Source organism: Pantoea sp. AG702, assembly GCF_003182295.1.
GTDB lineage: Bacteria > Pseudomonadota > Gammaproteobacteria > Enterobacterales > Enterobacteriaceae > Pantoea > Pantoea ananatis.
Genome location: NZ_QGTU01000001.1, coordinates 344,186 through 573,380, shown reverse-complemented (window position 1 = coordinate 573,380; position 229,195 = coordinate 344,186). Strand labels below are relative to the sequence as shown.

General features: G+C 54.1%; 218 protein-coding genes and 5 tRNA genes (1 of these 223 only partly in view). 93 read left to right on the top strand and 130 right to left on the bottom strand.

All coding sequences use genetic code 11. The annotated features are described in order from the left end of the window. Positions 1-244 precede the first annotated feature (244 nt). Together DFO57_RS02735 and DFO57_RS02730 are read left to right on the top strand one after the other, a co-directional pair. The gene (locus DFO57_RS02735; RefSeq protein ID WP_019105543.1) at positions 245-688 is read left to right on the top strand and encodes a GNAT family N-acetyltransferase; all 444 of its coding nucleotides are present in this window, start codon (positions 245-247) and stop codon (positions 686-688) included. A 373-nt stretch (positions 689-1,061) separates the two neighbouring features. Then, positions 1,062-1,541: a GNAT family N-acetyltransferase gene (locus DFO57_RS02730; protein WP_110015041.1), complete on the top strand. Its 480-nt coding sequence runs from the start codon at positions 1,062-1,064 to the stop codon at positions 1,539-1,541. A gap of 230 nt (positions 1,542-1,771) precedes the next feature. Here the strand turns inward: DFO57_RS02730 and DFO57_RS02725 are convergent, their stop codons facing one another. The 4 genes from DFO57_RS02725 to DFO57_RS02710 form a co-directional block, all read right to left on the bottom strand. Continuing rightward, positions 1,772-2,086: a helix-turn-helix transcriptional regulator gene (locus DFO57_RS02725; protein WP_014606072.1), complete on the bottom strand. Its 315-nt coding sequence runs from the start codon at positions 2,084-2,086 to the stop codon at positions 1,772-1,774. A 14-nt stretch (positions 2,087-2,100) separates the two neighbouring features. Beyond that, positions 2,101-3,219: an alkene reductase gene (locus tag DFO57_RS02720; RefSeq protein ID WP_110015040.1), complete on the bottom strand. Its 1,119-nt coding sequence runs from the start codon at positions 3,217-3,219 to the stop codon at positions 2,101-2,103. 611 nt (positions 3,220-3,830) lie between these two features. Continuing rightward, positions 3,831-6,368 carry a YbcC family protein gene (locus DFO57_RS02715; RefSeq protein WP_110015039.1) on the bottom strand — a complete coding sequence of 846 codons (2,538 nt, stop codon included), beginning with the start codon at positions 6,366-6,368 and terminating at the stop codon, positions 3,831-3,833. Positions 6,369-6,397: 29 nt separating this feature from the next. Beyond that, the gene (locus DFO57_RS02710) at positions 6,398-7,963 is read right to left on the bottom strand and encodes an NADH-quinone oxidoreductase subunit L (RefSeq protein ID WP_110015038.1); all 1,566 of its coding nucleotides are present in this window, start codon (positions 7,961-7,963) and stop codon (positions 6,398-6,400) included. 12 nt (positions 7,964-7,975) lie between these two features. Here DFO57_RS02710 and DFO57_RS02705 point away from each other — a divergent pair, with 12 nt between their 5' ends. The 3 genes from DFO57_RS02705 (at position 7,976) to DFO57_RS02695 (ending at position 10,750) form a co-directional block, all read left to right on the top strand. Continuing rightward, complete coding sequence (locus tag DFO57_RS02705; RefSeq protein WP_013025453.1) at positions 7,976-8,962, top strand: LysR family transcriptional regulator; 987 nt, start codon at positions 7,976-7,978, stop codon at positions 8,960-8,962. Positions 8,963-9,040: 78 nt separating this feature from the next. Continuing rightward, positions 9,041-10,003, top strand: coding sequence for an alpha/beta hydrolase (locus DFO57_RS02700; RefSeq protein ID WP_110015037.1), 963 nt, complete (start codon positions 9,041-9,043; stop codon positions 10,001-10,003). Between the two features lie 57 nt (positions 10,004-10,060). After that, positions 10,061-10,750 carry a DUF4440 domain-containing protein gene (locus DFO57_RS02695; RefSeq protein ID WP_072136658.1) on the top strand — a complete coding sequence of 230 codons (690 nt, stop codon included), beginning with the start codon at positions 10,061-10,063 and terminating at the stop codon, positions 10,748-10,750. A 135-nt stretch (positions 10,751-10,885) separates the two neighbouring features. Here the strand turns inward: DFO57_RS02695 and DFO57_RS02690 are convergent, their stop codons facing one another. The 3 genes from DFO57_RS02690 to DFO57_RS02680 all read right to left on the bottom strand — a co-directional run bounded on the left by DFO57_RS02690 (position 10,886) and on the right by DFO57_RS02680 (position 14,450). Beyond that, complete coding sequence (locus tag DFO57_RS02690; protein WP_110015036.1) at positions 10,886-12,094, bottom strand: cupin domain-containing protein; 1,209 nt, start codon at positions 12,092-12,094, stop codon at positions 10,886-10,888. A gap of 467 nt (positions 12,095-12,561) precedes the next feature. Then, positions 12,562-12,753 carry a hypothetical protein gene (locus tag DFO57_RS02685; RefSeq protein ID WP_014606081.1) on the bottom strand — a complete coding sequence of 64 codons (192 nt, stop codon included), beginning with the start codon at positions 12,751-12,753 and terminating at the stop codon, positions 12,562-12,564. 176 nt (positions 12,754-12,929) lie between these two features. Beyond that, positions 12,930-14,450: an aldehyde dehydrogenase family protein gene (locus DFO57_RS02680; RefSeq protein ID WP_110015035.1), complete on the bottom strand. Its 1,521-nt coding sequence runs from the start codon at positions 14,448-14,450 to the stop codon at positions 12,930-12,932. Between the two features lie 235 nt (positions 14,451-14,685). Between DFO57_RS02680 and DFO57_RS02675 the strand changes: the two genes are divergently transcribed. Beyond that, a complete protein-coding gene (locus DFO57_RS02675; RefSeq protein ID WP_019105667.1) occupies positions 14,686-15,249 on the top strand; it encodes a class I SAM-dependent methyltransferase in 564 nt (187 codons plus the stop codon). Here the strand turns inward: DFO57_RS02675 and DFO57_RS02670 are convergent. Then, positions 15,237-15,959 (bottom strand): glutamine amidotransferase, encoded by a 723-nt coding sequence (locus DFO57_RS02670; protein WP_014593482.1) that lies wholly within the window; start codon positions 15,957-15,959, stop codon positions 15,237-15,239. The two genes, DFO57_RS02675 and DFO57_RS02670, sit on opposite strands and share 13 nt — an antisense overlap. Positions 15,960-16,148: 189 nt before the next feature. Between DFO57_RS02670 and DFO57_RS02665 the strand changes: the two genes are divergently transcribed. Together DFO57_RS02665 and DFO57_RS02660 are read left to right on the top strand one after the other, a co-directional pair. Beyond that, on the top strand, positions 16,149-17,033 hold the full coding sequence (locus DFO57_RS02665; protein ID WP_014606084.1) for a DMT family transporter: 885 nt from the start codon (positions 16,149-16,151) through the stop codon (positions 17,031-17,033). Positions 17,034-17,080: 47 nt separating this feature from the next. After that, positions 17,081-18,442 carry a CoA transferase gene (locus DFO57_RS02660; protein ID WP_199226561.1) on the top strand — a complete coding sequence of 454 codons (1,362 nt, stop codon included), beginning with the start codon at positions 17,081-17,083 and terminating at the stop codon, positions 18,440-18,442. A gap of 1 nt (position 18,443) precedes the next feature. Here DFO57_RS02660 and DFO57_RS02655 read toward each other — a convergent pair whose 3' ends face one another. Genes DFO57_RS02655 through ghrA form a run of 3 tightly spaced genes read right to left on the bottom strand, consistent with a single transcriptional unit; the run spans position 18,444 to position 20,757 of the window. Beyond that, positions 18,444-19,013, bottom strand: a complete 570-nt coding sequence (locus tag DFO57_RS02655; RefSeq protein ID WP_013025440.1) for a molecular chaperone — start codon at positions 19,011-19,013, stop codon at positions 18,444-18,446. 27 nt (positions 19,014-19,040) lie between these two features. After that, on the bottom strand, positions 19,041-19,778 hold the full coding sequence (locus DFO57_RS02650) for a phosphatase (RefSeq protein ID WP_014593478.1): 738 nt from the start codon (positions 19,776-19,778) through the stop codon (positions 19,041-19,043). A 37-nt stretch (positions 19,779-19,815) separates the two neighbouring features. Then, the gene (gene ghrA / locus DFO57_RS02645) at positions 19,816-20,757 is read right to left on the bottom strand and encodes a glyoxylate/hydroxypyruvate reductase GhrA (protein ID WP_110015033.1); all 942 of its coding nucleotides are present in this window, start codon (positions 20,755-20,757) and stop codon (positions 19,816-19,818) included. A 210-nt stretch (positions 20,758-20,967) separates the two neighbouring features. On the opposite strand from ghrA, the gene treA reads away from it, so the two are divergent. Beyond that, a complete protein-coding gene (gene treA / locus DFO57_RS02640; protein WP_110015032.1) occupies positions 20,968-22,653 on the top strand; it encodes an alpha,alpha-trehalase TreA in 1,686 nt (561 codons plus the stop codon). A 72-nt stretch (positions 22,654-22,725) separates the two neighbouring features. On the opposite strand, the gene DFO57_RS02635 is transcribed toward treA, so the two are convergent. Then, positions 22,726-22,974 carry a GlsB/YeaQ/YmgE family stress response membrane protein gene (locus DFO57_RS02635; RefSeq protein WP_013025436.1) on the bottom strand — a complete coding sequence of 83 codons (249 nt, stop codon included), beginning with the start codon at positions 22,972-22,974 and terminating at the stop codon, positions 22,726-22,728. 211 nt (positions 22,975-23,185) lie between these two features. Between DFO57_RS02635 and DFO57_RS02630 the strand changes: the two genes are divergently transcribed. Together DFO57_RS02630 and DFO57_RS02625 are read left to right on the top strand one after the other, a co-directional pair. Then, positions 23,186-23,920 carry a flagellar brake protein gene (locus tag DFO57_RS02630; RefSeq protein WP_014606088.1) on the top strand — a complete coding sequence of 245 codons (735 nt, stop codon included), beginning with the start codon at positions 23,186-23,188 and terminating at the stop codon, positions 23,918-23,920. A 97-nt stretch (positions 23,921-24,017) separates the two neighbouring features. Next, the gene (locus tag DFO57_RS02625; protein WP_110015031.1) at positions 24,018-25,151 is read left to right on the top strand and encodes a mechanosensitive ion channel family protein; all 1,134 of its coding nucleotides are present in this window, start codon (positions 24,018-24,020) and stop codon (positions 25,149-25,151) included. A 52-nt stretch (positions 25,152-25,203) separates the two neighbouring features. Here the strand turns inward: DFO57_RS02625 and DFO57_RS02620 are convergent, their stop codons facing one another. The 3 genes from DFO57_RS02620 to DFO57_RS02610 are packed head-to-tail and all read right to left on the bottom strand — an operon-like array spanning position 25,204 to position 28,461. After that, entirely contained in the window at positions 25,204-26,691 is a 1,488-nt protein-coding gene (locus DFO57_RS02620) for an FGGY family carbohydrate kinase (RefSeq protein WP_105087655.1), read from the bottom strand. A gap of 2 nt (positions 26,692-26,693) precedes the next feature. Next, positions 26,694-27,638, bottom strand: a complete 945-nt coding sequence (locus DFO57_RS02615) for a transketolase family protein (protein WP_019106809.1) — start codon at positions 27,636-27,638, stop codon at positions 26,694-26,696. Continuing rightward, positions 27,631-28,461, bottom strand: coding sequence for a transketolase (locus tag DFO57_RS02610; RefSeq protein WP_013025431.1), 831 nt, complete (start codon positions 28,459-28,461; stop codon positions 27,631-27,633). The genes DFO57_RS02615 and DFO57_RS02610 overlap by 8 nt, the downstream gene beginning before the upstream one ends. 300 nt (positions 28,462-28,761) lie before the next feature. On the opposite strand from DFO57_RS02610, the gene DFO57_RS02605 reads away from it, so the two are divergent. Further along, positions 28,762-29,709, top strand: coding sequence for a sugar-binding transcriptional regulator (locus DFO57_RS02605; RefSeq protein ID WP_014606091.1), 948 nt, complete (start codon positions 28,762-28,764; stop codon positions 29,707-29,709). 50 nt (positions 29,710-29,759) lie between these two features. Here the strand turns inward: DFO57_RS02605 and emtA are convergent, their stop codons facing one another. Beyond that, positions 29,760-30,392 carry a membrane-bound lytic murein transglycosylase EmtA gene (gene emtA / locus DFO57_RS02600; RefSeq protein WP_110015030.1) on the bottom strand — a complete coding sequence of 211 codons (633 nt, stop codon included), beginning with the start codon at positions 30,390-30,392 and terminating at the stop codon, positions 29,760-29,762. Positions 30,393-30,547: 155 nt separating this feature from the next. Here emtA and ldcA point away from each other — a divergent pair, with 155 nt between their 5' ends. Next, complete coding sequence (ldcA, locus tag DFO57_RS02595) at positions 30,548-31,471, top strand: muramoyltetrapeptide carboxypeptidase (RefSeq protein WP_064373537.1); 924 nt, start codon at positions 30,548-30,550, stop codon at positions 31,469-31,471. 22 nt (positions 31,472-31,493) lie between these two features. Then, positions 31,494-32,153 (top strand): MBL fold metallo-hydrolase, encoded by a 660-nt coding sequence (locus DFO57_RS02590; protein ID WP_110015029.1) that lies wholly within the window; start codon positions 31,494-31,496, stop codon positions 32,151-32,153. Here the strand turns inward: DFO57_RS02590 and DFO57_RS02585 are convergent, their stop codons facing one another. The 3 genes from DFO57_RS02585 to DFO57_RS02575 all read right to left on the bottom strand — a co-directional run bounded on the left by DFO57_RS02585 (position 32,154) and on the right by DFO57_RS02575 (position 33,341). Then, positions 32,154-32,567 carry a GNAT family N-acetyltransferase gene (locus DFO57_RS02585; RefSeq protein WP_022623584.1) on the bottom strand — a complete coding sequence of 138 codons (414 nt, stop codon included), beginning with the start codon at positions 32,565-32,567 and terminating at the stop codon, positions 32,154-32,156. Between the two features lie 22 nt (positions 32,568-32,589). Then, complete coding sequence (locus DFO57_RS02580; protein WP_014606096.1) at positions 32,590-32,973, bottom strand: hypothetical protein; 384 nt, start codon at positions 32,971-32,973, stop codon at positions 32,590-32,592. Positions 32,974-33,161: 188 nt separating this feature from the next. After that, positions 33,162-33,341: a hypothetical protein gene (locus DFO57_RS02575; protein WP_033765874.1), complete on the bottom strand. Its 180-nt coding sequence runs from the start codon at positions 33,339-33,341 to the stop codon at positions 33,162-33,164. 208 nt (positions 33,342-33,549) lie between these two features. On the opposite strand from DFO57_RS02575, the gene DFO57_RS02570 reads away from it, so the two are divergent. The 3 genes from DFO57_RS02570 to DFO57_RS02560 all read left to right on the top strand — a co-directional run bounded on the left by DFO57_RS02570 (position 33,550) and on the right by DFO57_RS02560 (position 34,987). After that, positions 33,550-33,879, top strand: a complete 330-nt coding sequence (locus DFO57_RS02570; RefSeq protein ID WP_015700529.1) for a hypothetical protein — start codon at positions 33,550-33,552, stop codon at positions 33,877-33,879. Between the two features lie 65 nt (positions 33,880-33,944). Continuing rightward, entirely contained in the window at positions 33,945-34,511 is a 567-nt protein-coding gene (locus DFO57_RS02565; RefSeq protein WP_110015028.1) for a hypothetical protein, read from the top strand. Between the two features lie 227 nt (positions 34,512-34,738). Then, positions 34,739-34,987, top strand: a complete 249-nt coding sequence (locus tag DFO57_RS02560) for a YqjD family protein (protein WP_013025421.1) — start codon at positions 34,739-34,741, stop codon at positions 34,985-34,987. A 35-nt stretch (positions 34,988-35,022) separates the two neighbouring features. Here DFO57_RS02560 and DFO57_RS02555 read toward each other — a convergent pair whose 3' ends face one another. Then, complete coding sequence (locus DFO57_RS02555; protein WP_105077739.1) at positions 35,023-36,309, bottom strand: MFS transporter; 1,287 nt, start codon at positions 36,307-36,309, stop codon at positions 35,023-35,025. Positions 36,310-36,407: 98 nt separating this feature from the next. On the opposite strand from DFO57_RS02555, the gene DFO57_RS02550 reads away from it, so the two are divergent. After that, on the top strand, positions 36,408-37,151 hold the full coding sequence (locus DFO57_RS02550) for a GntR family transcriptional regulator (RefSeq protein ID WP_014593467.1): 744 nt from the start codon (positions 36,408-36,410) through the stop codon (positions 37,149-37,151). On the opposite strand, the gene DFO57_RS02545 is transcribed toward DFO57_RS02550, so the two are convergent. From DFO57_RS02545 to DFO57_RS02535, 3 genes are read right to left on the bottom strand one after another with little or no spacing between them, the layout of a single operon-like run. Beyond that, the gene (locus DFO57_RS02545; protein ID WP_110015027.1) at positions 37,138-38,118 is read right to left on the bottom strand and encodes a PfkB family carbohydrate kinase; all 981 of its coding nucleotides are present in this window, start codon (positions 38,116-38,118) and stop codon (positions 37,138-37,140) included. The two genes, DFO57_RS02550 and DFO57_RS02545, sit on opposite strands and share 14 nt — an antisense overlap. Continuing rightward, on the bottom strand, positions 38,111-39,127 hold the full coding sequence (locus tag DFO57_RS02540) for an ADP-ribosylglycohydrolase family protein (protein WP_022623587.1): 1,017 nt from the start codon (positions 39,125-39,127) through the stop codon (positions 38,111-38,113). Before DFO57_RS02540 ends, DFO57_RS02545 begins: the two co-directional genes overlap by 8 nt. A gap of 10 nt (positions 39,128-39,137) precedes the next feature. Then, positions 39,138-40,412 carry a nucleoside permease gene (locus DFO57_RS02535; protein ID WP_110015026.1) on the bottom strand — a complete coding sequence of 425 codons (1,275 nt, stop codon included), beginning with the start codon at positions 40,410-40,412 and terminating at the stop codon, positions 39,138-39,140. Between the two features lie 711 nt (positions 40,413-41,123). Here DFO57_RS02535 and DFO57_RS02525 point away from each other — a divergent pair. From DFO57_RS02525 to DFO57_RS02510, 4 genes are all read left to right on the top strand, one after another. Beyond that, positions 41,124-42,272, top strand: a complete 1,149-nt coding sequence (locus DFO57_RS02525) for an efflux RND transporter periplasmic adaptor subunit (protein ID WP_110015025.1) — start codon at positions 41,124-41,126, stop codon at positions 42,270-42,272. A gap of 1 nt (position 42,273) precedes the next feature. Then, entirely contained in the window at positions 42,274-45,435 is a 3,162-nt protein-coding gene (locus DFO57_RS02520; RefSeq protein WP_110015024.1) for an efflux RND transporter permease subunit, read from the top strand. Continuing rightward, entirely contained in the window at positions 45,435-46,874 is a 1,440-nt protein-coding gene (locus tag DFO57_RS02515; protein WP_078828604.1) for an efflux transporter outer membrane subunit, read from the top strand. The genes DFO57_RS02520 and DFO57_RS02515 overlap by 1 nt, the downstream gene beginning before the upstream one ends. 217 nt (positions 46,875-47,091) lie before the next feature. Continuing rightward, positions 47,092-47,670, top strand: a complete 579-nt coding sequence (locus tag DFO57_RS02510; RefSeq protein ID WP_014606105.1) for a TetR/AcrR family transcriptional regulator — start codon at positions 47,092-47,094, stop codon at positions 47,668-47,670. 4 nt (positions 47,671-47,674) lie between these two features. On the opposite strand, the gene DFO57_RS02505 is transcribed toward DFO57_RS02510, so the two are convergent. From DFO57_RS02505 to DFO57_RS02495, 3 genes are all read right to left on the bottom strand, one after another. Then, on the bottom strand, positions 47,675-48,238 hold the full coding sequence (locus tag DFO57_RS02505) for a TetR/AcrR family transcriptional regulator (RefSeq protein WP_013025411.1): 564 nt from the start codon (positions 48,236-48,238) through the stop codon (positions 47,675-47,677). Between the two features lie 168 nt (positions 48,239-48,406). Beyond that, positions 48,407-49,609, bottom strand: a complete 1,203-nt coding sequence (locus tag DFO57_RS02500) for an FAD-dependent oxidoreductase (RefSeq protein ID WP_015700535.1) — start codon at positions 49,607-49,609, stop codon at positions 48,407-48,409. Positions 49,610-49,731: 122 nt separating this feature from the next. After that, positions 49,732-49,995 carry a hypothetical protein gene (locus tag DFO57_RS02495; protein ID WP_019105685.1) on the bottom strand — a complete coding sequence of 88 codons (264 nt, stop codon included), beginning with the start codon at positions 49,993-49,995 and terminating at the stop codon, positions 49,732-49,734. A 659-nt stretch (positions 49,996-50,654) separates the two neighbouring features. Between DFO57_RS02495 and DFO57_RS02485 the strand changes: the two genes are divergently transcribed. The 6 genes from DFO57_RS02485 to DFO57_RS02460 are packed head-to-tail and all read left to right on the top strand — an operon-like array spanning position 50,655 to position 57,422. Then, entirely contained in the window at positions 50,655-51,476 is an 822-nt protein-coding gene (locus tag DFO57_RS02485) for a hypothetical protein (RefSeq protein ID WP_015700536.1), read from the top strand. A 21-nt stretch (positions 51,477-51,497) separates the two neighbouring features. After that, positions 51,498-52,040: a fimbrial protein gene (locus DFO57_RS02480; RefSeq protein WP_014593456.1), complete on the top strand. Its 543-nt coding sequence runs from the start codon at positions 51,498-51,500 to the stop codon at positions 52,038-52,040. A gap of 57 nt (positions 52,041-52,097) precedes the next feature. Further along, positions 52,098-52,859, top strand: a complete 762-nt coding sequence (locus DFO57_RS02475) for a fimbria/pilus periplasmic chaperone (RefSeq protein ID WP_013025406.1) — start codon at positions 52,098-52,100, stop codon at positions 52,857-52,859. Then, entirely contained in the window at positions 52,831-55,392 is a 2,562-nt protein-coding gene (locus DFO57_RS02470) for a fimbrial outer membrane usher protein (protein ID WP_015700538.1), read from the top strand. Before DFO57_RS02475 ends, DFO57_RS02470 begins: the two co-directional genes overlap by 29 nt. A gap of 37 nt (positions 55,393-55,429) precedes the next feature. Continuing rightward, positions 55,430-56,725 (top strand): fimbrial usher protein StbD, encoded by a 1,296-nt coding sequence (gene stbD / locus DFO57_RS02465; RefSeq protein ID WP_041456144.1) that lies wholly within the window; start codon positions 55,430-55,432, stop codon positions 56,723-56,725. Next, the gene (locus DFO57_RS02460) at positions 56,691-57,422 is read left to right on the top strand and encodes a fimbrial assembly chaperone (protein WP_015700540.1); all 732 of its coding nucleotides are present in this window, start codon (positions 56,691-56,693) and stop codon (positions 57,420-57,422) included. The genes stbD and DFO57_RS02460 overlap by 35 nt, the downstream gene beginning before the upstream one ends. Positions 57,423-57,475: 53 nt before the next feature. Here DFO57_RS02460 and DFO57_RS22830 read toward each other — a convergent pair whose 3' ends face one another. From DFO57_RS22830 to icd, 3 genes are all read right to left on the bottom strand, one after another. Beyond that, complete coding sequence (locus DFO57_RS22830; protein ID WP_228225263.1) at positions 57,476-58,006, bottom strand: glycosyltransferase family 9 protein; 531 nt, start codon at positions 58,004-58,006, stop codon at positions 57,476-57,478. After that, the gene (locus DFO57_RS22825) at positions 57,969-58,580 is read right to left on the bottom strand and encodes a glycosyltransferase family 9 protein (protein ID WP_233255845.1); all 612 of its coding nucleotides are present in this window, start codon (positions 58,578-58,580) and stop codon (positions 57,969-57,971) included. Before DFO57_RS22825 ends, DFO57_RS22830 begins: the two co-directional genes overlap by 38 nt. Positions 58,581-59,109: 529 nt before the next feature. Then, positions 59,110-60,360, bottom strand: coding sequence for an NADP-dependent isocitrate dehydrogenase (gene icd, locus DFO57_RS02450; protein ID WP_013025401.1), 1,251 nt, complete (start codon positions 60,358-60,360; stop codon positions 59,110-59,112). A 110-nt stretch (positions 60,361-60,470) separates the two neighbouring features. On the opposite strand from icd, the gene rluE reads away from it, so the two are divergent. The 8 genes from rluE to DFO57_RS02410 all read left to right on the top strand — a co-directional run bounded on the left by rluE (position 60,471) and on the right by DFO57_RS02410 (position 68,320). Next, positions 60,471-61,130, top strand: coding sequence for a 23S rRNA pseudouridine(2457) synthase RluE (rluE, locus tag DFO57_RS02445; RefSeq protein WP_015700542.1), 660 nt, complete (start codon positions 60,471-60,473; stop codon positions 61,128-61,130). Positions 61,131-61,178: 48 nt separating this feature from the next. After that, positions 61,179-61,652: an NUDIX domain-containing protein gene (locus tag DFO57_RS02440; protein WP_013025399.1), complete on the top strand. Its 474-nt coding sequence runs from the start codon at positions 61,179-61,181 to the stop codon at positions 61,650-61,652. A 39-nt stretch (positions 61,653-61,691) separates the two neighbouring features. Then, the gene (mnmA, locus tag DFO57_RS02435) at positions 61,692-62,804 is read left to right on the top strand and encodes a tRNA 2-thiouridine(34) synthase MnmA (RefSeq protein ID WP_014606115.1); all 1,113 of its coding nucleotides are present in this window, start codon (positions 61,692-61,694) and stop codon (positions 62,802-62,804) included. Positions 62,805-62,838: 34 nt separating this feature from the next. Next, positions 62,839-63,480 (top strand): high frequency lysogenization protein HflD, encoded by a 642-nt coding sequence (gene hflD, locus DFO57_RS02430; protein WP_015700544.1) that lies wholly within the window; start codon positions 62,839-62,841, stop codon positions 63,478-63,480. Positions 63,481-63,522: 42 nt separating this feature from the next. Continuing rightward, positions 63,523-64,893, top strand: coding sequence for an adenylosuccinate lyase (purB, locus tag DFO57_RS02425; protein WP_015700545.1), 1,371 nt, complete (start codon positions 63,523-63,525; stop codon positions 64,891-64,893). Positions 64,894-65,000: 107 nt separating this feature from the next. Next, entirely contained in the window at positions 65,001-65,669 is a 669-nt protein-coding gene (gene phoP / locus DFO57_RS02420; RefSeq protein ID WP_013025395.1) for a two-component system response regulator PhoP, read from the top strand. Positions 65,670-65,671: 2 nt separating this feature from the next. Continuing rightward, a complete protein-coding gene (phoQ, locus tag DFO57_RS02415; protein ID WP_033765901.1) occupies positions 65,672-67,138 on the top strand; it encodes a two-component system sensor histidine kinase PhoQ in 1,467 nt (488 codons plus the stop codon). Positions 67,139-67,195: 57 nt separating this feature from the next. Continuing rightward, positions 67,196-68,320 (top strand): cupin domain-containing protein, encoded by a 1,125-nt coding sequence (locus DFO57_RS02410; protein ID WP_013025393.1) that lies wholly within the window; start codon positions 67,196-67,198, stop codon positions 68,318-68,320. Positions 68,321-68,384: 64 nt separating this feature from the next. Here the strand turns inward: DFO57_RS02410 and pepT are convergent, their stop codons facing one another. From pepT to lolC, 5 genes are all read right to left on the bottom strand, one after another. Further along, complete coding sequence (pepT, locus tag DFO57_RS02405; RefSeq protein ID WP_013025392.1) at positions 68,385-69,614, bottom strand: peptidase T; 1,230 nt, start codon at positions 69,612-69,614, stop codon at positions 68,385-68,387. Positions 69,615-70,004: 390 nt separating this feature from the next. After that, positions 70,005-70,838, bottom strand: coding sequence for a Sir2 family NAD+-dependent deacetylase (gene cobB / locus DFO57_RS02395; RefSeq protein WP_014593445.1), 834 nt, complete (start codon positions 70,836-70,838; stop codon positions 70,005-70,007). A 122-nt stretch (positions 70,839-70,960) separates the two neighbouring features. Beyond that, on the bottom strand, positions 70,961-72,205 hold the full coding sequence (gene lolE, locus DFO57_RS02390) for a lipoprotein-releasing ABC transporter permease subunit LolE (protein WP_014593444.1): 1,245 nt from the start codon (positions 72,203-72,205) through the stop codon (positions 70,961-70,963). Then, a complete protein-coding gene (gene lolD / locus DFO57_RS02385; RefSeq protein ID WP_014606120.1) occupies positions 72,205-72,909 on the bottom strand; it encodes a lipoprotein-releasing ABC transporter ATP-binding protein LolD in 705 nt (234 codons plus the stop codon). The genes lolE and lolD overlap by 1 nt, the downstream gene beginning before the upstream one ends. After that, positions 72,902-74,101 carry a lipoprotein-releasing ABC transporter permease subunit LolC gene (gene lolC / locus DFO57_RS02380; RefSeq protein ID WP_014593442.1) on the bottom strand — a complete coding sequence of 400 codons (1,200 nt, stop codon included), beginning with the start codon at positions 74,099-74,101 and terminating at the stop codon, positions 72,902-72,904. The genes lolD and lolC overlap by 8 nt, the downstream gene beginning before the upstream one ends. Before the next feature lie 217 nt (positions 74,102-74,318). Between lolC and DFO57_RS22550 the strand changes: the two genes are divergently transcribed. Together DFO57_RS22550 and mfd are read left to right on the top strand one after the other, a co-directional pair. Then, positions 74,319-74,486 carry a hypothetical protein gene (locus DFO57_RS22550; RefSeq protein WP_162471031.1) on the top strand — a complete coding sequence of 56 codons (168 nt, stop codon included), beginning with the start codon at positions 74,319-74,321 and terminating at the stop codon, positions 74,484-74,486. Positions 74,487-74,509: 23 nt separating this feature from the next. Next, positions 74,510-77,959, top strand: coding sequence for a transcription-repair coupling factor (gene mfd / locus DFO57_RS02375; protein ID WP_028715013.1), 3,450 nt, complete (start codon positions 74,510-74,512; stop codon positions 77,957-77,959). 114 nt (positions 77,960-78,073) lie between these two features. Here the strand turns inward: mfd and DFO57_RS02370 are convergent, their stop codons facing one another. Continuing rightward, entirely contained in the window at positions 78,074-78,541 is a 468-nt protein-coding gene (locus DFO57_RS02370; RefSeq protein WP_015700548.1) for a carboxymuconolactone decarboxylase family protein, read from the bottom strand. Positions 78,542-78,649: 108 nt separating this feature from the next. Between DFO57_RS02370 and DFO57_RS02365 the strand changes: the two genes are divergently transcribed. Next, positions 78,650-79,081: a MarR family winged helix-turn-helix transcriptional regulator gene (locus DFO57_RS02365; protein ID WP_015700549.1), complete on the top strand. Its 432-nt coding sequence runs from the start codon at positions 78,650-78,652 to the stop codon at positions 79,079-79,081. Between the two features lie 203 nt (positions 79,082-79,284). Here the strand turns inward: DFO57_RS02365 and DFO57_RS02360 are convergent, their stop codons facing one another. The 8 genes from DFO57_RS02360 to hinT form a co-directional block, all read right to left on the bottom strand. Beyond that, positions 79,285-79,827, bottom strand: coding sequence for a glycine zipper 2TM domain-containing protein (locus tag DFO57_RS02360; protein WP_013025383.1), 543 nt, complete (start codon positions 79,825-79,827; stop codon positions 79,285-79,287). 288 nt (positions 79,828-80,115) lie between these two features. Then, on the bottom strand, positions 80,116-81,420 hold the full coding sequence (locus tag DFO57_RS02355; RefSeq protein ID WP_085980258.1) for an NAD(P)/FAD-dependent oxidoreductase: 1,305 nt from the start codon (positions 81,418-81,420) through the stop codon (positions 80,116-80,118). Between the two features lie 212 nt (positions 81,421-81,632). After that, positions 81,633-82,175: an alpha/beta hydrolase YcfP gene (gene ycfP / locus DFO57_RS02350; protein WP_014606124.1), complete on the bottom strand. Its 543-nt coding sequence runs from the start codon at positions 82,173-82,175 to the stop codon at positions 81,633-81,635. Positions 82,176-82,213: 38 nt separating this feature from the next. Beyond that, positions 82,214-83,254, bottom strand: a complete 1,041-nt coding sequence (gene nagZ, locus DFO57_RS02345) for a beta-N-acetylhexosaminidase (protein WP_014593437.1) — start codon at positions 83,252-83,254, stop codon at positions 82,214-82,216. 31 nt (positions 83,255-83,285) lie between these two features. Next, on the bottom strand, positions 83,286-84,122 hold the full coding sequence (thiK, locus tag DFO57_RS02340; RefSeq protein WP_028715012.1) for a thiamine kinase: 837 nt from the start codon (positions 84,120-84,122) through the stop codon (positions 83,286-83,288). Further along, positions 84,082-84,678 (bottom strand): penicillin-binding protein activator LpoB, encoded by a 597-nt coding sequence (gene lpoB, locus DFO57_RS02335; RefSeq protein ID WP_013025378.1) that lies wholly within the window; start codon positions 84,676-84,678, stop codon positions 84,082-84,084. The genes thiK and lpoB overlap by 41 nt, the downstream gene beginning before the upstream one ends. 10 nt (positions 84,679-84,688) lie before the next feature. Beyond that, the gene (locus DFO57_RS02330) at positions 84,689-85,060 is read right to left on the bottom strand and encodes a YcfL family protein (RefSeq protein WP_013025377.1); all 372 of its coding nucleotides are present in this window, start codon (positions 85,058-85,060) and stop codon (positions 84,689-84,691) included. A gap of 20 nt (positions 85,061-85,080) precedes the next feature. Next, on the bottom strand, positions 85,081-85,431 hold the full coding sequence (gene hinT, locus DFO57_RS02325) for a purine nucleoside phosphoramidase (RefSeq protein ID WP_013025376.1): 351 nt from the start codon (positions 85,429-85,431) through the stop codon (positions 85,081-85,083). A gap of 410 nt (positions 85,432-85,841) precedes the next feature. Here hinT and DFO57_RS02320 point away from each other — a divergent pair, with 410 nt between their 5' ends. Continuing rightward, on the top strand, positions 85,842-87,416 hold the full coding sequence (locus DFO57_RS02320; protein WP_019105705.1) for a methyl-accepting chemotaxis protein: 1,575 nt from the start codon (positions 85,842-85,844) through the stop codon (positions 87,414-87,416). A 103-nt stretch (positions 87,417-87,519) separates the two neighbouring features. On the opposite strand, the gene ptsG is transcribed toward DFO57_RS02320, so the two are convergent. From ptsG to yceD, 14 genes are all read right to left on the bottom strand, one after another. Beyond that, positions 87,520-88,959 carry a PTS glucose transporter subunit IIBC gene (ptsG, locus tag DFO57_RS02315; protein ID WP_015700554.1) on the bottom strand — a complete coding sequence of 480 codons (1,440 nt, stop codon included), beginning with the start codon at positions 88,957-88,959 and terminating at the stop codon, positions 87,520-87,522. Between the two features lie 289 nt (positions 88,960-89,248). Then, on the bottom strand, positions 89,249-90,040 hold the full coding sequence (locus DFO57_RS02310) for a metal-dependent hydrolase (protein WP_026020996.1): 792 nt from the start codon (positions 90,038-90,040) through the stop codon (positions 89,249-89,251). Between the two features lie 15 nt (positions 90,041-90,055). Beyond that, positions 90,056-91,045: a DNA polymerase III subunit delta' gene (gene holB / locus DFO57_RS02305; protein WP_013025372.1), complete on the bottom strand. Its 990-nt coding sequence runs from the start codon at positions 91,043-91,045 to the stop codon at positions 90,056-90,058. Then, positions 91,042-91,677 (bottom strand): dTMP kinase, encoded by a 636-nt coding sequence (gene tmk, locus DFO57_RS02300; protein WP_014593431.1) that lies wholly within the window; start codon positions 91,675-91,677, stop codon positions 91,042-91,044. The genes holB and tmk overlap by 4 nt, the downstream gene beginning before the upstream one ends. Beyond that, positions 91,667-92,686, bottom strand: coding sequence for a cell division protein YceG (gene yceG, locus DFO57_RS02295; protein ID WP_014593430.1), 1,020 nt, complete (start codon positions 92,684-92,686; stop codon positions 91,667-91,669). Before yceG ends, tmk begins: the two co-directional genes overlap by 11 nt. Beyond that, positions 92,683-93,498 (bottom strand): aminodeoxychorismate lyase, encoded by an 816-nt coding sequence (gene pabC / locus DFO57_RS02290; protein WP_199226568.1) that lies wholly within the window; start codon positions 93,496-93,498, stop codon positions 92,683-92,685. The genes yceG and pabC overlap by 4 nt, the downstream gene beginning before the upstream one ends. Positions 93,499-93,620: 122 nt before the next feature. Next, complete coding sequence (gene fabF, locus DFO57_RS02285; protein WP_013025368.1) at positions 93,621-94,862, bottom strand: beta-ketoacyl-ACP synthase II; 1,242 nt, start codon at positions 94,860-94,862, stop codon at positions 93,621-93,623. Positions 94,863-94,947: 85 nt separating this feature from the next. Continuing rightward, positions 94,948-95,184 carry an acyl carrier protein gene (gene acpP / locus DFO57_RS02280; protein WP_003849865.1) on the bottom strand — a complete coding sequence of 79 codons (237 nt, stop codon included), beginning with the start codon at positions 95,182-95,184 and terminating at the stop codon, positions 94,948-94,950. 153 nt (positions 95,185-95,337) lie between these two features. Further along, positions 95,338-96,072: a 3-oxoacyl-ACP reductase FabG gene (gene fabG, locus DFO57_RS02275; protein ID WP_014593428.1), complete on the bottom strand. Its 735-nt coding sequence runs from the start codon at positions 96,070-96,072 to the stop codon at positions 95,338-95,340. Positions 96,073-96,082: 10 nt separating this feature from the next. Beyond that, complete coding sequence (gene fabD / locus DFO57_RS02270; RefSeq protein WP_105079221.1) at positions 96,083-97,015, bottom strand: ACP S-malonyltransferase; 933 nt, start codon at positions 97,013-97,015, stop codon at positions 96,083-96,085. Between the two features lie 16 nt (positions 97,016-97,031). After that, positions 97,032-97,985 carry a beta-ketoacyl-ACP synthase III gene (locus DFO57_RS02265; protein WP_013025364.1) on the bottom strand — a complete coding sequence of 318 codons (954 nt, stop codon included), beginning with the start codon at positions 97,983-97,985 and terminating at the stop codon, positions 97,032-97,034. Next, entirely contained in the window at positions 97,986-99,026 is a 1,041-nt protein-coding gene (plsX, locus tag DFO57_RS02260; protein ID WP_089517448.1) for a phosphate acyltransferase PlsX, read from the bottom strand. It abuts the gene before it with no gap. Positions 99,027-99,051: 25 nt separating this feature from the next. Continuing rightward, positions 99,052-99,222, bottom strand: a complete 171-nt coding sequence (gene rpmF, locus DFO57_RS02255; protein ID WP_013025362.1) for a 50S ribosomal protein L32 — start codon at positions 99,220-99,222, stop codon at positions 99,052-99,054. A 14-nt stretch (positions 99,223-99,236) separates the two neighbouring features. Next, a complete protein-coding gene (gene yceD / locus DFO57_RS02250) occupies positions 99,237-99,758 on the bottom strand; it encodes a 23S rRNA accumulation protein YceD (protein WP_014593425.1) in 522 nt (173 codons plus the stop codon). 140 nt (positions 99,759-99,898) lie between these two features. Between yceD and DFO57_RS02245 the strand changes: the two genes are divergently transcribed. Next, the gene (locus DFO57_RS02245) at positions 99,899-100,486 is read left to right on the top strand and encodes a nucleoside triphosphate pyrophosphatase (RefSeq protein ID WP_110015022.1); all 588 of its coding nucleotides are present in this window, start codon (positions 99,899-99,901) and stop codon (positions 100,484-100,486) included. A gap of 11 nt (positions 100,487-100,497) precedes the next feature. On the opposite strand, the gene rluC is transcribed toward DFO57_RS02245, so the two are convergent. Next, the gene (gene rluC, locus DFO57_RS02240; RefSeq protein WP_014593424.1) at positions 100,498-101,454 is read right to left on the bottom strand and encodes a 23S rRNA pseudouridine(955/2504/2580) synthase RluC; all 957 of its coding nucleotides are present in this window, start codon (positions 101,452-101,454) and stop codon (positions 100,498-100,500) included. Between the two features lie 571 nt (positions 101,455-102,025). Between rluC and rne the strand changes: the two genes are divergently transcribed. Then, on the top strand, positions 102,026-105,337 hold the full coding sequence (gene rne / locus DFO57_RS02230) for a ribonuclease E (protein WP_110015021.1): 3,312 nt from the start codon (positions 102,026-102,028) through the stop codon (positions 105,335-105,337). Between the two features lie 281 nt (positions 105,338-105,618). Here rne and flgL read toward each other — a convergent pair whose 3' ends face one another. The 11 genes from flgL to flgB all read right to left on the bottom strand — a co-directional run bounded on the left by flgL (position 105,619) and on the right by flgB (position 115,551). Beyond that, positions 105,619-106,581 carry a flagellar hook-associated protein FlgL gene (flgL, locus tag DFO57_RS02225; RefSeq protein ID WP_013025357.1) on the bottom strand — a complete coding sequence of 321 codons (963 nt, stop codon included), beginning with the start codon at positions 106,579-106,581 and terminating at the stop codon, positions 105,619-105,621. 14 nt (positions 106,582-106,595) lie between these two features. Further along, positions 106,596-108,236 (bottom strand): flagellar hook-associated protein FlgK, encoded by a 1,641-nt coding sequence (gene flgK, locus DFO57_RS02220; protein ID WP_013025356.1) that lies wholly within the window; start codon positions 108,234-108,236, stop codon positions 106,596-106,598. A gap of 124 nt (positions 108,237-108,360) precedes the next feature. Next, entirely contained in the window at positions 108,361-109,305 is a 945-nt protein-coding gene (gene flgJ / locus DFO57_RS02215) for a flagellar assembly peptidoglycan hydrolase FlgJ (RefSeq protein ID WP_013025355.1), read from the bottom strand. Beyond that, complete coding sequence (locus DFO57_RS02210; protein ID WP_014606133.1) at positions 109,305-110,414, bottom strand: flagellar basal body P-ring protein FlgI; 1,110 nt, start codon at positions 110,412-110,414, stop codon at positions 109,305-109,307. The genes flgJ and DFO57_RS02210 overlap by 1 nt, the downstream gene beginning before the upstream one ends. A 9-nt stretch (positions 110,415-110,423) precedes the next feature. Beyond that, complete coding sequence (locus DFO57_RS02205; protein ID WP_014593420.1) at positions 110,424-111,128, bottom strand: flagellar basal body L-ring protein FlgH; 705 nt, start codon at positions 111,126-111,128, stop codon at positions 110,424-110,426. Between the two features lie 65 nt (positions 111,129-111,193). Further along, positions 111,194-111,976 carry a flagellar basal-body rod protein FlgG gene (flgG, locus tag DFO57_RS02200; RefSeq protein WP_013025352.1) on the bottom strand — a complete coding sequence of 261 codons (783 nt, stop codon included), beginning with the start codon at positions 111,974-111,976 and terminating at the stop codon, positions 111,194-111,196. Between the two features lie 17 nt (positions 111,977-111,993). Further along, on the bottom strand, positions 111,994-112,752 hold the full coding sequence (locus DFO57_RS02195; RefSeq protein WP_014593419.1) for a flagellar basal body rod protein FlgF: 759 nt from the start codon (positions 112,750-112,752) through the stop codon (positions 111,994-111,996). 20 nt (positions 112,753-112,772) lie between these two features. Further along, positions 112,773-114,020, bottom strand: coding sequence for a flagellar hook protein FlgE (flgE, locus tag DFO57_RS02190; protein WP_014606134.1), 1,248 nt, complete (start codon positions 114,018-114,020; stop codon positions 112,773-112,775). 26 nt (positions 114,021-114,046) lie between these two features. Continuing rightward, a complete protein-coding gene (gene flgD / locus DFO57_RS02185) occupies positions 114,047-114,718 on the bottom strand; it encodes a flagellar hook assembly protein FlgD (protein ID WP_013025349.1) in 672 nt (223 codons plus the stop codon). Positions 114,719-114,730: 12 nt separating this feature from the next. Continuing rightward, on the bottom strand, positions 114,731-115,135 hold the full coding sequence (flgC, locus tag DFO57_RS02180) for a flagellar basal body rod protein FlgC (protein ID WP_013025348.1): 405 nt from the start codon (positions 115,133-115,135) through the stop codon (positions 114,731-114,733). A gap of 2 nt (positions 115,136-115,137) precedes the next feature. Then, positions 115,138-115,551, bottom strand: a complete 414-nt coding sequence (gene flgB / locus DFO57_RS02175) for a flagellar basal body rod protein FlgB (protein WP_015700561.1) — start codon at positions 115,549-115,551, stop codon at positions 115,138-115,140. 153 nt (positions 115,552-115,704) lie between these two features. Here flgB and flgA point away from each other — a divergent pair, with 153 nt between their 5' ends. The 3 genes from flgA to DFO57_RS02160 all read left to right on the top strand — a co-directional run bounded on the left by flgA (position 115,705) and on the right by DFO57_RS02160 (position 117,207). Continuing rightward, positions 115,705-116,364: a flagellar basal body P-ring formation chaperone FlgA gene (flgA, locus tag DFO57_RS02170; RefSeq protein WP_013025346.1), complete on the top strand. Its 660-nt coding sequence runs from the start codon at positions 115,705-115,707 to the stop codon at positions 116,362-116,364. 103 nt (positions 116,365-116,467) lie between these two features. Then, positions 116,468-116,770 carry a flagellar biosynthesis anti-sigma factor FlgM gene (gene flgM, locus DFO57_RS02165; protein WP_013025345.1) on the top strand — a complete coding sequence of 101 codons (303 nt, stop codon included), beginning with the start codon at positions 116,468-116,470 and terminating at the stop codon, positions 116,768-116,770. A 5-nt stretch (positions 116,771-116,775) separates the two neighbouring features. Beyond that, positions 116,776-117,207: a flagella synthesis protein FlgN gene (locus DFO57_RS02160; RefSeq protein ID WP_013025344.1), complete on the top strand. Its 432-nt coding sequence runs from the start codon at positions 116,776-116,778 to the stop codon at positions 117,205-117,207. Positions 117,208-117,577: 370 nt separating this feature from the next. Here the strand turns inward: DFO57_RS02160 and DFO57_RS02155 are convergent, their stop codons facing one another. The 5 genes from DFO57_RS02155 to rimJ all read right to left on the bottom strand — a co-directional run bounded on the left by DFO57_RS02155 (position 117,578) and on the right by rimJ (position 123,453). Then, a complete protein-coding gene (locus DFO57_RS02155; protein WP_072404303.1) occupies positions 117,578-119,269 on the bottom strand; it encodes a methyl-accepting chemotaxis protein in 1,692 nt (563 codons plus the stop codon). 356 nt (positions 119,270-119,625) lie between these two features. Then, a complete protein-coding gene (gene murJ / locus DFO57_RS02150) occupies positions 119,626-121,164 on the bottom strand; it encodes a murein biosynthesis integral membrane protein MurJ (protein ID WP_014593415.1) in 1,539 nt (512 codons plus the stop codon). Between the two features lie 120 nt (positions 121,165-121,284). Next, a complete protein-coding gene (locus DFO57_RS02145; protein WP_014606139.1) occupies positions 121,285-122,205 on the bottom strand; it encodes a Gfo/Idh/MocA family protein in 921 nt (306 codons plus the stop codon). Continuing rightward, on the bottom strand, positions 122,206-122,847 hold the full coding sequence (locus tag DFO57_RS02140; protein WP_013025340.1) for a DUF480 domain-containing protein: 642 nt from the start codon (positions 122,845-122,847) through the stop codon (positions 122,206-122,208). Positions 122,848-122,862: 15 nt separating this feature from the next. Then, the gene (gene rimJ / locus DFO57_RS02135) at positions 122,863-123,453 is read right to left on the bottom strand and encodes a ribosomal protein S5-alanine N-acetyltransferase (RefSeq protein WP_014606141.1); all 591 of its coding nucleotides are present in this window, start codon (positions 123,451-123,453) and stop codon (positions 122,863-122,865) included. 433 nt (positions 123,454-123,886) lie between these two features. On the opposite strand from rimJ, the gene DFO57_RS02130 reads away from it, so the two are divergent. The 8 genes from DFO57_RS02130 (at position 123,887) to DFO57_RS02095 (ending at position 129,538) form a co-directional block, all read left to right on the top strand. Further along, a complete protein-coding gene (locus DFO57_RS02130) occupies positions 123,887-124,450 on the top strand; it encodes a lipoprotein (protein ID WP_014593411.1) in 564 nt (187 codons plus the stop codon). 156 nt (positions 124,451-124,606) lie between these two features. After that, positions 124,607-125,650 (top strand): dihydroorotase, encoded by a 1,044-nt coding sequence (pyrC, locus tag DFO57_RS02125; RefSeq protein WP_105077723.1) that lies wholly within the window; start codon positions 124,607-124,609, stop codon positions 125,648-125,650. Between the two features lie 62 nt (positions 125,651-125,712). Further along, positions 125,713-125,958, top strand: a complete 246-nt coding sequence (dinI, locus tag DFO57_RS02120; protein WP_013025336.1) for a DNA damage-inducible protein I — start codon at positions 125,713-125,715, stop codon at positions 125,956-125,958. Between the two features lie 145 nt (positions 125,959-126,103). Continuing rightward, complete coding sequence (locus DFO57_RS02115) at positions 126,104-126,376, top strand: hypothetical protein (protein ID WP_014606143.1); 273 nt, start codon at positions 126,104-126,106, stop codon at positions 126,374-126,376. Positions 126,377-126,623: 247 nt separating this feature from the next. Next, complete coding sequence (gene bssS / locus DFO57_RS02110) at positions 126,624-126,878, top strand: biofilm formation regulator BssS (RefSeq protein WP_013025334.1); 255 nt, start codon at positions 126,624-126,626, stop codon at positions 126,876-126,878. Between the two features lie 96 nt (positions 126,879-126,974). After that, the gene (gene solA, locus DFO57_RS02105) at positions 126,975-128,090 is read left to right on the top strand and encodes an N-methyl-L-tryptophan oxidase (RefSeq protein ID WP_105077722.1); all 1,116 of its coding nucleotides are present in this window, start codon (positions 126,975-126,977) and stop codon (positions 128,088-128,090) included. Between the two features lie 295 nt (positions 128,091-128,385). Further along, complete coding sequence (locus tag DFO57_RS02100) at positions 128,386-128,961, top strand: cytochrome b (protein ID WP_014593409.1); 576 nt, start codon at positions 128,386-128,388, stop codon at positions 128,959-128,961. A gap of 1 nt (position 128,962) precedes the next feature. Continuing rightward, complete coding sequence (locus DFO57_RS02095; protein ID WP_013025331.1) at positions 128,963-129,538, top strand: YceI family protein; 576 nt, start codon at positions 128,963-128,965, stop codon at positions 129,536-129,538. A 38-nt stretch (positions 129,539-129,576) separates the two neighbouring features. Here DFO57_RS02095 and DFO57_RS02090 read toward each other — a convergent pair whose 3' ends face one another. After that, complete coding sequence (locus DFO57_RS02090; RefSeq protein ID WP_028715005.1) at positions 129,577-130,626, bottom strand: rhodanese-related sulfurtransferase; 1,050 nt, start codon at positions 130,624-130,626, stop codon at positions 129,577-129,579. Between the two features lie 260 nt (positions 130,627-130,886). Here DFO57_RS02090 and DFO57_RS02085 point away from each other — a divergent pair, with 260 nt between their 5' ends. Further along, positions 130,887-131,810 (top strand): Kdo(2)-lipid IV(A) acyltransferase, encoded by a 924-nt coding sequence (locus tag DFO57_RS02085; RefSeq protein WP_013025329.1) that lies wholly within the window; start codon positions 130,887-130,889, stop codon positions 131,808-131,810. 26 nt (positions 131,811-131,836) lie between these two features. Here the strand turns inward: DFO57_RS02085 and DFO57_RS02080 are convergent, their stop codons facing one another. Beyond that, positions 131,837-132,445: a TetR family transcriptional regulator gene (locus tag DFO57_RS02080; protein WP_028715004.1), complete on the bottom strand. Its 609-nt coding sequence runs from the start codon at positions 132,443-132,445 to the stop codon at positions 131,837-131,839. A gap of 114 nt (positions 132,446-132,559) precedes the next feature. On the opposite strand from DFO57_RS02080, the gene DFO57_RS02075 reads away from it, so the two are divergent. The 3 genes from DFO57_RS02075 to DFO57_RS02065 all read left to right on the top strand — a co-directional run bounded on the left by DFO57_RS02075 (position 132,560) and on the right by DFO57_RS02065 (position 135,107). After that, positions 132,560-134,047, top strand: coding sequence for an MFS transporter (locus DFO57_RS02075; RefSeq protein WP_013025327.1), 1,488 nt, complete (start codon positions 132,560-132,562; stop codon positions 134,045-134,047). 144 nt (positions 134,048-134,191) lie between these two features. Beyond that, entirely contained in the window at positions 134,192-134,542 is a 351-nt protein-coding gene (locus DFO57_RS02070; protein ID WP_110015019.1) for a DUF3147 family protein, read from the top strand. A 163-nt stretch (positions 134,543-134,705) separates the two neighbouring features. Then, complete coding sequence (locus tag DFO57_RS02065) at positions 134,706-135,107, top strand: MysB family protein (RefSeq protein ID WP_013025325.1); 402 nt, start codon at positions 134,706-134,708, stop codon at positions 135,105-135,107. On the opposite strand, the gene DFO57_RS02060 is transcribed toward DFO57_RS02065, so the two are convergent. From DFO57_RS02060 to DFO57_RS02050, 3 genes are all read right to left on the bottom strand, one after another. Further along, on the bottom strand, positions 135,098-135,337 hold the full coding sequence (locus DFO57_RS02060; RefSeq protein WP_015700573.1) for a YceK/YidQ family lipoprotein: 240 nt from the start codon (positions 135,335-135,337) through the stop codon (positions 135,098-135,100). The genes DFO57_RS02065 and DFO57_RS02060 overlap by 10 nt on opposite strands. Before the next feature lie 147 nt (positions 135,338-135,484). Next, positions 135,485-138,037, bottom strand: a complete 2,553-nt coding sequence (gene mdoH, locus DFO57_RS02055; protein WP_013025323.1) for a glucans biosynthesis glucosyltransferase MdoH — start codon at positions 138,035-138,037, stop codon at positions 135,485-135,487. Beyond that, positions 138,030-139,568 carry a glucan biosynthesis protein G gene (locus tag DFO57_RS02050; protein WP_041457564.1) on the bottom strand — a complete coding sequence of 513 codons (1,539 nt, stop codon included), beginning with the start codon at positions 139,566-139,568 and terminating at the stop codon, positions 138,030-138,032. The genes mdoH and DFO57_RS02050 overlap by 8 nt, the downstream gene beginning before the upstream one ends. A gap of 281 nt (positions 139,569-139,849) precedes the next feature. Here DFO57_RS02050 and mdoC point away from each other — a divergent pair, with 281 nt between their 5' ends. Beyond that, positions 139,850-140,974: a glucans biosynthesis protein MdoC gene (gene mdoC, locus DFO57_RS02045; protein ID WP_013025321.1), complete on the top strand. Its 1,125-nt coding sequence runs from the start codon at positions 139,850-139,852 to the stop codon at positions 140,972-140,974. Positions 140,975-141,005: 31 nt separating this feature from the next. On the opposite strand, the gene DFO57_RS02040 is transcribed toward mdoC, so the two are convergent. Continuing rightward, positions 141,006-142,466 carry a phospholipase D family protein gene (locus DFO57_RS02040; protein WP_110015018.1) on the bottom strand — a complete coding sequence of 487 codons (1,461 nt, stop codon included), beginning with the start codon at positions 142,464-142,466 and terminating at the stop codon, positions 141,006-141,008. Between the two features lie 156 nt (positions 142,467-142,622). On the opposite strand from DFO57_RS02040, the gene DFO57_RS02035 reads away from it, so the two are divergent. Continuing rightward, positions 142,623-143,783, top strand: a complete 1,161-nt coding sequence (locus tag DFO57_RS02035) for a beta-glucosidase (RefSeq protein ID WP_110015017.1) — start codon at positions 142,623-142,625, stop codon at positions 143,781-143,783. Here the strand turns inward: DFO57_RS02035 and DFO57_RS22720 are convergent. The 6 genes from DFO57_RS22720 to DFO57_RS02015 all read right to left on the bottom strand — a co-directional run bounded on the left by DFO57_RS22720 (position 143,774) and on the right by DFO57_RS02015 (position 148,870). After that, positions 143,774-143,947 carry a hypothetical protein gene (locus tag DFO57_RS22720; protein WP_014606151.1) on the bottom strand — a complete coding sequence of 58 codons (174 nt, stop codon included), beginning with the start codon at positions 143,945-143,947 and terminating at the stop codon, positions 143,774-143,776. The genes DFO57_RS02035 and DFO57_RS22720 overlap by 10 nt on opposite strands. 32 nt (positions 143,948-143,979) lie before the next feature. Further along, positions 143,980-144,123 (bottom strand): hypothetical protein, encoded by a 144-nt coding sequence (locus tag DFO57_RS22715; protein WP_014606152.1) that lies wholly within the window; start codon positions 144,121-144,123, stop codon positions 143,980-143,982. Positions 144,124-144,280: 157 nt separating this feature from the next. Then, positions 144,281-145,660: an efflux transporter outer membrane subunit gene (locus tag DFO57_RS02030; protein ID WP_013025316.1), complete on the bottom strand. Its 1,380-nt coding sequence runs from the start codon at positions 145,658-145,660 to the stop codon at positions 144,281-144,283. Further along, positions 145,657-146,757 (bottom strand): HlyD family secretion protein, encoded by a 1,101-nt coding sequence (locus DFO57_RS02025; RefSeq protein ID WP_014593401.1) that lies wholly within the window; start codon positions 146,755-146,757, stop codon positions 145,657-145,659. Before DFO57_RS02025 ends, DFO57_RS02030 begins: the two co-directional genes overlap by 4 nt. Continuing rightward, positions 146,754-148,439 (bottom strand): MFS transporter, encoded by a 1,686-nt coding sequence (locus DFO57_RS02020; protein WP_014606155.1) that lies wholly within the window; start codon positions 148,437-148,439, stop codon positions 146,754-146,756. Before DFO57_RS02020 ends, DFO57_RS02025 begins: the two co-directional genes overlap by 4 nt. Positions 148,440-148,441: 2 nt before the next feature. Beyond that, entirely contained in the window at positions 148,442-148,870 is a 429-nt protein-coding gene (locus DFO57_RS02015) for a MarR family winged helix-turn-helix transcriptional regulator (RefSeq protein ID WP_013025313.1), read from the bottom strand. A gap of 154 nt (positions 148,871-149,024) precedes the next feature. Here DFO57_RS02015 and DFO57_RS02010 point away from each other — a divergent pair, with 154 nt between their 5' ends. From DFO57_RS02010 to DFO57_RS01995, 4 genes are all read left to right on the top strand, one after another. Beyond that, the gene (locus DFO57_RS02010; RefSeq protein ID WP_019105721.1) at positions 149,025-149,870 is read left to right on the top strand and encodes an AraC family transcriptional regulator; all 846 of its coding nucleotides are present in this window, start codon (positions 149,025-149,027) and stop codon (positions 149,868-149,870) included. A 42-nt stretch (positions 149,871-149,912) separates the two neighbouring features. Continuing rightward, positions 149,913-150,320, top strand: coding sequence for a DUF2000 domain-containing protein (locus DFO57_RS02005; protein ID WP_110015016.1), 408 nt, complete (start codon positions 149,913-149,915; stop codon positions 150,318-150,320). A 370-nt stretch (positions 150,321-150,690) separates the two neighbouring features. Further along, positions 150,691-150,951 carry a biofilm/acid-resistance regulator YmgB/AriR gene (locus tag DFO57_RS02000; protein ID WP_110015015.1) on the top strand — a complete coding sequence of 87 codons (261 nt, stop codon included), beginning with the start codon at positions 150,691-150,693 and terminating at the stop codon, positions 150,949-150,951. A 134-nt stretch (positions 150,952-151,085) separates the two neighbouring features. Next, positions 151,086-152,591 (top strand): SulP family inorganic anion transporter, encoded by a 1,506-nt coding sequence (locus DFO57_RS01995; protein WP_199226560.1) that lies wholly within the window; start codon positions 151,086-151,088, stop codon positions 152,589-152,591. Between the two features lie 36 nt (positions 152,592-152,627). On the opposite strand, the gene DFO57_RS01990 is transcribed toward DFO57_RS01995, so the two are convergent. From DFO57_RS01990 to DFO57_RS23030, 4 genes are all read right to left on the bottom strand, one after another. Next, positions 152,628-152,825 carry a DUF6404 family protein gene (locus tag DFO57_RS01990; protein WP_013025308.1) on the bottom strand — a complete coding sequence of 66 codons (198 nt, stop codon included), beginning with the start codon at positions 152,823-152,825 and terminating at the stop codon, positions 152,628-152,630. 242 nt (positions 152,826-153,067) lie between these two features. Next, positions 153,068-153,247, bottom strand: a complete 180-nt coding sequence (locus DFO57_RS22645) for a hypothetical protein (RefSeq protein ID WP_185860301.1) — start codon at positions 153,245-153,247, stop codon at positions 153,068-153,070. Positions 153,248-153,356: 109 nt separating this feature from the next. After that, positions 153,357-153,725, bottom strand: a complete 369-nt coding sequence (locus DFO57_RS01980; protein ID WP_227022867.1) for a YrhK family protein — start codon at positions 153,723-153,725, stop codon at positions 153,357-153,359. 92 nt (positions 153,726-153,817) lie between these two features. Further along, positions 153,818-153,961: an integrase core domain-containing protein gene (locus tag DFO57_RS23030; protein ID WP_369974471.1), complete on the bottom strand. Its 144-nt coding sequence runs from the start codon at positions 153,959-153,961 to the stop codon at positions 153,818-153,820. Positions 153,962-155,274: 1,313 nt separating this feature from the next. On the opposite strand from DFO57_RS23030, the gene DFO57_RS01970 reads away from it, so the two are divergent. Next, the gene (locus tag DFO57_RS01970) at positions 155,275-156,393 is read left to right on the top strand and encodes an acyltransferase (protein WP_064352663.1); all 1,119 of its coding nucleotides are present in this window, start codon (positions 155,275-155,277) and stop codon (positions 156,391-156,393) included. 391 nt (positions 156,394-156,784) lie between these two features. On the opposite strand, the gene DFO57_RS01965 is transcribed toward DFO57_RS01970, so the two are convergent. The 8 genes from DFO57_RS01965 to uvrY all read right to left on the bottom strand — a co-directional run bounded on the left by DFO57_RS01965 (position 156,785) and on the right by uvrY (position 162,371). After that, positions 156,785-157,186, bottom strand: a complete 402-nt coding sequence (locus tag DFO57_RS01965; RefSeq protein WP_014606160.1) for a hypothetical protein — start codon at positions 157,184-157,186, stop codon at positions 156,785-156,787. A 988-nt stretch (positions 157,187-158,174) separates the two neighbouring features. After that, complete coding sequence (locus DFO57_RS01960; protein WP_110015013.1) at positions 158,175-158,381, bottom strand: hypothetical protein; 207 nt, start codon at positions 158,379-158,381, stop codon at positions 158,175-158,177. A 410-nt stretch (positions 158,382-158,791) separates the two neighbouring features. Further along, positions 158,792-158,878, bottom strand: a tRNA-Leu gene (locus DFO57_RS01955). A gap of 10 nt (positions 158,879-158,888) precedes the next feature. Next, positions 158,889-158,962, bottom strand: a tRNA-Cys gene (locus DFO57_RS01950). Positions 158,963-159,002: 40 nt separating this feature from the next. Next, positions 159,003-159,078, bottom strand: a tRNA-Gly gene (locus tag DFO57_RS01945). A 191-nt stretch (positions 159,079-159,269) separates the two neighbouring features. After that, a complete protein-coding gene (gene pgsA / locus DFO57_RS01940; RefSeq protein ID WP_006118776.1) occupies positions 159,270-159,818 on the bottom strand; it encodes a CDP-diacylglycerol--glycerol-3-phosphate 3-phosphatidyltransferase in 549 nt (182 codons plus the stop codon). Between the two features lie 68 nt (positions 159,819-159,886). Then, the gene (gene uvrC, locus DFO57_RS01935; RefSeq protein WP_013025304.1) at positions 159,887-161,719 is read right to left on the bottom strand and encodes an excinuclease ABC subunit UvrC; all 1,833 of its coding nucleotides are present in this window, start codon (positions 161,717-161,719) and stop codon (positions 159,887-159,889) included. Then, positions 161,712-162,371 carry a UvrY/SirA/GacA family response regulator transcription factor gene (gene uvrY / locus DFO57_RS01930; RefSeq protein ID WP_013025303.1) on the bottom strand — a complete coding sequence of 220 codons (660 nt, stop codon included), beginning with the start codon at positions 162,369-162,371 and terminating at the stop codon, positions 161,712-161,714. Before uvrY ends, uvrC begins: the two co-directional genes overlap by 8 nt. 428 nt (positions 162,372-162,799) lie before the next feature. On the opposite strand from uvrY, the gene DFO57_RS01925 reads away from it, so the two are divergent. After that, entirely contained in the window at positions 162,800-163,024 is a 225-nt protein-coding gene (locus tag DFO57_RS01925) for a DUF2594 family protein (RefSeq protein WP_013025302.1), read from the top strand. 33 nt (positions 163,025-163,057) lie between these two features. Here DFO57_RS01925 and DFO57_RS01920 read toward each other — a convergent pair whose 3' ends face one another. Beyond that, positions 163,058-163,669, bottom strand: coding sequence for an acyl-homoserine-lactone synthase (locus tag DFO57_RS01920; protein ID WP_014606161.1), 612 nt, complete (start codon positions 163,667-163,669; stop codon positions 163,058-163,060). A 122-nt stretch (positions 163,670-163,791) separates the two neighbouring features. Continuing rightward, a complete protein-coding gene (gene sdiA / locus DFO57_RS01915; protein ID WP_110015012.1) occupies positions 163,792-164,514 on the bottom strand; it encodes a transcriptional regulator SdiA in 723 nt (240 codons plus the stop codon). A gap of 57 nt (positions 164,515-164,571) precedes the next feature. Here sdiA and DFO57_RS01910 point away from each other — a divergent pair, with 57 nt between their 5' ends. Then, a complete protein-coding gene (locus tag DFO57_RS01910) occupies positions 164,572-164,850 on the top strand; it encodes a hypothetical protein (RefSeq protein ID WP_146108905.1) in 279 nt (92 codons plus the stop codon). Between the two features lie 585 nt (positions 164,851-165,435). Here the strand turns inward: DFO57_RS01910 and DFO57_RS01900 are convergent. Continuing rightward, positions 165,436-166,131, bottom strand: coding sequence for an extensin family protein (locus DFO57_RS01900; protein WP_110015011.1), 696 nt, complete (start codon positions 166,129-166,131; stop codon positions 165,436-165,438). A 284-nt stretch (positions 166,132-166,415) separates the two neighbouring features. Between DFO57_RS01900 and cycA the strand changes: the two genes are divergently transcribed. Beyond that, entirely contained in the window at positions 166,416-167,807 is a 1,392-nt protein-coding gene (cycA, locus tag DFO57_RS01895) for a D-serine/D-alanine/glycine transporter (RefSeq protein ID WP_013025298.1), read from the top strand. Between the two features lie 41 nt (positions 167,808-167,848). Here cycA and DFO57_RS01890 read toward each other — a convergent pair whose 3' ends face one another. The 3 genes from DFO57_RS01890 to DFO57_RS01880 all read right to left on the bottom strand — a co-directional run bounded on the left by DFO57_RS01890 (position 167,849) and on the right by DFO57_RS01880 (position 170,590). Next, entirely contained in the window at positions 167,849-168,823 is a 975-nt protein-coding gene (locus DFO57_RS01890) for a metal-dependent hydrolase (protein WP_014606162.1), read from the bottom strand. 47 nt (positions 168,824-168,870) lie between these two features. Next, the gene (gene rutR / locus DFO57_RS01885; RefSeq protein WP_014593360.1) at positions 168,871-169,506 is read right to left on the bottom strand and encodes an HTH-type transcriptional regulator RutR; all 636 of its coding nucleotides are present in this window, start codon (positions 169,504-169,506) and stop codon (positions 168,871-168,873) included. Positions 169,507-169,675: 169 nt separating this feature from the next. Continuing rightward, positions 169,676-170,590: a DMT family transporter gene (locus tag DFO57_RS01880; protein ID WP_013025295.1), complete on the bottom strand. Its 915-nt coding sequence runs from the start codon at positions 170,588-170,590 to the stop codon at positions 169,676-169,678. A gap of 569 nt (positions 170,591-171,159) precedes the next feature. Between DFO57_RS01880 and wrbA the strand changes: the two genes are divergently transcribed. From wrbA to DFO57_RS01865, 3 genes are read left to right on the top strand one after another with little or no spacing between them, the layout of a single operon-like run. After that, a complete protein-coding gene (gene wrbA / locus DFO57_RS01875) occupies positions 171,160-171,759 on the top strand; it encodes an NAD(P)H:quinone oxidoreductase (protein WP_013025294.1) in 600 nt (199 codons plus the stop codon). Between the two features lie 20 nt (positions 171,760-171,779). Then, positions 171,780-172,010, top strand: coding sequence for a YccJ family protein (locus tag DFO57_RS01870; RefSeq protein ID WP_013025293.1), 231 nt, complete (start codon positions 171,780-171,782; stop codon positions 172,008-172,010). A 55-nt stretch (positions 172,011-172,065) separates the two neighbouring features. Beyond that, positions 172,066-173,448, top strand: a complete 1,383-nt coding sequence (locus DFO57_RS01865) for an NAD-dependent succinate-semialdehyde dehydrogenase (protein ID WP_029569852.1) — start codon at positions 172,066-172,068, stop codon at positions 173,446-173,448. A 60-nt stretch (positions 173,449-173,508) separates the two neighbouring features. Here DFO57_RS01865 and agp read toward each other — a convergent pair whose 3' ends face one another. The 3 genes from agp to DFO57_RS01850 all read right to left on the bottom strand — a co-directional run bounded on the left by agp (position 173,509) and on the right by DFO57_RS01850 (position 175,657). Continuing rightward, positions 173,509-175,146 carry a bifunctional glucose-1-phosphatase/inositol phosphatase gene (gene agp, locus DFO57_RS01860; protein ID WP_019106206.1) on the bottom strand — a complete coding sequence of 546 codons (1,638 nt, stop codon included), beginning with the start codon at positions 175,144-175,146 and terminating at the stop codon, positions 173,509-173,511. A gap of 263 nt (positions 175,147-175,409) precedes the next feature. Next, positions 175,410-175,497, bottom strand: a tRNA-Ser gene (locus tag DFO57_RS01855). Between the two features lie 72 nt (positions 175,498-175,569). After that, positions 175,570-175,657, bottom strand: a tRNA-Ser gene (locus tag DFO57_RS01850). A 221-nt stretch (positions 175,658-175,878) separates the two neighbouring features. On the opposite strand from DFO57_RS01850, the gene yccA reads away from it, so the two are divergent. After that, positions 175,879-176,535: an FtsH protease modulator YccA gene (gene yccA / locus DFO57_RS01845; RefSeq protein WP_014606165.1), complete on the top strand. Its 657-nt coding sequence runs from the start codon at positions 175,879-175,881 to the stop codon at positions 176,533-176,535. 103 nt (positions 176,536-176,638) lie between these two features. Then, a complete protein-coding gene (gene tusE / locus DFO57_RS01840) occupies positions 176,639-176,965 on the top strand; it encodes a sulfurtransferase TusE (protein WP_013025289.1) in 327 nt (108 codons plus the stop codon). Here tusE and yccX read toward each other — a convergent pair whose 3' ends face one another. Then, entirely contained in the window at positions 176,966-177,244 is a 279-nt protein-coding gene (gene yccX / locus DFO57_RS01835) for an acylphosphatase (protein ID WP_013025288.1), read from the bottom strand. 82 nt (positions 177,245-177,326) lie between these two features. On the opposite strand from yccX, the gene rlmI reads away from it, so the two are divergent. Together rlmI and hspQ are read left to right on the top strand one after the other, a co-directional pair. Then, positions 177,327-178,517, top strand: coding sequence for a 23S rRNA (cytosine(1962)-C(5))-methyltransferase RlmI (gene rlmI, locus DFO57_RS01830; protein WP_013025287.1), 1,191 nt, complete (start codon positions 177,327-177,329; stop codon positions 178,515-178,517). Between the two features lie 59 nt (positions 178,518-178,576). Beyond that, positions 178,577-178,894, top strand: coding sequence for a heat shock protein HspQ (hspQ, locus tag DFO57_RS01825; protein ID WP_029569851.1), 318 nt, complete (start codon positions 178,577-178,579; stop codon positions 178,892-178,894). A 33-nt stretch (positions 178,895-178,927) separates the two neighbouring features. On the opposite strand, the gene DFO57_RS01820 is transcribed toward hspQ, so the two are convergent. Beyond that, positions 178,928-179,341, bottom strand: coding sequence for a CoA-binding protein (locus tag DFO57_RS01820; RefSeq protein WP_015700634.1), 414 nt, complete (start codon positions 179,339-179,341; stop codon positions 178,928-178,930). A gap of 167 nt (positions 179,342-179,508) precedes the next feature. Here DFO57_RS01820 and DFO57_RS01815 point away from each other — a divergent pair, with 167 nt between their 5' ends. Continuing rightward, a complete protein-coding gene (locus tag DFO57_RS01815; protein WP_014593357.1) occupies positions 179,509-180,147 on the top strand; it encodes a DUF2057 family protein in 639 nt (212 codons plus the stop codon). 68 nt (positions 180,148-180,215) lie between these two features. Then, on the top strand, positions 180,216-180,674 hold the full coding sequence (gene mgsA, locus DFO57_RS01810) for a methylglyoxal synthase (RefSeq protein ID WP_105082339.1): 459 nt from the start codon (positions 180,216-180,218) through the stop codon (positions 180,672-180,674). 1 nt (position 180,675) lies between these two features. On the opposite strand, the gene helD is transcribed toward mgsA, so the two are convergent. Further along, complete coding sequence (gene helD / locus DFO57_RS01805) at positions 180,676-182,730, bottom strand: DNA helicase IV (protein ID WP_110015010.1); 2,055 nt, start codon at positions 182,728-182,730, stop codon at positions 180,676-180,678. 120 nt (positions 182,731-182,850) lie between these two features. Between helD and DFO57_RS01800 the strand changes: the two genes are divergently transcribed. Together DFO57_RS01800 and yccS are read left to right on the top strand one after the other, a co-directional pair. After that, on the top strand, positions 182,851-183,294 hold the full coding sequence (locus DFO57_RS01800; protein ID WP_014606171.1) for a YccF domain-containing protein: 444 nt from the start codon (positions 182,851-182,853) through the stop codon (positions 183,292-183,294). Further along, positions 183,275-185,422, top strand: a complete 2,148-nt coding sequence (gene yccS, locus DFO57_RS01795) for a YccS family putative transporter (protein WP_015700635.1) — start codon at positions 183,275-183,277, stop codon at positions 185,420-185,422. Before DFO57_RS01800 ends, yccS begins: the two co-directional genes overlap by 20 nt. Here yccS and DFO57_RS01790 read toward each other — a convergent pair. After that, on the bottom strand, positions 185,419-186,045 hold the full coding sequence (locus DFO57_RS01790; protein ID WP_014593353.1) for a TfoX/Sxy family DNA transformation protein: 627 nt from the start codon (positions 186,043-186,045) through the stop codon (positions 185,419-185,421). The genes yccS and DFO57_RS01790 overlap by 4 nt on opposite strands. 210 nt (positions 186,046-186,255) lie before the next feature. Between DFO57_RS01790 and sulA the strand changes: the two genes are divergently transcribed. Together sulA and ompA are read left to right on the top strand one after the other, a co-directional pair. Then, the gene (gene sulA, locus DFO57_RS01785; protein ID WP_013025278.1) at positions 186,256-186,747 is read left to right on the top strand and encodes an SOS-induced cell division inhibitor SulA; all 492 of its coding nucleotides are present in this window, start codon (positions 186,256-186,258) and stop codon (positions 186,745-186,747) included. A 351-nt stretch (positions 186,748-187,098) separates the two neighbouring features. Then, positions 187,099-188,172 (top strand): porin OmpA, encoded by a 1,074-nt coding sequence (ompA, locus tag DFO57_RS01780; protein ID WP_015700636.1) that lies wholly within the window; start codon positions 187,099-187,101, stop codon positions 188,170-188,172. Between the two features lie 110 nt (positions 188,173-188,282). On the opposite strand, the gene matP is transcribed toward ompA, so the two are convergent. After that, positions 188,283-188,753, bottom strand: coding sequence for a macrodomain Ter protein MatP (matP, locus tag DFO57_RS01775; RefSeq protein WP_014606174.1), 471 nt, complete (start codon positions 188,751-188,753; stop codon positions 188,283-188,285). Between the two features lie 95 nt (positions 188,754-188,848). On the opposite strand from matP, the gene DFO57_RS01770 reads away from it, so the two are divergent. Further along, positions 188,849-190,675, top strand: coding sequence for a Lon protease family protein (locus tag DFO57_RS01770; RefSeq protein WP_013025275.1), 1,827 nt, complete (start codon positions 188,849-188,851; stop codon positions 190,673-190,675). Between the two features lie 68 nt (positions 190,676-190,743). Then, a complete protein-coding gene (gene fabA, locus DFO57_RS01765) occupies positions 190,744-191,262 on the top strand; it encodes a bifunctional 3-hydroxydecanoyl-ACP dehydratase/trans-2-decenoyl-ACP isomerase (RefSeq protein WP_008925876.1) in 519 nt (172 codons plus the stop codon). A 65-nt stretch (positions 191,263-191,327) separates the two neighbouring features. On the opposite strand, the gene rmf is transcribed toward fabA, so the two are convergent. The 6 genes from rmf to rlmKL all read right to left on the bottom strand — a co-directional run bounded on the left by rmf (position 191,328) and on the right by rlmKL (position 199,289). Next, a complete protein-coding gene (gene rmf / locus DFO57_RS01760; RefSeq protein ID WP_006118662.1) occupies positions 191,328-191,495 on the bottom strand; it encodes a ribosome modulation factor in 168 nt (55 codons plus the stop codon). 258 nt (positions 191,496-191,753) lie between these two features. After that, entirely contained in the window at positions 191,754-192,338 is a 585-nt protein-coding gene (pqiC, locus tag DFO57_RS01755; protein WP_013025274.1) for a membrane integrity-associated transporter subunit PqiC, read from the bottom strand. Then, positions 192,335-193,978: an intermembrane transport protein PqiB gene (gene pqiB / locus DFO57_RS01750; protein ID WP_013025273.1), complete on the bottom strand. Its 1,644-nt coding sequence runs from the start codon at positions 193,976-193,978 to the stop codon at positions 192,335-192,337. Before pqiB ends, pqiC begins: the two co-directional genes overlap by 4 nt. Continuing rightward, positions 193,965-195,233 carry a membrane integrity-associated transporter subunit PqiA gene (gene pqiA, locus DFO57_RS01745; protein ID WP_013025272.1) on the bottom strand — a complete coding sequence of 423 codons (1,269 nt, stop codon included), beginning with the start codon at positions 195,231-195,233 and terminating at the stop codon, positions 193,965-193,967. The genes pqiB and pqiA overlap by 14 nt, the downstream gene beginning before the upstream one ends. 16 nt (positions 195,234-195,249) lie before the next feature. Next, complete coding sequence (locus DFO57_RS01740) at positions 195,250-197,169, bottom strand: ABC transporter ATP-binding protein (protein ID WP_013025271.1); 1,920 nt, start codon at positions 197,167-197,169, stop codon at positions 195,250-195,252. 5 nt (positions 197,170-197,174) lie between these two features. Further along, positions 197,175-199,289, bottom strand: a complete 2,115-nt coding sequence (rlmKL, locus tag DFO57_RS01735; RefSeq protein ID WP_013025270.1) for a bifunctional 23S rRNA (guanine(2069)-N(7))-methyltransferase RlmK/23S rRNA (guanine(2445)-N(2))-methyltransferase RlmL — start codon at positions 199,287-199,289, stop codon at positions 197,175-197,177. A 109-nt stretch (positions 199,290-199,398) separates the two neighbouring features. Here rlmKL and DFO57_RS01730 point away from each other — a divergent pair, with 109 nt between their 5' ends. Then, entirely contained in the window at positions 199,399-200,508 is a 1,110-nt protein-coding gene (locus DFO57_RS01730; RefSeq protein WP_042676964.1) for a YcbX family protein, read from the top strand. A gap of 1 nt (position 200,509) precedes the next feature. Here DFO57_RS01730 and DFO57_RS01725 read toward each other — a convergent pair whose 3' ends face one another. The 4 genes from DFO57_RS01725 to DFO57_RS01710 form a co-directional block, all read right to left on the bottom strand. Then, the gene (locus DFO57_RS01725; RefSeq protein WP_110015009.1) at positions 200,510-201,052 is read right to left on the bottom strand and encodes a cell division protein ZapC; all 543 of its coding nucleotides are present in this window, start codon (positions 201,050-201,052) and stop codon (positions 200,510-200,512) included. Positions 201,053-201,193: 141 nt separating this feature from the next. After that, positions 201,194-202,204 (bottom strand): quinone-dependent dihydroorotate dehydrogenase, encoded by a 1,011-nt coding sequence (gene pyrD, locus DFO57_RS01720; protein ID WP_014606179.1) that lies wholly within the window; start codon positions 202,202-202,204, stop codon positions 201,194-201,196. 134 nt (positions 202,205-202,338) lie between these two features. Beyond that, positions 202,339-203,640 carry a flippase gene (locus DFO57_RS01715; protein ID WP_013025266.1) on the bottom strand — a complete coding sequence of 434 codons (1,302 nt, stop codon included), beginning with the start codon at positions 203,638-203,640 and terminating at the stop codon, positions 202,339-202,341. Between the two features lie 83 nt (positions 203,641-203,723). Continuing rightward, a complete protein-coding gene (locus tag DFO57_RS01710; RefSeq protein WP_014606180.1) occupies positions 203,724-204,704 on the bottom strand; it encodes a glycosyltransferase in 981 nt (326 codons plus the stop codon). 753 nt (positions 204,705-205,457) lie between these two features. Here DFO57_RS01710 and ssuE point away from each other — a divergent pair. From ssuE to ssuB, 5 genes are read left to right on the top strand one after another with little or no spacing between them, the layout of a single operon-like run. Then, on the top strand, positions 205,458-206,009 hold the full coding sequence (ssuE, locus tag DFO57_RS01705) for an NADPH-dependent FMN reductase (RefSeq protein WP_013025264.1): 552 nt from the start codon (positions 205,458-205,460) through the stop codon (positions 206,007-206,009). 10 nt (positions 206,010-206,019) lie between these two features. Further along, positions 206,020-206,973 (top strand): sulfonate ABC transporter substrate-binding protein, encoded by a 954-nt coding sequence (locus tag DFO57_RS01700; RefSeq protein ID WP_014606181.1) that lies wholly within the window; start codon positions 206,020-206,022, stop codon positions 206,971-206,973. A gap of 10 nt (positions 206,974-206,983) precedes the next feature. Then, positions 206,984-208,132, top strand: a complete 1,149-nt coding sequence (gene ssuD, locus DFO57_RS01695) for an FMNH2-dependent alkanesulfonate monooxygenase (protein ID WP_014593339.1) — start codon at positions 206,984-206,986, stop codon at positions 208,130-208,132. Positions 208,133-208,142: 10 nt separating this feature from the next. Continuing rightward, the gene (gene ssuC, locus DFO57_RS01690) at positions 208,143-208,934 is read left to right on the top strand and encodes an aliphatic sulfonate ABC transporter permease SsuC (RefSeq protein ID WP_014606182.1); all 792 of its coding nucleotides are present in this window, start codon (positions 208,143-208,145) and stop codon (positions 208,932-208,934) included. Further along, complete coding sequence (gene ssuB, locus DFO57_RS01685; protein ID WP_015700642.1) at positions 208,931-209,719, top strand: aliphatic sulfonates ABC transporter ATP-binding protein; 789 nt, start codon at positions 208,931-208,933, stop codon at positions 209,717-209,719. The genes ssuC and ssuB overlap by 4 nt, the downstream gene beginning before the upstream one ends. 32 nt (positions 209,720-209,751) lie before the next feature. On the opposite strand, the gene pepN is transcribed toward ssuB, so the two are convergent. Next, a complete protein-coding gene (gene pepN, locus DFO57_RS01680; protein ID WP_014606183.1) occupies positions 209,752-212,367 on the bottom strand; it encodes an aminopeptidase N in 2,616 nt (871 codons plus the stop codon). A 284-nt stretch (positions 212,368-212,651) separates the two neighbouring features. On the opposite strand from pepN, the gene pncB reads away from it, so the two are divergent. From pncB to DFO57_RS01660, 4 genes are all read left to right on the top strand, one after another. After that, positions 212,652-213,857, top strand: coding sequence for a nicotinate phosphoribosyltransferase (gene pncB / locus DFO57_RS01675; RefSeq protein ID WP_024470935.1), 1,206 nt, complete (start codon positions 212,652-212,654; stop codon positions 213,855-213,857). Between the two features lie 156 nt (positions 213,858-214,013). Further along, a complete protein-coding gene (gene asnS / locus DFO57_RS01670; protein WP_072137920.1) occupies positions 214,014-215,414 on the top strand; it encodes an asparagine--tRNA ligase in 1,401 nt (466 codons plus the stop codon). A gap of 300 nt (positions 215,415-215,714) precedes the next feature. Beyond that, entirely contained in the window at positions 215,715-216,848 is a 1,134-nt protein-coding gene (gene ompF / locus DFO57_RS01665) for a porin OmpF (RefSeq protein ID WP_047715533.1), read from the top strand. Positions 216,849-217,059: 211 nt separating this feature from the next. After that, positions 217,060-218,250: an amino acid aminotransferase gene (locus DFO57_RS01660; RefSeq protein WP_013025256.1), complete on the top strand. Its 1,191-nt coding sequence runs from the start codon at positions 217,060-217,062 to the stop codon at positions 218,248-218,250. Between the two features lie 41 nt (positions 218,251-218,291). On the opposite strand, the gene DFO57_RS01655 is transcribed toward DFO57_RS01660, so the two are convergent. The 7 genes from DFO57_RS01655 to cmoM form a co-directional block, all read right to left on the bottom strand. Then, complete coding sequence (locus DFO57_RS01655; RefSeq protein WP_110015008.1) at positions 218,292-218,921, bottom strand: MBL fold metallo-hydrolase; 630 nt, start codon at positions 218,919-218,921, stop codon at positions 218,292-218,294. A 39-nt stretch (positions 218,922-218,960) separates the two neighbouring features. Further along, positions 218,961-219,509 (bottom strand): YcbK family protein, encoded by a 549-nt coding sequence (locus tag DFO57_RS01650; RefSeq protein ID WP_013025254.1) that lies wholly within the window; start codon positions 219,507-219,509, stop codon positions 218,961-218,963. A gap of 185 nt (positions 219,510-219,694) precedes the next feature. After that, positions 219,695-221,512, bottom strand: coding sequence for a L,D-transpeptidase (ldtD, locus tag DFO57_RS01645; RefSeq protein ID WP_089517458.1), 1,818 nt, complete (start codon positions 221,510-221,512; stop codon positions 219,695-219,697). Between the two features lie 169 nt (positions 221,513-221,681). After that, a complete protein-coding gene (mukB, locus tag DFO57_RS01640; protein WP_110015007.1) occupies positions 221,682-226,148 on the bottom strand; it encodes a chromosome partition protein MukB in 4,467 nt (1,488 codons plus the stop codon). Continuing rightward, positions 226,145-226,870, bottom strand: a complete 726-nt coding sequence (mukE, locus tag DFO57_RS01635) for a chromosome partition protein MukE (protein ID WP_014606188.1) — start codon at positions 226,868-226,870, stop codon at positions 226,145-226,147. Before mukE ends, mukB begins: the two co-directional genes overlap by 4 nt. Next, a complete protein-coding gene (mukF, locus tag DFO57_RS01630) occupies positions 226,851-228,173 on the bottom strand; it encodes a chromosome partition protein MukF (protein WP_013025250.1) in 1,323 nt (440 codons plus the stop codon). Before mukF ends, mukE begins: the two co-directional genes overlap by 20 nt. Further along, on the bottom strand, positions 228,170-228,955 hold the full coding sequence (gene cmoM, locus DFO57_RS01625) for a tRNA uridine 5-oxyacetic acid(34) methyltransferase CmoM (RefSeq protein ID WP_064373475.1): 786 nt from the start codon (positions 228,953-228,955) through the stop codon (positions 228,170-228,172). The genes mukF and cmoM overlap by 4 nt, the downstream gene beginning before the upstream one ends. Before the next feature lie 125 nt (positions 228,956-229,080). Between cmoM and elyC the strand changes: the two genes are divergently transcribed. Beyond that, positions 229,081-229,195, top strand: partial view of an envelope biogenesis factor ElyC gene (elyC, locus tag DFO57_RS01620; RefSeq protein WP_019106193.1) — the beginning only. The gene runs 662 nt beyond the window's last position; 115 of the gene's 777 nt are visible here — the first part of the coding sequence; its start codon is at positions 229,081-229,083; its stop codon lies beyond the right edge, outside the window.

The following is a 229,195-nucleotide window of genomic DNA, read 5'->3' as shown; positions in this document are numbered from 1 at the left end:
TACGTATGAGGTAAGCATTCTGTCACCATGAGTTTTCCAGATTCATTTTCATCCTTGCGCAAGATGTGATGTATGGTTTGAACCTGGTAAGCTGATTTTCGACTGAATGTGATTTTGCTAACATGAAACGCCATTGCGTTTGTGAGAGGTAACAGTGATTCACTTAAGACAGGCTCAGCACAGTGATGCCGATGCAATAGCACATCTACACACCGCCGGATGGAGAGATACCTACACGAAAGTGATGTCTGCGGATTTCCTTGAAAATCAGGCGCAGAAAGATCGACTTTCACACTGGCGCTCAGCACTGAATCAGAGCAATGAAAGCGAAACAGTGTTTGTAGCTGAATATGATGGAAAGGTTGAAGGCTTCATATGTATTAAGCTCCACTATGACGCGCAGTGGGGCTGTTATATAGACAGCCTGCATGTAAGCTCTTCACTACGTGGTCACGGTGTAGGAAAACAACTTCTCTGTCGCGCAGCCGAATGGGTCAAGAGCAGGGATGATGAGTCACCGCTCTATTTATGGGTGTTTGAAGATAACACCCAGGCAACAGCTTTTTATCAGCGCCTCGGGGGCACCATTGTGGAGAGAACATTATCCGATATGCCTTCATCAGATCATGCCCCGGTATTCAGAATCAGCTGGAAAAATGCCGGTCAGCTTCTGGTATCTGCTTGCTGAAAAATTAGCCAATGCCTTTTCTCTCTAAAATCGACACCGCTTTCGGCCTGCTTACCGATTACCTGTTCAGTTAGTGTAAGGAACGAACGGGCAATTTTATGTCTTGATCGGTTCCCGTTAACCCCAACACGGCTGTGTAAGTAAAATTTCCACCTGCTGTGAACACCCCAAACGGCCGCTCCTCGCTCATAGCGGACCTTCAGCTCAGTCAGCCTGTCTACTTTATGCCAGAAGCGGGAAGTCTAATTCTCTTAATTGAATATAAAGAAGCTTGCAGGCTGTCAAACTGATACGTACCGGATAATGAATCTAATGGAAACGTGAACCTGAAGACGTTATAACAAAAATTAAATTGTTGATTATCAGGTCTAAAATGTACATCAAATACCTTATGGATGACCCGGACTATCTTAATCAGACGACGGAGTTACTGTTTGATGAGTGGTCTCACCTGTCTTCATGGTCGGAATCCAGGCAGATACTTACGCGTCTTACCGAGCGTAATAGTTCAGACACAGTGCAGTTTACCCTGGTTGCCCTGGACGCTGAGAATAAGGTGACTGCTACTTGTAGCCTTATCCTTTATGAACTTATAGATAACCCCCAGCGCGTGTACTGGTTAGGCGAGGTTGTTACCCGGTCTACTCATCGTGGCAAGGGGATAGGCTCTGCATTAATAAAACGCATCGTTGAATTAGCTACTGAAAGAAATATTCCTGAACTCTGGCTCTATACGCCTGACAAGCAGGCGCTTTACCGGAATTTAGGCTGGAAAGAACGTGAACAACGTCTCGTAGCGGGTGAATCTGTTACGGTGATGTTTCTCAGCCTGCCCTGCCCGGACGCGGCCTGAAAGCGGCAGGCAATATCGCGGTACGGTTAACGTTTTATCTGACCATACATTAAACGTTAACGGCCTGTATCCCCTGCTCTTCCGGCATCCATCCAGTCCACTGTGGGCGCTTTGTGAACGTTTCTCCACGAGTCTGTGAGCGTTGCGCCGCAAGCGAAGGTGCGCATAAGCGGGTGATTTTAATGTCTGATGCACGGCTTTAAGAGGGTCATTCCTCTTTGAGAAGCCGCCTACAGCTGCTGGAGAGACCTGATGATCGCCTCATTCATCTCGCATACCGCCTGTTCGCGTCGGCGATAGTAGGTCCATTTGCCTACCTTACTGGCCTCAAGCAGACCGGCATCATGCAGCGCTTTAAGACACAGTGAGGTAGCGGGCTGTGAAAGGCCCGCTTTGTCCTGAATAAGACTGGCACAGACACCGTACTGATCGAAGGGATAGAGCTGAGAATAATCAGCAAAGGCTTCGTCAGGGCTTTTAAGCCATTTGAGCACCGCAACCCGTGTCGGGTTGGCCAGTAATTTAATGGCATTTTCGGGTGTCATGCCGTCTTCAAACCTCAAGCAGAATAAAAAGGATAGTCAGTATAGCCTTTCTGGCTTCCACCATACAGTGAGGCGCTATCGACGTCGTTCAGCGGATAGCCCATTTTGAAACGCGCCGGTAAATCGGGGTTAGCGATAAACGTGCGCCCGAAGCCAAACAGATCTCCCCATCCCTTTTCCAGCATGCGCTCGGCTTTTTCTTTGGTGTAACGACCCGAATACATAATGGGCGAACGGAAGGCTTCGCGAAGCGCTTTGCGAAAATCTTCAGGCATATCCGGGCTGTTATCCCAGTCAGCTTCGGCGATGGAGAGATATCCCGTTTCGAGCGCGTTCAGCATCTGGGCCGCACGGAGGTAGGTAGCCTGCGGATCGCTCTCCACCAGCCCCAGATAAACGCGCTCTTCCTCTGTGCTTGAGAACAGCGGCGCGAAACGCACGCCGACACGATGACTGCCAAACACCGCACTCACGGCCTCGGTGACTTCACGCAGGAAGCGCAGACGGTTATCAAGCGAACCGCCATATTCATCGGTGCGGAAGTTAGTATGTTCAGAAATAAACTGATTGATCAGATAACCATTGGCAGCATGCAGTTCGATACCGTCAAAGCCCGCTTTTTTGGCATTCTCCGCCGCCGTACGGTACATCGCCACAATCGCTTTCACTTCCGATGTGGTTAACTCGCGCGGCATGCTGGGTTCCGTCAGGATACCGGCACCGGGCCCGGTTTCGATAAATACCCGTACGCCGCTGGCGGCAACGGCTGAAGGTGCAACAGGTGGCTGCTTTCCGGGCTGCAGTTCATTGTGCGATACGCGACCAACGTGCCAGAGCTGGCAAAAGAGGATCCCACCTTCTGCATGAACGGCGTCGGTTACTTTTCGCCAACCCGCGATTTGTGCTTCGCTGTGAATGCCAGGTGTCCAGGCATATCCCTGTCCGCGTGGCTCAATTTGCGTCCCTTCGGTTACCATAAATCCCGCACTGGCACGCTGGCGATAGTAGTCCACCATCATCGTGCCGGGTACGTTGCCCGGCTGCTCACTGCGGCAACGGGTTAGCGGTGGGAGCGCAATACGGTTACGCAAGCTGAGATCACCCAGCGTCAGGGGCGCGAAGAGAGACGACATAACAATTATCCTGTGAGAAGAAAGAAAGGCAATATTATATTTACACATTTAAATTTGTAAATGTGTAATTTGTGCGGTCATACCGCCCTGCTCCCTGTTAATGCGTCAGTGAAGACGCCAACAAAACCGCTATCCGCATCAGGAAAACGGTGGATGTCTCCTCCTCGCGTACAGCGAACACGATCCCGCGCGCATTCTTAAGCTGATGTCGTGCGGCGCTGGCGTTGCGCCTGGTGCGAAGTGATCGCCGATGCGGTGATATCTACGACATCCACAGAAATTAACGCCTCCCTGATGCTGATTATCCCGCACTCACGCAGCGTTGCAGGGCGCGGTTGATCTCTGCCGGGCGCCTTAATCCAGCAGCCTGTATTTTTCGGTAAAATTCCTATCTGGGGCAGAAGGTCAGCAAGCCTGGATTAAGTGTCTCAAACACGACAGAGCATTAGGGCCGTTTGTCATCCCCCATACATCGGCAGTGGCTGAAGATGTGTACCGGCACGGCATCCGTTATCTTCAGGGGCGGTAACAGCCGTTTGCAGAGGCTGCCCTGAACAGGCAGCCGCTCTATTTCGCGCAAACGGCTCGGGGCGAATACGACCTCAGGTACGCTACAGGTCCAGTGCGAGCCAGCATCCGCGCGCATAACGCGCCAAACCTGCCGCCTCAAAGCGCCACAGATGGAGCCAGCCGTTATCCAGCAGTTGCCGGATGACCTCATGCTTTCCGATTACCGCTTCAATGGCCGTTTGCGGTGCGTCGATAACTACTGTCAGGCGCAGCGGCTCGTGCATCCAGCGCTCGCCGTCGTGGAGCGACTGGCGTGACAAGCCGATGCGCAGATCGCCGCCGTTGCCCTCAAAGACGCCGATGCGTCCACCCACCACGTTATGCAGCACCTTGTTGCCGCTGCCCAGTCGCTGCGGATCGCAAGTGGATGCGTGATACTGCCAGTTGATCCAGTGTGTAACCAGCATCGGAGCGGTCATTAAACCCTCCAGCAGGCTACCGTCAACATCGTGACTGGCGTCGTAATCATGCAGAAAACTGCGCCCGCTCAGTACTACGCCGCGGCTACGGTGACGCGGCGCGATCAGAAAGGCAGCGTTGCCCGCGAGTCCCCATTCAGGTCGGGTTTGCGCGCCGTCGTTAGCGCGACGGCGTAACTGACCCAGTAACACATCCTCACGTGCTTGCGGGTCCAGTTGCAGGCCGGGCGCTCGCTCACGGCGTACCTGGTCGCAGGCTTGATGAAAAATCGGTTGTATCCTCTCACAGCGTGCACGCGCCGCCTGGGGCAGCAGGTCGAGATCGAACCACTCGATTTCATCGGTGGTCGTGTTGTGCAGCGCAGCCACGAACGCCGTTGAATCAGGAACGTCCACGCCTTGCAGTTTCAGCCCCTGGCGAACCGCCGGTTCATTGAGCAACTGGGCCAGGCTGCGCGCATTCACTTCGCCGGTCTGGCCACAGCAGGCACCACAGTCCAGTGCCGCTGCGTGAGCATTGTTAGCTGACTGGCTGCCATGACCGACAAGGAGCACTGTCGGAGCCAGACGTTGCGCCAGGCCCATGGCATGAAGAACTCCCGCCGCCAGCTTAACTTTAGCCTCTGTATTCAGCCCAACCAACTGTGGACGGCAGATCGCGCGGTAACGCGCAGCCAGGCCAGCCAGATCGTCCCTGGCACGTGCTTTTTTGCCCGGCAGTAACCCCTTCACCAGCTTGACGGAGTAGCCCAGTCCGACCGCTTCCACAAAGGAGAAGGCGGCACCGGGCCAGTGGCTAACGGCATTCCACTGATCGGCCATGGCAAATCGGGCCTGACGCGACCTGCTGGCTGCGTTTTGCAGCGCTGTATCGGCCCGGGATGGCGTCGAATTCGCGCTCACAATACGGTCGTTGACGTCGATGGAAGGCGCAAGTAAACCGGGTAACTGGGGGCGCCGGGCTTGGGTAGCAAGAGGCGTGTACGCAACCGGAAGGCCGAAGAACCCCGCACAGCCGAGCGTCTGAACGCCAGGACTCGCGGCCTCCAGGGCGCGGCGCAACGGTTCACTGCGAACATCAATGCAGAAAGCGGCCTGAACTTCGATCGCCTCAGCGTCCACATCCTGCCCCTTAGCCGTGGCCAGCCGATGTGCCAACTCACGCTGATAGCCAATCTCCAGCGCCAGCTGCCACACTTCGTCAACCCGCATCGCGTATTCGGTCTCCTCCAGCACGTGAGGAGCCTGAGCCCAGGCCTGCTGAAGGGAAGCAAATGCTTGCCGGGTTGCGGCATCATCTTTGCATTCTAAAAGGATGATGCCCCAGGCCAGACGAATAGCCAGTAACTCACGCAGGTGCGCATCCTTACCGCCCGCCAACCCCGCCTGCCAGCCGAGATACGCGCACCAGGAGGCCCAGCCATTAACGGTAAGCAGCACCGACTCCAGATAATCTGCCCACACGGTTTCAGGCAGGCCAAACCCCTCAATGACCCAGCCTCCAGCGTCCATGGCGTTATCCGGTAACGTCTTGATAGCCTGCCTGATGTTCGGTAAGCCCATTAACAGACCAATGCCATGGTCGTGCTTCAGCGTGTCGAGCCAGAAGGCATATAAGCCCTGATGACGCTCAGGCTGCCAGCTCGCCTGATGTTCGTCGAAGTAAGCCGCACAGGTTTGGCTAACCTGATGCGTGATGGCTTGCCGCCAGGATAACCTTTTGTGGTGATGGGGATCGTTGTCAAGCACATCGATCAGCAGCGGTAACTGTACTTGCAGGCTACCTGCTTGCAGCGCCTGCGTGCACTGTTCAACCGTCAGGCCGGCCGCTTGCGCCTCGGGTAGCTGGTGCAGCGCCTGGGTGAGATCGGCAACGCTAATACGCCCCTCACGCCAGGCCTGCATCTGCCGATCGCGCGGTGGGAAAACCTGAATACCGCCGAGCGCAGCCATGCGCGCGGCCACCCTGCGCACCGGCATGCCAATACGCGCCCAATGAGGATTGACAGCGATGGCGCGATCCAGTGGCCATGCCGGTGCAATCGCCTGGCAGGCGCGGTGGCAAGCTTGCTCAATGGCGGACTGCCGTGAATCTGTATTGCGTGCGGATTGCGTCAGGCTCGCCGACACGGATTTCTCTTTGTTGGTCAGTGTATCCATCAGGAAACGCTCCGGGTTGTCAGTGTTATTCAGCGCGGCCTGTCAGCAACAGGTGCATCAGGCATTTCAGGTTTAACGGGCGTGGCATTGCCGGATGCCCAGGTCGTTGGCCACAGGAGCAGCGTCAGGCGCGTATAGGCTTCGTCCAGGTAAAACCCCGCGTAGCTCCAGCGACGCCAGCGCGACAGGCGTTGTGGCTGCTTTTGCAGCAACACCTGGCACAGATACAAGGCCGCCATTCCTGTCAGCGCGATCAGGCCCAGACGTTCATCGGGGGCATCCTGCAGGCCGAGCGGCAGCGCATGCAGAAACAGGGCAATCATCGACAGGCCGATAACAGTGAAGAGCCCGAAAAGAAGCTGTGAGGCAAGTGAAGCGCCGTCGTCTTGCGCATCAGGCAACCACAGCAAGGGCGCCCACGCCATGCCCAACACCCCGCTCCACCACCAGGGCCAGGCGGCCAGATCTGCCAGCCTCAGCACCAGAAACACCGCTGAAATCGTCAGCACTGGGGCGAGCATCACACTCAGGGTGCCGGGCAACGAGGTCCGGTGCAGCGTCTGCTGGCGAGTTTGTCTTACGCTTTCTGAAGCGGACAGGAAAGCATGGGCTTTGTAGAGCGAATGGCCAATGAGATGCAGAGCCGCCAGGGTGTAAAGGCCGAGCGCGCACTCAAGCAGCATGAAGCCCATCTGCGCGACGGTGGACCAGGCCAGCCGTACTTTTACGCTGATGCGCGTCAACATGACAATGCCTGCCAGTACAGCGGTCGTCAGCGCGAAAACCAGTAACAACACGCGCGCAGCGCCTGCCTGTTCTAACATTGGGGCGAAGCGAATCAGGACAAAGCCGCCAAGATTAACGACGCCTGCATGCAAGAGTGCAGATACCGGCGTCGGGGCTTCCATCACCTGTATCAACCAGCCATGCACCGGCAGCAAGGCCGTGCGAAGAATAACAGCCATCACGAGCAAAACGGCGCTCGCCTGCAAGGGCACGGACGCCCCCTGCTGGGCAATGTGCGCCCACAAAGCTGACAGCGAGAAACTGCCCACTTCCCACCAGGCCAGCGCGGAAGCGCCGAGCAACATCACGTCTGCTATCCGGTCAGCAATATACTTTCTGTGTGCCGCAAACAGGGCAAAGGGGCGATCGGGATAGAAGCAAAGCAGCTGCTGTAGCGCCAGGCCTACAGCGGCCCAGGCGGCAATGAGTAGCAGCCAGTTATCGGCCAGCAGGAGCAGATGAACACTGCCCAGTACAGCGGACAGTGCGCCAATGTAGCGCCGCTGGTTCGCTTCGCCTTCAAGGTAACGCACAGAAAATGATGCGATGACTTTGCCAAGCAGTTGTACCAGCAAAGCCAGCACCAGGCCAAACGTCGTTGCTTTTACTAAACCAGGCCATTGCGCCCCGCTGGTGCCCGCGGCAAGGGACACGCCTGCGAAGGCAATGGCGCCATATGACACAATCTGCAGCACACGCCACAGCGCCGTTGTAGACATCCCACTTAAACGTGTCAGCCCTGCTAAGCCCGCCATTAAAACAGCAGGTGCCAAAAAACAAACCAGGTATAAAACTTCAAGGATATTCATCGCATAGCCCTTATGAATGTGACTGAGCCTATGTTCCTTGACGGTTACTATTCTGTAAAATATATTTATTTGAATAAATTGATACCTAAAACAGAACAAATGAACCTCAATCAGCTGAACTTTCATCACCTTTTCTATTTTTGGCGAGTCGCCAGGCTCGGGCACCTGACGCGTGCGGCCGAAGAGCTGGCGACCTCACAATCAGCCGTTTCGGTGCAAATCCGACAGCTTGAGGACCGGCTGGGAGAAAGTTTGTTAATCCGTAAAGGCCGCCGCCTGATCCTGACGGACACAGGTCAGTTGGTCATGGCTTATGCCGATAACATCTTTGGGCTCAGTCAGGAGATGTTGGGACGCTTAAAAGGCCGGTCTGCCGGTGTTACACGGCTGCGCGTGGGCAGCGTGGCAACCCTGTCGCGCAACTATCAGGAAAACTGGATTCGACCTGCACTTGCCGATCCTGGTGTGGTGCTGACGCTGGAGTCCGGATTGCTGGAAGGCCTGCTGGTCAGGTTGATGCAACATCAGCTTGATGTGGTGCTGGCCAATGAAACCGTTCCCGTGGATACCGATCGCCCTTTGCACTTCGTGTTTCTGGGCAGTCAGTCCATCTCTTTGGTCGGCCCGGCGAGCAAATGGGCATCGCGCAGTCTGCGCATCCCGGAAGATTTGGATGGCGTGGAGATTGCCCTGCCCGGCCCACGCCATGCCTTGCGCGCGCAGTTTGATGCGCTGTGTTCCACAGCGGGCGTAAGGCCCAGAGTGCGCGCTGAAGTCGATGACATGGCGATGCTGCGTCTGATCGCGCGTGACAGCGGCTGGCTCACCGTATTGCCCGAGGTCGTCGTTCAGGATGAACTGCGTAGCGGATTGCTCGTCACCGTCGGCCAGTCTGCGGATCTGCAGGAGCGCTTCTACGCCATTACGACGCCTCAACGGCATCGTATCGACGTGCTTGAACAACTTCTGACGGGCCAAAAACGCCCGGCGCACGATTAAGCATCACCGCTATCGCTCTTTGCCTGCTAACGGGCAAAGAGCGGGCAAATGCCACTTAAGCCTCAGGAGAGGAATGATTTGAACACGCTGCATTTAGTCGATCCCGAGTTACTTCCCATTCTCGCAAACAGCGCGCCGCTGGCACTCACGCCTGAAACGATTGTGGCACTGCGCCAACAGCGTCAGGATGCTGCCGTTAAGCAGGTTCAGTCTTATCGCGACCTTGGGCTTCACATCCATGAGCAGCAGATTAATTTTCCCGATCGTCCCCCCGTCAGAGTCTGTGTGATAACGCCCGTAACCGCCGCCGAAAAGCGCATGGGCATTTTGCACATTCATGGCGGCGGTCACCTGTTCGGCAGCCCGGAGCAGTCGCTTTCACTGACCAGTGCCACGGCGCTGCGCCAGAACTGCGTGGTGGTCTCGGTGGACTATCGCCTGGCCCCGGAAACGGTGTTTCCCGGATCGCTGGAGGACGGCTATGCGGTGCTGAACTGGATGGTAAGCCAGGCCGACAGGCTGGGCATCGATCCGGCACATATCGGCTTAATGGGCGACAGCGCCGGTGGCGGGCTGGCCGCCTCGCTGGCGCTGCTGGCAAGGGATCGCAATGGCCCCAAACTGGCCTTCCAGAATCTGATGTTCCCGATGCTGGACGACCGCACGGTGACGGAAACACATCCCAATCCCGTGACCGGCGAGTTTGTCTGGACGCGAGAATACAATCGTATTGGCTGGACCGCCCTGCTGGGCGAGGAACCCGGCAGCGAAACGATCTCGCCTTATGCCGCACCGGCACGCGCCAGCAACCTTGCCGGGCTTCCCCCTGTCTGGATCGGCGTCGGCACGCTGGACCTGTTTCTGGATGAGAACCTCGATTATGCACAACGGCTGATCCGTGCCGGCGTTGCCGTCGAGCTGCACGTCTGGCCCGGCGCCTTTCATGGCTTCCATGCCAGCGACACGGCCGCCGTTTCGCTGCAGGCCAGGGAACTGCGTCAGTGCTGGCTGTCGCGCTTTAATCCCTGCCCGGCAGGTTGATGGGCGACGCATATCCTGCCAGGGTTGAGCAACGCCGCTAACGCACGGAGCTACGTGATGCAAATGCTCAACATTGTACCCCGCCTGATGACAGCGCTGCGGGCGGGGGAAAAACGCCATACGATTCGCTGGCAGGAACAGAAGATTACGCCGGGCCCACTTTGCTATGTCAGTAACGAGGATCCTGCGACCTGGGTGATCGTTGATGTAGCGCAGGTGGTGACCATGCCGCTGTCATCCGTCGCGCGCTATCTGGGCAAAGGTGATGAATGGCCCGATGCGGTCTTGCTGGCCGGAATGCAGGAACATTATCCTGCGATTCAGCTCGATTCACAGGTTGAGGTGATTCATCACTCCGCGCCGCGTCAGGATGAGCGTGCGCTTCACCTCGCATTGCTGGCGGCCCTGACGGTGCTGGAATGCAGCCTGCATCATGAAAAGCGCCACGATTTAGCGTGGCTTGACCAGAGACTGCATCCCGAATTTAAAGAGATCACCCTTTCAGGCACGCTGCTGAACCGTGAGCAAATCATCGCGGCGCTAATGAATGAAGAGAACGCGCAGGCCATTATCAGCAGCGACTTTCAACTAATGGAGGTCGGAACCCAGCATGCCATTTTGCTTTACCGCACCGCGCAGCCAGACGGCAGCCGTGCCGCATTACGTTCGTCCCACTGGGTTTTATCCGCAGCGCATGGCTGGCAGATGATTTTTCATCAGGGCAGCACGGCAGCCGCCGGGTCATAGTTTGGGGTTTGGGGTTTGGGGTTTGGGGTTTGGGGTTTGGGGTTTGGGGTTTGGGGAAAAAGCGTGGGCTGTCCACGCAGCCGTAAAACAGACCCACAATCTGTGACAATCATGGCCGACATGCGGCCATGAGCGTTATTTCACCACAGGGTTTTTCTGCAGCGACAGCGCATCCATAAAGGCATCATCAAGCTGCAGATGTTCTTTCACCAAATCGCGCGGCGTACCGGCCAGCCACTGATTCAGGGAAATATCAGCGTAATAATCACTTTTGAATAACTCCAGGAAACGCAGCGGCCCCTTACCGGTATTTTCAACATAGTGGCCCATCGCGAACGGCACATAGCCGACGTCCCCTGCCCGGTAGTCAAAGGTTCTGGCCTGCCCTGACGACGCAAACACGCCCATGCGCCCTTCGCCTTCCAGGTAGTATTGCCACTCGTCGTTGTTCGGATGCCAGTGCAGCTCGCGCAATCCACCAGGTTCGATCTCCACCAGCGCGGCCGCGATGGTCTTTGAAACCTTAAAGGTCGAAGAGTCAGTGATTCTGACCGTGCCGCCCGGCGCCTTGATCGGTTCCTGCGCCAGCATGTGGTGCGTAAAGGTGCGTTTGGCTTGAGCTGCCCCTTTCACCGCTACGGATGAGAGGCTGCCGGGCACCGGCGCGGCGAAGATGTATTCATCTTCAGGCGAGGGCAGTTTGGCAAAGGTTGAGACCGGCACCTTGAAATTTTTGGCCAGAATCTCGGGCGGGATGTGTTTGAACCAGTCGGACAGCAGAAAGGTGCTGTCTTCATCGAATCCGCCGTCATCAAAGGCCAGCAGAAACTCGCAGCCGTCCGGCCCCAGTCCCTGAATAGAGTGCGGAATGCCCGGCGGGAAATACCATAGATCACCCGCACCAATATCGTCCACGAACCAGGTGCCATCGGAATCAAATGCCGTGACGCGGGCATTGCCATAGGTCATATAGGCCCATTCGCCCTCTTTGTGCCAGTGCAGCTCGCGAATGCCACCGGCATTGAGACGCATATCCACGCCCGCGATGGTGGTGGAGACGCCGAGCTCACGTTGGGTGACCTGACGGGTCCATCCGCCGCTGCTTTTACGCACGTGCGCGTCGCTGAAGGAAAAGCGCAGGTTTGGCAAAGTGCCGCTGTCGGTAGGCGGAGGATTTACGATGTCAGGATTTTCCGCTTCGCGGATGGGATCGTGCGGGCCGGGATCTCTGCCAGCGCCGGAAAAGGACTGAATGCTGTCATGTGCGTGAACCTGCCCGGCCGCCAGAGCGACCGTGCCGCCTGCCGCAAAGGCCATAAAGCTTCTTCGGGTTAATTTACTCATTAATAAAATACCTCGTTCCTTGCTGATAAATTCGACGACATGCGCTGTCATAAGAAATTTATAGTGGGCTAAGTTAAATTTTATTTATGGGATATGTAAATTTTGATGACATCCGCATGGCCGAGTGGGTACGGAAATTATCAACCCGTGCTACCTTTTTATCGTTGATTGAGGAAGCGTTAACTTTTCTTATCGGTTCAATCTCATAACTGGCACGAAAGGATCATTTTCACGCGTAACGGCAATATCAATGCCGATCATACTTCGTTACAGGTTCAGGCTGAGGCGTTGTCTGTTGCAAGTCAGAAACAAACCGCTCTGATGAGGATAATTCCGTCGCAGCCAGCAGCGTTCGGGGCATGGCGCGGAGCGAGTGAAACGGCAGGGGTTGTGAAGGGAAAGGCCTTAATGCGCACTGTGCGCCCGGCCGGCAAACACTGAGCAGGCCAGACGACAGGGTTATGCCGCTAGAAGAACCTATGCTGACCCGGACTGGCTTCGGCCTGAGGCGCGCGGGCTGAGGCGGCGGCACCTTCAGCCTGCAGCGGACAAAACGGGTAAGCCCGGTGGCGTTCGGGCAAATTAACAATGATGATGCTCTCTTCCGGTCCATCAAGCACATCATCCATCAGACTCAGATATTCATAAGGATTTTGCATAACTTGTCTCTGTTCCGTTATCCATAGTGAAGCAGGTCATACAGTCAACTCAGGTTCGGCATGTTCGCTGCGATAGATCGATAATAGCTGTTAACTAACCTGTCACAAGCAGATTACGCCTATATGACAGCCAATAGACGGAAAATAGCGGCGCGCGCAAGGCACGCCGCACAGGGTCAGAAGAAGCCAAGCGGCTGGATGCTGTAGCTCACTAAAAGGTTTTTCGTCTGCTGATAGTGATCAAGCATCATCTTGTGCGTCTCGCGACCGATACCTGATTTTTTATAGCCACCGAAGGCCGCGTGAGCGGGATAAAGGTGATAGCAGTTCGTCCAGACACGTCCGGCTTTGATTGCCCGCCCGACGCGGTAGGCCCGGTTGATATCCCGCGTCCAGACGCCCGCGCCCAGGCCGTAGATGGAGTCGTTGGCGATGGCGATGGCCTCTGCCTCATCCTTGAAGGTGGTGATGCCCACCACCGGGCCAAAGATCTCTTCCTGGAATACCCGCATGCTGTTGTTGCCTTTCAGCAGCGTCGGCTGAATGTAGTAGCCGCTGGCCAGCGTATCATCAAGCGTCTCAACACCGCCGCCGATCAGCACCTCGGCCCCTTCCTGACGGGCGATCTCCAGATAGGAAAGAATTTTATCGAACTGCTGCTGAGAAGCCTGCGCGCCCACCATCGTTTCCGTATCCATGGGATCGCCGCGCTTGATGGTTTTAATGCGTTTAAGCACTGCCGCCATAAAGGGCTCGTAAATGGACTCCTGCACCAGCGCCCGCGACGGACAGGTACAGACTTCACCCTGATTCAGGAAGCCAAGCACAACCCCTTCCGCCGCTTTTTCGATAAAGCTTTCTTCGGCCTGCATGATATCTTCGAAAAAGATGTTCGGCGATTTCCCGCCCAGTTCGACCGTAGACGGAATCAAGCTTTTCGCCGCCAGTTCCAGGATATGGCCGCCCGTCACCGTCGATCCCGTAAATGCCACTTTGGCAATGCCCGGATGGGAGGCCAGCGCCTCACCCGCTTCTTTACCATAACCGTGGACCACGTTGACCACGCCGGGCGGCAGCAGATCTTTAATCAGGTCAACAAACAGGGTAATCGACAGCGGCGTTTGCTCCGCGGGCTTGAGCACCACGCAGTTCCCTGCCCCCAGGGCCGGCGCCAGCTTCCATGCCGCCATCAGCAGCGGAAAGTTCCACGGGATGATCTGCGCCACCACGCCCAGGGGTTCATGAAAGTGATAGGCGGCAGTAAATTCGTCGATCTCCGCCGCGCTGCCCTCCTGCGCCCTGACACAACCGGCAAAATAGCGGAAGTGATCCACCGCCAGCGGCATATCGGCGGCCAGCGTTTCACGAACCGGTTTACCGTTGTCCCAGGTTTCATTTACCGCCAGGTATTCCAGCTTCTCTTCCAGCCGATCGGCGATTTTAAGCAGCACCAGGGCGCGCTGCTGAGGCGAGGTTTTTCCCCAGGCATCCGCCGCGGCGGCAGCGGCAGCGACCGCGTTATCGACGTCTGCCTTGTCTGAGCGGGGAAACGCCCCGGCATCTGAACCATTAACGGGCGAGGTATTGGTGAAGTAGTGGCCATTGACCGGCGCAACGAACTCCCCATTGATGAAATTACTATAGTGCTTTTGCAGCGTGATGAGAGAACCGGATTCTCCTGGAGCAGCATAGCGCATGTTGAATCTCCTTACGCAGTAAGATGTGAAACAACTATGAAACCTATTTTTAACATATTAGATCAGCGCCAGCCTGACAGGTTTGTTGTCCTTAAACTGTGACCGCGACGAAGGAAAATCCCCGCTGGGCCCACTACAGATAATTCCGACTTTTTGCCGCTTCGCCAGTTATCTGGAAACTTTTAGGCACGATGGGGTCAATATGGGGATATGTTTACTCTGGAGGTATGTCAGCATGTTAGCTTCGGCTTTCACCTTAATGCGCGCTAAAGCAGATTTCGTCCACCAGTTCATCCGTAATCCGCGCAAAATGGGCAGCATTACTCCTTCCTCTGATGCGCTGTGTCGCACCATGGTTGACTCGGTGGCGTGGAGCGGTCAGTTGCGGGTTGCCGAACTGGGCGCGGGCGATGGCGTTCTGACGCGTCGTCTGCTGGCGCAGATGGCACCGAACGCGACGCTGGACGTATTTGAAATCAGCAGCGCGCTGGCGCAGAAGTTAAGCGCGCTGAATGACGAGCGAATGACGGTGCGGACCTGTTCGGCCGAGTACCTGAACGGCAGCTATGATGCCATTTTCTCTGGCCTGCCGCTGCTGTCGCTGTCGCCGGAACTACGGGATGCCATCCTACAGGCGGTGTACCATGCCCTGGGGCCGAACGGCGTTTTTGTGCAGTTTCAGTACACGTCGCTCACCCAGCCCGATCTGTCTCGTTATTTTACCTGGGAGCGCCAGCGGGTGTTAAAAAACGTTCCGCCGGCCTGGGTTTATCGTTGTACCCGTCACTATGCGCCCTGAGCGCTTTTAACCGCCGGGCGCGTTTGCAACCAGAAATGGTATAAGAGGCTACGCGCCCAGTCCGCCCCCTGCAGTTCCGTCCCGTCATTTTCCTCATTTTCTGGCAGGCATGCATCCATAATGCGGCGATCAAACTCCGGGTGAAACTGCACCGACAGCGCACAGGCTGAATAGCGCAAGACCTGGCAGCCGTCCATGTCCGAAACGGCCAGCACGGTGGCGTGCGCGGGCGGCGTCATCACCGACTGGCGATGCGAAAGCCAGGCCTCGAAGGTTTCCGGCAACGTGGCCAGCAGCGGATCGTGGCGGGCCTGGGAAGTGGTGGTTAACGTCATCAGACCGCGTTCCCAGCCATTAGGGTTGTCACCCACTTTTCCCCCCAGTGCATAAGCCATCAGCTGGTGGCCGTAGCAGACGCCAAGCAGCGGCAGACGCGCCTCCATCGCTGCCCGAATCCAGGCCGCCGTGCGTTCACTCCAGTCAGCATGATCGGTCACCATTGCCCAGGAACCACTTAACACCGCACCGGAAATATCAGTAAACTGCGGCAGCGTTTCGCCCAGATGAGGACGGACAATAACGTAATCATCAGGCTGTAAATTCAGGGCATCAATAAACCATACCGGTTGTTCACCGATTTTCTCGACCACGTTGGCGGGGGGAACATCTAACTGAATCAAGGCAAGGGGCAATGCAGGCGCAGAAATCATACCGAATCGAATCCTCAAAAGGGTTGGCGTTTCGGAATATCAGTCTGACAGTAACTGTTGTAAATGTCTTATGAATTTTTTGAGCTTTATTTCCTGCTTAACTAAATAAAAAATGTTAATCATTGCCAGAACGTCGTGGGTTCGTGCCATGATTATCAGGTATCGGGTTTATTTTTAAAGGACAACATTGTGGCAGTGCGGCATTTCTTTATGGTTCTGATGGTGGTTTCTATCTGGGCCTTTAATAACGTGGCGGTAAAATGGGGTTTAGTTGAGTTACCGCCTTTGTTTCTTACGTGGATGCGTTTTGCGGTCGTGGCGATTGTGCTGGTGCCGTTTTGCCGCATTAACCGCCAGCAGTTTCCCTGGTTGCTACTGCTGGCCTTCACATTTGGGTTTATGCACTTCTCTCTCCTGTTCGTCGGTATGCGTTTTACCGATGCCGGAACGGGCGCGATTGTCGTGCAGTTGGGTACGCCGATTGCCATGCTGCTGGCGATGGTGGTGCTGAAAGAGAAGCTGCGGTTGATTCAGCTGATCGGCATTATGATCTCGCTAAGTGGTGTAGTGGTGCTGTCTGGTAGCCCCACCATTCCTGCCTGGTGGGTACTGTGTATCCTGCTGTGCAGCGCCACGGGCTGGGCGATCAGCAACCTGATTGTGAAAAAATCGCCGCCGATTAAACCCCTGACGCTGACCGGCTGGATCGCCTTTCTGGCCCTGCCGATTGTGGGGGCCGCCAGCTTGATGCTGGAGTCTCATCAGCTCTATGCGCTGCAACATGCTGGCTGGCGCGGCTGGTTTGCCATTCTTTACAGTGCCATTGCCTCTTCCGTGGTGGCGTACACCTTATGGTATGCCCTACTGAAGAAATACAACGTCAATCTGATCATGCCCTATTCCCTGCTGACGCCGGTGCTGGCGGTCTTAATGGGCATCGTGGTGCTGGGCGACAGCCTGAACAGTTTCAAAATTATTGGCGCCTCGCTGGTCATTCTGGGCACGACGATTGCGGTGATTAACCTGCGCAATCTGCGCATGCACGCACGCTTTCCTCGCCTGCGACGCCGTTAAGGGCACATGCTATGCTTCAGGCATCGCCCTTATCAGGAGCCTGTTGCATGAATCATCTGGCTAACGCACTTTGGCAGCAGATGTGGCAGGGATTGCACGGCAATCATGCGCCACAAATGCTGCCTGTTTTTACCGACCACGCCACCTTTTCCTCCGCCTATGCCGTCAGTGAACTGGCGGCCACCAGCCTGGGTCTGGCGATGCAGGGCGTGGCCGACCTGCTTAATCGTCCTGCCCGCCCGCAGGTTAACGTCCGACTGGCCTCACGCTGGTTTCAGCACAGTTTTATGCCGCTTAATCGCGCTGCGCCCGCGCTGTGGGATCCCTTTGCCGGCGATTATGCCTGCCGCAGCGGCTGGATCCGCCTGCACACCAATGCTCCGCACCATCGGCTGGCAATGGAACGCGTGCTTGGCCGTCACCCGGATCGCGCGGCACTGGCACGGGAAGTGGCGCAGTGGCAAGCCACGGAGCTGGAACAGGCGGTGATTGAGGCAGGCGGCTGCGCGGCAGAGATGCGCAGTGCCGAGGCATGGCAGCAGCATCCACAGGGGATGGCCGTCATACATGAACCGCTCTTCGCGCGACAAACCCTGGCCGACGGCCCCGCAGTCACGTGGGCGCTGCCCGCGGCGCGTCCGTTACTTGGCATCAAGGTTTTGGATCTGACCCGTATCATTGCAGGCCCGGTGGCGACGCGCTTTCTGGCCAGCCTGGGGGCAAACGTTTTACGGATCGATCCGCCCGGCTGGCAGGAACCCGGTGTGGATGAAGAGCTTGCCTGCGGCAAACGCCGTGCCGTGCTGGATTTAACACAGCCAGCCGACCGCGCCCAGTTTATCTGGTTACTGAAACAGGCCGACGTGATGGTGCACGGCTACCGCGCCGACGCACTGGAAAAGCTGGGATTTGATGCGGCATCGCTGCAGGCCCTGAGCCCCGGTCTGGTCGACGTCAGTTTAAATGCCTGGGGCTGGCAGGGACCGTGGCGCAACCGGCGCGGTTTCGACAGTCTGGTGCAGATGAGTTGCGGGATTGCCGAACAGGGAATGCGATGGAAGCAGCATGATGCGCCGGTACCGCTTCCGGTACAGGCGCTGGATCATGCCACTGGCTACCTGATGGCCGCCGCGGTTCTGGCAGGATTGCGTCAGCGCCTGCAGCACGGCTGCGGCAATCAGACGCGGCTGTCGCTGGCGCGTACCGCCTGGTTGCTTGAGCAACACCGTTATGGGTTGAATGAACAGCAGACCGGCATTACGCCACGGCTCTGCGACAACCAGCCCTGCATTGAGCTTACGCCATGGGGGATTGGCGTCCGGTTACGATCCGCCGCCTGGCTGCCCGGCACCACATTACAGTGCGCCACGCCCGGCAACCCGCCCGGCACGCATCCGGCGCACTGGTGATTCAGGCGTCGTCGCCCTGCTCGCTGGCGCTTTCCACCAGCTCATCATACATGGCCTGAATCGCCTCACGACTCAGCACCGCCAGCGTACGATAAAACGCCGTGTTGGCATGGGCTTCAACTTTGCCGAGAAACGTGCCGCACCACGGCATCAGGTACACGTCAAACAGCGCCAGCTGCGCGGCGCTTTCATCGGCCGCAGACTGATCTTCCAGCCAGGATGCCGCCAGCAGCAGCCCACCGAAATGGTCGGCAGGCGCCTCGCCCAGCGGCATACCGCGCGCGGTCAAAAAGGCACGAATATCAGCTTCCGGCTTTCCTTCCGGCCAGCGTGACGCAAACGGCGATACCTTGCAGTCACTGCCGACAAACAGCGCATCGTAGTCTGCTGCCAGCGCCTGCGGATCGCTGTTTTGCTGCAGGCGCGTTAACAGCTCATCCTGCTCCAGCGGCCACTGTGCCGCCAGTTTACCTTCACGAATCAGCGTAAACAGCGGGGCCAGCAGCGCATCCTGCGGATGGCGGTTAAACAGCGAGCCAATAATACGGCACAGAATGGAAAACTCATTCATGCGTCAACATTCCTTGAAGGAGATAAATTAAAAGTCAGCCAGCTCGGCGATAGGTTTGCCGGTACGCAGTTCCAGAAAATCGAGCAGGCGACGCGGCGTGACATTTAACACGCGATCCTCGGGAAAATCCACTTCTCTGGCAATCCGCAGGCAGTGCTCGAAGTTGCCGAGGGTGAAAGCGGTGTGGGAATCGGAGCCGAAGGCCAGCCGCCCGCCCGCTTTGCCGACCGCTTCCGCAATCGCCCGGCAGTTGGGTTCACTGCCGGGTCGGGAATGGGTGAAGGAGGAGTTATTCAGCTCCAGCGCCACGTCGTAGTGCGCGGCGGCTTCAGTGATAGCGGGAATATCGACGGGATATTTTGGGTTGCCGGGATGGCTAATGATGTGAACCAGCCCGCCCGCCATGGCGGCAATCATCGCCTCGGTATTCTGTGTAAGATCGCGCGGCGCATAAACCGCTTCGTGAAAGCCCGCCACAATGAGATCCAGCGATTCCAGCATCGGCCCTGAGCAGTCGATCTCGCCCTGCTGGTTTTTAATATTGGCCTCGATACCGCGCAGAATCGCCACGCCATCAATGATCCGTGGCCAGATGCGCATATTAACGAAGTGCCAGTAATGCGGTGCATCGGCCATGTCCGGACCGTGATCGGTGATAGCAAACAGCTTGAGGCCGTTCAGTTTTGCCTGCGCCACATAGTCGTGCAGCGTGCTGTAAGCGTGGGTACTGGCAACCGTGTGCATGTGAAGATCTACCGGATACATTGTCTGCTCCTGCAAAGGCCGGTTAAGGCATCAGTGATTAATAGCCGCGCTGACGATCGACGAGGCCCTGAGGATGTTCACCCCTTTCGAGCTGCCCGATAGCGTGGGCAATAAAGTCCATCGCCTCTTCTTTCAGGGTGACCGCCGCATTGTGAGGGGTAATTGTTACGCGCGGATGGAACCATAAGGGATGATCGGCAGGCAGCGGTTCAGTCTGAAACACATCCAGCGCGGCCCCCTTCAACTGTCCGCGATCAAGGGCAGCGAGTAAATCCGCTTCCACGACCTGATCGCCACGGGCGAGGTTAAGGAAAAAAGCCTCCTGCGGCAACTGCTGCAACAGTTTATGATCAATCAGATTGCGCGTTTCGGGCGTGCTGGGCAGCAGGTTAATCAGCACCCGGGTTTCGCGCAGGAAGTCATTCAGCGCCGCCGCGCCAGCGAAGCTGGTTACGCCGGGAATCTGCTTCGGAGAACGGCTCCAGACGCGCACCGGAAATCCCCGCGCCTTAAGCGTTTCGGCGACCTGCTGCCCGAGTACGCCTGCACCTAAAATGCCGAGGTGAAAGGTTTCGCGCGGGTAAGAAGGCAGCGGCTGCCACTTGGCCGACTGCTGCTGCTGGAGATAGTCATCGAAGCGTCGGAACCAGCCCAGGACGCGGCACAGCGCATATTCCTGCATCTGCTGCGCCATGCCTGTGTCTTTCAGGCGATAGAGCGGAACGTTGTCCGTGAGCATATCAGGGTGCTGCGCCAGCTGCCGCAGGATTTCATCCACGCCTGCGCCCAGTGCAAATACGCCTTTTAACGCGTGGCGGCCACGAAGCATTTCAGGCGGTGGCGAACGCACCAGCGCATAGTCTGCGGGCGCGTTGTCGCCCGGTGCCCACGCGCGCACGCGGGCCTGGGGCAAACGCTGCTGCAGGCCATGTATCCAGTCCGTGGCGCTCTGCGACGGATGAAACCATACAATCTCCATACTGCTCTCCTTTTATTCCCGCCTCGGGTAAACGTGCACAAGGGCAAGCGAAGCCCTGAAAAATGCCTTTTTCTAACATACCGCAAATAAATAATTCATGCCGCTTCACATTTCCGCCGCACTTAAGGGTGAAAATTGTGGTTAAGGTCTAAAGTTGTTGGGTGGTCAATGCGTTACACAGGGCCGCATTTCGGACAAGGAGAAACACCGATGATGAACACTGAGGTAAAAACGAAAAAACGGCCTCAACGCCATGCGCCCATCCTGCTCAGCCTGTTGCTGAGCGCCAGCGTATCCAACAGCTGGGCGGCAGAGGAATCCCGATTACTGAACAATCCACCGCAGCCGCCGGATGTCCGCTTAAGGCCATTGTTTAATGCCGTTCAACAGGCGAAATTTTACCCCGATCAAAAAACGTTTGCCGATGCAGTACCAAAGTACGATCCTTCGTCAATTCTTGCCGACTGGCAGATGCAAAAAAATCAGCGCGGCTTTGATTTAAAACGGTTTGTTGCAGCGAATTTTACCCTGCCTGGCGACGGCGATAAATATGTGCCGCCTGCAGGCCAGAATCTGCGCGACCATATTAACGGCCTGTGGCCGGTGTTAACCCGCACCACCAACAGTGTGGGAAAATACGACTCGCTGCTGCCGCTGCCTAAGCCTTATGTCGTGCCGGGCGGACGTTTCCGTGAGGTTTATTACTGGGACAGCTATTTCACCATGTTGGGGCTGGCAGAGAGCGGCCATTGGGACAAAGTCCAGGACATGGTTGATAACTTTGCTTCCCTGCTGGATCGCTACGGCCACATTCCTAATGGTAACCGCACCTACTACCTGAGCCGGTCACAGCCGCCGTTCTTTAGCCTGATGGTCGATCTGCTGGCAACCCATGAAGGCGACAAAGCCTATACCCGCTATCTGCCGCAGCTGCAAAAAGAATACGACTACTGGATGGCAGACAGCGACAGCGTCGCAGCGGGCAGTGCCAGCAAACGGGTGATCAAGCTGGCCGACGGTACGTTGCTGAATCGCTACTGGGATGCGCGCGACGTGCCGCGTTCAGAATCCTGGATGGATGATATTACGACGGCCAGTAAAGCGCCGCAGCGCAACAAGGCCGAGATGTACCGCGAGCTGCGTGCCGGAGCCGCCTCGGGCTGGGACTTCAGTTCGCGCTGGTTCACCGACGCTCATAACCTGGCCACCATCCGTACCACCCAACTGGCCCCGGTGGATCTGAACAGCCTGATGTTCCACCTGGAAAAAACCCTGTCTACCGCCTATCGCCTGAACAAACAGGACGATCGGGCAAAGGCCTTTGCAGACCGGGCAGAAAAACGTCAGGCGGCGGTTAACCGTTACCTGTGGGACAGCAAGCAGGGCTGGTACGCGGACTATGACTGGAAGAAACGCCAGATCCATCCGCAGCTCACCGCTGCCACGCTGTTTCCGCTCTATATGCAGATTGCCAGCGACAAACAGGCTGACAGCACCGCCAGCGCGGTGGAAAAACAGCTGCTCAAACCGGGCGGCCTGGTGACCACGACGGTGAACAATGGTCAACAGTGGGACGCGCCTAACGGCTGGGCACCGCTGCAGTGGGTCGCGGTAGAAGGCCTGGAGCACTACAAGAAACCTCAACTGGCTCAGCAGGTGGGCTTACGTTTCCTGCGTAACGTACAGCTGACCTACGACAAGGAGCATAAGCTGGTCGAAAAATATGTGGTGGAAGGTGCGAACCTGGGCGGCGGCGGCGGCGGTGAATACCCGCTGCAGGATGGCTTCGGCTGGACCAACGGCGTGACGCTGAAGCTGCTGGATAAATATTGCCCGAAAGAGAAAACCTGTAACAGCGCGCACGATATTCCCGAGGCGCAGAGCAGCGCACAATAACGGCAAGGTCATTGCCAATATAAAAAGGGCCCGCAGTCACCTGCGGGCCCTTTTTTTACATCATGTTCTGCGTTAACTGCGTACTTTGCGGTAGATAAACAGCACGACAAGCGCACCGATGACCGCGACAACGAAGCTACCGAAGTTGAACCCGTCCACACGGCCAAAGCCGAAGAAGGTACTGATCCAACCACCGACTACGGCACCGATAATACCCAGAATCACGGTAATGATGAAACCACCACCATCTTTACCTGGCATGATCCATTTCGCCAGGATACCGGCGATTAAACCAAAGATGATCCATGAAATAATACCCATCCGTTACTCCTTCCTTTTGGTTAGTCAATGGCGATCGCCTGATTAATCAAGCGGTTCACTGCGCCAAGTATAGTCGCGTTTTTCCAAAAATGTAGCGCAAGCAGTTAATGATAGTGGTTATTGTGTTAAAGCTTTATTATTGTGCGCCGATAACGAACGGGTAGTAACAGGATAATTACGTGAAAAAACGTTGCTCATCTGGAGCCAGCAAGTGAAAGAAACCGATAAAGAACAGTATCTGAAACGTGGCACGCTGGCCGTGCTTGGCGTGATGAAGGACCTGCTTCAGTTACAAACACCTTTGCTGGTGAATTTTTCGCGCGGGCAGTTTATTAGCCGTATGCTGGCTGCCGATGAAACGCGCATTGTGTTTGATCTGGGAAGCAATAACCTCGATAACGACTACGCGCTGCACTGCAACGAAATCACGGTCTTCGCCGAAACCCACGGCGCCAAAATCGAATTTGCCCTTGGGGCACTGGAAAAAACCGACTTTGAGGGGTTACCTGCTTTTCAGGCCGCCCTGCCGGACGTACTGTGGCAAATCCAGCGTCGGGAATTTTTCCGCATCAGCGCCCCTATGGAGCCGCAGTTCTGGTGCCATTGCCAGTGGCCTGACGGCACAGCCGCGCGCCTGCGCTTACAGGATCTCTCCCTGGGCGGCATTGGTGTTCTGGTGGAAGAAGCGATGCCGGAAGGGCTGAAAAGCGGGGACGATTTCAACAGCCTGCAGGTCGAACTGGGGGAATTTGGCCAGTTCAACGTCAGCGCTAAGCTTATGCACATTGGCGAACGCAGCATTATCACCAATAAAAATGAGACGAAAGTGACGCCTCGCCTGAGCTTCCGTTTTACTGCACTTGAGCCCCATCAGGAGCGGCAGCTGCAGCAGATTATTTTTGCCTTAGAGCGCCAGGCGCGCGACAAAGCACAACGCTTCCAGTAATCCGCCCTTCATCCTGCGCCGCGCACCGGCGGCGCATCCAGGCTATGCTTTCCCTTGCTTTCACGTTTAACCGGAACCAGCAAGGAGAATCTCCCCAATGGAAAACTGGCTCAGTTCGCGTCATTTTCAGTCCATTTTTTTCAATCAAACACTCTGGATCAATAGCGCTATTGTTATCGTTGCTACCCTTGTCATTTACTGGCTGCTGCGCAGCCTGATTCGTTTTACCTCTAACCGCATTGCCCACTATAGCGAAGTTCGCTACGCCCGGTTTACCGGTATTCTGGTCGAGATCTTGCGCAGCACCAGCCAGCTTCTGCTGCTGATTTTTTCCTTTCTTATCGCCCTGCGCTTTATCGATCTCCCTGACGCCTGGCGCGCGACGATCTCGCACAGCTGGTTCCTGGCCCTGATTGTGCAGATTACGCTGTGGATCGATGGCGGCATCCGCCTGTGGTTAAAGAGCCTGCTGCGCGATCCGCAGCATGTTCGCAATCCTGTCACCACGGTGATTATGGGCATTTTACTGCGCGTGCTGGTTTGGGTCATGATGCTGCTGGCCATTTTATCGAACATGGGCATCGACATTACGGCGCTGGTTGCCAGCCTGGGCGTGGGCGGTATTGCCATCGCCCTCGCCATTCAGACGGTGCTGAGTGATGTGTTTGCCTCACTGGCGATTGGCTTTGATAAGCCTTTCGAACACGGTGATTTTATTGTCTTTGGCGACATCGCGGGGACCATCGAACATATCGGCCTGAAAACCACGCGCCTGCGCAGCCTGGGTGGTGAACAGATCGTCTGTTCCAACACCATTCTGCTGCAGCAAACGATTCACAACTACAAACGTATGCAGCAGCGCCGTATCGTGTTTAGGTTTGGTATCAGCTATGCCACACCTTCTGAGCAGGTACGCGAGATAAGTGAACAGGTGAAAACCATCATTCAGGGCATCGAGATGACCCGCTTTGACCGCGCCCATTTTCTGGCGTTCGATGATTCGAAGCTGACGTTTGAAGTGGTCTATTTTGTGTTGAGTGCCGACTACAACCAGTACATGGATATTCAACAGGAGATTAACCTGCAGCTGATGGCGGCACTGGAAGAACGCAATATACGCTTTGCCTTCCCGATCCGTCAGGTCGAATTCAGCGGGGGCAGTTTGCCGCCGGTCGATCTTAAGCCGGTTCCCGATGACGACGCGGCCCAGCTACGCCGCGCGAATCGTTAAGCGCCGGGACGAACGGAGGATCGCGGCACGCTGCCCGATCCTCTTGCAGCCCTTATGCGGGCTGATAGCGACAGCGGGCAACGGCGTTCAGCCAGCCCTGATAGCTGTCCTGCATTTTCTGCGCCAGCTGCCTGCGCGGCATCACGACGTTGCCGCCCTGAAGAGCCTGCATATCACTCCCCTGTTGCCACCATCCCAGCTGTTTACCTGCCAGCAGTGCCGCCCCCAGCGCGGAGGCTTCAGCGGTAGGCGCACAATGCAGCGGGCGCTGCAGGACGTCCGCCTGAAACTGCATCAGCCAGCGATTTTGTGTCGCACTGCCGTCAACGCACAGCGCAGGTAATGTGTCGCCGCTTGCCTGTTCCATAGCGAAAAAGACATCAGCAATTTGCCAGGTAATCGACTCCAGCGCGACCCGCGCCAGCACCGCCGGGGTGGCCGCATCGGTCAGGCCGCACAGCATGCCGCGGGCTTTTAAATCCCACCAGGGCGCGCCCAGTCCGGACAGGGCCGGGACAAAATAGCAGCCCTGATTGTCATCACAGCTTTCGGCCATTGCCGTCAGCTGCTGGGGATCGGTGACGCCGAGCATTTTTCCCAGCCAGGCCGCACCTGAACCGGTGTGGGTAATATTGCCTTCAAACGCAAAGCGCGGTTGACCGTCGTGCCACGCCACGGTGGTGCTGAGGCCATTGTCGGTCAGGATCGGCGTTGCCATCGACATCATCAGCGAGGAGCCTGTGCCATAGGTTGCCTTAACCACTTCCGCCTCGTCACGGCGCTGGGCATAAAGCGCCGCATGGGAATCGCCAATGCGTGCCAGGATCGGGGTGCCAGGTGCCAGACCGGCAATATCGGTTAAGGCAACCACGCCCGCACAACCCGCTGAGGCGGTAATCTGCGGCAGCGCGGCGCGCGGCAGGCTGAACAGGGACAGCAGCTCATCATCCCAGTCGTTGGTGTGCAGACTGTAAAGCTGCGTGCGTGCCGCATTGGCATGGTCGGTGACGAAGCACTCTCCCGCCGACAGTTGCCAGGTCAGCCAGCTGTCCACTGTACCAATACATAACTCCCCCGCCGCCGCTCTGGCAACGCCGTCAGGCAGTGACGCCAGCATGCCGGTCAGCTTGGCGGCAGGAAACATAGGATCGACCGCCAGCCCGGTTAGCGCCGTAATCTTCCCGGCCTGTCCAGACAGATGAAGATCGCGGCAAAACGATTCCGAACGGCGGTCCTGCCAGCTCACCAGCGGGGTGAGCGGCATGCCGTCCCGGCGCTGCCATATCAAAACCGATTCACGCTGATTGCTGATCGCAACCGCCGCGACCGGTGCGTCGGCGCACTGGGCAAGACAGTCGGCTATCGCCTGCCTGACGGCCAGCCAGATGGCCATGGGGGCCTGCTCGGCCAGACCGGGTTGCGGATGCTGCAGCGTCAGGCCCTGACTGGCCCGCGCCACCACTTTTCCCTGACGATTTACGGCGACCGCTTTGGCGTTGGTGGTGCCTTCATCAATAGCCAGAATCACGGACTCGTGCATCGTCAGCCTCCTGTGCAAAGGCGCAGCGCCTGAGCCGCCACGCTGCTGGCGTCAATGCCATGACAGGCCCGGGTGGAGGCGCGATCGCCAGCGATGGCGTACTCGCCATCCGCAATGCCCAGACGCAACAGCTTAACCGGCAAGCCGTTCTCGGCCAGGACCTCCGCCACCAGGCTGCCTACGCCACCATTGATGTTGTGCTCTTCAACCGTGATGACGCTACGGTAGTGACTCAGCAGATTATGCAGTTGCTGAGTGTTACAGGGACGAAGAGAAGGCACGGCGATTACCGCGGCGGAAACCCCCTGCGTTTCCAGCTGCTCTGAGGCGGTAACGGCCTCATGTACCGTTGAGCCCATGGCAACAAGCGCAATGTCATGGCCTTCGCGCAGCAGATCGATCGCCCCAGGTGTAAAGCGGTATTCGTCGTCATGCAACTGCGGCAACGCTTTGCCATCCAGCCGAATATAAACCGGCCCCACATGATCAAGGGCATAGTCGATGATTTGGCGGCACTCAAGGGGACAGGAAGGCGCGTAGATTTCAATATTGCCAAATCCACGCAGGATGGCGATGTCGTCAATGCTGTGGTGCGTGCTGGCGAGCGGGCCGTAGCTGGCTCCTGCATTCAGCCCAAACAGCTTAACGTTAGTATTGTTATAACAGACGTCGATTTTCACCTGCTCGTTAGCACGGGAGATCAGAAAGGGTGCGGCGTTACAGGTTACAGCCACTTTTCCGCCCAGCGCCAGCCCGGCAGCCGTACCCACCAGCGCCTGCTCGGCGATGCCCACGTTAATTAACCGGCCGGGAAACGCCTTAATAAACGGCGCGATTTTAGCGGTTGAGGTGGAGTCAGCCACCACCGGAACCACATCGATACCGCGATCAACCGCCGCCATCAATGCTTCTACCATGACCTCTGCCAGATGTTGTGCCTTACTCATCTTTTAACTCCTCCAGTGCCCGGTCGATTTCTTCACCCTTGGGCACCCGGTGGTGCCATTCCGCTTTGCCCTGGATAAAGGAGATACCAAACCCTTTTTCCGTGTGGGCGATAATCACCCGCGGTTTGCCGCTTACCGGCGGCTGTTCGAGTGCGCTGACCACCGATGCCATGTCATTGCCCTGGCATTCACTCACCGCCAGACCAAAGGCACGCCATTTCTCCGCTAGCGGATCGGTGTTCATAATGTCACGCGTCGATCCCGCCAGTTGGAGTTTGTTTTTGTCGTTAATCACAATCAGGTTATCCAGCCCGTAATGGGCTGCCACCAGCGCCGCTTCCCAGTTACTGCCTTCTGCCAGCTCGCCGTCGCCGGTCACGACAAAAATACGCCGCCGACTGTTGCTCTTCTTCGCCGCCAGCGCAATGCCCACCGCCACGGGCAATCCGTGCCCCAGCGCGCCCGTGTTCAGTTCGACGCCCGGCGTCTTTTGCCGCACCGGATGCCCCGGTAAAGCGGAGTGTGCATGTTGATAGGTCGCCAGCCACTCCAGCGGGAAATACCCGGCTTCCGCCAGCACACAGTAATATCCTCCCACGGCATGACCTTTTGACTGGATATAGATATCACGCTCGTCATCTGCCGTCCGGTCGGGCGCACAGTTGAGGATGCGGAAATAGAGCGCAGTCAGGATTTCAACCTGCGACAGGTCCGCGCCGGTGTGCCCTCCCGCCGGGCTGCCCGCGTTAAGCTGAATAATGCGGCGGCGCACTGAACGCGCTCGTTTTTCAAGCTCATTTACCGAAAGCATAAAAGGATTCATAGCTCACCTATTGAATTTTAAGTCTACACTGAATATATATTCAGGGTGGGTGTTATTGCCCCGTGCTGACAGGCAATGCGTGAAAGTCTCACACTTACATGCGCTGCCAGACCAAAGTCTTTTCCCTTTATGAATATATATTCAATAATGATTTTATATTCAAACCCACTATGCGCCTTGCGGATGACGCCGTCCAGACAGGAAGTGATAAAAAGCGAAAATGATCACAAATTGCCGTGGATTGTGATTTTTACGTGGGTGGTTAACAATGGCAGGCAGAACACGAGAGGAAAAAAACCAATGGCGAAGCAGGATGAACAGCGACTCATGGTAAAAATTGCCACACTTTACTATGTCGAAGGCAGGAAGCAGTCCGATATTGCACAGCTACTCAAGCTGTCTCAGTCGTTCGTATCGCGCATTCTGAACCGCAGCGTGAAAGAAGGCGTGGTAAAAATCAGCGTGGTGCCGCCTGCGAATGTCTTTCCGGAACTGGAAAAAGCGCTTGAGCAACGCTATCAGCTGCCGCAGGCGATTGTGGTGGATGTGCCAGAACAGGCGTCCGCTGGCGAGATCAAACAGGCGATTGGATCGGCGGCGGCGCACTATCTTGAAACCCGACTGCGCGCGGACGAACTTATTGGCATCTCCTCCTGGAGCGGCACCATTCGTGCGATGGTGGATGCCCTGCATCCTCTCAATAACGCCTGTAAAGGGGTGATTCAGCTGCTGGGCGGCGTGGGGGCCAACGGAAACGTCCAGGCTACGATACTGACGCAAAATCTTGCCGCGCTGTTGAATTGCCCCGCCTGGCTGCTGCCCTCTCAATCCATTGAACATTCGGTCACGGATCGCCAGCGGCTGGCCGCCAATCCTGACGTCGCCGAAGTGCTGAATAAGTTTAATGAGGTGGACTTAGCCATTGTCGGCATTGGCGATCTTGAACCTTCTGCGCTGCTGCGCAATTCGGGTAACTACTACGATGCAACCATGTTACGCACCCTGGCCGGGCGCGGCGCGGTGGGGGATATTTGCCTGCACTATTTTGATGAACAGGGTCAACCCGTGCTGAACGCCGATGAGGATCCGGTCATTGGCATGGAACTGGAACAGGTGCGACAGTGCGCGCAGGTGGTGGCGCTGGCAGGCGGCAAAGAGAAAGCACAGGCGATTCGCGGGGCGCTGCGGGGTGGCTATGTGAATGTGCTGATTGTGGATTATCCCACGGCAAGGCTGCTGACCACTTAACTGTTCTCTCCTCACCTGCCAAAAAGGAAGGTGAGGAGAAAACATGAGGATCAGCTGTTAGCGCGGTAAGCCGTGGTGACTTTCCACAGGTAGCGTGGCGCCTGGGCTGCAGGATGTTTGTTTTGTACGTGCTGATAAAACTCGTCCGGCGTCATGGCATTTATCATGGCAATGGCCCGATCGCGATTGCTGGAGAAGGTGCGCAGTAACGCGCCAGCACCGTTTGCATAGGAAACAATAGTGGCGTAACGCAGCGTGAGGGGATCGCGGATGCCCGAAAGCGCAGACTGCTGCAGAATTTTGATGTACGCGGTACCAATATCAATATTTCTGGCCGGATCGCGCAGCTCTGCGTTGCTCGGCTGACCGTAGCGCCCCTGGGTGCGATACACTTCCCGGCCCGCGGTTGAGGCTTTGATCTGCATTAATCCAACCGCATTAGAACGGCTGACCACGCCAGGGTTCCCACCGGACTCCACATTGATAATGGCGCTGATCAGTTTTTCATCCACGCCATACTGGCTGGCGGCCGTTTCGGTAAAGAGTGACCAGGTTCCGCTGATGCGTGAAGGCGGTGCCTGGGTTAACGGCGTATTCTTCTCTTTAACGTAAGTATGCGGCGGTTCACTGGCACAGCCCGTCAGCAGCAAGGCTGAAATGACAAAGTAGCGAATTTTTAGCAATTTTTTATCTCGTCGCAGAAGTGGCGGAAGCTATCATACCGAGCCGGCTGAATTGCAAAATTACCGTTTATCCTAATTACAGCAGTCTGATGACTTATTTACGGTTTTTCGTCATTATCGTGAAGTCTGTCACTGACTAATTTCAGGAATTTACTATGACGTCACGTTCCATCCGTCTTATTGCCCCTTCAGGTTATTGCCATAATCAACCTGCGGCCCTGCTCGGGGTTGAACGCCTGCGTGCGGAAGGACATCGCGTGGACAATGACGCCGTCATCGCGCGGCGCTTCCAGCGCTTTGCTGGCACCGACGAGGCGCGCTCAGGCGATATTAATGAACTGGCTGACTTAGCAACCCTACCCGATATTGTGCTGGCGGTGCGCGGCGGTTATGGCGCAACACGGCTGCTGCCGTCGGTGGATTATGCCGGCCTGAAGCGTCGTTTAGCGCACCAGCCGCTGGCCATCTGTGGGCACAGCGACTTCACCGTGTTGCAGTTAGCGCTGCTCCAACATGCCGGTTTGATTAGCTTCAGTGGACCGATGCTGGCGGGCAATTTTGGCGCTGAGGTTTTATCCGAATTTACCCTGCAGCACTTTTGGCATGCGCTGACATCACCTACAGTCAAGGTGGCCTGGCAAAGTGAAACACCCGATAACGGCCACTGGCAGGGGACGCTGTGGGGCGGCAACCTGGCGATGCTCTGCTCGCTAATCGGGACGCCATGGCTGCCGCAGATTGAGAACGGCATTCTGGTTATCGAAGATGTTAATGAGCATCCGTTCCGTATTGAACGTATGCTGCTGCAGTTGCACCAATGCGGCGTGCTGGCCAGACAGCAGGCAATTGTCACCGGCAGTTTCACCAGTACCGCTCTGTCGGAGTACGACAACGGATTTGATTTCCCTACGGTCTGGCAGCACATTCGCGAGGTCAGCGGCCTGCCGGTTATCAGCGACCTGGACTTCGGTCACGCTCCGGATACCGTCACCTTACCTCTGGGTGCAACGGCCACGCTGCAGGTGAATCAGGGTCAGGTTGTATTACAGGCGAGCGGACATCCCGTATTGCGCACATAGCTGAAGTTGCAGGAGATCGACATTGAAGCCGCTGTATGACGATTTGTGGATCTCAACGCCGGAGTTTCCGGCCGAAGGTACCGAAGACATTATGATGCATGGTTTTTTGCTGCGTCATCCGCGCGGCAATTTACTGATTGGACGGGTAGAAAACCCGCTGGATCATGAAGTGCTGGCGGACGATAACGGCGTAATCCGGCATTACCTGACCCACTGGCATGAATCCGCGCCCGGCGCGGCGCGTATCCAGCAGCGCTTTAACAGCGCGCTCTACTGCCACAGCAGCTCATTGGGGCAGATCAGCCGCTTTGTCGAACCTGACGATACCTTCACGCAGCAGGAAACGCATTTTGGTGATTTTCACCTGTTGCCGACGCCCGGTCACACGCCCGGCAGCTGCAGCTATCTTTACGCTTCCCCTAACGGCCTGACCTACTTGTTTGTCGGTGATACGCTCACGCGTCAGCATGACCGCTGGATAACCGTGCTGGTGCCCGAGAGCAATCCTGCCGAACTGGCCGCTTCGCTGGAGCTCTACCGGACTCTGCGCCCTGACGTGGTGCTGATGAGCACCACGCGCGGCCATCTTTCATGGCAGAAAGTGACCCTGTCCGGCTGGCTGGCCGCTATCGACGAGGCAGAGCTGCACCCGCTGGATCTGCGCCAGCAGGCGGTGCTGTAGTTACAGGATTTTGGTCAGATAATGGCGCTGGTGATGGTGAATATAGTCGCCAAGCGTTAACCGGACGTGATAGCCCAACTTTTCGTAGAAGGGCCGAGCCTGAAAGCTGGCCGTATCGACCTGGGCAAAACGGCATCCTCGCTGGCGCGCCTCTTTTTCTGCCGCCAGCACCAACTGACTTCCTGTGCCCTGCCCCCGGAGCCTGTCGCTGACCCAAAGCAAATCGATGCGTAACCAGTTACCTGTCGTCGTACCGGTTAACCCTGCCAGCTTCTTCCCCTGAGAATCACAGATAAACAGCCCCAGCGGTTTAATCAGGTCCACGTCAAAAAATTTGCTGTTATGCGCATTCAGGCCCAGCCGGAGTTCATCCTGATCTTTACTGGTCACCTTATCAGTGAGGGTAATCTGCATTGGCATTCCTTATCGCGGCAAATCAGGAGTCGTTACGTTGTCTGTCGTCGTAGCGCTCAAGGCTCAGGACGTCCACGTCACGCTTCGCGCTGCGGCTGCAGGGCACCAGCGCGTCGCTGTCATGGTAGACAAAGAAGGTGTCGAGATTGCTTTTGTTGACGATCAACTGATCGCCGTTGCGGAAGCGGGTAATGGCCACTTTGTCACCGCCCTCAATCTGCGTGTTCAGTTGCCCCGCCGCAATCTGGAAGTGCTGTTTGGGCCAGGAGAGCGTACTCAGCCCATATTCAGCGCGTGAAATGGTCATGGTAGGCCGACCGGGACAATGGATCTGGAATTCGCTTTCGCTCCACGCTGACGCGCTATAACAGGCCAACAGGCACAGGGCAAGACGGACTGCTTTCATCTGATTTCCTCCGCTGAATACGTCATTTCCCATTGTCAGGGGAGTTTATCACAATAAAAGCCAGGCAGAGCAGGACGGGACAGGTTGCCGCAGGGATTCAGGCGTGCCGGAGAGACAGCCGCTCACCTGCCCTGCGCACCACCAGAAAACCGAACGGGCGGGATGGCATCGGGTAAACCACGGCTCAATTAGTCTGCAGCCACTTCTGCTGCGACCAACATTAACGCCAGGTCGGCGTGTTCGCTGTCGAAGCTGCTCATCACATCGCGAATTTCAGCGGCACAGGCAATGACCTGCTGCCTTTTTTCTGCATCCAGCGATTCGATGGCGTGGCGAATAATCATTAGGCTGGCTTCTTCTTCTTTCATCATTTATCCCTGAATTTGCTTAAGCGATGCGCAAAGATGGCAAGAATAACGTTTATTCCACCTCAAAGTCATCTTTTGCATTTCTGTTGCTTAACCTTTGAGCAAAGCACAAATCAGCCTGTGTCGCAGAACTGCTATGATCATGTTATTTGCGGCGCAACAGGATAGAATCGTTCACCGCTTTCATGGACTTGGGCAGGGACAGGATATGTTGCGATCGGTAGTTTTCATTTTTATGGCACTGCTTGCGGGCTGCTCATCGTCGCCGAAAGGCGTGGAATGCCCGGGCGAGGTCAGCACCCTTTACGGTCAGTCGCTGGGCCAGACCCAGGGGACGATTTTCGATCTGGTCACCTCATTTAGCGTCAGTCGGGACGGCGCAAGCGTGCAGAGCGGTCCGCTGCAGTCGCAGGATCGCTTCCAGTACATTCCTTCCGCCGTCACGCGTGAGGGTTATTATGCGCAACGCCTGTCGGACAAGCAGTTCCGGCTCATCAATCCCTATCAGGATACCCTGATCACCTGGACCTGCCCGTAGAGGGGTGAATCCGGGCGCAGAATGGTATAGTGTCAGGAAACGTCAAGAGACAGGTCATCCTTCACATGGAAAAGCGTCTGGATAACAACGGCTATATCGATTTTCCCTTCCCGGCGACCCGCAATGAAGACGGTACGGTCAATCCCTGCGGCATCGACTTAACGCTGGAAACAGAGCGCCTTGAAGAGGTTGCGGTGCTGCGCCACTCAGCAAACCTGCAGCGTCTGGTGGAAGAGGTGAATCTTCAGGACGGGCTGTTCATGACGCTGGCCTGCGACTGGCAACAGCAGGAAAACGCGGTGTGCGGGTTTATTGATATCGCCTTTCGTCCCGAGTTGCCTGGCCATTCACATGCTGAGACGCTGCAGCTGGAAACCGCGTTTTACACCTATCTCAAAGAGCAGGCGCAACAGCATGGGCTGGCAGCGGATGCGCTGGTCAACTATGCCCGTGCTGTACTCGACTGGGGCTGGTCGCCGCTGCAGCAACGTCAGCGCCGCTATGAAAAAATCACAATTCAGTACTACTGCCCTCAGTCGGAGGATGCGGAATGGTGCTTCGACCATATTCGCCACTTTCTGGTGAGCTGGTACCCTCAGTACGCCACCGCTCCGGGCAATGCCGTTTTGTGAAACAGCTGGTAATGATTTTTCCCTGCACACATTAGCCACTGGCGAGTTGCCGCGTTTCCCCGCTTCACGCCTCTGACTGCGCGCCTCTCAGGCCAGCGATATGACGCGGTGGCAGATATTTTCCCCTGACCTTTGCCTCCTGAACAGAAGATTAATGCGCCCTGGGGCAGCACGACGGCTAAGCTTTGCTACGCTTTAGGTGACTGTGATAACCAAGGAGATGAAGCATGTCAGGAAAAATTGAAGATGCAGTGAAAGAAGTCGCCGGTGCCGCAGAGCAACAATGGGGTGAAGTTACTGACTCCCCGCGTCACCGTGCCCGTGGTGCAGCACGCCGCTACACCAATCAGGCATCCTACGCCGCACGTGATGCCGCTGATTGCATCAAGGATCAGGTGCAGTCTAACCCGTTCGCGGGTCTGGCCGTAGCCGCTGGCGTTGGCGTGGTACTTGGCTTCCTGCTGGGCCGCAAATAAGTCTCAAAACGGGAGCGTTGGCTCCCGTTTTACCCTCATACCAGATCGCGCAGATGATCGTCTTTGTTTAACGTCATCAGTGCCGGTATTGTTACCAACGCCGTTGCCATCATGTACCACGCCGGAATATCCAGATTGCCCGTCTGCTTGACCAGCCCTGTAATAATCAACCCCGCACAGCCCGAGAAAACGGCATTCGATAGCGAATACGCCAGTCCCAGTCCGGTGTAGCGAACCCGTGTGGGAAACATTTCGGCCAGCATCGCCGGCCCCGGCCCTGCCAGTAAGCCCACCACACCGCCTGCAATAAACACCACCAGCGCTTTGCTGGGTAACGCCACCGTTTCCGCCTGCAGCACCTTCAGCAGCGGCATCGCCAGTAACAGCAACAGTACGCTGGCCACCACCATCACCCGGCGTCGCCCTATCCTGTCACTGAGTATCCCCGCCGGAATAATGGTCAAGGCAAACCCCAGATTGGAAATCACGGCGATCGCCAGCGCCTGGTGCAGTCCGGTGTGCAGGGCGGACTGAAGGTAGGCTGGCATAATGACCAGACAAGTGTAACCCGCCGCTGACCACAGCATCACGCGCGCCACGGCCAGCAGAATGGTTTTCAACGTCTGGAGCGGTGCGGCTTTGCCCCCCTTCTGCTGCTGTTGCTGACGGACAAAGCCGGGCGTTTCGTCCATTGCCAGCCGCAGCCAGAGCGCCACCATGCCCAGCGGTAATGCCAGGATAAACGGAATGCGCCAGCCCCAGGCCAGCATGGCTGGTGGGCTGAGCGTAAACGACAACAGCGCCACCAGCCCGACGCCAGCCAGCAGGCCCAGCGCCACCGTGAGCGACTGCCACGCGCCATACAGGCCGCGCTTGCCTCGCGGCGCAAATTCCGTCATCAGGGAGACCGCACCGCCGTATTCTCCTCCGGCAAACAGCCCCTGCAGGATACGCAGCCCGGTCAGGATCAACGGTGCTGCGATGCCCACTGAGGCATAGGTCGGCACCAGGCCAATGGCCGTGGTCGCCAGCGTCATGAACACCAGCACCATAATCAGCGTCGGTTTGCGGCCGATGCGATCGCCGATACGGCCAAACACCAGCGCACCCAGTGGCCGAAAGAAAAATGCGACGGCAAAGGAGGCCCAGGTGAGAATCAGCCCACTCAAGGCCGACTCGCCCTGTAACTGGAAAAAGTTCTGCGCAATCAGCGTGGCGAGAAAACCATAGATGGCGAACTCATACCACTCAATAAAGTTGCCAACCGAACCCGCAACCAGCGCACGTTTATGTTGCTTTACCTGGGGTGAATAGGTTTCCATTTGACTATCCTCAACTTGCAGCCTGCAAAAGCAGTACGGCGATAAGAGAGATAGTATAGAATTCCAGCAGATAAGGTTATGTATCCCAGACGAGAATAATGACATCACAGCATAATGCCCTTTTCAGTCATCTGAGCAGCGTGCTCAGCGCCGAGAGCAAAACCCCGCTCTATAAACGTTTCGTGCAGGTGATTAAAGACGCCGTGCGCGACGGCGTGCTGCGTCACGAAGAGGTGTTGCCCAGCGAGCGCGAATTTTCACACTCTCTGGGGATTTCCCGCATCACGGTGCGTAAAGCGATGGATGCGCTCTCTCAGGAAGGGATTGTTCATCGCTCGCGTGGCTATGGCACGCAGATTTGTCGCGCACTGGAATACTCACTGAAAGAGCCGCAGGGATTTTCACAGCAGGTCGTATTACGGGGTAAAAAGCCCGATACGGAATGGCTGCAAAAACATCGTATCCGTTGCGAAGATGACATTGCGCAGAAGCTGCAGCTGCCCCCGGACAGTGAGGTCTATTTGCTGAAGCGCCTGCGTTATGTCGATCAACAGGCCGTGTCCGTGGAAACGTCCTGGGTGCCGTGCGATTTGATCAACGATGCCAGCGACATCGGTATTTCGCTGTACGACTATTTTCGCCGCCACCAGATCCAGCCGGTGAAAACGCAAAGTCGCGTCAGTGCGCAAATGCCAGATGCCGAATTACAGCGCCTCATTGCCCTGCCCGAGCGGATTCCCGTACTGGTGATTAAGCAGTTGGCGCTGGATGCGCGCGATCGTCCTCTGGAATACAGCATCAGCTACTGTCGCAGTGATTTGTACGTGTTTATTGCCGAGTAAGGCACTGCTGCCAGTGGCGAATCAGCGCTGCACGGTCGGGGGCGGTATCGCCTCCACGCTGCGCAACCACGAATGATGCGACGGCATTCCCCAGCGCCACTGCGTTATCAAGTGGCCAGCCAGATGCGAGCGCAGCCAGTAATCCTCCCGTGTGGCTGTCACCGGCCCCAATCGTATCGACCACCGCCGTCTTGAATGCTGCGATCCAGCCGTACTGTCCGTGATGGCTGAAGGCTGCGCCTTCGCTATCCAGCCTGACCACCAGCGAGCTGGCAAAATGTTTTGCCCACTGGGTAATCAGCGCCTGCGCGTTAAAAGACCCGTCCTGCTGCAAACGCTGGTGCCAGACGTGTTCGGCTTCCTGGCGATTAAGCGTAATCAACGGCTGCAGCGCCATCACGCGCTGCCAGTGATCCGGCGCGATCGCAGGCAGACGCGGCCCAAAATCGATTGCCAGCCGCGGCCTGTTTGCCAGCCCTTCCAGCCAGGACAGCAGTGTTTCCGCATTCTTGCCGATGAGCTGATAACCCGACAGATACAGCCAGCCTTCTGCGTGAAGCGGAACAGAGGCCAGCATCGCCTCATCCCACTGGTTCTCCACCCCGGCCACCGACAGGAACGTGCGTTCTCCGTCGGGTTCAACCAGCGCCAGGCACCAGCCATTGTCGCCCTTGTGGGTTTCCGTGACGCTGGTCAGGCCACAGGCCGCAAGCTTTTGCCGGAGTAGCTCAGCCCAGACGCCCTGGCCGAGCGGTAACGCAGAAACGGCATCCATACCTAAGCGGTGCAGCGCCAGCGCCACGTTCAACGCACAGCCTCCCACGCTGATACTTTGCTGCTGCAGCGCGCTGTCGCCGCCGCGCTGGGGAAGCTGCTCGGCGCGGGCGATGACATCCACGACGGCGGCGCCCAGTACGACGATCGGGGCCCGGTTGCCTAATGTTGCCACACTGTGGGAATCAACCATGCGCCGCCTCCCGCTTGAGGCGAAAAGCGGTAAACGCCCGGCCGTAGCTTTCAAAGTCCAGTTTATTTACGCTATCCAGCTGCTGTCGGAGCGCAGGGTCAATGGCATCAATACCGTTAAGCGCACCACAAATGGCAACCGCCATCGCACCAATGGTGTCCGTGTCGCCGCCCAGATTGGCGCAAAGAATGGCGCAGCGGTTGGGATCGGTTCCTGCCAGTTCAACCATCGCGATGGCGGCGGGCACGGACTCGATGGTGCTGGTGCCTGTTCCCACCAGGGCATAGATGTTCTCCATAGTGGATTCAACACCGCGCCCCTGTTCAACGACCGAAAACGCCAGCTCAAGGCGCGCAGACATGGCCGCACTAAAGGTGGTTATCTGCCGCTCCTGCGCCGCACGCGCGACGGCAGGCAGCGCGTCACGAATCTGTCTCCAGCCTGCGCCCTCTATCGCCCGGGAAACGGCCCAGGCAATCACGGTTGCCCCGGCAATCGCGACGTCGGCCTTGTGGGTGGGGCTGGAAGCCAACGCAACCGCATCAATAAAACCGTGCAAATCTCGCGCGGGTAACAGGCAGCCCAGCGGGGCAATACGCATCGCCGCCCCATTAGTCAGGCCGTTGTTTTCCAGCGCGCTGATCGGCTGGCCGGCCTGTAATGCGCGCAGCGCGATTTTTGATGTGGGCCCCAGAACATTTTTATTAAACGCGTCAAACCCTTCTGCCCAGCGCAGGATGTTAAGACCAATGGTTTCAGCGACGATCTCTCCGTCATGACGGATGATGGCATCGGCCAGCGCCAGCGCCATCGATGTATCGTCAGTGAACTCGGCGCGGCCGAAATAGCAGGCGGCGTTATTCTCTGCCGGGCCGGGCAGAAAACGATCAATCCAGCCAAAATGTGCTTTCACGCGGCTTCGCGGCCAGAGTTCTGACGGCATGCCCATGGCATCGCCAAGCGCCTGACCATAAAATGCGCCGGTGATCCTTTGTTGTACGGTAATCATCTTCTCTTCCTTATTTTTGGCTTTCCGTCGCGGCGGCAGGCTCAACCACGTTAAGCTCATCGCTGCGTTTTTTCGTATCGCGGAACAGCAGAATAAACGCCACGGTAATCAATATGATCATCACGCTGCCAAACAGCCACATTCCCGCCCAGTTGAACGTCAGGCCGTTGCGCGGTTGACCATAGGCAAACATCTCCTGCATCAGATAGCCCCCCAGGCGATAACCTAACAGGCTGCCGATTCCCTGACAGGCCAGGGTAATTAATCCCTGCGCCGCATTGCGCATGCTCACAGGGGATTTTTTATCGACGTAGATGTAGGCAGTAATAAAGTAAAAGTCATAGCTGACGCCGTGCAGCAGAATGCCCATAAATAACAGGCCATAGGTGAGCAGGTTCTGATCGCTGCCAAAAACAAAAAACAGATAACGCAGCGCGGCCGTCACCAGGCCGAGCAGCAAGACCTTGCCGATACCAAAACGTTTGATAAAGAACGGCAGCGCCAGTAAAAACAGAATTTCGGACATCTGCCCTAACGTCATCCAGCCCGTGGCGTGCGCCAGGCCCACTTCGGTCAGGAAGCCCTCGGCAAAAATGTAATAGAACGCCAGCGGCATACTGAACAGGAAGGAACAGACAAAAAAGACCAGGAAGCTGCGATCTTTTAACAGATGCAGGGCATCCAGGCCCAGCGCGGTTCGCACACTAAAGGCGCCGGTACTTTTAGGCTCCGTGGCGGGCAGCATAAAGGCGAATATACCCAGCAGCAGCGAGCTGGCGGCGGTAATCAGCAGCGGCACATTGCTGGCGGAGATGTCGCCAAAGCCCAGTAACGACGGCAGAAAACCGCAGACGATACCGGATGCGATCCAGCCGAGCGTACCCAGCACGCGGATACGCGGATAATCACGCTCCACGTCTGCTACATGCGAAAACGCAATGCTGTTGGTGAGGGCAATCGTGGGCATATAGGTCAGCGCATACAGCAGCAACAGGGGAAAGAAACCGCTGAAGTGCGTTTGCTGCGCCGCGAAGTACATCAGCCCGGCGCCCACGCTCATCAGCACACCCAGCACTTTCTGGGCCTGAAAAAAGCGGTCTGCCAGCGATCCCACCAGAATGGGCGACAGAATGGCGGCGATGGAGGTACAGGCATAGCACCACGCAATCTCGACGGGCGTGAAACCATTTTTGCTAAGGAAGGCCCAGAGCGGGACAAACCACGCGCCCCAGATAAACCATTCCACAAACATCATCAATGACAGGCTGGCCGTTTTCGTTTTCATTATGGTGTGTTCCCCGGTGTTGGTAAGGCCAATCTAACACCACAAACATAACCTTTATAATACCTTTGGGTGGAATTTTGAGCTACCTCCCATTCTCGGTGAGAACGGTTTTATGCGCGCCACGGGAACCGGTGGCGTCTTCTGTCTGGTCTCACCCGACCGCCGGATGCGAGACGTTGAGCACTTAATGCTCTGGAAAGGCAGCGCGTCTTTGCAGGCGGTTCGTGCTTACAAACACGCCACCGGCCGCAGGCTTTGGGCTTTGGGCTTTGGGCTTTGGGCTTTGGGCTTTGGGCTTTGGGCTTTGGGCTTCGGGCTTCGGGCTTCGGGCTTCGGGCTTCGGGCTTCGGGCTTCGGGCCGCAGGCAACCACAATGCGGCCCGCACGGCATCCTCTAACAACGTATGCGGTTCCTGGCCCAGAAAAATCACCCGTTGAGTATTTTCCCTCCGGACAGGCCGCTGCCACAAATAACGCATCTCAAGCATTTCATGTAGCGTGGTATGAAATGGAGCCCGCGCAGAAACACGCCACCAGGCTGTAAGGCGGCGGAATTCGCTCGCCTTCAGGCTCATTCTCCAGGCGCGTCTCTGAACAATGCAGCCGCGCTGCTCATTTCTGGACATCCTTCTTTTCGCTTTGCTGACATACAGATTCTTGTGCATTTATTACACTGCACGCTGAGAATGAACGTTCATTACAGGGTAATTCATGAAAACTTTTCAGCGCAGTATGATCGTCGGGCTGGTCGTGATGATCGCGGGCTGCGATCAAAACAGTCCTCCCGCCGATGCCAACATGACCACCGAAGTCGGGGTAAAAACGTTGCAAAGCGCATCGGTGACACTGGACAGCCAGCTTGCCGGGCGCGTCACCGGCAGTATGACGTCTGATGTCAGGCCGCAGGTGGATGGGATCATTCAGAAACGTCTGTTCACCGAAGGCGATGAGGTGAAAGCCGGACAGGTGCTGTATCAGATCGATCCGGCCAGCTATCAGGCCAGCTACGATCAGGCCGTCGCACAACTTAAGAATGCGCAGGCTCTGGTGAAGAGCAGCAAACTGAAAGCCGAACGCTATGCCGCACTGGTGAAAGATAACGGCGTTTCACGTCAGGATGCGGATGATGCGCAGGCAACGTATCAACAGAACGTTGCTTCCGTGGATCAGTACCGTGCTGCCGTCGAAAGTGCGCGCATCAACCTGAATTACACCCAAATCAAAGCGCCGATTAGCGGTCGCATTGGGATTTCATCGGTTACGCCTGGCGCGCTGGTGACCGCCAGCCAGACCACCGCGCTGGCGACGATTCGCGCACTGGATCCCATCTATGTCGATCTCACGCAATCCAGCGTGCAATTGCTCAAACTGAGACGCCAACAGGCGTCACTGCAGCAGAACAAAGATGACGTGCCCGTGACGGTGAAACTGGAAGATGGTACGACCTACGATCATCCCGGCAAGCTGGAACTGACCGAGGTCTCGGTGGATGAGGCGACGGGCACTGTGACGCTGCGTGCGATTTTCCCCAATCCCCAACATGAACTGTTGCCGGGCATGTACGTGCGCGCCAGCGTCACCAACGGCGTGAAAAGCGATGCCATTTTGGCGCCTCAGCAAGGCATCACCCGTGATGCGAAAGGCAATGCTACCGCGCTGGTGGTCGATAAAGAGAACAAAGTCGAAAGTCGCGACGTAGTGACCGACCGCGTAATCGGCAATAACTGGCTGATTACTTCCGGCCTAAACCAGGGTGACAAGCTGATTGTTGAAGGCACCGCAAAAGTTCAGGCGGGCATGCAGGTGAAAGCGGTAGACGTCTCTTCGGGCGATAACGCTCCGACCAGCGAGGGTCACTGATATGTTGGCGCAGTTCTTTATCCGTCGGCCGGTCTTTGCCTGGGTGATCGCCCTTTGCATCATGCTGTTCGGTATCCTGAGTATTCGCAGCCTGCCCGTGGCGCAGTATCCCGATGTGGCACCGCCACAAATCAGTATTCAGGCCACCTATACGGGCGCATCGGCGGAAACGCTGGAAAGCAGCGTGACCCAGGTCATTGAGCAACAGCTCACCGGACTGGATGGACTGCTCTATTTCAGTTCGACCAGTACCGCATCCACCGGTCAGGTGAAAATCAATGTCACGTTTAAACAGGGCACCGATCCCGATATTGCTCAGGTCCAGGTGCAGAATAAGGTGCAGCAGGCCGAAAGCCGCTTGCCGAGCGCCGTGACCTCACAGGGCGTGACCGTGCAGAAAGCCCAGAGCGACTTTCTGCTGATTTTGGCGGTGTACGATAAAAGCAATAAAAGCAGCTCTTCCGATGTCGCCGACTATATGGTCAGCAACATGGAAGACACGCTGGCGCGCGTGACAGGCGTCGGTAACGTACAGGTTTTTGGCGCCGAGTACGCGATGCGTATCTGGCTCGATCCCAGCAAGCTGGCGTCGTATTCGCTGATGCCTTCTGATGTCACCACCGCTCTTGAGAGTCAAAATACCCAGGTGTCTTCCGGGCAGCTGGGCGCGCAACCGTCCAGCAACACACAACAACTGGTGGCGACGGTACGTTCGCGTTCACGCCTGCAAACCCCTGAGCAGTTCCGCAACATTGTGCTGAAAAGCCAGGCCGATGGTTCTGTGGTCCGTCTGAGCGATGTCGCACGCGTAGAAATGGGCGATGAAGACTACAGTGCCAATGTCATGGCGAACGGCCATCCGGCATCCGGTATGGCTATCCAACTGGCATCTGGCGCTAATGCACTCTCCACCGCCGAAAAGGTGAAATCCACCATTGACGAATTCCGGAGCAGCATGCCGGCGGGCTATGAAATAGCCTATCCGCTCGACAGCACTGACTTCGTTAAAATCTCGATTGAAGAAGTGGTGAAAACGCTGGTCGAAGCGGTCATTTTAGTGGTGATTGTGATGTTTGTGTTCCTGCAAAACATCCGCACCACGCTGATTCCCACGATTGCAGTTCCGGTCGTTCTCCTGGGCACCTTTGGTGTGCTGTCTTTCTTTGGTTATTCGATTAACACGCTTACCATGTTCGGCATGGTGCTCGCCATTGGCTTGCTCGTCGATGATGCCATCGTCGTGGTTGAAAACGTCGAACGCGTGATGCGCGAAGAGGGATTACCCCCGCGAGAAGCAACCGAGAAATCGATGAGGGAGATTACTGGTGCGTTGGTTGGCATCGCGCTGGTGCTCTCTGCCGTGTTCCTGCCGATGACCTTCTTTAGCGGTTCAACAGGCGTGATTTACCGTCAGTTCTCTATCACCATCGTCTCTTCCATGGTGCTGTCGGTGATTGTGGCGCTGACGCTGACGCCCGCCCTCTGTGCCACCTTGCTTAAACCGCACAATCACGACAGCGGTCGCAACGGTTTCTTTGGCTGGTTTAACCAGCGCTATGAAAACGTGCAGGCACGCTATCAACGTGGCGTCGGGAAGGTCATGCACCGTTCCCTGCGCTATCTGCTGCTGTACGGCGTGCTGTTGATCGGCTGTGCCGTACTCTATATGCGCCTGCCAACCGGCTTTCTGCCGACCGAAGATCAGGGTTACATCATGGTGCAGTATCAGTTGGCACCGGGCGCGACGGAAAATCGCACCCGTGAAGTCCGTCGTCAGGTCCAGCAGTATTTCGCCACCCAGGAGAAAGATAACGTTAACGTTAGCATGCTGGTAGACGGCTTCAGTTTTGCCGGTAACGGACAGAATGCGGGGGTCGGCTTTATCTCGCTTAAGAACTGGCGTGACCGTAAAGGCAGTGAGAACAGTGCTGATGCGATTGCAGGCCGCGCCATGGCGGCGCTGTCGCGGATTCGTGATGCCCAGATCTTTGTGCTGTCGCCGCCCGCCGTCTCCGGGCTGGGTCAATCCAACGGCTTCACGTTTGAGCTGCAAGCGCGTGGTGCTACCGCACGCGATCAACTGCTGAAAATGCGCGATCAGCTGATTGCAAAAGCGAATCAGGATAAGGATCTCAGCGCTGTACGTGCCAACTCGCTGCCGGACCTGCCGCAGCTGGATGTCAGTATCGATGATGCGAAAGCACAGTCACTGGGCCTGACCATCAGCGACATCAATAATACGCTCAGCGCAGCCATTGGCGGCAGTTATGTCAATGACTTCTCCGACCGCGGCCGCGTGAAGAAAGTCTATATGCAGGGCGATCAATCGTTCCGCAGCAAGCCAGAGGATATTGATCAATGGTATGTCCGCGGAACAGACAGCAGCAATAACACCACCATGGTGCCCTTCTCGTCCTTTGCCTCGTCGAAATGGTCCTATGGCCCGGATGTGCTTTCACGTTACAACGGCCTGGCATCCTATGAAATTCAGGGATCGGCCGCCGAAGGGAAAAGCTCCGGGGATGCCATCACCGCAATGGAAAAACTTGCGGCGACCTTGCCTGCGGGCACCACCTTCGCCTGGAGTGGGCTCTCTTATCAGGAAAAACTTTCCGGTAATCAGGCGCTGTCGCTGTATGGCATTTCACTGGTTGTGGTGTTCCTGTGCCTGGCCGCCCTGTATGAGAGCTGGGCAGTGCCGCTTTCGGTGATGTTGGTGGTGCCGTTGGGCGTCATCGGCTCACTACTGGCGATTACGCTGCGTGGCCTGGAAAATGACGTTTACTTTCAGGTTGCGCTGCTCACGATCATCGGACTTTCCTCGAAGAATGCCATTCTGATTGTGGAGTTCGCTGAAGAGCACTACCGCAAGGGCGAGAGCCTGATAAACGCGGCGGTTCATGCGGCGACGATGCGCTTGCGTCCCATCATCATGACCTCACTGGCCTTTACCGCAGGCGTACTGCCGCTGGCGATCTCCACGGGCGCGGGGGCCAACAGCCGTATCGCCATCGGTACCGGTATTATTGGCGGCACCTTAACCGCCACCCTGCTGGCTATTTTCTTTGTACCGCTGTTTTTTGTGCTGGTCCGCCGGGTCTTTCCGGCACAGCCGCATGACACTGCCCGGTCAACCGACTCAGCAGCGAAGGTGAAGGAATAATGACCATGACTGCAAAACTTTTCACCGTGTTTTTACCCTGCTTCCTTGCGGGCTGCGTGTCGCTGGATCCGCATTATGATCGTCCTGTGGATGCCGTGAAGGCGACAAACCCGACCGGGGAAGCCTACCCTAACCTGCAAGGGACTGCCGTCAATTATCGCGCTATCCGTTGGCAGGATTATGTGCTGAACAGCCAACTCAATCAGGTTGTCGGCATGGCGTTGGACAGTAGCCGCGACTTACGTGAAGCGGTGGCGAGTGTAAAATCCGCGCATGCGCAATACGCTGAGCAACGTGCCGATCTCTTCCCGTCATTGAGCGCCGGTGTCAGCGGGACGCGCTCACGTGCCCTGACGGGCGAAGGCAATCAAACGGCGCTGGGCAATTCTTACTCTGCCGAAGGCAGTGTCAGCGCATTTGAACTGGATTTATTTGGTAAGAATCAAAGCCTGTCGCGCCAGCAGTATGAAACCTACCTTGGTACCCTGGAGGGCGCGCGGAGTACGCGCCTGACGGTGCTGTATAACACCATTGATTACTGGCTTCAGTTGGCGGCGGATCGCAGCAATCTGGCCATTGCGAAAGAGACAGCTGAGAGTGCGCGGCAGTCACTGGACGTGACGCGCAAGCGCATGCAAAACGGTGTGGATTCGATGGTTGATGTGGCGTCTGCGGAAACCACCTATCAGTCTGCGCAGGCGGATGTGGCCAGCTATACTACCAGCGTGGCGCAGGATAAGAATGCGCTGGATCTGGTTGTTGGAAAACCTGTACCCGATACGTTGTTGCCGCAAAATCTTGAATCGATTGGCCATGCGTTGCGCGATGTGCCCGCAGGGATATCGTCGGATGTCCTCAATAATCGTCCTGATGTCTTGCAGGCTGAGCACAACCTGAAGGCGGCGAATGCCAACATCGGGGCAGCGCGGGCCAATTTCTTCCCCAGCATTTCACTGACCGCCAGCGGTGGCGTTGGCAGTGCCGATCTCGCCTCGCTGTTCAAAAACGGCGTGGGAATTTGGTCGTTTTCCCCCAGTATCTCGCTGCCTGTCTTCAAGGGCGGCTACAACGTGGCCTACCTGAATTACACCAAAGCGCAGAAGGAGTACTACGTGGCGGCGTACGAAAAGTCGGTGCAGACCGCTTTCCGCGAAGTCGCGGATGCCCTGGCGCGGCGCGGCACCATCAACGATCAATTGACCAGCCAGCGTAACAATGTGGCAGCCTCACAGATTTACGCGCATCTGGCCGATCTGCGTTATCAAAGCGGCGTGGATACCTGGCTGAATGCGTTAACCGCCCAGCGAACGCTCTACTCCGCCAGAACCCGTCTGGTCAGCGTGGAACAGGCGTACTACCAAAACCTAAATACATTCTACAAGGTGATGGGAGGCGGCTCGGCGCGACAAGCGTCTGAACAAACGGTAGATGTGCGTTGAACGCCCAAATGCGCAGGGATGCGCACCCGACAAACTGCGCGCAATAACATCGCGCGCTGCCCTCAATAGTGGAACAGGGCAAATCCCGATACACGGACATCAGGCCATTCTGTGTCAGAATGTGTGACGGCGATTCCCTCGCCCCGGAGCCTCGCGTACCATGTCAGAATAAGTCAATAAAAAGGGCCGCATATCGGCCTGTATTCAGGAGAGTTTTTTGAGCAAGCCTGATAATGAAACGTTCTTTAAGCAGCGGCAGCAACTGATCATTTCAGCCGCGAAGAACTGCTTCAGCCGTTCCGGTTTTCACGGTGCAAGTATGGCCGATATCAGTCGTGAATCCGGTTTAGGTGCAGGTCAGCTTTATCGCTACTTTAACAGTAAAGAAGTGATTGTCAGTGAAACCATAAAAAGTATCGCAGAAAACTGGCGGACGTTTTTGCTGCATAGTTTGGCGCACGAAACGCACACCGCCAATATTATTGATACCGACTCGCCCTTTTGGCAGAACTGGTCTCCTGAGGACCGGTGTTTATTACTGGAAATGTATTCCGAAGCCTCACGTCATGAATCAGTGCGCTCAATGCTGGCCCGCGAGGAAGCCTTATTGGTCGCAGATCTGGACAGGCTATTCAGGCAGAAAATGCCGACAGAAAGTCCACTCCAGCGCAGCAACCGTATCCAGTTTTTGCTGATGCTGGTGGATGGCGTCGCCTGTCATGCATATGGAGATAAAAATGTGGATCAGCAGGAACTGAGCCGGATCAATGCTGTACTCGACCGTCACCTGTTTTGATGCGTTACTCAGCATCCGGTTGGTGGATGTCATGGCTAACCGCCTTAAAGAACGGCATAAAGCTGTCTTCTGTCTCGCGGCGTTTCATAAAACGGCGAATGATCATGCCGTCTATTACCAGGGAAACCACATGCAATCGTGCATGGATGATGTTCGCCTCCAGTGCCGGATTGAGCGCCTGTTGCTCAGTAATAAAATTCTTTTTTAAAACCTGCCAGGCATCGTGAAGAATCTGACGAATACGCGCATTACGCGTGGATTCGGATGATATCTCGATGAGCAACACAATGCTTTGTTCGACTTCTGGTGACGCCAAATCTCCCGGCAGATGCGTCACTCTCCCCGCGTTCGCCATTTTCTCGAAGTCGGCTTTCAGTAACACGATCATACGCTGCACCACTTTCGTGACCAGTGCTTCAACGATCGCTTCCTTATTTTTATAATATTTATAAATCAGCCCGATGCTGACATTTGCCTGACTGGCGATACTCTGAATGGAGGTTTGATAAAACCCTTTTTGTCGCATGCAGTATTCGGCTGCATCAAGAATTTCTTCGCTGCGATTCATCAGGATACTCAGAAGATAAAAGAAATGACTTTAGTGTCTGTCATTACCAATAGCTATGGCAAGTGGGTAAGGCATTTCACGTCCTGTCGTATTCGGCGTGATGAAACAACCCCCTTTCCTGCGTCCGTTTGCCTGACGGTTGTCTTCCATCAGGCGAACGGGCGTTGCTCAACGAACTGCGCGTGGCTTTTCCATACGAAATCCCATGCCGATGAGTCGGCCAAAAATAAAGCGTAAAAAGGGATATTTACGGATGATGCCGGGCATTTTGCTTTTGCCTTCCCCATCCGGTTTCTTTTTACTGCTCATTTTTATTTGCAGGAACTGCGTCGCAACGGTGGGAAACTGACGGCGCTGCTGTACTTTTTTCAGATCCCTGAACGTGACCTTCCTCTTTAACAAAGGCCGGGTAAGCAGATTCGCCGTGGCCACCGCATCCTGGATGGCAAGATTAACCCCCACTCCGCCAATGGGTGACATCGCATGAGCCGCATCACCGATGCAGAGCACGCCCGGTTTTGCCCACTGATTCAACCTGTCGATACGGATTGACAGCAGTTTGAAACTCTCCCAGCTGTCAATTTCCGCCAGCCGTTCGACGCTAAAAGGGGAGACGGTGGCAATGTTGTGTTTCATCGCGTCAAGCCCACGGGCCTGGATCGCCTCAAACTGCCCTTTTTCAATCGTCAGCCCACACTGCCAGTAATCGCCCCTGTCGATCACGATAACGTTATTTCGCGGGCCAGTGTGGCCCATCCCTGACTGCGGATCCTCTGGCTGTTTGTTCAGGCGAAACCACAAAACGTCGCGTGGTGAGCCAAAATGCTGGCTCACCAGTCCGGCCTGTGCGCGAACGGCAGAGTTACGCCCGTCTGCCCCCACCACCAGGCGGGAACGTATCTCAACGGGCTGACCCGACTGTAAGGCCAGAACACCCCGAACCTCACCCTCTTCGATGATCAACTGGCTTAACGAGGTGGATTTTAGCAGGATGAAGCCGGGAAACTGCGCGCTCTGTTCCGCCAGAAAATTCAGGAAATCCCACTGCGGCATGAAGGCGATAAAACGGCACTGCAGCGGCAGGCGCGAGAAATCGGCCATCGTGACCTCCTCGCCCCCCATTTCCGCCTGCAGCTTTTCCGCACGCTGATGAGGAAGTTTCAGCAGATCGTCCAGCAGGCCCAGCTGATGCATGACCTCCAGCGTAGAAGGATGGATCGTGTCACCACGAAAATCGCGGAGAAAATCGGCATGTTTTTCCAGCACGACAACCTGTAAACCGGCGCGGGCCAGTAGATAGCCCAGCATCAAACCGGCCGGGCCGCCGCCGACGATACAGCAGTCAGAGATAACGTGTTCAGTGGATGGCATAGCTTACCCCTCATAATATGCGTGGTAAGTGTATGCCACTGCGGATGATTTAAGTACCGAGGAACGACAGGGATAAGCGTTGTTGTCCCGGCCAGACCAGGTGCACGAGTGCAACAGCGTGGTCATCTGGCGTTCTCTTCTTTTATCTCTACCAGCACCAGCGGACATTTTCTGACCTGGCAGGCGTGATGATAGGCCATGGAGCATACGGAGCAATAATCGGCAGAATCTGACTGATACTCGTACTCCTGAAAATAGCGAAAGCCGCCGCTGTCAGCATCGGCGCGCGCGCTGTAGAAAGCATGGTCAGCAAGCTGCTCGTCCAGCTGCATGAACGTAAGTGCGGAGGGGTTGTGATAACCCACTTTAATGCGATATGTGGTCATAGTGACGAGTATTGCTATGCAAAGCTGCATTAGCCAGACATTTTGGGTGTTGACTGTGATAGTTAAAAATTATCAAAAACGTTGCTGACCTTAGTAAACCTCAGCGTCACTAAACCTTTCCTGCGCAAATAGGCATCGGTCTTTTTTTAAGCATGAGACACCTCTTTTGCCCGCTTCTCTGCACATATTCAGGCGCCCGGCGGACGTTAAATCCTGTTCAGCCACCCTTTCTCTGAGTGCGTAATCGCCGACATAAAAAAACCAGACCGCTATATTTATACTATTTAACGTCACCGTGATGATTCCCTGTGAAAACGTCGCTGGAAGACAAACAAATAAAATTGTCAAAACACTTAAACAACTATCATTTAACTGTAAAGGTACACTTTAGGATAAATATAACAAATCAACTTTAGGTACTCTACATGTTGCACAATAAGGCACCGGAAACTCTACGCAAGGTAAAAAACAGCAGACTCAATTTAACAAAGAATTTTAATAATTTAATGAACAGACAGAACAGAGCGTTTAGTTTTGCACAACGATAAACCTTAACTTTTTAATAAATGACGCAGAATTTATCATTTTGTGCTGTTTTTTTATTGATCCTTTTCCCTTGAGGACGGGAATAATCCTGGGCGACCGTAAATATTCTTAATATGGAAACTGTACAAAATAATCATTTAATCATCGTAATTTTAACATTCTCAGGAAGATTACCGCTTAATGAAGCATCACAATTGTGCGTAACCGACATCAGAATTTTCTTGGTTAAAGAAGCCGATCTTTCTTTTAACCCGTTGAAGGAAAAGGAAACCCACTGTTATGATAGGTCAACTTTCTTAACAAGCGGTAGAAATCGGCTGATGAGAAGGATAACCAAAGAGGATGTTCGCTGCTCAAGTTGTAAATATTGTTGCCAACTGACGAGCAATACCCAGGAAGAGATATTGCGATGCCCAATTCAAAAGATTGCCGTATGGCCAGGCAACAATCATTTTTTGATAAAAGGCGTTTTGTCGTTGGTCGCCGGAAGATACGAAAGCCTGTTCTGCAGAGGATGTATATTTGTTGACTTTTCGATTCATAACCTCCGTTATTTTACCAGCAAAAACTGGATGGATTATCTGCGAGGGACCGGCCTTGCCATTATTATCATCAGCGATCGCCGAATGGAATCTCTGGCGTCATTTTGGCGGAGACAGGAGCCCACGATAAATACTGTGATTTATGCGGATGGTAAAATTGAGGATATTAAAAAAGCGGTTAATGCCTGTTATTACGGATTAAAAGGAGGTGAAAGGAAACGCGTCAACGCCTTGACGCTGGAAGAAGTTAAATTTTTGGACCTTGCCAATTATGGCCATTCGCTGGGTGAAATTTCCAGCGAAATGAAACTTGGCGTTAAGAAGGTTTACATCATTAAAGACGCTGTCAGAAGGAAAACTGGAATCAATCTTAATCAGTTACTTTCCAGTTAATTGATCATAAAGGAAGATAAAATGACTTATCACACCAATAAATTTAGTTTGTCTCTGATTGTGAGTGCCTTTCTGCTGTCAGGATATGCACAAGCAGATTCTGCTAATACCATTAATTTTCAGGGCGAAGTCTCTGATGAAACCTGTTCAGTTGCCATTAACGGCAATGAGAGTTCACCCGTTGTACTGCTTCCTACCGTAAGTAAAGCGGATTTAGATACCAGTGGTAAGACGGCAGGTAAAACTGACTTTACCGTCGGTCTGACAGGCTGCAGCGGTTCAGCGACCACCACCCAAATCTCAACGGTATTCGTGGGCAATAACGTGAGCGCAGCAGGTAACCTGACGAACACCGGGTCGGCTGAAAATGTTGAGATTCAGATGCTGGATACGGCGGGTACGGTAATCAACCTGACGGGGGGCTTTACCGGTAGCGGCGACTTAAGTTTATCCGCGAATGAGACTGAAAAGTCAGCGACCTATGGCGCGCAATACTTTTCAACCGGGGTGGCAACATCCGGTACGGTCGCTGCCTCCATTCAGTATGCCATAACTTACCGTTAGTTCTGTTCGGGTGCGCCACGGTTATTATGGGGCGCACGTTTTTTTGAGGAATCAAATATGGAAAACCGCTGGCTGGTGTTTGCGCTAAAATTATTTTTCATTACTTTCCTGTTCTTACTTGCAGTAAATAACGCCAGAGCGAACGTGACTATTCTGGGTAGCCGTGTCATTTACCCTGCCAGTGCCAAAACCGTTGATGTGCAGTTAAAAAACAACGGTGATATCCCCTATGTTATTCAGGCCTGGTTTGATAACGGCGATGCCAATTCTCAACCTGAGCAAAGCAGTCAAACGCCCTTTATTGTGACACCACCCGTTTTTCGTATACAGCCCAAGACGGGCCAAATTGCACGAATTATATTCAACGGTAGCCTGCCTCTCCCTCAGGATCGGGAGTCTGTCTTTTGGTTTAACACATTGCAGATCCCCCCTGCGAATCTGAAAAATGAAAATAATCAAAATGCCATGATGGTCATGTTACGAAACCGCCTTAAAATCTTTTACCGTCCTGTTTCAGTGGGAAACCCGAATAACATATTAAAGAATATCTCGCTTAAATTCGTTCACGATAATCATAAAGGGCTGGGCATTGAAATCAATAACCCTCAACCCTGGCATGCTTCATTACTCGACATTTCATTTAAGGTGGCAAATCAAGACCTGCATTCCGATGCTGATATGATTCCGCCTTTTAGCAAAAAAACCTTTTGGTTCAGTGCGGATAAAAAACGTTTACAGGGCGTAAACATTGTCTCCGTTGCTGCAGTTAACGACCAGGGAGCCAGAATAAGTGAAAACTATAAGGTTGAAATTAATTAACTCAAAATTAATTGCATTCACCATTTCGATTTCCTTTTCTCAACATGCTTACTGCGAAGATTATTATTTTGACTCAAGTCTGTTTAAAGGCTCGGCATTTGGACAGAACATTGAACAATTTAATCAGAACGCCACGCCTGCTGGCAATTATCTGGTCGATATTTATCTCAATAATAAACGGGTTACATCCGGTGTCAAAATCGCGTTTATCCAGTCTGACCTCCAACAGGATGCGGAACCTTGCCTTCCGTCAAAGGTTGTTGCCTTGCTGCAGCTAAAAGTGCCACCCACGCCTGAACCTGAAGAGCAGTGTCATCCACTGGGTTACTGGTCATCAGACGGTCATTGGCAATTTGATCCGGCATCACTGCAATTACAGCTCACGATCCCAAACTCAAGCCTCGATAAGAAGCCGAGAGGTTACATCCCTACATCTGAATGGGAAGAAGGTATTAGTGCAGTATTTTTACGGCACAACACCAATTACACCTGGACCGAAAACCGTACATCTGATTATCGCTATCAATATTTATGGAGTGGGATCACCGCGGGTACCAATCTGATGAAGTGGCAGTTCCGTCATCAGGGTAATGCGCGCTATCTCAATGACAGTGCAGGCGGCAGTCGATACCGTTACAACACCGTGAAAAGCTGGGTACAACGCCCGCTGGAACAGCTTAACAGCATACTGTCTTTAGGTGACAATGCCACCGACAGTTCCCTGTTTGGCAGCCTGGCTTTTAACGGGATTAAATTGTCTACCGACCCACGGATGTGGCCACAAGGCAGGCGGGGTTATGCCCCTGAAGTCAGGGGCGTGGCAACCTCCAGCGCGCGGGTTGTCATTAAACAACTGGATAAAGTGATCTATGAAACCACAGTGCCTCCAGGCCCTTTTGTCATTGATGACTTGTACAATACGCGCAATCAGGGTGACCTCGCTGTTGAGGTCATTGAAGCTAACGGTAAGCGTTCGACCTTTACCGTTCCTTATGCTTCCGTTCCAGACTCTGTGCGCCCGGGCAACTGGCAGTACTCGCTGGCGCTGGGACGGGTTCGCCAATATTACCGTGTCAATAACACCTTTTTTGAGGGCATTCTGCAACGGGGCATCAGTAATCGCCTGACGGCGACGGCGGGTACCAGGCAGGCAAACGATTATCAGGCGTGGCTGTTAGGTGGCGTGCTGGCAACAGAGATCGGCGCACTGGGAATGAACAGCACCTTTTCACATGCGCGGGTTGAACAGAACAAAACAGCGTCAGGCTGGCGTGCGGAGATCAACTACAGCAAGACGTTTGACACAGGCACCAACCTGGTTCTGGCTGCCTACCGGTATTCAACGAGTGGGTTCCGTGATTTGCAGGATGTTCTGGGCGTGAGACGTCAGCAAGACGCAGGCATTCAGTATTATTCTGATTCGTTAAATCAGCGTAACCGTTTGACTGCCACACTGAGTCAGTCCATGGACAGATTCGGTTTGATCAGTTTGAGTGCCAGTACTGCTGATTACTACAATAACCAGTCGCGCATCACGCAATTGCAACTTGGCTATAGCAACACCTGGAAAACTATCAGCTACGGTATCAACATAGGTCGTCAGCGTACGGTCTGGTATAACAACCGCTATGATTCAGGTTTTTCCCTACAGCAGGATGACAGCCGCCAGCAAAAATACACCGAAAATACCTTTTCACTCAACGTATCCATTCCGCTTGACTGGGGTAAAAGCCTCTCGTCAGTCGCTTATAACGTTAATCAGTCCAGTCAAAATCGCAACACATCCCTGTCGCTGTCGGGAACGGCAGGCGATAACCGTGACTTATCTTATTCACTCTACTCTGGCCTCGATCAGAACCGGGATGGGCAGCGCAATCGTGCCCTGAGTTTCGGTGGCAATCTGCAACAAAATACCCGACTGGGTGCGGTACGCGCCAGTTATGGGCAGGCCGAGAGTTATCGCCAGGTCGGATTAGGCTCGTCAGGCACCCTGGTTTTGCATCGCGGTGGGGTGACGGTGGGCCCCTATACCAGTGATACGTTTGCGTTAATAAAAGCCGAGGGCGCGCAAGGCGCGACAGTGCGTAATGGTCAGGGTGCTGTTGTGGATGCGTTCGGCTATGCCATTTTACCTTCTCTGACCTCCTATCGCGAAAACACCGTCAGTCTGGACACACTCAACATGCAGGCTGACGCGGAACTGAGCGGTGGAAGTCAACGCGTGGTGCCTTATGCCGGTGCGGTGGTGCAGGTGCATTTCGCCACGCTCAAAGGCAAAGCGGTCCTCATCAATCTGAAGACAGCCAACGGTGAGATGCCGCCCATGGGCGCTGAGGTCCGTGACGCAGAGAATACGGTAATCGGCGTGGTTGGCCAGGGGGGGCAGCTATATGCGCGCGTGCCTCACGACTCGGGGGTGCTGCGCGTAAGCTGGAATAACAACGGGCCGCAGCGCTGCCGGGTTAATTATCAGATTACCGGCCAGTTTGACAGCCAAATCATCCATCTCGACAGCCTGTGTAGCAAGGAGTGATGCAGTGTCTTTACATCGATCTTTTTTCTTCATCGCAATGCTGTGCGCAACGCCGCTGCCGCTGCTGGCAAACTGCAGCAAGGTAACGAGCGCATCTTCACTTTCAACGGAGGCGAAGGAGGCAGGTTACACGGCAAGTTCGTGGTCAGGTGCCTGCGATACCTGCTCAGGCAATGTGGGCCTGCCGTCGATCATCAGCATCAACTCGGGTAATACATTTCAACCCTCAGGTACGCTGCTGGCGAGTTCAGTGGGTAATTTTCTGACAGCATCCACTAACAAAGCCTACACGCCGAACCAGATTCTTTATCGGTGCGCGCAGGCCGATGCCGATAAGCTGTATGAAATGTACGCCACTAACGGTGATTCACCTTTTGCCGGGAAAAACAGCACCAGCGAAGTCGACGGTGCTTATTATGACTATGTGAAAAATGTTGCCGTTCGCCTGACTAATCTTGCCACAGGAGAATATTACAGCCGTTACTGGAAGAGCCGTAAACTTACCGCTGATGACTGGTATTCCGATGGACAGTATATTTATATCCCCGCCAGCGCTTTCAGTAATGTGCTTTATGAGATGTTTAAAATTGACTCTACCAGCTATTACGTAAACAGCGCTAATCGTTACGTGGATGGCCATGCACAACCACGGGGATATATCGCTTTTAAAGGACCAGGGTTAGATACAAATAACCTTGATGAAGGCAAAGACAGTAACACTGTCTGGAATGGATTTCATAACAACTGGCCTGGCGGCTGGAGTACCTGGAGCTACGTCACCTATGTCCGCGGTGCAATCTGTGAAGTGAAAGATTACCCTTCCGTCGTATTGCTTCCTACCGTCAGCACTGCCACGCTGGCCGCAGGCGGTAGCAGCCAGGCGCCCTTTTCTGTCGCGCTTCAGTGCGAATCGGGCGCGATTTCCAGCATCAACGCGTCAACCAGCAGCGCAGCGAATGTCGCCATGGGCTTTCTGGTCAATCAACCCAATGCCGTGGCAAAGGCGAACAGCCTTGGCCTGGCGACCAGCGGCGGCGGCTTAACCTGGCTACTGGACACCCGGTATGGCAATAGCGACGTTGCGTCAGGTGTGGGAATTAAAATCTATAACAGCAATGGAACAGCCATGAATTTATTACCGGATTTTACCAGCACCGGCTCAGGAAACAGTCGTGGATGGTATGCCTATAAAGACTTAACCTCACTGGTTTCCTCAAGTCATGGTGAAACCTATCAAGGAGACTTCACCGCCTCGCTTGAAGCCATTCCCGGACAGATCACTACTGCAGGAACCGTCAATGCTCAGTTACAGGTCGTTGTTAGTTTTCAGTAGATTCATGCTGCTGTCGATGTTTATGCTACCGGGCGTCAATCAGGCCGCCGTGAATATCGATAAAACACGGATTGTTTTTAACGCTGGGGACACTGCACAATCCGTCAACCTGATAAACAAGGCAGAAAGCCCTGCCATTGTGCAAATCTGGACGGATGAAGGTGATATCCATCTGTCGCCCGATAAAAGTAAAACACCTGTGATGGTCGTACCACCGGTATTGAAAATGATGCCGGGCGAGATGCGTTCGTTGCGGCTAATGCTGACATCCCGAACGGGCCTGAATACCGATAAAGAGAACCTGTACTGGCTGAATATTTATCAGATCCCGGCGTTGACCAGGACATCAGGCAACGCTGCCCGAAAAGTCGTATTACCCTTGCGTCTACGTCTCAAGGTGTTTGTCCGCCCCGCAGGACTTAGCGCCCCTCAGACGAAAGACGCACAAAAATTACGCTTTATTCAGCATGATCGGGCGCTGAGAATCATGAATCCCGCGCCATGGTTTACCAGCATGAATGCTGAGGTAGCCAACGAAGTGCTGAAAGACATTATGATTGCCCCCTTTTCATCAATTACGATACCGGTAAAGGCCGGGCTTCACGCCGGTGATAATATTCACTATGAAGTCATTGATGATCAGGGGAATGCGTCCCGCTATCAGTCCAGTATTGAATCTCAGACTGCGTCAGGTTAAGCAGTAAAACAAAGACAATATTGTCCGGGCGTACGTTCAGCGCCCGGACAATATTAACGTAATAATGCGGTGTCCTGACAGACCAGATTGCGCTCTACGGCGTTGCAGACCTCAACACTGCTTATCCCTTTTACCCCATCAGACTCATCTGCCGGGGACAACACCTGATGAATCGCGCTGTCCTGAACAGGCGCAGCACCATCAATCGCATTCTGATCGCTGAACAATGCCACAGTCGGCGTCTGCACTGCTACGGCAAGATGCAAGGGACCCGTATCGCCCACCACCAGGGTTTTAAAGCCGCTGATCTTTTCCGCCAGTTGAATGAGGTTTGTGGTACCTGCCACGTTTTTTACCCGTTCACTGGGCATCTTCATGCCTTCAATGATGCGTTGATTCAGGGCCTTTTCACCCGGCGCCCCCACGAGTTCAATGGTCAGATCGGCATGACGGGAAAGTAACATGTCGATGAGTTGTGAATAAAAGCGGTCAGGCCAGCATCGTTCTAAACTCGATGCGCCAGCATGGATACCCACAACCGGTGAGCTATGACTCTGACGTTTGTAAGGCGCCGGAATAAACATGTCTTCTGACGGCATTGTAATACCGACAGAACTTAACATATCTTTTTTTCTGGCGAATAAGATGAATATTGCCTTGCTTCCGGTTGTCATAAAACGCGGACAGGCAGCTTTCCAGAATAAAGTTGTCTTGCTCCTGGTAATCCGCATAATAGACATCTTTTAATATGTAGTCAGACCCTGCCAACGAGGCGGCAACAATGTCATAGGGTGCGCGCGAGTGCAGGATAAAGGTTGCCTCAACCTGCTCTTTGCGTAACGCTTTGACCAGTTTCATCATGCCGCCGACTTTACCGTCCCAGTATAAAATGTTGTCAATCAGTGGGCTTTTTTCTACCAGCGCAAGATTACGTGGCTGGATTACCATAACGATTTTGGCATCAGGCCAGCGATTTTTTATTGCGCCAATCGCGGGCGTATTAAACATAAAATCGCCAAGGGCCGTGTTCGAAATAATTGCGATGCTTTTGAGGTTATGTTGCTCAGAAAAACGGGCAATTTTTTTGACGCGATAACCCGTCAATTTCCATAATGACAGGAATAATCTGGCGGCTTTTTGTTTTGCGATTTTACTCATACGTAGTCCTGACTGACGCCTTATAATCCTTACTGTGTACCACTGGAAATCCTGTTCCGCGTGGTGTTAAGTGGACTGGCGTACACTTCCTGGTCACGCAGACTGGCGGAAAACTGCGGGAGCAGTATATAGCATAAAAGCCTAAGGGCGAAGTCAGCGCCCGCCGCTGACTTCGGTTTATAGCGACGTTACAGGTTACAGTTCGTCACCCGGCCAGATGGCTTCCGGTGCCACACGAGGACGGCCGCGCTGTTATAAACCACGAAAAATGCGTGACAAAACGGTTTTCGCTAACCTTTGCAGGTTTACGCCCACAGCCAGGTTGTCCGCACCCGGTCAGAAGCATTGGCGAATGGAAGGTCAGGTAAAGACTGGAAGCATCACGAGAGAATGGCGGTGCGTCCAGGTGTGATACGCCTGTTTCCTGCCAGTACCGGACGGCGTAATCTGCGCTTTGCAGGGGCATGCAGGAAATAAAAAAGCCAGCATAAATTGAGATCTATGCTGGCTGGATCAGGCAAGGCTGATGTTACATATTCGCGATAATCGCGTCACCAAACTCTGAACATTTCAGCAGTTTAGCGCCATCCATCAGACGTTCGAAGTCATAGGTCACGGTCTTGGCAGCGATTGCGCCTTCCATGCCTTTAACAATCAGGTCTGCGGCTTCGAACCATTCCATATGACGCAGCATCATTTCAGCTGACAGGATGACGGAACCTGGGTTCACTTTATCCTGACCCGCATACTTCGGTGCTGTACCGTGGGTTGCTTCGAACAGGGCACATTCGTCACCGATGTTTGCGCCTGGTGCGATACCAATACCGCCAACCTGCGCCGCCAGGGCGTCGGAAATGTAGTCGCCGTTCAGGTTCATACAGGCAATAACGTCGTATTCAGCCGGACGCAGCAGGATTTGCTGCAGGAAGGCATCCGCGATCACGTCTTTCACAACGATCTCTTTGCCGGTGTTTGGATTTTTAAACTTCATCCATGGACCACCATCGATCAGCTCGCCGCCGAACTCTTCTTTCACTAACTGGTAACCCCAGTCTTTGAATGAGCCTTCGGTGAACTTCATGATGTTGCCTTTGTGAACCAGAGTCAGTGAATCACGATCGTTAGTGATGGTGTATTCCACTGCCGCACGCACCAGGCGCTTGGTCCCCTCTTCCGAACAAGGCTTAACGCCGATGCCGCAGTTCTGTGGGAAGCGAATTTTCTTCACGCCCATTTCTTCGCGCAGGAATTTGATCACTTTGTCGGCTTCTGCCGTGCCCGCTTTCCACTCGATACCGGCATAGATATCTTCTGAGTTTTCACGGAAGATCACCATATCGGTATCTTCAGGACGTTTAACCGGGCTTGGTGTGCCGGTGTAGTAACGAACCGGACGCAGACAAACGTACAGATCAAGTTCCTGACGCAGCGCAACGTTCAGAGAACGGATGCCGCCGCCGACTGGCGTGGTCAGTGGACCTTTGATCGCTACGCGGTATTCTTTGATTAAATCGAGGGTTTCTTGCGGCAGCCAGACATCCTGACCGTAAAGTTCAACCGATTTTTCGCCGGTATAAATCTCCATCCAGGAGATTTTACGCTCGCCGTTGTAGGCTTTTTTCACAGCGGCATCAACCACTTTCAGCATCACTGGTGAAACATCAACACCGATACCATCCCCTTCGATATAAGGGATAACCGGGTTGTTTGGCACAACCAGTTTGCCTTGATTCAGGGTGATTTTCTGACCTTCCGCCGGAACAACTACTTTGCTTTCCATTAACCTCTCCTTCGAGCGATTTTTTGTTAATGATTTGTAAGATGCGCGTCAATACTACTTGAATATTGACGCCACGCCAATCACCGCAATTTCGCGTTATAATGCGCTGAATGTTTCAGACTGCAAAGCTTATGCGAAAAACTAATCAGACTTCTCAACCAAATAAACGATTCAGCCGACAAACTCGCCCCGTACAACGTAAAGCGGTAGCGCCGCCTGCCGTCAGGCGCGTGCTCCTGTTCAATAAACCCTTTGATGTGTTACCGCAGTTTACGGACGAAGCCGGCCGCCGGACGCTTAAAGATTTTATTGATGTGAGCGAGGTTTATGCCGCGGGTCGTCTTGACCGCGACAGTGAAGGACTGATGGTGCTGACCAACGATGGAACCTTGCAGGCCGCGCTCACCCAGCCCGGCAAGCGTACCGGCAAGATTTATTATGTTCAGGTTGAAGGCGCGCCAGAAGAGCGCGATCTGCAGCCCCTACGGGATGGGGTTAATCTGAAAGACGGCCTTACTCTGCCAGCCGGTATCGAAAAAGTAGCAGAACCCGAATGGTTGTGGGCACGTCAGCCGCCCATTCGTGAGCGAAAAGCGATACCCACGCAGTGGCTGAAAATCACCCTGTATGAAGGACGCAACCGCCAGGTCAGACGCATGACCGCCCATATTGGCTTCCCGACATTGCGCCTGGTGCGCTATGCGATGGGTGACTTTGAGCTGGATAATCTGGCCCCCGGCGAATGGCGGGATATCAGCACCTTAGTCTGAATGCTGTTATCATTTCCATAACTTCAAGTTAACAATTCCGGAGGATCGATGTTTAAACCGCATGTCACCGTGGCGTGCCTGGTACAGGCACAGGGAAAACTTCTGGTCGTGGAAGAACAGGTGAACGGTGTGGCAACCTGGAACCAGCCCGCCGGTCATCTTGAAGCCGACGAAACGCTTCATGAAGCCGCGCAGCGTGAACTGATTGAAGAGACCGGTATTGACGCCGCGGTGCAGTATTTTATTGGAATCAACCAGTGGATAGCCCCCGATAATACGCCTTTTGTGCGGTTTCTGTTTGGTCTGGATCTGGATGCGCCACTGCCCACCGCTCCGCAGGACAGCGACATTGACCGCTGCTGGTGGCTGCCGCCAGAGCAGATACTGACGGCATCTAACCTGCGTTCGCCGCTGGTGGCAGAAAGCGTACGTCGATGGCAACAGGGGGTTCGCTACCCGTTAGACCTGATTAGCCCGTTCAACTGGCCGTTTCATGCAGGTGCGCACCCGACTTCAGCGTGATAGAATGCGCCGCCTGTTTTATTGTTTTGCGAGCTTGTGATGTCTGATAACTGCCAGAAAAAAGTGATCGTCGGGATGTCCGGCGGCGTCGATTCTTCCGTTTCCGCCTGGTTACTGCAACAGCAGGGCTATCAGGTTGAAGGCCTGTTCATGAAGAACTGGGAGGAAGACGATGGCGAGGAGTATTGTACCGCCGCTGACGATCTGGCGGATGCGCAAGCCGTTTGCGACAAACTGGGTATTAAACTGCACAAAGTGAATTTTGCGGCGGAATACTGGGATAACGTCTTTGAGCACTTCCTTGAAGAGTACAAGGCCGGTCGCACACCGAATCCCGATATCCTGTGTAATAAAGAAATTAAGTTCAAAGCGTTTCTGGAGTTTGCCGCTGAAGATCTGGGCGCAGACTTTATCGCAACCGGTCACTATGTCCGTCGTCAGGACAGTGACGGCCGCAGCCATCTGCTGCGCGGACGGGATGGAAACAAAGACCAGAGCTACTTCCTTTATACGCTCAGCCATGAACAAATTGCCCAGAGCCTGTTTCCGGTCGGCGAGCTGGAAAAACCAGAAGTCCGCCGCATCGCTGAAGAGCTTGAATTAATCACGGCTAAGAAAAAAGATTCCACCGGCATTTGTTTCATCGGTGAACGCAAGTTCCGTGAATTCCTGGCACGCTACCTGCCCGCTCAGCCCGGTGAAATCGAAACCGTTGATGGCCAGGTTGTCGGTGAGCATCAGGGGCTGATGTACCATACGCTGGGCCAGCGCAAAGGGCTGGGCATCGGCGGTATGAAAGAAAGCAAAGACGATCCCTGGTATGTGGTAGATAAAGACGTGGCGCGTAACCGTTTGATCGTGGCGCAGGGTGGCGATCACCCGCGTCTGATGTCGGTCGGCCTCATCGCCCAGCAACTGCACTGGGTCGATCGTCAGCCGCTCCGTGCCCCGCTGCGCTGTACGGTGAAAACCCGCTATCGCCAGACCGATATCCCCTGCGAAATCATTCCGCAAGGCGATGACAAAATTGAAGTCCGGTTCGACGAACCGGTTGCCGCGGTCACCCCGGGGCAGTCTGCGGTGTTCTACCTTGGCGATGTTTGCCTGGGTGGCGGCATCATTGAAGAGCGTTTGCCTTGGGTTGCCGCATAATACCGGCGCTAATAACGCGTAAACAGGAGTGACCGTGGCAAAAAACTATCAGGAAATCACCCTCGCGCTGGCGGGCATTTGCCAGGCTGCCCATCTGGTGCAGCAGTTAGCCAATCAGGGTCACTGTCAGCCTGAAGCGCTGACGGTATCCCTGCGCAGCGTGCTGGATCTCAACCCCACCTCCACGCTGGCGGTATTCGGCAACAATGAAGCCAACCTGCGCCTTGGGCTTGAAACCCTGATGGCGGTGCTGAACAGCAGCAACCGTAAAGGCGCCAGCGCAGAGCTGACCCGTTATACGCTGAGTCTGATGGTGCTGGAGCGCAAACTGAATGCCAATAAGCAGGCCATGAATACGCTGGCCCAGCGCATCAGCCAGCTCGATCGCCAACTGGCGCACTACGAACTGGAATCGGACACGATTCTGAGTGCCATGGCCGGTATTTATGTGGATGTCATCAGCCCGCTCGGGCCGCGCATTCAGGTTACCGGTTCCCCGGCTGTCCTGCAGAATTCCCTGTTACAAAGTAAAGTTCGCGCCACGTTGCTGGCCGGTATTCGTGCCGCCGTACTCTGGCAGCAGGTCGGCGGAGGCCGACTGCAGCTGATGTTTTCGCGCCAGCGCCTGCTGCGCGAAGCCAAAGCCCTTTTATCCCGCCTGCCACTGGCTTACTGAGTCAGTGGGGCAAACACCGTAAATGAATCAGGAGTTGCACTGATGGAATTATCCTCTCTGACCGCCGTCTCACCTGTCGATGGTCGTTACGGCGATAAAGTCAGCCCGCTGCGCGCAATCTTCAGCGAATTTGGTTTGCTGAAGTTCCGCGTTGAGGTTGAAGTTCGCTGGTTACAAAAACTGGCTGCGACCGCAGAGATCAAGGAAGTTCCTGCATTTGATGCTGACGCAAACGCTTTCCTTGATGGGATTGTCGCCAGTTTCAATGAAACGGACGCTGCGCGCATCAAAACGATTGAACGCACCACTAACCATGACGTGAAAGCGGTTGAGTATTTCCTGAAAGAAAAAGTGGCTGACGTGCCTGCGCTGCACGCGGTGTCTGAGTTTATTCACTTCGCCTGTACCTCTGAAGACATCAATAACCTGTCTCACGCGTTAATGCTGGAAACGGCGCGTCGCGATGTCATTCTGCCTTACTGGCAGCAGCTGATTGCCGCGGTAAAAGGACTGGCGCAGGAATACCGTGATATTCCTCTGCTGTCACGTACTCACGGTCAGCCCGCAACGCCGTCCACCATGGGTAAAGAGATGGCCAACGTGGCCTACCGCATGGAACGTCAGCTACGCCAGCTGTCGCAGATTGAAGTGCTGGGCAAAATCAACGGTGCCGTGGGCAACTATAACGCGCACATTGCCGCTTACCCGGAAGCCGACTGGCACCAGTTAAGCGAAGAATTTGTGACCTCGCTGGGCATTACCTGGAATCCCTACACCACCCAGATCGAGCCACACGACTATATTGCTGAGCTGTTCGACTGCATCGCCCGCTTTAATACCATCCTGATCGATTTCGATCGCGATATCTGGGGCTATGTGGCGCTCAACCACTTCAAACAAAAAACCATCGCGGGCGAAATCGGCTCTTCCACCATGCCGCATAAAGTAAACCCGATTGACTTCGAAAACTCAGAAGGCAATCTGGGCCTGGCAAACGCGGTGATGCAGCACCTGGCCAGCAAACTGCCGGTTTCCCGCTGGCAGCGCGATCTGACCGACTCTACCGTGCTGCGTAACCTTGGCGTGGGCGTGGGTTATGCGTTGATCGCCTATCAGGCTACCCTGAAAGGCATTTCCAAGCTGGAAGTGAACCGCGATCGTCTGCTTGACGAACTGGATCATAACTGGGAAGTGCTGGCAGAGCCGATCCAGACCGTTATGCGTCGCTACGGTATTGAAAAACCTTATGAGAAGTTGAAAGAACTGACCCGCGGCAAGCGCGTTGATGCGGCCGGTATGCAGGCCTTTATCGACAGCCTGGCGCTGCCGGAAGACGAAAAAGTTCGCTTAAAACAGATGACCCCGGCAAATTATATTGGTCGCGCGGTTCAGATGGTTGATGACCTGAAATAAAATCCTGCCTGCAGACCGGTTGCCGCCGGTCTGCGTTAACCTGCTGTTTAGTTCATTTCGCTTATACTTGTTTAAATTCGTTTCGATCTGATGCTAAAGGAAATCCTATGCGTGTTCTGGTTGTGGAAGATAATGCCCTGCTGCGCCACCATCTTTCAGTACAACTGCGAGAAATGGGTCATCAGGTTGATGCTGCCGAAGATGCCAAAGAAGCCGATTATTTTCTCCAGGAACATCTGCCCGACATTGCGTTGGTCGATCTGGGATTACCGGACGAAGATGGCATGTCGTTAATTCGTCGCTGGCGTAATGACGCCGTGCGTCAGCCTATTTTGGTCCTGACCGCGCGCGAAGGCTGGCAGGCGAAAGTCGAAGCCCTGGAAGCCGGTGCGGATGATTATGTGACGAAGCCTTTTCATATTGAGGAAGTCGCCGCACGCCTGCAGGCATTAATGCGCCGCAACAGCGGTCATGCGTCGCAGATTATTGCCATGGCCCCCTTTCAGGTGGATTTATCCCGTCGCGAACTCACGATTCACGACCAGCCCGTTAAGCTGACCGCATTTGAATACACGATTGTGGAAACCCTTATTCGCAACGCTGGCAAAGTGGTGAGTAAAGACTCCTTGATGCTGCAGCTTTATCCCGATGCAGAATTACGTGAAAGTCACACGATCGATGTTTTAATGGGACGTCTGCGTAAAAAGATTCTTGCGCTGCATTCTGACGAAGTCATCGCTACCGTTCGCGGCCAGGGCTACCGCTTTGATCTCTGATGATGTCCTGGTTTAAACGCTATCGCCCTATTTCGCTGCGGACGCGCTTCTTACTGGCTTCCGCCGCCATTGTATTAATTCTTTCCCTTTCTTATGGCATGGTTGCGGTCATTGGCTATGTGGTAAGTTTTGATAAAAATACCTATCGCGTGATGCGGGGAGAAAGTAATTTATTTTTCACCCTGGCACAGTGGAAAGATAATAAGCTCACCATCGCCCAGCCTGAGCGCACGATGCTCAATTTCCCAACGCTGGTATTTATTTATGATGAACACGGCAAACTGCTCTGGCAGCAGCGCGACGTGCCGGAAATTCGTGAAAAGATCCAACCTGAATGGCTGTTGAAACCGGACTTCTATGAGATAGATACCAACAACAGCACCAGCCGGGCTGCGATGGGCGATAACCTTACCGCTCAGCAGCAGCTCCACGCCTGGGATAATGACGATGACGATCAGGATACCTTTACCCACTCGGTAGCGGTAAACCGCTATGACGCGACAACCAATCTGCCCGCGCTGACCATTGTCGTGGTCGACACGATTCCGCAGGAGCTTCAGCATTCCGATGTGGTCTGGTCATGGTTCAGCTATGTGCTGGCGGCCAACCTGATTTTAATCGTTCCCTTGCTCTGGCTGGCGGCCCACTGGAGCCTGCGTCCAATCGGGCATTTAACGCTTCAGGTGCGCGAGCTGGAAACCGGACAGCGTGAAAACCTGGATGACAATCCGCCGCAGGAGTTACGTTCGCTGGTGCGTAACCTTAATCTGCTGCTGACCAACGAACGTCAGCGGTATACCCGCTACCGCACCACGCTTGCTGACCTGACCCATAGCCTGAAAACGCCGCTGGCGGTGCTGCAAACTACCCTGCGCTCTCTGCGCGGCGGTAAAGAGCTGACGGTGGAACAGGCCGAACCGATTATGCTGGAGCAGATCAGCCGCATTTCGCAGCAGGTGGGATATTACCTGCACCGCGCCAGCATGCAGGCCGATCACAATCCGCTGCAGCGCGATCTGCATTCAGTGTCCGGTTTGCTGGACAGCTTGTGTTCAGCGCTGAATAAGGTTTATCAGCGCAAAGGCGTCGAAATCACGCTGGATATCTCACCGGAAACCACCTTCTTCGGCGATCAGAATGACTTCATGGAAGTGCTGGGTAACGTCCTGGATAACGCCTGTAAGTACTGTCTGGAATTTATTGAAGTCAGCGCCCATCAGACCGACCATGCCTTGCATCTTTATATCGATGATGACGGTCCGGGCATTCCTGAAAGCAAACGCGATATGATATTTGTGCGTGGGCAGCGCGCCGATACCTTACGTCCCGGTCAGGGGCTGGGGCTGGCGGTAGTTCGCGATATTCTCGAACAGTATGCCGGTAAGGTGATTGCCTCCAGTAGCCCGTTAGGCGGTGCGCGCATGGAAGTGGTGTTTGAGCGGCAGGAAATGGAACATCGCCGCGAGTAGTTCACGCCGCGGGCTGTTATACTTGCGGGTATTTACAGCCCTTAGCGGAATCTCTCTATGGATTATCAGCTCGATCTCAACTGGCCCGATTTTATTCAGCGTTACTGGCAAAAGCGCCCGGTGGTGCTGAAGCGTGGCTTCAAGAACTTTATCGATCCCATCTCGCCTGATGAACTGGCGGGATTAGCTATGGAAAATGAGGTCGACAGCCGTCTGGTCAGCCAGCAAAACGAAAAGTGGCAGGTCAGCCACGGTCCGTTTGAAAGTTATGATCACCTGGGTGAGAACAACTGGTCACTGCTGGTGCAGGCGGTGAACCACTGGCATGAGCCTTCCGCCGCGCTGATGCGCCCTTTCCGCTTTCTGCCGGACTGGCGCTTAGATGACCTGATGATCTCCTTTTCCGTACCCGGCGGAGGCGTTGGCCCGCACTTTGACCAGTATGATGTGTTTATCATTCAGGGCACCGGCCGTCGTCGCTGGCGCGTCGGGGAAAAAGTACCGCTGAAACAGCATTGTCCTCATCCTGACCTGCTTCAGGTCGAACCTTTCGACGCCATCATTGATGAAGAGATGGAGCCGGGCGATATTCTGTATATTCCACCCGGATTTCCGCACGAAGGATACTCGCTGGAAAATGCGCTGAACTACTCTGTGGGCTTCCGCGCGCCCAGCGGGCGTGAGCTGATTAGCGGCTTTGCCGATTACGCGCTAGCGAATGAGCTGGGTAGCCTGCGTTACAGCGATCCGGACGTGCCCGCGCGTGACTGCCCGTCGCTGATCCTGCCGCAGGAGGTCGAAGGCTTGCGCAAGGTGATGCTGGATGTGGTGAATCAGCCAGCGCATTTTGAACAGTGGCTGGGTGAGTTTATTTCGCAGTCCCGACATGAGCTCGACGTCGCGCCGCCGGAGCCGCCTTATCAGCCCGATGAAATCTACGATGCGCTGCAGCAGGGCGATGTGCTGTCGCGCCTTGGCGGCTTACGCGTCCTGACGCTGGGCAATGCCGTCTATATCAACGGCGAACGCGTTGAATGCGCGCACCCGGCGGTCATGGCTGTGCTGGCGCACAATCACGAAATCGCGCTTGAGGATTTGGGTGATGCGCTGGACGATCCCGCGGTACTGGCGCAGATTGCCGGGCTGGTCAACGCCGGTTACTGGTACTTTAGCGCGGAATAACGCCTTGCCGTTGCCACGGTTTTAACGGCCGCGTTGCCCTGTCGGGCAACGCGGCCTTTTATATTCAGGCTTTTCTCTGCCCCGCCAGCGCCGCCAGACGGACGATAACCTCAACCGATTGCGCCATAATATTCAGCGACGCAAATTCATGTTTGCCGTGATAGTTATAGCCACCGGTAAACAGGTTTGGACAAGGTAGCCCTTTCCATGACAGCGACGAACCGTCCGTACCGCCGCGAATCGGTTTCACCACCGGCTCGATGCCGCAGTCGCGCATCGCCTGCAGGGCCAGGTCGATAATGTGCGGGAAAGGTTCGACTTTCTCACGCATGTTGCGATAGCTGTTGCTGATCTCCACGGTAACAGAGCAGTCCGGATGCAATCCCTTGTTGATCTCCTCCGCCACCTGCAGCAGCGTATTTTTCCGCTGTTCAAAGGCTGCCGTATCGAAATCACGGATGATGTAGTGCATCTCCGCATTTTCAACCGTGCCCTTCATCTGGTGAAGATGGAAGAAGCCTTCATAGCCGTCAGTGCACTCTGGTTTCTCTCCGGCAGGCAGCGCGGCGTTAAAGCGGGTGGCCAGTTCCAGCGCATTCACCATCACGTTTTTCGCGGAGCCGGGGTGAACGTTGTTACCCACCACCTTCACCAGCGCCGAAGCCGCATTGAAGTTTTCGTATTCGAATTCGCCCACATCGCTACCGTCAACGGTATAAGCCCAGTCTGCCGCAAAACCTTCAACATCGAAATGCGATGTGCCGCGGCCAATCTCTTCATCCGGGGTGAAGGCAACGCGAATCGCGCCGTGCGGAATATCGCCCTCTGCCAGCCGCGCCATCGCCGTCATGATTTCTGCTATACCGGCTTTGTCATCGGCACCCAGCAGGGTTTTTCCATCGGTGGTGATCAGCGTGTGCCCCGTCAGCTTATGGAGCACCGGAAACATCACCGGTGACAGCACTTCATCCCCATTTCCCAGCGCAATATCTCCGCCCCGGTAGTTTTCGATGATCTGCGGATTGACATTTTTCGCAGTAAAATCCGGCGAGGTATCCATATGAGAAATAAAGCCAATAACCGGCGTTGGCCAGTCAACATTTGCCGGTAACGTGCCCATCACACAGCAGTGATCGCTGAGGCTGACATCAACAAAGCCCAACGCCAGCAGCTCTTCCTGCAGCTGGCGGGCCAGAATCCACTGCCCTTCACTGCTTGGCACCTGACGTGCCTGAGGTTTTGCCTGAGTTTCCACTGCCACATAACGCAAAAAGCGTTCGAGTAATTGCTTCATATGCCATCCTTAAAATTTGCCGCCCGTTATTATTAACAGACGAGCAAGCGGTCGCGTTGCGTCAAATCATTATCCTTCAGGTTAGTCCCTGTGCGGCAAATTAAGAATGGCGAATTGCATTAAAAAGCATGCAACCGCTGTTTTTTGCGGCGATTTTCGCACGCTTTTCACGGCCGTCGCCCGCAGCGTTAAAGCTGGGCCTGTTTTTGACCGCTGTGCGGGTCTGCGTGGGGCCGCTTAAAGCATGTGGACAGGCGACACACAATGGTTTCCGGGCGGAAAAAATGGTGCGGCGATCGCGCGGAAACGAAGGAGGACAGAAGGACGCTGGAAACGTGTCTGGATGAACAGCGGGCGAGTAGCCCGCGATTCATCCGGTGGAACAAGGCGTTATTTGTGTAGCGCGTGCAGCAGCTTATGCACAAAAGCAGGCACCACCTCGCTGGCCAGTCCATAGTGGCTTTCGGCAAACTCGTTACCGACCTGGCTCGGTTCAAGGTTCAGCTCTACCGTATGCGCCCCCTGCAGTTTTGCCTCATGGACGAATCCGGCGGCCGGATAAACATGGCCCGAGGTGCCAATGGCGATAAACAGATTCGCCTGCTCCAGCGCCTGGTAGATCTCTTCCATGCCGAGCGGCATTTCGCCGAACCAGACGACGTGCGGACGCAGCACCGAGGGGAACTGACAGCAGGTACAGCGATCTTCTGCCGTGACATCTTCATGCCAGTCGATAACCTGGCCGCTGTTGGCGCAGCGCACTTTTAACAGCTCGCCGTGCATGTGCAGCACGCGGCTGTTGCCCGCGCGTTCATGCAAATTATCGATATTCTGCGTGACCAACAGAAAGTTATCGCCCAATACCTGTTCCAGCTCCGCCAGGGCAAGATGTGCCGCGTTGGGCTGGATCTCCGGCTGCTGTAGCTGCTGGCGACGGGCGTTATAAAAACGCTGAACCAGCGCCGGGTCACGTCTGAAACCTTCTGGCGTCGCGACATCTTCTACCCGGTGCTCTTCCCATAATCCGTCAGCGGCACGAAAGGTGTTAATTCCCGATTCTGCGGATATCCCCGCACCCGTTAAGACAACGATTCTCGGCAACGGGTGCGCCGCCAGTTCGGCCTGACGATCGCGTTCGAAAATACGCTGGCGAAAGCGCTGATGCACTTTTCTGCGCGTTTTCTTCAGGCGGGCAAGTCGTAAACGGCGACGAGGTGTACGCATAAAGTCTCCTGGTGCGGTAGCGAAAGGCAGCTACCGCGGTTCAATATAAAGCGGGCGATGAGGCCCGGTGGTCGGTTTAAGGTTTACATCATCCTGCTGTCAGGCGCGGGTGCCTGAGCTGATTACTGGCCGCTCAGCACGCGAGCCGGATCGATACGACTGGCGCGCCGCGCCGGATACCAACTTGCCAGCAGGCTTAGCACAATAGCGGTAATCAATACCGAAAACACGTCCAGCCAGTGTAATTCAGACGGCAGGAAGTCAATGAAATAGATATCGCCCGCTAATAAATGGTGACCGGTCAGGGATTCCAGCCCTTTCATCAGCGAAGTGAGGTTGAGCGCCACCAGCACCCCAACCACTACGCCGCTGACGCTGCCCAGTAAGCCCGCCAGCAGGCCATACCAGATAAAGATGGCGCGGATCAGCCCGTCTTTCGCCCCCAGCGTGCGCAGTACCGCAATATCACTGCTCTTGTCTTTCACGGCCATCACCAGCGTGGAAACGATGTTGAAACAGGCCACGCCAATAACCAGCACCATCGCCAGATACATGATGGCGCGGATCATTTGAATATCGCGGTACATATAGCCGTAGGTGCCGATCCAGCTTTTGATATAGACGTAAGCGTGCGTGACTTCTCCGGCCGCCCGCACCAGTTTGGCCGCCTGGAACGGATCGTTCATTTTCAGCGCGATACCGGTGACGTTGTCGCCCATATCCAGATATTGCTGCGCATCCGCAAGCGGCACCAGCGCCAGGCTGTGATCCAGCATGCCGCTCAACTGAAGAATGCCGCTCACCTGCAAACGAATGCGTTTAGGTTGCAGTAGCTTATTTTCGCCATCATTGTTAGGGATCATGATGGTGATCCAGTCGCCCTGCTTTACGTTCAGCGCCTGAGCAATGCCGCCGCCGAGGATGATCTGACTTTTACCCGGCGCAAAGCTTGCCCAGGCATTGTTTGTGACAAACTGCGGCAGCGCGCTTAGACGCGGTTCCTGCGCCGGATCCACGCCTTTAACCTGCAGCGCTTCCATCTTTGTGCCGCTTTCAATCAGTCCGGTAAAATTGATATAGGGAGCCGCAGCGGCGATACCCGGTACCTGCTCAATCGGTGCAATCATGGACTGCCAGTGCTGAAACGGCGGATTAACCGCTTCAATCTCCCCGTGCGGCACCACGGCAAGAATGCGCTTGTTCAGCTCACGTTCAAATCCGTTCATTGCGCTGAGGCCAATGATTAATACCGCCACGCCCAGGGCGATACCGATCGTGGAAATAACGGAGATCAGCGAAACCATTCCCCCCCGACGGCGACCGCGGCTAAAACGCAGCCCCAACAGCAGCGATAACGACGATCCCATCAGACCGCTCCCGCAAGAACGATGCGATCGCTTAACTGGCCGTCACGCATCTCCATCTGCCGCGACATGCGCTTCGCCAGATGCAGGTCGTGTGTCACCACCAGAAACGCGGTGCCCTGACGCACATTCAGTTCACCCAACAGTTCGAAAATCGCGTCGGCGTTGCGCGCATCCAGGTTACCCGTTGGCTCATCGGCCATGACCAGGCGCGGGCGGTTAACCAGCGCACGGGCGATAGCCACACGTTGACGTTCACCGCCAGAGAGTTCCGAGGGACGATGCGCCGCACGGTGTTCCAGCCCGACCGCCGCCAGCATTTCGCGCGCGCGGGTCTGCGCTTCGCCTTTAGCCACTTTGCCGATCAGTAACGGCATGGCGACATTTTCCAGCGCGGTGAAATCAGGCAGCAGATGGTGAAACTGATAGATAAAGCCGAGCTCACGATTACGTAACTCCGCTTTAGCAGAGGATGACATCCCGTTTAGCGAACGGCCGTCAAACACCACTTCTCCCGAGGTGGGTGCATCCAGCCCGCCCAGCAGGTGCAACAGGGTACTTTTACCTGAACCCGAACTGCCAACAATCGCCATCAGTTCACCAGGTTGCACATCAAAGGTCACATTGCGCAGTACGTCGGTCTGGACGCTGCCTTCCTGATAGCGTTTGCACAGGTCACGGCACTGCAACAAAGGAGAGTTACTCATAGCGTAAAGCCTCAGCGGGTTGTACGGCGGCAGCGCGCCATGAAGGGTAAAGCGTGGAAAGCAGAGCAATAATCATTGCGCTGAAGGCGATAGTCACCACCTGCCACATATTAATATCGACGGGCAGCGCCGCGCCATCCAGGAACAGGCCGATAACCGGCATCAGGTTGTTAAGCTGGCTGGCTAACAGCACGCCCAGCAGTGCACCGAGCAGCGTGCCGATGATGCCGGCACTGGCGCCCTGTACCATAAAGACGGCGACAATCTGACGGCGGGTTAATCCCTGGGTTTGCAGAATAGCCACTTCGCCCTGCTTCTCCATGATCAACAGGCCCAGCGAGGTGATGATATTAAAGGCAGCGACGGCAATAATCAGGCTCAGCAGCAGCCCCATCATGTTCTTCTCCATGCGCACGGCTTGGAACAGGTCCCCTTTACGCTCGCGCCAGTCCTTCCATACCATCCCCGCCGGTAAGCGTTGCTGAGTGACGGTATCTACCTGCAGCGGTTTATCCAGCCACAGACGCCAGCCGGTGATATTCCCTGCCGGATAGCGCATTATCCGTGAGGCATCCTGTTGATTGACCAGGATCTGGTAGCCGTCCACCTCGCTGTTAGCCGCATAGGTTCCGGCGACGGTAAACAGACGCTGGCTCGGTACGCGGCCCATCGGGGTGAACTGGCTCACCGACGGCACCATTAATCGCAGCGTATCTCCGCGTTTGACGCCGAGTTGCGAGGCCAGTTGTTCACCCAGGATAACGTTGTACTGTCCCGGCTGCAGCACAGTCTGCTGGGTGTTAACGAGGTAGGGCGTAAGCGGGTCTTTTTCATCCGGCTGAATGCCTAACATCACCCCAACCGAAACGCTGTGTGGGCTTTGCAGCACGACGTTCGCGGTGGTTAACGGCGCAATGCGGTTAACGCCGTTCAGCTTAAGAGCGGATGCCGGGAATTGTTGAGGATTGATGCTGCCTTTGTCGCTGGTGACCAGCGCCTGCGGCATCAGGCCCAGGATGTTGCCCTCAAGCTCTCGCTCGAAACCATTCATCACAGACAGCACAGTAATCATTGCCAGCACGCCAAGCGTGATACCAATGGTGGAGAGCCAGGAGACAAAGCGACCGAAACGGTCTGCGGCTCTTCCGCGCATGTAGCGCAGACCGATAAATAGCGCGACAGGTTGATACATGGAATCCAATGTGCAGTTGCTGGAAAATAAGTAGAGAGGATGATAAAGGAGCGGCCCACTTTATGAAACCACTAACCCTCTGAGTCTGCTGCAAAGTTGTATCACAATAGGTTAGGAAAGTGTTCGATGCACAGGATTAGCCTACAAAGAGGGGGTTAATCGTACGATTATTCAGCGCGGAAGCCGATATACTCCGTATCCTAAAGTGATGACGGCAATGAACGTCGCGCTGATGTACCCGTTTGACTTTCCTGCGGACCTTGTTCGCAAAAAAGATTTACACACAGCAACCCTTCAGTCACGCCTGCCCAAAGGCGAAGCGGTAGAAAAATTTACCGCAGAGGTGATCCCCATGGCGTATTATGGAATGATTACGCCCTGGTAAAAATGGAGCAACCTCGAGATCACATGTCCGAACCGACTCGCTATACCCTGCCCGTGAAATCTGGCGATCAACGCCAGCTCGGCCAGCTGACTGGCGCTGCGCACGCGGTTGAGTGTGCCAGCATTACCGAGCGTCATGCTGGTCCGGTGTTAATGATTACACCCGATACGCAAACCGCCCTGCGGCTGCTGGACGAGATTCGTCAGTTTACCGATTTGCCTGTCACGCATCTCGCAGACTGGGAGACGCTGCCTTATGACAGTTTCTCACCGCATCAGGACATTATTTCGGCCCGTCTTTCCACCCTGTATCAACTGCCTACCTTGCAGCGCGGCATGCTGATTATGCCGGTCAACACGCTGATGCAGCGCGTTTGCCCGCACAGCTTCCTGCACGGCCATGCGCTGGTGATGCAGCAGGGTCAGAAACTGTCACGCGATCGCCTGCGCGATCAGCTTGAACAGGCGGGCTACCGCCATGTGGACCAGGTGATGGAGCACGGGGAATACGCGACCCGCGGCGCTCTGCTCGACCTGTTCCCGATGGGCAGCGAGCAACCTTACCGTATTGATTTTTTTGATGACGAGATCGACAGCCTGCGCCTGTTTGACGTCGACAGCCAGCGCACGCTGGAAGCCGTTCCCGCCATCAATCTGCTGCCGGCCCACGAGTTTCCCAGCGATAAAGCCGCTATAGAGCTCTTCCGCAGCCGCTGGCGTGAAATTTTTGATGTTCGCCGTGAAGCCGAGCATGTTTATCAGCAGGTGAGCAAAGGCACCCTGCCCGCCGGTATTGAATACTGGCAACCCTTGTTCTTTGAACAGCCGTTACCCTCGCTGTTCAGCTATCTGCCTGATAATACGCTGATTGTTAACTGCGGCGATCTGGAAGGCGGCGCAGACCGATTCTGGAATGATGCCAACGCGCGCTACGAAAATCGCCGTGTTGACCCGATGCGTCCGCTGCTTGAGCCCGCCACGCTGTGGCTGAGGCCGGATGCGTTGATGAGCGAGCTGAAAGCCTGGCCGCGCATCCGTATGTCCCATGACGTTTTGCCTGCCAAAGCGGCCAACACCAACCTGGGTTATGAATCTCTGCCGGACTTATCGGTTCAGGCCCAGGCGAAAGCCCCGCTGGATAACCTGCGTCAGTTTCTGGAGCAGTTCAGCGGCGGCGTCGTGTTCTCCGTGGAGAGCGAAGGCCGCCGTGAAAGCCTGCAAGAGCTGCTGGCGCGCATTAAAATTCGCCCTAAGGCTATTCATCATCTGCGCGAAGTCAGCGCCGGAGAGCATGCGCTAATGATCGGCGCCAGCGAGCGTGGCTTTGTGGATACGCAAGGCCATCGTGCGCTGATCTGTGAAAGCGATCTGCTGGGCGAGCGCATCAGCCGTCGCCGCCAGGATACGCGCCGTACCATTAATCCGGACATTCTTATCCGCAACCTGGCGGAATTGCATCCGGGGCAGCCGGTCGTGCATCTTGAACATGGTGTGGGCCGCTATATCGGCCTGACCACGCTTGAAGCCGGCGGCATCCAGGCCGAGTATCTGATGCTCTCTTATGCCAACGATGCCAAGCTGTACGTGCCGGTTTCCTCGCTTCATCTGATCAGCCGCTATGCGGGTGGCGCCGATGAAAACGCGCCGCTGCACAAGCTGGGCAGCGATGCCTGGTCACGCGCCCGTCAGAAAGCGGCCGAGAAAGTGCGCGACGTCGCCGCCGAGCTGCTGGATATCTATGCGCAGCGCGCGGCAAAAAGCGGCTATGCCTTTAAACACGACCGCGAGCAGTATCAGCTCTTCTGCGAAAGCTTCCCGTTTGAAACCACGCCCGATCAGGCTCAGGCTATCAATGCCGTGTTAAGCGATATGTGTCAGCCGCTGGCGATGGATCGTCTGGTCTGTGGCGATGTGGGCTTCGGTAAAACAGAAGTGGCGATGCGTGCCGCCTTCCTGGCGGTGGAAAACAATAAGCAGGTGGCGGTGCTGGTGCCGACCACGCTGCTGGCACAGCAGCACTATGATAACTTCCGCGATCGTTTCGCTAACTGGCCCGTGCGCATCGAAATGCTGTCCCGCTTCCGCAGCGCCAGGGAGCAAAACCAGATACTACAGGAAGCCAGCGAAGGCAAAATCGACATTCTGATTGGTACGCATAAGCTGTTGATGAGCGATATCAAATGGCACGATCTGGGCTTGCTGATTGTGGATGAAGAGCACCGGTTTGGCGTGCGTCATAAAGAGCGCATCAAAGCGATGCGTGCCGATGTCGATATTCTGACGCTGACCGCTACGCCGATCCCCCGCACCCTGAATATGGCCATGAGCGGAATGCGCGATCTCTCCATCATCGCCACGCCACCAGCGCGTCGACTCGCGGTAAAAACCTTTGTTCGGGAATTTGACGATCTGGTGATCCGCGAAGCGATTCTGCGCGAAATCCTGCGTGGGGGTCAGGTTTATTACCTGTACAACGATGTTGAGAACATTGAGAAAGCCGCTCAGCGCCTGACGGAACTGGTGCCAGAGGCGCGCGTCGCCATCGGCCACGGGCAAATGCGCGAGCGCGACCTTGAGCGGGTGATGAATGACTTCCATCATCAGCGTTTCAACGTTCTGGTCTGCACCACCATTATTGAAACCGGCATTGATATCCCAACGGCCAATACCATTATTATTGAGCGCGCCGACCACTTCGGGCTGGCGCAGCTGCACCAGCTGCGCGGACGCGTAGGCCGATCGCACCACCAGGCTTATGCCTGGCTGCTGACGCCGCACCCGAAAGCCATGACGACCGACGCGCAAAAACGCCTGGAAGCTATCGCCTCGCTGGAAGATCTGGGCGCAGGCTTTGCCCTGGCGACGCACGATCTGGAGATTCGTGGCGCGGGCGAACTGCTGGGTGAAGAACAAAGTGGTCAGATGGAAACGCTGGGCTTTTCACTCTACATGGAACTGCTGGAAAATGCGGTCGATGCCCTGAAAGCCGGTCGGGAACCTTCCCTCGAAGATCTCACCAGCAATCAAACTGAAGTCGAGTTACGTATGCCCGCCCTGCTGCCTGAGGCGTTTATTCCGGACGTGAATACGCGCCTGTCGCTGTATAAACGCATCGCCAGTGCCGAAGCAGAAGACGAGTTGCAGGAGCTGAAGGTGGAAATGATCGACCGCTTCGGTCTGTTACCCGATCCGGCCCGTAACCTGCTGGACATTGCCCTGTTGCGGATGAAGGCAAGAGCACTTGGCGTGCGTAAAATCGAAGCCAGCGATAAAGGTGGCTATTTTGATTTCGCGCCGCAAAACAGTGTGGATCCTGCCTGGCTAATCGGCCTGCTGCAAAAAGATGCGAAGCAGTGGAAGCTTGAAGGCCCGACGCGCCTGCGCTTTACCCGTGAACTGGCGGAAAGAAAGGTGCGTATGGAATGGGTGCAGTCGTTTATGGCGCAGCTCATGGAAAACCGGGTCGCCTCTTAACCCGCTCACCACCAGCATCAAGCCAAGCCGCCCCGCTCAGGGCGGCTTTTTTTATGCCTGCCTTCCGGCGGCCTCGTGAGCAAACAGGCTTATCCGGAACGGCGTGCCCTGTACTTATCTGGGCAGCGGCGGAGCAAACTGCAACGCACCTGCAATTCGGTTCCAGGCGTTGATCGCCCCAATTGCCGAGGTCAGGAAAATCATCTCCTGCGGCGTAAACAGGGTACTGACCTCATCATATAGCCCATCCGGAATCGGCTGCTGTGCCATCAGCGTAAGCGCCTCCGTCCATGCCAGAGCGGCCGCTTCACGCCCGGAATAAATGCCCGCGTCGCGCCAGGTCGCGACTAAATCGATTTTCGCTGAAGCCAGCCCGGCTTTACGCGCCACATTAAGATGAAACTGAAGGCAAAATGCACAGCCATTCAACTGCGATGCTCGGAGTTTGATCAGTTCGGTCAATGTTTTATCCAGGCCTGCGTAGTCAACCGCCTTGCCCAGCATGCCCAGCGCTGCAACGACCTCGGGCGCTGCCTGTTCAAATGTGGACCAGTCGCTTCGGTGGTGAGAATACGATGCCATAATCAATCCTGCCTGTTAATATAAGAACACGAACAACAATATAAGAGTTCTTACATTATGCGCAAGTCAGGATCGCACAATCTGTCGCTGCCCGGCCCTGGAGAAGGCATGCGCGGCACAAAAGGCCACATTGGCTATCTGCTTCGTCAGGCGCATGCCGTTCATAAGATGCGGATGGAACATGCCCTGAAAGCCACGGGCCTGACTCTGCCCCAGTTTTCCGTGCTGACGATGCTGGCAGCCTACCCTGGTGCATCGGGTGCCGAACTGGCCCGGCTGTCCTTGCTGACGCCACAAACCATGAGCGTGATTGTCAGCAACCTTGAGCGGGCAAGCCTGATCCACCGTCGCCCTCACGAGGAGCATGGTCGAATTCAGATTATTGGCCTGACGGATGAAGGACAGCAGGTTCTGACCCGGAGCAAAGCGGCCGTTAAGGCGGCCGAAGCGGGTCTGCTTGACGATCTGTCTTCTGAGGACGAAGGCGCTGTACGGCGATGGCTGGTGAAGGTGGCGACCTTACCGACTGACCCGGTCTGAGGGCGATGTTGTCTGGCGCGCACCGCTTTACCGCTCAGCAGAATAAGGCTTATCGCTGTGTTCGGCTCGGCCGGCGGCTTCATCGGGTCACGCAGGTTGGTAAAGCCTTCATGGTGACCCATAAAAAAAGCGCATCCGGAGATGCGCTTTCGTGTTTCATGGTGTGCTGTGTGACCGCAATGCGGCAAGCTTTGCCCTGGATCTTATGCTTTATCGCCGTTCAGGATTAACTGTCCGTTACGGTCAACCGGGATACGGGTACCGGGATCGTTTTCCATGCGGATTTTACCCTGCTGGTCGCCGATCTTATAGGTGACGTCATAACCCAGCATTTTTTCCTGCTTGTCGTACACGGTTTTACAACGCTGTTCAGAGGTGGTGTAGGTATCGCGATCCTGCATACCGCCCTGAACCTGGTTGCCCGCATAACCGCCCGCCAGCGCACCGGCTACCGTTGCGACGTCGCGTCCACGACCGCCGCCAAACTGGTGGCCGAGAACACCACCGGCTACCGCACCCAGTACTGAACCGGCGATACGGTTTTCATCCTGAACCGGACGACGGTGCGTCAGCGTCACGTTACGACACTCCTGACGCGGTTGTTTAATCGATTCTTTAATTGGGGTTGCTGACAGCACCTGTGCATATTGTGGACCGCGATCAAACACGTTAATGCTTGCTACGGCGGCGACACCCAGTGCCGCTGCCACGCCAATACCGATACCCGCTAACATTGATTTATTCACAGGAAGTTCCTCCTGAAAGTGTTACCGCGCATTCCTGCCGCTGGGAAATCCCTTACAGCTCTGGCAGAACCGACGTGCGCGACTCGCCGTTTGGTTGAGATAAGTTTTACAGATGTAAAGCTTTTGCAATATCAGACAATGGGAAGAAAAGCGTGCCTGAAGCGTTAGTGCCACGTTTTCGGAGAGTTCTGAGCGACGATGAGGGGGCCGGATACCGCGCTGACTTCACGGCATAACAGACAAGTTAGCAATGAAATCAGCGGGTTAAAACGAAATCAGATGATGCGATTAGTGAAGCTTCAGACGGGGGCGGATGACCCGGTTGAGACTGCCCACGATCATCATTAGCCCGGTCTTAACATAACCGTGCAACGCGACCTGATGCATACGATACAGTGATATATAGACAAATCGGGCAATGCGCCCTTCTATCATCATCGATCCGCGCATCAGATTGCCCATCAGGCTTCCTACGGTGCTGAAGCGTGACAGAGAAACCAGTGAACCGTGGTCTTTATAAACATAGGCTTTAAGCGGCTTGCCCTGGTATTGCAACAGGATGTTATCCAGCGCACAGGATGCCATCTGGTGTGCGGACTGCGCGCGCGGGGGCACAAATCCACCGCCGGGTAAGGCGCAGGACGCGCAATCACCGATGGCATAGATGTCGTCATCCAGCGTGGTCTGGAGTGTCTCTTTCACCACCAGTTGGTTGATGCGATTGGTTTCCAGCCCGCCGATCGCTTTCATAAAGTCAGGCGCTTTAATCCCTGCCGCCCAGACCATTAAGTCGGCTTCAATAAACTCGCCACTTTTGGTATGCAGGCCCAGCTTGTCTGCGCTGGTCACCATCGTTTGTGTCAGAACGCGTACGCCAAGCTTGCTAAGCTCCTGATGGGCCGCAGAGGAGATACGTGGTGGTAGCGCAGGCAGAATACGTTCGCCCGCCTCCACCAGCGTGACGTTGAGTGCCTCGCTGCCCAGTGCTTTATACCCGTAGCTGTGTAGCTGCTTAACTGCATTGTGCAGTTCTGCCGACAGCTCAACACCCGTTGCACCGCCGCCGACGATAGCAATGTTCACCTTCTCCACCGCCCCTTCGCTGGCAGAGAATTTCAGGAACAGATTCAGCATTTCATTATGGAAACGACGCGCCTGCTGCGGATTGTCGAGGAAAATACAGTGATCTTTAACGCCTGGCGTGCCGAAATCGTTTGAGGTACTGCCCAGCGCCATGACCAGCGTGTCATAAGCCAGCTCGCGCTCGGGAACCAATACCTCCCCCTGCGAATTCACGACTTCAGCCAGTTGGATGACTTTTTTCTCACGGTTGATGTTCGTCAACGAGCCCAGCTGGAACTGAAAACCGTGGTTGCGGGCATGCGCCAGATAGCTGAGAGCGTCAATGCCTTCATCCATGGAGCCGGTGGCCACTTCATGCAGCAACGGCTTCCACAGATGGCTGTGGTTGCGGTCAACCAGGATAATCTCGGCTTTCTTCTTGCGACCCAGCTTATGGCCTAACTGCGTTGCCATCTCCAGCCCACCGGCGCCACCGCCGACGATGACAATTTTCTTAACAGATGTAGTCAACAAAAACCCCCTCAAATTGTGAACCAAAAGTTAATCAATGGTTAAATTAAACCTTAATAAACATAGGGTTGGCGACATAATTTCGCTATCTGGGGGCAGAATAGCATGGCGGGAAGCGATGGGCCTCAGAAAATTGATGTACATCAAATTTAGCAGACAGTTCCTGGCAACGCCGACAACACAATCGGGCACCGCATGGGCGCCCGGTTGCGTCAATCTGCCGTTTTAAAGGCGTTCAGTCGGTGAAGATGGGGGGAAAGATTGCGGAACTTGTGGCTTTCGCTTTCGTCCCAGACGATCGGGTAGTAGGGATCCAGCAGTGCGGCGCTGCGCTGGCTGTCGAGAATCTCATCGTGGCGGGATAAAAGGGTCAGGCAGCGGCCGCGGTTACGTTCGCGAAAATCGCTGACGCACTTGGTGGCAATGTCCAGGTACTCTTCAGGTCGATCTATCTTGCCTTCCATATTTTCGTACGGAAACAGGTTGGGATTGAAAATCGCCTGGCGGATCGCGCACAAGAAACCAATACGTTCTGACCAGTACCCGCCCAGCCCTACGCCGCAGATCAGCGGATGCGGATCGTCGCTCAGACTGAGCATTTTATCGGTTTCTTTGAGCAGAAACTGCATGTCATGTTTGGGATGGCGCGTGCTGTAGCTGATGAGCCTGACGTCAGGATCGATAAACTGCAGTTGCAGCACTTTTTCGTGGTTGCCCGGACTGGATGAATCGAAACCGTGAAGATAAATAATCATGTTTATCCTTGAAGATCATCACACCGGGCAACCCGTGATTACCACGTCGCTTTATGCGCCAGCCAGCGTTCCTGCAGCGCGCTTAACTGCTGCGCATTCTGTTTCCAGCGGCGACTGGCCTTCAGGCTGTCCCGGCTAAAGGTTCCCCGATGGTACAACTGCACCACCGGCTCTGCCTCGATCACGGTCAAATTATCGATCACGCTTACCGCGCCCTGACGGTCGTTACAGACCAGAATCATGTCGCATCCGGCAGACAGAGACTGTTGCGCACGCTCGGCATAGCTGCCCATCACCGCCGCGCCTTCCATTGAAAGATCGTCCGAGAAAATCACGCCCTTGAAACCCAGCTCCTGGCGTAACACCGTTTTCAGCCAGTAAGGCGAACCGCTGGCGGGGAGCGGATCGGCTTCCGTATAGATCACGTGTGCGGGCATAATAGCGTCGAGCGCCTGCTCGCCGATCAGCGTGCGGAATATCGCCATATCATGCTCGCGCAGTTCGGCTTCGCTGCGGCCATCACGCGGTGTCTCTTTGTGGGAATCTGCACTGACCGCGCCGTGACCGGGGAAATGCTTACCGGTGGTTTTCATTCCGGCCTCATGCATGCCGGCAATAAAACGCCGCGCCATCGCCAGGGCAATCGCAGGGTCCTCATGGAACGCGCGATCGCCAATGGCCGCACTGATATGGCCGATATCCAGCACCGGCGCAAAGCTGATATCGATATCCAGCGCGATCATTTCGGCCGCCATCTGCCAGCCAGCCTGCTGTGCCAGCTCGCCTGCCGTTGTCATATCGTTGAGCGCGGCAAAAGACTGCATAGCGGGCAAATTCGTAAAGCCATCACGAAAACGCTGTACTCGCCCGCCCTCCTGATCCACCGCCACCACCAGGCGCGTAGGCGAGGCGGCACGAATCTGACGCACCAGCTCGGCCAGTTGAGCGGGGTCATGATAGTTGCGGGCGAAAAGGATTAATCCACCCACCAGCGGATGGCGCAGTATCTCACGCTCTTCCGCATCCAGTTCGAAACCTTCGACGTCCAGCATCAAGGGGCCGGGGAAACCTGTTGTCATAGCCTGAATCCTGTTTCACGGCACAAAGCCGTTAAATCTGCTGCCAGCTCTGTTGAGCCAGCTGTTGTAAATGCGCATCGCCGCTCTGTTCGGCGCGCAGTTGATACCAACTGGCGACTAACAGATGCAGCCAGGGCTGCCAGCGCGAAACCTGGTGTTGCAATGATGTCAGCGGGATCTGCATGAGCGCGGCATAGTCACCTAGCCACTGCTCTTGCTGAGTGGGATCGGATAAACAGACGGCCGCCAGCTCAAGCGCCACGTCGCCGTCTGCGGCATATTCCCAGTCAATAAGGTGCAGCCCCTGTTCAGACTGAATCAGATTAGCGGGATGCACGTCCATATGCAGCGGCGCAAGGCGTAACGGCCGCGGCTCGCCCTGTCTGGTTAGTCGTTGCAGCTGCTGCAACCAGCGGTGCTGTCGCTGCTGGCAACGCTGCCAGTACTGCCACAGCAGGGGCAAAAGGGATAAACGGTAACCGGTGAGCGGCTGCTGGTGTAGCCGTTGCAATAGCGCAAGTACCTGAGGCCGTGCAGCACGGAATCCGGCATCGCTCATCACCTCACCGTCCTGCCAGGGCAGGATAATGCCGTGCCGGTTACCCGCCAGCGGGCGCTGCACCAGGCCGCTCAGCCGCAATTTACGCAGCACGCGCCCTTCGCGCTGGCGATTGACGAAAGGTATCGCTGACTGTGGCGCCGGGCGGAGGAGAAGCCGTTCGTTTTGTGTGACGATCTGACAGCTCTGCCCGGTTAATCCTGCCAACGGTGTTACCGTTACCCGATGCCCGCCCGTTGTTGCCTTGATCAGTTGCAGAAGCGCCGCATTAATTTTGGGCGACACCGTTTCCAGACCAGATAATTTCACCCGTCTGCACCAGCATCAGCTGCATTTGTAAGGTCGGTGATTTTACATCGCCTTTGGCCGTGCTGTAGAGCACGTACTGCGCGTTGAGATTACGCGCCAGGCCAATCGCCTTGCTGCGCGAGTTCAGGCTGTCGTCTGGCGAAAGACCAAGTGTTTGTTTCGCCTGCGCCAGCTGTTCTGACGACACCAGAGTGAACTTACCGTTGTTATTCAACGCGTTCTGAATAGCACTGGTCGCCTTTTCACCCTGCAGTGCGCCGTTAGTGCTGTTTTTAATGCGATCGACCAGCAACACGCTTCCCGGCGTCACCGTGGCGGCGCGCACCATTTGTGCGACCAAAGGTTCCACGCTGGCATCCCAGTTAATCGTCACCAGCTTAGGCGGTTGCGGAACAGGTTGAGGCTGGGGGATCGGTTGCTCTGGCTGAGGAACAGGCTGAACCGGCTCCACAGGCTGAGTCGGTTCGACCGGTGCTGGCTGCTGCTGTTTCATCACGCAGCCAGAAAGAATAAGCGCCATCATTAGCGCGCCAGTACGGTTAACACTGCGAATCACGTAACAGTCCTCAGAGATAGATATAGAGACGAACCTTGCTGGCCGTCAGATTACCCAGTTGCGACACCGCAGCGACGCTTCCGTTGGGGGGAACCGTGACAACCTGAGCCGGTTCACGCGGCGTTATTTCAAGCCCTTTGTCGTCGTACCAGTAGTAACGATAGTGCACAACCACCGGCGTTTCACGCTGATTGTAAAGTATGCTGCTGGCACGTTTCTGGCCGTCATGGTCATCCAGCGTTGGCTCGTCGGTAATAATACCCGCCGAGAGGACAGACGACTCCATGACCAGTGACTGCGATGTATTAATCATCGGTTTGTCGCTGCTGCAACCAGTAAGGCTCAGCAACGCCACGGGCAGACATATCAACCATGAACGCATAGCAAGGTTCCCTTCAGGGATCAGTGTGACAGCATCGGGCCAAGCGGCTTGCCGCCCACCAGATGCATATGGATATGATAAACTTCCTGACCGCCATGTTTATTGCAGTTAACAATCAGGCGATAGCCGTCTTCGTCAATGCCTTCTTCCCGCGCAATCTTTGCGGCGGCGGTGAACATCCGACCCAGCGCCTGCTCGTGCGCCGCCTCGACGTCATTGGCGGTTGGGATCAGGATATTGGGGATAATCAAAATATGCGTTGGCGCCTGGGGTGAAATATCGCGAAAAGCCGTTACCAGTTCGTCCTGATACACCACGTCGGCGGGGATCTCCCGACGGAGAATTTTACTGAAAATAGTTTCTTCAGCCATAAAGCAATTCCTTGAGCCTGAGGTAATACCTCAGTATGCGGGAGAAATTCGTTTTCTTTCAACCTCAGGCGACTTTTTCTTGTTATGACCGGCGGCGTTTAACGCATTTAACAGCGCCCGTATGCGAAAAACCGTCTCTCCTGTCTCTGCCCCCTTTGCACTCGTCGCCCCCTTTATGTTGCCTGCGGCCAGACCTGACACGCGCGCTTGCAGGGCTGTCCGACGGGAACCCCCGCTCCATTTGTTTCTACAGGAGACACTTGGACAAAAGTTGCAACAATTGATCAATAAACCACCAATGCTACCTGCCGAAACTATCAACAGCGTGTCGGGTTAACCTGCTTTCTGTGATGCGCGACGCCTGACAGTCAAGAAAACGATTACATCAACGATTAAACAGGATGTTGAATATGAGCATTTTACAACGTGTCAAATTGTCACATCGCCTGATTTTTCTCATCGCTTTTTTCCTTCTCGCCATGGTTGTTATCGCTGTGATCTCTCTTCACTCACTTCGGTCGCTGGCTGCGTCAGAACAGCAGCTCTACGCTTCCCGGCTGGAGCCTGTGCAGATAATGAACGTTGCCGCCCGGGAGATGGCCACGCATTTTCGCCGTTCCTATGCTTACGTCTTTCCGGTTAGCTCCGCCACGCCCGTTGAATCACGCCAAACCACCTCTAAATTTAACCAGAAGTCTCAGCAAGCTGTGCAAAATGCGATTGATTTTCTTAAGCAATCTCAGGATCCGGCGCTGGTTGCTATCACGCAGAAAGTGTTGCAGGCCTGGCCTGACTACCTGGCGTCCATGCAACGCGTCTACGCCCTTGCCAACGAAAACAATGTGGCAGGAGCGCTAAAGGAAATCGCAACGACGACAGATCGTTTACATGTCGCGGTCCGGGATCCCCTGTTAGAAGCCGTAAAGATCTACAATGCGTCCGTCAGCCAGATCATTGACGACAACGTTTCCCATATTGACCGAACCTCCTTGATGTTGATTCTGTTAATTAGCCTGACCTTTATCGCCGGCGGCGCACTGGGCACGCTGATATTTTTTTCCGTTATGAAGCAGCTGGGTGCCGAGCCTGACGTTGCCGTCAGAGTGGCGGGCCTGATCGCCGACGGTCATCTTTATGAGCACAACGCCATTAAAGCCGGGGATACCTCCAGCCTGATTTACCAGTTATCCGTGATGCGCCAGCACATCCGCGACCTGATCAGTGAGGTTCAGGAAGCGGCGGAACAGGTAGCCAAATCCTCGACGGAAATCGCCCAGGGTACCCGCGATCTGTCACAACGAACGGAATCACAGGCTTCAGCGCTGGAAGAAACCAGTGCTTCGATGGAGCAGCTGTCCTCAGCCGTACAAAGCAATGCAGACAACGCCAGGATCGCGAACGACGTGGTCAGCAACGCCTTTCAGAAGGTGGCCAGCGGCGGTCAGTCAGTGTCTGACGTTGAGCAGACGATGCGCGCCATTCAGGACAGCAGTAGCAAAATCGGCGAAATCATCAGCGTCATTGACAGCATTGCTTTTCAAACCAATATTCTGGCGCTTAACGCGGCGGTGGAAGCGGCACGTGCCGGGGATGAAGGTCGGGGGTTTGCTGTGGTCGCGGGCGAAGTCAGAAACCTGGCGCAGCGCAGCGCCGTGGCAGCCCAGGAAATTAAAACGCTGATTACAGAAAGTCATTCACGTGTCGAAACCGGCGTGACCAATGTCAGCGTGGCAGGCGAAACCATGAAGGCGGTCATTAAAGAGATTCATCGCGTCAACGACCTGGTGGCTGAGATCAGCACGGGAAGTCATGAGCAAAGCACCGGTGTGAAACAGATCGGTATTGCCGTGGCGCAAATGGATACCGACACGCAGCAGAATGCGGCGCTGGTAGAAGAAACGGCGACCGCAACGGCACAGTTGCAACGGTTATCCGATCGACTGTTGCAGACTACCTCAAAATTTTTGACTCGCGAAGCAAACTGACAGGCTAAAGCGCGATGCCCTGTCAGACTTAACTTCGGGCAAAAAAAACAGCGTTGAGCCGAGACTCAACGCTGTTTTCGCCGTGCCAGAACGGCATCAGACCTTATGACTTGTTACGGATGTAGTCATCCATATCTGTTTTCAGGTTATCGGATTTGGTGCCGAAAATCGCCTGAACGCCTGAACCGGCCACCACGACGCCACGTGCGCCCAGGTTTTTCAGTTCAGTTTGATCCACTTTGCTTACATCGGCCACGCTGACGCGCAGACGCGTGATACAGGCATCCAGGTTAGTGATGTTTTCTTTGCCACCAAATGCAGACACCAGTTTTCCCGCCATTTCACCGCCGGTCGCGGAAGAAGACTGTTCGCTTGTGCTGTCTTCACGCCCAGGGGTTTTCAGATCCAGCTTCACGATCAGGACGCGGAAAACAGTGTAGTAAACCGCGGCGTAGATCATACCGATAATCGGGAACAACCAGATTTTGCTGCTGTTACCACTCAGGACGATAAAGTCGATCAGGCCATGGGAGAAACTGGTACCGTCACGCATGCCCAGCAGGATACAGATTGGGAAAGCCAGACCGGCCAGAATGGCATGGATGACATACAGGATTGGCGCAACAAACATGAACGAGAACTCGATCGGCTCGGTAATACCGGTCAGGAACGAGGTCAACGCCGCAGAGATCATGATACCGCCCACTTTGGCACGGTTTTCAGGTTTTGCCGAATGCCAGATGGCAATCGCCGCGGCAGGCAGGCCATACATTTTGAACAGGAAGCCGCCAGAAAGTTTACCTGCGGTTGGGTCACCCGCCATGTAGCGAGGGATATCGCCGTGGAATACCTGACCTGCGGCATTGGTGTACTCACCAATCTGCATCTGGAAAGGAACGTTCCAGATGTGGTGCAGACCAAATGGCACCAGCGCACGTTCAACGACGCCGTAGATACCAAACGCCACCACCGGGTTTTGGTAGGCCGCCCACTGAGAGAAGTCCTGAATCGCTGAACCGACCGGTGGCCAGATAAACGACAGCACCAGCCCCATCGCGATAGCCGCCAGGCCCGAGATAATCGGCACAAAGCGTTTACCGGCAAAGAAGCCCAGATATTCGGGCAGCTTAATGCGATAGAAGCGGTTAAACATATACGCGGCGATGGAGCCGGCAATAATACCGCCCAGCACCCCGGTATCGGCAAGGTGTTTTGCCTCAATTTCCGCTGCTGGCAGATGCAGGACTAAAGGAGCGACCACCGCCATGGTTTTCACCATGATGCCGTAAGCCACGACCGCTGCCAGTGCGGAAACACCGTCGTTATTGGTAAAGCCGAGTGCCACGCCAATGGCAAAAATCAGCGGCATATTGGCAAAGACCGATCCACCCGCTTCCGCCATTACATGCGATACCACCGCAGGTAACCAGCTAAAGTTCGCTGAACCAACACCTAATAAAATACCGGCAATCGGAAGAACCGATACCGGCAGCATGAGCGATTTACCAACCTTTTGTAAGTTGGCAAAAGCATTTTTGAACATAGCGTGAAACTCCTGAGTATGAGTGCGTTTTTCGCGCAGTGCGCGTGGTAAAGAGGGAGGTTCTTTACCGGTTGGCGTTATCCGCCTTTTTGATTTATTACGAAGGGTAAAATAAATTACCCTTCGTTACTTTGACGGCTATCACGTTTCGTCAATCACACGCCAGCAGCCGGCCACAACGGCGGTTTTTTTGCTGATTTTTCAGCCAATAAAAGTTGACCCTGTCGAATCACAACAGGGTCAACGAACATAATCTCGTATTTATTACAACGTCTGAAATAACTCTGAATCAGGCACCAAGACGGCTCATCGGCACATGAAACAGCGTAGAAAAGTTTTTTGTGGTGGCGGCGGCCAGCGTCTCAATATCTACGCCTTTCAGCACCGCAAGATAATCGGCAACGTCACGCGTGTAAGCAGGCTGGTTCTCTTTGCCCCGGTAAGGAACAGGCGCCAGATAAGGGGAGTCGGTTTCGACCAGAATGCGATCCAGCGGGACGTAGCGCGCCGCGTCACGAATCTGTTCTGCATTGCGGAAGGTGACGATGCCCGAGAATGAGATATAGAACCCCATATCCAGCAGTTTTGCTGCCGTCGCCTGATCTTCTGTAAAGCAGTGCAGTACGCCGCCACAGCGTTCAACCTGCTCTTCCTTGAGAATGGCCAGCGTGTCTTCACGTGCATCACGCGTATGCACGATAATCGGCTTATTCAGCGCAATTCCGCTACGGATATGTTCACGAAAAGAGTCCTGCTGCTGAGCTTTGGTTTCCTGCTGATAGTAGTAATCCAGCCCGGTCTCGCCCAGCGCGATCACCTGAGGATCGGCGGCCAGGCGGCGGAATAACTCAACATCATACGGCGCCTCCTGATTCAGCGGATGCACGCCACAGGAGAGCGCAATATTTTCACGATCGCCCACCAGCGCTTTCAGCGTACTAAAGCCGGGTAAGGTCGTGGCGATAGCCAGCATGAACCGGACGTCGCGCGCCGCCGCTTTGGCAATCACATCATCAAGATCGTGATGATTTTTCTCATAATCCAGGCCATCAAGATGGCAATGGGAATCAACAATAAACATATTTTTCTCAGTCATTTAGCCGGGTAACCTGGGCTTCAGGTTATCTGCCCAACTCAGTAATCTGTCAGTCAGGAGGAGTTCACGATTCACTGCCGCAACCTGTAATAACGATTCACGGCAGCGCATCCAGTCTTGAGCGCTGTTATTGAGCGCCGTTTGCGAGAAGTGCTGCGCCAGCATGGCGACCACGTCCTGACGATCGACGTTAGTCAGCCACTGGGTTGCGCCCTGCTGCCATTTCATCGCATCCAGTATGAATGATAATAGCCAGCCAATCCGTGCCGCGCTGTTATCTGCGTTCAGCACGGGCAGGAGTTGTAGGATGTCCTGTTGCAACGCACCCGGCAGGGAATCGCACAGTTTTTGCCGGGCCTGCCACAGGCCATCATCCAACAGCGTCAGCGCCGCACCGGGCGCACCTGCACTGAGCCGCAGCGCGGCCAGTAGCGGGGCCTCATCATGTTGCCCCTGCTTTCTCAGCCAGGCCAGACTGTGATTTTCATCTGGTGGAGGTAACGTCAGCACCATGCAGCGACTGCGCAGCGTTGCCAGCAGGCGGGAGGGCTCGCGACAGCTTAAAAAGAACCAACTGTTGGCTGGCGGCTCTTCCAGCGTTTTCAGTAAGGCGTTAGCCGCCGCCTCGCTGAGCTGAGCCGCATCTGGCAGCCAGACCACCTTGGCACCGCCCTGCTGCGCATAGTGATACATTTTTTCCGTGACCTGACGCACGGCATCAATACCCAGCGTCGTTTTGCCTTTTTCAGCTTCAAGCCGGTACCAGTCAGGGTGCGTATTTGCCTGCATCAGCTGGCAGCCATGGCAGTGACCACAGCTTTTTAATCCGTCGCGTTGCAGGCACATCAGCCAGCGGCTGATCCCCCACACCAGCGCATCATCGCCCATGCCGTCAAGAGAGGTGATCAACAACGCATGATGGGCACGGCCATCCTGATGCTGACCAATCACCTGGCGGTAAGGTTGATTGAGCCAGGGATACCAGTTCATGCGCGCTGTTCCGCCAGCCAGGCCGTCAGGGTGGCGTGCAGCGCGCTTGTAACCTGCTCAAGCGGCTGAGTGGCATCTATCGTCAGGATACTGTCATCGGCGGCAGCCAGCGCCAGATAGCGCTCACGCGTGCGTTCAAAAAAGCGCAGCGACTCCTGCTCAATGCGGTCTAATTCTCCGCGGGCGCGGGCACGCTGTAACCCGGTTTCAGGCGTAACATCGAGGTACAGCGTCAGGTCAGGACGAAAGTCGCCCAGTACCGTATCCCGTAAGGTGCGCATCAGTTCGGCGTCCAGCCCGCGACCGCCGCCCTGATATGCCTGGGAGGAGAGATCGTGACGATCGCCTATCACCCAGGCCCCCCGCGCCAGCGCAGGCTTGATCACTGTTTCCACCAGTTGGACGCGCGCGGCATACAGCATTAACAGTTCCGCTTTATCGGTTACCTGCTCGCCCTCAATGCCCTGCTTGACCAGCACGCGGAGCTGCTCAGCCAGCGGTGTGCCGCCGGGTTCGCGGGTAAAGACAATATCGTCGATTCCACTGGCCCGCAGTGTTGCAACGACCGCATCGCGCGCCGTGGTTTTTCCTGCGCCTTCCAGGCCTTCAATAACAATAAACTTACTGTCCATTTTTTTCCTTTAACACCAGCCGGTAAGCCTGCACGGCCTTGTTGTGGCTCGCTAGATTGGTGGTGAAGGTATGTCCACCTTTGCCATCCGCCACGAAGTAGAGATAGTTGGTTTTTTCCGGATGCGCGGCCGCAATCAGTGAGGCTTTGCTCGGCATCGCAATTGGCCCCGGCGGCAGGCCGCTAATGATATAGGTATTATACGGCGACGGCGTTTCCAGATCTTTACGCGTCAGCGTGCCAGTATAGGCGTTACCCATGCCGTAGATCACGGTAGGATCGGTTTGCAGACGCATCCCCACGCGCAGGCGATTAATAAACACGGAAGCCACCTTAGCCCGCTCTTCACTCACACCGGTTTCTTTTTCGATGATCGACGCCATCGTGACCATTTCCTGCGCATCTTTATAGGGCAGGTTATCCATCCTGCCCTGCCAGACTTCATCGATAGTCTTTTTCATCCGCTGATGCGCGCGTTCCAGCAAGGCGACATCGGTGGTGTTTGCGGTATACAGATAAGTATCCGGAAAGAAACTGCCTTCCAGCGCCTTTTCGTCCAGCTTCAGCGTGCTGGCGACGGTCGCATAGCTGTCATCCGGCAGCGTATGTTTCACGTAGGGCGCTTTACGTAATTCGCTAAGCCACTCTTGCAGGCGTTGTCCTTCCACAAACCGCAGCGGGAATTGCGCCTCTTTGCCGCTGGCGAGCAATTCCAGCAAACTGCGGACCGTCATTGTCGGTTCAAGGCGATAGGTTCCGGCTTTGAATTTGGCCAGCTCAGGCTCCAGTTTAAGCAATGCGCCAAACCAGATGCTGTGAGGGATAATCTTTTGACTTTCCAACTGCGCTTCCAGTGCAACGCGACCGGTTCCTGCTGGCAGCGTGTAGATCGTTTCCTGGGAAAGGGTCAACCGGGTTGCTGCAAGTTGTTTAACCTGCCAGTAACTCACGGCTGCCGCGATGAGCAGGATGACCACAACGCTCACCCCTATTTTTTTGATTCGGCTCATGATGCTTCCATTATCTTTCTACAGCTCACCTGTAGCTGGTTAAACAGGGTGCGCTGTTCAAACGCCAGCGCATCAAGTTGTCGAACGGGTAATACGGGCATCAGCGCGTTGCATACCACAATCTCATCGGCTGCCTGGAGTTGCGCCAGTCCCGCCTGAACCACCTGACAAATCTGACCTGCGGCGCGCATTTCCGCTATCAGACTGCGCCGCATAATGCCGTCAACGCCCGCCTGATCCAGCGCCGGGGTAAAAACCGTGCCGCCGCTTCGCCAGAATAAATTGGCCGCACAGCATTCCACCACCCAACCGTCAGTGTCAAGCACCAGCGCCTCATCGGCGTCGGTCTGCTCAAGGTGGGCACGAATCATCACCTGTTCCAGCCGGTTCAGGTGCTTAAGGCCGGCAAACTGAGGCTGGCGCGCCAGGCGGACCGGGCTCACGGCCAGCCTGACGCCGGTTTGCTGTAGCGCCGCATAATGCGCAGGCCAGGGGGATACCGAAACGATTCGTGTGGGGCCGCTACAACCGCTGCGGCTGTAGCCCCGCCCGCCGCTGCCCGCGCTGATGATGACTTTAAGCACTGCCCTGTTATGTCCGCTGGCCGCGTGTTGCATCTCCTGCGCCAGCGCGGGCCAGTCAACGCCATTCAGCCACAGCCGTTCACAGCTTTGCTGCAATCGCTGCATGTGCCTGTCTAACAGCAGGATTTTGCCGTTGCCGATCGCGGCGGTCGTAAAGCAGCCATCGCCAAACTCTACGGCACGATCGGTGGCCGCCAGCTGGGATTGCTCAGTGCCGTTTATCCACATTGCCGTTTCTCCGGTATCAGAACGTTGCTCGACGATGGCCATGATTTTATCGGTTTCTTCGCGCCGCTGGATAGAAAAAAGGCCCGCATTGCGGGCCTTTACAGCAATCATAAACGGAATGTTTAGATTTTACGGAAAATCAGCGAGCCGTTGGTACCGCCGAAGCCGAAGGAGTTACACAGCGTGTATTCCAGCCCCGAAACCTGACGAGCGGTGTGCGGAACGAAATCAAGATCGCAACCTTCATCAGGATTATCCAGGTTCAGCGTCGGTGGAATCGCCTGGTCGCGCAGGGCCAGAATCGAATAGATCGATTCAACCGCGCCCGCCGCACCCAACAGATGGCCGGTCATGGATTTGGTGGAGCTGACCATTACCGTACTGGCTGCTGCACCAAAAACGGATTTCACCGCCTGGGCTTCCGCTTTATCGCCGGCTGGGGTTGAGGTACCGTGTGCATTGACGTAACCAATCTTATCTGGCGTCATCTGCGCATCACGCAGCGCGTTGATCATCGCAGCGGCTGCACCTGAACCGTCTTCCGGCGGTGAGGTCATGTGATAAGCATCGCTGCTCATCCCAAAGCCCACAATTTCCGCATAGATTTTTGCGCCACGTTTCTTAGCATGCTCATACTCTTCCAGTACGATAATGCCAGCGCCGTCGCCCAGTACAAATCCATCTCGGTCTTTATCCCATGGACGGCTTGCCGCCTGGGGGTTTTCGTTACGCGTCGACAGCGCACGTGCCGCGCCGAATCCGCCAACGCCAAGTGGCGTACTGGCTTTTTCCGCACCGCCCGCCAGCATCACGTCGGCATCGTTATAGGCGATGATACGTGCAGCATGACCGATATTGTGCACGCCAGACGTACAGGCGGTCGCAATGGAGATGCTGGGGCCTTTCAGGCCATACATGATGGTGAGATGCCCCGCCACCATATTGACGATTGTGGAAGGCACAAAGAATGGGCTAATTTTACGCGGGCCACCGTTCACCAGAGAGGTATGGTTGTCTTCAATAAGACCCAAGCCCCCGATGCCCGAACCAATTGCTGCGCCAACCCGGCCTGCATTTTCGTCGGTCACAACCAGACCGCTGTCCTGCATGGCCTGAATGCCTGCCACGATGCCGTACTGAATGAAGTCATCCATCTTGCGTTGATCTTTACGAGAGATAAAGTCATCGCAATTAAAATCTCTTACCAGACCTGCAAAACGTGTTGCATAGGCGCTGGTATCAAAATGGTCGATCAGGTTAATGCCGCTCTGACCGGCAAGGAGAGCACTCCAGGTAGACTCTACGGTATTGCCGACAGGAGACAACATGCCAAGACCAGTCACAACTACACGACGCTTAGACACGTTCGTCCTCCAGGGAGGGATAAAAATGACTATTGTGGGGCAAACATAAAACTCAGGCGGTCATATGACCGCCTGAAGATATTCATTAGCCTTTATGGCTATTGATATAGTCGATCGCTGCCTGAACGGTAGTGATTTTCTCAGCTTCTTCGTCTGGAATTTCAGTATCAAACTCTTCTTCCAGAGCCATTACCAGCTCAACGGTATCAAGAGAATCGGCACCCAGGTCTTCTACGAAAGATGCAGAGTTGGTCACTTCTTCCTCTTTCACACCCAGCTGCTCACTGATGATTTTCTTAACGCGTTGTTCGATATCGCTCATACTATTTAATTTCCTATCAAAACTCGCTTTCGCGATGGTTTTCGTAGTGTATAAAATGTTGAAAAAGATGCAACAAAATCCCGGCTGGTCGAACCACGATTTTACGCTATTGTGCGGTTTTATCCGCAAATAATGCAAATGATTTCGTGATTATCAGACCATATACATGCCGCCATTGACGTGCAGCGTCTCACCCGTGATGTAGGCTGCTTCGTCAGAGGCTAAGAATGCAACGGCATTAGCAATTTCCTGCGCTTCGCCTAAACGACCCGCTGGGACCTCCGCCAGAATACCGGAACGTTGATCTTCGTTCAGTGCCCGCGTCATGTCAGTCTCTATGAAGCCCGGAGCCACGACGTTGACGGTAATGCCACGTGACGCGATTTCGCGCGCCAGTGATTTGCTAAAGCCAATCAAACCTGCTTTTGCTGCAGCGTAGTTTGCCTGACCCGCATTGCCCATGGTTCCAACAACAGAACCGATGGTGATGATACGACCCATGCGCTTTTTCATCATGGCACGCATCACCGCCTTCGAAAGACGGAAAACCGATGTGAGGTTGGTATCCAGGATATCCTGCCACTCATCGTCCTTCATACGCATCAGTAGATTATCACGCGTAATGCCTGCATTATTGACTAAAATGTCCACTTCGCCAAATTCAGCGCGAATTTTCTCTAAAACGCTGTTTACAGAAGCGGCATCCGTCACGTTTAACAGCAGACCTTGTCCTTTATCGCCAAGGTAATCACTGATAGCATCGGCGCCACTTTGGCTGGTTGCAGTACCTACCACTTTCGCACCGCGTGCGGCCAGGGTTTCTGCAATCGCACGGCCGATGCCGCGGCTTGCGCCAGTTACCAGCGCTACTTTACCTTCAAAGCTCATGATTTTCCTCTTATTCCTGTGCAAGCGCCGCAGTCAATGACGCAGTATCGTTCACCGCTGCTGCGGACAGGCCGTCTACAATGCGTTTTGTCAGACCGGTAAGGACTTTACCCGGTCCCATTTCAATAAGTTGCGTGACGCCCTGCGCGGCCATAGCCTCAACGCTCTCGGTCCAGCGGACCGGGCTGTAAAGCTGACGAATCAGCGCATGTCGAATCGCGTCGGCGTCCGTTTCGGCTTTGACATCCACGTTGTTAATGACCGGCACAGCTGGCGCATTGAACGTGATGTTTTCCAGTGTTAATGCCAGCTTATCGGCAGCCGGTTTCATCAGCGCGCAGTGTGAAGGGACGCTTACCGGCAGCGGTAGCGCACGTTTTGCGCCTGCCGCTTTGCAGGCTGCACCTGCACGTTCAACCGCCTCTTTATTGCCAGCGATAACCACCTGGCCTGGCGAGTTGAAGTTAACCGGTGAAACCACTTGGCCCTGCGCACTTTCTTCACAGGCTTTAGCAATCGCAGCGTCATCAAGGCCGATAATTGCCTGCATCGCACCCGTGCCCTCAGGCACGGCTTCCTGCATCAGCTTACCGCGCAGTTCAACCAGCTTGATCGCGTCCGCAAAATTCAGCACACCTGCGCAGACCAGCGCGGAGTATTCTCCCAGGCTGTGACCTGCCATCAGGGCGGGTAGTTGACCGCCCTGCTGCTGCCAGACACGATAGATGGCTACCGAGGCAGCCAGCAAAGCAGGCTGCGTCTGCCAGGTTTTATTCAGCTCTTCAGCCGGCCCCTGGCTGACTAACTGCCACAGATCGTAACCGAGAACATCAGAAGCTTCACGAAACGTCGCTTCAACCGCCGGATAAGCAGCGGCCAGATCCGCTAACATGCCCACAGTCTGTGAACCCTGACCTGGGAAAACAAAAGCAAATTGCGTCATTTTCAATTCCTGTCAATCAAAAGCGAACCAGCGCAGAACCCCAGGTGAATCCACCACCAAAGGCTTCCAGCAAAATAAGTTGTCCGGGTTTGATGCGGCCATCGCGCACCGCCTCATCCAGCGCACTTGGCACGGATGCGGCAGAGGTATTTCCATGGCGATCCAGCGTCACGACCACTTTCTCCATGGTCATACCCAGTTTTTTCGCCGTGGCGCTGATAATACGCAGGTTAGCCTGATGCGGCACCAGCCAGTCCAGCTCTTCACGCGCAATGTTATTTGCCTGCAAGGTTTCGTCCACAATGTGGGCTAACTCGGTGACCGCCACTTTGAAGACTTCATTGCCTGCCATTGTCAAATAAGCGGGCTGATCCTGATTTTCGCGATCCTGATACGGCAGCGTCAACAGTTTCGCATAGCGACCGTCAGCGTGCAGGTGGGTTGAAATGATCCCCTGCTCTTCGCTCTGGCCCAGCACAACAGCGCCGGCACCATCACCAAACAGGATGATCGTCCCACGATCGTCTGGATTGAGCGTACGCGCGAGGACATCGGCACCGATGACTAACGCATGTTTAACGGCACCGTTTTTAATATATTGATCGGCCACGCTTAACGCATAGGTAAAGCCGGCACAGGCTGCTGCGAGGTCAAACGCCGCACAGTCTTTGATGTCAAGCATCTGCTGAATCAGGCAGGCAGAGCTTGGAAAGGCGTGACTGGACGAGGTGGTCGCAACGATGATCAGACCGATATCATTGGCGTCAACGCCTGCCATTTCCAGTGCACGTTGTGCAGCCTGATGTCCCATACTTGCGACAGTCTCATCCGGCGCAGCAATACGGCGCTCACGAATGCCGGTACGGGTAACAATCCACTCGTCCGAAGTCTCCACCATTTTTTCCAGATCGGCATTGGTGCGGATCTGGCTGGGCAAATAACTGCCCGTACCGATAATTTTGGTAAACATCTAGGCTTTGTCACTCCTGGCTAATACAGCGTCCAGACGGGCGGCAATGCGTTCAGGCACCTGCCGCCTCACCGTCTGCTCGGCCTGATTGATCGCCACGGCAAAAGCATGTTGATTTGCTGCACCATGGCTCTTTATCACTGTCCCGCGTAATCCTAACAGACAAGCGCCATTATACTGGTCGGGGTTGAGATGCCCGAAGCGCCTGACCAAACGCTTTTTCATCCAGCGCCCCAGCAACGTCAGCCACCACGACCGCTTCTTACCTTCCTCTGATGACTTGAACAGAGAAAGAAACATTCTTACTACGCCTTCCATTGTCTTCAGAGTGATGTTTCCTGCGAAACCATCACAGACCAGCACATCCGTTTTGCCAGTCAGTAAATCATTACCTTCAAGGTAACCAATGTAGTTAATCTGCGGCAATGCCTTGAGACTTAACGCCGCATCGCGGATGCTTTCAAGCCCTTTATGCTCTTCATGACCAATATTGAGAAGTGCCACACGGGGATTCGCAATCCCCAACACTTCTTCCGCCATCACTGAGCCCATTACCGCAAACTGCACCAGCATCGCACTGTCTGAGTCGACATTGGCACCTAAATCTAAAATGACCGTTTTTCCCTTCTGCTGATGGGGTAAAACGGTCATAAGCGCCGGACGTTTAATCCCGTCCAGCGGCTTCAGTAATAATGTCGCCAGCCCCATCAGCGCGCCCGTGTTGCCGCTGCTGACGCAGGCCTGAGCCCGCCCTTCTTTAACCAACTCTAACGCCACTCGCATAGAACTGCCGCGGCTGTTACGGATGGCTTGTGCGGGTCGCGCATCACTTGCAATAACTGATTCGGCAGGCACAACCTGCAGTCGCTCCAGCAAGGAGGAATCCGCTTTGGCAAGCAATGGCGTGAGAATGTCGGGATCTCCGACAAGAAGAAGGATAATTTCCGTATGAGAGGCCAGTGCCTGCAATGCTGCAGGCACCGTCACGCAGGGACCGAAGTCCCCGCCCATGGCATCGATAGCCAGGGTCAAACGTGCCAAGGTATCGCCTTGCTAAGCAAAGAACTTACTTAACGATAACCTTGCGACCGCGGTAGTAACCGTCCGCAGTGATGTGGTGACGCAGATGAGTTTCACCAGAAACTTTATCTACTGACAGAGTGGCAGTGGTCAGCGCATCGTGCGAACGACGCATACCACGCTTAGAACGGGTGGGTTTATTCTGTTGTACGGCCATGGACCTTACTCCTATTACTTACGCTTTAAACTGGCTAATACGGCAAATGGGTTTGGTTTTTCTGCCTCTGCAGGCAACTGACCAAAGACCATGTCCGCCTCGGACACTTCACAGTGTTCAGAATCGTGCACCGGAACCACAGGCAGCGCGAGAATAACTTCATCCTCGATAACTGCCAGCAGGTCGATCTCACCAAACTCGTTGACATCAACCGGCTCGTACGCTTCCGGCAACGCTTCGGCCTGCTCGTCAGACGACACAGGACTGAAGCAATAGCTTACGTGTACATGATGTGGAAAAACCTGGTTGCAGCGCTGACAACGTAGCGTAACCTGTACATCAGCAGTACCCGTCAGTACTGCCAGACGCTGGTTGTCAACCGCAAACGACATGACACAATCTACATCACTGTCCACACTGACGACCGACTCAGCAACACGCTCAACCTGTTGAGAGGTATAAACACCTTGATAATCCAGGCGTTTTTGAGCGGTGCGGACTGGGTCCAGCGTCAGGGGTAATTTTACCTTTTGCATAGGGCGCGCATATTAACTTTGTAATCACATAGAGTCAAAGAAAAAGGCCGTTTACCAGCATCTTTCAACCACTATTCGCATCCAGTGCGGCGCACAGTTTAAAATGACTGCCACCAATTCGCTATCAATATTGAAAAAAAATGACAGCATCGATTCTTTTAGCATCAACGTCACCCTTTCGTCAGGCACTGTTAGCGCGGCTGGGCCTGCCTTTCACGGTCGATTCGCCGCAGACAGATGAAACGCCGTTAGCGCATGAAAGCGCGGAAGCGCTGGTCACCCGATTAGCCATTGCCAAGGCGCAGGCGCTGGCCCAACGTTATCCTGACCACTGGATTATTGGTTCTGACCAAGTCTGCGTGCTGAATGGCGTGATAACAGGAAAACCCCATACGGTTGAAAACGCGGAAGCACAGTTGCGGGCCGCCAGCGGCCAGCGCGTAACGTTTTATACCGGGCTGGCGCTATACCACCCTGCCAGCCAGCGCTTAATGCAATGCTGTGAGCCGTTTAGCGTCCATTTCCGCACGCTAACCGACGCCGAGATCCGTACCTATATAAAGAAAGAGCAACCGCTGCAGTGCGCAGGGAGCTTTAAAAGCGAAGGGTTGGGGATTTGTTTATTCGATCGTCTTGAGGGACGCGATCCGAATACGCTGGTCGGTTTACCGCTTATCGCGCTCAGCAATATGCTGCGAGAAGCAGGCATCAACCCCCTGTCGGATTGATGCCCGGCGCGTCAGCTTTTCTGCTGGCGCAGCATCGTCAGGCAATGCTGCAACTTGTCATCCAGTGGCGCTTCCATGCGGAGCGTCTCACCCGTGTTGGGATGCGTAAAGGTCAGCGCGGCCGCATGCAGGAACAAGCGGTTAAGCCCCGTAGAGGACAGCTGGCTGTCAAACGCGCGATCGCCGTAGCGGTCGTCGAATGCAATAGGATGACCGGCATGCAGCGTATGCACACGAATCTGGTGGGTACGTCCGGTAACCGGGCTGGCTTTTACAAGGGTGGCGAAGTCGAAGCGCTCTTCCACTTTAAACCGGGTTTCTGAAGGCTTGCCGTCGCTGCTCACGCGTACCATGCGCTCACCGCTTTGCAGAATGTTTTTCAGCAACGGCGCCTGAACCACTTTCAGATGCGATGGCCAGTTACCCTGAACCAGCGCCAGATAGTCTTTCTGCATGCCTTTCTCACGCAGTTGTTCGTGCAGCGAGCGCAAGGCTGAACGCTTTTTGGCCACCAGCAGGACGCCAGAGGTGTCACGATCCAGACGGTGCACCAGCTCCAGGAAGCGAGACTCAGGACGCAGGGCGCGCAAGCCTTCTATCACGCCAAAGCTCAGGCCGCTGCCACCGTGTACCGCTGTACCGGACGGCTTATTCAGCACCAGCAGATGATCGTCTTCAAAGAGAATGGCATTGGCTAAAGAAGCCACTTTGGCCAGCTTGGGCGAAACGGCCTCTTCGTCCCGTTCGGCCACCCGGACGGGCGGGATACGCACCTCATCGCCCTCTTCCAGCTTATATTCTGGCTTGATGCGTTTCTTGTTAACCCGCACCTCGCCTTTACGCACGATGCGATAAATCATGCTTTTCGGCACGCCCTTTAACTGGGTGCGCAAAAAGTTGTCAATGCGTTGTCCGGCATTTTCAGCCGTGATGGCGACAAAGTGTACGCCTGGATTCTCTGTTTTCATGGCGGCGATTCTAAATAGTGTCCCCTGATAGCGCCACCCCTTTTTCTGTGCTTAACTCTTTGCGTCTCGTCAGGAAGCGTAATGTGATTGCTGTGATTTTCAGCAGCGCGGGTGCACTTCTTGTCGTAGGGTTCTTAAAATGTAAAGAAAATTGATCAGTGAGTTAAAGTCACCTTGCTATATGAAGGTTAGCAGTGGAATAATGCTTGGGTTTCTTAGCTGAAGATTCAGATAAGAAAAAAAACGAAATTAGTTATTTTGTCGGATTGAGCAGACACGCAGCAATGGCGTAAGACGTAATGCGAAATCAGACACTTAGCGGGCTGCGGGTTGCGGCCTGGACATGAGATGGAGTGCACGGGTTTACTGAATTATCTCTCGCATTTCCACTATCTGGTGCTGTTGTTCCTTATGAAAAACAGGCCACCGACGTTATTTGCGCCCCTCGCGCGGTCGATAACCGTGAGGTTGACGACATTGCACTAAGTCACGGGGCCATCGGTTGATACTCGTCCAGGGTAACTATGCCCGCAGCTTTAATCACTCATGAAAGAATAACGAGTACGTTACGATGAAAAGAATGTTAATCAACGCAACTCAGCAGGAGGAGTTGCGCGTTGCCCTGGTTGATGGTCAACGTCTGTACGATCTGGATATCGAAAGCCCAGGACACGAACAGAAAAAAGCCAATATCTACAAAGGTAAAATCACCCGTATCGAACCCAGCCTTGAAGCGGCCTTCGTCGATTACGGTGCAGAACGTCACGGTTTCCTCCCTCTGAAAGAAATTTCCCGCGAATACTTCCCTGCTAATTACAACTCACACGGTCGTCCGAACATTAAAGACGTGCTGCGTGAAGGTCAGGAAGTCATTGTTCAGATTGATAAAGAAGAACGCGGCAACAAAGGCGCTGCGCTCACTACCTTTATCTCTCTGGCCGGTAGCTATCTGGTATTAATGCCAAATAACCCGCGCGCGGGTGGGATTTCTCGTCGGATTGAAGGTGATGACCGTACCGAACTGAAAGAGGCGCTATCGGCGCTGGAACTCCCTGATGGCATGGGGCTGATTGTTCGCACGGCGGGCGTCGGTAAATCAGCCGAATCGCTGCAGTGGGACCTTAGCTTCCGTCTGAAGCATTGGGAAGCCATCAAAAAAGCGGCTGACAGCCGCGCGGCCCCGTTCCTGATCCATCAGGAAAGCAACGTGATCGTGCGCGCCTTCCGCGACTATCTGCGTCAGGATATCGGTGAGATTCTTATCGATAACCCGAAAGTGCTTGAGCTGGCACGTCAGCATATCGCCGCGCTGGGCCGTCCGGACTTTAGCAGCAAAATTAAGCTCTACACCGGTGAGATTCCGCTGTTCAGCCATTACCAAATCGAATCGCAAATCGAATCCGCTTTCCAGCGTGAAGTTCGCTTGCCGTCAGGCGGCTCAATCGTTATCGACAGTACCGAAGCGCTTACCGCCATCGATATCAACTCCGCCCGTGCCACGCGCGGTGGCGATATTGAAGAAACCGCCTTTAATACCAACCTGGAAGCGGCAGACGAAATTGCTCGCCAGCTGCGTCTGCGCGACCTGGGCGGCCTGATCGTTATCGACTTCATCGATATGACACCGGTTCGTCACCAGCGCGCGGTTGAAAACCGTCTGCGTGAAGCCGTCCGTCAGGATCGCGCCCGTATTCAAATCAGCCATATTTCACGTTTTGGCCTGCTGGAGATGTCCCGCCAGCGCCTCAGCCCGTCCCTGGGCGAGTCCAGCCACCACGTCTGTCCACGTTGTAGCGGCACCGGCACTATTCGTGATAACGAATCTCTGTCGCTGTCCATTCTGCGCCTGATTGAAGAAGAAGCGCTGAAAGACAACACCAAAGAAGTGCATGCTATCGTGCCGGTCCCGGTTGCCTCTTACCTGCTGAATGAAAAACGTGAAGCGGTAAATGCTATCGAGAAACGTCAGGGCGGCGTACGTGCGGTCATCGTGCCGGACGACCGGATGGAAACCCCGCACTACTCCGTTCTGCGCGTGCGCAAAGGCGAAGAAACGCAAACGCTGAGCTACCACCTGCCGAAACTGCATGAAGCCGAGATGGCGATGCCATCTGAAGAGGAGCATGCTGAGCGCCGCCGTCCAGAGCAGCCTGCTCTCGCAGCCTTTGTGATGCCCGATGCGCCGCCAGCACCGGCCGAAGCCTCACCGGAAGTGGCCACACCTTCAGCGACTGTGACGCAACCCGCATCAGCGGCCGCGCCGGCCAGTGAAGGTTTTGTCAGCCGTCTGCTGAGTGGATTGAAAAAACTGTTTGCTGGCGAACCAGCTCCGGCGGCTGTCGAGCCGGTTGCCGAGGTGACGGCCCCGCAGAAAACCAGCGAGGACGAGAACGGCAACCCGCGTGGCGATCGTCGTAATAATCGTCGCAACAATAACCGTCGCGAACGTACCCCGCGCAACGGTGATAACGCACAACAGCGCGAATCTCGCGATAACCGTGACGCTCGTGATAACCGTGACTCTCGTGATAACCGTGATAACCGTGGTGAGTCTCGAGATAATCGCGAGCCGCGTGAAGACAATCGTCGTAACAAGCGTCAGGCCCAGCCTAATGACGCGCGTGACGATCGTCCGGTACTGAGCGATGAAGCGCGCCAGCAGCGTGATGAGCAGCAGCAACAGCGCCGCGAACAACGTGCTGAACGTCAGCGTCGTCGTCAGGAAGAGAAACGTGCTCAGCAGGACGCTAACAGCGCGGTGGAACAAACCGCCGAAGCGGTCGCGCCTGCTGCTGTGGATGCGCAGGAAGACGAGCGCGTTCAGGTGATGCCACGTCGCAAACCGCGCCAGCTGACGCAGAAAGTCCGCGTTGGTGATAACAATGACCAGCCGCAGGCCGCCGCCGTTGAATCAGCCGAATCGGCTGACGTTCAAAAGGTGCAGCCTGTTGTCGAAACGTCGCAGGTTGAAGAGACGGAGGAGAACGAAGGTCGCGATAATGCCAATATGCCACGTCGTTCACGCCGTTCACCTCGCCATCTGCGCGTAAGTGGTCAGCGTCGCCGTCGTTACCGTGATGAACGTTATCCGACCCAGTCCGCGATGCCTTTAGACGCCGCTGCGGCTTCGCCTGAGATGGCGTCCGGCAAAGTCTGGATTCGCTACCCGGTCGCGCAAGCGAATGAAGAGCAAATCGTTCAGGATGCGCCTCAATCGACACCGGACTACAGCCGTGAAGAGACTGCACCTGCTGTTGCCCTGCCTGTCGCTACCGAGGAAGCGCCGGCTTCACAGGCTGCGCCAGTACAAATCGCAGAGCCGCAGGCTGACGCCCCGGTTACCGTGGTGAATACTGACGATACTCAGGCCATTGAAGCCCCGGTTCATCATGAACCTTCGGTGATTCCAGCCGCCGCTGAAGCCGGTGCTGAAGCGATCGCGCAACAGGCTCAGCCTGCTGACGCTGTCGAAGCGCCGGAAGTGAGCGTGCCGGAGGTGAAGATGCCGGTTGTCGCAGAATCCGCGCCTGAAGAAACGGCGGATGAGCATGCGGGCACTGAAGTCAGCGCAGCGACCGAAGCGCAGGTGGAAGAGGTTTTACACGCGCCTGTTGCCGCTGAGGAAGACATTACGCCGGTTAGTGAACCTCATGCACCTGTTGCCGCACGCGACATCCCTGTTGAGGCATTAAAAGCCAACGCCGAAACGCGCTGGAAGCACTTTGCTTCTGCACCGATGACCAAGGCACCTGCGCCAGTGTGGCAACCCGAGCCTGCCCGTCAAAGTGACTGGCAACGTCCGGCCTTTAAATTTGAGGGCAGAGGTTCTGCTGGCGGCCACAGCGCCACCCATCAGGCTACTGCACCTGCCACCAAGCCGTAAGGCGCGGTAGCAGCACACACGAACCCGGCTCCGGCCGGGTTTTTTATTGCTTGCACGGCGTAACAGATGATGGTTCGGGGACACGCAGCCCTTAACTGAATGCGGCTCTCAGACAGGACAGCGTTACAGGGATAAAACCGCGCGCGCGAGTCACGCGTTAACGCATGCTTTTCAGAGTGGCCTTGTGGCAACGCACAGGCTGCAGGCAAAAAAAATCCCACCGTCCTTATCAGGACGGTGGGAAAAACTAAGCGCACCCGGTTAAAGTACGCCCAAATTTTTTATGAATTTAACTGAAACAGCGACATCTGAGACATATCGGTAAAGGTCTTGTATGAAGCCTGCAGCGCCTGCTGTTGCATGGTGTAGCTGGAGATCGCCTGGGTGTAATCAACGTCCACCAGGCTGCTCATCTGGGAATCATAAATGACCTTGCGATCGTCCCCCTGCGCATTCAACGTATCTAACTCTTTCAACTGAGTACCGATCTCGGAACGGACGCTGAGCACGTTGTTCAACGAGTTGCTCAAACCACGGCTGGTTTTATCCATTGCCGCAGAAAACGTGGCTTTCGTCGCATCGTCCGCGCCGTTTTGCGGCACTTTCAGCGCACTGATGGCGCTGTCCAGCATGTTAAACAAGTTCGTTTCACTGGTACCGCCGTTAGGCTCTTTCACCGCATTGCTGGTGATAGACATCACGATGCTGTTACCGGTATGACCGATGGTCATGGTACGGTCAGTGTCCACTTTTTGCGTAATGGCGTCGGTTCCGCCCTGATAGGTCACACCGCCCGCACCGTCCACAAACGGCGGGCTATCGGTTTTGTAACCCGCGAAAATATAGCGGCCGTTGGCGTCTTTGCTGTTGACCTGGTTCAGTAACTGCGCACGCACGCCTTCCAGCTGAGTCGCATAGGAGGCGCGGTCATCATCGCTTAAGGAACCGTTTGCCGCGGCCACGATCATCGACTGCGCGCTCATGATGCTGTTCGTGACGCCGTTAAGGGTGTTTTCTTCCAGCGATAATCCCTGGTCGGCAAAGGTACGCGCAACAGAATACTGGCTTGCCTGCGCCTGCGTTTGCGACAGCACGACCGCACGCGAAGCGGCAATCGGGTCGTCTGAAGGATTAGACACTCTGAGTCCGGTGGAAAGCTGTTTTCCCGCGTTTAACCAAGAGGATTGCGCATCGCTAACGCCGCGAACCTGCTGGTCAAAAATCATATTTGTACTGAGTCGCATGATGTCCTCTGCTTTTAGTTGATGCTAAGCAGGGCGTCAAAAACGGTGCTGGCCGTTTTTAAAACCTGCGCATTCGCCATGTAATATTGTTGGTATTTCGTCAGGTTCGCGTACTCTTCATCCAGGTTCACGCCAGAAACAGACTGCTGGCGGTTGGTGAGCTGCGTCACCACGTTCTGCTGTGTCGTGCTGGCGGTTTTGAGTGCCTGGGTTTTGTTGCCAACGGTACTCACCATCGCGCCGTAAGCCTGGGAAATCGTCGCGTTGCCGTTAACGATTTTGGCATCCTGCAACGCCAGCAGCTTTTGCGCATTGCGGTTATCACTTTCACCGCCAGTCGCGGCCGCAGCGGCGATTTGCGATCCGCTGGTAATAGCAACCGACATGCCGTTAACCACGTTCTGAACCGGTTTCACCAGGAAACTGTCTTTGGCGTTTGGCGTGCCGTTGACCGTCAGGCTCATCCCATCCAGATTAAGCGTCGTAACGCCGCCCGAGGTCGTGGGTGTAAGCGTGGTTTTGCTGTTATCTGACAAACGTGTCGCTGACCAGTTTGTTCCGTCATAGCTGACGGTATAGTTTGATGCCTGCAGGGCACTGGTGTTAGTCCACGCGGCCGTCAGGGTGGCAGAAGAGGTATTTTTGCTGTCCCCCTGCGCCGTAGGAGTGCCGATATTAAAGAAGTCGACGCCCTGATTACCGTTGCTGTCGAAGCCTTGCTTATGCACGGCGTTAAAACTGGTTGTAAAGGCCGCCGCTAACTGGCCCAGTTGGTTTTGTGCCAGGTCCAGATCCTGCGAACGAAAGTTCAGCATACCGCCCAGCGAACCCGTAGTTATAGATGATTCGGGAAGCTGCACGTTGCCAGCTTGTGGGTCAACATAACCCACTGTGGTGCGGGTCAGGTCACTGCTGGAGGGCATAGCCACCAGCTTGGTGGACTGAAAACCATTCACCAGCGAAAGGCCGTTAGCCATGGAAACGGTATAGCTTCCATCTTGTTGCGACACTGTCACACCAACGATATTATTCAGACCATTTACTAACTGATCGCGCTGATCCAGCAAATCATTCGGTGTTGCACCGTTAGCCGTGCTGAGTTTGGCAATTTGCTGGTTAAGATTCGAGATCTGCGTGGTGAAGGTATTAATCTGATCAACATTAGAGGCAATGTTGGTGTTCACGCTGTTTTGCATGTTGGTCAGGTACTGCGCCTGGGTCTGGAACTGGTTAACCAGCCCCTGCGAGTTGCTGAGCATCGACTGACGCGCCGCCGGATCGTTGGCGTTACTGACCACGTTCTGCATGTTGCTGAAGAAGCCCTGAATCGCCGTCGACAGGTTAGTGGTCGAGGTCGACATCAGATCGTCAATGTTCGATACCTGCGAATACTGTGTATTCGCTGCGTTATAGGTGGCTGACGAACCGCGCAGCTGAGCCGCGATAAAACTATCATATTCACGCTGAACGCCAGTGACGTTAACGCCGTTGCCGTAATAGCTTTTCCCCTGCAGGGTACTGTTTGCTTCGGCCAGAATGGTGGTCTGACGTGAGTAACCCGCGACAGTGTAGTTACTGATATTGTTACTGGTCGTGCTTAAGGCGGCCTGTGCGGCACTGAGCCCGCTCATTGCGGAGTTAATTATGCTGGACATCTCGGTTCCTTACATTCCCCCGTTAACCGGGTTGCTGTCATCAGTGTGGTCGCCAACATGCGCTGGCGCGCCTGGCTCTTGCTGTTATTATCGGCATGCTTAAGTGAAACTTGAGGCGGAATAATCAGAACAGCGTACTTAAATCCTGGCTATAGGCTTTAACGACTTTCTCGCCCATGCTCTTGAATTGCTGGATCATTCCTACCAGTTTTTGTGCGTATTTCGGATCGGTCGCATAACCCGCGGCCTGTAATGCCTGCGCGCCCTGCTCGGCACTTTGCGCATTGGCCACGGCCGCATAACGCGGATTATTCGAAATCAGTTTGACGTAGTCGTTTAACGCTTCGAAATAGGAGCCATAGACCCGGAATGTCGCGCGCACTTTTTTCGCTTCGCCATGCTCGTATTCGGTGGTCATGATATCGGTTGTTTCGCCCTTCCAGTTGCCGCTGGCTTTAATGCCGAAGACGTTGTAGCTCGGCTTGCCGTCACGGGTCAGGATTTGACGCTGCCCCCAGCCGGACTCCAGCGCGGCCTGCGCCAGAATCAGGTGGTGAGGAATACCGCTTTGCTGGCTGGCAGCCTGAGCAGGCTGCGTCAGTTGCGCAATAAAATCGCGGCTGTCACTGGGCAGACCGGTCGGTGATGGCGCGGGCAGGCGCGGCATCGCTTTACGCACCATCTGCTCCAGCGGCGTTGCCCCTATGCTGCTCATGATAAAGCTGTTATCCAGCTTCATCGGTACGGTTCCGGCGGTTTCGTCCGGTGCTTTGGCGGGTTCCATCTGTTTAACGATGATATCCGCCAGGCCCAGGCCACGTTTACCAATATCCTGCGCAATCTGCTGATCGTACATTGACGTGAAAAGTTTGGTCTGTTCATTGCTGAGTATGCCGTCCTGCGGTAGCGCCTCGCGCATACTCTTCAGCATCATCTGAACAAACATCCCTTCGACCTGCTGTGCCACCTGTAGCGCTTTTCCTTTCGGATCAACAGTCACCTGGCGTTTGAGGTCATTCAGTGAGCGGCTGTCGAAAGCCGCATTCATCAGCGATTGCGCATCGTTCATCAGATAATTTCCAGTTTAGCGCGCAGGCAACCCGCGCTTTGCATTGACTGCAAAATAGACATCAGTTCGATAGGCGATGCCCCCAGGGCATTGAGCGCGCGCACGACACTGTTCAGGTTGGCGCTGGAGTTAACCCGCTGGAGAGCGCCGCCGCTCTGACGCAGATCGATCTGCGTATTGGTGGTGGCCACGGTTTGTCCACCCGCCAGTGGCGTATCAGGCTGGCTCACGTTTTGCTGCTGATTGACCGTGACTGACAGGTTGCCCTGCGCGACGGCACAGGTATTCAGTTTCACTTCACGGTTCATGACGACAGAGCCGGTACGTGAGTTGATGATCACCTTGGCATCTTCTACAGGGACAGACACATCGATATTCTGTATCTCAGCCAGTAAGCGAACCTGTGCACCGTTATTCGGCGATACGCGGACCTGCACAGTGCGCGCATCCAGCGGCTGAGCAGAACCGTATCCGCCACGGGCGTTAATGGCATCCGCAATACGCTGCGCCATAGAGAAATCTTCGGTGTTGAGCTGCAGGTTGATGGTGTTCTGCGAGCCAAAGTTGCTCTGCAGCTCACGTTCAACCGTGGCACCATCGGTAATACGTCCCCCGTTAAGCTGGTTGACCTGCACGCTGCTGCCGCCTGCTGCGGCACCCGCGCCGCCGACCAGGATGTTGCCCTGAGCCAGCGCATAGACCTGGTTATCGACACCTTTCATCGGCGTCATTAACAGCGTACCGCCGCGCAGACTTTTCGCATTACCCATGGACGAGACAACCACGTCCAGCGTCTGTCCCTGGCGGGCAAACGAAGGCAGTTTTGCCGTCACCATAACCGCCGCCACGTTTTTGAGCTGCATGTTGGTGCCAGGCGGGACGGTAATGCCCAGCTGAGACAGCATGTTACTCACGGTCTGCGTGGTAAAAGGCGTCTGGGTGGTCTGGTCACCGGTACCGTCAAGGCCAACCACCAGTCCGTAGCCCAGCAGTTGGTTGTCACGCACGCCCTGGACAGTGGTTAAATCGCGAATCAGATCGGCACGGGCCATCAGGCTTACGCCTAACAGTAACCCCAGACCGACACGCCATAATGCTAACTTTTTCATTGCAACCTCTTAGAACGGCGAGATATTCAGGAAGAAGCGCTGCAACCAGCCCATATTCTGCGCTTCATTGATATAACCATTTCCGACGTACTCAATACGTGCATCGGCGACGGCCGTTGATAACACCGCGTTGCTGGCGCTGATGGTGCGTGGGTTAACCACGCCCGAGAAGCGAATAAACTCGGTGCCCTGGTTGATCTCAATCTGTTTTTCCCCGACCACGTGCAGGTTGCCATTCGACAGAACCTGATCCACCGTGACGGTGATGGTGCCGGTAAAGGTGTTATTGGCAGAAGCCCCGCCTTTACCTGCGAAATCATTTTTGCCACCCGCCGCAAAGTTGGCTTTCTCGCCCGATGCGCCGGCTAAACCGGCTAAACCGGTAGGAACGGCCGTGATGCCCAGACTGCCGCTGCCGTTACGGCTGGCATTCGAGGTTGAACTTTTGCTGGCGCTGACGTTTTCCTGCAAGGTGATGGTCAGCGTATCGCCGATATTACGTGGACGACGATCCTCAAACAGCGGCTGATAACCGTAGTTAAGCGGCGCGACGCCCTGAAAAATTGAACCGTTCACCACCGGTGGTGCAGATGGCAACGGCTGAGCCGTGGTCGCCCCTTGCACCAACGGCGTGCGCGGTACCAGTGCACAACCGTTAAGAGTGAGTAGCAGGCTTGCTACTAACCAATGTCCAGGCTTGAGAATATGTTGCATCGCCACGGAGTCACGACCTTATAAATGACTGTTCTTCAGGCCAGCCTGCGCCGGCCCTGTTCGTATTACAGCTGAGTTAACTTCGCCAGCATTTGATCGGAGGTGCTGATCGCTTTGCTGTTAATTTCATACGCGCGCTGCGTCTGGATCATGGTGACCAGCTCTTCCGCAACGTTAACGTTGGAGGTTTCGGCATAGCCCTGATACAGCAAACCTGCACCGTTCTGGCCCGGCGTACTGTCAGTCGGGGCACCGGATGCCTGGGTTTCTTTGTAGAGGTTTTCACCCACGCTATCGAGACCGGCATTGTTCATAAAGGTGCTCAGCGTTAACTGACCAACCTGGGCGGCCTGTGTCTGCCCCTGCTGGGTAACGCTCACCACACCATCGCGCGACACGGTAATGCTGGTGGCGTTAGCGGGAATCGTGATGCCAGGCTGAACCGGGAAACCGGAGTTGGTCACTAACTGACCATTCTGATCGACCTGAAACGAACCATCACGGGTGTAAGCAGACGTACCATCTGGCATCTGGATTTGGAAAAAACCCTGTCCGTTAATGGCAATATCTTTTGAGTTATTGGTCTGCGACAGATTGCCCTGGGTATGCAGACGTTCGGTCGTCACCGGACGTACACCGGTACCAATTTGCAAACCTGACGGCAGCGTGGTTTGCTCAGATGACTGGGTACCCGGCTGACGCATCGTCTGGTACATCAGGTCTTCAAATACCGCACGTGAACGTTTAAAGCCATTGGTACTGACGTTTGCCAGGTTGTTGGCGATAACGTCCATGTTCATCTGCTGGGCATCAAGACCGGTTTTCGCGATCCATAAAGAACGAATCATGTATTTATCCTCGTGCCTTAGCTGCCGATGCTCAGCAACTGATTGGCTTTTTGTTCGTTTTCGTTGACGTTTGAAATGACTTTCATCTGCATCTCAAAACGTCGGGCATTGGCGATCATATCGACCATGGTCTCAACCGGTTTGACGTTACTGCCTTCCAGAACGCCGGGCATCACCTGCATGTTCGGATCGGCCTGCAGTGCGGCACCGCGAGTCGCCTGCGTCGCGGCGGTCGGACGGAACATGCCATCGTCACCGCGCTGTAACTCTTTACCTGTTGCCTGAACCAGCTTCAGACGACCCAGTTGCACGGTGGCATTGGGTGAGTCGCCAGCGTTCAGTCCGGTAATCGAACCGTCAGCCGCAATCGTGATCTCTGAACCTTGTGGGATCACAATCGGGCCGCCCTCGCCCATGACGGGATTGCCCTGCACCGTCAGCGTGCCGTCCGAACGGATTTGCATGTTGCCGTTGCGGGTATAGGCTTCGCTGCCGTCTGCAGTACGCACTGCAAGCCAGCCATCCTGCTGCATCGCCACGTCCAGCGGACGTTCGGTGTAATCCATTGCACCCTGACTCATATCGGCACCCGGCGTGGATGCCGTTACCAGCGTACGCGTGGGCAGTGACCAGCCGTTAACCGGTACAGCACGCAACGCGTTCAACTGCGCCCGGAAACCGGGCGTTGAGGCGTTGGCGAGGTTGCTGGCGGTAACCGCCTGCTGATCCAGTGTCTGACTGGCCGCGCCCATCGCGGTATATATCGCGTGATCCATAGAGCAATCCCGTTAGCGAATTAACGTAAGTTGACCAGGGTGTTAAGGATCTGGTCCTGCGTTTTGATGGTCTGCGCGTTCGCCTGATAGTTGCGTTGCGCGACGATCATGTTGACCAGCTCTTTACTCATATCGACGTTCGAAGACTCCAGCGCACCTGCGGTCAGTGAACCAAATGTTCCGGTGTTCGCCAGGCCAACAGCGGCCTGTCCAGACGCATTCGTTTCTGCCCAGACGTTGTCGCCCTGAGATTTCAGACCTTCCGGGTTAGAGAAGCTGGCCAGTACGATCTGTCCCAGCAGCTGAGTGCGTTGGTTGGAGTAACTGCCGGTGATGGTACCGTCATTGTTGATGGCGTAGCTGGTCAGGTCGCCAGGCGCGTAGCCGTTTTGTGTGGCGTTACCAAACGTGGTGGCACCGGTGTTTTGCTGCAGGCTGCCCACAAAGTTCAAGGCGACGGTGGTACCGTTTGCGCCATTCACACCAGGAATGGTCACGGTAGCGGTGCTGGCCGTGGTTGAGCCCGCGACGACGTTGCCGGTCGCATCCAGTGAAGAAACGCCCGTCAGCTGACCGTTGGCATTGTAGCTCATCTGGTAATTACCCACGTTTGAGCCCGCAGTGGAGTCAATGCCGTGAATTTTCCAGGTGTTGTCTGCAGTTTTAACGAAGTACAGATCAAGCGAGTGCGAGTTACCCTGAGTGTCGTACATGGTGATGGTGTTTTTGGCACTGTACGTCGTTGGGTCAGTCGCCGAGAACTTGGTGTCATCCAGTGCTGCAGACGTGGAGTTCAGCTTCGCAACCTGATTCGCCGTGGTGGTGGCATTCGCCGGCATTTGCGTGGTAGGGATTTTAATCGCAACCGGGCTCGCACCGGTCTGGATTGTGGGTGGCACGCCTGACGCCGGATAGCCGGTCACATTCAGACCCTGGGTATTCACCAGGTTACGGTTCTGATCCAGCGTAAACTGGCCGTTACGGGAATAGGAAACCGCACCCGCCGAGTTGGTCAGACGGAAAAAACCGTTGCCGCTCAGCGCAACATCCAGCCCACGGCTGGTGGTGGTGGTAGAGCCATCGTTAAAGTTCTGGATAACGGCCGCAACTTTTGTACCCAAACCCACGTTAGAGCCGGCAAACATATCGGCAAACGCGATGGTACTGGATTTGAAGCCCGCTGTGGCGGAGTTAGCGATGTTGTTACCGATAACGTCCAGGTTACTTGAGGCAGCGCCGAGACCGCTGACCGCTTGTGAAAATGACATTTAAACCTCTCCTGTCTACAGGTGAATCAGAGAATCTGACGTACGTCGTCAAGGGTGGCGGAGCCCATGGTGCCGAGATCCAGTTTTGCGGTATTACCCGCCGTGCTTACGCCATTGACGTAGGCATAATTAAGTGGCTGAGCCACCTGTTGACCGCTGCTGTTACTGGCAGCAATCGCAACCTTGTATTTCCCGTCTGGCGCCACGCTGCCATCCGGTAATTTGCCGTCCCACGAGAACGTATGGACGCCGGCGCTCAGTGCGCCCAGATCCTGAGTGCTCACCACGTTGCCTTGCGCGTCGCTAATCGTCGCCGTGGCGGTAGTGGCCGCGTTGGTCAGCTCAACGCCGAATGGCGTCGTGGTGCCTTTGCCGACCAGAATCTGAGAGCCATTCACCATCACGCCATGCCCAATCAGCGTGGAGCTCTGCAGAGACTGGCTGGTGCTGATCTGGCCGGAAATGGATCCCAGCGTGGTATTGAGTTTTTCAATGCCGCTCAGGGTGTTGATCTGTGCCAGCTGCGTTGTCAGCTGGCTGTTATCCATCGGATTGGTCGGATCCTGGTTTTGCAGCTGCGTGACCAGCATGGTCAGGAACTGGTTTTGCAGGTCCTGAGAGCTGTTCCCCGTTCCGGTGCTGGATGAACTCAGTACCGTGGGGTCCAGCTTCTCGTTAACGCCTACCGAAATAGCCATTATTTTTCTCCGTTACTGACCCATCGTCAGCGTTTTCATCATCATCGACTTCACGGTATTCAGCACCTCGACGTTAGCCTGGTAGCTGCGTGACGCCGACATGGTGTTAACCGTTTCGGCTACCACGTCCACGTTAGGCATCTTCACGTACCCTTTGGCATCGGCCATGGGATTACCTGGGTCATACACCAGTTTTGCCGGGGTCGGATCGTCCACCACCTGCGCCACTTTCACGCCCCCCGTTGCGGCGCCAGCGGCGGCATCGGTCTGAAAAACGACCTGTTTTGCCACGTAAGGCTGTCCGTCCGGACCGGTTACGCTGTCGGCGTTTGCCAGGTTACTGGCGCTGACGTTTAATCGCTGTGATTGCGCGGTCATCGCTGAACCGGCAATGTCAAAAATATTAAGCAAGGCCATAATTATTGCCCTTGTAACACGCTCATCATGCCCTTGATCTGGCTACTGATAAGCGTGAGGTCGGTTTGATATTTCAGGCTGTTATCCGCGAACTGCGTACGTTCACGGTCCATATCCACGGTGTTACCGTCGGCTGATGGCTGATCCGGAATGCGATACAGCAAGTCCATTGACGGTGCCGAATTCGTCTGCGCTTCAATGTGGCGCGCCGACGTGACTTTAAGCGCCAGGCTACTGCCTTCAGCACGTCCATTCGCCATTGCCCGATTCAGCTCGCTGGCAAAGTCGATATCCCTGGCCTGATAGCCCGGGGTGTCGGCGTTGGCAATGTTTGATGCCAGAATCTCCTGACGTTGAGCTCGCAGGTTAAGGGCTTCGGTACCGAAATGTAGCGCCGCATCGAGTTTGTCGAGCATGCTTCCTCCGCAAATGAGAATTTCGAGCTGGCAGCTTAATCGGGAAAAAGCAAGAGTCATCGTCTGAATAACGCCTCAAATCGTCGCTATTTTTGCTCTTGAGTTTTTTTTTATGCGCGTACACTCGTTGGCATCATCAGTGAGGAAAAGCACATGCGTGGATATTCAGCCCTGTTAGCAAGCCTGCTGGCCCTGATTGCCCTACCCGTAATGGCAGGCGATTTCAGCGCCCAACTGAGCCAGTTTTTTAAGGCACGCGATCCCCAGCACGCGGCCGGAATGAATGTGGTGATTCGTACGCCGCAGGCCCAGTGGCCAGAATGTGAGGCCCCGCAGTTTACCCTGCCGGGCAACAGCCGGGCCTGGGGCAACATGAGCGTGGCGGCTAACTGTGGTGAGAACCGTCGTTATATTCAGGTCCAGGTTCAGGTAACCGGTGACTATCTGGTCGCAACAAAATTAATTGCCCGTGGCAGCACCGTCAGTAAAGAGGATTTCCGTATTGAAAACGGACGTCTTGATAACCTGCCCCCGCGCACACTGTTCACCGATGAGTCCGTAGCGGATTCGGTGGTCCTGCGTGACATCCAGCCGGGACAACCCGTGAGTCAGTCCATGCTACGCCAGCCGTGGCGCGTCAAAGCGGGTCAGGACGTGATGGTGGTGGCCAGCGGAGACGGATTTGACGCCAGCGGCGAAGGCAAAGCGTTAAACAACGGTACGATTTCACAGTGGGTTCGGGTGCGTATGGGAAATGGCCAGGTTGTAAGTGGCCGGGTGAGCGATGATGGGAAAATTCTTATAACACTATAAAACATTAAAGAAGCCTGTTTATCTGCCGATAGAAGAATCAGCTAAGCGATTACGCTATTATGATTCAGGTGGCAGACTCCCCTGACTTTACAGGAGCCCGAATATGAGCATCGACAGAACACAACCGACAAAGCCCGCCAGCACTGTGCAAACACGTGACAGCAGCGAGCAACAAACTACCCGCGTGCGTCAGAGCAGCACCACGACTGCTACAACGCCTGCGGCCGCTCAGGTCAGCCTGAGCAGCGCACAAGCACAGCTGATGCAGCCCGGCAGCCAGGACATTAACGTCCAGCGCGTAGAACAATTAAAAACCGCCATTCGCAATGGCGAGTTGAAGATGGATACCGGCAAAATCGCTGATGCGCTGATTGCCGACACTAAGGCGTATTTAGAGGGTAAATAATCCCCATGAGTAATTTGCTGACCACGTTAGATAAGATGCAGGAAGTGCTGGTGTCTCTGGCCATCGTGCTGGATGAAGAGCAACAGCAGCTGTCGTCTGGAATGATCAACAGCAACAACCTGCAGCGTATTACGGAAGACAAGAGCGCGCTGCTGAGTACGTTGAATTATTTAGACGAGATGCGTCGCAGCAACGAGAAAAGTCTGGGTACATCTGCACCTTATCGTGGTCAAAGTGACATGGCGCGCCGCTGGGAAGGTATTCAGCAGCATACGCGTCGGTTACATAACGCAAATACGCACAATGGTATTCTGTTGCAGCATCAAATTACCTTTACCCATGACGCGTTAGACATTTTGAAGCCGCATCAGACGCAGGCGTTTTATGGTCCGGATGGTAAAGGACAGGGCCAGGCAACGTTAAGTCGTAAAGTCTGACCTGTTTTCCTCCCTCCCGGTATCGCGGGCTGCCTCAGCGAATCTGATGCAGGCGTGACCCGGGCAGGCGTAAAAAGCCGTCATCTCGCTGAGAAGATGGCTTTTTTTGTATCCGCTCGCCGAAATTTCCCCTCCTCTGCGCCCTGCGTAACCCTTCTTCTCTCTGCTTCGCGCCTGACGGAATGACGCAATGCACTCACGGGTACGCCAGGCGCATCCCGCGATATTCTCCGCAAGACAGGCGATTCAGCCTGTTCGCCCAAAGGCCTACGGTTGAACGTCTCAGTTATTGCTGTACGACGCTGTGCAGAGTGCCGCCGGACGCGCGTTCACCAGACAGGTAAAACGCGCGCCTTAATCCTTTCCCGGCTTAAAATGCCTCCCAGTTTTCATGTCCACGTTCAGACGGAATGACGGGCGCCACAGCCGCTTTCAGGGTCGCAGGGAGAGTGGCGTTCGCATGTTTCAAAGGCGGGCTTTCAAGTTTGAAAACCGAAACGGCCTGGGTCAGTTTGTCAGCCTGCTCTTCAAGCGAGGCGGCTGCAGCCGAGGCCTGCTCAACCAACGACGCGTTCTGCTGTGTCACATCATCCATCTCGGTAACGGCCAGGCTGACCTGCTGAATGCCCCGGCTCTGCTCATCGGAAGCCGCCGCGATCTCCGAAATGATGTCATTTACCCGACGGAAAGCTTCTACCGTTTCCATCATGGTGCTACCCGCATTGCTGACAAGCGTGGTGCCGCCGTTGATGAGCCCGACCGAAGCAGAAATGAGCCCTTCGATCTCTTTGGCCGCCTGCGCGCTTCGCTGCGCCAGACTGCGCACTTCGCTGGCAACCACGGCGAATCCGCGGCCCTGTTCTCCTGCCCGCGCGGCTTCCACCGCCGCATTTAGCGCAAGAATGTTGGTCTGGAAGGCAATGCTGTTGATGACGCTGGTGATCTCGGCAATCTTTTTCGAACTGCCGGAGATATCGTCCATGGTTTTCACCACGCGATTAACGATGTTCCCGCCCGTATGGGCTTTGTCAGAAGCGTCAGAGGCCAGCTGACAGGCATGGTGAGCATTGTCAGCGTTCTGTTTCACCGTGGCGGTCAGTTGCTCCATGCTTGCCGCTGTCTGTTCCAGTGACGCCGCCTGTTGTTCTGTTCTTGACGAGAGATCGGCATTCCCGGAAGAAATTTCTCCCGCGCTCTGAAGAATGGCAATGGCACCATCGCGCACGGTTCCAACCGTACTCGACAGCGAGGACTGCATCAGTTGAAGACGCGAGAGCAGCAGGCCTGGCTCGTTTCGGCCACAAACGTCAGGCGGTAGCGTCAAGTCACCATGTGCAATCAGGTCGATACGCGAGAGGGATTGCCGTAACGGGGTGATAATGACCTTTTTCAACAGAACAAAAGCCAGGAGTACGATCGTCACCGATGCCACAAAAGCCGCCAGCATCGTGATATAGCCCGTATTCACCTGATCCACCGCATCCTGTTTTATCGCCTGCGACCGCTGATTGCGCATATCAATCGCTTTCATCAACACATCTTTATAAGCTTTATCGAGTCTGTCGGCTTCCGTTTCATCGGCGATGATTTCTTCAAAGCTTCCCTGTTTCGCCGCGTCAATCATCGGCAGCAAACCTTTACGAAGATAATCGCTGAAACGTGCCTGAAGCTGTGTATCAATATCCGCGCCTTCGGGCGATTTGACGGCGCGATGCAGATAAATGTTAAGCCCTTTCTCTGCCTTCTTCAGGCTGACATCTGTTGCAAGTAAATGCGCTTTATAGTTATCCGTGTCCGCAATGCGCGCGGCGGCACCCGCCTGAATAATTTGCAGCCGCGCCGAACGCATATGTGTCGAACTGTCGAGCAGCCCCTGGCGAACCGCAATCTCGTCAGTCGAATCATCCAGCGAGTGTTTGCCCTGAGCAAGAAACCAGGCCGAAAGGCCTATGCCAGAGACGAATAACAGTAAGATGCAGCCAAATACCAGGCTGAATAAAGGAACAAGCTTAAGGTTATGCCAGAGACTCAGCTTGACGTTGTCATTGGCTGTGATATGCATTTTCGTCCTCTCCTTATGTGATGAACTGTTTATAGTCATCGGCAGGAAAAGGGCAGTTTTTACGATGAAATTGACCTCAGAATCAATTCCTTACAACATGTCATCATTCTCACGTGATGTTTTTAATAAAGCTAAATATCACGTCAACAGACCTGTTTTTTTAACGATTTTTTAGGAAAAAACATCTTACTGTCACAAAGACGTTCAACGTGAATATCAGGCTGAGCGCGATATTCACGCGGCAGCTTATGACGTTCACTGTCGCCTTGGGTTAAACAACAAAAAGGCCGCAACGTGCGCCGTTGCGGCCTTGCTTACAGGTGACGCGCCGAATGAGGTTCAGCGCAGGTTTATATTCAGACGGTTGTGCGCCGTGCGTAATCCCGCAGGCGAAAACCCATCAGCCCCAGGGCCAGGAAGTAGGCTCCCCCGCCTACCGCACAGACTAATGCGAGTCGCAGCAGGCGCCAGAGCATATTCCCTTGTTCCCAGACGGGCATCCAGTACAGCATGCCAAACAGCGCGGCTGCCATTATCGCGACGGCCAACAGTAAGCGCAGCAGGAAACCCAGCCAGCCCGGCTGCGGCTGGAAGATCGCCTTTTTGCGCAACTGCCAGTAAAGCAGTGCAGCATTGAGGCAGGCCCCCAGACCAATCGAGAGCGCGAGGCCAGCATGCTTAAGGGGGCCGATAAAGGCCAGGTTCATGAGCTGAGTCACGATCAGCGTGATAATGGCAATTTTGACCGGGGTTTTAATGTCCTGGCGCGAATAAAATCCCGGTGCCAGGACTTTCACGACAATCAGCCCCATCAGCCCGACCGAATAGGCAACAAGCGCGCGCTGGGTCATGGCGGCATCGAACGCGGTGAATTTGCCATACTGGAACAGCGCGACAGTCAGGGGACCGGATAACATTCCCAAGGCTACCGCGCTGGGTAACGCCAGCAAAAAGCACAAACGCAGGCCCCAGTCCATTAAGCGTGAATACTCATCGTGATTGCCGCTGGAGAAGCTTTTGGCCAGCGACGGCAACAAGATGGTGCCCAGCGCCACGCCCAACACGCCGGAAGGAAACTCCATCAGACGATCGGCATAGTACATCCAGGAGACAGAGCCCGATACCAAGAAAGAGGCAAAAATGGTGTTGATAATCAGCGAGATTTGACTGACGGAGACGCCCAGGATGGCGGGCCCCATCTGACGCATGACGCGCCAGACACCTGCATCACGCAGGTTAAGACGCGGCAGTACCAGCATGCCGAGTTTCTTGAGGTGCGGTAACTGATAGCCTAACTGCAGCAGTCCACCCACGACGACGGCCCACGCCAGCGCCATCACTGGCGGATGGAAATGCGGCGCCGCAAACAGGGCAAAACCAATCATGCTGACGTTCAGCAGCGTGGGCGCAAAAGCCGGTACGGAAAAACGGTTCCAGGTGTTAAGTATTGCCCCGGCCAGGGAGGCAAGGGAGATCAACAGAATATAGGGAAAGGTGACGCGCAGCAGCGCGCTGGTCAGGGCGAATTTATCCGCCGTATCCGCGAATCCCGGCGCAGTGACCAGAATGACCCAAGGCGCGGCAACCATTCCCGCAACCGTCACAACAGCCAATGCCAGCGTCAGCAGCCCCGATACGTAGGCAACAAACAACCGCGTCGCCTCTTCTCCCTGCTTGCTCTTGTACTCGGCTAAAATAGGCACAAAAGCCTGCGAGAATGCGCCTTCCGCAAAAATGCGTCGCAGCAGATTCGGCAGTTTAAAGGCAACAAAGAAGGCATCGGTAGCCATACCGGCCCCGAATACGCGCGCCACTATGGCATCACGGGCGAAGCCCAGCACGCGGGAAAACAGCGTCATGGAACTGACCGCTGCCAGCGATTTCAACAAATTCATAATTGACGGGGCATCCTGAAAAAAATCGGCAAATGCGTGACTTAGCACGGGTTATGTCACATCTCGGCCGATAGTCTACTGCCATCGCGCGAAATGACCAGTGCTGAGTGTTACAAGGCGTTATTCCCGTTCGGCATCGCGCCACATTGATTCGACCACGCGTTGCGCCAGCAGGGCCTGCTCGCCACTGGTCTCCGGCTTTGTCTGATTTTCGACACACTGGATAAAATGCTCTGCGGCCCCGACGAATCCGCGCTGGGCCAGATGGCTCTGCCAGGAGGGAGAAGGCGTGATCACCACCCCCGCCCCTCGCTCCACTTGCCCGTCGCGCATATCATGAATATCAATGCATTGGCCATCGCCTATGGCGCTGACGCGTTCGCGCTGGCTTCCTGCCCGACGATGCATGCTGGTCGTGACCTGCAACTGTCCGGCATTGAAATGGTGCTCCGCATACAGCATCTGTCCCTGCTCATTGGTCAAGATGTGCCCCTGACGCGGAAGCGAACGTCCCCCGGCCAGCCACAAGGCGGTGTCGACAACATGGAGATAATCATCCAGTAACGTGAAGCGCAGATCCTGTGGACCCACGCTGTCGCTGCGGTGTTTCTCAACACGCAGCGAAGCAACCGATGCCATCTCGTCTTTGAGCTGCTGATAGGCGGGCGCAAAACGGCGATTAAAGGCCACCATCAGTCGGCGCTGTTTCTTTTCGGCCAGCGTAACAAGCGCCTCGGCCTGACTCAGGTTTTCTGCCAGCGGCTTATCGACACAGACGTCTTTTCCCGCCTGCAGCAGTGCATGCACGACCTCGTAATGACTGGCCGTACTGGTATGAACAAACACGGCATCACAGGCGGCCGCCAGGGCATTCAGCGTGCTGAAACAGGGGATCCGGTAACGTTCGCACACGACCTGCGCGTTCGCCTGGTTCGGCGAAAATGCCCCCACTAACTGCCAGGCACGCGCCTGCGATAATACGGGCAGCCAGGCCTTTTGCGCGATGCCGCCTAAGCCGACCACACCAATACGAATCGTCATTTAGTGTTCTCTTTCCTGTAGCAGCGCCAGCTGCGCCTGTAAGTCTGCCACCTGCTGCTCCAGCGCGACGACGCGTTCCAGTAGGGCGACATCATGTGTGACTGCGTCAACCTGCGTCGGTGCGGGCGCTACCTCGCCGGCCAACAAGTGCATAAAGCGGCTTTCACGCTTGCCGGGCTCACGGGCCAGCCGTACAACCATCGGGCCGTCATCGCGTGACGCCAGCCCTTCCAGGGTCTGTTCGACTTCAGCCACGTCGGCAAACTCGTGCAGGCGTCCGCTTCGCGTGCGCAGTTCACCCGGCGTCTGCGCGCCGCGCAGGAACAGAAGCGTCAGAACGGCCACTTCTGCACGGCTGAGCTGCAGATGTCCAAATGCCGAATTGCAGAAGCGCTGCTCATATTTAACGACCCGCTGGCCGAAGCCACTGTTTGCCGTCACCAGGTGTTTTTTAACCAGCTGGTCGAGCTCATTCTGGACATCGCTTTCGCTCAGTTCCATCACCGGCTCGCGGTTTGACTTCTGATTGCAGGCGTTAACCACCGCGTTCAACGAAAGCGGGTACTGTTCCGGCGTGGTCACCTGTTTTTCCAGCAGGCAACCTAACACGCGCAGAGCCTGTACCGACAAGGCTATCTTCATTTACCCCTCCTCGGGTTATCCACGACGGTTGGGCGTCCATTCTTTGCAGGTCAACGCCGTCAGGACATGATCCTGCCACTCGCCATTAATCATTAAATAATTTTTAGCATATCCCTCTTTTTCAAACCCGAGGCGCGCCAGCAGATCGCCACTACGCTGGTTGTGCGGCATATAGTTAGCCATGATGCGATGAATATACTGTTGCCGCTGCATATAACGAATCGCAGACTGCAGCGCCTCAAACATCATGCCCTGCCCCTGCCATTTTTCGCCGAGGGAATACCCAAGGTAACAGGCATGAAAGGCCCCGCGCAGGACATTGCTGAAGTTAGCCACGCCGCGTACCTCGGTTTCGTTGCTGTCCATCAACACAAAGTAGAAAGCCGATCCCTGTTTATGCATATCCGCAATCAGGCCGAGCCGCGCCTGCCAGCCAGAGGGATAACAATGGCTGTCATCGCGAACCGGTTCCCACGGCCTGAGAAAATCGCGATTTTCCGCATAGTAATCCGCTAACCGCCACGCATCGCGTTCGTGAACCAGTCTTACCACCAGCCGCTCGGTCGTGAGTCTCACCCTCAGCGCGGCAGAACGATAGCCAAACATCATCTCTCCTGAAATCCATGGCGGGAAGGAAATGCCAGTCTTTGATAACGTTCACTATAACCGTCGCCAGGTCTGCGGTAAAACGTTACGCGCGCAATCACAGACGGGCTGACCGTTTATGCTCCTGTGCGCTGACAGTGAAACCGCTCTTAACTGTTTCACTGCAGTCTGCGCGACACAAAAGATGCGTCGCGTCCCCTGTCCTGCACGTGAACAATTGCCCTTGCTGGCATGGGCGGGTTAGCCGTCACTGATAACGATGTCTGACCTGCTGGACGGGGCCTGGCTGACCCGGTGATCGCCGGCGAAGGGCGGCCAGCCCTGCAGCGAAAGGCACGTTCGGTTACCCTAACTCAGCCCATTCCTGATGACAGACTGCACGCATTAGGGCAGGCTATGCCCTGATCTACTTTTTCATTTAAACGAGGGAATTATGAAGAAGGCTTTTCACGGGCTGATTGCCCTGTTTTTCGCGGTATTGCTGAGCGGCTGTAATCAGTTAACCCAGTACACCATCAGCGAGCAGGAGGTCAATCAGGCGCTGCAAAAACACAATAATTTCGAAAAAGACGTTGGCGTCTCAGGGCTGGTGAATGCCCATATTGTCCTGAATAACCTGACCAGTCAGATTGGTCGCGAAGAGCCGGGTAAAGTAACGTTATCGGGTAATGCGAAAATCAACGTGTCTTCGCTGTTTGGTCCACAACAGGCCGATATGCAGCTGAAGATGCGTGCGCAACCGGTGTTCGACAAACAGCAGGGTGCGATTTATCTGCGCGATATGGAAATTGTGGATGCACAGGTTCAGCCAGACAAGATGGCGTCCATCATGAAAACGCTGACGCCCTACCTGAATCAATCGCTGAAAAGCTATTTTGACCAGCAGCCTGCCTATGTGCTGAGTGCCGATCGCAGTAAAGCTGAATCGCTGGCAAAGAAATTTGCTAAAGGGTTGGAAGTGAAGCCAGGCGAGCTGGTGATCCCGTTCACCGATTAGCGCGTTCCGACAAATTTATCGCCTGCCTGATCCGCGCCTTTCGGCGCGGATTGCTTATCAGATGTAAAAACAGGTGCAAACGGTTGCCTGAGTCCTTATGCTTATAACCCGGCCTAAACACGCCATTCGTTTATCCTTCATGCCGGAGCCGTATTAATGACCGCACAACCTCAGCAACTTACTATCCGCCGCCCAGATGACTGGCATATCCATCTTCGTGATGACGAGATGCTTAAAACGGTGCTGCCCTACACCAGCGCGGTGAACGGTCGGGCTATCGTGATGCCCAACCTGGTTCCGCCGGTGGTCAGCGTCGCGGCGGGCGAAGCCTATCGCGACCGCATTCTGGCCGCGTTGCCTGACGGTCATGACTTTACCCCGCTGATGACCTGCTACCTGACCGACTCGTTAGACGCCGAAGAACTGGCGCGCGGTTACCACTCCGGCTTGTTCACTGCGGCCAAGCTCTATCCTGCCCATGCGACAACCAACTCCAGCCACGGCGTGACCAACATTGCGTCAATCGCGTCGGTGCTGGAGCGGATGCAAACGCTGGACATGCCGCTGTTAGTGCATGGCGAGGTGACTGATTCACATATTGATATCTTTGACCGTGAAGCCCGCTTTATTGAAACGGTGATGGAACCGCTGCGTAAGCAATTCCCTGCGCTGAAAGTCGTGATGGAGCATATTACGACCAAAGATGCCGCAGACTATGTGGAAAGCGCCAATGAAAACCTGGCCGCTACCCTTACCCCCCAGCACCTGATGTTTAACCGTAACCATATGCTGGTGGGCGGAATTCGTCCGCACCTTTACTGTCTGCCCATTCTGAAGCGCAATACGCATCAGCAGGCGTTGCGCAAGGTGGTGGCCAGCGGTCATCCACGTTTCTTCCTGGGTACCGACACCGCCCCTCACCTGAGCCATCTGAAAGAGAGCAGCTGCGGCTGTGCTGGCGTATTCAATGCGCCTACCTCCCTGCCCGCTTATGCCACTGTGTTTGAGGAGATCGGTGCGCTGGCGCATTTTGAAGCGTTCTGTTCCGAGAACGGTCCCCGCTTCTATGGTCTGCCGCTGAACGAAGGCACCATCACGCTGGTGCGTGAGCCCTGGACAGTCGCAGAAACAATTGAAATGGGCTCACATCAGCTGGTGCCTTTCCTGGCCGGTGAAACGCTGAACTGGCGTGTAAAATAATTTCACTTGCCTCCGGCATATTTATACTGTAGTTATATACAGTATCTTATACGGAGGCTTTTATGCGTGTTGAAATTACCGTTGCCAAGACCCAACCTCTACCCGCTGGTGCGATAGAAGCCCTGAGCCAGGAACTGTCGCGCCGTATCGATGAACAATTCCCGCAATTCACCAATCACGTCAAAGTGCGTTACGCCACGGCTAACCAGCTAAGCGTGATGGGCGGAGATAAAGAGACGCGTGAACAAATCAGCGAAATCCTGCAACAAACGTGGGAAAGCGCTGACGACTGGTTCATTACCGATTAACCGCCACTGTGCTGTTTTTTGCCGGGTTTCGCCACCCGGTTTTTTTATCTTCATTTAAAGTCTGCCTAACCCCTCTCCCCATCTGGACTCTGAATGATCAATGTCCTATGCTGGCGCTGATCATGCATAAAAGGAGTTGCATCCCATGACTACAGATAAACCCGAAGAAGCGATGACCTTTGGCGAGTTGTTAACGCTGATTGGTGAACAGCAGCGTCGTTTAACGGTGCTGGAAAATGCGTTCTCCAGCCTGATTTTCTGTCTTGATGACCGGGCAAGTCAGTTACTGGTGCATAATCTTTCTCTTGAAGCCCAGAATCAAAACCATGATGAGCAACTGCAGCAGCAGTTTGCGCGCCTGGCCGAAACGTTACAGAAGCGCAGTGGGACAACCGGCGCGGAGACCGCCCTAATCTGACGTGCGGTTAACGCCAGTGATGAACAACTTTTACTGTTTAAATAGGACGATTACCTACCTGTCATTCTGGTATTATATCTTCTCAGCTTTACCGTTTTAGAGACAAACATTCTGCTTTCAGGCGTTCCGTGATACGTTTTAATCAGTAAATCGCTATATTGCTGTTATAATTGTTTCGCAGTGGAAATAAAAAAGCCGCATTGAACCTCATCATGCACTTCGTTTAACGAGTAATAAGGAGGTTATAATGGACAGTCGCAAAGATGTAATTCAGACCCATCCACTGGTGGGCTGGGATATCAGTACTGTTGACAGCTATGATGCTATGATGATCCGCCTGCACTCCCTTTCGTCGCAAGATCAAACAGAAGAAGACGCAGACGTTGGCCCGACTTACTGGCTGACGACTGATGTAGCAAAGCAGTTCATCTCCATTCTTGAAGCCGGTATCGCCAAGATAGAATCTGCCGAGCAAGTAGAACGACTACTAAAGAAGCATTAATACTGCTGCATCAGCAAGGCACCCTTCAGGGTGCCTTTTTTATTGGGCTTTCTGGTATGCTGTTGATTATGTAACCCTTTCAGGAGTTCCATTTTCATGATTTACGATCTTATTGTGGTCGGGAGCGGCTCAGTCGGCGCAGCAGCAGGCTATTACGCCACGCAGGCAGGCCTCTCCGTACTGATGATTGACAGCGCCCATCCGCCTCATACTCAGGGCGCCCACCACGGCGAAAGCCGCCTGATTCGTCATGCTTACGGAGAAGGCGAGCGCTATGTGCCGCTGGTATTGCGTGCGCAGACGTTATGGGATGCGCTTGAGCAGCAGGCTGGCGAGCGCATTATGCACCGGTGCGGCGTCCTGAATATCGCCCCTGCTCACTCCGTGTTTATTCAAAACGTCATCAACAGCGCAAAAGCCTGGCAGCTTCCCGTCGAGATATTACAGGCCGCGGAGGTCAGAAAACGCTGGCCGCAGTTTAACGTCCCCGATGAGTACCTGGGCGTATTTGAGCCACAGTCCGGTTTTTTAAAAAGTGAACAGGCGGTACGGAGCTGGATTCAGCTGGCGGAAAAACAGGGCTGTGCGCAGCTGTTTAACTGCCCCGTCACGCAAATCAGTCGTGAAGGCGATTTACAGCAGGTCACCACGATTGACGGCATTTACCGTGGGCGAAAAATGCTGGTGAGCGCCGGGACATGGGTCAGCAAACTGGTGCCGGATTTGCCGGTGGCACCAACGCGTAAGGTCTTTGCCTGGTATCAGGCTGATGGTCGTTACAGTGAAAACAATGCCTTTCCCGGATTCACCTGCGAAATGGCCGATGGCAGCCAGTATTATGGTTTCCCTGCCGATAACAACGCCCTGAAGTTAGGCCGCCATGATGGGGGCCAGTTGATGACCCAACCCGAAGATCGTAAACCCTTCGGTAGCCTGGCCGCCGATGGCAGCGAAACATTCCGCTTTTTGCGCCAGTTTTTACCCGGCGTTGGCGTGTGTTTGCACGGGGAAGCCTGTAGTTATGATGTCAGCCCCGATGAAGACTTTATTATCGATACCGTGCCGGGCGATCCTGACCGTCTGGTGATAACGGGCTTAAGCGGACACGGTTTCAAATTTGCCAGCGTTTTAGGCGAGCTTGCCAGTCAGTTTGCTCAGAATCAGCCTTTCAGTTTTGATCTCACACCGTTCAGGCTGTCACGCTTTAAGTAAATAGGGTGCGGCGGCCCGGTTTTACGCGGCGCCGCACTGACATATATTTACATTCCGTTTTTTTCTGACGCCCTTCCTGCTGTTATATCCACGCAAACAGGCCCGTTTATCCACTTTTCCACGTCTTAGCGCCCGCGTAAAACAGCCTTGTTCAATAATATTGTGCTTACGCGCACCGCTACGCGAGCCGATTTCATTAGTACAGGAGATATTTATAGAAAAGTAAGCATTATTGCTTTTGTGTTTCATTCTGTAGATTCTTGTTTCTACATATTCTTAAGATACCGCTGCAAAAATGTTGCTAAGAAATTCACCCGGTCGTTATGGATGGCTCTCCATTTTCCTACACTGGTCAATGGCATTGGTTATCTATGCCATGTTCGCCCTGGGATTATGGATGGTTGGGCTGAGCTATTACGATACCTGGTATCACAATGCGCCAGAGATTCATAAGAGCATCGGGGTCATTCTGATGCTGGCCCTGATTATTCGCCTGATATGGCGCGTGGTTTCGCCGCCGCCTAAACCCCTGAGCAGTTATTCCCCTCTTGTGCGCATCACGGCTGTCGTGGCGCACGGATTACTCTATGGCCTGCTGATCGCCATCCTCTTCAGTGGCTATTTAATCTCTACCGCCGACGGCAAACCGGTTTCGGTGTTTGGCTGGTTCTCTCTGCCTGCTGTACTGACCGGCGCGGGCGAACAGGCAGATTTAGCGGGAGATATTCATTTATGGCTGGCCTGGAGCATCGTGATCCTGTCGGTGTTACATGGCCTGGCCGCACTAAAGCACCACTTTATCGATCGCGATATCACCCTGAAAAGGATGCTGGGTCTGGGCATCCGTTCACCCTCTGAAAAGGAAAAATAATATGTTCAAAAAAACGCTTCTGGCCATCACAGGTGCCGGCCTGCTGCTGGGTTCCCTGACCGCCAGTGCCGCTGATTACAAAATTGATAAAGAGGGCCAGCACGCCTTTGTACAGTTTCGTATCAAGCACTTAGGCTACAGCTGGCTGTACGGCACCTTTAAAGATTTCGACGGTTCGTTCAGCTTCGATGCCAGTAATCCTTCAGCCGATAAAGTGGATGTGACCATCAACACCAACAGCGTGGACACCAACCATGCCGAGCGTGACAAGCATATTCGCGGTCCTGAATTCCTGAATGTGGCCAAACATCCCACTGCGACCTTTAAATCAACCTCGGTGAAGAAAGACGGCGATAAACTGGCCGTTACAGGAGATTTAACGCTGAATGGCGTGACCAAACCTGTGACGCTGGAAGCCAAAATGATGGGTGAAGGTAAGGATCCGTGGGGCGGCTATCGTGCCGGTTTTGAAGCGGAAGGCGAGATTGCGCTGAAAGACTTTAATATTACTCAGGATCTTGGGCCAGCCTCTCAGAACGTTGAGTTAATCATCTCAGTAGAAGGCGTACGTCAGTAATCTTAAGCCGCCTGAAGCCAGGCTTCAGGCGGCTCCGGCTATTTGCGGGTTGGCGCAGGAATGGTCATATTCAGCAAGCCACGCGACTTGTTGAAAATTTTATTGCCATTCTCACGTCCTGCCCGGCGAGCGCGTTGCTCTTCGGGTGACAGGCGGGCTTCCTCCTGACAGAGCGGGCTACAGCAGTGCTCGTACTTTTCGGCACAACGTTCACACTGGATAAACAGCAGGTGACAGCCGTCATTAACGCAGTTTACGTGGGTGTCACACGGCGTCCCGCACTGGTGGCAGTGGGATAACACATCATCCGAAATACGCTCGCCCATGCGTTCATCAAAAACAAAGTTCTTGCCTTTGAAACGCACCGGAAGATTTTGTTCCCGTGCGCGGCGTGCATACTCAATAATGCCGCCTTCGACGTGATAAACATCTTCGAACCCGTTATGGCGCATCCAGGCGCTGGCTTTTTCACAGCGAATCCCCCCGGTGCAGTACATGACGATTTTTTTATCCTTCTTATCCTTCAGCATGTCCACCGCCATCGGCAACTGGTCACGGAACGTATCGGCAGGCACCTCAAGCGCATTATCAAAGCGCCCGACTTCATACTCGTAATGATTTCGCATATCCACGAATACCGCATCGGGATCGTCAAGCATAGCGTTCACTTCCGCCGCTTTCAGATAGTTGCCGACGTCGCTGGCATCAAAAGTTTCATCGTCGATGCCGTCCGCGACAATGCGGTCACGTACTTTCAGTCGCAATACCCAAAACGATTTGCCATCGTCGTCGAGCGCGATATTCATACGCAGATGATTTAACGCCGGATCAAAACCGTACAAATAGGCCTTCATCGCCTCGTACTGGCTGGCGGGCACGCTCAGTTGGGCGTTGATGCCTTCGTGCGCAACGTAAATACGCCCAAACACCTTCAATGCGGTTAACCCGAGATAGAGTTCGTCGCGAAACGCTTTTGGATCGGCAATAGTGAAATACTTGTAAAAAGAGACTGTGGTGCGCGGCTCGGTTTCCGCCAGCATGCGCGCCTTCAGCTCTTTATTGGAAACAAGGTTGTGTAACACTGGCATGGTGTTCGTTCCTGTTATCAATAGAAGAAATTTAGCGCGCACATGATACCTGAATTGAAAAAAATGCGAAGCGTATAAGAAAAATTGATAGTTTAACCTGTACATTTTCGCCGGTCCGGGTATTCATACTTCTCTTTTTGCTCCCGACAACAACCTGCGAAATGCTGTAACATTTCAGCAGTGGGAAAAAAATGGCACAATAACCGCAACTGACGAAAAACAGCACCGCTGGTGCACGACGCAGGATAATAATATTTAAGATGACCCAATTGCCCCAATTTTCACGCGCGCTTTTGCATCCCCGCTATTGGTTAACCTGGCTGGGCATAATTCTGTTGTATATCCTGGTATTGCTGCCCTATCCACTACTCTATGCACTTGGTTGCCGTATTGGTCGCCTTGGTATGCGCTTCATGAAGCGACGCGTGGCCATTGCGCGCCGTAATCTGGAGCTCAGCTTTCCCGAGATGCCGGAAGTCGATCGCGAAGCCATGATTAAGCATAACTTTGAATCGGTAGGGATGGGGCTGATTGAAACCGGCATGGCCTGGTTCTGGCCCGACTGGCGCATCCACAAATGGCACAAACCTTCTGGTCTGGAACATATTCAGCAGGCCCATGATAGCCAGCGCGGCGTGCTGTTAATTGGCATGCATTTCTTAACGCTGGAGATCGGTGCTCGCATGTTTGGCATCCATAATCCCGGCATTGGCGTCTACCGGCCTAACGACAATAAATTAATCGACTGGCTGCAGACGCGCGGTCGTATGCGCTCAAACAAAGGGATGTTAGATCGTAAAGATCTCAAAGGCATGATTCGGGCGTTAAAGCGCGGCGATATCATCTGGTACGCGCCCGATCATGATTATGGCCCACGCAGCAGCGTATTTGTGCCCTTCTTTGGCGTGGAAAAGGCGGCAACAACCGTGGGTACGCATATGCTGATCCGCACCGGTAAACCCGCCGTCATCCCCTTTGTTCCACGTCGCCTGCCCGAAGGACGCGGCTACGAACTGATTATTCTGCCTGACGTCAGCGCGAATTTTCCCCTGACCAGCGACGAAGACACGGCTCTGCGCATGAACAAGGTGGTTGAAGAAGGCGTGCTCATCGCCCCTGAACAGTACATGTGGCTGCACCGCCGCTTCAAAACCCGGCCAGAAGGTGAGCCTTCACGCTATTAGGTCCGCTGCTCAGCCGCTGTTCGCGCTTACTGCGAGCAGCGGCTGCCGGGCGATAACGGACTGAACAGTTCCAACGTAATCAGGCGATGAATATGATTATCCGAGGCGGCGATGTCCAGCCCAGGCATGTTGAGTATGCAAAGCCCGTCGAGCCCACAGACCAGACTAATTAGCCGCCAGGCAATATTGTCCGCTTTATCAAGTAGCCTGAACTCACCGGCTTCCTCCCCCGCCTTGATGACGGCGACGGTTTCCTGCTGCCACATCTCCATTGCAACGATATAGGCGCCGCGCATTTCTGCATCGCGTCCTGCCAGGATCTGGGCTTCGCGCCACAACCGAATGTAGGGCTCAAACCGGCCATCATCGCTACCCAGCATGGAGAAGAGTCGCTCACGCCAGCTGGCGTTTTCCGTTACGGTTTCGGTGTCCAGTATTCTTCGGCTCAGGCGAATAAACGCCTGGGACTTAAGCTCGCCAATACCCGAGAAGTGATGGTGCACCTGACCAACGGCAACCTGCGCCTCTGCGGCGATACGTCTTACCGTCATGGCCGCATAGCCTTCCTGAAGGGCTACGGTCATTGCGGCCTGCAGTATGCCTTCCCGGCGCTCATCGCGACTTAAATAGTTCATCTCAACCTACCTGAAACGGTAAAGCAACGAGTCTAACAAAAAGCTGGACAAGCGTTCAACATTAAGTAGGATCCGTTTTGGACATGTGTTCAACTTTATTTCAAAGGGATCGTAATGCTTCGTCAGTGGGTCGCGTTGGTGATTATCGTCATGCTGTATATCCCGGTCGCAATCGATGCCACGGTGCTGCATGTTGCCGTACCGACGCTGAGCATGACGCTAAACGCCAGTGGCAACCAGCTGCTGTGGATCATTGATATCTACTCACTGGTCATGGCCGGTATGGTGTTACCTATGGGTGCACTGGGCGATCGTATCGGATTTAAACGCCTGCTGATAACGGGTAGCCTGCTGTTTGGCCTGTCATCGCTGGCGGCGGCGCTGGCCCCTTCGGCTGCGTGGCTGATAGCAACCCGCGCGTCACTGGCCATCGGGGCGGCCATGATAATCCCGGCAACGCTTGCCGGGATCCGGACACTGTTTGTTGAAGCGCGCGATCGCAATATTGCGCTGGGCGTCTGGGCCGCCGTCGGTTCCGGTGGTGCCGCGTTTGGCCCGCTGCTTGGCGGTGCCGTACTGGAACATTATGACTGGGGGGCGATTTTTTTCATTAACGTCCCGCTTGTCGTTGTGATGGTTGCGCTCGCCGTCTGGCTGATTCCGGGACAGCCGGGGCGACCGGAGCAAAAACTGAATCTGCCCCATGCGCTGCTGTTGATCGTCGCCATACTGCTGTTGGTCTACAGCGCCAAAACGGCGCTCAAGGGTGATGTATCGCCGTCGCAGATCACGGCAGCCCTGATCGCAGGCGCCGCGATGCTTGCCTTGTTTATCCGTCTTCAACGGCGAGCGGAACAGCCGATGATCGATTTGCAGCTGTTTTGCCATCGCATAATTTTGAGTGGTGTGGTGATGGCCCTGACCGCGATGATCGCATTGGTGGGGTTTGAACTGCTCATGGCGCAGGAGCTGCAGTTTGTTCATGGCTTTACGCCCTTCGAAGCCGGAAAATTTATGTTGCCGGTCATGATTGCCAGCGGCTTCAGCGGCCCCATCGCAGGGATACTGGTCGGCAAGCTGGGTCTGAGGCCGGTCGCAGTTGGCGGCATGGGATTCAGCGGTATCAGCTTTCTGGGGCTGTCGATGCTGGACTTCAGCACCCAGCAGTGGCAGGCCTGGAGCCTGATGGTGCTGCTGGGCTTTAGCGCATCCAGTGCCCTGCTGGCGTCGACCTCTGCCATTATGGCGGCCGCGCCAAAAGAAAAAGCCGCCGCAGCCGGCGCCATTGAAACCATGTCCTATGAGCTGGGTGCCGGACTGGGCATTGCCCTCTTTGGTCTGCTGCTGACCCGTAGCTTTACCGCTTCGATTGTGCTGCCGTCGGCACTGGACCCTGGGCTTGCAGAAAAAGCCTCATCCTCCATCGGTGAGGCCATTAAAGTGGCACAGACGCTGGAGCCTGCACTCGCCGGGGCAACGATTCAGGCGGCAAAAGCGGCCTTTATCACCTCTCACAGCGTGGCGCTGGTCAGCGCGGCTGTGCTGTTACTCCTGCTGGCTGCGGGTATTGGATTTAGCCTGGCAAAGAGCACCCAGAAGTAACCGATGCGTTGCCGCGAACCGGCGCTGCAACGGGAGAACGATCCCGCAGTAACGATCGTGATAATATTCGCGATCGTTACTGCCTGAAGCCCTGTGATCAGGCTGGCGATAGCGCCGCTGAGCGGCTCAACAACGGAAAAACCTATGCTCTGGCTTATCTCTAAATATGCGATAACTGCCCTGATGGTGGTGATTATTTCTGAAGCGGCTAAACGTAGCGATCGCCTGGGTGGGCTCCTGGCCGCCCTGCCGCTTGTCACCATCCTGGTGTTGCTCTGGATGAAACTTGAAGGACAGAGCCAGACGAAGATCGCCGCCCATGCCTGGTATACTTTCTGGTATGTGGTACCGACCCTGCCGATGTTTATCCTCTTCCCGTTTTTGTACCAACGTACCGGCTTCTGGCTCACGCTGGGGCTGAGTTGCCTGATCACGATCGTCCTGTTCATGCTGTGGGCAGGTTTTCTGAAAAAGTTTGGTATTGACCTGTTGTAGGCCAGCAGGTGTTCACACAACACCGAGCTAGAGCAGCTAACGGATGCGATTCAGGACTGGCTGTATGTGCAGAACGTTTGTCCTCTAAAGTGGCCCGACTTTCCCTCCTGAGATTTTCGTCTATTCTTCACTGAAATCACGTTAATCAGGCAAGGAGAGAAGCATGAGTATGTTCACTACACTGGAAGAAGCGATTGATGCTGCGCGTGAAGAGTTTCTCGCCAGCCATCCGGATATTGAGCAAGACGATGCGGCCATCAACCAGTTTGGCCTGCAAAAATATGTGATGCAGGACGGTGACATCATGTGGCAGGCAGAGTTCTTCGAAGACGAAGGGGATTCGGGCGAGTGTTTGCCTGTGCGAAGCAATGAAGCCGCTCAGGCCATCTTTGACGGCGATTTCGATGAGATTGAACTGCGTCAGGAGTGGTTAGCAGAAAATACGCTGCACGAGTGGGATGACGGTGAGTTTCAACTTGAACCTCCGCTGGACAGCGAAGAAGGTAAAGCCGCGGCGCAGGAATGGGAAGACGATAACAGCGACTCTGACCGCAGTTACTCGTAAGGTCCATGGCTGGCATCTACCGGAATCAGCAGCGTGTCGACCACCAGTGACAGCGGCAGGTCGAGAATGGTGATAACCCGCCATGCGCCATCACGGATATCCCACTTTACGCCGGGGTAAAACTGATTACCGTGTCCCTGCCCGGGCACGGTACGGCTGATGATACTGCCACAGCCGCTCAGCGTAACGACGGCGAGGGATAACAGGATGACTTTAGCGTATGTATTCACAATAGCGACTCAGGTTAAACAGGCGCTATTTTAATCATGAGTTGAGCCGGGTTGCCATCCCCATTCGTGCAAAGTGCAAAATAATGTTGCCGTCTGTAACCGGCGACGGGCGTAAAAAAAGCGGCATTTCTGCCGCTTTCTTCGTTGCTACGCCTGATGCGGTAAGGCATCGGGGTTGAGAGGCATTTTTTGATAGCTCTCTACCCACTGATGATACTTTTCACCACTTTCCCACAGGCGAGTATGCACACGCGCCAACACCACCGGATCGCTGATCAGCTGCAAGCGCTGCTCTCGATTCAGTTTTTCCGGCGCATCGCTCAGTGCCTGATCGACGCGGCGATCGCGCGCATGATCCAGTAACTGGCTCTGCTTGTGGCGTGAGGTCGCGAGCGCGGTCGCCAGAGCGTTAAACGCAGGATGGAACAGCGCATGCATAAAGCCATTTTTCAGCACGCGCTGACGGTTGAGTTCCACATAACGATCGGTATCCACCAGCTCTTTCGGCGGATCGTACTCTTCCGGGATCAGGAACAGCTTCGCTTTCTTACTCTTGATGCCGAGGCCAGAGCGGCTCGACATCACCGATACAAACGGCGACAGAATAAGCGAGAACACGATTGGCGCCAGCCACCACAGGAAGTTGAGATCCAGCCACCCCATCCCGGCAGCCCAGACAATGCCCAGGGCCATCTGCGAACCGTGACGCTTGAAGGCTTCGCTCCAGGGTGTGGCATCATCGTCACGCTGCGGTGAGTTCCAGACCACTTCCCAACCCAGGAACGCGCTTACCACAAATACGGTGTGGAACAGCATACGCACCGGTGCCAGCAGCACCGAGAACAGCATCTCCAGCAGCAGCGAGACGAACAGACGTAGCGCACCGCCGTAGGGTTTCGCCCCCTTACACCAGATCAGCACGACGCTGAGCAGTTTCGGCAGGAACAGCAGCACCAGCGTGGTCGAGAACAGCGCAATCGCCAGCTCAGGACGCCACTGGGGCCAGACCGGGAACAGCTGCCTTGGCTGCAGGAAGTAAGTGGGCTCCATGAGCGTATGCACCACCTGTAACGCGGTGGACAGTGCCAGGAACAGGAACCACAGCGGTGCCGACAGATAAGACATCACGCCCGTCAGGAAGACGGCACGGTGCACCGGGTGCATCCCTTTCACCAGAAACAGGCGGAAGTTCATCAGGTTACCGTGACACCAGCGGCGATCGCGCTTAAGTTCGTCCAGCAGGTTTGGCGGGAGCTCCTCATAGGAACCCGGCAAATCATAGGCGATCCATACGCCCCAGCCAGCACGGCGCATCAGTGCCGCTTCCACGAAGTCATGCGACAGGATGGAACCGGCAAACGAGCCTTCACCCGGCAGCGGTGCCAGTGCGCAGTGCTCGATAAACGGCTTCACACGAATGATGGCGTTATGGCCCCAGTAGTGCGACTCACCCAACTGCCAGAAGTGCAGACCGGCGGTAAACAACGGGCCGTAAACGCGGGTCGCAAACTGCTGACAACGCGCATAAAGCGTGTCCATGCCCGAGGCTTTTGGCGAAGACTGGATGATACCGGCATTAGGGTTAGCATCCATCATGCGCACCAGGCCCGTCAGACATTCACCGCTCATGACGCTGTCGGCGTCCAGCACCACCATGTAGCTATAGTTGCTGCCCCAGCGACGGCAGAAGTCATCGATGTTGCCGCTTTTACGCTTCACACGGCGACGACGACGGCGATAGAATATCTTGCCCGCGCCACCGACGTCACGTACCAGCTCCATCCAGGCTTTCTGCTCAGCGATAGCGATATCGGCATCGTAACTGTCACTCAGGATGTAAACATCAAAGTGCTCAGCATTGCCGGTACGCACCACTGATTCCCAGGTCGCCCGTAAACCGGCAAAAACGCGTCCTACATCTTCATTACAGATCGGCATGATCAGCGCGGTACGGTGCGCAGGATTAAGGGGTTCATCGCCGACGGTAGAATAGGAAATGCTGTATTTATCCCGACCAATCAGCAGTTGCAGGAAGCCCATCAACGCCGTCCAGAAACCCGCCGACACCCAACAGAACAGGATCGCAAACAGGAACAGAATCCCGGTCTGCAACACATAAGGCAGAATCTGCATAACAGACTGCTGCCAGTTCTGGTTGATCATGTCCATGGGATCCAGCAGCGTCCAGCCCTGGTAAGGCAAAATGGTTTTCATGTACCACGTCGCCACCACGGTCTGCATAATCGTGAGGATCAACAGAATATAACGACGAATGGACCCCACGTGGCGCCACTTCTCTTCCGCGCGCTGCTCTTCGGCCGAAGCATAACGGGGAACAGACTTGTGTCCCCGTAGCGAGTCCCAGGCGCGAGCCAGCGGGTTAGTGCGCCAGGCTTCCGGGAACATCAATGAACGCTTCACTTTTGGCATCGCCTTTAACGTGGTGCGATCAAGATAGTCCTTGCCTAACTGTTGTCCCCCGGCAAGTGAATCGGGCCAGGCCATTTCCACTCGCGACGACACCGATTTTAAAGGTGCATCCTCAGGGCGATCGCTGGCAGCCACATCCTGGCCCAGCGATTCGTGTAACTGGTGAAACGTCTGCGCATTTTGCAACGAAGCGGCCAGACGCGTTTTTCCTGCCGCATCCAGCGGCAGGGCTTCTACATAGCGTTGAGGTGTAAAAGTCAAATTATTCATTGGCAGGTAACTGATAGCTCCAGGTTTCCGTCAATGTCTTGTCACCGCTGACCAGCGCTGCACGCATCTCTGTCGCCTGCTTGTTATCTTTCACGCGCAGACGCAATACCAGACGCCAGCCTTTGGTGACCGGATTGTAGCGAACGCTTTGTTCGACCACTTCGGCGTTCTTGCCTACGCTGACCTGCGGCGCAACCTGACTGTCGGCAGGCATTTCACTCATGTCTTTGCCGACGAAATCGATGGTGAAGGCAACAGTGCCATCCGGTTGACGGACTAAATTCGACTGCTTCACATCGCCCGCTGAACGCAGCGTATCTTTCACCCAGGCAACATCGTCAGAATGCAGTTTGTTTTCATTACGGCCAAAGTGCAGACGGTATTTGAAATCCATCGCTTTACCCGGTTCCGGCAGGTTTTCCGGTGTCCAGAACGTCACGATGTTATCGTTCGTCTCATCTGCGGTAGGAATCTCAACCAGCTCAACGCGCCCTTTACCCCAGTCGCCGATTGGCTCAACCCAGCCGCTTGGACGCAGGTCGTAACGGTCATCCAGGTCCTGATAGTTATTGAAATCACGTCCGCGCTGTAACAGCCCGAAGCCTTTTGGATTTTCAATGGTATAGGTGCTGACGGCCAGGTGACGTGGGTTATTCAGCGGACGCCAAATCCACTCACCGTTGCCGCTGTGAATCGACAGACCGTCTGAATCATGCAGTTCAGGACGGAAATTAGACACTGGCGACGGCTGATTGCGGCCAAACAGGAACATGCTGGTTAACGGTGCAATACCCAGTTTACCTACGTTGTCGCGTAAATAGACTTTGGTCTGCACATCAACCGTGGATTCCTGGCCTGGATGGATGGTAAAGCGGTAAGCACCGGTCGCGCGTGGAGAATCCAGCAGTGCGTAGATCACCAGCTGCTTGTCCTGCGGTTTAGGTCGTTCAATCCAGAACTCTTTAAAACGCGGGAACTCTTCGCCTGATGGCAGCGCGGTGTCGATAGCCAGACCACGGGCAGACAGGCCATAAACCTGACCGGCACCGATCACGCGGAAATAGCTGGCACCGAGGAAGCTGGCGATTTCGTCATCTTTCTTGTTCTTGCTGTTCAACGGATACAGCACTTTAAAACCCGCAAAGCCGAGGTTTTTCACCGCATCGGCATCGTGTTTCACATTGCCGAAGTTGAAATAATCAGGACTGTATTTGATTTCGCGTACGGTATTGGCGGTGATCTCGTTAATTTTCACCGGCAGATCAAAGTACATCCCCTGATGGTAGAATTCGAGTTTGAACGGCGTACGCAGTTTGCCCCAATACGCTTTATCGTGGTTGAACTGAATCTGCTGGTAGTCAGCAAATTTCATATCACGAAATTGAGAGGGTAAATTGCTTTTTGGCGCTTCGAAGCTTTTTCCGGACAGATCTTTGGCTTGTTTTGCCACATCATCAAAATTAAACGCCCAACTGTTGTTGGCATACAAAGCCAGCAGGACTGCCGCGCCAATCCAGCGCATTTTCGTCAGCCCAACATTATTTTTTTCTTTAGTCAGCACATCCCCCCCTTTCGTGTGCTTAATACAAACCCGCTTATCTTAATGGATAATTCGGCTTTCCGACAGCACATGCACAACAATGTTCCCGATAATCCTCTGCTCGAGGGGTGATTTTAGGACAATTAAACGTTACGGGCTCAACTGAGATTCAACTGATAGTATACTCTGTTATCTGCAGCTAGAATTTCCTTCCGACATAATACGGTTTCAGGGCGAAACCGGCTAAAAACGTACTAACGAACTGGAACTTTATGAGTACAACAAAAACTGAGCGTGAGTATTTTCTCGACTCGATCCGGGCCTGTTTGATGTTATTGGGCGTGCCGTTTCACGTTTCCCTGATCTATTCGTCGCAGAAATGGGCCGTCAACAGCAGCGACGCTTCGCTATGGCTTACGACCCTGAATGATTTTATTCATGCGTTCCGCATGCAGGTGTTTTTTGTCATCTCCGGCTACTTCTCTTACATGCTCTATCTGCGCTATCAGCCCCGACGCTTTCTGAAAGTTCGTCTGGAGCGGGTCGGCATTCCGATGCTGACGGCGGTGCCCTTAATTACGCTGCCACAGTTCTTTATGCTGAAGGCATGGACAAGCAAATACGCGGACTGGAGCGCCCTGCCGCCCTACGCGAAATTCAACAACCTGATGTGGGAGCTGATCTCCCACCTGTGGTTTTTACTGGTGCTGTTAATTCTTACCACACTCGGCATGATCACGTTCCGCTGGTTGCGGGATCAAAAGCGTAACATTGATTATCAACACGTGGGCTGGGGGAAACTGGCGCTTGGCCTGTTGATCTGGGGCCTGATGTGGGGCGCTTTTCGACGTGTTGTCTTTTACACGAATCCAACCCTGTTAAGCGATGCGCTGTTTAATTTCGTGGTGATGCAGTCCCTGTTCTACCTGCCCTTTTTTATGCTGGGCGCACTCAGTTGGAAACATCAGGCGCTGAAACAGCTGTTCGTGCGGGTGAATCCCGTGCTGTTCATTGGCGCAGTGCTGCTGCTGGTGGCATATATTGTCAATCAACGCACAAGCAGTGGTGAAGGCTGGTTGTATGAGCTGGACGCGTTAATCAGCAGCATGATGGGACTTTGCATGCTGAACGTCTGTTACAGTCTGGGACATAAACTGCTTAACTCACATTCGCCAGGCATTATGTATCTGGTTAACGCCTCGCTGTTTATTTATCTGGTGCACCATCCCCTGACGCTGTTGTACGGCATTTATGTGACGCCTGTACTGCATAACAATACGCTGGGCTTCCTGCTGGGTCTGGTCATGGTATTTGGCGTGTCATTCACGTTGTATGAGTTGCACCTGCGTATTCCTCTTCTGCGTTTTCTGTTTTCCGGTAAGCCGCAGAAGCGCTAATGATAAGGCGATCGCTGCCGATCGCCTTGCTTCAAAGCAGCCACTCAATAGGCAATCGCCACACCAGTCGAACCTGCAGACGCTGCCACCAGCTGCAGCCGGGTTCATGCTTGTGAACAACCTGCTGCGCCTCGCCGGGATACTCCAGCCAGTTTACTCTTCCCCACTTGTCCAGCCGCAACGTCCAGGCCCGATCGCGCATTGAGTCGCTAAAACGCTGATGGGTTTCGGCGGCCAGTTTTTCACTTTCAATGACCAGCCCCATTTCGGTGTTGAGCACCGCCGAGCGTGGATCGAAGTTAAATGAGCCGATAAACAGGATTTTTTCATCCACTGAAAAGGTTTTCGCGTGCAAACTTGAGCCTGAATTACCGGTCAAGCCGCGATCGTGCGGCGTGTCATTCAGGCCGGCCTGGGGTTTTAATTCGAAAAGCGAAATCCCGTGCCGCAACAGCTTTTTCCGCCATTTTGCATAGCCCGCATGCACAATGGACACATCGTTTGCCGCCAGCGAGTTCGTTAACACCGCGATCTTCACCCCTTTGCGCTTCATCGCCAGCAGTTGGGCAACGCCCGCGCGGGTTGGCACAAAGTAAGCGGAAATGATGTCGAACTGATGCTGAGGCGCGCCGATCACTTCCATCATTCGCTGAGGCAGAAGTGACTTACGCCGGGCTTTTCCCAGGCCCTTGCGCGGATCGTCACTCAACAGTCGCGTTTTGGCCCAGACAAAAGGCAGATCGTCCTGAGTCAGTTGATCGATCAGCGAGGACTTATTCAGGCGCTGAAGATAATGCTGTACGGTCTCGCTTTCACGCCACTCCGGCGGTAACACCACATCCGGATGCGCCGACATCGGCTGATCCAGCACCTCGCATAGCGGCGAAACGGGTTTACTGTTCCAGTAGCGTTCAAAATCTTCGGCCACTTCGTTAACCACCGAGCCGATAGCCAGCACGTCGAGATCGGCAAACAGGGGTTCGTTGCCCGTACCAAAATATTCGTCGCCAATGTTACGTCCACCGACTACCGTCGTGACGCCATCCGCCGTGAAGCTCTTATTATGCATCCGCCGGTTGAGGCGGGCGAAGTCGGTGAGATAGCCCAGCGCGCGCAGGGTACGAAAGGAGAACGGATTGAACAGCCTGACGGTAATGTTGGGATGGTGATTCAGCTGCGCCAGCGTATCATCCAGCCCTGGCGTATTGTTATCGTCCAGCAGCAGCCGTACGATCACCCCGCGATTGGCGGCCGCCAGCATGGCACTGAACAGCAACCTGCCCGACATATCGTTTTGCCAGATATAGTATTGTATATCCAGCGTCTTCGCAGCTTTCTCCATCAGCAGGTAACGTGCGGCAAAAGCATCCAGCCCGTCACTGAGTGGATGAATGCCGCTCAACCCCGGATAGTGCAAACAAAGCGGAACCAGCCGCTCTTCAAGCCAGCTCTGCCGTGATGGGCTCTGGGGCAAATCAAACGCTTCGGTCATGGATATTCCCTGAATCATACTGTCATTTATTATTATTCCTCCGGGCGCCAGAGTATGCCAGCGCCGGTTGCACATCAGCCATGCTGATGGCACCGTTTTTTAGTCTAGACTTAGTCGAACGATCTGTGACTGTCATTTGTCCGGCAGGAGAGGAATATGAGTCAATCGCCCTTAACTGACGACCGTTTACGCCATCATCCCCGCCTGTTCCAGAGCTTTTTTCAGGGCAGCTTCCCCTGTTCCACCGCACGCCGCACGCCGGGCAAACGGCTGGATATGGTGATCAGCAGCGGGCACGATATGCTGCTTAAAAAAGACTATGCGGCACTGGTCGATCTGCATCTGTTGACCGCGCGGGATGGTGCACGCTGGCACCTGATTGAAAAAACGCCTAACCAGTACGACTGGAGCAGTTTCCTGCCAATGGTCGAAGCGGCACGGGATAACCAGTTGCAGGTCATCTGGGAACTGGCCCACTTTGGCTATCCCGATCATATTTCTGTCTGGAAAGCCGGGTTCGTCGACCACTTCGAACGTTATGCCCGGGAAATGGCGCGCATTATCCGCGATCAGGGCATTCAGCAGGCTTTTTTCACGCCCGTAAACCAGATCTCATTCTGGTCCTGGGCAGGTGCCGACGTGGCCTGGTTTAATCCCCATGCCAGTCAGCGTGGTAAAGAGCTTAAGCGGCAACTGGTTCGTGCTTCTCTGGCTGCCATGCAGGCAATTCGTGAGGTGATACCCGACGCCCGTTTTGTGCTGACCGATCCTTTGGTGCAGATTGCCCATCATCCCGATAACCCCGACAGTAAACCCGGGGCTGATGCACAGCATCAGGCGCAGTTTGAAGCCTGGGATATGTTAGCCGGACGTGTCGATAAAGAACTGGGCGGGCACGAAGATTTTCTGGATATTCTGGGCCTGAACTACTATCCGGATAACCACTGGTTCTTCCCCGATCGGCCAATGGACAGAGACGACCCGGTACGCGCCCCGCTCCATATTCTGCTGGCGCAATACTGGCAGCGTTACCAACGTCCCATGCTGATAGCCGAAACCGGTGCCGAAGGCGAAGCTCGCGCGCCCTGGCTACAGGAGGTCAGTGAAAACGTTGCCGTTGCCCTGGATCAGGGCATTGCGATGGAGGGCATTTCGCTCTATCCCGTGGTGGAGTACCCGGCATGGGCAGACGACAGGCGTTCTCCGGGGTCACTACTGGGCCTCGCTGATCCCAATGGCAACCGCACCGTGCATGAGGACCTGGCACTGGTGCTGCGCAGTCAGCAGATAAAGTTCACTAAGCGCGATCAGAGCTGACGCGAGGGCGGTTTGGGATAACAGGTTTGCGTATCAAGGCGCTCCGGCGGCGAGGCAAGGCGGCTGTCGTTTAGCCACGTCACCACAAACAAGAAAGTGACGCCGATCAGGCAAGCGGTCAGCAGGCCAATAATCGCAATCAGTTTATCATCTCTCGATTCCATCCCTCACTCCTTTCAGGTCCGGTTGATAAACACTAACTCATCCAAAGCGTGACGATCAAAACGAAAATAATCAGCGTGACCGAGGTTACTGCCAGCACCACAATCGCAAAGTGAGCATCGGCAAGGGGCTGAACCACAGGTTCATCGTGCTCTTCTGGTGGGCTGGGTAAAAGCATGCTCTTCCTGGTTAACGCGTGGCTCAAAGGTGCATTTGCGGGCTACAGTGTAGAGCAATCTTATTCAGGAATCCGTTATTTTACAAACCCGCCCTGATGGCGCGGCACGACCGGGATGTGCCGCCCTTCAGCCCCTGCCATACCGGATAGTGCGACGCTATTTCCCGGCAGACCAGCCGCCGCCCAGCGCGCGATACAGCTCAATTTGCGCCTGCAGTAGATTATTTTTGACCGTCACCAGGTTCAGTTGAGTCGCAAACAGGGTGCGCTGTGCATCCAGCTCGTCCAGATAAGAGGCATAACCGTTTTGGTAGCGTTCGGTCGCGATGCGCAACGCGTCGGCGACAAACTGTTCCTGTTGACGAAGCGCTTCCTGTTGCGCCTCGCCCTGGCGAATCGCATCCAGTGCATTATTCACCTCTGAAAAGGCGTTTCGCACCACTTTCTCATAGCTGTACAAAGCCTGATTACGCGAAGCCATGGAGACATCCACCTGCGCGGTTAACGCTTCGCGGTTGAGTAAGGGGGCCAGAATACTGCCGCCGACGCTCCACAGGCGGAAAGGATCGTCCACCAGCTGATGCAACACGGAACTCTGAAGCGTGCCTGAGGCAGTGAGGTTAATTCCCGGCAGCAGCTTCGCTTTGGATGACGCCAGCGTGGCATCGGCGGCCAGCAGTTGACGCTGTGCCTGCACGATATCAGGACGACGATTCAGCAGTGCAGACGGCAGCACGCCCGGCATAACCTGCGGCATGATGGCCGTGAACGCCCGATGGCGTGCGATTTCACGTGGATTCATCCCTACCAGGATGCTGAGCGCATTTTCCTGTTGCGCAATTTGATGCTGGAGTTGCGGAACCTGAGCTTTAGCGGACTGATACTCAGATGAAGCCTGCATCCACTCCAGCCGGGAGGTATATCCCGTTTCGAATTGGCGCTGCGCCAGTTTGAGCGAGTTGTGCCGCGTTGCCAGCGTAGCCTCGGTAACGCGCAGTTGCTCATCCAGCGCGCACAGCGTCATATAACCGGAAGCCACCGAACTGGCGATGGTCAGCTCGGCTGCCGAGGCGGCGGCCTGCTGTGCCTCCAGCGTCGCCTGCGCCGCATCGATCGAACGGCTGCGCGCGCCCCACAAATCCACATTGTAGCTGGCCTGTAGCTGCCCCTGAAAAACCGAGGTGTCATTAGGCTGTCCCGTCGCCGCGGATAATGCGCGCTGACGCGTCGCCGCGACGCCGCCGCTGAGCGTCGGAAAATTGTCCCCTTCCGTTGCTCGTAGCTGGGCCCGATACTGATCAACCCGTGAACGGGCGATCAGGATATCCGGATTATTACGCAATGCCTGATCCACCAGGCGATTAAGATCGGCGTCGCCAAAGGCCTGCCACCATGCGGCTTCAGGTGGCGCAGAAGGCCCTACCCGATCGCGCCACTGTGGGGGAATGGGCAAGGCGGACGGGGCTTTGTCGACCTGGGTGCTGCACCCTGCCAGCACGACCGCCAGCAGGGCAGCGGCTATACGCAAGCCCTTCATGGCGTTTTCTCTCCCTCTCCGTCCACGTGTGCGGCCGTGTCAATGCTGACCTCAACCGACATACCGGGACGCAGCTGTTGCTGGACCTCTGGCGCCACATCAATACGTACCGGAATACGCTGAGCGATTTTAACGAAGTTGCCGGTCGCATTGTCCGGCGATATTGCACTGAATTCTGAACCTGCAGCAGGTGAAAGATATTCAACGCGACCCTGGAAGGTTTTACCATCCAGTGCATCCACACGAATCGTTACCGGCAGCCCCGGACGAATATGCGCCAGCTGCGTTTCTTTGTAGTTCGCGATAATCCACTTATGGTTGGGCACCACCGACGTCAGGCGCGTACCGGCCGTCACGTAGGCGCCTTTACGCACGGATAGCTGTCCGAGTTGCCCTTCGTCAGGTGAGGTAATGCGCGTGTTGGCCAGATCGATTTCCGCCAGTTCCAGAGCGGCCTTTGCACTGGCCACGTCCCCTTCAAGCGAGGCACGGTTAACAATGACCGTTTGCAAGTTTTGCTGGGCCACCGCAACCTGCGCTTCCGCCTGATGCAGCTGAGCCAGCCCCTGCGCATTCGCCGCGCGCGCCGCATCGCGTTCGCGCATCGAGAGCGAACCGTCTGCGGCCAGATTTTCAACACGTTTTAGATCCAGACCGCTTTTCACCGCCTGGGCTTTGGCGTTTTCCAGCGCCGCTTTATTACTCTGAATCGTGGCCTGCGCGCTGAGGCGCTGCTGCTGATTATTATTGAGTGCAGCCTGCTTCATGGCCAGCTGCGCCTGCGCCTGGTGCACGCGCTGACGATAGATACGATCGTCAATGGTCATCAGTAACTGACCTTTTTTAACCGGCTGCAGGTCAACCACATCCACCTGGGTCAGATAACCATTTACCTGCGGGCTGATAAACGTGACCTGCCCGCGGACATAAGCATTTTCCGTGCTCTGAACGGAACTGGTGAAAGGCCAAAGCTGCCAGGCATACAGAATAACCAGCACGCCTGTCACCACAATACCGCTGCCTAAGGCAATCGAGAGAATACGACGGCGGTTGGCCCGATCGCGCTCTGCTGCCTGAAGTTCATCCTGTTGACTCATTGTTGCTCCGTTCGTTCTTGTGCGGCGGCAAGCTGACGCTGCTCTGCCAGATTGAAGGTGGCCTGTCGCCAGTCGAGATAGCGCCGACGCGTTAAGCGCCACAGCACCCACATCAGGGTAATCAGCGCCAGAGCCGCCGTCAGCAGATAGGTATCGTTATAGGCCAGTACGTTGGCCTGCAAGGTTGCGACTGACTGAAGTTGGCTGGTGCTTTGTGCACTTAGCAGGGCGCTGTCGCTGATCTGACTGGTAAACAGGGCGCCGTATTGGCTAAGCCGTTCACTGACGTTGGGATCCAGTAACGATAATTGATCGCCAAGAAGACTGGAGTGATATTTTTCACGCCAGGTTTGAAAGGTGCCCAGAATCGCCGAGCCGATTAAGCCGCCCAGATTTTGGCTCATGCCAAACAACACCACAAAACTGACCAGATTTTTCGGCTGGGTCACCACGCTACCAATGCCCATCAGCATGGCGGGCGCCATAAAAAAGGCGCTGCCGAATCCCAGTAAAAACTGGCTTAAGTACATGTTGTTCGCACGAGTAACCGGGCTGGATTGCGCGTCCATCAGTGAGGCGATGATCATCACGATGAGTGACACCACAATCGGCCAGTTGAGATGCGTTGGCTTAATGGTTAGCGCACTGGCTGCAATGCCGGCAATCACCCCGGCGATGATCGCCCAGGCTAAGCCGTGCAGCTGATCGTTTTGTAGGCCAATTTGCTGCAAAAAACCTATCGCACCGGTATTCTGCTCCGCCAGCACGATACGAATCATGATCATCACGATGCCCAGACGCACGATCATCCCGTTGCTGAGCCAGCGCGTATTGATCAGCGGATTGCGGCGGTTATGCTCAATCACAAAAGCCGTGACGATCAGCACCAACGCCAGCGCAGCACAAACGCCGAGCCAGGGCGTGCTAAACCACCATTCAATTCGGCCAAGTGACAGTACGCCGCACAGCAGTGCCATGCCCGGTGCCAGCAGCATAAAGGTGACGAAATCCATCTTCTCAAACGCCTTAATACGATCGCCCGGCGGCAGCTTAACCACTAACACCGCGCCCAACGCAATCAGCGCTAACCCCAGCTCAAACAGATAAAGCCCGCGCCACTCCTCAAGCTGGAGCAACTCGCTGGAAAAGAGTCGGGCCAGCGGAATCGCCAACTGCGAAACGGTAAGGCCAATAACCAGGGCCTTCAGGCGATGTTTAGCCGGCCACGCCTGCACCTGATAATAGATCCCTAGCGAGCTCAGGGCAGCGCCCACCATGCCATGGGCGGTGCGTACGATAATCGCCGAACTGAGATCGTTGGCAAAGAGATGGAAAAAGGCGACTAAGACATAAAGTACAAGAAAGGCTTCGGTGAAAACCCGCAGTCCAAACTGCTGACGAAATTTCACCAGCAGCAGGTTGATGGAGATATTCCCCATCACATATACCGCCGGTAGCCAGGCGATTTCATTGGAGTAAGCGGCAAAGGTTCCTTGCAGATTCGTGAGGTTCGCACTGACCAGCGCGTTGCTCAGTGCACCGGTCAGGGAGATCAGCAGGCCAATCAGCCCAAACGCAATGCGTTTAGGCGTTGAGTGCAGCGGCGTCGAAGGCGACCCCGGCAGCATAGGTTTTTCATGTGGCAACCATTCACGCGCAGCGTAGGGATTGCGCCGGGCCATAATTACATCGTTCCCATTCGGGTCAGCAGTGTCTCTAAAATTCGCTCAACCACCGCGAGCTCCTGAGGATCGATATCAGCCAGCAGCTCAGCACGTAAGGCATCCGCGTGGGTTTTAACGTTGGCGAACGCGTCATTCCCTTTTTCGGTCAGCACCAGGTGACGTTTGCGGCGATCTTCGGCTGGCTGCACGCGCGTCAGTAAATCCTGCTTCACCAGACGATCCACCAGCGGCACCATACTGGCATCCTCCAGCCCCATCCGTTGCGCCAGTTCCGTTTGCGTAAGCCGCTGAGGTTCGCTGGCAATAAGCCCAATCGCCATCCAACTGCTGGTACTTAAGCCACTGTCTTTCAAATGACGATCGACGGCCAGACGCCAGGCATGAGCAGTAAGATGGAGCAAGTGCGTAAAGGTACGGGTAGATGACATTTAAATAGCAACCTAATGATTAGAGTTCTAATTAGTTGAATAAGTTATTATACGCAAAGCAAATTGCGAATGAAAAGTGTCTGCTCTGTTAAATACTGGATAATCGCGGCAGAATGTCCAGGTTGATACTGTCGTAAAAGTTTAGTGGAGTAAAATGCGTGTGAAAGACTCAACAGACAGCTGGGTGGATTTGCGTCGCGACCCAAACAGCGGTATTGAATCTCTGCGGGCGCATTTTACCGGTCATGCCTACGATCCTCACTGGCATGACAGCTATTTAATTGGCGTGACTGAGCAAGGCGTACAGCAGTTCCATTCCCGACGCCAGCGTCATCATAGCCGCCCCGGCACCGTCTTCATGTTAGAACCTGAAGAACTGCATGACGGCGATGCCGTTGATGCCCAGGGTTTTACCTACCGTATGCTGTATCTTTCGCCTCATCAGCTACATCAGCAGCTTGCGCCAGCCTGTCTTGATGGACTCCCCTGCGGAGAGCTACGCTTTGCCAGCACGCTGAAAGACGATGGTCAACTCTCCTGGGCGGTCTGGCACGCGTTTGACGCTTTCTGGCACGATCATCCCCGGCTCATTAAAGATGCAGCGCTGGATCGCTTATTCCAGCAACTCCGTTATTCTCCCGTCTTGCGCGGCGCCCGGGCAGAGACAGCACCGTCGCTGGCGCATCAGGCGCGCGACTGGTTGATGGCTTATCATGCGGAAAATCCCGGCATTGCCGAGCTGGCGCAGGCGCTCAACGTCGATCGGTTTCGCCTCTCCCGGCTGTTTCAAAAACAATGGGGCCTGCCGCCGCACGCCTGGTTAGTGCAGTGGCGCCTGAGCCAGGCGCGCCGTCGGCTGGCCATCGGTGAATCGCCCGCACAGGTTGCAGCCGAGCTGGGTTTCGCCGACCAGAGCCATCTGGGGCGCTGGTTCAAACGCGCCTGCCAACTGACGCCCGCGCGTTACCAGCAACTGTGCACAAATCTTCCAGACGCCTGAGCTGAGCCTTGCCACAATGGCTTTTTGCCTCAGGAGATGAAAATGACAGAACCACGATGTGTAATGATATTGAACAGCGCGTTACCCGCTGGCAAAGCAACCAATGCCGCAGCCGTTATCGCCCTGACCGTGGGTCAGCGGCACCCTTCCCTTGCAGGCGAAGCCCTTGAGGATGCCGCCACCCGGCGCTTTCCCGGCCTGATACCGGTAGGCATCCCCGTGCTGGCCGCTGATGCACAGCAGCTCAGCGCATTATGGCCGCAGGCTGAGCAGGCGGAATGCGATATTGTGGTGTTTCCGGAAGAAGGTCAGTCGACGACAGACTATGGCGCCTTTACTGCCGCCATGAAGACACAACCGGCATCGGAATGGCGTCTGCTGGGCGTGGCTATCGTCGGGGACAAGAAGAAGGTCCGTAAACTCACCGCGAAACTTCACCTGTTTGCTTAACCTGCTGTGAATCGTGCTGCTCACGCGCCGATTTTTCAACTTGTACACATTTCCCTGTACAGATTAACGGCAAATAATTTACCTAAAATGCTGATTGTTAACCATTAGCATTTTTTGCTTAATAATTTACTTGTACAATCAAAGTTACATTGTATAACTTTACAGCCAACGAGTTGTGATCACGACTCTGTAACGAATGATGCATCTGCGTCGCCTCTGAAGGTGTAATGGATTTCCACCCTCAGAGGTTTCTTTTTTGATTATCTCGACCTGTTTACGGCGTTGGGTTCCATTGTATTTTATGCGATGGCTTTTAGGTCTGTTTGTCCTGCTGTCCGCCCGGGTAGCTGGCTATTTGAAAGGCTAACACATGCAAAACACACTGCCCCAAACTGATAAAGAGATTGCTGACTACTTTACCGTTGCTAGTAACAAGCCTGACAGTGATATGGAAATTCTTGGACTGGTGGTTGCAGAAATTCTGCAGTCAGGCATGGCTGTGAATAACAAAGCGATAATTTCTAAGCTGATTCATCGTCTTGAACTGGAAAGTGACAAAGTTTCACTGGATGTTTATCGTCACCTGCTGGAGATGGTGGTGTATAAGACCCCTGACGACTTAACGGTATAGTCCTTTCTCCATGGATGGAGTCATTTCGCTTTCTCTGGCTTCTTCGTTTATCCATCGGTAACATCTGCCCCTCACCATATCCTGTCCTCCTTGCCTTTCGCGCAAGATATGAATAAAAGAGCCTGCACAACATTATGATTCAACAAAACGATGTCGCCACGACCGCCGTTGTGGAAAACGATATCAGTGTGGGGCGCGTACTGCGCTCGCCTGCACTGCTTACCCGAGAATGTCTGGCTGGCGTCATTACGGCCCTGGCACTGATTCCTGAAGTGATCTCTTTCTCTGTTATCGCGGGCGTCGATCCCAAAGTCAGCCTGGTCGCCTCTGTTGTACTTTGCCTGACGCTGTCCATTCTTGGCGGACGGCCGGCCATGGTGACGGCGGCGGCGGGTTCGGTGGCGCTGGTGATTGGCCCGATGGTACATGCCCATGGCGTGGCCTACATTCTGCCTGCGGTCGTGATGGCCGGACTGATTCAGATTCTGTTTGGTGTCACCGGCATGTCACGGGCGATGCGCTATATCCCACGTTCGGTGATGATCGGCTTTGTGAATGCGCTTGGCGTGTTGATTTTCTTTGCTCAGGTTCCCCATGTCTGGGGTCAGTCGCCTGTAGTATGGGCTCTGTTCGCACTCACTCTGGCGATTGTGCTACTGTTGCCCCGAGTGCTTAAAAGTGTTCCTTCCCCTCTGGTCGCCATTATCGTTGTGACCGGCGTGGCGCTGCTGATGGGTTACCGGGTACCGAATGTGGGGGATGAAGGCCCGATGAGTGCCGGCTTACCTGACTTTACGGCCTTAGCCGTACCGCTCGATCGCCACACGCTGCAAATCGTCTGGCCCACGGCGCTCAGCATTGCGTTTGTCGGGCTGATGGAATCGCTGCTGACCGCCAAATTAGTTGATGATCTTACGGACACGCCTTCCAGCAAACGGCGCGAATCCTGGGGGCTGGGCATAGGCAATATTTTTGCTGGCTTTTACGGCGGCATCGCCGGCTGCGCCATGATTGGCCAGACCATTGTTAACGTAGAACTCGGCAAAGCGCGCAGTCGGGTATCAACGATTGCGGCGGGCCTGGTCCTGCTGCTTCTCGTCACCGGCCTGAGCCACATTATGGCGAAGATCCCTATGGTTGTTCTGGCCGGAATCATGATGGTGGTCGCCGTCAAGACGGTAAACTGGCACAGCCTGCAACCGGCAACCCTGAAACGGATGCCCTGGTCAGAAACGCTGGTGATGGCGCTGACGGTAGGCATTACGGTACTCACCGGTAATCTCGCGCTTGGGGTACTGGCCGGGGTTATCGTTGCGATGATGTTATTTGCACGCCGCGTTGCGCATGTCATTCATGCCGAAAGGCAGCTAAGCGAAGACGGGCAGTCGGTGCGTTACACCGTGCGCGGGCCGCTGTTTTTTGCCAGCAGCAACGATTTGTTTGAGCACTTTGATTACGCGCAGGATCCGAAATCCGTCATTATCGACCTCACCCACGCGCAAATCTGGGATGCCTCCAGCGTCGCCGCGCTGGATGGAATCGAATATCGCTACCAGCGCTATGGCACGCACGTGACTATAGAAGGACTGGATCTGCGCAGCAGTGATTTCCATCGCCGCTTGACCGGTAATCTGAGCTGAGTCACTGGCCTGCTGCCTGAGCGCAGCAGGCCGCAGTCAGGCTTGCTGGCGGCGGGCTTTGTAGCGGGCCACCATGGTGATGAGTGCCTGGTATAGCAACCCGGCATACAGGCTCATTAAAATAGCCAGTCCAATCTCTTTGCCCTGCGCCTGCCATGACATAAACCACATGAAGACGCCCCACAGAACCGAAAAAATCAGCCATCCGCGGACGAATTTCAAAATGCCATTCATAACATTACTCCTCTACATTGATGCGCTACCTTAACCGGAGTGAAGACAAAAAGCCGAATCATCATCGTGAGATGAGAAGTATCTCAAAAAACAAACAAATGGCCTTCCTCGCTTCGCTTTTACCCTTCGCCGCCCTATTTTTAGTTACGGGTGTCTACAATTAGCTTACTGTTAATTTCATAAGGGAAATAGAATGAATCGTCGTCTGTCCTTTTTAGCCGCTGCTTTTGTCGTTTCCACGCTCAGCGCCTGCGCACCGCCGCCGCCAGGTCCGGGTTGCGGCGCGCCACCGCCGCCGCACGATCGTCGTCCACCACCACCGCCTCCACCGCCAGAACAGGCTTTCGCGCCACCACCTCCTCGGGCTGACGCCCCTCCTCCGCCCCCTCCAGCCGCAACCGGCGAACAACCGCCTCCGCCACCGGCTCGCACCTGGTAACGTTTTAGCAGCGATGTTAAGTCTGACCGCCTTACAGCCGGGCCGCAGGATAGCGGCCGGGCTGACTCATCTGAACCACCTATCTCAGGCTGTCACCGCGAAGTGGCAGGGCGAGAGCGATAAACACGTTTGACATGAATAAGCTCTGCCAGGGTTATCGCCGGGCGTAACAGAAGTTGAAGGCTGCCGACCACAAATAACCAGGTACCGCCAGTCATTAGCGAATCGAAGAAAAAAAGAACGCTTCCTGTCAAAAACCATATCGCGATAAAGAGATCGTTCAGTGCCCCAAGGGCCCGGTAGCGGCGCGCTATGATGATGTGGTCTGAACCGAAATCGATTTCTGCTTTATTTGTATCAAAATTTTCACTCAAGTTATGCTTTGACAAAACAAATTTCCTTTCAATCAATATTTGGCATGTTTTAAAAACATTGAAGAGATTATTTCCCGCTAAAGACACAAATACTCTTTTTTTTAATTTGAAATCATATCCTTATGAATCACCCCATATGTAATCCACTCATAATCAGGAATATCTGGCTGCAAATTAGGTCAAACGGCAGATTTTTTGGCAAATTCGTAAGGTGTCATCCAGCCCAGTGCATAATGGGGGTGACATTGATTAAAGTGTATGCACCAGGTCTCGATTTGCACTGTGCATCTTCCAGAGATACGAACCCGTTCTCGTTCAGACATCCCTGTCACAACCTGCTGTTAAACGACTAAAGCTTAGCGTTGTCTATCAGTGTTTCCGGGAGTGAGAATTCGATCCTAATCCCTCTTTCCTACACCAATCCACCCATAACTTTCCCATTAAATTCAAAATATTAGCGGTTTTCAGTCAATGAGGTAAAGGACCCTTGATCGCTATGTTGTTCAGCATTTCGGCTACATCTGTCAGACGCAGATTCTGCCGCACGCAGATCCCAGCGGGTGTAAAAATCGATAACCGTAAGCAGGCGCAATCGTCGCCTGTCAAGCAGCGCGTCCGAGACAAAATCCATGCCCCAAACGTGATTCGAATATAAGCCCTGAACCTGCGGCGGTGTTCGCAGGGCAGATTTATTGCGACGTGGCCGTCTGAGTCGTAGAGACAGCCCCTGTTCACAGTAGAGGCGGAAGACCGGTTTGTGCTTGTCGCACCAGCCCTCACGCCGGAGCATTGCGTGTACCCTGCTGTATCTGTAATGAATGGGCGTTTTGGTGAATTCATGGACGAGCAGGCCCAGTGCGCTGTCATCGGCAGCAACAAAATAATACCTGAACGAATTGCGGCTGAGCCATAACGCAAATAGATTTGTCTTTCGCTGGCACCGTATCGGGCCTGTTAATTCCCGTTCTAATCCCGGAGTCATAACAATGTCAGCTCTTTTTTGCCAGAACATCCTGTTGCATCGCCTTGTCGAGGCCGAGATCGGCAACCAGCCTCTTAAGCAACAGGTTTTCTTCTTGGCGTTGCCGCATATGATTGAGTTTAGAAGGGTAAGTTTCGCCGTATCTCTTACACCAAGCCTAAAAGGTGGCATCGGAAATACCTAGCTTGCAATAAACATCCGGCACGGACATATCCGATTCGGCCTGTTTCGAGGCAAAGATAATCTGCTCTTCGGGGAGTCGTGACTTTTTCATCGGCACCTCCGCTCAAGGGAATGTTTAACATGCCGGGATTTTGATTCTTAATGGAACATGATTTCAGCCAGGACCACTTACCTTGTCTAGACAATTCACTTTTATGCATGGACTACTTAAAGCGGGTTTTAACATTGAAATCACTAAATGTGCCAAATTTACGATAAATTAGTCAAATGCACTTCCATTGCGCATGAAACAAAGCTTACTCCTCCTTTTGTAAGTTCACAGAAATTACTCATAACCCATTGTACTTATTGACTTTCCCCACCCCCGCAAAACTTCCTTGATAAGGTTGGGATGATGTTTTGTGAAAAAAAGCACCAACCTCATAAATGTTACGTTACAATGCGTTTTTAATAATTTCACAAGTAATCAATATGCCACTTCAACTTACTCTGCTTTTATGGATGCTAGCGCTTCTATTTATAACGGGTATTCTGTTTAGTACAAAACTTTTTTCCTTTATGGATAAGGATACCTCTGGTCGCATTCACAGAATTGATGGATTGAGATTTTTCCTCGCATTCATGGTTGCCTTTCATCACTTTGTGCTAAGTTATGAATATTTTCATGGTCATCCATGGCTTCTTAGCTCATTAAATGATTATCCGGTGAATCAAAAAATTGGCTCTTTTGGCGTTGCACTATTTTTTATGGTGTCCGGTTACGTTTTTGCCCACACAAACGTAAAATCATGGTTCCACTTCTACAAAAAAAGAGTCTTGCGTATCGCTCCACTTTTTATGCTTTCTTCAACTCTCTGTCTCGCTATTGCCTTCTGGATTCAGCGACATGAAATTAGTACAAATGATTTATTATCAAAATTTTATTTTTGGTTCGATGCCGGGTTAACAGGAAAGAAACCCGATGTTTTTGGGATGCATGACACTCAGTTTATTAACGCAGGCGTAACATGGACACTTTTTTGGGAATGGGCTTTTTATTTCTCACTCCCTGTAGCCTACGTATTACGTGACAAAATTGGTTTGATACCTGTTGCATCGGCAATCATTTTCGCTTCCGTATACTTTGTATCTACACAAAATCCAGCACTTGCTTCATATGCCTCATTCTTTGCAATTGGTGCTATAGGAAAAGAACTTACAACAACATCTGCGCAAAGCAAAACGTTTTATAATATCGGTGCATCACTATCTTTTGCAGTTGTGATACTTATTTCCGACAGCAGTTTCAACATTTACTTTATGCCTGCAGTAGCATCAACTTTCTTTTTCATAGCCATCGGTGGTAATCTTTTTGGTCTTTTAAACATTAAAGGCTTTATTAGATTAGGCGATGCGAGCTATAGCATCTATATGCTGCACGGCATAGCCTGGTTTTGCATGAATAGATTCATTCAATCTCATAATTTCCACTTAGATCAGATGCAGTATATGGTTGTATCGGGCACTGTTTTTTTGTTCTTCTTAATAGCCTGTTCATTAAGTTACAAATTTGTCGAACTCCCCTTTATTAATCTTGGCAAGAAATCATGAAATTACCTATACTTTAAAAGTAGATTAGACAATTGGAGAGCTCGCCATATCCGATTAAGGAATGGCGAGATACATATCATAATATCCTGATTATGTTATATATCTGGAAAAGCCTCTCTACGTCGCATTGATAAAATCCACTATCAGCCTTCAACAAAAAAGTAGGCATCGGCAGTAATTTTTTATTATCTACGCACCATGTTTAAGGACTAAAGTTTTAATCAAAGTACTGTTAGTTGCAGAACCCCCCCAGACTGCGCTACTTTGAAATTGATATGAAACTTACCGCTCCCTCTTTCATATCTAAGTAATGCCTACCAACTGATAAAACATTATCAGACGCATTCGAAAATGCGTCTTGTGATAGTCTTAGTGAAACGAACGTGCTTGTTTACTGGACCTTATCTGCCTGAATGGTCACAGAACCTGTATTGTCTGCGCAGTTGTCATCACCAATGTAAGCGATAAGATAATAATTGCTTCCAGCCACATTAATCTGTTGTGGTGTACTGCTGATTGCAGACCCCCATCTTGCCGTACTCATTCCACCAGCCATAACAACCCGATCAATCTGACATGAACTTCCTGTGACGCAGTTGGCGCTATTCGACGTCAGGTAAATATTATAGGTACCCGCATCAAGGTTGAATTTCAGAGGCGAACCACTTTGAACCTTACTGTTAACGGCCTGAGGATCAAAGCAGTTATTTTTGGCATCGACGACAAAAGATGCAGCCTGACTACCAAACGACAGTGATACTAAACTCAATGCGATGAACGATTTTAATTTCATTATGGTGACTCCCGTTTAATTTGATGTAATTGACTGAGCGCGTTCCGGCCTTCACGGCACAGCCCTTGCGCTCGATTTCATTCTGTACTGAGGCTTGTGAGAGTACTACGGACATGCGTCCGGCTATCGATGGCACGTCAACAGAAGAGAACAGCCGTCATAAAGCCTGGCAATCAGGATTTTCAAGATATGTCGTTGCGGCTTTTAACTGCCTCAGGTTGAGACAGACAGTGACGGGATTACAAATGGAAAAACGGTATGAGGAATAACCATCTCAAAATATCTTTTGTGAGAGCGCGATTGATCACTATGTCCAGTTGAGCCTGAATACAGGGTATGTGAAAAATTGCGGGTATGAAACAATCGCACTGAGCCTGTGCCAACCACAGTCCTGGCAGCAGGTGTTCCAGACCGGTAAAAGTCGAGTGCTTACCCTCGCGCCGGTTTAGCTACGTCTTTCATCTCAGCGGAAAACTTCCGCAGCTTATGAGTGAAAGTCACAAGCATTAACCCAAGATAAACCGTGCCTGCCTATACAAGCTCGTAGCGTGATACCCGACGATAGAGCGTTAAGGACAGGGATATACATTGGAAAAAGATGTCTCGCGATAAGAAAAGAGGCCAATCAGGGTCATTAATTTTATGAAGAATATCTGAGGAAAGTTAAAGACCGGCAAACCATTGAAGTATAAGAATAAAAAAACAAATGATCGTTGTCGTTTTTATCCAAATTTAGATCTGAAGGTTTCTGCTTCCCAGCCGATAATCAAAATGTAATCGATAGTACCTTATCTTTATAGCCCTGTTCGCTATGCCCACATCCGAGTGGGCTTTTTTATATCTGACGCAGGCATATCGTGCCTTTTATCGATCAAATCTCATTCAGTTGTATCTAAAAAGCACGATCACTGTATGCTTCCACAGTCAGTCAAAATTGACTGCTGGATTTTCCCTTGTAACAGTTTCTGCCTGTGTAACGCAGGCCTTTTTAATTTACTGCCTTCCCTGCCCTGACAAACTCCGCCGCCATTCTGTAAACCTCCGCCTGAAGTGGATTCGTCTCCTCTTTCATCCAGTCTTCAAGTATTTCAGCAAGCTCTAAATCAAAAAAACCTTCTTTTAAATCAAGCAGTTCCAGCACGGCTTTACCGATTGCGGTAAAGATAATATAGGGCCGTTCATCATCGTCGTCCATGTGAGCCTAAGTTGTGAAACGGAAATTCAGCATAGCACATAAAATGAGCAATTAATTTTATTCCTGCGGTTGAAGGCTTCCCTGCTCTTTTGGCTGTTGCCCATCAAGCTCAAACGCTAGCGCTGATGCCGCTGACTACAGCCTGCACGCATCTGTTTTCCTCTTTAGTTTGTGAACGACCTGGCCTTGAGTTTTCGACGCGGGCCTAAAGCTGAGGGATGCCAAAATGCAGGTTTATGCAAGGCAGGAGAGTACGAGGATAAGGATGGGCTGAAAGTCCATGATGAAAGATGGCAGCAAAAAATGTCATCGCCAATTCATCGCCACTGCCGAATTTCAGATACAAAAAACCGCCCAAAGAGGCGGCTTAAACGACATTGCTACTACTTGATTTTATTGGTGTTTCAATATGGTGCCCGGGGCGGGACTTGAACCCGCACGACCTTGCGATCGAGGGATTTTAAATCCCTTGTGTCTACCGATTTCACCACCCGGGCGAGGTATAACTGGAGGCGCGTCCCGGAGTCGAACCGAGGTACACGGATTTGCAATCCGCTGCATAGCCACTCTGCCAACGCGCCTTAAACTTGTCTGCTGCCAGGTTATCCTGACCTGCTAATTTGGAGCGGGAAACGAGACTCGAACTCGCGACCCCGACCTTGGCAAGGTCGTGCTCTACCAACTGAGCTATTCCCGCATCATCTTACCGTTCAGTTTACTGCCTGCTGAAGAGCTCGATATTTAATGCACTTCATCGAACTTACTGATTTTTCTTAGCTTCTGCAGCTGTGCTGCCGTTCGATGCGATGCATTCTACTGAGATGACGCGATGAGTCAATAAAATTATCCCCACATTGCGTCCGTTTGCTGCTTTTTAAATCGTATCGATCACGGTTCGAGCAAATCCCCGCGCGCCGCGCTCAGATACTGAAACATCGACCAGAAAGTCAGCACTGCCGCAATGTATAACGCAACGACACCCACGCCAACAACCATGCTGTCCGGACGCCACAACAAGGCAAAAAGTGAGAACATCTGTGCCGTTGTTTTTACTTTACCAATCCAGGAAACGGCAACACTGCTGCGTTTGCCGATTTCAGCCATCCATTCGCGCAGCGCGGAAATAATAATTTCTCGTGCAATCATCGTTGCGGCTGGCAGCGTGATCCACCAGGCATGAAAGTACTCTGCAACCAATACCAGGGCAATTGCCACCATGACTTTATCGGCAACTGGATCGAGGAAAGCGCCAAAGCGGGTTGTCTGCTTCCAGCGACGCGCCAGAAAGCCGTCGAACCAGTCGGTCACGGCTGCCACAACAAAGATCAACGCGGTAACAAATGGCGCCCAGTGGAACGGCAGATAGAAAGCCAGCACAAAGAACGGAATAAGAACGACGCGAAACAGGGTAAGACAGGTCGGAATGTTAAATTGCATATGCTGGTAACTGTCTGGATTGGGTGGTGTTTAACGTATGTTCCTACATTGCCCACCCTGTTTCAATGCTAGTGTTTCAACGAGTAGTAGATTTTTTCCGCCAAAGCATGGGATATGCCAGGGACATTCGCGATCTCTTCCACCGATGCATTCATCAGCGGTTGCAGGCCCCCCATGTACTTAAGCAGCTGCTGGCGTCGTTTTGGCCCCACACCTTCAATGCTTTCCAGAGCACTGGTATTTTTCACTTTGGCCCGTTTTTTACGGTGCCCTGAAATAGCATGATTGTGAGCATCATCACGAATATGCTGAATCACGTGCAGCGCTGGTGCATCAGGCGACAGGGAAATCCCCTCGCCCTCCGCCTCGAAAAACAGAGTTTCAAGACCGGCTTTGCGATCGGTGCCTTTTGCTACGCCCAGTAAAATGGGACGTGATTTATCCCAGCTCACGTCCAGTTCGGCAAAAACCTGCTTTGCCTGAGCCAATTGGCCTTTACCGCCGTCGATCAAAATGACATCGGGGATCTTCTCTTCCTCAATCGCTTTTCCATAACGGCGACGCAGCACCTGATTCATCGCTGCATAATCATCACCAGGCGTGATGCCGGCAATGTTATAGCGGCGATAATCGGCACGGAGGGGACCGTTTTGATCGAACACGACACAGGACGCGATGGTCTGCTCTCCCATGGTATGGCTGATATCAAAACACTCCATTCGGGTGATCTTATCCAACTCCAGAAACTCGGCTAACGCAGTGAGACGCTGATGAATGGTCGAGTGCTGAGACAAACGGGTTTTTAATGCCGAACCGGCATTGGTTCGTGCCAGTTTGAGATAGCGCGCGCGATCACCACGAGGTTTACTTTGAATATTCACCCGACGCCCGGCTAATTCGGTCAGCGACTCAGACAGCAGTTCGCGCTCAGGTAAGGTGAAATCCAGCAAAATTTCACCGGGCAGCGTCCGCATTTCGCTACCCTGCAAATAAAACTGCCCCACAAAGGTTTGCACGACTTCCGCCAGATCGGTATCGGCGGGCACCTTTGGAAAATAGCTTCGGCTTCCCAACACTTTACCCTGACGGATAAACAGCACGTGTAAACAGGCCATACCGGCATCGTAGGCCACGCCAATCACATCCAGGTCGTCGCCCTGATTAGACACAAACTGTTTTTCGGTGACGCGCCTGACGGCCTGGATCTGGTCGCGCAGGCGTGCCGCTTCTTCAAACCGCAGGGCATGACTTGCATCTTCCATACGGCGGACCAGTAAATTCAGCACCTGATCATCCTTACCCGCCAGAAACAGCCGCACGTAATCCGTTTGCTGTGCGTACTCTTCCTCACTCACCAGCCCGGCAACACAGGGACCCAGGCAGCGGCCAATCTGGTATTGCAGGCAGGGGCGCGTACGGTTGCGATACACGCTGTTCTCGCATTGACGGATAGGAAACACTTTTTGCAGCAGCGCCAGCGTTTCTCGTACCGCGTAGCCATTGGGGAACGGGCCGAAATATTCGCCTTTCGCGTGTTTCGCGCCCCGATGCATCGCCAGGCGAGGATGAACATCGCTGCTGAGAAAAATGTAGGGGTAGGATTTATCGTCGCGCAACAGAACGTTGTAGCGCGGTTGATAAAGCTTGATGTAATTGTGCTCAAGCAACAACGCTTCGGTTTCAGTATGGGTTACGGTGACATCGATGTGATGGATGTTACTCACCAGCGCTTCGGTTTTTCGGCTGCCAACGTTCGTACGAAAATAGCTCGTAAGCCGCTTTTTCAGATCTTTGGCTTTGCCGACATAGATAACCGTTCCGGAAGCGTCATACATCCGGTATACGCCGGGTTCACTGGTGACCGTACTCAGAAAGATTTTGGGATTAAAGAGGTCACTCACTACTTATTAACGGCTCCGCATTATACAGGCCATGTCTGATGGCCAGATGCGTTAACTCTACATCGCCACTGATATTCAGTTTGCTGAACATCCGGTAACGGTAGCTGTTAACGGTTTTAGGACTGAGATTAAGCTGCTCGGAAATTTCCGTCACCTTTTGCCCCTTGGTGATCATCAGCATAATCTGCAATTCCCTTTCCGACAAACAGCTGAAGGGAGATTCGGCTTTTTGTGGCTCAATCTGGCTAAGCGCCATTTGTTGAGCGATGTCCGATGCAATGTAGCGCTGCCCGGCGTTGACCGAGCGAATCGCGTTTACCACTTCCTGTGGCGCTGCGCCCTTACTGAGATAACCTGCGGCACCAGCCTGCATGACTTTTGCCGGCAGGGGGTTTTCAGTATGGATAGTCAGCATGATGATTTTGATATCAGGGTTGTAGCGCACGATTTTTCGCGTCGCCTCCAGCCCGCCGATGCCCGGCATGTTCATATCCATTAAAATGACATCAACCTGATTAGCACGGCACCACTTAACGGCATCTTCACCACAACAGGCTTCGCCAGCGATCACCAGACCTTTAATATCTTCGAGAATACGGCGGATACCGGCACGTACCAGTTCATGGTCATCGACAAGAAGGACAGTGATCAACGCGAAGCACTCCGCAGCTAATAAGAGGTAGCATTTAACGATTGCAAGCGGCAATCATACCCGTTTTTGCATTAAAAGCACATATACAAAGTCGTGGAAGGAGAGCTTTCAATGATTTATATCAATGCAAATCCTGGGTTATTGGAAAGCGCATCCCAAAAAACAGCTACTGCAATGGGATTTTTAAAAAAATAGTCTTTTCATGAAGTTAAAAAAAACATAACGTCTCAATTAATCATCTTCCTGACATTGCTGTCTGTTTTTTTGACCTGACCATTCCTGCACGTGATTAATAAATTTAACTGAACAAAGTCAGGCGGGAACGCCTGCTGTCGTGATGCACTCAGCAAGCGTAATCCCCTGTGGTATACTCTCGGATTGCTGTGCGTACCGAATAAGAGACGACGTTAACCACCAAGGAGAAATTCATGAGCGATGAAGATTTCGCGACCTCGCAGGAAACGCAAAAATTATCTGATGAAGTGGCTTGCCTGAAGATGATGATCACACTGATTCTGAAAGGAATGGGCCAGGCCGATGCGGGCAAAGTGATCATTAACATGGAACGCTACGTCAAAACCCTGGGCGACATGCCGCAGGCGGAAGTGTTCAGCAACACGATCAAGCAAATTAAAGCGGCTTATCGTCAGTAACGCTAAGATGCCCCCGTCACCGGGGGCATAAACTCAACCGTGCGGGTGCCAGTTAACCGAGACGCCCAACGAAGGCAGAACCTCCTCCGGGCTGAAGCGACGTGCACCACGGTATTTTTCTGCCAGTGCTGGCTGGCTGACGGGAATACGGATGGCAAACAGGTTATCTTCCGACTGAATCAGTCCGGGCGTTAAGGGCTGATAGACGACCTGATGCTGCTCGAACATCTTTTCCAGCATCGGCGTGGCCGAGCTGATAATAAATTCAATACCGTTAATTTCGGCCAGTTGAACAGCATGCCAGAGAATCGTAAGTGGCAACTCAGGATCGACCTCCAGCCGCGCTGAGAAACGCGACATTTCCCATACTTTTTCGTGGTTAAACGGTAAAACGATACCTTCCGTTTGCTCGGGTTCAGTCCAGGGCATTAATCGCGCACAGCCACTGATGCCATTGCGTACACTCCATGCGATCAACCAGGTTACATCAGAGCGATCAAAACGATCGTACTCTTGCCCAGGCGTGCTCAGACGCGGCGGAATCGACCAACCTTCACCCCGTGCAAACACGCTATAACGGTAACTGCCAAGCTCGGCAAGCAAGGAAGATGGCATATCCTTTAACTGCGTTTGAACTATTTTCATCATGCGCCTCTGACATCCCCATGTTTGCAATGATTTCTTCGCGCCTGCCCAGGAGCGCACTAGCGCAGGGTAGACAAGTGACCTCAACGAGGGAACTACTAAAGTTGGCAGTTGCTTTTCATTTAAATCAGTCCAATTGCTGCGGCGTAGCATGCAATTTGAGTTTTATTAGAAACATTAAAACGTTTTTTCATATTTTTTTGGTAAAAATTTACGGTGTGCTCAGAAATCGACAAAATAAGTGAAATTTCTTGTGACGTTTTGCCTTCAGCAGTCCATCTCAAAATTTCGAGCTCACGCTGACTAAAATCATTTCCCTGGACCATCAGTGCTTCATCATTCAGGCGTTCGAGTAAGGACAGGCTTTGCTCAGCCAAAAAATGCAGCTTTACCTCGAGCTCAACTCGCCGGCTGCCAGTAATAAAGGGACGCTTTGATCCTATAGATAATATACCAACGGCGCGATTTGATGCCATTGCAGAACACGAAAATCCGCTCAGGAGCCCAAAATTACACGCATCCTGCCACATTTCTTTTGCCGAGCTAAACAGCTCAGGCGTCCACTCAACCCCTTTTCCTGAGCGCAGGCAAAGCTGCAACACGGGATCGATCGCATAATAATTCTGCTCTTTATAACGTTTAATCCATAATTTAGGATAAGTGTCATGTAAATAAAGACGTGGTCGGGTAAAAGGAACGCGGTGCTGGATAAAAAAAGCGAAATAATCGAAACCCAGTGACTGGATATAATCCTGCAGGAGCCCCTTTAATTGTTGGGTCGTCGCCAGTGCCTGAAAATGATTTTCAGTCTCAGTCCGCCAGGAAAAATAATCTTCACTTGTCATATTGCCTCAACTTCCACTACGTGCTTGATATCTTTGCATCAGAAATGAATTTACCCTGTGTCAGCACATCAAAAAAAGCTTTATTTTCATTTGGTTTTCAGGACCCGTTACGGGCAAAATGCCAAAACCAGGGATAAAAGAATGCTGCTGGCAATTCAGGCAACGCGTGATGGGCAGAATAATAGGATTTTTCTTATATTTTTTCAATCTTTAAACGCAGCCAGCATTGAAAATAAGACTAAAGAAGTTGCGGTCCGCAACTTATTATTTTCCTGGATGACCCATTTGATACCCGCAACGGGTCAATGTACACCTTTTATGCATCATCATTGCTGATTAAACGTTCAAGGCAAAGCCTAAAAAAGAACATGCTGCAGTATCGCTGACATCAAATGTGGCGTTATTCAAACCTCCGGGTAACATGATCTCTGCCGAAAACGCGTCCCTTACCGCGCCTGGAGCCCTACTCTTTTGGCTCTGCTCAAGCGTGATGCACGACCTTAAGTGAAACGCGTGACGCAAAGAGAATGTCTTTTCCCTGATAAGAAAGAAGCTGTTCATATTGTTGCCCCAGGATAAAATATCAGACATGAATTAACTTAACATATTGTCTGAGCGGGGGTAAAATACAGCCTGTAAAAAACAATCAATAACGTATTTAATAAGAAAAAAATATCACAATAAAATATCGGAATGTTAATAAAATTAAAACACGGCAACGACCTCATAATTCATTATCCCACATGCATTAAATAACGTCTATTCGCTGAAAGGCACAACGCCACACATAAAAAAGGTTGCATACCCGGATATAATGTTAATAAAAAAAGCGAAGCCTGAAAAACCGAAATAGTCGCATATTTTTTATGCTGGATAATAAGAAATAAAAACCCCGTAATTACCCTCAGCGCTGTCCTGTTACTATCTGCAATAACCTGCCCCACGCATGCCAAAATGAAAATGTGTTGCATGCGCAGTATTATAATCCGGCCCAAGCGCATTACCAAAAAAGTGACAACCTGTTCGCCACAATCCGTGAAGTAATAGCGCTTTCTCTTCAGGTTGCTGCCAGTGTTGACTGACCACCAGCCGCTGACCATTGGCCAGACGATAGGCCGTTATATCCCAGGCGTCAGCAGTGGCATGTTCGCTTAGTCGCCCCTGAGTTCGGTGATAGATATTACGACAGGCATAACTGCCAACATGCTCAATGCCCACCAGCCGGGTGCCCGACTGCTGAAGAATCTGCTGACTGCTGTGAACCACATACAGGGTGGCCGCAACGGCCATGGGACAGCTGGCCAGAAAGCTGCTGCTGAGTGATACTGCGCCCATTTTTTGCACTCTCAGCGGCTGAGCTAGCGGACACTGGCCGGCGATGGCTGGTTGCTGGCTGAAACTCACCCGTCCCGCCTGCTCTGCCCGACGCATGACGTCAAGACAGGCGGCAGGATCATTTTGCAGACGCTTGATTTTCAGCCGCGTCATCCAGCCTGGCGGATCGGTCACCGACAGAGGCGTGAACGGATTAAACTGCGGGGGTAAGTGCTGTTTCAGCCAGGGCAAACTCATCCACCTCAGTCCGGTCATGATAATAAGCAGGACAAGCGTGCGCATAATGCCTCTGATGTGAAACAACCAATAATGAGGAAGTGTAGAAGCGCCGTGCGTTGTCTGCCCCGGAGATAACACAAGGTGATGAAATATTACCTAATCTGACGTAAAAACCGCCTGCTGGAAGCAAAAATGCTCTTTTGATGAGTATGTTGTCTGATATTGTTAAAAAATGATTACCGTTTTTATCCTTACTTCCTCTATCTTATGCCCAATTGTTTCAGACACTCAGTCATCCTCAACAGCCATCAGAGCTGACACAACATCAAGACAGGAAAGACAATTTCATGGTTGATCACTCTCACCACACGCAGAGCCCGCAAGGCTCAGACACATTGCGGCGTAATCTGCATAACCGGCATATCCAGCTCATCGCTATCGGCGGCGCTATCGGAACGGGTCTGTTTATGGGCTCGGGAAAAACCATTAGTCTGGCAGGCCCGTCCATCATTTTCGTCTATATGATCATCGGCTTTATGCTGTTTTTCGTCATGCGCGCAATGGGCGAATTGCTGCTGTCGAATCTGGAATACAAATCCTTTAGCGATTTTGCGGCCGACTTACTTGGGCCGTGGGCGGGCTACTTCACCGGTTGGACATACTGGTTCTGTTGGGTGGTCACCGGTATCGCCGACGTGGTGGCTATCAGCGCCTACTTCCAGCTCTGGTTTCCAGGGTTCTCCATCTGGATGAGTGCGCTGTTGTGCGTCTTTGTCTTTTTGGCGTTGAATATCGCCACGGTGAAGATGTTTGGTGAGATGGAATTCTGGTTCGCCATCATCAAAATTGTGGCGATTGTCGCCTTAATTGTGACCGGAATCGTGTTGGTTTCACTCCACTATCCTTCTCCCGGTGGCGGTACCGCAGCCCTGAGTAATATCTGGGATCACGGCGGTATGTTTCCCAAAGGACTGAGCGGATTTTTTGCCGGGTTTCAGATCGCTGTGTTTGCCTTTGTCGGCATTGAGCTGGTCGGTACGGCCGCCGCCGAAACACAGGATCCGCACAAGGTCTTACCGCGCGCCATTAACGCGATTCCCTTGCGCGTCATTATGTTTTATGTCCTGGCACTGATGGTAATCATGTCTGTCACGCCCTGGACAGAAGTGATGGCCGATCGCAGTCCGTTCGTTGAGATGTTTGTTTTAATTGGTCTTCCGGCGGCGGCAAGTATCGTGAACTTCGTGGTATTAACATCTGCCGCCTCATCGGCTAACAGCGGCATTTTCTCGACCAGTCGCATGCTGTATGGCTTATCACAGCAGGGCGTTGCCAGTCGGGCTTTTGGGCGGTTATCTGCGCGCGCCGTTCCCACGACCGGCCTGTTCTTCTCCTGCTTCTGTTTGCTGTGCGGCGTAGCGCTGATTTACCTGATTCCGGATGTGATGACCGTCTTTACTCTGGTCACCACGGTTTCGGCCATTCTGTTTATGTTCGTCTGGACCATCATCCTGTGCAGCTATCTGGCCTATCGCAAAAAATTTCCGGAACGCCATGCGGCATCTAACTTTAAAATGCCGTTGGGTAAATTCATGTGTTGGGTTTGTATGGCCTTCTTCGTGTTTATTCTCGTCCTGCTCACGCTACAGGAGGATACACGTCAGGCATTAATGGTGACGCCATTATGGTTTATCCTGCTGGCCATCGGCTGGCAGCTGCGTAAACGCACGCGCCGTTAATCCCCAGCATGAAGAAAGCCCGACAAAAGTCGGGCTTTTTTTTATAACTGCTCAGCAATATGGCTGAACGTGCGCTTCAACGTGCGCCCGGCGGACGGGAGGCGCTGCGGCCGGGCATCCGGACGCTGTGCCGTTCCCAAACCAAAGGTGAAGGTGTAGCGGTCATCGTCGCCCATACGCAAATCGGCGATGGTGACCTGTCCATCGCGCTCACTCATGGCATAAAAGCCGTGGCTGAACCACGCAATGCGCTCTGCAAACCAGTTCCCCTTGAATGATGCAAATAATTCAGGATGACGGGGCCGCCAGGTCACCGTAACGGGACGCCGCGGCGACAGCAAAGACCAGTAAGCTTCCCCATAACGATCGGGCGTGATAATGACGCTACGCCAGACAAGGGTATTTAGCGCCGTGGGCGTGACCAGCACCTTGTTTGTTGCAATGCCCTGCTGTTCAAGTGACTGTTTGATCTGCCCGTCCGCGACCTGCTGAATCAGCACGCTCCAGACGAGATAGGCCGAGCTCAATGCCAGTCCCGCGCGGTTCCAGCGCAATCCCCGATCGCTGCGACGCCACAACGCCACCGCTAAGCCAACGAGCAGCGGTAAGGTATAAAGCGGATCGACAATATATATGCTGCCGATCGCGTAAGGATGATCGGTAAGCGGTAATCCCAGTTGCGTGCCATATACCGTCATCAGATCGAGAAGAGGATGGGTGATCAGCGCCAGCCAGATGGCGGGCCACCAGGCCGTCCATGCTGGCCCGGCACGACAAAGCCGTGCAACCAGCCAGGCCACTAAGGGGGAAAGCAGCGTCAGATAAAGCAGCGCATGGCTTTCGGTTCGGTGCAGCGTCATATTGCGGATAGCATCACCGTGATCGAGAAAGACATCAAGATCCGGCAACGTTCCGCAGGCCGCGCCGATAATGGCGGCCTGCCAGGCCGGAACACGGCGGCCCATCACCGCCAGGGTTACTGACGCGCCCAGTACGCATTGTGAAACAGAATCCATCAGCCCGCTCCAGTGTTTATTCCTGTATTCAGTATGGCCTTGTTCTTTTAACGCACCCGAATACCTTCAATAATAATGCGCTGAACGTTCTCTACCGTTTCTTCAAAAAACAGCGGATTAGTGAGCCTGTTTCCCGTAATGGCTTCAACCTGACTGGCAAAATCGGCGTAGTGCTGCGTGGTTGCCCAGAGCATAAAAATCAGGTGTTGGGGCTGAATACCCGCCAGCCTTCCTTCGGCTATCCAGCGCTGTATAATCGCTGTTTTATCATCCATAAGTTGTTTTAAATCCCCCGCCAGTTCACCTTTCAACAGGGGCGCCCCCTGGAGCATTTCCAGGCAAAACAGCCTTGATGCCTGCGGATGGTCCCGGGAGACTTCAAGTTTTAGGCGGATATAGTGCCGAATGGCTCTCAAAGGATCCTGATCGTGGCTCAGTGCACGCAGGGGCGCCAGCCAGACATCCAGGATCTCTTTCAACACGGCAATATAGAGCGCTTCTTTGGAAGGATAGTAGTACAGCAAATTCGTTTTAGAGACACCGGCGCGGTCAGCGACTTTTTCCAGCCGCGTACCGTGGATGCCAAACTGGGAAAAAAAGCTCAGCGCGGCCTCCAGAATAGCCGCCCGTTTGGCAGCGACGGCCACTGAGCGGCGCGTGGGCACTGATTGTTCCTTTTTCATAGGGTTCCCCTCGCCTGACACTGTGTATCACAGCAAGCTCATGAATTTGCTACGTGATAACAGTGAAGGTTTAAACGCTGCGGTAATGTCAGTAACACGCACAACGACAACATCTCTCTCAGAACAGGCGCAATAACCGACTCGCGCCTTCGCGTCATCCTTTTGACCTTCATTCGTCCCGCGAAGAGGCTGAGGGTATCGCTTTGCGGCGCTTCAGACGCAGTTCACTGATAATCACGCCGCAGACGATAAAAGCGCCACCAAGTATCGCGGCTGCCGGCAAACGTTCGCCGGCGATACGCCCGACCACGCCCGCCCATACCGGCTCTCCGGCGTAAATAACCGTTGCCCGCGTGGGCGATACGCTGCGTTGTGCCCAGTTCATCGTCACCTGGATAAGCGCACTGGCGGCACCCAGACCTAATGCGCTGAGCAATAACGGCGTCGACAGGGCAGGCAACGTTTCCCCGTTAGGAAGCATAAAGCAGAAGGCACAGAGTGAAGCGACGGTAAGCTGAATAAAGGTCACACGACGAACATCAACATGACCGGCGAAGCGGCTGATAAGAATAATTTCGCCCGCAATCGCCAGGGTACTGATCAGCGTGGCAATCTCACCCTGATTGAGCACCACCCTTCCGTCCTGCGGCCCCGCAACCAGTATTAAGCCGCAAAACGCCAGTAAGATACCCAGCCATGCCATTAACGGAGGTGGACGCCGTAGGAACAGCCATTGTAAAAGCGGCACAACCGGAACATATAAGGCGGTCAGAAAGGCCGACTGGCTGCTGGAGATGGTCTGCATTCCCCATGTCTGCAGACCGTAACCCGCGGCAATGGTCAGGCCGATAAGCGTTCCCGCCTTTATTTCAGTCCAGCTGATTGCGGCAAGGTAACGGCGAAAAAAGAGCGCCAGCAGGATGGCCGCAGTGGCAAACCGCACCCCAACAAAGAAAAACGGGCCTGAGTGCTGCATCGCCCGATGTACCACTAAAAACGTCCCGCCCCAGATCATCGTAATGAAAATAAGTACCCATTCCTGACGCGTTATACGCACGGTCAGTCTGCGCGTCGTAGTCGACATAGTTCACCTGCCTGATTGATTCAGGCGCTATTGTGATCGGCGATGCCGGGTAATGCAATGTCACTCGCCGACGCGCTGACCCTGAAGACGAATAAAACGCGCTGCCGCCATTGGTAATGGGCCACTTTTCCTTTCCGCCCGGAATGAATCCGGTCAGGCGCGGCATCATGTCTTACCGCTTCCGTTGCACGCCTTAGCATCTTTCATTGAGCCGCCTTTGTAAACGGACAGGCTTTGATGAGTCATATTCCAGGAAGGATGCGCGACGACATGTTGCAACCCCCCGAATTAGATGACCTTCAGGCTTTCAGGGCTTTCAGGGCTTTCAGGGCTTTTAGGGCTTTCAGGGCTTTCAGGGCTTTCAGGGCTTTCAGGGCTTTCAGGGCTTTCAGGCAGAAATTTACATTTAGAAACATAGCAAACGCTAAGAATCGCCCTGGAATTAGAATATTAACCCCAACAAAACCCCATTTTCAGCGTTTTTTAAGCCGTTAGGCCGAGTGCGTGCCAGCAGTTGTTCAAAGCTCTTCTATACTTTTGGGTGTGTTGAATAACCCCCGGAGAGACCAATGGCCAAGATTCTGGTGCTGTACTATTCAATGTATGGACATGTTGAAACCATGGCTAACGCCGTGGCAGAGGGCGCCCGCAAGGTACCGGGTGCGCAGGTAGACGTGATGCGCATTCCTGAGACTATGGACGCTGACCGCTTTGCAGACGTTGGCGGTAAAACGCAACAGTCCGCGCCTGAAGCCACGCCTGAGATATTGCCGCAATACGACGCCATTATTGTCGGCACACCTACCCGTTTCGGTAATATGTCCGGTCAGATGCGTACGTTTTGGGATCGCACAGGCGGCCTGTGGGCATCCGGCGCGCTGTACGGCAAAATCGCCAGCGTCTTTGCCTCAACAGGTACAGGCGGCGGCCAGGAGCAAACCATTACCTCCGTCTGGACCACCCTCGCCCATCACGGCATGGTTATCGTTCCGATCGGCTACGGCACGAAAGAGATGTTTGACATTTCTCAGGTGCGGGGCGGCACGCCTTATGGCGCAACCACGCTGGCAGGAGGAGATGGCTCACGTCAGCCTACGGAAGAAGAATTGATCATCGCCCGCTTTCAGGGTGAACACGTTGCCGGACTGGCAGCAAAACTTAAGGATTAAACGCCCGGAAGGAGATCGTTATGTCGAATAGTCAGGCAAAAGCCCACCATGTTGGCGAATGGGCCAGCTTACGTCACACCTCACCTGAAATTGCCGAGGCCATTTTCGAAGTCGCCAATTATGACGAACGCCTTGCTGAAGAAATCTGGCGGCAACAGGGCAGTGACGACGTATTAATCCGTGCATTTGAAAAAACCAACCAGGATGTCCTTACCTGGGACGACAAAACGGTAGAACGAAAGAACGTTTAGCAGCATGGCGGGCTATCCCGCCATGCTTTTTTTATCGCTGACCAAGGAGCACTCTATGTCTTCCTATCAAAGCATCAACCCTGCAAACAACCAGTTAATGAAAAGCTGGCCTTCCCACGACAGCGCGGCGGTAAGTCATGCGCTGGAAACGGCCGACCGCCTCTATCATTCAGACTGGAGTAAAGGCGACATCCAGCCACGCCTCCAGGTGCTGAAAAAACTGGCTGATCTGATTGATGACAGTGCGGAAGAACTGGCTGCCATTGCCAGTAAAGAAATGGGCAAGCTAATAGGCCAAAGCCGCGGTGAAGTGCAGATCTGTTCCCAGATTGCGCGGTACTATGCCGAGCATGCGGAGCGCATTCTTAAGCCACAACCTTATGACAGTGAACTGGGCGAAGCCTGGGTTGAATATCATCCTATCGGTGTGCTGGTGGCGGTTGAGCCCTGGAACTTCCCGTATTATCAGCTAATGCGCGTGCTGGCACCCAACCTGGCGCTGGGAAACCCTGTACTGGCCAAGCATGCCAACATTGTCCCGCATTGTGCTGACGTATTCGAGAAGTTGGTCAGGGAAGCCGGCGCACCCGAAGGGGCCTGGACTAACCTGTTCATTTCTACCGATCAGGTGGCGGAACTGATTGCCGACGATCGCGTTCAGGGCGTGGCACTGACCGGCTCCGAACGTGCCGGAAGTGCTGTCGCAGAACAGGCTGGTAAGCATCTGAAAAAATCGACGCTGGAACTGGGCGGCAACGATGTCTTCGTGGTAACTGAGGACGCCGACCTGGATGAAGCCGTACGCCAGGGCGTGCAGGCGCGTCTGAGCAACTGCGGTCAGGTTTGTACGGCCGCTAAGCGCTTTATCCTGAATGAGAAAATTGCGGATACCTTTATCGATAAGTTCAGCGCGGCAATGAATGCCGCAACGTTGGGCGATCCGCTGGATGAAAAAACCACGCTCGGTCCCCTTTCCTCCGCCGACGCACGCGATCGTCTGGTAAAACAGGTTGATGAGGCAGTGGCGAAAGGTGCCCGTCTGATCACCGGCGGTAAAGCCGTGGCAGGCGTGGGCTGCTTCTATCAGCCCACGGTCCTGACCCACATCACGCGCGACAATCCTGCTTACTTTGAGGAGTTCTTTGGCCCCGTCGCGCAAATGTACGTGGTGGCTAACGACGCAGAAGCGGTGGCGCTGGCCAATGATTCGCATTATGGGCTAGGCGGTTCGGTGTGGACACAGGACATTGCGCGTGGCCGCAAGCTGGCATCGGCGATCGAAACCGGCATGGTCTTTATTAACTCGCAAAGCGATACCTCGGCTGAGCTGCCGTTTGGCGGCGTTAAACGTTCGGGCTATGGACGTGAACTGTCCGATCTGGGCATTAAAGAGTTTGCTAACCAGAAGCTGGTGGTCGTTGCAGGCCAGGCCGGTTGATTCCGGCAATAAAAAAACCCCGTCTCGACGGGGTTTTTTCTTTTCAGGTACTGTGCAGGATCAGTTGGCGGTAGCGGGTTGCTTCGCCTCACCGGTTTCAGCTTTGGTCTGCGCATTACTGCCAGGCGCATTGCTGCTGCCAGCCGGGGCCGCGCTGCTGTCGGCCTTAGCCTTCTCATCAGCCGCTTTTTGCGCGGCAGCCTTATCTGCTTTGGCCTTTTCGTCTGCGGCTTTCTGCGCAGCCGCCTTGTCAGCATTAGCCTTTTCTTCAGCCGCTTTATCCGCTTTGGCCTTCTCATCAGCCGCTTTCTGCGCGGCGGCTTTGTCGGCGGCCGCCTTATCAGCATCCGCCTTTTGCGCCGCATCGCCCGCCGTGGCCGCTTTCGCATCCTCAGGTTTCGCCGCAGTCGCAGGCTGTGCCGGCTGGGCTTCCGCAGCAGGTTGCAGCGCCGTACCCTGTAGTGCGCTGTTCAGCACCTGGGCAAACTGATCCCAGCTGCAGTATCCGTTAGCGTCTGTCGGGCAACCCGCCAGTTGAAGCGTAACGCGCTTAGGCGGCTTCTTAAGGCTCAGAACCTCTGCATCGCGCAGTTGATCGGCGGTCTGATAAACGTATTCGATTTTAAGCAGATCTTTGTTGTTTTTCGCATCGTGCCAGCGTTCAAACACCACCTGACCGCCGATTGGCGTTTTTTCGTAGGTCTCAGGTAAGTCATAAGGCTTAACCTGTAACGCACTCAGCAGTGACGCAATGTTGGAGTCATGCCCGACCATCAGCGTAACTTTAGGTGAGTCTGACTTTTCCTGATCGATCAGCTGGCTGCGAATGTAGTCCACCAGTGGCGCGGCAACATCGCGTGCAACCTCAGGCGTGGTAAACAGCGTGTCCTGATAGCCATTTTTAATAGCGGATAGTGCCTGCCACTGTTCAGGGGTTTTGATTTGTCCCCAGGCGACCTGATCCAGCGGGAAGCCTTCATAATATTGCAGCGTAAAGGCATCCATTAGCGAATTGCCCACTTTTAGTGGCCCGTTCACGCCGGGTTCTTTGCCGTTTTCAACGATAAAGGTGTTCTGGCCATTGCTCAGATCGCACTGCTTTTTGTTATTACAGGCAGGAGAGGATTTGTAGTCAACAATCTTCTCGAGCCGCTGAAAAGCGGGTTTCAGTGACAGCTTTTCGTTGGCAGCGGTCATTCCGGCCAGCGCTTTCTTGATGAATTCTTCGTTCCCGTCTGTAATAACCGGATTAAATACCGGATCCATGCTGCCCATTTCATCCTGGTGAGTCACAGCAATGTCACAGCCCGGGAAGGCACCATTTACGAAGAACTGAGCCGTTGCCACGGTACGCTGCAGGCTGTTGGCGTAGACAAAGACGCTGTTGCTGTCCGGACAAACGCCATTTTTTACCAGCCCCTGCTGAGCAAGCCACTGACGGGTATAGTTACCCATGTACACTTCCAGCACGCCGCCTTTAGTGGTCAGCTGTCCACCCGGCACATCCCACTCCGGCCAGGTTTTTTTGGTGGATTGCGCCAGCACGCTGCCGTTATCCGCAAGCGGTGCACGCAGGTTATGGCGGCTGAACATTAACACCTGCTGTAACTGCATATCGTTGTCAGCGGCCTGTGCCAGCGTTCCAATCGGTAATGCAGCAAGTACCGACAATGCGCAAAGACTCAGTTTCTTGATCATTGTGCCTATTCCATTCATTCAGTAAAAAAACACTCTGGCTATCAACCGATTAGCTCGCATCAGAGCGACGTGGCGAATAGTGTAACTCAGCTTGCCCCTGAAAAGCGCCAGGCAACAGCAAAAACAATTAATGGACTATAGCAGAGATGCCAGATGCCGTTCAAAACCGCGCAGTCCGCTGAAAAGCAGGAAGAATTTTAAACGGGCGTGAGAAGAGAAAACAAAACGAAACAGGCCAGCACACTGTGCTGGCCTGTAAAATGTGGCGGAGGAAGAGAGATTCGAACTCTCGGATGGTTTCCCATCGGCGGTTTTCAAGACCGCTGCCTTAAGCCGCTCGGCCATCCCTCCGGGTTGTAACACTACTGCAAAGGCAAGATGATATTATCCTGTTTTGCCTCTTCATGCCTGGTGGCAATGAAGTGGCGGAGGAGGAGAGATTCGAACTCTCGGATGGTTTCCCATCGGCGGTTTTCAAGACCGCTGCCTTAAGCCGCTCGGCCACCCCTCCGCAATGACGCGCACTATAAACATCCCCTCTGGAGATGTAAAGCCTGCGATAATCCGTTCGCGTGAAAAACAGCCAAATTCACGTTATTCGTTGGCTAAATCGCCATTCTGCTCAAAGAATTAACATCTTAACGCGTAAAGAAGGGTAAAACGGCTTTTCCCTCTTTATAGGGCTGCGTATTCTCAGAGCATATTTGGTGTTCTGCCTTACAGGAGCGCAACATGGACAGAATAGTTTCTTCATCATCGCGACAGTCATTACTCAGCACGCACAAAGTGCTGCGTAACACCTATTTTCTGCTGGGCCTGACGCTCGCCTTCTCAGCGGTGACCGCCACGGCAAGTACACTTCTGGCATTACCGGCACCCGGTTTAATTTTGATGCTGGTGGGCTTCTACGGTCTGATGTTTCTGACCTATCGCCTGGCTGACAGCCCAATGGGGATTTTAGCCGCCTTCGCCTTTACGGGCTTTTTGGGTTACTGCCTGGGGCCAATCTTAAGCTCTTTTCTGACGGCAGGAATGGGCGATGTGATCGCGCTGGCGTTAGGCGGTACAGCGCTGGTGTTCTTCTGCTGCTCCGCCTATGTGCTGACAACAGGTCGTGACATGTCATTCCTGGGCGGCATGATGATGGCGGGCTTCGTGGTGTTACTGGTGGCCGTTGTGGCTAACCTGTTCCTGCAGTTGCCTGCTCTTCACCTGGCGATTAGCGCCCTGTTTATCCTGTTCTCTGCTGGCGCCATTCTGTGGGAAACCAGCAACATTATTCATGGCGGCGAAACTAACTATATTCGCGCCACGGTTAGCCTGTATGTTTCCCTGTATAACATCTTTGTTAGCCTGTTAAGCATCTTAGGTTTTTCCCGCAGCAATTAATCGACGCCGCTGGCGCGATACGAACCCCGCTCAGGCGGGGTTTTTGCTTTTTCTGCGGTGCCATTTTGCTAAACTGCAGCCCGAATGATAATGAGGACGCGTTATGAACTATAAGGGTGACGAAATAGCTGTGGATGCCGAAGGCTATTTGAAAAACCACCAGGACTGGAGCGAGGAGCTGGCACAGCAGATTGCTGACAACGAGGCCATCGTAATGACGGAAGCCCACTGGGAAGTCGTGCGCTTTGTCCGTGACTTTTACCTGGAATTTAATACTTCTCCCGCCGTACGTATGCTGGTGAAGGCAATGGCGAAAAAGTATGGCGAAGAGAAAGGAAACAGCCGCTACCTGTTTCGGCTGTTTCCTGAAGGGCCCGCCAAACAGGCGACAAAAATTGCTGGCCTGCCCAAGCCTGCCAAATGCCTTTAATTAACCGGTGGTAAAGCTGCGGGGGAAGTCGCCGGGCTGATGCGGCTCCAGCAGCACCTTTTCCACATGGGCCGTGCGCGGCCCACCGGCTTTTAACCATGCGATTAACGCCTCGACCTGCTCTGCCTCACCGCAGGCGAGCACCTCAACCCGGCCATCATCAAGATTACGCGCATAACCCTGCACACCGAGCGCGTTGGCTTTCGCCTGTGTGCTGTAGCGAAAACCCACGCCCTGCACGGTGCCCTGCACCCAGGCTTTGTAACACATGCTCGCCATGGTTCTCTCCCGCTGTTCGTTGCAATTTGCCGTTATCCACTGGACAATAGCGCCTCATTTTTTCAGGTAAGCATAGCAAACTATGACAGTTCGATTGATTCTCGCCAAGGGACGTGAAAAGTCCCTGCTCCGTCGTCATCCCTGGGTTTTCTCTGGGGCCGTCGCCCGCCTTGAAGGGAAAGCCCAACAAGGGGAAACCATTGATGTTTGTGACAGCAACGGTAAATGGCTGGCGCGTGCCGCTTATTCACCTCAGTCACAAATTCGCGCTCGCGTCTGGAGCTGGCAGCAGGACGAATCTGTCGATATCGCTTTTTTTGTCCGCCGTTTTCAGCAGGCACAAATCTGGCGCGACTGGCTGGCTGCACGCGACGGCCTGGACAGCTATCGTCTGATTGCCGGGGAGTCCGACGGCCTGCCAGGCGTGACTATCGATCGCTTTGGTCAGTTTCTGGTGCTGCAACTGCTATCTGCCGGCGCGGAGTATCAGCGGCCCGCCATTATCTCCGCCTTGCAGCAGTGTTTTCCAGATTGCGCTATCTACGATCGCTCAGATGTCGCAGTACGTAAAAAAGAAGGTCTGGAACTGACCCAGGGAACCGTAACCGGTGAACAGCCTCCCGCGCTATTGCCGATCACAGAGCACGATATGAAGCTGCTGGTAGATATCCAGGGCGGACATAAAACGGGCTACTACCTTGATCAGCGAGACAGCCGCTATGCCACACGCCGCTATGCCAAAGACGCGCGCGTGCTGAACTGCTTCTCTTATACCGGAGGCTTTGCCGTTTCGGCATTGATCGGCGGCTGTAAAGAAGTGATTAGCGTTGATACGTCGCAGGATGCCCTGGATGTGGCACGTCAAAACGTCGAACTGAACGGTTTAGATCTGTCCCGTGCCCGGTTCCAGCGCGATGACGTCTTTAAGCTACTCCGCCGCTACCGCGATGAGGGTGAGAAATTCGATCTGATCATAATGGATCCGCCCAAATTTGTTGAGAACAAAAGCCAGCTGATGGGCGCCTGCCGTGGCTATAAAGACATTAACATGCTGGCCATTCAGTTGCTGAATCCAGGCGGGATGTTACTGACCTTCTCCTGTTCAGGCTTGATGGCAACAGACCTGTTCCAGAAAATTATTGCGGATGCCGCGCTGGATGCAGGCCGTGACGTCCAGTTCGTTGAGCAATTCCGCCAGGCTGCCGATCATCCTGTGATCGCCACCTACCCCGAAGGTCTTTACCTGAAAGGTTTTGCCTGTCGCGTCATGTAACTTGAAAAAACTGTCTTTGCCCCCATCTCTTATGCAGGACAGTTTTTTCGGAGGTCATCATGATTGCCAGTAAATTTGGTATTGGTCAGCAGGTTCGTCATCGGTTATCCGGCGTGCTGGGTGTGATTGTCGATGTCGATCCTGAATATGCGTTAGATGAGCCACAGCTGGACGAGATCGGGGCAACTGACACGTTGCGCAGCGCGCCCTGGTATCACGTGGTCATGGAAGATGAAGAAGGCAGTCAGGTCCATACCTACGTCGCCGAAATTCAACTTGCCGGTGAAATCAGCCCTGAACATCCAGAGCAACCCTCTATGGATGAACTGGCCGCATCGGTACGTCAGCAGCTCCAGGCACCGCATTTGCGTCACTAACAGTGGGCGGCAATCTGTTTGCCGCCGCTATTGTTATTGCCCCATTCCCAGTCGCGGGATTTCAATTTTCGGGCAGCGATCCATCACGACCGTCATGCCCGCATCCTGCGCCAGCACGGCAGCCTGCTCATTAATCACGCCCAACTGTAACCAGAGCGTATCCGCACAGACCGCAATGGCTTCCTGCGCGACGCCCCATGCCGCTTCCGAATTGCGGAACACATCGACCATGTCAATTTTTCCGGGGACTTCTGCCAGCGAACCATACGCGGTTTGTCCCAGCAGAGTCTGACCTGCAAGCTTAGGACTGACCGGAATCACTTCATAACCCTGATCGAGCAAATACTTCATTACCCCATAGCTGGGGCGTTCGGGGCGATCGCTGGCGCCTACCAACGCAATACGTTTTGTGCGGGTCAATACGTCGCGAATAGTCTGATCATTCATGGGCTTCTCCTTTCTGTCTGCTCTTCATTGTAGTTGAGCCTTTACACACTCGCGGGGCGTTGCAAATACATATTGTGCCGCTTCGCTGGAATAAATATGTATAATTGTAAACTTAATGCCATAATGTAAGAATTTGCTACATCCATTCATTTTTAACCGGAGTCGAAATGAAGCTGTCAATGGCTGTAACGGGGTTCATTGCTCTCCTCGTTTCGGCATCCTGCTCTGCTATTACCCTAAAGCTTGATCCTCAAATCACGTTGCTGGTTTTGGACGGTCGCAAGATCTCCGGCTCACTGCTGAAAGGGGCTGACAGTTTAGAGCTGGATCGGGGTCAACATCAGTTCCTGTTTCGGGTGGAACAACCGCCTGGTGACAGCAAAACTCCTTCTCAGTACTATCAGTCTGTGCCGATGATCGTGACATTCACCGCCGAAGCCAGGAGCATCGCTATCCGCCTGCCTCCGCTCAGCAATTCACGAGAAAGACATAACTTTGACCGTTCACTGGCGTTCAGGCTGGTTGATGAAAAGGGTAAAGAGGTCTTTAGCGTGCGCGATCGCCTGCCGGTTACGGCTGGTGCGGATGTTGAAAAAGCGATGGTCAGTTACAATCGTATGGGCTTAGCGGCTTCGGTGCCTCAGTTCGCCAATCTCACCACCCCTTCCCCATCAGCACAACTTACTGCCGATCTTGCCTGGTCGGTTGAAACTACTACGCCGTCAATTCAGCACTGGTTTCAGCGTTTCGATGAGGCCACTCGTCAACAGTTCATCAATCTGGTCAAAATGCTGCGGGCAAGTTGATAGTGTGAAATGGCGCAGGGTAAACTGCTGCAACGGGCGTTTTTGCTCCTTTGCATCAGGATGCTGTTATGGAATACACCTTACGTACGCTTGGAAAACAAAAACATATCGCGCTGGTCGCTCATGACCACTGCAAAGACTCTCTGCTGGATTGGGTGACGCGTAATCAACCCGCGCTGGAATGTCATATTCTTTATGCGACAGGCACGACAGGCAATCTCATCAATCGTCACACCGGCCTGAACGTAAATGCAATGCTGAGTGGCCCAATGGGCGGAGACCAACAGGTTGGTGCATTTATTGCCGAAGGCAAAATTGATGCGCTAATCTTTTTTTGGGATCCGCTAAATGCGGTTCCTCATGATCCTGACGTCAAAGCGCTGCTTCGTCTGGCGACGGTCTGGAATATCCCGGTCGCCACCAACCGGGCGACCGCCGATTTTATCATTCAGTCGCCGCTGTTTGATCAGCCTGTCGATGTCCGTATTCCGGATTATGCACGTTATCTTGCCGATCGCCTGAAATAACTCAGGCTTTACGCAGCACCGGCACGTCCAGCTCGCGGAAGGTCTCGACAAAGACCGAAGGTTGCTGCTTATCAAACAGCAACCAGACCTGCTGGCGCGCGCGAGTTAACGCAACATAGGCCAGTCGCCGCTCTTCCGCATCCGGAAACGCTTCGGGCTTAGGCAGCAAGCCTTCCTCAATGATGGACTCGCGCTGCGCCGCCGGAAAGCCTTCTTTACCTTGCTGAAGCCCCAGCAGAATGACGTAATCTGCCTGCTGGCCCTTACTGGCATGAATGGTCAGAAAATCGATGTTTAATTTTGGCCAGCGGGTTTTGGCTTTATCCAGCACGTCAGGACGCAAATAGTGGTAACGTGCCAGTATCAGCACCCGCTCGTGGGGCTTTGCGTAGCCACTCAGCTTATTCAGCAACGGCTCCAACTGATCCTGCGGTAACAGGGCAATGGATTTTTTATTGCCCTTAACCAGGCTGTTTAAGGGTTTGCGCAGCTGATGCGGATTCTGCTGGATGAAGCGATTTGCGACTTCACCAATCCGATCGTTAAAGCGATAGGTCGTGTCCAGCACGCAGCGATCGCCCTCACCAAAATAGTGATGAAATGCCGTTGTGAGGCTCATTTCAGCCCCGCTGAAGCGGTAGATCGCCTGCCAGTCATCGCCAACAGCAAACAGCGTAGTGCGCTTGTTTTGCTGGCGCAGGGCGCTGAGCAAGGCTGCACGCTGGGGCGAAATATCCTGAAATTCATCGACCAGAATATGCTTCCATGGGCTGATAAAACGCCCCTTTTCCAGGATCGCTACGGCCTGATGAATCAGCCCTGAAAAATCGACGGCGCCCTCTTCCTTGAGTGCGCTTTTCCAGGCCTTCAGCAGCGGTGCCATCAGCTTGATGCGTTTACTGAACAGCTCACGTAGCGCCTCAGGAACGCCGTCGATCATGGCGGCCTGTGCACCACCGTGCATGCGCATCAGGCTTAACCAGCGTTCAAGCCGCGGTGCCAGACGCTCAGCCAGGCGATCGTCCTGCCAGAAAGGCCCCTCGCCGACCTCCCACGCCAGTTCATCACGCAGCCATTGCCGCCAGCCATTCGCCTGGGCTTTCTTTTCATGGCATTGCTGACGCCAGTTGTCGATCAATAATGCCCGGCGCGCGGCGGCGTCGCTTTCCAGTTTACTGATGACAGGCTGTTTATTACTGCCTTCGCGGATAATGTGCAGGGCCAGAGAATGAAAAGTACGTGCCTGCATATCCGTTGCCTGTAGCCTGCTCTGGATACGGTCGTTCATCTCTTCAGCAGCATGACGGCCAAAGGCTAACAGCAGAATCTGATCGGCGCTGGCGAGTCGGCGTTGTAATAACCAGCCCGCCCGGGCAACCAGCACAGAGGTTTTGCCACTGCCCGCGCCCGCCAGTACCAGCACCGCATCCTCACCGTTTACCACGGCTTCAGCCTGAGATCCGTTAAGCGGCGTGGACTCAACCGTGGCGAAGAAATCCTGATAACGCGTGAGCATCGCAGCCGTCCAGTCGCGGTTACGCTGACGGATTGCGGCATCGCCCTGTTGCAGCCAGTGTTGGCAAAATGCCCAATTTTCCCGACAGGACTCAAAATCGTTGATGCGTGACAGCGGGAGTGGCAAGGCATCAAACTGCTTGAGAATTTGATCGTTAATCGCCTGCAGCTCACTGCGTTTTAACCAGCGGTCCTGCTCACTGAACCCGTCAATTTCAGCACGAAGGCCCTGCAGAACCGAGGCACACACGTCACTCATCTCATGGCTCCAGTCCTGCCATGCCTGCATCAGATAATGATAGAAACGTTGTGTCTCCTGCCATTCAGTGCCATGCAAACGCACAACCTTATTGTCCGCCAGCAGAAACTCGAGCTCTCCCCAGACCATGCCACGCTTACAGGTAATGTCCGACAACTGGTTAAAGGGAATTAGATATTCGTGTTTATCACCACTGACTTCAACACCAGCGGTCAACAGGCGAACACGATTGTAAGGATGCTGGGCAAGCCGTTTGCCCATGGATGTTGCTTTAAGTTCCACGCCGACACCAACGACCGAGATAAAGAGTAATCGGAGTTTACCTGTCAGACTCTTGACGCTCCAGCCTTAAAACACGCTAAACTGCGACATATCTTGCGGAGTGCAAAAGGAAAAGCGGTTATGCGCACTGTTTTAAATATTCTTAATTTTGTATTGGGTGGCTTCTTCACCACGCTCAGTTGGCTGTTCGCGACACTGATCAGCATTGTGCTGATCTTTACCCTGCCGTTGACGCGTTCATGCTGGGAAATCACCAAACTCTCGTTTCTTCCGTTCGGCAATGAGGCGGTGCACGTGGATGTGCTGCGTCCCGACAGCAAAAGTCACATCATGAACACCGGCGGCACCTTCCTGAATATTTTCTGGCTGATTTTCTTCGGCTGGTGGCTCTGCCTGTCCCACATCTCTGTCGGTATTGTGCAGTGTGTCAGCATCATTGGTATTCCGGTGGGAATCGCGAATTTCAAGATTGCGGCTATTGCACTGTGGCCGGTCGGCCGTCGGGTTGTCTCTGTGGAAGAGGCGCGTGCCGCGCGTGATGCCAATGCCCGCCGCCGCTATTAGTATTCTGTCCGGATGGCGTAAGTATCTTTTTAACAGCACCTGGCGTTACCTGCTGCGGATTCTGTTCGCCTTAACCGGCTGTGCAGCAGTGCCCTGGGTGCTGCAGCAGATTGAATGGACCATTCCCCTCACGCTTGGGGTGGTCGCCGCCGCGCTGGCCGATCTGGATGATCGACTGGCGGGACGTTTAAAAAATCTGCTGATTACCCTGTTGTGTTTTTGCGTTGCGTCGGTTTCAGTGGAACTGCTCTTTCCCCATCCGCTGGCCTTTATTATCGGTTTAGCGATCTCCACCTGGGGTTTTATTTTGCTGGGCGCCCTCGGGCAGCGCTATGCGACCATTGCTTTCGGCGCCTTGCTGATTGCCGTTTACACCATGTTGGGCATCGGACTGTTTTCCCAGTGGTATCTGCAGCCCATCCTGCTGCTGGTCGGCGCGCTCTGGTATAACCTGCTGACGCTGTTGGGCCACGTCATGTTTCCCGTTCGCCCGGTTCAGGAGCAGCTGGCAGCCAGTTTCTCGCAGTTAGCGCAATACCTGGACGCCAAAGCTAACCTGTTTGATCCGGACGCCGATGCGCAGGATGATGCCACGTTTGTTGAGGCGGCAATGGTGAACAGCCAGCTGGTCGCCCAGCTTAATCTGACCAAAACCACACTGCAAAGCCGCTTACGCGGCGACAGGGGCTCACGTGGTACCCGACGCAGTCTGCACTACTATTTTGTTGCTCAGGATATCCACGAACGCGCCAGCTCTTCTCATCTCCAGTATCATTTACTGCGCGGCAACTGGCGCTATAACGAAATTCTGTTCCGCTTTCAGCGCCTGCTGAATATGCAGGCTCAGGCCTGTCGGCAACTGGCCCGGTCTGTTTTACTGCGCGAACGCTGGGAACATGACAGTCGTTTTGAGCGTGTTTTTGAACGCTTACATAATGCGATTCAACGCCTTGAAGATAGCCATCCGGATGCCACGCATACCCGGGCCCTGTTTTGGTTATTACGTAATCTGCAGGCGATTGATGCGCAACTGGCTTCTCTCGAATCTGAGCAGGCACTGGCCGACGATCCGCAGCACAGCGACAACATGCTGTCACGTGAAGAGATCAGCGGCTGGAGCGACATCAAGCTGCGCTTCAGCCGCCACCTGACGCCCTCTTCGGCCCTGTTCCGTCATGCTGTCAGAATGTCAGTGGTAATGTGCACCGGGTACGGATTCATTCAGGTTACCGGTCTGGAACGAGGCTACTGGATTCTGTTAACCAGCTTGTTCGTTTGCCAGCCCAACTACAGCGCGACCCAGCGCAGGCTGGCACTGCGCATCGGCGGCACGCTGGCTGGCATTGCCATTGGGTTGCCTCTACTGTGGCTGGTGCCCTCAGTAGAAGGCCAGCTGTTTCTGATTGTCGTGACGGGCGTACTCTTCTTTGCTTTCCGCCAGGTGCAATACGCGCATGCCACCTTGTTTATCACCCTGCTGGTTCTGCTCTGTTTTAATCTGCTGGGTGAGGGATTTGAGGTCGCGCTGCCGCGGGTAGTGGACACCTTACTGGGCTGTGCGCTGGCCTGGCTCGCCGTGAGCTTTATCTGGCCTGACTGGCGTTTTCGTCAGCTTCCGGCCGTTGCCACTCGCACGCTTAATGCCAACTGCCGTTATCTTGATGCGATCATGGAGCAGTACCATCAGGGCAAAGACAATCGTCTTGCTTATCGTATTGCGCGACGTGACGCCCACAACGCCGATGCTGAGCTGGCATCGGTGGTATCAAATATGAGCAGCGAACCCCGTACCAGCACTAAGCTCAGGGAGTCGGCATTTCAGTTACTCTGCCTGAATCACTCCTTCCTGAGCTATATCTCCGCTCTGGGCGCTCATCGCGACAAAGTGACCCAACCAGCCCTGCTGGCCCTGCTAGACGATACAGTATGTTATGTTGAAGATGTGCTGCAGACGGATGTCGTCAGCGACAGCCGGGCAGAGAAAATGCGTATTGAGCTGGTGCAGCGCATCGCGCAACTGACCGCCGAGCCCGATCCGCGTGCGCCGCTGGTTTTGCAACAGTTGGGCTTGCTGGTTGCCCTGATGCCCGACATTGCGCGCCTGCGACGCTCGCTGGACAGGCGCTAACGGCCTTTTTCTTTACATTCCGGCGTACTGAGTGCGGCCTGATACCATTCGCCTAACTCGGTTTTAATGGTTTGTGGCAGCGCCGCATGATGATGGCCGGAAATCGCCCCTTCAAGCGCTAATAAGGTTTTAAGGCCGAGGTGTTGATTATTGCGCCGCAGCCTTAACCAGCACTGCCTGGCCCCCGTTTCACGCAGATGTTTGACGGTACAAATACCTATCTCATGCAGCATCATTTCCAGTCGCAGGCTGACGTTTGGTAAGTCTTTTAACCGCACCTTACCCAGCCGCTCATTGTGCTCACGTTGGGCGGTCTGCAGAGACGCAGCAGAAAGGCGAACCAGATGCTCCGGATGCGCCCACAGGCGATCGTCTACCTTAAAATAGTTGAGGCTTACCGCAATACCCCGCTTATGGAATGTCAAGGGTTCCAGCGGCTGCTTTGCCCCATATTCCCGTAATGCTTCACTGGCACGTAAGTAGAGTTCGTCTTCTTTTACCAGCGCAAAAACCACGCGCTCAACAGCCAGTGCGTAGCCACCGAACTGGGTACGGGATTCAATTTTGCCCAGCGGTGCCAACTGCTGTATTGAGCGTAAAATTATCCGCTTCTGTTTCTTCATTTCATCACCTCCTTGTAACAAAAGCCTGCTAAAAATCTTACTATTCAGGAAGTTAGAAGATAATTAAATTCAGTTAGAGGTTCAATGAATAAATCCGTTTAAAGACAAGCTGATGCAAATTTTGCGAGGCGTTTTCAGAAATTCAGGTTGATCTTTATCCAGGATGCCATTACTGTACATCCATACAGTCAACTGCTGAGTGATTAATTTATGCGCACCCAACATACCAGTAATGTATGCTCTGCTCACCGTTACGCTTCGTCCTCTGTTCCGGCTACTCATAAAGGCTGGATTACTGAATTACGCTATAGCGAACAACCCGGAATGATGCAGATGCTGCTGTTACCACTGCTTCAGCAATTAAGCCAGCAGTCTCGCTGGCAGCTGTGGTTAACCCCCGCGCACAAGTTGAGCCGGGTCTGGATGCAGGAAGCCGGTTTGCCACTTGAGAAAAGTATGCATATCGCCGATGCTGAACGTTACAATGCCGTTGAAGCGATGATCAAAGCGCTGCGCACAGGAAATTACAGCGTGGTTTTGGCCTGGATTCCTTATGAATTAGACGTGGACGAACGTCGTGAACTTGAACGTGCAGCAGCGGAAGGAAAGGCGTTGGGACTGATTTTACGCTCGGGTGAAACCCTCAAAACGGCAGTAAGACCAGAAAACTCGCTAAAAATTCAGTCTGATTTGTTTCATTAAGTAAAAAATGAGATTTATCTCAAGCAGTTTTTTATCTCGCTCAAGGCTAAGGCACTGATTCTGCTCCCCCCAGCAATGACAACGGCTTAGCCCCCATTTTGTGGGGTAAGCGCCTCACAGAAGTTCAGGGTAAATTGTTAGAATTTATGTATAAAACACTGTTTTTTTACATAAGTGCCTCACATCACACTTGTAAGTTTCCAATCTCGTTGTAGACTTTATCTCGCCAGGGTGCTCAATAACCTCCGTTTTTTGCGGTAGAGTCATAAGCGAGCGTTTTGACCCGGCGAAGGATTAAACCAAGAGCAACCTTTATGCTCATTGCCTATTTGGATGATAACGAGGCGCAAAATGAAAAAGACAGCTATCGCAATTGCAGTGGCACTGGCTGGCTTCGCTACCGTAGCGCAGGCCGCCCCAAAAGATAACACCTGGTACACCGGTGCTAAACTGGGCTGGTCTCAGTATCACGACACTGGCTACTACGGTCACGGTTACCAAAACAACGACGGTCCAACTCATGAAAGCCAACTGGGCGCAGGCGCGTTCGCTGGTTACCAGGCTAACCCATACCTGGGTTTCGAACTGGGCTATGACTGGTTAGGCCGTATGCCTAATAAAGGCAACCAGGTAAATGGCGCATTCAAAGCACAGGGCATCCAGCTGGCTGCTAAACTGAGCTACCCAATCGCAGACGATCTGGACATCTATACCCGCCTGGGTGGCATGGTATGGCGTGCAGACTCTACTCAGCAGAACCTGGCTACTGGCACTCGCATCAGCGACCACGACACCGGTGTTTCTCCACTGGCAGCCGTTGGTGTTGAATATGCTCTGACCAAAAACTGGGCAACCCGTCTGGATTACCAGTGGGTTAACAACATCGGTGATGCACAGACCGTTGGTGCTCGTCCAGACAACGGCATGCTGAGCCTGGGTGTTTCTTACCGCTTCGGTCAGGATGATGTTGCTGCGCCAGCTCCGGCTCCAGCACCAGCTCCAGCGCCAGTGGTACAGACCAAGCGTTTCACTCTGAAATCAGACGTTCTGTTCACCTTCAACAAATCAACCCTGAAGCCAGAAGGTCAGCAGGCTCTGGATCAGCTGTACAGCCAGCTGAGCTCCATGGATCCTAAAGACGGTTCAGTTGTTGTTCTGGGCTTCACCGATCGCATCGGTTCAGAGCAGTACAACCAGAAACTGTCTGAGAAACGTGCTCAGTCAGTAGTGGATTACCTGGTATCTAAAGGTATCCCTGCTAACAAGATCTCTGCTCGCGGCATGGGTGAATCTAACCCAGTAACTGGCAACACCTGTGACAGCGTGAAAGGTCGTAAGGCCCTGATCGACTGCCTGGCGCCAGACCGTCGTGTAGAAATCGACGTTAAAGGCATCAAAGACGTGGTAACTCAGCCACAGGCTTAAGTTATCCGTTATGAAAAAACCCCGCTTATGCGGGGTTTTTTTTGGCCTGAATTTGTCAATGCTGCTCATCCCGTATCGCGAAGTCTGAATCCGTAATCTATCGCGTGAACTCAGGACTCTTTTTCAGACCCTGGATGACCTAATATTGCCTGCAGATCCTGCTTTAACGTTGACATCTGACTGGCATACTTCTCTTTACGTTCGGCATCTTCAATAAGCTGTACGATGGTTTCAGACAGCGTATTGTTACGACGTTGCGCCAGCCCTGCCAGTCGCTGCCAGACCAGATATTCCAGATCGATTGATTTTTTTCGGGTGTGCTGGTGCTCAGCATTGAAGTGACGTTTACGCCGGGCGCGGATAGTTTGCTTAAGCCGGTTATCGAGGTCGGGGTGAATATGCTGGCTGATCCAGTTGTTTATCTCTACCGGATTATTTTCCATCACCAGTAATTTATCCACCGCGGCCTGCGCAGCGCTAAGTTCAAGGTGACGCGTGATCAGTTCACCCTCCCGATGTTTTTTCACCAGGTATTTCCACTTCCATCCACTTTCAAGATTTTCGAGCTGCTGGTATTTCATCGGAATCTCATCGTGATCGCGTAACAAACTAAGAATAACAGCTTTTTTACCGGATGCAGCAACGAAAAACATGCTGCCAGCGTCACAACATCTGAATGAACTCTGCAGTGCTTAAGCAGGGTGAATCCTGTATAATCTCGCTTTTCTCAAAACAGACAAATGCGATTATTTTGACCAGCACTCAACTTACGTGGCAAACCTTACAGCCGGATAGCACGCAATATCAATCCGTTTTCTCCCGAATCGCTGATGAAGAGACCGATGCCCTGGCAACGGTACAGCCCCGACTGCTGAACGCGCTGGCCCACTTACATCATCAAAGTCAGGGTCTTCCCCTGCTGCTGGTTCGCAGCCAGGAAAACCGTGAATACCTTGCGCTGATAGCAGAGGCGGCTCAACGCGTTATGGGTGAGTCATCAACCCTGTCAGGCGGTGACTACCATATTCTGGCCGACAACGTCACGTTGCAACCGCCTACCGACAGCCAGCGCCCTTTTACCAGCCAGGGCGGGATTCACTATGCTGACTGGATCGAGCAGGAGCAGCTGTTTGGCTGCGTGCGGATGCACAAAGATCGGATCCAACTTGAGCCAGGGCTGATCCATCGCGCCAATGGCGGAACGTTAGTCCTTTCACTTCGTGCTTTACTCACTCAGCCGCTGCTGTGGCTGCGTCTGAAAAAGAGCATTGAGCAAGGCTACATCGAGTGGCAATCCCAGGACGAACGTCGTCCCCTGCCGGTTTCCGTGCCTCCGCTCCCGCTCAAGCTTAATCTGGTGCTCTGTGGCGAGCGCGATACGCTGGCCGATTTTCAGGAGCTGGATGCTGAAGCGCATGAAATGGCGATCTACACCGAATTTGAAGAAAATATTCAGATTGTGGATGAAGACGACATGCTCGCATGGTGTCGCTGGACGGTCGATCTGGCCGGGCAGGCTGATATTGCTGCACCCGACGAAGACTTCTGGCCCGAACTCATCAAAGAAGGTGTACGTTACAGCGGCGATCAGGATACGCTTCCGCTCTGCCCTCGCTGGCTGCTGCGCCAGCTGCGCGAGACCGCGTTGATGGGAGAGACGCTCAGTGCTGAAGCGCTGCGTGACGCCCTGGAAGCACGCCTGTGGCGTGAAAACTACCTTAATGAACGTATGCGTGATGAAATCCTGCTACGACAGATTTTGGTTGAAACGGAAGGTGAGGTCGTCGGCCAGATAAACGGCCTGTCCGTTGTGGAATATCCCGGTCATCCGCGCGCCTGGGGCGATCCCTGCCGTATTACCTGTGTGGTGCATCCTGGCGACGGTGAATTCACCGACGTCGAACGCAAAGCGGAGTTAGGCGGCAATATTCATGCGAAAGGCATGATGATTATGCAGGCCTATTTAATTGCTGAACTGGAGCTGGATCAGCAACTGCCCTTTTCCGCTTCGCTGGTATTTGAACAATCCTATTCCGAAGTTGACGGCGACAGTGCATCGCTGGCAGAACTGTGCGCATTAATCAGCGCCCTTGCCGGTGCGCCACTGAATCAGCAGATTGCGGTTACGGGCTCGGTGGATCAGTTTGGTAATGTGCAACCGGTTGGTGGGCTGAATGAGAAGATTGAAGGATTCTTTGATATCTGCCATCAGCGCGAGTTAACCGGTCAGCAGGGTGTCATTATTCCCGCCTGTAACGTTCGTCACCTTAGCCTTAACCAACAGGTGGTGAGCGCGGTGGAAGAAGGACGCTTCCATATCTGGGCGATCGACAGTGCGGATGAAGCGCTGCCGCTGCTTACGGGGAAAATATGGAATACGGAAGACGGCGAAGGCGAATGCCTGCTGCGCACCATTCAGGAGCGCATCAGTCAGATGAATCAGCCTGAGCCCTCACCGCGATCCTGGCCGCTGCGCTGGCTTAACTGGTTTAACCACCGCTAATCCTGTTTGCTCAGCGTACAACTGTTCGCTAATATTCGTGATTCACTAAAAGAAGGCATATTAAGAACATGGTAGATAAACGCGAATCCTATACCAAAGAAGACCTGATTCTGTCCGGTCGCGGTGAACTGTTCGGCGAAAATGGTCCGCCGCTTCCATCCGGCAATATGCTGATGATGGACCGCGTGGTCAAAATGACCGAAGACGGTGGTAAATACGATAAAGGCTTCGTAGAAGCTGAACTGGATATCAATCCGGACCTGTGGTTCTTTGGTTGCCACTTTATTGGCGATCCGGTGATGCCCGGCTGCCTGGGTCTTGATGCAATGTGGCAGTTGGTTGGCTTCTATCTCGGCTGGTTGGGCGGCGAAGGCAAAGGCCGTGCGCTGGGTGTGGGCGAGGTTAAATTCACTGGCCAGGTTCTGCCAGAGGCGAAAAAAGTCACCTACCGTATTCACTTCAAGCGTGTGATCAACCGTAAACTGGTGATGGGCGTTGCAGATGGTGAAGTGCTGGTTGACGGTAATCTGATTTACACCGCCAGCGATTTAAAAGTCGGTCTGTTTAAAGATACCGCAGCGTTCTAATCGTTCCTCAGAAACGAAAACCTCCGCTTAGTGCGGAGGTTATATCCCTTTTCAGTGACATCCGGCTAAGCAGCAGCCGACCTGTCCTCCATGGCTTGTCGCCAACCTCCCAACCAGTGAGACTTAGCATCTATCATTTGATACGGACACATCTCTTTAGAGCGTCCTGTAATACCTGCTTGATAACCACGTGAATGGGCGCGCTCAAGGCGGTCTCGTTTCTGTCTCTTCATACTCCGTGTCCCTCATGTAAGGTCTGTGGAATCTGGTGGAAAGAAAAAGGTGACTAATAAATGTTCAGCCACCCTTTTGTTTTACTCGCTCTGTATGAAAAGATCAATGCGCAATATTCACGCCAATGTCACAAATGTGACCTGAAGTAGACATGAATTTTCTGTTTCGTGATGTAAGCCTATTGCTTTATCCACATGATTTATATAGAAACCCGATGTTATGTCAGAAAATAAGCTCTAACCGAAACAACAGGTTAACTACAAGCCCGTTCCTGTCGAATTCTCAGAGGCCACATTGCGGGCAATCTGTTGCGCAATTTGCTGCCAGCCCTGAGCAAGGGTTTTGACAAGGGCATCATAGCCATCTTCCTGCTGTGGCAACACCAGGTTGAAAGCCTGCTTTGTGAAGCGTCCCTGATGTTCCAGCGTCCACTGCCCGCTAATGACCGCTTTGCCGTCATAGCGTCCCTGGAAATCGTTGACCGTAATGTTCAGGGTGTCATGTTCCTGCCCCATTAACGTCTGGGTTACCAGCCGACCCGGTAACGCTTTGGTGAGATTGGTTATCATCGTTTGCTGTAGCTGCTGATCGAGCGGGCTGGCCCACAAATTATTGGCGGCGATAACGTATTTAACATCGCTGGTTTGATACACCAGCCCATTACCCGCCAGATAGTCCGGAACCACAACCTGCTGTACCCATAAGGTCGGCTGTGCATTTGCCTCACTGCCGATCACCTGCATCGAGGCCGCCCCTGAGGGCAGCTGATAGTAAGTGGTATTGACCGTGCTGCTACAGGCACTCAGTGCGAGAGCGGCCAAAAAAACGAGTCCTTTTTTCATTGTTTTGCCCTCTTCGGCTGGGGATCCTGTCCCGGTTTTGCTTCAAACACTAACGCATTACTTTTGGCATTTAGCGTCTTCAGCACTGGCTGCAGTTCGCGCAGCACCTGATCAAGCCGTTGCATATCGCCCACCAGCTTGCTGTAGGCCGGTGAGCCAGGCTGCAGGCCTTTCATACTGCGGTTGAGCTCACGTAGCGTTTGCTGCGTCTCTTCCGGCAGCGTTTTCATCGCCGGACTGCTGGTTACAACGTTAATGTTGTCGATGGTACGTTGCAGATCGCGCAGAGTTTTCTGGCTCTCCTTCAGCGTTCCGGTGGCTTCCGACACCATATTGTTGAGCGGTAGACCGTTAATTTTATCCAGCGCAGCCATCAGTTTCTGCTGAATCTGGCTCAGGCCACCACTCACCGTCGGGATCACTTCATAACCCGCGACTTTATCTGGCCCTTTATAGGCAGGGGCATTGTCATAGAAGTCGATATCGACAAACAGCGCGCCAGACAACAGGTTGCCGGTTTTCAACGTTCCGCGCAGGCCACGTTTCTTACCGTCCTGCAGATGCTGCTCAAGATCGAAGTTTTCACCCAGACGGCTAATAAAGCGATCGGGTTCAATGCGAATCAACACCGGCACGCGGTAGTCATTATTCAGCGCCTGCGCAGTGCCCGCATTCATGAACGGCACCTCCGCAACGGTACCCAGACGAATGCCGCGGAATTCAACCGGCGCGCCCACCTGCAATCCACGAATCGAATCAGAGAAGAACATCAGATAGTCGATATGATTGGTATACAGTGAATCCTGAATACTGCGCTGATCGTCAAACAGGTGATATTCAGTCTGATTCTGCGCCGCCTTACCTAAATCCCAGCCGTCAGGCACGTCAAAGCTGACCCCGCCGCTAAAAAGCGTGGTGAGCGACCCCATTTCAACCCGCATGCCTGATGCCGACATATCCACCGCGATGCCGCTGTCTTTCCAGAAGCGCACATTCGTCGTCACCAGACGATCGTAAGGGGCGGCGACAAACAGCTGATAGGTCATCATGCGCTTATCGGTGTCGAAGCTGCTGGTTTCAACGGTGCCGACACGATAGCCGCGAAACAGCACCGGATCGCCAGCGTTAAGCTGCCCCGCTTTTTTGCTGTCGAGTGTAATACGAATACCCTTCGCATCAGGCGGCGCTAACGGCGGCGCATCCAGCAAGGTGTACTGATCCAGGGGATCTTTTTTGGTACCAGGCTGCAGCTCGATATAGGCACCAGACAGCAGCGTTCCTAAGCCCGTAATGCCTTCGCGACCGACCTGCGGCTTAACGACCCAAAATACGCTGTCACTGTGCAACAGCTTTTCCATACCTGAATTCAGTCGGGCTTTAATCTCAACGTGATGGAGATCGTCTGTGAGGACGGCACTCTCGACCACACCGACATTGACGCTGCGGCTTTTGATGGTGGTTTTCCCGGCTTCAATTCCCTCTGCGCTCTCGGTGATCAGCGTCACTTCCGGTCCCTGATGGCTAAAATGATAAAACAGAATCCAGCCGCCAATTAACAGCGTGACAATAGGGACGATCCATACCGGTGACCAGCGCTTAATCTGATCCACTTTGGCATGACCGTGATTATTTTCCGTCAAGATGCGGCTCCTTCATATTTTTCTCACCAGCACGATCCCAGGTTAAGCGCGGGTCAAACGTCATTGCTGCAATCATGGTCAGAATCACCACCAGCGCAAACAACACCGCTCCCCATGCCGGATACACTTTCATTAACTGTCCCATACGCACCAGCGCGGAGAGCACGGCAATCACAAAGACGTCGATCATTGACCAACGCCCAACAAACTCAACCACCTCATAGATCAGGTGCATTTTATGGCTGTCGCGCTGACCGCGTCCGCTGGCATCCCAGCACAGCCAGCCAATCGCCAGCATCTTCAGAGACGGAACCATAATACTGGCGATAAAAATCACCAGCGCGACCGGATAAGATCCATCGCCCCAAAGTAAAATTACCCCGGCCATGATGTTCGAGGGCATCGCCGATCCCAGCGTTTCGGTAATCATAATCGGCAGCAGATTGGCGGGCACATAAAGCATAACGGAGGTTATCAGCAGCGCCAGTGTCCACTGCAGGCTGTGTTTACGGCGGGCATCGGCAACCACGCCGCAGCGCGGACATTCCCGCTGTGTCACAGGTAATACCGCAGTGCAGCACGGACAGGAGCGCAGGCCCTGGGTTAATCCGCTTACGCCTGCCTGGGGCGCATGGGGTAAAGACGGCATCGCTTCAATACGATCCCACAGCCAGCGGCGATCCAGACACTGAAACGCGCGCAGTTGCAAAAGGCAAAACAGACACCAGGGCCAGAAGCTGGTTTCGAGGCCAATTTCGCCATAGGCCATGAGCTTGACGAAACTGACCAGCACCCCGGCCATGAAGATTTCTGCCATTCCCCAGTTGCGCATATGAAAAAGGATACGCGCCAGGCCCAGTTTCAGGCTGACGGGCATTTTCACCTGATTGACCAGCAGGACAATGGTGATCATACAAAAGGCGGGAATTCCCTGGACAAACAACAGGAACAGTGTGGCCAGGCTGGCGTAATCGTCGGCCACCATCACCCTGGGGATTTGCATCAGGCTGATCTGACTGGACAGCCCGGCGACTTTCATGGTGATAAACGGAAACAGATTGGCAAGCACCAGCATAAACAGCGCGGCCAGCGCGTAACCGGTCGGACGCTTACGCGGCTCCGACCAGTTGACGGTCAGTGAGGTATGGCAGCGCGGACAGGACGCTCGGCTGCCAACGGGAATGGCCGGCAGTTTTACCATTAAGTCGCACTGTGGACAGAGCATCCACGCGTTCGTTTTGTCTGCTGAACACATTCCCGCCCCTTAATGACTATGCGCCGTTTCTCATTGATTCCAGCTCTTCCCAACGCGCAAAGGCGGTTTCCAGCTGCTGTTCGACGTCAGCCAGTTCATCAAGCACCGGCTGCGTTTTATCGTGTGGCTGACTGAAAAAATCCGGATGACTCATTTTGGCCTGAAGCTCGCCAATACGCGCCTCTAACTGTTCCAGCTTTTGCGGTAACTGTTCCAGTTCACGCGTCAGGTTATAGCTTAGTTTGTTCGCGTTACGTTTGGCAGCGTCATTTTTCGCATCGGCAGGCTTGAGGGCACTATTTGTCCCCTTTGCTGAGCCCTGCACCTTTTGCTGTTTGTACGCTGCACGCTGCTGCTGCGCATCGTGATAGCCGCCGACAAAGGTCCCTATCTCACCGTTGCCTTCAAAAATCCAGCATTCGGTTACGGTGTTGTCAACGAACTGACGATCGTGACTGACCAGCAGCACGGTGCCCTGGTAACCGTCGATGAGCTCTTCCAGCAGCTCCAGCGTTTCCACATCAAGGTCATTGGTCGGTTCATCAAGGATCATCAGGTTACTGGGACGCAGGAACAGACGCGCCAGCAGCAGGCGGTTACGCTCCCCACCAGACAGCGCCCTGACCGGCGTCATCGCGCGTTTAGGATGAAACAGGAAATCCTGCAGATAGCCCAGCACGTGACGCGGTTTACCATTGACCAGCACCTCTTGTTTGCCTTCCGCCAGGTTGTCCATCACGGTCCGATCGGGATCGAGTTCCGCACGGTGCTGATCGAAATAGGCCACTTCAAGTTTGGTCCCGGAGTGCACACGACCGTGATCGGCCTTCAGCTGTTGCAGCATCAGACGCAGTAACGTGGTTTTACCACAGCCGTTCGGCCCAATCAGGGCGATCTTGTCACCGCGCTGCACCTGGGCTGAGAAATCTTTCACCAGCTGCTTGCCGTCTACCGCGTAGTCCACGTTTTCCAGTTCAAAGACAATTTTGCCGGAGCGTGATGCTTCACCGACCTGCATATTGGCTTTGCCCATGACTTCACGGCGTTCTGAACGCTCGCGACGTAAGGCTTTTAACGCCCGAACGCGGCCTTCATTACGGGTTCGACGTGCTTTTATGCCCTGACGGATCCAGACTTCTTCCTGTGCCAGCTTGCGGTCAAACTCAGCATTTTGCATCTCTTCAACGCGCAGGGCTTCTTCTTTGCCTTCCAGATACGCGTCGTAGTTACCCGGCCAGGAAACCAGCTTGCCACGATCCAGATCCACAATACGGGTGGCCATATTACGGATAAAAGAACGGTCGTGAGAGATAAAGACGATACTGCCGCTGAAGCTTTTCAGGAAGGTCTCCAGCCAGTCAATCGTTTCAATATCAAGGTGGTTGGTGGGCTCGTCCAGCATCAGTACGCGAGGATTACTGACCAGCGCGCGCCCCAGCGCGGCTTTACGCAACCAGCCACCGGACAGAGACGACAGTTCTGTGTCCGGCGACAGACCAATCTGCTGCAGCACGTCCATGATACGACTTTCCAGCTGCCACAAATTGTGATGATCCAGGATGCCCTGCAGACGCGCCATCTCATTGAGATTTTTATCACTGGGATCGTCCATCACCTGGTGCGAGATCGCATGGTAAGCTTTGAGATGCTCCGCCTGCTCTTCGACGCCCTCTGCCACAAAATCATAAACTGATCCGGTGATATTGCGCGGCGGATCCTGCTGGAGCCGCGCCACGACCAGATCGGTTTCATAAATGATGCGTCCGTCATCCAGCGGCTGCTCGCCGTTGATGATTTTCATCAGTGTGGATTTGCCCGCCCCGTTTCGGCCAACCAGACACACGCGCTCATTTTCTTCGATATGCAGTTCGGTATTGTCTAACAGAGGCGCATCGCTAAAAGACAGATAAGCGCCGTGGATACTAATCAATGACATGAAACTTATTCCTTACCAGCATGAGTGATCAGCCAGCAGTTATGAATTTGGCGATTACGCGCAAAATCCTGTGACAGGGTTTTCTGGGTGATATCCTGAGCCTGGAGCCCCAATGCGTTAAGGCCATCCAGATCCATTTTGAAACCACGTTTATTATTCGAGAACATGATAGTACCGCCTTTACGCAACAGCCGTTTCAGGTTACGCATCAGCATCATATGATCGCGCTGCACATCAAAACTCTCTTCCATACGTTTTGAGTTAGAGAACGTGGGCGGATCGATAAAGATCAGGTCGAAATTTTCGTCGCTCTCGTTCAGCCAGCTCAGGCAGTCGGCATGCAGCAGGCGATGCTGACGACCGGTGAGGCCGTTCAGCCGCAGGTTACGCTCTGCCCACTCCAGATAGGTACGCGACATATCCACGGTGGTGGTAGAGCGTGCGCCGCCCAGACCCGCATGCACGCTGGCAGAGCCGGTGTAAGCAAACAGGTTCAGGAAATCCTTGCCCTGACTCATCTGACCCAGCATCTTGCGGGCAATACGGTGATCGAGGAACAATCCCGTATCCAGATAGTCAGTCAGGTTCACCAGGAAACGGGCGTTAAATTCCTGCACTTCAAAATAGTCGCCCTTCTCACTCAGCTTTTGATACTGCGCTTTGCCCTTCTGACGTTCGCGCGTCTTGAGGATTAAGCGGTTTGACGGCAGCTCCAGCACGCTCAGCGTGGCACTAATCACGTCAAACAGGCGTTGACGGGCTTTATTCGCGTCGATGGTTTTGGGTGGCGCATATTCCTGCACCACCACCCAGTCCGCATAGCGATCCACGGCCACATTATAGTCCGGCAGATCGGCGTCATAAATGCGGTAGCACTCGATGCCTTCCTGGCGCGCCCACTTATCCAGCTTCTTGAGGTTTTTGCGCAAGCGGTTCGCGTAATCTTCAGCAATCTGATTACCGCGCTCAGCGCTGTTGGCCGACAGCTGATAGTTTTTCTGCACACAGTCGAGCGGGCCATTTTTGGCTTTGAACTGACGGTCGGCACGCAGTTGCAGACAGCTCAGTAGTTCGGGCGATGCGCTAAACAGCGACAGATTCCAGCCGGCGAAGTGCTGCTTCATCAACCGGCCGAGCTGGCTGTGCAGCGCAATAAGCGCAGGCTCACTTTCAAGACGTTCACCGTAAGGTGGGTTACTGAGCACCGTTCCCGTCACCTCAGTCTGAAGAGGATTCTGCAGCTTCAGCAAATCCTGTTGGCCAAAGGTGAACAGTTCAAAAACGCCGGCACGACGTGCATTCGCTTTTGCCCATTCCAGCACCCGTCCATTATTGTCATAACCAAAAAAGCGCGCCTGGCACGCCGCCGTCCCGGCACGGGCACGGGCCTGAGCATCGCTCTTGACCTCGCGCCACAGGCTTTCGTTAAAACCGGCCCATGCCGTGAAGCCCCACTGGTTACGCAGTAAACCCGGCGCGCGGTCGCAGGCCATCAGCGCAGCTTCGATCAGTAATGTGCCTGAACCACACATCGGATCGATGAGCGGCGTGGACGGCTGCCAGCCTGAACGCATCACAATCGCTGCGGCCAGGTTTTCTTTCAGCGGCGCCTGACCCGTTTGCTGACGATAGCCGCGCTGATGCAGGGCACTGCCGCTTAAGTCCAGAGCTATACTGGCGCGGTCGTCATCAAGCCAGACGTTAATACGAATATCGGCCTGTTCACGATCGACGTCCGGGCGTGCCAGGTTACGACGGGTAAAACTGTCGACAATCGCATCTTTGACGCGCAGCGCGCCAAACTGGCTGTTACGGATCTCATCGTTGGTGCCATTAAAGTGCACCACGAAGGTTTTGTCGCTACCGAACATGGCGGGCCAGTCAATGCCCTGCACGCCCAGATAGAGATCGAGATCGCTGTAAACGCCGACCTCGGTCAGAGGCAGCAAAATACGCGAAGCCAGACGACTCCACATCAGGCTTTGGTACATTACGCGGTCATCGGCCTTGAAGTGAACGCCTCCCTGTACCACTTGCAAATCCTGCGCGCCCAGCGCGTCCAGCTCATTTTTTAACAGCTCTTCGAGCCCACGCGCCGTGCTGGCAAACAGAGAATTCATATCGTCACTTTTTTACTCTTGAGAAAATTGTTGCGCATTATAGCGAATCGCAGACCTATGTCATAAAGTTAGCTTCTTTTGTCTTGCGCGCCCGCTTCTGGAGACTTTCATGATCACGCTTTCCCGCTTATTTATCCATCCCGTAAAATCCATGCGCGGGTTGCAGGTCTCACATGCCTGGGCTGCCAGTAGCGGGTTAACCTATGACCGTATCTTTATGGTGACCGAACCTGACGGAACCTTTATTACGGCGCGTCAGTTTCCGGAGATGGTACAGTTCACGCCGGCGATTACGCCAGACGGTCTGTTCTTACAGGCCCCCGACGGCAGCCAGTCGCTCATTCGTTTTGCCGACTTTACCCATGCTGAGCAGCCCACGGAGGTCTGGGGCAATACGTTTACCTCACGAATCGCACCCGAGACGATCAACCAGTGGCTGAGTGCGTTCTTTCCACGACCGGTGCAGCTACGCTGGGTAGGACCGCAGCCTTCACGCCGCGTCAAACGTTTTACCGATGTGCCACTGGGCTTTGCCGATGGATATCCCTACCTGCTCGTGAACAGTGCTTCGCTGCAGGATTTACAGCAGCGCTGTCCCGCCAGCGTGCGAATCGAACAATTCAGGCCAAACCTGGTCGTGAGTGGCGCACCTGCGTGGGATGAAGACAGCTGGGCGGAGATCGCTATCGGTCAGGTTAATTTCGCCGTTCCAAAACCCTGTAGCCGCTGTGTTTTTACCACGATTGGCGTGGAAAGTGGTCAGAAGCATCCTGAGGGGCAACCTTTGACCACGCTGCAGGGCTTTCGGACAGCGCAGGACGGCAGCGGGGACATTGATTTTGGCCTGAATCTGATCGCGCTCAACAGCGGTATTATTCGCGCTGGCGACGCCGTCAAGATACTGAAACGCCAGTCGCCGCGCGCCTATGGTCCAGGAGAGGTGACTGAAACACTGAAACCGCAACGGCAACCCGCCGCGCAGGTAACCATCACCTGGCAGGGCCAGCGTTTCAGCGGTGATAATCAGCAGGTCTTACTTGAGCAGCTTGAAGCCCAGGGCTTTCGCATTCCCTATTCGTGTCGGGCGGGTCTGTGCGGCAGTTGTAAAATAACGCTGGTTGCGGGAAAGGTGAACGCCTTAAAGCAAAGCGCCATCCGTCACGATGGCACTATATTGAGTTGCAGCTGTATTCCTGCAAGCGATATCGAGGTGATCTGAATTACACCGCGCGCGCATAGCGCGTGGTTTTTTCCTGCTGGTGCGGTTGTAGCCGATCGTTCATCACTTTAATCGCATCGCCGAGCACCATCCCCTTGCCCGCCAGCGTCAGAGCGGGCTGTGCCAGTAAGCAGAGTGCGGCATTATCACCGTTTTCAACCACCAGCAGACGCGCCTGCTCGCCGCTGTCCGCCAGCGTCACCGCCACCATCTCACCCACCGCAGGCTGCATAGGCTGGCGGTGCGCGGAGAAATGCCAGCTTTTCGGCATCAGTGGCTTCAGGAAACGTGCGGCAACCAGCGCATTTAAAACCAGCTCGGCACGCTGGTCGCTGCTTAGCGGGCTTTGACGACACTTCTCTTCGAACGTGAAATAAAGAGCCGCATCGTCAACACAGAATCCGGATTCGATGAAAGCATCAGGGGTCAGCATTTTACGTGCATAGCGGGAACGAAAAAGCATACCGTCAGCCAGATCGAGCATCATACGGTCGTGCTCTGCGTCGTAGAACCAACGCCATTTGTCATCGGGTTTAATTTTCATCATGTGCCCTGTATTTACCGCTGCGCTAAAGCTAAAAATCCATAAAATAAAAATGCATGCTGAAAAATCGTGCAACAGGACAAAATATAAACGAGCCGGAGGGATAAATAAACCCCCCGGCGCATTATTATGGCGAATGTCTTAGATATGGGTCACGATATCTTTAATTAAACCGGGCCCTTTATAAATAAAGCCAGAATAAATTTGAACCAACGTCGCGCCCGCTGCTATTTTTTCACGCGCAGCAGTAAGCGAATCAATACCGCCTACGCCAATAATGGGCAATCTTCCCTGTAACTCCTGCGACAGTCGCTGGATGACGGCGGTACTGCGCGACTGTACCGGACGACCACTTAATCCACCGATTTCTTCGCCATATTTCAGGCCCTTTACCAGAGAACGATCGAGCGTGGTATTGGTCGCAATGACACCATCAATTTGGTGACGTATTAAACTGTCGGCAACCTGGATCAATTCGTCTTCAGAAAGATCCGGCGCGATCTTAACAGCCACCGGCACATATTTGAGATGCCGTTTTTCCAGATCTTTCTGTTTGGCTTTTATGGAAATGAGCAGATCGTCCAGCGCCTCACCATATTGTAACGAGCGTAAACCCGGCGTATTGGGTGATGAAATATTGATCGCGATATAACCGGCGTGCGCGTACACCTTCTCCATACAGATCAGATAATCGTCTTTTCCCTGCTCCACGGGTGTGTCTTTATTTTTGCCAATATTGATCCCGAGCACGCCTTTAAAGCGGGATTTTTTTACGTTTTCAACCAGGTTATCAACGCCGAGATTATTAAATCCCATGCGGTTAATAATCCCTTCGGCTTCCACTAAGCGAAACATGCGTGGCTTGTCATTGCCCGCCTGCGCGCGCGGCGTGACCGTTCCGACCTCCACAAAGCCGAACCCCATTGCCCCAAATGCATCAATACACTCGGCGTTTTTATCCAGGCCCGCCGCCAGGCCAAGAGCATTGTCGAAGGTCAGCCCCATGCAGGTAACCGGACGCGAGGGTAAATGCTGGCGAATGATCATTTCCAGCGGCGTGCCGCTCATAAAGCGTAATTGCTGAAAGGTGAGATGGTGCGCACGTTCAGGATCGAGCCTGAACAACGCCGGTCGGACAATTGAGTAAAACATGCACTCTCCTGGAAGACGGAAGCGATGGTGAAAATCAGTGCACGGGAAATTGTGCGCCAGAATGGTAAGGTGCTCTGGCGCAAAAGTAAATCGCGGGGCGCTAAGTCGGAAGACTGTTTAAAGTCGTTTTGATCTTACACAACGGAATCGTTTGCTGTACGGGAATTCAGCCTGTCCGGGAAAGCATAGTCGCGCCAGATGTTATGCCGCACCATAATGCCGAAGATACCAATACAGACCAGCACCTCGGCCAGCACCATCGACCAGGCCGCACCGATGGCCCCAAACTTCCATGCCAGCAGACAGCACACCGGGACGTTAACCACCCCCGCAACCATCATTACCATCATACGTTGCCGCGCCAGTCCATGCGGAATCAAAATCTGCAGGCCCGCCGGATAGGCAATATTGCCAAACAGGAAGCAGAGTACAAAGACGCGCAGCACATCCGCTGACGGCAGGAAGTCTTTCCCTAACAGCAGTGCGACAACCTCATCGGCAAACAGCCAGGTGAAGATCACGATAGACAGGCTCAACGCAAATGACAGCATCAGGCTTTTGCGCGTCGCCGCCACTGCGGCGGCTTTATCACGCCCAAATAAGTGGCTTACGCGGGGGAAAAACGCGCTACCAATCTGCTCCGGCACCGAGTTGGCGGCCTTGCGCAGCCTGTCCGCACCGTTATAGATCCCCACCATATAGTGCGAGGTAAACGACGCCAGAATCACGACGTTTACGCTGTTAAACAGATTGGCACCTGCGATGGCAATAAAGACATCGGCACTGTCGGTAATGCGCTGTTTGATTTCGCGTGGTTCAAAGCGATACGCGCCAATCACCTTCATTTCCAGCACAAACTTCAGCGTAATGATGGCATTGATGATCGATACCGCGCCCGGTATCAACGCAGCCAGCCAGGTATCGTCCGGCGTTTTAACCAGTAGGAACGTGAGCGGAATGGCACAAAAGTTACCAAAAGTGGCAATCACTGCGGTTTTGCCCAGCTTTTCGAAGCCCTGCATTAACCAACCAAACGAAAACAGTGAGCCGATTAAGGTGGTGCAGTTGGCCAGAATAATAAAGAACAGCGAATGCCAGGACGGATTAAACCACGTCGCAGTGAGTAACGTACCGCTGGTAACCAGTAACAGCATCAGCTTGGCATTAAAGGTGGACCAAAAAAGCTGGGTAACACGTGCCTTATCGTCACGGTGATGGGCAATGTCCTTAGTGGTAAAAACATTGAATCCCCAGTCGGAGATGGTACTGCAGTAAAGGACGCAGGCAATCGCCAGCGCCAGAATCCCCATATGGTCCACCCCCAGCACGCGCGCCAGATAGGGGAGCGTCGCCAGCGGAAACAGGAACGAGGCTCCCCGGTACGCCAGCAAAGATAAGATATTCACTACTAAACTTTTATCGAGCACTTTTGCCATGTCGCAACAACCTTATACACATTGCATGTCTCACCTTCTCATTTCGCTCAGGTGCAAACAACATCAGGTCCCATTTTTAGGAATTACGGAACGCGTTTGAGTTCTTTCTTCACTTTATGGCTTTGCAATAAAATGAAGGTTTCCGGACGGTTAAGCAGCAGCCATTCTTTGAGGCTGCCGGCTTTAATTCGGCGCCCCAGATATCGAATCGCATTAAGCACATATTCCGGTACAGGCGTTTGATTGTAGAGCGACAGATAGATCATTAAACGGAAGGAGTGAATAAGGTAAGCTTTTTCCAGCGCCTTTTTTAATTCACTTTGGGTCTGCGCGCAACATAAGGTGTCATAGGTGGCAATAAACGCATTGTAGCGTTGGGCGAAAAAGGATGGACTTTTACTGCTGTTAGTCAGTGATCCAACGCGGATACGCTGTTTGTAATACGTCTGGCGAGTGACCCATGCCTGTTGGCAATGCATAAATACCGATAAGGTAAATTTGTGATCTTCATGCACGCGATCGACGAAGCGCAAATGATGCTGCTGGATAACGGTTTTTCTTACCACATAATTCCAGGCCGCCGACGTATAGGAGCCATTATGCAGCAAACTTAGCAGGACATCCTGTGGCTTCTGAATGCCGGTCAGGTTATGCCTGACTTTTGGCCACGTCACGTCCGGTTTGTCTTCGCGGTAAGCGCTGGAATTAAAACAAAATAAATCGGTATCGGGATAATTGTCGACAACCTGGGCCAGCTCATTGACGAATCCCTCCACCACCACATCATCCGGGTCGCAAAAGAAAACGAACTGCCCTTCAGCGACCTCAACGCCTTTATCACGCGCATTACCTGCGCCACCGTTGGCAATAGTGATCAGTTTCACCTGAGGAAGATGGCCATAGTGCTGTTCAATTAATGCCACGGTTCCATCGGTAGAACTGTCGTTAACAATGATAATTTCGTTTGGCGCGCTAATTTGTCTTAATAATGAATCCACACATTCGACAATATATTTTTCAACATTGTAAGTGGGAATAATGACCGATAACAGGATGTCAGACATACAGGTTTTCTCTGCTGTTAGAAAAGGACAAATAAATCCACCAGCCCGAGACAGGCACTGACCAAAGGCGAATAGTAATTTTAAAATAACAGGCGCTTACATTGAGCAGAGACATTTTACTGCCTGAATGACTAAAATGCCTGCCTCAATCTCAACAGGGTCCGAATGTGACAAAAACCATGGTTAGAAAATCTGAAGAATAGCTCGCTGATAATCATCTCCCCGTTGAGGAACCATTTAGGCACGGCCGTCTGTTCAGGGTGTTTTCAGGCTGGACATCTGTAACTAAAAATGAATTGTTGTTAAAAACTTCGCCAGACTGCTGCGCTTAACACGCACCGCCTGATGCAACTATTCCTAATCCCCTCTCGCCATCGCGTTAAATAACGTTGAATTTTAATTCTTTTTTCTTTTTCCTTCCTCCTGTGAATTTAAAAAAGCGAAAGGCGTGTTTTTCGTTTCACCTGAATGTTTCACTTTTCTGATACTCAAGTAACCAAATGTACGGATTTCCAGGTTTAAACGAATTTTATTCACCCGGATTAATGTATCGACTCGCCCGTCCTGGCGTTTTTAAGATTTGTCGCATCAGGTCTTTCTCAGAGACGCGGCGGTCTCGCTTCAGGCCTTTTGCCGGTTTTCACCTTTAGATTGTCAGAAAAATCATTTAAGCCGTGCCGTCGCCTCTGCCAGGATGAAAGCATCAGTTCTCAACAAAAGATAATCAATAACTTTCAGTTATAAGGAGTCGTAATGAGAGTGCTCACCCTGGCAGGTAGTCCGAGATTTCCTTCACGGTCCACATCGTTATTAGCGCTGTGCCAGCGCAAACTGGAAGCATCCGGTGTTGAGGTTATTCCCTGGAATATTCATAACTTTCAGCCTGAGGATCTGATCAACGCCCGCTTCGATTCCCCGGCTATTCTCGCCCTGAGCGAAGACCTGGCTCAGGCTGATGGCCTGGTTATTGCCACGCCGGTTTATAAGGCGTCTTTCTCGGGCGCGCTAAAAACCGTTTTGGATCTGTTACCTGAACGCGCGCTGGCCCACAAAGTGGTGCTGCCGTTAGCCAGCGGGGGCAGCGCTGGCCATATGCTGGCCCTGGATTACGCACTCAAGCCCGTATTAAACGCCCTGAAAGCCGAAGAAGTGCTTCATGGTGTTTACGCCGAAGATAAACAAATTCATCACTATGATCGCCAGCCGGAACTGGATCCGGTACTGGCTACCCGTCTGGAGGAAGCGGTGCACACGTTCTGGCTGGCGCTGTCCCGACGTCATCAGCCCGTTGCCCTGGCTGTGTAAGGAAACAATGATGAAACGAATAATCAGCGCGTGGTTAATGGCAGGGATGTTCGTGGCAGGCGCGCAGGTGAATGCCGCAGAACCCGCCCCTGCACAGGTTCGCATCGGCTATCAAAAAGGATCGGTCAGTATGGTGCTGGCCAAGGAGCATCAGCTGCTGGAGAAGCGTTTCCCTGCTACCCGTATTCAATGGATCGAATTCCCGGCCGGACCGCAAATGCTGGAAGCGCTGAACGTTAACAGTATTGATATTGGCAGCACCGGTGATATTCCGCCTATTTTCGCCCAGGCAGCCGGGGCGGATTTGCTGTATATCGGCTCAGAGCCGCCTAAGCCGAAAGCTGAGGTCATCCTGGTCAGCCAGAACAGTCCGTTGAAGTCGGTTGCCGATCTCAAAGGCAAAAAGGTGGCGTTCCAAAAGGGTTCCAGCTCGCACAATCTGCTGTTGCGTGCGCTGGAAGAAGCGGGTCTCAGTATCAAAGATATCCAGCCGGTTTATCTGACGCCAGCCGATGCGCGCGCCGCTTTCCAGCAGGGTAACGTGGACGCCTGGGCAATATGGGACCCCTACTATTCTGCCGTACTGCTTCAGGGCAATGTCCGCGTGTTGAAAGACGGCACCACGCTGAACCAGACGGGACCGTTCTACCTTGCAACCCGCCATTTTGCGCAGGAACACAATGACTTCGTCTTAGCGACGTTAAAAGCCTTTAGTGATGCCGAAGCCCTGACGCGTAGCGAACGTGACCAGAGTATTCATCTGCTTTCGACATCGATCGGTCTGCCTGAGGCCGTCATTGCCAGCAACCTGGACCACCGTCCACCCAGCCCGGTCAGTCCGGTCAGTGCGCGCACGGTTGCTATGCAGCAGAAAACCGCCGATCTGTTTTATGCCAATCATCTGATTCCCGTAAAAGTATCGATTGCCGAGCGCATCTGGCATCCCCAGGCCGTGACGCAATAAGGAGAGAAAAATGAGTGTTTCCGTATTCTGGTTCCTTCCAACCCATGGTGACGGCCATTATCTTGGCACGGCTGAGGGCGCGCGTCCGGTTGATCATGCCTATTTACAACAGGTTGCCCAGGCTGCCGATCGTCTGGGATTTGGCGGCGTACTGATCCCTACCGGGCGTTCCTGCGAGGATGCCTGGCTGGTGGCGGCATCGCTGATCCCCGTTACGCAGCGTCTGCGCTTCCTTGTCGCGCTGCGTCCTGGCGTGATTTCCCCCACCCAGGCGGCGCGTCAGGCTGCAACGCTCGATCGTCTTTCCAACGGACGCGCGTTGTTCAACCTGGTGACCGGGGGCGATCCCGAGGAACTGGCCGGTGATGGCGTCTTTCTTGACCACCGTGAGCGCTATGCAGAATCGGCCGAATTTACCCGCGTCTGGCGCCGCGTGCTGGAAGGCGAAACGGTGGATTACGAAGGCAAGCACGTGCATGTACGAGGTGCGCGTCTGATGTTTAAGCCGGTACAGCAGCCTCGTCCGCCGCTGTGGTTCGGGGGTTCGTCAGAGCCCGCTCAGGATCTGGCTGCCGAACAGGTTGATGTGTACCTCACCTGGGGAGAACCGCCTGCACTGGTGAAAGAAAAAATTGAGCAGGTGCGGGCGAAAGCCGCAGCACAGGGCCGAAAAGTCCGGTTTGGCATCCGGCTGCATGTCATCGTGCGAGAAACCAATGAGGAAGCCTGGCAGGCAGCCGATAAGCTGATCGCGAATGTGGATGATGCCACCATCGCCAAAGCACAAAGTGCCTTCCAGCGCACCGACTCGGTAGGCCAACAGCGCATGGCCGCCCTGCACGGCGGACGCCGCGATAAACTGGAAATCAGCCCCAACCTTTGGGCTGGCGTTGGGCTGGTGCGCAGCGGGGCAGGCACCGCGCTGGTTGGCGATGCGCCTACCGTAGCGGCTCGCATGAAAGAGTACGAAGCCCTGGGCATTGAAACCTTTATTCTCTCTGGTTATCCGCATCTGGAAGAGGCTTATCGCGTCGGCGAGCTGCTGTTCCCCCATCTGGATCTGGCTATTCCCCAGATTCCCCAGCCTCGTGTTGTTCAGGCGCACGGTGAAGCGGTCGCCAATGATTTTACGCCAGAGAAAAAAGCCGCGCGGGCATGAGGAGATAACGATGACCAGACTACGTCAATCCTTCTCAGCGGCGCTGGTGCCCTGGCTGCTGCCGGTGTTACTGGTGGTGGTCTGGCAAGTTGCGTCACAGACCGGCTGGTTGTCCAGCCGTATCCTGCCAGCGCCGGAAAAGATTGTGACGACCTTTTGGCAGTTGGCTGTCAGCGGAGAGCTCTGGCAGCATCTCGCCATCAGCAGCTGGCGAGCGTTACTTGGCTTCAGCATTGGCGGATCGCTCGGCCTGGTACTGGGATTAATTACCGGCACTTCGCGACTGGGTGAGCGTTTGCTGGATACTTCGCTGCAAATGTTACGTAACGTGCCCCATCTTGCGCTGATCCCATTGGTCATTCTGTGGTTTGGCATTGATGAGTCAGCCAAAATTTTTCTGGTGGCGCTGGGTACGCTGTTTCCCATCTACCTGAATACCTATCACGGTATTCGTAATGTGGATCGTGGGCTGGTTGAGATGGCCCGTAGCTACGGCTTATCCGGCTGGAGCCTGTTTGTTCAGGTGATCTTACCGGGTGCGTTACCGAGCATCATGGTGGGCGTCCGCTTTGCTTTGGGGTTGATGTGGCTGACCCTGATCGTCGCCGAGACAATTTCGGCTAACGCAGGGATTGGCTATCTGGCCATGAATGCCCGTGAATTTCTGCAAACCGATGTGGTGATGGTCGCCATTATTCTTTATGCCCTGCTGGGAAAACTGGCTGATGTCAGCGCACTGCTGCTGGAACGCGTCTGGTTACGCTGGCATCCGGCCTATCAACGTCAGGAGAAAACAGCATGATAAACTCCGCCAGCCCGGCGCGTCTGAATGCGGGTACCCCCGTAGGTGTGAAGGGCGTCAGTAAAAAATACGGTGAACGCACCATTCTGAATCATATCGATCTGCATATTCCTTCCGGCCAGTTTGTTGCCGTAGTCGGCCGCAGCGGCTGCGGTAAAAGCACCCTGCTGCGTCTGCTGGCCGGTCTGGAAAGCACGACCCAGGGCGAGCTGCTGGCAGGCAATGCGCCGCTGCAGACCGCACGTGAAGAAACCCGGTTAATGTTCCAGGATGCGCGACTGCTGCCGTGGAAAAAAGTGATTGATAACGTCGCTCTCGGCCTGCGTGGCAAGGCATGGCGTAAAGCCGCCCTGGAGGCGCTGGAAGCGGTAGGCCTGGCGGACAGAGCGCAAGACTGGCCTGCCGCTTTATCCGGTGGGCAGAAACAGCGCGTGGCACTGGCCCGGGCGTTAATTCACCGTCCCGGCCTGCTGTTGCTGGATGAGCCTCTGGGTGCGCTGGACGCCTTAACGCGAATCGAGATGCAGGAGCTCATCGAATCGCTGTGGCAGCAGTACCACTTCACGGTTCTGTTGGTCACGCACGATGTCAGTGAAGCGGTCGCGATGGCTGATCGGGTATTACTGATAGAGGAAGGCCAGATAGGACTGGATTTGCAGGTCGATTTGCCCCGGCCACGGCGGCGAGGCTCGGCGCGTCTGGCAGAGCTGGAAGCCGAAGTGCTGGATCGGGTGATGCGCCGCGGCGCGGCAGAAAAGCCTCCCCGCTACGCGCAACAGCGTTAAAGAAACGGCGGGCATTTGCCCGCCGTTTCTTATCAGGCATTCAGTGCCTTGGTGATTTTCTCGTACAGATCGCCCGACAGTTTATCCAGTCCTTGTAACTGTTCCAGCGCCTGGCGCATCAGCGCCTGACGGTGGGCATCGTAACGTTTCAGACGAATTAATGGCTCAATCATACGCGAAGCCACCTGCGGATTGCGGGTGTTCAGATCCGTCAGCATCTCCACCAGGAAACGATATCCGCTGCCGTCTTCGGCGTGGAAGGCGGAAGGATTACCCGAAGCAAAAGCGCCAATCAGTGAACGGATGCGATTCGGGTTGCCCATACTGAAGGAACGATGTGACAGTAAACGGCGCACGTTGAGTAAGGCATTCTGCGCCGGGCTGGTAGCCTGCAACATAAACCATTTGTCCATGACCAGGCCATCCTTGTGCCAGCGCTCATCATAGTCGGCTAACAGCGCATCACGGCAGGGTAACTGTGCCGCCACCGCAGCGGAGAGTGCCGCCAGGGAATCCGTCATGTTATTGGCATGGTGGTATTGCGCCTGCACCAGTTTATCCGCCAGATCCATATCACCAAACGCCAGATAGTACAGACAGATGTTCTTCAGCGAACGTTTGCCGATTTCCGCATGATCAACGTGGTACTCCGCCTGCTGATTGGCGTTATAAACGGCAAAGAATTCATCTGCCAGTTCCCGCGCCAGGGTACGAACCAGAGCTTCGCGCACCAGTGCAATTGCCTGAGGATCGATAATCTCAAACAGTTCGGCGATTTCGTTTTCGCCAGGCAGCGACAGAATCAGAGCGGTCAGCGCCGGATCGCTGTTGGCATCCAGCAGCACCGTGCGGAAGGCATCAGCGACATGCAACGGCAGCGACAGATGCTGGCCCTGCTGATGGCGCGCGACATTGAGACGCAGGTAGGTTGCCAACAGACTTTGCGCCGCGTCCCAACGTGAAAAATCGTTGCTTGCATGACGCATCAGGAACGTCAGCTGCGCGTCGCTCCACTTGTAGTCGAGCTTCACCGGCGCGGAAAACTCACGCAGCAGCGATGGCACCGGCTGGAAGTAAACGTTGTCGAAAATAAAGGTCTGGAACTCTTCCGTTACGTTCAACACGTTATGCACCGGATGACCGTTATGCTGCAACGGAATGACCTTACCCTGTCCGTCATACAGTTCGATGTCCAGCGGGATATGCAGAGGCAGTTTCTCTTTCTGCTCGGCCGTCGGCGGCGTGTGCTGCGTCACGTGAAGCGTGTACTGCTCCAGTTCCGGATTGTAGTCATCGCGTACCGAGAGCGTAGGCGTGCCTGACTGACTGTACCAGCGACGGAACTGGGAAAGATCAACGTTAGACGCGTCTTCCATGGCCTGAACGAAATCATCACAGGTCGCCGCGCTACCGTCATGACGTTCGAAATAGAGCTGCATGCCCTTCTGGAAATTCGCTTCGCCCAGCAAGGTGTGCATCATACGGATCACTTCTGATCCCTTTTCATACACCGTCAAGGTGTAGAAGTTGTTCATCTCGATAACCTGATCCGGGCGGATAGGGTGCGCCATCGGGCTGGCGTCCTCGGCAAACTGCGCGCCGCGCATAATACGCACATTATCGATTCGGTTTACCGCACGCGATCCCAGGTCGGAACTGAACTCCTGATCGCGAAACACGGTCAGCCCCTCTTTCAGGCTCAGCTGGAACCAGTCGCGACAGGTCACACGGTTACCGGTCCAGTTGTGGAAATATTCATGACCGATGACCGCCTCAATCCCCAGATAATCTTTATCGGTGGCGGTTTCGGCTTTGGCCAGCACGTATTTGGAGTTGAAAACGTTAAGCCCTTTATTCTCCATGGCCCCCATGTTGAAGAAGTCCACCGCAACAATCATAAAGATGTCGAGGTCATACTCCAGGCCGAAACGCTCCTCATCCCACTTCATGCTGTTCTTTAATGACGTCATCGCCCAGTCGGCACGATCCAGATTGCCGCGATCGACGAAGATCTCCAACGCCACATTCCGACCCGAACGCGTAGTAAAGCTGTCACGCAGCACGTCAAAATCGCCCGCGACCAGCGCAAACAAATAACAGGGCTTAGGAAACGGATCCTGCCACTTCACCCAGTTACGGCCCTTGTCGTCCTGACCGCTATCAATGCGATTTCCGTTAGACAGCAGGAAAGGATAACGGCTGCCGTCGGCAATGACGGTGGTCGTGAAGCGTGCCAGCACGTCGGGGCGATCTAAATACCAAGTAATATGCCGAAAGCCTTCGGCTTCACACTGGGTACAGAGCGCTTCACCCGATTTGTATAAGCCTTCAAGGGCACTGTTACGATCGGGATGAATGTCATTGACGATTTTCAGCGTAAAGCTGTCCGGTAACTGGCTGAGCACCAGGCAACCCGCCTCTTCACGCCAGGCCGTCCAGGCCTGTCCATCCACTTCCAGCGAGATCAGCGTCAGATCTTCGCCGTCCAGACGCAGTTCAGCCTGGCTGTCTCCCTGACGCTTAACCTGACTCACCGCCGTCACCCGCGTGGTGCTTTCATCGAGTTCAAAGGTTAAATCGATATCGGTGATGGTGTAGTCTGGTGCACGATAATCGTGTCGATATTTTATTTGTGGCTGCTGCGTCATATTCCGTCCCGCATTAAGTAGTTATTCATCAACGTCTTTGTATTATTCACTCAAGTATAAGCCTTACGCGTCAAACGTCTAAGCATGATGCGCCGAGCTTAGCATGCACAACGTGCACATCAGGTAAAATGGCTACAATTTGTTAACAATGACACATTTCGTCCTCGACTCGCTATCCTGAAATATGCTGTGATCGCTGTCTCTTAGTGATTTATACTTTTGCGTCTTTTACGACGTTTAATACACCGGGCTCTGCGCCACCGAACAGGATGCCGAAACGCGCCATGACAGGACATGCTTCCCCGATACTGACTTCGCTGCTGGATACGGATGCTTATAAGCTCCATATGCAGCAAGCCGTATTCCACCGTTACCATGATGTCACGGTGGCCGCGGAGTTTCGCTGCCGTAGCGACGAATTGCTGGGTTTTTATGCTGACGAGATCCGTACAGCCATTGACGCCATGCAGGCACTGGCGCTGACCGATGCTGAATATGCCTGGTTATCTGATCTGCCCTTCTTTGCTGATGACTACCTTAACTGGCTGCGAAATTTTCGCTACGACCCGCAGCAGGTAGAAGTTCGCAATCATCATGGCAAGCTGGCTATTCGTATCCAGGGCCCCTGGCGGGAAGTGATCATGTGGGAAGTCCCCCTGTTGGCCTTGATCAGTGAAGTGGTCCATCGCCACCGTACACCGGCCATCAGCAGCCAGCAGGCCGTGGATTTTCTGCATCAGAAACTCGCTACCTTTAAGACTCAGGTTGCCGACACTGACATGTCACGTTTTCGCCTGATGGATTTTGGTACCCGCCGCCGCTATTCCCAGGATGTGCAGGAATCGATCGTCAGCACGCTGAAACAGGATTTTCCCTGGCTGATGGGCACCAGTAACTACGACCTGGCCCGTCGCCTCGCACTCACGCCAGTGGGTACCCAGGCCCACGAGTGGTTCCAGGCTTTTCAGCAAATCAGTCCGGTACTGGCGAACAGTCAGCGCGCTGCCTTACAGGCCTGGCTGGATGAATATGACGACAAGCTGGGCATTGCACTCACGGACTGTATCGCCATGGATGCCTTCCTGCGCGATTTCGGCCCGGTGTTCGCCCGCCGTTACCAGGGGCTGCGCCACGATTCAGGTGACCCGGTTGAGTGGGGCGAAAAAGCGCTGGCCCATTATCAGAAGTTAGGTATTGATCCGCTCACGAAAATGCTGGTGTTCTCAGATAACCTCAATCTGGATAAATCGCTGGCGCTGTATCGCCACTTTGGTCAGCGTACCAACGTCGTCTTCGGCATCGGCACGCGCCTGACTTGTGATATTCCTGGCGTTACGCCGCTCAATATCGTGATTAAGCTGGTGCAATGTAATGGTAAGCCGGTCGCCAAGCTTTCCGACAGCCCAGGTAAAACCATTTGTCAGGATAAAGCGTTCGTTAAGGCCCTGAGAAAAGCCTTTGATCTGCCACTAGTTAAAAAAGCCAGCTAGCGTCTTTGTTATCGGGGCGTTATCGCGCCCCGCCTTCCTGCAATAAATCGGTTATTCCCCTGAATTTTGCTTGTTTCCTGTTGACTCACAAGTAACATAGCTACACCCCAGTCTGGGGAATTCATTCACACACTTCTTCTATATAGAGAGATATTTATGAGCGTAGTGCCTGTAGCGGATGTACTGCACGGTCGCGTCGCGGTTGACAGTGAAGTCACCGTACGTGGTTGGGTGCGTACCCGAAGAGATTCCAAAGCCGGTCTTTCCTTTATCGCTGTCTATGACGGCTCCTGCTTTAATCCCGTTCAGGCTGTCGTCAATAATTCTCTGAATAATTATCAGGACGAAGTGCTGCACCTGACCACCGGCTGTTCCGTCATCGTCACCGGTAAGGTCGTTGCATCTCCGGGTCAGGGTCAGGCATTCGAAATTCAGGCGACAAAGCTGGAGGTCGTGGGCTGGGTAGAAGATCCCGACAGCTACCCAATGGCGGCAAAACGTCACAGTATCGAATACCTGCGTGAGGTGGCCCACCTGCGTCCGCGTACCAACCTGATTGGCGCCGTGGCGCGCGTTCGTCATACCCTGGCCCAGGCGCTGCACCGCTTCTTCCATGAGAACGGCTACTTTTGGGTTTCCACGCCGCTGATCACCGCCTCTGACACTGAAGGGGCCGGTGAGATGTTCCGTGTTTCGACGCTGGACATGGAAAACCTGCCGCGCAACGAGCAGGGCAAAGTCGACTATTCGGAGGATTTCTTCGGGAAAGAGGCCTTCCTGACGGTTTCAGGGCAGTTGAACGGTGAAACCTACGCCAGCGCCTTGTCGAAAATCTACACCTTCGGCCCCACGTTCCGTGCGGAAAACTCCAATACCAGCCGCCATCTGGCAGAGTTCTGGATGCTGGAACCGGAAATCGCTTTCGCCTCATTAGACGATGCGGCAGCCCTGGCGGAAGCCATGCTCAAGTATGTCTTCAAAGCCGTGCTGGATGAGCGTGCAGACGATATGGCATTTTTTGCCGAGCGCGTAGACAACGATGCGATTAATCGCCTGGAGCGTTTTGTTACCACCGATTTCGCCCAGGTCGATTATACCGATGCCGTCGATATCCTGATGAACTGCGGGCAGACCTTTGAGAACCCGGTGTCGTGGGGCATCGATCTGTCCTCTGAACACGAACGTTATCTTGCCGAGAAGCATTTCAAAGCGCCTGTGGTAGTGAAAAACTATCCCAAGGACATTAAGGCGTTCTACATGCGCCTTAACGACGACGGGAAAACCGTGGCCGCGATGGATGTGTTAGCGCCGGGTATTGGTGAAATTATTGGCGGTTCTCAGCGTGAGGAACGTCTGGATGTGCTGGATGCGCGTCTGGAAGAGATGGGGCTGAAAAAAGAAGATTACTGGTGGTACCGCGATCTGCGTCGCTATGGCACCGTGCCACATTCAGGGTTTGGATTAGGTTTCGAACGTTTAATCGCCTATGTCACCGGCGTACAAAATGTAAGAGATGTTATCCCCTTCCCACGGACGCCACGCAACGCGAGCTTCTGATTTTCAGCATTAAATATAAGAAATTCATATATATATAGAGGTCGGCATCGCCGGCCTTTTTTTATTTTTGTAAATTTTGATATGACTCACAAAGTTCCGTTATTTTTACATCTTGTAATACATTTTTTATATTTGAAACAAGATTACGACTTTTGTAGCATTTTCGCAGTAGAATTACCCGATGGGGGATGGAAAGATGCGTGCAGACACAGGAGACACCAAACTTCTTTCAAGGTTCACGTAAAGTTTTCTTGACAGCAGTGGCAGGTGTCCAAATAACTCCAATGAGGGTAATAAATAATGATGAAGCGCAACATTCTGGCAGTGGTTATCCCTGCTCTGCTCGCCGCCGGCGCAGCCAACGCAGCAGAAGTTTATAACAAAGACGGCAACAAGCTGGACCTGTACGGTAAAGCTGATGCACGTCATACTTTTTCTGATAACGCTGGCGACGATGGCGATCAGACTTATGTTCGCTTCGGTTTCAAAGGTGAAACCCAGATTAATGACCAGATGACCGGTTACGGTCAGTGGGAATACAACGTTCAGGCGAACAATTCTGAAGGTTCTGATGCTCAGAGCGGCAACAAAACCCGTCTGGGCTTCGCTGGTCTGAAATTCGGTGATGCAGGTTCAATCGACTACGGCCGTAACTACGGTGTGGTTTATGATGCAATCGGCTGGACCGATATGCTGCCCGTATTCGGTGGTGACTCAGGTTATTCTGATAACTTCATGAACGGTCGTAGCACCGGTCTGCTGACCTACCGCAACACCAACTTTTTTGGTCTGGTGGATGGTTGGAACTTTGCGCTTCAGTATCAGGGCAAAAATGACCGCACTGATACCCGCCGTGCAAACGGTGATGGCTACGGTATTTCAACCTCTTACACCTCTCCAATCGGTGTAGGTATCGTTGGTGCTTACAGCAGCAGCGATCGTACTAATACCCAGTCAGACGGTTCCGTAAGTAACAACAACGCTGTCACCGCTCGTGGCGCAGGCGTTGGTGCTGGTAAGCATGCAGAAAACTGGGCAACGGCTCTGAAATATGACGCTAACAACGTTTACCTGGCAGCAATGTACGGTGAAACCCGTAACTCTACGCCAATTACCGGTGTGTTCAACGTTAATGGTCAAACATTTAGCGGTGATGCATTCGCTAACAAAACACAAGAAATTGAACTGGTCGCACAGTATCAATTCGACTTCGGTCTGCGTCCATCTCTGGCCTACGTTCAGTCTAAAGGCAAAGACATCGAAGGTATCGGTGATGCTGATATCTACAAATACTTCGATGTGGGCGCAACCTACTACTTCAACAAAAACATGGCCACCTACGTTGATTACAAAATCAACCAGCTGGACAAAAACAACCCACTCGGCATTCCTAACGATGACGTAGTTGGTGTTGGTCTGGTTTACCAGTTCTAAGTTTTGTTGCTGCAGTACAAAAAACGGAGCCTCGGCTCCGTTTTTTATTGCCCTTTCCTAGCGCTCAGCCCCGCGCTATCCCACTGTTAACATAAGAACGGGTAATTCTGTCGCACAGACGATGAATTTTATCGCAAACGGTTGGCATTTCGCCGTGCTGACGTTAACCTGATGGTTCATTTGCTAAAGTTCACGCTACTGGACCCGACTCATGTTTGAATCGATCTCTGCTGCACCCGCTGACCCCATTCTTGGCCTGGCCGATCTCTTTCGCGCCGACGACCGCCCCAATAAAATCAATCTCGGTATTGGTGTTTACAAAGATGAAACCGGAAAAACCCCGGTGCTCACCAGCGTTAAGAAAGCAGAACAGTACCTGCTTGAACACGAAACCAGCAAAAATTACCTGAGCATTGACGGTCTGCCAGATTTCGCGCACTGCACGCAGGAATTGTTATTTGGTCAAGGCAATGCCCTGATCGCGGCGGGCAGAGCCCGCACGGCACAGACGCCGGGCGGTACAGGCGCACTGCGCGTCGCCGCGGATTTCCTGTCTACTCAGACGTCCGTTAAGCGCGTGTGGGTGAGCAACCCGAGCTGGCCGAACCACAAAAACGTGTTTAATGCCGCCGGGCTTGAGGTATGCGAATACCAGTACTATGACGCAGCAAACCATACCCTGGATTTTGACGGCATGCTGGCCTCACTGAAAGAGGTGAAAGCCGGTGATGTGGTGCTGTTCCATGGCTGCTGCCATAACCCGACCGGTATCGATCCTACTGCAGAGCAGTGGCAACAGCTGGCACAGCTCTCTCTGGCTAACGGCTGGCTGCCCCTGTTTGACTTTGCCTACCAGGGCTTTGCCCGTGGTCTGGAAGAGGATGCTGAAGGTCTGCGCATTTTTGCGGCCAGCCATCAGGAACTGATTGTCGCCAGTTCTTATTCCAAGAACTTCGGCCTGTATAACGAACGTGTGGGTGCGATTACGCTGGTTGCGGGCGATGCCGCGACGGCCGACACCGCATTCAGCCAGGTGAAATACACCATCCGCGCCAACTATTCTAACCCGCCGTCACACGGTGCGGCCGTGGTGGCCACGATTCTGGGCAACGACGCGCTCCGCACTATCTGGCAGCAAGAGCTGTCTGATATGCGTCAGCGTATCCAGCGCATGCGCCAACTGTTTGTGAACACCCTGGCGGATAAAGGTGCGCAGCAGGACTTCAGCTTTATCATCAAGCAGAATGGCATGTTCTCGTTCAGTGGGCTGACCAAAGATCAGGTCATTCGCCTGCGCGAGGAGTTTGGGGTTTATGCGGTTAATTCAGGCCGCGTAAACGTTGCCGGTATGACACCAGATAATATGTCTGCACTGTGCGAGGCGATTGTCGCCGTACTCTAAGCGCATCGCGTATAAAAAAATGGGCCACTCTGGCCCATTTTTTATTGCAGGAAAGGATTGGTCAGACGTTCACGGCCCAGCGTTGACACAGGCCCGTGACCGGGTAAAAACGTCACATCGTCGCCGAGCGGCAGCAGCTTATTATTTATCGCATCGATGAGATGTTGATGATTACCCTGCGGGAAGTCGGTACGCCCGACGCCGCCGCTAAAGATCACATCACCTGAGACCAGTAAGCGGCCTTTGGCATCAAAAAATACAATGTGCCCCAGCGTATGTCCGGGACAGTGCAGCACATCAAGCGTGACCTGACCAACCTGAACGGTATCCCCCTCCTCCAGCCAGCGATCCGGCGTCAACGGGGCACAATATTCCAGCCCAAACATTTGGCTTTGAGTAGGTAAGGATTCCAGCCAGAAAGCATCCTGCTTTTGCGGGCCGACCAGCGGCACCTGCCAGAATGCAGCCAGTTCTGCCGCTGCCCCAACATGATCGAGGTGACCATGCGTAAGCAGAATCTGTGCAGGCTTCAAATCAAGCTGCGCCAGCGTTTGCCTGATGGTATCGGCATCGCCACCCGGGTCCACCAGGGCCGATTCACGCGTGGTTTCGCACCAGATAACCGAACAGTTCTGGGCGAAGGCGGTGACGGGGATAATGTGATAATTCATAACGCTCCATGGTCGGCACCCGCAGCGTTGCCGACGTTACTACCAGTGCCTGACGGGACCGGTATCAATATGTACAAAGTTGCTGCTGGGATAATATCCTACACCACCGGCACGCATTTTTAATGCGGCTTTGCGAACATTCGCCAGCGTCACCCCTTCAATGTGGAAATCCATCGCCTGGCCTTTGGTGTGATAACTGTGTTTTGCCACACCGGGCCCGGATTCCCGCAGCATATTGTTCGTCGCCAGTGAGCGATAGCCGGAGACGAGCTGGACGGGTTTGCGCGTTTCTAACAGCGCCTGAAGGCGATAGAGCTGGTCAAATAAGTGGGGATCGATACTTTTGGTTTTATTGGCACGGTAGTCGCGGAAAAAGTGGTTCAGGCGTGACAATTCACTTTTGTCGTAACTTTTACCGTTAAAGAATTCCGTTTTAAGGGTTTCACCAGTGTGAAGATTATTGAGCGTTAATATCCGCGGGCGTGAAGTGGAGAGTGATGCCATCGCGGTCTCTGGCAGTAAGGCCAGGCCGGCAGCGGCACTTCCGCAAAGCAGCAGTTTGCGACGTAAAGAATCGATTGTAGACATGGAGCGGTTTACCTGAAAGCAGAGTCAAAGACATGTGCAAAAAACGTACTGGCGAACCATAACTTTATGGCGGTAGCACGTCAACCCATTATGGGCAAGTTTGGAAGGCGGCTCCGGATAAAGCCGCCTGAATGACAGGACTGAATAACGGACATACCGTACGACTAACGATTGAAAATCAACTATTAGAGTAATAACTGCTGCGCACGGCTTAAGACCTGGCTCGCCGAACGCGCCGTATTATCATAATTGTAAATATCTGTACGGAACTGCGTTTTGCCGTCATCCGCAACCCAGGCCGTTAAATAATACAAGTTAACCGGGATGCGATGCCGAATGGGCACATAGCGCGTATCGCCCTGCTTGAGCGTGTCAGAGATACGCGCGTCATTCCAGCCGACATCCTGCAACAAAATACCGGCCAGTTCCGAAGCTTTATTCACGCGCACGCAGCCCGAGCTGAGCGCACGAATATCGCGCTGAAACAGATTGTGGTTCGGCGTGTCATGCAGATAAATCGCATCCGAGCTTGGCATATTAAACTTATAGCGACCGAGTGAATTGGTTTGCCCCGGTGCCTGACGTATGCGGTAAGGGAAGGATGAGGCTGACACCATACTCCAGTCAATCATGCTGGGATCGATGACTTCGGAATCGGCGCTCCAGCCAGACAGCAGCGTGTATCCATGTTTATACAGATAGGTTGGGTCCTGTTTCACCTTAGGAATAATGTCCTGACGCACCAGATTGGTCGGCACATTCCAGGGCGGATTCAACACCACATTATTTAGTGCGCTTCGCATCAACGGCGTTTTACGATCTGGTCGTCCCACGATGACCCGGGAGGACAGCACTTTAGTGCCGTTGTTGTAATAATTCAGCGAATAGTTGGGGATGTTCACCATAATGCCGTTGTGCATATCATCCGGCAGCAAACGCAGCCGCTGGATATTCAGCGCCAGCAAGGCCGCACGCTGTTGAGGAGAGACATTCAGCCATTCCCGTGTACGCAGGCCAATCGCCCCATCGGCGTCCAGCCCCTGCCACTGTTGAAAGCGTTTTACCGCCGCGACCAGCTCATCGTTATAAACATTCACACTGCCGGGCGCAGCGGGAGCATTCTGGACGTTACCCTGAACACCGGGTGCCGCAGCAGGTATATCGTTAACCGTGACTGCCGAAGGGCTGACGGCGACAGGCTGCTCGCTGTGGCTGACGGCAACGGGTGCGGTGGGAACGACATCCTCATTGGGCGCGGGTGCGGTTACCTGTGCACTCAGCATGCCGCTGCGGCGAAGAATTTCCCGCAACGCCGGCACATCGTCACTGACCTGTCCAGGTCGTAACGTGTCGCGATTTTTAATTTGTGGCCAGGGTTGTTTATCTTCAAGCAGGCTTTTCAGGGCCTTATGCATGAGTGGATACTGCGGATGCTGCGGCACCAGTGAATTAACAAACGCCGCCGAACTGCCCGCATTGACGGCATTTTGCCAGGCATTGATCACGGATACAGAAGGCACAGCCAGCTTGTAGGGCGTGGTGCTGTACAGCCAGATTTCTCCCTGAGCAGGCACCGAGGAGACAAACTGCAAATAGCCCAGCATCGCATCAGACAACGTGACATCACGGGCAAAGCCTGTGATGTCAGGATCGGTCAGGCGATCGACCCAGCGGGTAAACTGCGGCTGCACCCCGGAGAGGGCAACCTCCGCCAGCTGCTGCTGAAATTTCTGTACGGCTTCATGATCCTGCCAGATCGGCTGCATGTTACGCGCGGCGTAGAGCGCGGCCAGAGAAGCACCGTAAAAAGGCTGGCTGTCGCCTGAAAACGCCTGGCGAATCTTCTGCTGACTCTCACTGACGGATGTGGTGGCGTACGCCGCGTGCGTACCGGGCATCGCGGCGATGATCGCAGCCTGAGCCATTGCACAGGGAATGAGCGTGAGCGCTAGCGTCAGCCACGAACTAACCTGATGAATTTTGAAGCGTTTATACAGTAACATCCCTGCCCCCTTCATTGATCTACCGCGCAGCCTGTCAGGAAACAACTGCGATCGGGCTGTTACTCATATTATTGAGTATACAAATAAAAACGGCATTTGCCTCCTGTGACAAATGCCGTTACCAGATTAACTAATGGCGCTGTTTTTGACTATCTCTGCATCGTGAATATTATGTCGTGGTTTCACTCGCCGGATCGGCTTCGCTGCTGCGTTTCACGGGCAGTGGATCGGCCGCGAAGCCCCGCAATCCTACCACGTGAACGTGCTCGGTGTTGTTAAACACTTTACGCATCAGTTTATAGGTGGTGCCCTTCTCCGGACTGATATTTTCTGGCGCCGCGATTACCAGTTGCATCTCCAGTCGCTCACAGAGTTCAAACAGGGTCGCGATTGAGCGCGCATCCAGACGTGCGGCTTCATCCAGGAACAGAAGACGGCAAGGCGAAATATCTTTACCGCGCAGGCGACGTGATTCCTCTTCCCAGCTCTGCACCACCATGACCAGAATTGACATCCCCGTACCAATGGCCTCACCGGTGGAAAGCGCGCCACTTTCGGCACGCAACCAGCCATCTGAACCCCGGTTGACCTCGACTTCCATCTCAAGGTAGTTACGGTAATCCAGTAGCTCTTCACCGATGGTTTGTGGTGTACGCTGCCCCATATCAATATGCGGATTCAGACGCTGGTAGAGTTTAGCCAGCGCTTCCGAGAACGTGAGTCGATTGCTGTTAAACAGATCCTGATGCTGTTCGTGCTCTTCAGACAAGGTGTCCAGCAGCATGGCATGCGTTTCGCGCACGTTGACGTTCAGCCTGACGCTTCGCACCTGACCAAAGCTCACGGTTTGCAGCCCCTGATTCAGCTGGCGGATACGGTTCTGTTCACGCTGAATCGTTTTACGAATAATATTCGCGACGCTGCGTGAACTGATAGCCAGAGTCTGCTCACGGGCCGTCAGCTCTTCCGTCAGTCGATTGAGTTCAATCTCCATCTGCTCGATGGCTTCAACCGGATCGTCCGTGCGAATGATATCCTGGCGGATACGTTCGCGCAGATGTTGATACACGGCGATGAAAAACTGAATCTTACGTTCCGGGTGTTTCGGATCTTCAGACAAACGCAGCACATCGCGCAGATGTTCGTTATCGGCCACCGCCAGGCGCAGTGCGCCCAGTGCCTTATCCGACATGGAACGCAGTTCATCGCCACTGAGATAAGCCAGTTCACGACGATGCAGACGACGTTCAACACCGTTATCTTTCACCAGACGCAGCACCAGGCACCAGCCCGCCTTAGCACTCACCACCTGTTCGCGGTTCTGGTGATAGTTACGTTCAAGCTGGCGCAGTTTTTTCTGCAGGTTGTCCATTTCTGCTTCGCAGAAAGTGAGCTGTTTCTCCAGCTGATTACGGCGGGCGCGGTTGTGACTTAACGCCGTATAAAGTTCATCCCGGCGGATACGCGCGCGTTCTTCCGCGCTGGCATCGGCCTGAACACCGATATCCTGCATTTCCTGCTGCAGCTCTTTCAGCATATCGCGCTTGGCATCGTAGGCGCTTTTAAGCGATGCCAGCACCTGAGAATATTGCGTCAGCTGCGACTGATGGGCGCGCAAACGCTCACGACAGCGGCTGCGCTCGGCTTCTGCCTGCTCCAGCCTTTGACGCAGTTTGTCGCTGAGATCGTTGTTGCCGCCCAGCATGCTGGCAGAGTCGTCATAGCCGAAATGCGCACGGCGCTGCACCACTTCGGTCAGAGCAAACGCCTGCTGACGCGCGTTACGTTGCTGTTGCTGCGCCTGCTGGTAATCCGCCTGCAACTGCTCATGCTGTTCAGGATCGCTTTGCAGTACCGCAAGCATCGGCTCCAGTCTGGCCAGTTTTGCGCCATGTAAATGGAGGAAACGCGCGGCCTCCTGTGCCTCATCAACCTGCTCGCGAATCTCCTCACAGCGATCCGCCAGCGTCTCATCCCGCAGCAGACTGATGCGCGGCAGCAGGCGATTAAGCTGTGCAACGCCCTCTTTTGCCAGTTCATACTGCTGACGCTGTTGCTGATTATTACTTTCATGCTGATTGAGCGCACGTTCGAGCTCACCGCGACGGGCGCCGAGCTGGCGGATTTGCGCTTCTGGGTCATTATCAAAGGCCACCGCAAGATGGCTGCCGATAAAGCGACTAAATGACTGATGCAGACGTTGCGTCTTCTGTACGTCAAACGACAAGGTGGCGTAACGTTCCGCCAGCCGGTCGCGCTCGTTATTGAGTAATTCAAGCTGGTTTTCGCGCGCCGCCCGACCAAACAGCGGGATTTTCGGGAAGCGGGAATAGCGCCACTGACGCTCGGCGACTTTTACCACGACTGCGTTCTTTAGCTCGTCTACGCTAAACACGCTGTCATCAAACGACTGCGGATCCCCTTCAATCAGGTACAGATCTTCCGGACACTCTTCTAAGCCATCGAGTTGCTCGCGCACCAGCGACAGATCGGGTACGACAATGGCGTGGCGCGATGGGCCGTACAAGGCAGAAAAGTAAGGCGCATCGTCCAGCGTTACGTCATCATAAATTTCCGACAACAGTACGCCGCCAAATCGCTCAGCCAGCTGATTCAGGCGAGGATCTTCGGCACCGCCCGGTTGGCTGAGGCGTTCAATCTGCTGCTCAATTTCACGCTTGCGGGCTGCGACTTCGTCACGCTCAACGGTGGTTTCACGCTCGCGCTCCAGCAGCTGCTGCATGTATTCCGTCACATCCTGGCTGTTGGCCAGGTCCTGACCGGTTTGCTCACTGAGCTGAGTCAGGATTTCTTGCGCGGCCAGCCAGTGCGGCGCGCGCGCGGTCAGCGCGGTGATACGTTCGCGCAGTTGCTCAAGTTCCTGACGCATCATCATGCGCTGTTCGCCCGCGTCTGCCACGCTGCTGTTCAGCTGCTCAATTTGCGCTTCAAGCTCACGCTGAAGGCCTTCCAGCGCGTCAGGATCGTAGTGCTGCCCCTGACGTTTACAGAACTCTGCCAGCAGACGCTCGGCTTCCTGCTGCTCACGCAGGCGCTGTTCGAGTTCATTCAGGCGCAGGCGCAGGGAGGAAAGCTGATCGGCATGGTGACGTTGATTGCTGGCATCGCGTAGCAGATCGCGCCCGACCTGCCAGGCTTCTTTGCGGCTAACCTCACCGGCAATACTGGTGACCAGTGATAACGCCTGTTCAAACTGGCTGTGGGCGGCTTCTGCTACGCTCAGCTTCTGCTCCAGATTCAGCAGTTGCCCGGTGGCTTCTTCTTCTTTCGCCTGGAAACTGGCCTGCCATTCGGCGGCATTATCGATGGTTAAGTCTGGCAACTGACAGAGCGTGCGGGCGCGCTCCAGCGCCTGTAATGCCTGTTGATACTGAATAGCACGGGTTTGCTGCACATCCAGCGCCTGCTGAAAATCGGCCAACTGGCTCTTAAGCTCATCCACTTCCAGTTCTGCGGCTTCGGCACGGGCCTCATTTTCTTCCTGGATTTCACGCGCTTCAGCAACGACTTCGCTCTGCTCTTCCAGACGGATCGTAAGATCTTCAATATCGCTGTCATAGCGCGTGATTTTTTCCTGCTGGCGCATCGCCGTCTGCACCAGATTCAGGTGATCGCTCGCCGCCTGATAATCGACTTCGAGATCGTTTTCCGCCCCGCTGTGTTCGGCCAGCTCGCGCGCCATCTCTACATGGCGGTACTGTTCAGAAGCCAGCTGTTTGCGACCGCTGAGCAGCTCATTGCGCAGCTGTAAGGCGCTGTCGAGGTGGATGCGTCGCTCGTTGGCATGACGCATATAATCCGCCGACACATAGCTGGTGGCCTCAGAAATAAGGTGCTTAAACAGGTCACGATCCGACTGGGTGACGCGGATCGCTTCCAGCGTCATACGGTTCTCGCGCAGCGCCGCTTCCATATCCTGAAAGGCTTTACGCACGCCGCTGTTTTCCGGCAACAGATAATCACGTAGCGAGCGGGTAATCGCACTGGAGATACCGCCGTAAAGAGAGGCTTCAATCAGGCGGTAAAACTTGCTGCGATCGCTGGCCGAACGCAGACGACGGGGGACAACGCCGAGATCAAACATCATGGCGTGATAGTCGGTGACCGAGCTGTACTGACGGAACTGCACGCCTTCCAGCGCCTCAACACGTTCTTTTACCTCATTAAGCGGTAACACGCGCGCCTGACGGCTGTTGAGGATTTCCGTCAGCATATCAGTAGGCAGCGTATCTGTAGGTAAACCATGAATACTGAAAGGTTTGATATCGACTTTCTTATCACGTCCGGCGATCTGCTGCAGTCTGACGCCCGCCACCACGCGTTGGTGACGTGAATTGACGACGTCCAGCATGGCATAGCAAACACCGGCACGGAGTTTACCGTGCAGGCCTTTATCACGTGATCCTGAGGTCGCGCCCGCTTCGGTCGTGTTACGGAAGTGCAGCAGCGTTAAGTCAGGGATAAGCGCCGTTACAAAGGCCGCCATGGTGGTTGACTTGCCTGCCCCGTTACCGCCCGACAGCGTGGTGACCAGTTCATCGAGATCAAAGGTTCGGGCAAAAAAACCGTTCCAGTTGATCAGCGTTAGCGAACGAAATTTGCCGCGTTCAATCATGCCTGTTCTTCCTCCGCGATATCACCCGCATCGCTGTCATTCTCATCACTGTCATCAGCCTCAGTCGTGGCCGTGGCGTTATCCAGCAACATTGCCTCACCGTCACGAATCAGGCGCAGCTGCGCTTCCCGCGGATCGTCACCGCTGCGCACATCGGCGCCGAAGCGAAAAACGGACTCGATAATACGGAACTTGCTGCTGTCGTTGCCAAAAAACCACACCATGCCAAGACGGCGCAGGCGGCTTAAAGACGCACGCATTTTTTCCTGCAGCTTGGCGCGATCGAGATCTGAGCCGGTTGAGCGCTGATTAACCAGTTTCAGCAGTTTACTTTCATCCGCCAGGGACAGCAGCTCGTCATAAAGTTCCTGCTGGGTAAAAATGCCTTCATTCGCCAGGCGTTCCGGGCTGAGATAGAGATAGCAAAGGATTTTACCGACCATCATATCCAGCTCAGACAGGACAGAACGGGGAATGAGCGTGGTTGAACGCGGACGCAGATAGAAGAATCCCTCTGGCGCGCGAATCAGCTCAACGTTGTAGCGGGTGTAAAACTCTTCCAGATACTGCTGGTAATCCATCAGAAAAGCATGATTGTCCAGCTCTTCAATACCAATGTGGCGTCCGGCGCGTAACTGGCTGTCCAGCGCCGGAAAAATCGGATTTGCCAGTGCCTGTGCCAGTTTAACCGGCATCACTTGTTCAATATTTGTCGATGACATGTGCCTGCACCTTGGCTCCGTAATCATTAATGGCTTGCCATTCCACAGGCAAACCGGCTAAATCGGCTTCCGCTACGCCGAGCCGCACGGCCTGATCCACCACAATACGCGCCAGGTCAAAGTGACGCGCGCGTGGATATTGAGCCAGATAGTCGCGCATCACAGCGGCGAGGTTGAGCGGTTTTTGCTGCGTTTTATAAATCTCTAAGGCTTCTTCAATCATGGCCGCCAGCTGCTCGCGAATTTCATTGAATTCTTCAAACTCCAGCTCGGCCGGCAATTCGCCCATAACTTCGTCATTGCGCAGCGTCAGTTCGTCGTCACGCATATCGTACAGACGTTCGGCGTTGGCATAGGTGAGCGCCCAGGGCGCATCAAAATAGTTCTGCACAGAAACACGCAAACGCTGGGCGAAAACGCGGTTTTTGTCCATATCGATGGCGGTACGAATGAATTTGTGCACGTGGCGATCGTAGCCAATCCAGAGATCGATGGCCTGTTGCCCCCAACTGGTAATGCGATCGAGTTTGCTTTGCAAATCGAAAACCAGTTTGTCGACAAAACCCAGATCCGGGCTGTCCAGCGTGGCATCCTGAATGCGCAGCAGATTTTCCTGCAGCTTATCGCCCGCCGCCTCCAGCGTATCCTGCAGTTCACGCAGCGTACCTGAGGTTTCCGACAGCAACATTTCACAGCTCGAAATCGCGGCTCGCCAGTCTTTGTTCAGCAGTTCGGCAATATCCGTCTTAACCGCCTGCTGTTGCTCATCCATCAGGCGCTGCGTCATATCGATACTGTCGAAAATTTCGGCCACCGAATATTTCAGCGGCGCGAACACGTTGCGGTGCCAGTGAAATTCATCGCCGTTTTCCTGAGCCGCATCCGCGGCGCGCTTCAGCTCCGCCGCCACGATAGAAAGCTGCATTGACAGGCGCAGCGTGGAGAATTCCCGCTGGCGAATATAGTAATCAGTGATGCCAATGGCCAACGGGGTCAGGCGATAAATCGCATTGCCCTCGGTTAACTCACTGGTAAAGCGGTTTAACAGGCGCTGGCGCACCATATCGTTGATGGCGTTGTTGGCACGTACCAACACCGTTTCACTGGTTTGCTCAAAGGCTTTGCTGACGTGACGAAACGCATCAATCAGGTCACCTTCGCTCATTTCACCGTCCATGCGTTCGCCATTTAGCGTGGCGATGGCCAGCAAAAAAGCCAGACGTTCAACTGGCAGCGCAAGCGAGAAGTCATTCTTGCGCGCCCAGGATACCAGCTCCGGTACCGTCTGGGAAAATTCACTCATAATTCGTCCTTCTGCCCGGGTTTGCGCGCGGTCACGTGGATGTAACGCCCTAAGCTTAAAAAGGGTTCCTGGCGGCAAAAGCGCCGCTCCATCTCAATAATTTCGTCGTCGCTCTTTGGCTCGCCTTTAGGCGGCTTCATATAATCGCTGAATACGCGAATCCCGGTACGCCGTTCAATCTGAAAACCACAGTTCTCCAGCCAACGATACACGTCATCGGGATCGCGGGGATAGTCCGGTGACAGCGTGCGCTTCTTGCGTTTGGTCAAGTTAGTGCGCAGATAACCAAAGTTGCCCAGCGTCAGGGTGCGTAATGTTAACCCATGCAGGTTGTAAAACATCAACGACAGCACGCCGCCGGGGCGCAGTGTATCAAACAAGGCTTTTAACACCGCTTCAGGCTCCGCAACCCACTCAAGCACAGCGTGAAACAATACCAGATCCACCGGCTTATCCAAATGTTCACCGACCTGCTGCGCGCTAATTTGTTTGAATTGCATGTTGTGGCTCACACCCAGCGCATCCGCATTGTCCTGGGCACGGCGTAACATCTCTCCGGAAAGATCGCACAGCAGTATCTGGTGGCCCCGCCCAGCCAGCCCGCTGGACATCTGACCGATGCCGCCGCCCGCATCCAGTACGTTCAGCGCGGAGGATGACAGGCTGGGAAGAATCGTTTCCAGCTCATCCCATAAGATGGCCTGACGCACCAGGCCTTTGGTTGTGCCGTAAATGTTTTGCGAAAATTTATCCGCGAGATCGTCAAAGTTACGATCCTGCATGGCGTGGGCTCCGGTATGCTGCGGTGAAACATATGCTATTTTGTCACAGGTACGGTAAGAATGAAGCTTTGATACCATTCTTGCGCTCTGGCTGCTGTTTTTTCGGACAACAAGAGGTTTTTTACATGGTTTTTATGCTGAAAAAGGCCGTCGGTAACCTGTTGCTGCCCTTGCCTTTTCTGCTTTTACTGATGGCGGCAGGCATTTTACTGCTTTGGTTCAGCCGCTGGCAGAAAAGCG

Excerpts from the sequence above, each read along its gene's own strand:
- DFO57_RS02735 (WP_019105543.1), top strand. The coding sequence starts at position 245 with ATGTCTGCGGATTTCCTTGAAAATCAGGCGCAGAAAGATCGACTTTCA.
- DFO57_RS02730 (WP_110015041.1), top strand. The coding sequence starts at position 1,062 with ATGTACATCAAATACCTTATGGATGACCCGGACTATCTTAATCAGACG.
- DFO57_RS02725 (WP_014606072.1), bottom strand. The coding sequence starts at position 2,086 with ATGACACCCGAAAATGCCATTAAATTACTGGCCAACCCGACACGGGTT.
- DFO57_RS02720 (WP_110015040.1), bottom strand. The coding sequence starts at position 3,219 with ATGTCGTCTCTCTTCGCGCCCCTGACGCTGGGTGATCTCAGCTTGCGT.
- DFO57_RS02715 (WP_110015039.1), bottom strand. The coding sequence starts at position 6,368 with ATGGATACACTGACCAACAAAGAGAAATCCGTGTCGGCGAGCCTGACG.
- DFO57_RS02710 (WP_110015038.1), bottom strand. The coding sequence starts at position 7,963 with ATGAATATCCTTGAAGTTTTATACCTGGTTTGTTTTTTGGCACCTGCT.
- DFO57_RS02705 (WP_013025453.1), top strand. The coding sequence starts at position 7,976 with ATGAATGTGACTGAGCCTATGTTCCTTGACGGTTACTATTCTGTAAAA.
- DFO57_RS02695 (WP_072136658.1), top strand. The coding sequence starts at position 10,061 with ATGCAAATGCTCAACATTGTACCCCGCCTGATGACAGCGCTGCGGGCG.
- DFO57_RS02690 (WP_110015036.1), bottom strand. The coding sequence starts at position 12,094 with ATGAGTAAATTAACCCGAAGAAGCTTTATGGCCTTTGCGGCAGGCGGC.
- DFO57_RS02685 (WP_014606081.1), bottom strand. The coding sequence starts at position 12,753 with ATGCAAAATCCTTATGAATATCTGAGTCTGATGGATGATGTGCTTGAT.
- DFO57_RS02680 (WP_110015035.1), bottom strand. The coding sequence starts at position 14,450 with ATGCGCTATGCTGCTCCAGGAGAATCCGGTTCTCTCATCACGCTGCAA.
- DFO57_RS02675 (WP_019105667.1), top strand. The coding sequence starts at position 14,686 with ATGTTAGCTTCGGCTTTCACCTTAATGCGCGCTAAAGCAGATTTCGTC.
- DFO57_RS02670 (WP_014593482.1), bottom strand. The coding sequence starts at position 15,959 with ATGATTTCTGCGCCTGCATTGCCCCTTGCCTTGATTCAGTTAGATGTT.
- DFO57_RS02660 (WP_199226561.1), top strand. The coding sequence starts at position 17,081 with ATGAATCATCTGGCTAACGCACTTTGGCAGCAGATGTGGCAGGGATTG.
- DFO57_RS02655 (WP_013025440.1), bottom strand. The coding sequence starts at position 19,013 with ATGAATGAGTTTTCCATTCTGTGCCGTATTATTGGCTCGCTGTTTAAC.
- DFO57_RS02650 (WP_014593478.1), bottom strand. The coding sequence starts at position 19,778 with ATGTATCCGGTAGATCTTCACATGCACACGGTTGCCAGTACCCACGCT.
- ghrA (WP_110015033.1), bottom strand. The coding sequence starts at position 20,757 with ATGGAGATTGTATGGTTTCATCCGTCGCAGAGCGCCACGGACTGGATA.
- treA (WP_110015032.1), top strand. The coding sequence starts at position 20,968 with ATGATGAACACTGAGGTAAAAACGAAAAAACGGCCTCAACGCCATGCG.
- DFO57_RS02635 (WP_013025436.1), bottom strand. The coding sequence starts at position 22,974 with ATGGGTATTATTTCATGGATCATCTTTGGTTTAATCGCCGGTATCCTG.
- DFO57_RS02625 (WP_110015031.1), top strand. The coding sequence starts at position 24,018 with ATGGAAAACTGGCTCAGTTCGCGTCATTTTCAGTCCATTTTTTTCAAT.
- DFO57_RS02620 (WP_105087655.1), bottom strand. The coding sequence starts at position 26,691 with ATGCACGAGTCCGTGATTCTGGCTATTGATGAAGGCACCACCAACGCC.
- DFO57_RS02615 (WP_019106809.1), bottom strand. The coding sequence starts at position 27,638 with ATGAGTAAGGCACAACATCTGGCAGAGGTCATGGTAGAAGCATTGATG.
- DFO57_RS02610 (WP_013025431.1), bottom strand. The coding sequence starts at position 28,461 with ATGAATCCTTTTATGCTTTCGGTAAATGAGCTTGAAAAACGAGCGCGT.
- DFO57_RS02605 (WP_014606091.1), top strand. The coding sequence starts at position 28,762 with ATGGCGAAGCAGGATGAACAGCGACTCATGGTAAAAATTGCCACACTT.
- ldcA (WP_064373537.1), top strand. The coding sequence starts at position 30,548 with ATGACGTCACGTTCCATCCGTCTTATTGCCCCTTCAGGTTATTGCCAT.
- DFO57_RS02585 (WP_022623584.1), bottom strand. The coding sequence starts at position 32,567 with ATGCAGATTACCCTCACTGATAAGGTGACCAGTAAAGATCAGGATGAA.
- DFO57_RS02580 (WP_014606096.1), bottom strand. The coding sequence starts at position 32,973 with ATGAAAGCAGTCCGTCTTGCCCTGTGCCTGTTGGCCTGTTATAGCGCG.
- DFO57_RS02575 (WP_033765874.1), bottom strand. The coding sequence starts at position 33,341 with ATGAAAGAAGAAGAAGCCAGCCTAATGATTATTCGCCACGCCATCGAA.
- DFO57_RS02570 (WP_015700529.1), top strand. The coding sequence starts at position 33,550 with ATGTTGCGATCGGTAGTTTTCATTTTTATGGCACTGCTTGCGGGCTGC.
- DFO57_RS02565 (WP_110015028.1), top strand. The coding sequence starts at position 33,945 with ATGGAAAAGCGTCTGGATAACAACGGCTATATCGATTTTCCCTTCCCG.
- DFO57_RS02560 (WP_013025421.1), top strand. The coding sequence starts at position 34,739 with ATGTCAGGAAAAATTGAAGATGCAGTGAAAGAAGTCGCCGGTGCCGCA.
- DFO57_RS02555 (WP_105077739.1), bottom strand. The coding sequence starts at position 36,309 with ATGGAAACCTATTCACCCCAGGTAAAGCAACATAAACGTGCGCTGGTT.
- DFO57_RS02550 (WP_014593467.1), top strand. The coding sequence starts at position 36,408 with ATGACATCACAGCATAATGCCCTTTTCAGTCATCTGAGCAGCGTGCTC.
- DFO57_RS02545 (WP_110015027.1), bottom strand. The coding sequence starts at position 38,118 with ATGGTTGATTCCCACAGTGTGGCAACATTAGGCAACCGGGCCCCGATC.
- DFO57_RS02540 (WP_022623587.1), bottom strand. The coding sequence starts at position 39,127 with ATGATTACCGTACAACAAAGGATCACCGGCGCATTTTATGGTCAGGCG.
- DFO57_RS02535 (WP_110015026.1), bottom strand. The coding sequence starts at position 40,412 with ATGAAAACGAAAACGGCCAGCCTGTCATTGATGATGTTTGTGGAATGG.
- DFO57_RS02525 (WP_110015025.1), top strand. The coding sequence starts at position 41,124 with ATGAAAACTTTTCAGCGCAGTATGATCGTCGGGCTGGTCGTGATGATC.
- DFO57_RS02520 (WP_110015024.1), top strand. The coding sequence starts at position 42,274 with ATGTTGGCGCAGTTCTTTATCCGTCGGCCGGTCTTTGCCTGGGTGATC.
- DFO57_RS02515 (WP_078828604.1), top strand. The coding sequence starts at position 45,435 with ATGACCATGACTGCAAAACTTTTCACCGTGTTTTTACCCTGCTTCCTT.
- DFO57_RS02505 (WP_013025411.1), bottom strand. The coding sequence starts at position 48,238 with ATGAATCGCAGCGAAGAAATTCTTGATGCAGCCGAATACTGCATGCGA.
- DFO57_RS02500 (WP_015700535.1), bottom strand. The coding sequence starts at position 49,609 with ATGCCATCCACTGAACACGTTATCTCTGACTGCTGTATCGTCGGCGGC.
- DFO57_RS02495 (WP_019105685.1), bottom strand. The coding sequence starts at position 49,995 with ATGACCACATATCGCATTAAAGTGGGTTATCACAACCCCTCCGCACTT.
- DFO57_RS02485 (WP_015700536.1), top strand. The coding sequence starts at position 50,655 with ATGGAAACTGTACAAAATAATCATTTAATCATCGTAATTTTAACATTC.
- DFO57_RS02480 (WP_014593456.1), top strand. The coding sequence starts at position 51,498 with ATGACTTATCACACCAATAAATTTAGTTTGTCTCTGATTGTGAGTGCC.
- DFO57_RS02475 (WP_013025406.1), top strand. The coding sequence starts at position 52,098 with ATGGAAAACCGCTGGCTGGTGTTTGCGCTAAAATTATTTTTCATTACT.
- stbD (WP_041456144.1), top strand. The coding sequence starts at position 55,430 with ATGCTGTGCGCAACGCCGCTGCCGCTGCTGGCAAACTGCAGCAAGGTA.
- DFO57_RS02460 (WP_015700540.1), top strand. The coding sequence starts at position 56,691 with ATGCTCAGTTACAGGTCGTTGTTAGTTTTCAGTAGATTCATGCTGCTG.
- DFO57_RS22830 (WP_228225263.1), bottom strand. The coding sequence starts at position 58,006 with ATGTTTATTCCGGCGCCTTACAAACGTCAGAGTCATAGCTCACCGGTT.
- DFO57_RS22825 (WP_233255845.1), bottom strand. The coding sequence starts at position 58,580 with ATGAGTAAAATCGCAAAACAAAAAGCCGCCAGATTATTCCTGTCATTA.
- icd (WP_013025401.1), bottom strand. The coding sequence starts at position 60,360 with ATGGAAAGCAAAGTAGTTGTTCCGGCGGAAGGTCAGAAAATCACCCTG.
- rluE (WP_015700542.1), top strand. The coding sequence starts at position 60,471 with ATGTTTCAGACTGCAAAGCTTATGCGAAAAACTAATCAGACTTCTCAA.
- DFO57_RS02440 (WP_013025399.1), top strand. The coding sequence starts at position 61,179 with ATGTTTAAACCGCATGTCACCGTGGCGTGCCTGGTACAGGCACAGGGA.
- mnmA (WP_014606115.1), top strand. The coding sequence starts at position 61,692 with ATGTCTGATAACTGCCAGAAAAAAGTGATCGTCGGGATGTCCGGCGGC.
- purB (WP_015700545.1), top strand. The coding sequence starts at position 63,523 with ATGGAATTATCCTCTCTGACCGCCGTCTCACCTGTCGATGGTCGTTAC.
- phoP (WP_013025395.1), top strand. The coding sequence starts at position 65,001 with ATGCGTGTTCTGGTTGTGGAAGATAATGCCCTGCTGCGCCACCATCTT.
- phoQ (WP_033765901.1), top strand. The coding sequence starts at position 65,672 with ATGTCCTGGTTTAAACGCTATCGCCCTATTTCGCTGCGGACGCGCTTC.
- DFO57_RS02410 (WP_013025393.1), top strand. The coding sequence starts at position 67,196 with ATGGATTATCAGCTCGATCTCAACTGGCCCGATTTTATTCAGCGTTAC.
- pepT (WP_013025392.1), bottom strand. The coding sequence starts at position 69,614 with ATGAAGCAATTACTCGAACGCTTTTTGCGTTATGTGGCAGTGGAAACT.
- cobB (WP_014593445.1), bottom strand. The coding sequence starts at position 70,838 with ATGCGTACACCTCGTCGCCGTTTACGACTTGCCCGCCTGAAGAAAACG.
- lolE (WP_014593444.1), bottom strand. The coding sequence starts at position 72,205 with ATGGGATCGTCGTTATCGCTGCTGTTGGGGCTGCGTTTTAGCCGCGGT.
- lolD (WP_014606120.1), bottom strand. The coding sequence starts at position 72,909 with ATGAGTAACTCTCCTTTGTTGCAGTGCCGTGACCTGTGCAAACGCTAT.
- lolC (WP_014593442.1), bottom strand. The coding sequence starts at position 74,101 with ATGTATCAACCTGTCGCGCTATTTATCGGTCTGCGCTACATGCGCGGA.
- DFO57_RS22550 (WP_162471031.1), top strand. The coding sequence starts at position 74,319 with ATGAACGTCGCGCTGATGTACCCGTTTGACTTTCCTGCGGACCTTGTT.
- mfd (WP_028715013.1), top strand. The coding sequence starts at position 74,510 with ATGTCCGAACCGACTCGCTATACCCTGCCCGTGAAATCTGGCGATCAA.
- DFO57_RS02370 (WP_015700548.1), bottom strand. The coding sequence starts at position 78,541 with ATGGCATCGTATTCTCACCACCGAAGCGACTGGTCCACATTTGAACAG.
- DFO57_RS02365 (WP_015700549.1), top strand. The coding sequence starts at position 78,650 with ATGCGCGGCACAAAAGGCCACATTGGCTATCTGCTTCGTCAGGCGCAT.
- ycfP (WP_014606124.1), bottom strand. The coding sequence starts at position 82,175 with ATGATTATTTATCTTCACGGTTTCGATTCATCCAGTCCGGGCAACCAC.
- nagZ (WP_014593437.1), bottom strand. The coding sequence starts at position 83,254 with ATGACAACAGGTTTCCCCGGCCCCTTGATGCTGGACGTCGAAGGTTTC.
- DFO57_RS02330 (WP_013025377.1), bottom strand. The coding sequence starts at position 85,060 with ATGCGTTCATGGTTGATATGTCTGCCCGTGGCGTTGCTGAGCCTTACT.
- hinT (WP_013025376.1), bottom strand. The coding sequence starts at position 85,431 with ATGGCTGAAGAAACTATTTTCAGTAAAATTCTCCGTCGGGAGATCCCC.
- DFO57_RS02320 (WP_019105705.1), top strand. The coding sequence starts at position 85,842 with ATGAGCATTTTACAACGTGTCAAATTGTCACATCGCCTGATTTTTCTC.
- ptsG (WP_015700554.1), bottom strand. The coding sequence starts at position 88,959 with ATGTTCAAAAATGCTTTTGCCAACTTACAAAAGGTTGGTAAATCGCTC.
- DFO57_RS02310 (WP_026020996.1), bottom strand. The coding sequence starts at position 90,040 with ATGTTTATTGTTGATTCCCATTGCCATCTTGATGGCCTGGATTATGAG.
- holB (WP_013025372.1), bottom strand. The coding sequence starts at position 91,045 with ATGAACTGGTATCCCTGGCTCAATCAACCTTACCGCCAGGTGATTGGT.
- tmk (WP_014593431.1), bottom strand. The coding sequence starts at position 91,677 with ATGGACAGTAAGTTTATTGTTATTGAAGGCCTGGAAGGCGCAGGAAAA.
- yceG (WP_014593430.1), bottom strand. The coding sequence starts at position 92,686 with ATGAGCCGAATCAAAAAAATAGGGGTGAGCGTTGTGGTCATCCTGCTC.
- pabC (WP_199226568.1), bottom strand. The coding sequence starts at position 93,498 with ATGTGGATAAACGGCACTGAGCAATCCCAGCTGGCGGCCACCGATCGT.
- acpP (WP_003849865.1), bottom strand. The coding sequence starts at position 95,184 with ATGAGCGATATCGAACAACGCGTTAAGAAAATCATCAGTGAGCAGCTG.
- fabG (WP_014593428.1), bottom strand. The coding sequence starts at position 96,072 with ATGAGCTTTGAAGGTAAAGTAGCGCTGGTAACTGGCGCAAGCCGCGGC.
- fabD (WP_105079221.1), bottom strand. The coding sequence starts at position 97,015 with ATGACGCAATTTGCTTTTGTTTTCCCAGGTCAGGGTTCACAGACTGTG.
- DFO57_RS02265 (WP_013025364.1), bottom strand. The coding sequence starts at position 97,985 with ATGTTTACCAAAATTATCGGTACGGGCAGTTATTTGCCCAGCCAGATC.
- rpmF (WP_013025362.1), bottom strand. The coding sequence starts at position 99,222 with ATGGCCGTACAACAGAATAAACCCACCCGTTCTAAGCGTGGTATGCGT.
- yceD (WP_014593425.1), bottom strand. The coding sequence starts at position 99,758 with ATGCAAAAGGTAAAATTACCCCTGACGCTGGACCCAGTCCGCACCGCT.
- DFO57_RS02245 (WP_110015022.1), top strand. The coding sequence starts at position 99,899 with ATGACAGCATCGATTCTTTTAGCATCAACGTCACCCTTTCGTCAGGCA.
- rluC (WP_014593424.1), bottom strand. The coding sequence starts at position 101,454 with ATGAAAACAGAGAATCCAGGCGTACACTTTGTCGCCATCACGGCTGAA.
- rne (WP_110015021.1), top strand. The coding sequence starts at position 102,026 with ATGAAAAGAATGTTAATCAACGCAACTCAGCAGGAGGAGTTGCGCGTT.
- flgL (WP_013025357.1), bottom strand. The coding sequence starts at position 106,581 with ATGCGACTCAGTACAAATATGATTTTTGACCAGCAGGTTCGCGGCGTT.
- flgK (WP_013025356.1), bottom strand. The coding sequence starts at position 108,236 with ATGTCCAGCATAATTAACTCCGCAATGAGCGGGCTCAGTGCCGCACAG.
- flgJ (WP_013025355.1), bottom strand. The coding sequence starts at position 109,305 with ATGAACGATGCGCAATCGCTGATGAATGCGGCTTTCGACAGCCGCTCA.
- DFO57_RS02210 (WP_014606133.1), bottom strand. The coding sequence starts at position 110,414 with ATGAAAAAGTTAGCATTATGGCGTGTCGGTCTGGGGTTACTGTTAGGC.
- DFO57_RS02205 (WP_014593420.1), bottom strand. The coding sequence starts at position 111,128 with ATGCAACATATTCTCAAGCCTGGACATTGGTTAGTAGCAAGCCTGCTA.
- flgG (WP_013025352.1), bottom strand. The coding sequence starts at position 111,976 with ATGATTCGTTCTTTATGGATCGCGAAAACCGGTCTTGATGCCCAGCAG.
- DFO57_RS02195 (WP_014593419.1), bottom strand. The coding sequence starts at position 112,752 with ATGGATCACGCGATATATACCGCGATGGGCGCGGCCAGTCAGACACTG.
- flgE (WP_014606134.1), bottom strand. The coding sequence starts at position 114,020 with ATGTCATTTTCACAAGCGGTCAGCGGTCTCGGCGCTGCCTCAAGTAAC.
- flgD (WP_013025349.1), bottom strand. The coding sequence starts at position 114,718 with ATGGCTATTTCGGTAGGCGTTAACGAGAAGCTGGACCCCACGGTACTG.
- flgC (WP_013025348.1), bottom strand. The coding sequence starts at position 115,135 with ATGGCCTTGCTTAATATTTTTGACATTGCCGGTTCAGCGATGACCGCG.
- flgB (WP_015700561.1), bottom strand. The coding sequence starts at position 115,551 with ATGCTCGACAAACTCGATGCGGCGCTACATTTCGGTACCGAAGCCCTT.
- flgA (WP_013025346.1), top strand. The coding sequence starts at position 115,705 with ATGCGTGGATATTCAGCCCTGTTAGCAAGCCTGCTGGCCCTGATTGCC.
- flgM (WP_013025345.1), top strand. The coding sequence starts at position 116,468 with ATGAGCATCGACAGAACACAACCGACAAAGCCCGCCAGCACTGTGCAA.
- DFO57_RS02160 (WP_013025344.1), top strand. The coding sequence starts at position 116,776 with ATGAGTAATTTGCTGACCACGTTAGATAAGATGCAGGAAGTGCTGGTG.
- DFO57_RS02155 (WP_072404303.1), bottom strand. The coding sequence starts at position 119,269 with ATGCATATCACAGCCAATGACAACGTCAAGCTGAGTCTCTGGCATAAC.
- murJ (WP_014593415.1), bottom strand. The coding sequence starts at position 121,164 with ATGAATTTGTTGAAATCGCTGGCAGCGGTCAGTTCCATGACGCTGTTT.
- DFO57_RS02145 (WP_014606139.1), bottom strand. The coding sequence starts at position 122,205 with ATGACGATTCGTATTGGTGTGGTCGGCTTAGGCGGCATCGCGCAAAAG.
- DFO57_RS02140 (WP_013025340.1), bottom strand. The coding sequence starts at position 122,847 with ATGAAGATAGCCTTGTCGGTACAGGCTCTGCGCGTGTTAGGTTGCCTG.
- rimJ (WP_014606141.1), bottom strand. The coding sequence starts at position 123,453 with ATGTTTGGCTATCGTTCTGCCGCGCTGAGGGTGAGACTCACGACCGAG.
- DFO57_RS02130 (WP_014593411.1), top strand. The coding sequence starts at position 123,887 with ATGAAGAAGGCTTTTCACGGGCTGATTGCCCTGTTTTTCGCGGTATTG.
- pyrC (WP_105077723.1), top strand. The coding sequence starts at position 124,607 with ATGACCGCACAACCTCAGCAACTTACTATCCGCCGCCCAGATGACTGG.
- dinI (WP_013025336.1), top strand. The coding sequence starts at position 125,713 with ATGCGTGTTGAAATTACCGTTGCCAAGACCCAACCTCTACCCGCTGGT.
- DFO57_RS02115 (WP_014606143.1), top strand. The coding sequence starts at position 126,104 with ATGACTACAGATAAACCCGAAGAAGCGATGACCTTTGGCGAGTTGTTA.
- bssS (WP_013025334.1), top strand. The coding sequence starts at position 126,624 with ATGGACAGTCGCAAAGATGTAATTCAGACCCATCCACTGGTGGGCTGG.
- solA (WP_105077722.1), top strand. The coding sequence starts at position 126,975 with ATGATTTACGATCTTATTGTGGTCGGGAGCGGCTCAGTCGGCGCAGCA.
- DFO57_RS02100 (WP_014593409.1), top strand. The coding sequence starts at position 128,386 with ATGTTGCTAAGAAATTCACCCGGTCGTTATGGATGGCTCTCCATTTTC.
- DFO57_RS02095 (WP_013025331.1), top strand. The coding sequence starts at position 128,963 with ATGTTCAAAAAAACGCTTCTGGCCATCACAGGTGCCGGCCTGCTGCTG.
- DFO57_RS02090 (WP_028715005.1), bottom strand. The coding sequence starts at position 130,626 with ATGCCAGTGTTACACAACCTTGTTTCCAATAAAGAGCTGAAGGCGCGC.
- DFO57_RS02085 (WP_013025329.1), top strand. The coding sequence starts at position 130,887 with ATGACCCAATTGCCCCAATTTTCACGCGCGCTTTTGCATCCCCGCTAT.
- DFO57_RS02080 (WP_028715004.1), bottom strand. The coding sequence starts at position 132,445 with ATGAACTATTTAAGTCGCGATGAGCGCCGGGAAGGCATACTGCAGGCC.
- DFO57_RS02075 (WP_013025327.1), top strand. The coding sequence starts at position 132,560 with ATGCTTCGTCAGTGGGTCGCGTTGGTGATTATCGTCATGCTGTATATC.
- DFO57_RS02070 (WP_110015019.1), top strand. The coding sequence starts at position 134,192 with ATGCTCTGGCTTATCTCTAAATATGCGATAACTGCCCTGATGGTGGTG.
- DFO57_RS02065 (WP_013025325.1), top strand. The coding sequence starts at position 134,706 with ATGAGTATGTTCACTACACTGGAAGAAGCGATTGATGCTGCGCGTGAA.
- mdoH (WP_013025323.1), bottom strand. The coding sequence starts at position 138,037 with ATGAATAATTTGACTTTTACACCTCAACGCTATGTAGAAGCCCTGCCG.
- mdoC (WP_013025321.1), top strand. The coding sequence starts at position 139,850 with ATGAGTACAACAAAAACTGAGCGTGAGTATTTTCTCGACTCGATCCGG.
- DFO57_RS02040 (WP_110015018.1), bottom strand. The coding sequence starts at position 142,466 with ATGACCGAAGCGTTTGATTTGCCCCAGAGCCCATCACGGCAGAGCTGG.
- DFO57_RS02035 (WP_110015017.1), top strand. The coding sequence starts at position 142,623 with ATGAGTCAATCGCCCTTAACTGACGACCGTTTACGCCATCATCCCCGC.
- DFO57_RS22720 (WP_014606151.1), bottom strand. The coding sequence starts at position 143,947 with ATGGAATCGAGAGATGATAAACTGATTGCGATTATTGGCCTGCTGACC.
- DFO57_RS22715 (WP_014606152.1), bottom strand. The coding sequence starts at position 144,123 with ATGCTTTTACCCAGCCCACCAGAAGAGCACGATGAACCTGTGGTTCAG.
- DFO57_RS02030 (WP_013025316.1), bottom strand. The coding sequence starts at position 145,660 with ATGAAGGGCTTGCGTATAGCCGCTGCCCTGCTGGCGGTCGTGCTGGCA.
- DFO57_RS02025 (WP_014593401.1), bottom strand. The coding sequence starts at position 146,757 with ATGAGTCAACAGGATGAACTTCAGGCAGCAGAGCGCGATCGGGCCAAC.
- DFO57_RS02020 (WP_014606155.1), bottom strand. The coding sequence starts at position 148,439 with ATGGCCCGGCGCAATCCCTACGCTGCGCGTGAATGGTTGCCACATGAA.
- DFO57_RS02015 (WP_013025313.1), bottom strand. The coding sequence starts at position 148,870 with ATGTCATCTACCCGTACCTTTACGCACTTGCTCCATCTTACTGCTCAT.
- DFO57_RS02010 (WP_019105721.1), top strand. The coding sequence starts at position 149,025 with ATGCGTGTGAAAGACTCAACAGACAGCTGGGTGGATTTGCGTCGCGAC.
- DFO57_RS02005 (WP_110015016.1), top strand. The coding sequence starts at position 149,913 with ATGACAGAACCACGATGTGTAATGATATTGAACAGCGCGTTACCCGCT.
- DFO57_RS02000 (WP_110015015.1), top strand. The coding sequence starts at position 150,691 with ATGCAAAACACACTGCCCCAAACTGATAAAGAGATTGCTGACTACTTT.
- DFO57_RS01995 (WP_199226560.1), top strand. The coding sequence starts at position 151,086 with ATGATTCAACAAAACGATGTCGCCACGACCGCCGTTGTGGAAAACGAT.
- DFO57_RS01990 (WP_013025308.1), bottom strand. The coding sequence starts at position 152,825 with ATGAATGGCATTTTGAAATTCGTCCGCGGATGGCTGATTTTTTCGGTT.
- DFO57_RS23030 (WP_369974471.1), bottom strand. The coding sequence starts at position 153,961 with ATGTCTGAACGAGAACGGGTTCGTATCTCTGGAAGATGCACAGTGCAA.
- DFO57_RS01970 (WP_064352663.1), top strand. The coding sequence starts at position 155,275 with ATGCCACTTCAACTTACTCTGCTTTTATGGATGCTAGCGCTTCTATTT.
- DFO57_RS01965 (WP_014606160.1), bottom strand. The coding sequence starts at position 157,186 with ATGAAATTAAAATCGTTCATCGCATTGAGTTTAGTATCACTGTCGTTT.
- DFO57_RS01960 (WP_110015013.1), bottom strand. The coding sequence starts at position 158,381 with ATGGACGACGATGATGAACGGCCCTATATTATCTTTACCGCAATCGGT.
- pgsA (WP_006118776.1), bottom strand. The coding sequence starts at position 159,818 with ATGCAATTTAACATTCCGACCTGTCTTACCCTGTTTCGCGTCGTTCTT.
- DFO57_RS01925 (WP_013025302.1), top strand. The coding sequence starts at position 162,800 with ATGAGCGATGAAGATTTCGCGACCTCGCAGGAAACGCAAAAATTATCT.
- DFO57_RS01920 (WP_014606161.1), bottom strand. The coding sequence starts at position 163,669 with ATGAAAATAGTTCAAACGCAGTTAAAGGATATGCCATCTTCCTTGCTT.
- sdiA (WP_110015012.1), bottom strand. The coding sequence starts at position 164,514 with ATGACAAGTGAAGATTATTTTTCCTGGCGGACTGAGACTGAAAATCAT.
- DFO57_RS01900 (WP_110015011.1), bottom strand. The coding sequence starts at position 166,131 with ATGCGCACGCTTGTCCTGCTTATTATCATGACCGGACTGAGGTGGATG.
- cycA (WP_013025298.1), top strand. The coding sequence starts at position 166,416 with ATGGTTGATCACTCTCACCACACGCAGAGCCCGCAAGGCTCAGACACA.
- DFO57_RS01890 (WP_014606162.1), bottom strand. The coding sequence starts at position 168,823 with ATGGATTCTGTTTCACAATGCGTACTGGGCGCGTCAGTAACCCTGGCG.
- rutR (WP_014593360.1), bottom strand. The coding sequence starts at position 169,506 with ATGAAAAAGGAACAATCAGTGCCCACGCGCCGCTCAGTGGCCGTCGCT.
- DFO57_RS01880 (WP_013025295.1), bottom strand. The coding sequence starts at position 170,590 with ATGTCGACTACGACGCGCAGACTGACCGTGCGTATAACGCGTCAGGAA.
- wrbA (WP_013025294.1), top strand. The coding sequence starts at position 171,160 with ATGGCCAAGATTCTGGTGCTGTACTATTCAATGTATGGACATGTTGAA.
- DFO57_RS01870 (WP_013025293.1), top strand. The coding sequence starts at position 171,780 with ATGTCGAATAGTCAGGCAAAAGCCCACCATGTTGGCGAATGGGCCAGC.
- DFO57_RS01865 (WP_029569852.1), top strand. The coding sequence starts at position 172,066 with ATGTCTTCCTATCAAAGCATCAACCCTGCAAACAACCAGTTAATGAAA.
- agp (WP_019106206.1), bottom strand. The coding sequence starts at position 175,146 with ATGATCAAGAAACTGAGTCTTTGCGCATTGTCGGTACTTGCTGCATTA.
- yccA (WP_014606165.1), top strand. The coding sequence starts at position 175,879 with ATGGACAGAATAGTTTCTTCATCATCGCGACAGTCATTACTCAGCACG.
- tusE (WP_013025289.1), top strand. The coding sequence starts at position 176,639 with ATGAACTATAAGGGTGACGAAATAGCTGTGGATGCCGAAGGCTATTTG.
- yccX (WP_013025288.1), bottom strand. The coding sequence starts at position 177,244 with ATGGCGAGCATGTGTTACAAAGCCTGGGTGCAGGGCACCGTGCAGGGC.
- rlmI (WP_013025287.1), top strand. The coding sequence starts at position 177,327 with ATGACAGTTCGATTGATTCTCGCCAAGGGACGTGAAAAGTCCCTGCTC.
- hspQ (WP_029569851.1), top strand. The coding sequence starts at position 178,577 with ATGATTGCCAGTAAATTTGGTATTGGTCAGCAGGTTCGTCATCGGTTA.
- DFO57_RS01820 (WP_015700634.1), bottom strand. The coding sequence starts at position 179,341 with ATGAATGATCAGACTATTCGCGACGTATTGACCCGCACAAAACGTATT.
- DFO57_RS01815 (WP_014593357.1), top strand. The coding sequence starts at position 179,509 with ATGAAGCTGTCAATGGCTGTAACGGGGTTCATTGCTCTCCTCGTTTCG.
- mgsA (WP_105082339.1), top strand. The coding sequence starts at position 180,216 with ATGGAATACACCTTACGTACGCTTGGAAAACAAAAACATATCGCGCTG.
- DFO57_RS01800 (WP_014606171.1), top strand. The coding sequence starts at position 182,851 with ATGCGCACTGTTTTAAATATTCTTAATTTTGTATTGGGTGGCTTCTTC.
- yccS (WP_015700635.1), top strand. The coding sequence starts at position 183,275 with ATGCCCGCCGCCGCTATTAGTATTCTGTCCGGATGGCGTAAGTATCTT.
- DFO57_RS01790 (WP_014593353.1), bottom strand. The coding sequence starts at position 186,045 with ATGAAGAAACAGAAGCGGATAATTTTACGCTCAATACAGCAGTTGGCA.
- sulA (WP_013025278.1), top strand. The coding sequence starts at position 186,256 with ATGCGCACCCAACATACCAGTAATGTATGCTCTGCTCACCGTTACGCT.
- ompA (WP_015700636.1), top strand. The coding sequence starts at position 187,099 with ATGAAAAAGACAGCTATCGCAATTGCAGTGGCACTGGCTGGCTTCGCT.
- matP (WP_014606174.1), bottom strand. The coding sequence starts at position 188,753 with ATGAAATACCAGCAGCTCGAAAATCTTGAAAGTGGATGGAAGTGGAAA.
- DFO57_RS01770 (WP_013025275.1), top strand. The coding sequence starts at position 188,849 with ATGAACTCTGCAGTGCTTAAGCAGGGTGAATCCTGTATAATCTCGCTT.
- fabA (WP_008925876.1), top strand. The coding sequence starts at position 190,744 with ATGGTAGATAAACGCGAATCCTATACCAAAGAAGACCTGATTCTGTCC.
- rmf (WP_006118662.1), bottom strand. The coding sequence starts at position 191,495 with ATGAAGAGACAGAAACGAGACCGCCTTGAGCGCGCCCATTCACGTGGT.
- pqiC (WP_013025274.1), bottom strand. The coding sequence starts at position 192,338 with ATGAAAAAAGGACTCGTTTTTTTGGCCGCTCTCGCACTGAGTGCCTGT.
- pqiA (WP_013025272.1), bottom strand. The coding sequence starts at position 195,233 with ATGTGTTCAGCAGACAAAACGAACGCGTGGATGCTCTGTCCACAGTGC.
- DFO57_RS01740 (WP_013025271.1), bottom strand. The coding sequence starts at position 197,169 with ATGTCATTGATTAGTATCCACGGCGCTTATCTGTCTTTTAGCGATGCG.
- rlmKL (WP_013025270.1), bottom strand. The coding sequence starts at position 199,289 with ATGAATTCTCTGTTTGCCAGCACGGCGCGTGGGCTCGAAGAGCTGTTA.
- DFO57_RS01730 (WP_042676964.1), top strand. The coding sequence starts at position 199,399 with ATGATCACGCTTTCCCGCTTATTTATCCATCCCGTAAAATCCATGCGC.
- DFO57_RS01725 (WP_110015009.1), bottom strand. The coding sequence starts at position 201,052 with ATGAAAATTAAACCCGATGACAAATGGCGTTGGTTCTACGACGCAGAG.
- pyrD (WP_014606179.1), bottom strand. The coding sequence starts at position 202,204 with ATGTTTTACTCAATTGTCCGACCGGCGTTGTTCAGGCTCGATCCTGAA.
- DFO57_RS01715 (WP_013025266.1), bottom strand. The coding sequence starts at position 203,640 with ATGGCAAAAGTGCTCGATAAAAGTTTAGTAGTGAATATCTTATCTTTG.
- DFO57_RS01710 (WP_014606180.1), bottom strand. The coding sequence starts at position 204,704 with ATGTCTGACATCCTGTTATCGGTCATTATTCCCACTTACAATGTTGAA.
- ssuE (WP_013025264.1), top strand. The coding sequence starts at position 205,458 with ATGAGAGTGCTCACCCTGGCAGGTAGTCCGAGATTTCCTTCACGGTCC.
- DFO57_RS01700 (WP_014606181.1), top strand. The coding sequence starts at position 206,020 with ATGAAACGAATAATCAGCGCGTGGTTAATGGCAGGGATGTTCGTGGCA.
- ssuD (WP_014593339.1), top strand. The coding sequence starts at position 206,984 with ATGAGTGTTTCCGTATTCTGGTTCCTTCCAACCCATGGTGACGGCCAT.
- ssuC (WP_014606182.1), top strand. The coding sequence starts at position 208,143 with ATGACCAGACTACGTCAATCCTTCTCAGCGGCGCTGGTGCCCTGGCTG.
- ssuB (WP_015700642.1), top strand. The coding sequence starts at position 208,931 with ATGATAAACTCCGCCAGCCCGGCGCGTCTGAATGCGGGTACCCCCGTA.
- pepN (WP_014606183.1), bottom strand. The coding sequence starts at position 212,367 with ATGACGCAGCAGCCACAAATAAAATATCGACACGATTATCGTGCACCA.
- pncB (WP_024470935.1), top strand. The coding sequence starts at position 212,652 with ATGACAGGACATGCTTCCCCGATACTGACTTCGCTGCTGGATACGGAT.
- asnS (WP_072137920.1), top strand. The coding sequence starts at position 214,014 with ATGAGCGTAGTGCCTGTAGCGGATGTACTGCACGGTCGCGTCGCGGTT.
- ompF (WP_047715533.1), top strand. The coding sequence starts at position 215,715 with ATGATGAAGCGCAACATTCTGGCAGTGGTTATCCCTGCTCTGCTCGCC.
- DFO57_RS01660 (WP_013025256.1), top strand. The coding sequence starts at position 217,060 with ATGTTTGAATCGATCTCTGCTGCACCCGCTGACCCCATTCTTGGCCTG.
- DFO57_RS01655 (WP_110015008.1), bottom strand. The coding sequence starts at position 218,921 with ATGAATTATCACATTATCCCCGTCACCGCCTTCGCCCAGAACTGTTCG.
- DFO57_RS01650 (WP_013025254.1), bottom strand. The coding sequence starts at position 219,509 with ATGTCTACAATCGATTCTTTACGTCGCAAACTGCTGCTTTGCGGAAGT.
- ldtD (WP_089517458.1), bottom strand. The coding sequence starts at position 221,512 with ATGTTACTGTATAAACGCTTCAAAATTCATCAGGTTAGTTCGTGGCTG.
- mukB (WP_110015007.1), bottom strand. The coding sequence starts at position 226,148 with ATGATTGAACGCGGCAAATTTCGTTCGCTAACGCTGATCAACTGGAAC.
- mukE (WP_014606188.1), bottom strand. The coding sequence starts at position 226,870 with ATGTCATCGACAAATATTGAACAAGTGATGCCGGTTAAACTGGCACAG.
- mukF (WP_013025250.1), bottom strand. The coding sequence starts at position 228,173 with ATGAGTGAATTTTCCCAGACGGTACCGGAGCTGGTATCCTGGGCGCGC.
- cmoM (WP_064373475.1), bottom strand. The coding sequence starts at position 228,955 with ATGCAGGATCGTAACTTTGACGATCTCGCGGATAAATTTTCGCAAAAC.